This is a genomic window from Streptomyces sp. NPDC048269, assembly GCF_040652395.1.
GTDB lineage: Bacteria > Actinomycetota > Actinomycetes > Streptomycetales > Streptomycetaceae > Streptomyces.
In genome coordinates, this window is the sequence record NZ_JBEZLW010000009.1 from 1 (window position 1) to 226,398 (window position 226,398).

General features: G+C 72.0%; 205 protein-coding genes, 2 tRNA genes and 2 pseudogenes (1 of these 209 only partly in view). 116 read left to right on the forward strand and 93 right to left on the reverse strand.

The genetic code is table 11. From position 1 onward, the window contains the following. The 3 genes from AB0D48_RS12605 to AB0D48_RS12615 all read right to left on the reverse strand — a co-directional run. On the reverse strand, positions 1-958 hold a 958-nt coding region (locus tag AB0D48_RS12605; RefSeq protein WP_362394376.1), incomplete at its 3' end, for a Yip1 family protein. A gap of 618 nt (positions 959-1,576) precedes the next feature. After that, positions 1,577-4,171, reverse strand: a complete 2,595-nt coding sequence (locus AB0D48_RS12610; protein WP_362394379.1) for a (Fe-S)-binding protein — start codon at positions 4,169-4,171, stop codon at positions 1,577-1,579. A 110-nt stretch (positions 4,172-4,281) separates the two neighbouring features. After that, entirely contained in the window at positions 4,282-4,818 is a 537-nt protein-coding gene (locus tag AB0D48_RS12615) for a sugar transferase (RefSeq protein ID WP_362394382.1), read from the reverse strand. 311 nt (positions 4,819-5,129) lie between these two features. Between AB0D48_RS12615 and dnaK the strand changes: the two genes are divergently transcribed. The 4 genes from dnaK to AB0D48_RS12635 are packed head-to-tail and all read left to right on the forward strand — an operon-like array spanning position 5,130 to position 9,317. Then, positions 5,130-6,980, forward strand: coding sequence for a molecular chaperone DnaK (gene dnaK / locus AB0D48_RS12620; RefSeq protein ID WP_362394384.1), 1,851 nt, complete (start codon positions 5,130-5,132; stop codon positions 6,978-6,980). Next, complete coding sequence (gene grpE, locus AB0D48_RS12625; RefSeq protein ID WP_362394387.1) at positions 6,980-7,630, forward strand: nucleotide exchange factor GrpE; 651 nt, start codon at positions 6,980-6,982, stop codon at positions 7,628-7,630. Before dnaK ends, grpE begins: the two co-directional genes overlap by 1 nt. Before the next feature lie 39 nt (positions 7,631-7,669). Continuing rightward, a complete protein-coding gene (gene dnaJ / locus AB0D48_RS12630) occupies positions 7,670-8,854 on the forward strand; it encodes a molecular chaperone DnaJ (protein WP_362394390.1) in 1,185 nt (394 codons plus the stop codon). 1 nt (position 8,855) lies between these two features. Continuing rightward, positions 8,856-9,317 (forward strand): helix-turn-helix domain-containing protein, encoded by a 462-nt coding sequence (locus tag AB0D48_RS12635; protein ID WP_362394393.1) that lies wholly within the window; start codon positions 8,856-8,858, stop codon positions 9,315-9,317. Positions 9,318-9,395: 78 nt separating this feature from the next. Here AB0D48_RS12635 and AB0D48_RS12640 read toward each other — a convergent pair whose 3' ends face one another. Then, positions 9,396-10,388, reverse strand: coding sequence for a helix-turn-helix transcriptional regulator (locus AB0D48_RS12640; protein WP_362394395.1), 993 nt, complete (start codon positions 10,386-10,388; stop codon positions 9,396-9,398). A 368-nt stretch (positions 10,389-10,756) separates the two neighbouring features. On the opposite strand from AB0D48_RS12640, the gene AB0D48_RS12645 reads away from it, so the two are divergent. Beyond that, entirely contained in the window at positions 10,757-11,071 is a 315-nt protein-coding gene (locus AB0D48_RS12645) for a (2Fe-2S)-binding protein (protein ID WP_073917230.1), read from the forward strand. A gap of 146 nt (positions 11,072-11,217) precedes the next feature. Here the strand turns inward: AB0D48_RS12645 and AB0D48_RS12650 are convergent, their stop codons facing one another. Then, the gene (locus AB0D48_RS12650; protein WP_362394398.1) at positions 11,218-11,631 is read right to left on the reverse strand and encodes a TIGR03618 family F420-dependent PPOX class oxidoreductase; all 414 of its coding nucleotides are present in this window, start codon (positions 11,629-11,631) and stop codon (positions 11,218-11,220) included. A 103-nt stretch (positions 11,632-11,734) separates the two neighbouring features. Between AB0D48_RS12650 and clpB the strand changes: the two genes are divergently transcribed. Together clpB and AB0D48_RS12660 are read left to right on the forward strand one after the other, a co-directional pair. Then, positions 11,735-14,320: an ATP-dependent chaperone ClpB gene (clpB, locus tag AB0D48_RS12655; RefSeq protein WP_362394401.1), complete on the forward strand. Its 2,586-nt coding sequence runs from the start codon at positions 11,735-11,737 to the stop codon at positions 14,318-14,320. 133 nt (positions 14,321-14,453) lie between these two features. After that, positions 14,454-14,999 (forward strand): YbjN domain-containing protein, encoded by a 546-nt coding sequence (locus tag AB0D48_RS12660; protein WP_362394946.1) that lies wholly within the window; start codon positions 14,454-14,456, stop codon positions 14,997-14,999. A 24-nt stretch (positions 15,000-15,023) separates the two neighbouring features. On the opposite strand, the gene AB0D48_RS12665 is transcribed toward AB0D48_RS12660, so the two are convergent. Beyond that, on the reverse strand, positions 15,024-16,202 hold the full coding sequence (locus tag AB0D48_RS12665) for a hypothetical protein (protein ID WP_362394404.1): 1,179 nt from the start codon (positions 16,200-16,202) through the stop codon (positions 15,024-15,026). A 43-nt stretch (positions 16,203-16,245) separates the two neighbouring features. On the opposite strand from AB0D48_RS12665, the gene AB0D48_RS12670 reads away from it, so the two are divergent. The 3 genes from AB0D48_RS12670 to AB0D48_RS12680 all read left to right on the forward strand — a co-directional run bounded on the left by AB0D48_RS12670 (position 16,246) and on the right by AB0D48_RS12680 (position 17,645). Next, a complete protein-coding gene (locus tag AB0D48_RS12670; protein ID WP_362394948.1) occupies positions 16,246-16,665 on the forward strand; it encodes a DUF3224 domain-containing protein in 420 nt (139 codons plus the stop codon). A gap of 148 nt (positions 16,666-16,813) precedes the next feature. Further along, a complete protein-coding gene (locus AB0D48_RS12675) occupies positions 16,814-17,299 on the forward strand; it encodes a prevent-host-death family protein (RefSeq protein ID WP_362394407.1) in 486 nt (161 codons plus the stop codon). A gap of 43 nt (positions 17,300-17,342) precedes the next feature. Then, positions 17,343-17,645 (forward strand): hypothetical protein, encoded by a 303-nt coding sequence (locus AB0D48_RS12680; RefSeq protein ID WP_362394410.1) that lies wholly within the window; start codon positions 17,343-17,345, stop codon positions 17,643-17,645. Between the two features lie 74 nt (positions 17,646-17,719). Here AB0D48_RS12680 and AB0D48_RS12685 read toward each other — a convergent pair whose 3' ends face one another. Next, a complete protein-coding gene (locus AB0D48_RS12685; protein ID WP_362394412.1) occupies positions 17,720-18,907 on the reverse strand; it encodes a pyridoxal phosphate-dependent aminotransferase in 1,188 nt (395 codons plus the stop codon). A gap of 75 nt (positions 18,908-18,982) precedes the next feature. Then, positions 18,983-19,303, reverse strand: coding sequence for a hypothetical protein (locus AB0D48_RS12690; protein WP_362394415.1), 321 nt, complete (start codon positions 19,301-19,303; stop codon positions 18,983-18,985). A gap of 359 nt (positions 19,304-19,662) precedes the next feature. Between AB0D48_RS12690 and AB0D48_RS12695 the strand changes: the two genes are divergently transcribed. The 10 genes from AB0D48_RS12695 to AB0D48_RS12740 all read left to right on the forward strand — a co-directional run bounded on the left by AB0D48_RS12695 (position 19,663) and on the right by AB0D48_RS12740 (position 30,365). After that, the gene (locus AB0D48_RS12695) at positions 19,663-20,277 is read left to right on the forward strand and encodes a DUF2617 family protein (protein WP_362394418.1); all 615 of its coding nucleotides are present in this window, start codon (positions 19,663-19,665) and stop codon (positions 20,275-20,277) included. A 180-nt stretch (positions 20,278-20,457) separates the two neighbouring features. Further along, positions 20,458-22,101, forward strand: coding sequence for a polyamine aminopropyltransferase (locus tag AB0D48_RS12700; RefSeq protein WP_362394421.1), 1,644 nt, complete (start codon positions 20,458-20,460; stop codon positions 22,099-22,101). A gap of 32 nt (positions 22,102-22,133) precedes the next feature. Continuing rightward, complete coding sequence (locus AB0D48_RS12705; RefSeq protein ID WP_362394424.1) at positions 22,134-23,147, forward strand: SRPBCC domain-containing protein; 1,014 nt, start codon at positions 22,134-22,136, stop codon at positions 23,145-23,147. 42 nt (positions 23,148-23,189) lie between these two features. Then, complete coding sequence (locus AB0D48_RS12710) at positions 23,190-23,978, forward strand: aldose 1-epimerase (protein ID WP_362394426.1); 789 nt, start codon at positions 23,190-23,192, stop codon at positions 23,976-23,978. Positions 23,979-23,999: 21 nt separating this feature from the next. Next, the gene (gene pyrE, locus AB0D48_RS12715; protein WP_362394429.1) at positions 24,000-24,539 is read left to right on the forward strand and encodes an orotate phosphoribosyltransferase; all 540 of its coding nucleotides are present in this window, start codon (positions 24,000-24,002) and stop codon (positions 24,537-24,539) included. Between the two features lie 291 nt (positions 24,540-24,830). Then, positions 24,831-25,853: a class II fructose-bisphosphate aldolase gene (gene fbaA / locus AB0D48_RS12720; RefSeq protein WP_362394431.1), complete on the forward strand. Its 1,023-nt coding sequence runs from the start codon at positions 24,831-24,833 to the stop codon at positions 25,851-25,853. Positions 25,854-26,114: 261 nt separating this feature from the next. After that, positions 26,115-26,810 carry a ScbR family autoregulator-binding transcription factor gene (locus AB0D48_RS12725; RefSeq protein WP_362394434.1) on the forward strand — a complete coding sequence of 232 codons (696 nt, stop codon included), beginning with the start codon at positions 26,115-26,117 and terminating at the stop codon, positions 26,808-26,810. Between the two features lie 118 nt (positions 26,811-26,928). Further along, positions 26,929-27,654 carry a BTAD domain-containing putative transcriptional regulator gene (locus AB0D48_RS12730; protein ID WP_362394436.1) on the forward strand — a complete coding sequence of 242 codons (726 nt, stop codon included), beginning with the start codon at positions 26,929-26,931 and terminating at the stop codon, positions 27,652-27,654. A gap of 374 nt (positions 27,655-28,028) precedes the next feature. Next, positions 28,029-28,391, forward strand: coding sequence for a hypothetical protein (locus AB0D48_RS12735; RefSeq protein WP_362394439.1), 363 nt, complete (start codon positions 28,029-28,031; stop codon positions 28,389-28,391). Between the two features lie 36 nt (positions 28,392-28,427). Continuing rightward, complete coding sequence (locus AB0D48_RS12740) at positions 28,428-30,365, forward strand: GAF domain-containing protein (protein WP_362394442.1); 1,938 nt, start codon at positions 28,428-28,430, stop codon at positions 30,363-30,365. A gap of 10 nt (positions 30,366-30,375) precedes the next feature. Here the strand turns inward: AB0D48_RS12740 and AB0D48_RS12745 are convergent, their stop codons facing one another. Beyond that, positions 30,376-31,542 carry a transposase gene (locus tag AB0D48_RS12745; RefSeq protein ID WP_362394445.1) on the reverse strand — a complete coding sequence of 389 codons (1,167 nt, stop codon included), beginning with the start codon at positions 31,540-31,542 and terminating at the stop codon, positions 30,376-30,378. 129 nt (positions 31,543-31,671) lie between these two features. Between AB0D48_RS12745 and AB0D48_RS12750 the strand changes: the two genes are divergently transcribed. The 6 genes from AB0D48_RS12750 (at position 31,672) to AB0D48_RS12775 (ending at position 39,004) form a co-directional block, all read left to right on the forward strand. Then, positions 31,672-32,085, forward strand: coding sequence for a DUF3151 domain-containing protein (locus AB0D48_RS12750; RefSeq protein WP_362394448.1), 414 nt, complete (start codon positions 31,672-31,674; stop codon positions 32,083-32,085). Positions 32,086-32,244: 159 nt separating this feature from the next. Then, on the forward strand, positions 32,245-33,090 hold the full coding sequence (locus tag AB0D48_RS12755) for a tryptophan 2,3-dioxygenase family protein (protein WP_362394450.1): 846 nt from the start codon (positions 32,245-32,247) through the stop codon (positions 33,088-33,090). Next, on the forward strand, positions 33,083-34,300 hold the full coding sequence (gene kynU / locus AB0D48_RS12760; protein WP_362394454.1) for a kynureninase: 1,218 nt from the start codon (positions 33,083-33,085) through the stop codon (positions 34,298-34,300). Before AB0D48_RS12755 ends, kynU begins: the two co-directional genes overlap by 8 nt. Before the next feature lie 171 nt (positions 34,301-34,471). Beyond that, positions 34,472-35,350, forward strand: a complete 879-nt coding sequence (locus AB0D48_RS12765) for an alpha/beta hydrolase (protein WP_362394457.1) — start codon at positions 34,472-34,474, stop codon at positions 35,348-35,350. Between the two features lie 171 nt (positions 35,351-35,521). Continuing rightward, positions 35,522-37,180: a hypothetical protein gene (locus AB0D48_RS12770; protein ID WP_362394460.1), complete on the forward strand. Its 1,659-nt coding sequence runs from the start codon at positions 35,522-35,524 to the stop codon at positions 37,178-37,180. A 144-nt stretch (positions 37,181-37,324) separates the two neighbouring features. Next, positions 37,325-39,004, forward strand: coding sequence for a hypothetical protein (locus tag AB0D48_RS12775; protein WP_362394463.1), 1,680 nt, complete (start codon positions 37,325-37,327; stop codon positions 39,002-39,004). A 79-nt stretch (positions 39,005-39,083) separates the two neighbouring features. Here the strand turns inward: AB0D48_RS12775 and AB0D48_RS12780 are convergent, their stop codons facing one another. Next, positions 39,084-39,590, reverse strand: a complete 507-nt coding sequence (locus AB0D48_RS12780) for a carboxymuconolactone decarboxylase family protein (protein WP_362394466.1) — start codon at positions 39,588-39,590, stop codon at positions 39,084-39,086. Positions 39,591-39,741: 151 nt separating this feature from the next. After that, the gene (locus tag AB0D48_RS12785) at positions 39,742-41,025 is read right to left on the reverse strand and encodes an adenylosuccinate synthase (RefSeq protein ID WP_362394469.1); all 1,284 of its coding nucleotides are present in this window, start codon (positions 41,023-41,025) and stop codon (positions 39,742-39,744) included. Positions 41,026-41,209: 184 nt separating this feature from the next. On the opposite strand from AB0D48_RS12785, the gene AB0D48_RS12790 reads away from it, so the two are divergent. Both AB0D48_RS12790 and AB0D48_RS12795 read left to right on the forward strand, forming a co-directional pair. Next, positions 41,210-42,031, forward strand: a complete 822-nt coding sequence (locus AB0D48_RS12790; RefSeq protein ID WP_362394951.1) for a diacylglycerol kinase — start codon at positions 41,210-41,212, stop codon at positions 42,029-42,031. Positions 42,032-42,080: 49 nt separating this feature from the next. Next, on the forward strand, positions 42,081-42,662 hold the full coding sequence (locus AB0D48_RS12795; RefSeq protein WP_362394472.1) for a hypothetical protein: 582 nt from the start codon (positions 42,081-42,083) through the stop codon (positions 42,660-42,662). Here AB0D48_RS12795 and AB0D48_RS12800 read toward each other — a convergent pair. Further along, a complete protein-coding gene (locus tag AB0D48_RS12800; protein WP_362394954.1) occupies positions 42,659-43,171 on the reverse strand; it encodes a MarR family transcriptional regulator in 513 nt (170 codons plus the stop codon). The two genes, AB0D48_RS12795 and AB0D48_RS12800, sit on opposite strands and share 4 nt — an antisense overlap. Positions 43,172-43,246: 75 nt before the next feature. On the opposite strand from AB0D48_RS12800, the gene AB0D48_RS12805 reads away from it, so the two are divergent. Both AB0D48_RS12805 and AB0D48_RS12810 read left to right on the forward strand, forming a co-directional pair. Beyond that, positions 43,247-44,140 (forward strand): ABC transporter ATP-binding protein, encoded by an 894-nt coding sequence (locus AB0D48_RS12805; protein ID WP_362394475.1) that lies wholly within the window; start codon positions 43,247-43,249, stop codon positions 44,138-44,140. Continuing rightward, entirely contained in the window at positions 44,137-45,711 is a 1,575-nt protein-coding gene (locus AB0D48_RS12810) for an ABC transporter permease (protein ID WP_362394478.1), read from the forward strand. The genes AB0D48_RS12805 and AB0D48_RS12810 overlap by 4 nt, the downstream gene beginning before the upstream one ends. Before the next feature lie 99 nt (positions 45,712-45,810). On the opposite strand, the gene AB0D48_RS12815 is transcribed toward AB0D48_RS12810, so the two are convergent. The 7 genes from AB0D48_RS12815 to AB0D48_RS12845 all read right to left on the reverse strand — a co-directional run bounded on the left by AB0D48_RS12815 (position 45,811) and on the right by AB0D48_RS12845 (position 53,386). Beyond that, positions 45,811-47,019 carry a cytochrome P450 gene (locus AB0D48_RS12815; RefSeq protein WP_362394481.1) on the reverse strand — a complete coding sequence of 403 codons (1,209 nt, stop codon included), beginning with the start codon at positions 47,017-47,019 and terminating at the stop codon, positions 45,811-45,813. A 9-nt stretch (positions 47,020-47,028) separates the two neighbouring features. Continuing rightward, positions 47,029-47,688, reverse strand: a complete 660-nt coding sequence (locus AB0D48_RS12820; protein WP_362394484.1) for a response regulator transcription factor — start codon at positions 47,686-47,688, stop codon at positions 47,029-47,031. Beyond that, positions 47,685-49,043 carry a histidine kinase gene (locus AB0D48_RS12825; RefSeq protein WP_362394487.1) on the reverse strand — a complete coding sequence of 453 codons (1,359 nt, stop codon included), beginning with the start codon at positions 49,041-49,043 and terminating at the stop codon, positions 47,685-47,687. Before AB0D48_RS12825 ends, AB0D48_RS12820 begins: the two co-directional genes overlap by 4 nt. An 88-nt stretch (positions 49,044-49,131) precedes the next feature. After that, positions 49,132-49,803, reverse strand: a complete 672-nt coding sequence (locus AB0D48_RS12830; protein ID WP_362394490.1) for a response regulator transcription factor — start codon at positions 49,801-49,803, stop codon at positions 49,132-49,134. After that, on the reverse strand, positions 49,800-51,134 hold the full coding sequence (locus AB0D48_RS12835; RefSeq protein ID WP_362394493.1) for a sensor histidine kinase: 1,335 nt from the start codon (positions 51,132-51,134) through the stop codon (positions 49,800-49,802). The genes AB0D48_RS12830 and AB0D48_RS12835 overlap by 4 nt, the downstream gene beginning before the upstream one ends. Positions 51,135-51,144: 10 nt before the next feature. Beyond that, positions 51,145-52,347, reverse strand: a complete 1,203-nt coding sequence (locus AB0D48_RS12840) for an acyltransferase (RefSeq protein WP_362394496.1) — start codon at positions 52,345-52,347, stop codon at positions 51,145-51,147. Next, positions 52,340-53,386 (reverse strand): alpha/beta hydrolase, encoded by a 1,047-nt coding sequence (locus AB0D48_RS12845; protein WP_362394499.1) that lies wholly within the window; start codon positions 53,384-53,386, stop codon positions 52,340-52,342. Before AB0D48_RS12845 ends, AB0D48_RS12840 begins: the two co-directional genes overlap by 8 nt. Before the next feature lie 189 nt (positions 53,387-53,575). Between AB0D48_RS12845 and AB0D48_RS12850 the strand changes: the two genes are divergently transcribed. Next, the gene (locus AB0D48_RS12850; protein ID WP_362394502.1) at positions 53,576-54,061 is read left to right on the forward strand and encodes a diadenosine tetraphosphate hydrolase; all 486 of its coding nucleotides are present in this window, start codon (positions 53,576-53,578) and stop codon (positions 54,059-54,061) included. A gap of 19 nt (positions 54,062-54,080) precedes the next feature. Here the strand turns inward: AB0D48_RS12850 and AB0D48_RS12855 are convergent, their stop codons facing one another. The 4 genes from AB0D48_RS12855 to AB0D48_RS12870 all read right to left on the reverse strand — a co-directional run bounded on the left by AB0D48_RS12855 (position 54,081) and on the right by AB0D48_RS12870 (position 56,470). Then, complete coding sequence (locus tag AB0D48_RS12855; protein ID WP_362394505.1) at positions 54,081-54,728, reverse strand: LysE family translocator; 648 nt, start codon at positions 54,726-54,728, stop codon at positions 54,081-54,083. A gap of 5 nt (positions 54,729-54,733) precedes the next feature. Continuing rightward, positions 54,734-55,060 (reverse strand): nuclear transport factor 2 family protein, encoded by a 327-nt coding sequence (locus AB0D48_RS12860; RefSeq protein WP_362394508.1) that lies wholly within the window; start codon positions 55,058-55,060, stop codon positions 54,734-54,736. Positions 55,061-55,317: 257 nt separating this feature from the next. Continuing rightward, positions 55,318-55,848, reverse strand: a complete 531-nt coding sequence (locus AB0D48_RS12865) for a helix-turn-helix domain-containing protein (protein WP_362394511.1) — start codon at positions 55,846-55,848, stop codon at positions 55,318-55,320. Further along, a complete protein-coding gene (locus tag AB0D48_RS12870; protein ID WP_362394513.1) occupies positions 55,841-56,470 on the reverse strand; it encodes a DJ-1/PfpI family protein in 630 nt (209 codons plus the stop codon). Before AB0D48_RS12870 ends, AB0D48_RS12865 begins: the two co-directional genes overlap by 8 nt. Before the next feature lie 192 nt (positions 56,471-56,662). Between AB0D48_RS12870 and AB0D48_RS12875 the strand changes: the two genes are divergently transcribed. From AB0D48_RS12875 to AB0D48_RS12885, 3 genes are all read left to right on the forward strand, one after another. After that, on the forward strand, positions 56,663-58,030 hold the full coding sequence (locus AB0D48_RS12875) for an aspartate aminotransferase family protein (RefSeq protein WP_362394516.1): 1,368 nt from the start codon (positions 56,663-56,665) through the stop codon (positions 58,028-58,030). 147 nt (positions 58,031-58,177) lie between these two features. Beyond that, positions 58,178-58,846 carry a GntR family transcriptional regulator gene (locus AB0D48_RS12880; RefSeq protein ID WP_362394519.1) on the forward strand — a complete coding sequence of 223 codons (669 nt, stop codon included), beginning with the start codon at positions 58,178-58,180 and terminating at the stop codon, positions 58,844-58,846. 199 nt (positions 58,847-59,045) lie between these two features. Beyond that, positions 59,046-59,696 (forward strand): hypothetical protein, encoded by a 651-nt coding sequence (locus tag AB0D48_RS12885; RefSeq protein WP_362394522.1) that lies wholly within the window; start codon positions 59,046-59,048, stop codon positions 59,694-59,696. A gap of 344 nt (positions 59,697-60,040) precedes the next feature. On the opposite strand, the gene AB0D48_RS12890 is transcribed toward AB0D48_RS12885, so the two are convergent. Beyond that, positions 60,041-60,787 (reverse strand): SLATT domain-containing protein, encoded by a 747-nt coding sequence (locus tag AB0D48_RS12890; protein WP_362394525.1) that lies wholly within the window; start codon positions 60,785-60,787, stop codon positions 60,041-60,043. Positions 60,788-61,042: 255 nt separating this feature from the next. Here AB0D48_RS12890 and AB0D48_RS12895 point away from each other — a divergent pair, with 255 nt between their 5' ends. The 7 genes from AB0D48_RS12895 (at position 61,043) to AB0D48_RS12925 (ending at position 67,193) form a co-directional block, all read left to right on the forward strand. Then, positions 61,043-61,387 carry a YbaB/EbfC family nucleoid-associated protein gene (locus AB0D48_RS12895; RefSeq protein WP_362394527.1) on the forward strand — a complete coding sequence of 115 codons (345 nt, stop codon included), beginning with the start codon at positions 61,043-61,045 and terminating at the stop codon, positions 61,385-61,387. A 36-nt stretch (positions 61,388-61,423) separates the two neighbouring features. Next, positions 61,424-62,023 carry a recombination mediator RecR gene (recR, locus tag AB0D48_RS12900; RefSeq protein ID WP_030010802.1) on the forward strand — a complete coding sequence of 200 codons (600 nt, stop codon included), beginning with the start codon at positions 61,424-61,426 and terminating at the stop codon, positions 62,021-62,023. After that, a complete protein-coding gene (locus tag AB0D48_RS12905) occupies positions 62,016-62,663 on the forward strand; it encodes a DUF5063 domain-containing protein (RefSeq protein WP_362394530.1) in 648 nt (215 codons plus the stop codon). The genes recR and AB0D48_RS12905 overlap by 8 nt, the downstream gene beginning before the upstream one ends. Positions 62,664-62,793: 130 nt before the next feature. Continuing rightward, on the forward strand, positions 62,794-64,068 hold the full coding sequence (locus AB0D48_RS12910) for an aspartate kinase (RefSeq protein ID WP_362394533.1): 1,275 nt from the start codon (positions 62,794-62,796) through the stop codon (positions 64,066-64,068). Beyond that, positions 64,065-65,138: an aspartate-semialdehyde dehydrogenase gene (locus AB0D48_RS12915; protein ID WP_362394536.1), complete on the forward strand. Its 1,074-nt coding sequence runs from the start codon at positions 64,065-64,067 to the stop codon at positions 65,136-65,138. The genes AB0D48_RS12910 and AB0D48_RS12915 overlap by 4 nt, the downstream gene beginning before the upstream one ends. A gap of 169 nt (positions 65,139-65,307) precedes the next feature. Next, positions 65,308-66,123, forward strand: coding sequence for a SigE family RNA polymerase sigma factor (locus AB0D48_RS12920; protein ID WP_362394539.1), 816 nt, complete (start codon positions 65,308-65,310; stop codon positions 66,121-66,123). Continuing rightward, entirely contained in the window at positions 66,120-67,193 is a 1,074-nt protein-coding gene (locus tag AB0D48_RS12925) for a hypothetical protein (protein ID WP_362394542.1), read from the forward strand. The genes AB0D48_RS12920 and AB0D48_RS12925 overlap by 4 nt, the downstream gene beginning before the upstream one ends. A gap of 14 nt (positions 67,194-67,207) precedes the next feature. Here AB0D48_RS12925 and AB0D48_RS12930 read toward each other — a convergent pair whose 3' ends face one another. Both AB0D48_RS12930 and AB0D48_RS12935 read right to left on the reverse strand, forming a co-directional pair. Further along, positions 67,208-67,981: an SURF1 family protein gene (locus AB0D48_RS12930; protein WP_362394544.1), complete on the reverse strand. Its 774-nt coding sequence runs from the start codon at positions 67,979-67,981 to the stop codon at positions 67,208-67,210. A gap of 42 nt (positions 67,982-68,023) precedes the next feature. Further along, positions 68,024-69,829 carry a prolyl oligopeptidase family serine peptidase gene (locus AB0D48_RS12935; RefSeq protein ID WP_362394548.1) on the reverse strand — a complete coding sequence of 602 codons (1,806 nt, stop codon included), beginning with the start codon at positions 69,827-69,829 and terminating at the stop codon, positions 68,024-68,026. An 87-nt stretch (positions 69,830-69,916) separates the two neighbouring features. Here AB0D48_RS12935 and AB0D48_RS12940 point away from each other — a divergent pair, with 87 nt between their 5' ends. From AB0D48_RS12940 to AB0D48_RS12950, 3 genes are read left to right on the forward strand one after another with little or no spacing between them, the layout of a single operon-like run. Continuing rightward, the gene (locus AB0D48_RS12940) at positions 69,917-70,093 is read left to right on the forward strand and encodes a hypothetical protein (protein WP_362394551.1); all 177 of its coding nucleotides are present in this window, start codon (positions 69,917-69,919) and stop codon (positions 70,091-70,093) included. Positions 70,094-70,151: 58 nt separating this feature from the next. Beyond that, positions 70,152-71,453, forward strand: a complete 1,302-nt coding sequence (gene codA, locus AB0D48_RS12945; protein WP_362394554.1) for a cytosine deaminase — start codon at positions 70,152-70,154, stop codon at positions 71,451-71,453. 6 nt (positions 71,454-71,459) lie between these two features. Beyond that, complete coding sequence (locus tag AB0D48_RS12950; RefSeq protein WP_362394557.1) at positions 71,460-72,059, forward strand: HD domain-containing protein; 600 nt, start codon at positions 71,460-71,462, stop codon at positions 72,057-72,059. 10 nt (positions 72,060-72,069) lie between these two features. Here the strand turns inward: AB0D48_RS12950 and AB0D48_RS12955 are convergent, their stop codons facing one another. After that, positions 72,070-72,762 carry a TetR/AcrR family transcriptional regulator gene (locus AB0D48_RS12955; RefSeq protein WP_362394559.1) on the reverse strand — a complete coding sequence of 231 codons (693 nt, stop codon included), beginning with the start codon at positions 72,760-72,762 and terminating at the stop codon, positions 72,070-72,072. 138 nt (positions 72,763-72,900) lie between these two features. Here AB0D48_RS12955 and AB0D48_RS12960 point away from each other — a divergent pair, with 138 nt between their 5' ends. Then, complete coding sequence (locus AB0D48_RS12960) at positions 72,901-73,437, forward strand: DUF5956 family protein (RefSeq protein WP_362394562.1); 537 nt, start codon at positions 72,901-72,903, stop codon at positions 73,435-73,437. Here the strand turns inward: AB0D48_RS12960 and AB0D48_RS12965 are convergent. The 3 genes from AB0D48_RS12965 to AB0D48_RS12975 form a co-directional block, all read right to left on the reverse strand. Continuing rightward, positions 73,434-74,675, reverse strand: coding sequence for a cation:proton antiporter (locus AB0D48_RS12965; protein ID WP_362394564.1), 1,242 nt, complete (start codon positions 74,673-74,675; stop codon positions 73,434-73,436). The two genes, AB0D48_RS12960 and AB0D48_RS12965, sit on opposite strands and share 4 nt — an antisense overlap. 336 nt (positions 74,676-75,011) lie before the next feature. Beyond that, a tRNA-Pro gene (locus tag AB0D48_RS12970) sits at positions 75,012-75,085 on the reverse strand. Positions 75,086-75,200: 115 nt separating this feature from the next. Continuing rightward, a complete protein-coding gene (locus tag AB0D48_RS12975; RefSeq protein WP_362394567.1) occupies positions 75,201-76,139 on the reverse strand; it encodes a metallophosphoesterase in 939 nt (312 codons plus the stop codon). Positions 76,140-76,207: 68 nt separating this feature from the next. On the opposite strand from AB0D48_RS12975, the gene AB0D48_RS12980 reads away from it, so the two are divergent. Next, positions 76,208-76,669 carry a GatB/YqeY domain-containing protein gene (locus tag AB0D48_RS12980; RefSeq protein ID WP_362394570.1) on the forward strand — a complete coding sequence of 154 codons (462 nt, stop codon included), beginning with the start codon at positions 76,208-76,210 and terminating at the stop codon, positions 76,667-76,669. A 67-nt stretch (positions 76,670-76,736) separates the two neighbouring features. On the opposite strand, the gene AB0D48_RS12985 is transcribed toward AB0D48_RS12980, so the two are convergent. Further along, complete coding sequence (locus AB0D48_RS12985; protein WP_362394573.1) at positions 76,737-79,022, reverse strand: transglycosylase domain-containing protein; 2,286 nt, start codon at positions 79,020-79,022, stop codon at positions 76,737-76,739. A gap of 397 nt (positions 79,023-79,419) precedes the next feature. Here AB0D48_RS12985 and AB0D48_RS12990 point away from each other — a divergent pair, with 397 nt between their 5' ends. Next, positions 79,420-79,770: a WhiB family transcriptional regulator gene (locus tag AB0D48_RS12990; RefSeq protein ID WP_257559391.1), complete on the forward strand. Its 351-nt coding sequence runs from the start codon at positions 79,420-79,422 to the stop codon at positions 79,768-79,770. Positions 79,771-79,802: 32 nt separating this feature from the next. On the opposite strand, the gene AB0D48_RS12995 is transcribed toward AB0D48_RS12990, so the two are convergent. Both AB0D48_RS12995 and AB0D48_RS13000 read right to left on the reverse strand, forming a co-directional pair. After that, positions 79,803-81,038, reverse strand: a complete 1,236-nt coding sequence (locus AB0D48_RS12995) for an ArsA family ATPase (protein WP_362394576.1) — start codon at positions 81,036-81,038, stop codon at positions 79,803-79,805. Further along, positions 81,035-82,030, reverse strand: coding sequence for an ArsA-related P-loop ATPase (locus AB0D48_RS13000; RefSeq protein ID WP_362394579.1), 996 nt, complete (start codon positions 82,028-82,030; stop codon positions 81,035-81,037). The genes AB0D48_RS12995 and AB0D48_RS13000 overlap by 4 nt, the downstream gene beginning before the upstream one ends. 72 nt (positions 82,031-82,102) lie before the next feature. Between AB0D48_RS13000 and AB0D48_RS13005 the strand changes: the two genes are divergently transcribed. The 5 genes from AB0D48_RS13005 to AB0D48_RS13025 all read left to right on the forward strand — a co-directional run bounded on the left by AB0D48_RS13005 (position 82,103) and on the right by AB0D48_RS13025 (position 85,099). Then, positions 82,103-82,264 carry a DUF4177 domain-containing protein gene (locus tag AB0D48_RS13005; RefSeq protein ID WP_007264966.1) on the forward strand — a complete coding sequence of 54 codons (162 nt, stop codon included), beginning with the start codon at positions 82,103-82,105 and terminating at the stop codon, positions 82,262-82,264. After that, positions 82,261-82,734: a RidA family protein gene (locus AB0D48_RS13010; protein ID WP_362394581.1), complete on the forward strand. Its 474-nt coding sequence runs from the start codon at positions 82,261-82,263 to the stop codon at positions 82,732-82,734. The genes AB0D48_RS13005 and AB0D48_RS13010 overlap by 4 nt, the downstream gene beginning before the upstream one ends. Before the next feature lie 324 nt (positions 82,735-83,058). Further along, positions 83,059-83,961 (forward strand): NUDIX hydrolase, encoded by a 903-nt coding sequence (locus AB0D48_RS13015; protein ID WP_362394584.1) that lies wholly within the window; start codon positions 83,059-83,061, stop codon positions 83,959-83,961. After that, entirely contained in the window at positions 83,958-84,803 is an 846-nt protein-coding gene (locus tag AB0D48_RS13020; RefSeq protein WP_362394587.1) for an MBL fold metallo-hydrolase, read from the forward strand. Before AB0D48_RS13015 ends, AB0D48_RS13020 begins: the two co-directional genes overlap by 4 nt. After that, positions 84,800-85,099: a ribosomal protein L7/L12 gene (locus AB0D48_RS13025; protein ID WP_362394590.1), complete on the forward strand. Its 300-nt coding sequence runs from the start codon at positions 84,800-84,802 to the stop codon at positions 85,097-85,099. Before AB0D48_RS13020 ends, AB0D48_RS13025 begins: the two co-directional genes overlap by 4 nt. 7 nt (positions 85,100-85,106) lie before the next feature. Here the strand turns inward: AB0D48_RS13025 and AB0D48_RS13030 are convergent, their stop codons facing one another. Together AB0D48_RS13030 and AB0D48_RS13035 are read right to left on the reverse strand one after the other, a co-directional pair. Beyond that, positions 85,107-85,916, reverse strand: a complete 810-nt coding sequence (locus AB0D48_RS13030; RefSeq protein WP_362394593.1) for a nucleotidyltransferase domain-containing protein — start codon at positions 85,914-85,916, stop codon at positions 85,107-85,109. 170 nt (positions 85,917-86,086) lie between these two features. Beyond that, positions 86,087-86,761, reverse strand: coding sequence for a Crp/Fnr family transcriptional regulator (locus AB0D48_RS13035; protein ID WP_003981529.1), 675 nt, complete (start codon positions 86,759-86,761; stop codon positions 86,087-86,089). 293 nt (positions 86,762-87,054) lie between these two features. On the opposite strand from AB0D48_RS13035, the gene nth reads away from it, so the two are divergent. The 3 genes from nth (at position 87,055) to AB0D48_RS13050 (ending at position 89,927) form a co-directional block, all read left to right on the forward strand. Further along, a complete protein-coding gene (nth, locus tag AB0D48_RS13040) occupies positions 87,055-87,876 on the forward strand; it encodes an endonuclease III (protein ID WP_362394957.1) in 822 nt (273 codons plus the stop codon). A gap of 88 nt (positions 87,877-87,964) precedes the next feature. Beyond that, positions 87,965-88,711 carry a CoA pyrophosphatase gene (locus tag AB0D48_RS13045; protein WP_362394596.1) on the forward strand — a complete coding sequence of 249 codons (747 nt, stop codon included), beginning with the start codon at positions 87,965-87,967 and terminating at the stop codon, positions 88,709-88,711. Between the two features lie 13 nt (positions 88,712-88,724). Next, positions 88,725-89,927, forward strand: a complete 1,203-nt coding sequence (locus AB0D48_RS13050) for a MarP family serine protease (RefSeq protein WP_362394600.1) — start codon at positions 88,725-88,727, stop codon at positions 89,925-89,927. Between the two features lie 386 nt (positions 89,928-90,313). On the opposite strand, the gene AB0D48_RS13055 is transcribed toward AB0D48_RS13050, so the two are convergent. The 5 genes from AB0D48_RS13055 to AB0D48_RS13075 all read right to left on the reverse strand — a co-directional run bounded on the left by AB0D48_RS13055 (position 90,314) and on the right by AB0D48_RS13075 (position 97,949). Beyond that, complete coding sequence (locus tag AB0D48_RS13055; RefSeq protein WP_362394603.1) at positions 90,314-91,282, reverse strand: alpha/beta hydrolase; 969 nt, start codon at positions 91,280-91,282, stop codon at positions 90,314-90,316. Beyond that, positions 91,279-91,737 carry a phage holin family protein gene (locus tag AB0D48_RS13060; protein ID WP_362394606.1) on the reverse strand — a complete coding sequence of 153 codons (459 nt, stop codon included), beginning with the start codon at positions 91,735-91,737 and terminating at the stop codon, positions 91,279-91,281. Before AB0D48_RS13060 ends, AB0D48_RS13055 begins: the two co-directional genes overlap by 4 nt. A gap of 60 nt (positions 91,738-91,797) precedes the next feature. Then, positions 91,798-93,207 carry a Na+/H+ antiporter NhaA gene (nhaA, locus tag AB0D48_RS13065; RefSeq protein WP_362394609.1) on the reverse strand — a complete coding sequence of 470 codons (1,410 nt, stop codon included), beginning with the start codon at positions 93,205-93,207 and terminating at the stop codon, positions 91,798-91,800. 212 nt (positions 93,208-93,419) lie between these two features. Continuing rightward, entirely contained in the window at positions 93,420-95,417 is a 1,998-nt protein-coding gene (acs, locus tag AB0D48_RS13070; protein WP_362394612.1) for an acetate--CoA ligase, read from the reverse strand. Positions 95,418-95,579: 162 nt separating this feature from the next. Further along, the gene (locus AB0D48_RS13075) at positions 95,580-97,949 is read right to left on the reverse strand and encodes a SulP family inorganic anion transporter (protein ID WP_362394615.1); all 2,370 of its coding nucleotides are present in this window, start codon (positions 97,947-97,949) and stop codon (positions 95,580-95,582) included. A 235-nt stretch (positions 97,950-98,184) separates the two neighbouring features. Here AB0D48_RS13075 and AB0D48_RS13080 point away from each other — a divergent pair, with 235 nt between their 5' ends. Then, positions 98,185-99,495 carry a hypothetical protein gene (locus tag AB0D48_RS13080; protein WP_362394618.1) on the forward strand — a complete coding sequence of 437 codons (1,311 nt, stop codon included), beginning with the start codon at positions 98,185-98,187 and terminating at the stop codon, positions 99,493-99,495. On the opposite strand, the gene AB0D48_RS13085 is transcribed toward AB0D48_RS13080, so the two are convergent. Beyond that, positions 99,449-100,552, reverse strand: a complete 1,104-nt coding sequence (locus AB0D48_RS13085) for an ATP-binding protein (protein ID WP_362394620.1) — start codon at positions 100,550-100,552, stop codon at positions 99,449-99,451. The two genes, AB0D48_RS13080 and AB0D48_RS13085, sit on opposite strands and share 47 nt — an antisense overlap. Before the next feature lie 109 nt (positions 100,553-100,661). Here AB0D48_RS13085 and AB0D48_RS13090 point away from each other — a divergent pair, with 109 nt between their 5' ends. Continuing rightward, a complete protein-coding gene (locus tag AB0D48_RS13090) occupies positions 100,662-101,483 on the forward strand; it encodes an oxidoreductase (RefSeq protein WP_362394622.1) in 822 nt (273 codons plus the stop codon). A 521-nt stretch (positions 101,484-102,004) separates the two neighbouring features. Here the strand turns inward: AB0D48_RS13090 and AB0D48_RS13095 are convergent. Beyond that, positions 102,005-102,874 carry an HAD-IB family hydrolase gene (locus tag AB0D48_RS13095; protein ID WP_362394624.1) on the reverse strand — a complete coding sequence of 290 codons (870 nt, stop codon included), beginning with the start codon at positions 102,872-102,874 and terminating at the stop codon, positions 102,005-102,007. A gap of 496 nt (positions 102,875-103,370) precedes the next feature. Here AB0D48_RS13095 and ssd point away from each other — a divergent pair, with 496 nt between their 5' ends. Genes ssd through AB0D48_RS13130 form a run of 7 tightly spaced genes read left to right on the forward strand, consistent with a single transcriptional unit; the run spans position 103,371 to position 108,350 of the window. Beyond that, the gene (ssd, locus tag AB0D48_RS13100; protein WP_362394960.1) at positions 103,371-104,504 is read left to right on the forward strand and encodes a septum site-determining protein Ssd; all 1,134 of its coding nucleotides are present in this window, start codon (positions 103,371-103,373) and stop codon (positions 104,502-104,504) included. After that, positions 104,501-105,649 carry a TadA family conjugal transfer-associated ATPase gene (locus AB0D48_RS13105; protein WP_362394627.1) on the forward strand — a complete coding sequence of 383 codons (1,149 nt, stop codon included), beginning with the start codon at positions 104,501-104,503 and terminating at the stop codon, positions 105,647-105,649. Before ssd ends, AB0D48_RS13105 begins: the two co-directional genes overlap by 4 nt. Before the next feature lie 5 nt (positions 105,650-105,654). Further along, entirely contained in the window at positions 105,655-106,539 is an 885-nt protein-coding gene (locus AB0D48_RS13110) for a type II secretion system F family protein (RefSeq protein WP_362394963.1), read from the forward strand. After that, positions 106,539-107,315, forward strand: coding sequence for a type II secretion system F family protein (locus AB0D48_RS13115; RefSeq protein ID WP_362394630.1), 777 nt, complete (start codon positions 106,539-106,541; stop codon positions 107,313-107,315). The genes AB0D48_RS13110 and AB0D48_RS13115 overlap by 1 nt, the downstream gene beginning before the upstream one ends. Before the next feature lie 48 nt (positions 107,316-107,363). Beyond that, a complete protein-coding gene (locus AB0D48_RS13120) occupies positions 107,364-107,561 on the forward strand; it encodes a DUF4244 domain-containing protein (protein ID WP_362394632.1) in 198 nt (65 codons plus the stop codon). Continuing rightward, positions 107,548-107,934 (forward strand): TadE family type IV pilus minor pilin, encoded by a 387-nt coding sequence (locus AB0D48_RS13125; protein ID WP_362394635.1) that lies wholly within the window; start codon positions 107,548-107,550, stop codon positions 107,932-107,934. Before AB0D48_RS13120 ends, AB0D48_RS13125 begins: the two co-directional genes overlap by 14 nt. Further along, positions 107,931-108,350 (forward strand): Rv3654c family TadE-like protein, encoded by a 420-nt coding sequence (locus AB0D48_RS13130; protein ID WP_362394637.1) that lies wholly within the window; start codon positions 107,931-107,933, stop codon positions 108,348-108,350. Before AB0D48_RS13125 ends, AB0D48_RS13130 begins: the two co-directional genes overlap by 4 nt. Here the strand turns inward: AB0D48_RS13130 and AB0D48_RS13135 are convergent. Then, positions 108,295-110,772 carry a DEAD/DEAH box helicase gene (locus tag AB0D48_RS13135; RefSeq protein ID WP_362394640.1) on the reverse strand — a complete coding sequence of 826 codons (2,478 nt, stop codon included), beginning with the start codon at positions 110,770-110,772 and terminating at the stop codon, positions 108,295-108,297. The two genes, AB0D48_RS13130 and AB0D48_RS13135, sit on opposite strands and share 56 nt — an antisense overlap. A gap of 80 nt (positions 110,773-110,852) precedes the next feature. Between AB0D48_RS13135 and bldG the strand changes: the two genes are divergently transcribed. The 10 genes from bldG to AB0D48_RS13185 all read left to right on the forward strand — a co-directional run bounded on the left by bldG (position 110,853) and on the right by AB0D48_RS13185 (position 127,383). Next, entirely contained in the window at positions 110,853-111,194 is a 342-nt protein-coding gene (bldG, locus tag AB0D48_RS13140) for an anti-sigma factor antagonist BldG (protein WP_008743037.1), read from the forward strand. 101 nt (positions 111,195-111,295) lie between these two features. After that, positions 111,296-111,736 carry an ATP-binding protein gene (locus AB0D48_RS13145; protein ID WP_362394643.1) on the forward strand — a complete coding sequence of 147 codons (441 nt, stop codon included), beginning with the start codon at positions 111,296-111,298 and terminating at the stop codon, positions 111,734-111,736. A 257-nt stretch (positions 111,737-111,993) separates the two neighbouring features. Then, positions 111,994-114,396, forward strand: coding sequence for a sodium-translocating pyrophosphatase (locus AB0D48_RS13150; RefSeq protein ID WP_362394646.1), 2,403 nt, complete (start codon positions 111,994-111,996; stop codon positions 114,394-114,396). 162 nt (positions 114,397-114,558) lie between these two features. Next, the gene (locus AB0D48_RS13155) at positions 114,559-115,125 is read left to right on the forward strand and encodes a small secreted protein (protein WP_362394649.1); all 567 of its coding nucleotides are present in this window, start codon (positions 114,559-114,561) and stop codon (positions 115,123-115,125) included. 275 nt (positions 115,126-115,400) lie between these two features. Then, entirely contained in the window at positions 115,401-116,942 is a 1,542-nt protein-coding gene (locus AB0D48_RS13160) for a methyltransferase (RefSeq protein ID WP_362394652.1), read from the forward strand. A 113-nt stretch (positions 116,943-117,055) separates the two neighbouring features. Continuing rightward, the gene (locus AB0D48_RS13165) at positions 117,056-117,253 is read left to right on the forward strand and encodes a hypothetical protein (RefSeq protein ID WP_362394654.1); all 198 of its coding nucleotides are present in this window, start codon (positions 117,056-117,058) and stop codon (positions 117,251-117,253) included. A gap of 278 nt (positions 117,254-117,531) precedes the next feature. Then, positions 117,532-120,381 (forward strand): type I DNA topoisomerase, encoded by a 2,850-nt coding sequence (gene topA / locus AB0D48_RS13170; protein ID WP_362394657.1) that lies wholly within the window; start codon positions 117,532-117,534, stop codon positions 120,379-120,381. A 570-nt stretch (positions 120,382-120,951) separates the two neighbouring features. Next, positions 120,952-124,146, forward strand: a complete 3,195-nt coding sequence (gene tmk, locus AB0D48_RS13175) for a dTMP kinase (protein ID WP_362394660.1) — start codon at positions 120,952-120,954, stop codon at positions 124,144-124,146. Between the two features lie 119 nt (positions 124,147-124,265). Further along, entirely contained in the window at positions 124,266-125,477 is a 1,212-nt protein-coding gene (locus AB0D48_RS13180) for a DNA polymerase III subunit delta' (protein ID WP_362394662.1), read from the forward strand. Between the two features lie 337 nt (positions 125,478-125,814). Continuing rightward, positions 125,815-127,383, forward strand: coding sequence for an alpha/beta hydrolase (locus AB0D48_RS13185; RefSeq protein ID WP_362394665.1), 1,569 nt, complete (start codon positions 125,815-125,817; stop codon positions 127,381-127,383). Between the two features lie 121 nt (positions 127,384-127,504). Here AB0D48_RS13185 and AB0D48_RS13190 read toward each other — a convergent pair whose 3' ends face one another. Continuing rightward, positions 127,505-127,990 (reverse strand): hypothetical protein, encoded by a 486-nt coding sequence (locus AB0D48_RS13190; RefSeq protein ID WP_362394668.1) that lies wholly within the window; start codon positions 127,988-127,990, stop codon positions 127,505-127,507. 416 nt (positions 127,991-128,406) lie between these two features. Here AB0D48_RS13190 and AB0D48_RS13195 point away from each other — a divergent pair. Continuing rightward, positions 128,407-128,480 (forward strand) — tRNA-Thr (locus AB0D48_RS13195). A gap of 669 nt (positions 128,481-129,149) precedes the next feature. Here the strand turns inward: AB0D48_RS13195 and AB0D48_RS13200 are convergent. From AB0D48_RS13200 to AB0D48_RS13220, 5 genes are all read right to left on the reverse strand, one after another. After that, positions 129,150-130,568 (reverse strand): DUF6177 family protein, encoded by a 1,419-nt coding sequence (locus tag AB0D48_RS13200; RefSeq protein ID WP_362394671.1) that lies wholly within the window; start codon positions 130,566-130,568, stop codon positions 129,150-129,152. 16 nt (positions 130,569-130,584) lie between these two features. Continuing rightward, a complete protein-coding gene (gene eccCa, locus AB0D48_RS13205) occupies positions 130,585-134,559 on the reverse strand; it encodes a type VII secretion protein EccCa (protein ID WP_362394674.1) in 3,975 nt (1,324 codons plus the stop codon). Between the two features lie 55 nt (positions 134,560-134,614). Continuing rightward, the gene (locus tag AB0D48_RS13210; RefSeq protein WP_362394677.1) at positions 134,615-135,871 is read right to left on the reverse strand and encodes a MinD/ParA family protein; all 1,257 of its coding nucleotides are present in this window, start codon (positions 135,869-135,871) and stop codon (positions 134,615-134,617) included. A gap of 60 nt (positions 135,872-135,931) precedes the next feature. Continuing rightward, positions 135,932-137,287 carry a type VII secretion integral membrane protein EccD gene (gene eccD / locus AB0D48_RS13215; RefSeq protein ID WP_362394680.1) on the reverse strand — a complete coding sequence of 452 codons (1,356 nt, stop codon included), beginning with the start codon at positions 137,285-137,287 and terminating at the stop codon, positions 135,932-135,934. Positions 137,288-137,402: 115 nt separating this feature from the next. Continuing rightward, positions 137,403-137,783 carry a hypothetical protein gene (locus AB0D48_RS13220; protein WP_362394683.1) on the reverse strand — a complete coding sequence of 127 codons (381 nt, stop codon included), beginning with the start codon at positions 137,781-137,783 and terminating at the stop codon, positions 137,403-137,405. 232 nt (positions 137,784-138,015) lie between these two features. On the opposite strand from AB0D48_RS13220, the gene AB0D48_RS13225 reads away from it, so the two are divergent. The 4 genes from AB0D48_RS13225 to AB0D48_RS13240 all read left to right on the forward strand — a co-directional run bounded on the left by AB0D48_RS13225 (position 138,016) and on the right by AB0D48_RS13240 (position 141,674). Further along, entirely contained in the window at positions 138,016-139,227 is a 1,212-nt protein-coding gene (locus AB0D48_RS13225) for a serine hydrolase domain-containing protein (RefSeq protein WP_362394685.1), read from the forward strand. Between the two features lie 74 nt (positions 139,228-139,301). Then, positions 139,302-139,784 (forward strand): GNAT family N-acetyltransferase, encoded by a 483-nt coding sequence (locus tag AB0D48_RS13230; RefSeq protein ID WP_362394688.1) that lies wholly within the window; start codon positions 139,302-139,304, stop codon positions 139,782-139,784. 77 nt (positions 139,785-139,861) lie between these two features. Beyond that, complete coding sequence (locus AB0D48_RS13235) at positions 139,862-140,374, forward strand: SigE family RNA polymerase sigma factor (protein ID WP_362394691.1); 513 nt, start codon at positions 139,862-139,864, stop codon at positions 140,372-140,374. A 58-nt stretch (positions 140,375-140,432) separates the two neighbouring features. After that, on the forward strand, positions 140,433-141,674 hold the full coding sequence (locus AB0D48_RS13240) for a hypothetical protein (RefSeq protein WP_362394694.1): 1,242 nt from the start codon (positions 140,433-140,435) through the stop codon (positions 141,672-141,674). A 1-nt stretch (position 141,675) separates the two neighbouring features. On the opposite strand, the gene AB0D48_RS13245 is transcribed toward AB0D48_RS13240, so the two are convergent. Together AB0D48_RS13245 and AB0D48_RS13250 are read right to left on the reverse strand one after the other, a co-directional pair. Then, positions 141,676-143,373, reverse strand: coding sequence for a bifunctional 3'-5' exonuclease/DNA polymerase (locus AB0D48_RS13245; protein WP_362394697.1), 1,698 nt, complete (start codon positions 143,371-143,373; stop codon positions 141,676-141,678). Positions 143,374-143,645: 272 nt separating this feature from the next. Beyond that, complete coding sequence (locus tag AB0D48_RS13250; protein WP_362394700.1) at positions 143,646-144,458, reverse strand: NAD(P)H-binding protein; 813 nt, start codon at positions 144,456-144,458, stop codon at positions 143,646-143,648. A gap of 82 nt (positions 144,459-144,540) precedes the next feature. Between AB0D48_RS13250 and AB0D48_RS13255 the strand changes: the two genes are divergently transcribed. The 4 genes from AB0D48_RS13255 (at position 144,541) to AB0D48_RS13270 (ending at position 149,335) form a co-directional block, all read left to right on the forward strand. Continuing rightward, positions 144,541-144,954 (forward strand): helix-turn-helix domain-containing protein, encoded by a 414-nt coding sequence (locus tag AB0D48_RS13255; RefSeq protein WP_362394703.1) that lies wholly within the window; start codon positions 144,541-144,543, stop codon positions 144,952-144,954. 5 nt (positions 144,955-144,959) lie between these two features. Next, complete coding sequence (locus AB0D48_RS13260; RefSeq protein WP_362394706.1) at positions 144,960-146,138, forward strand: DUF2786 domain-containing protein; 1,179 nt, start codon at positions 144,960-144,962, stop codon at positions 146,136-146,138. 785 nt (positions 146,139-146,923) lie between these two features. Further along, the gene (locus AB0D48_RS13265) at positions 146,924-148,969 is read left to right on the forward strand and encodes an FUSC family protein (RefSeq protein ID WP_362394709.1); all 2,046 of its coding nucleotides are present in this window, start codon (positions 146,924-146,926) and stop codon (positions 148,967-148,969) included. Between the two features lie 120 nt (positions 148,970-149,089). After that, positions 149,090-149,335 carry a DUF397 domain-containing protein gene (locus AB0D48_RS13270; protein WP_362394712.1) on the forward strand — a complete coding sequence of 82 codons (246 nt, stop codon included), beginning with the start codon at positions 149,090-149,092 and terminating at the stop codon, positions 149,333-149,335. 111 nt (positions 149,336-149,446) lie between these two features. Here AB0D48_RS13270 and AB0D48_RS13275 read toward each other — a convergent pair whose 3' ends face one another. After that, a complete protein-coding gene (locus AB0D48_RS13275) occupies positions 149,447-149,956 on the reverse strand; it encodes an ATP-binding protein (protein WP_362394715.1) in 510 nt (169 codons plus the stop codon). A gap of 340 nt (positions 149,957-150,296) precedes the next feature. Here AB0D48_RS13275 and AB0D48_RS13280 point away from each other — a divergent pair, with 340 nt between their 5' ends. The 6 genes and pseudogenes from AB0D48_RS13280 to AB0D48_RS13305 form a co-directional block, all read left to right on the forward strand. Continuing rightward, entirely contained in the window at positions 150,297-151,175 is an 879-nt protein-coding gene (locus tag AB0D48_RS13280; protein WP_362394718.1) for a helix-turn-helix transcriptional regulator, read from the forward strand. Positions 151,176-151,264: 89 nt separating this feature from the next. Further along, positions 151,265-152,722, forward strand: a complete 1,458-nt coding sequence (locus AB0D48_RS13285) for an aldehyde dehydrogenase family protein (RefSeq protein WP_362394721.1) — start codon at positions 151,265-151,267, stop codon at positions 152,720-152,722. 57 nt (positions 152,723-152,779) lie between these two features. Then, positions 152,780-154,849 (forward strand): annotated as a pseudogene (gene mrdA, locus AB0D48_RS13290) (penicillin-binding protein 2); the annotation flags it as partial. Positions 154,850-154,955: 106 nt separating this feature from the next. Continuing rightward, positions 154,956-155,468, forward strand: coding sequence for a DinB family protein (locus AB0D48_RS13295; protein WP_362394724.1), 513 nt, complete (start codon positions 154,956-154,958; stop codon positions 155,466-155,468). 114 nt (positions 155,469-155,582) lie between these two features. Continuing rightward, on the forward strand, positions 155,583-156,341 hold the full coding sequence (locus AB0D48_RS13300) for a MerR family transcriptional regulator (protein WP_362394727.1): 759 nt from the start codon (positions 155,583-155,585) through the stop codon (positions 156,339-156,341). 176 nt (positions 156,342-156,517) lie between these two features. Next, positions 156,518-157,156 (forward strand): annotated as a pseudogene (locus AB0D48_RS13305) (VTT domain-containing protein); the annotation flags it as partial. 142 nt (positions 157,157-157,298) lie between these two features. On the opposite strand, the gene AB0D48_RS13310 reads toward AB0D48_RS13305, so the two are convergent. Further along, positions 157,299-158,939, reverse strand: coding sequence for a threonine/serine exporter family protein (locus AB0D48_RS13310; protein ID WP_362394729.1), 1,641 nt, complete (start codon positions 158,937-158,939; stop codon positions 157,299-157,301). Between the two features lie 303 nt (positions 158,940-159,242). Beyond that, complete coding sequence (locus tag AB0D48_RS13315; RefSeq protein WP_008742522.1) at positions 159,243-159,737, reverse strand: inorganic diphosphatase; 495 nt, start codon at positions 159,735-159,737, stop codon at positions 159,243-159,245. Between the two features lie 161 nt (positions 159,738-159,898). On the opposite strand from AB0D48_RS13315, the gene dacB reads away from it, so the two are divergent. The 6 genes from dacB to folE all read left to right on the forward strand — a co-directional run bounded on the left by dacB (position 159,899) and on the right by folE (position 167,359). After that, positions 159,899-161,353, forward strand: a complete 1,455-nt coding sequence (gene dacB, locus AB0D48_RS13320; protein WP_362394732.1) for a D-alanyl-D-alanine carboxypeptidase/D-alanyl-D-alanine-endopeptidase — start codon at positions 159,899-159,901, stop codon at positions 161,351-161,353. Positions 161,354-161,391: 38 nt separating this feature from the next. After that, positions 161,392-162,531, forward strand: coding sequence for a zinc-dependent metalloprotease (locus tag AB0D48_RS13325; protein WP_362394735.1), 1,140 nt, complete (start codon positions 161,392-161,394; stop codon positions 162,529-162,531). A 212-nt stretch (positions 162,532-162,743) separates the two neighbouring features. Beyond that, entirely contained in the window at positions 162,744-163,802 is a 1,059-nt protein-coding gene (gene tilS, locus AB0D48_RS13330; RefSeq protein WP_362394738.1) for a tRNA lysidine(34) synthetase TilS, read from the forward strand. 64 nt (positions 163,803-163,866) lie between these two features. After that, on the forward strand, positions 163,867-164,427 hold the full coding sequence (gene hpt, locus AB0D48_RS13335) for a hypoxanthine phosphoribosyltransferase (RefSeq protein WP_362394741.1): 561 nt from the start codon (positions 163,867-163,869) through the stop codon (positions 164,425-164,427). Between the two features lie 211 nt (positions 164,428-164,638). Then, a complete protein-coding gene (ftsH, locus tag AB0D48_RS13340; RefSeq protein WP_362394744.1) occupies positions 164,639-166,675 on the forward strand; it encodes an ATP-dependent zinc metalloprotease FtsH in 2,037 nt (678 codons plus the stop codon). A gap of 75 nt (positions 166,676-166,750) precedes the next feature. Then, positions 166,751-167,359 (forward strand): GTP cyclohydrolase I FolE, encoded by a 609-nt coding sequence (gene folE / locus AB0D48_RS13345; RefSeq protein WP_362394747.1) that lies wholly within the window; start codon positions 166,751-166,753, stop codon positions 167,357-167,359. Between the two features lie 199 nt (positions 167,360-167,558). Here folE and AB0D48_RS13350 read toward each other — a convergent pair whose 3' ends face one another. From AB0D48_RS13350 to AB0D48_RS13375, 6 genes are all read right to left on the reverse strand, one after another. After that, positions 167,559-168,047, reverse strand: a complete 489-nt coding sequence (locus AB0D48_RS13350; protein WP_362394750.1) for a DUF3180 domain-containing protein — start codon at positions 168,045-168,047, stop codon at positions 167,559-167,561. 54 nt (positions 168,048-168,101) lie between these two features. After that, positions 168,102-168,710 carry a 2-amino-4-hydroxy-6-hydroxymethyldihydropteridine diphosphokinase gene (folK, locus tag AB0D48_RS13355; protein WP_362394753.1) on the reverse strand — a complete coding sequence of 203 codons (609 nt, stop codon included), beginning with the start codon at positions 168,708-168,710 and terminating at the stop codon, positions 168,102-168,104. Beyond that, on the reverse strand, positions 168,707-169,066 hold the full coding sequence (folB, locus tag AB0D48_RS13360) for a dihydroneopterin aldolase (protein WP_030010912.1): 360 nt from the start codon (positions 169,064-169,066) through the stop codon (positions 168,707-168,709). Before folB ends, folK begins: the two co-directional genes overlap by 4 nt. A 130-nt stretch (positions 169,067-169,196) precedes the next feature. Continuing rightward, positions 169,197-169,640: a nuclear transport factor 2 family protein gene (locus AB0D48_RS13365; protein ID WP_362394756.1), complete on the reverse strand. Its 444-nt coding sequence runs from the start codon at positions 169,638-169,640 to the stop codon at positions 169,197-169,199. 22 nt (positions 169,641-169,662) lie between these two features. Beyond that, positions 169,663-170,535 (reverse strand): dihydropteroate synthase, encoded by an 873-nt coding sequence (gene folP, locus AB0D48_RS13370; RefSeq protein ID WP_362394759.1) that lies wholly within the window; start codon positions 170,533-170,535, stop codon positions 169,663-169,665. A 90-nt stretch (positions 170,536-170,625) separates the two neighbouring features. Continuing rightward, positions 170,626-172,476, reverse strand: coding sequence for a phosphatidylglycerol lysyltransferase domain-containing protein (locus tag AB0D48_RS13375; RefSeq protein WP_362394762.1), 1,851 nt, complete (start codon positions 172,474-172,476; stop codon positions 170,626-170,628). A 152-nt stretch (positions 172,477-172,628) separates the two neighbouring features. On the opposite strand from AB0D48_RS13375, the gene AB0D48_RS13380 reads away from it, so the two are divergent. Next, positions 172,629-173,738, forward strand: coding sequence for an alpha/beta hydrolase-fold protein (locus AB0D48_RS13380; RefSeq protein ID WP_362394764.1), 1,110 nt, complete (start codon positions 172,629-172,631; stop codon positions 173,736-173,738). Positions 173,739-173,885: 147 nt separating this feature from the next. Here the strand turns inward: AB0D48_RS13380 and AB0D48_RS13385 are convergent, their stop codons facing one another. Then, complete coding sequence (locus AB0D48_RS13385; protein ID WP_362394767.1) at positions 173,886-174,854, reverse strand: ATP-binding cassette domain-containing protein; 969 nt, start codon at positions 174,852-174,854, stop codon at positions 173,886-173,888. 168 nt (positions 174,855-175,022) lie between these two features. Here AB0D48_RS13385 and AB0D48_RS13390 point away from each other — a divergent pair, with 168 nt between their 5' ends. From AB0D48_RS13390 to AB0D48_RS13405, 4 genes are all read left to right on the forward strand, one after another. Continuing rightward, positions 175,023-175,715 carry an ABC transporter permease gene (locus AB0D48_RS13390; protein ID WP_362394770.1) on the forward strand — a complete coding sequence of 231 codons (693 nt, stop codon included), beginning with the start codon at positions 175,023-175,025 and terminating at the stop codon, positions 175,713-175,715. 4 nt (positions 175,716-175,719) lie between these two features. Next, positions 175,720-176,391, forward strand: coding sequence for an ABC transporter permease (locus AB0D48_RS13395; RefSeq protein ID WP_362394773.1), 672 nt, complete (start codon positions 175,720-175,722; stop codon positions 176,389-176,391). A gap of 30 nt (positions 176,392-176,421) precedes the next feature. Beyond that, complete coding sequence (locus tag AB0D48_RS13400) at positions 176,422-177,408, forward strand: ABC transporter substrate-binding protein (RefSeq protein ID WP_362394776.1); 987 nt, start codon at positions 176,422-176,424, stop codon at positions 177,406-177,408. A 98-nt stretch (positions 177,409-177,506) separates the two neighbouring features. Then, the gene (locus AB0D48_RS13405; RefSeq protein WP_362394779.1) at positions 177,507-178,541 is read left to right on the forward strand and encodes a hypothetical protein; all 1,035 of its coding nucleotides are present in this window, start codon (positions 177,507-177,509) and stop codon (positions 178,539-178,541) included. Positions 178,542-178,545: 4 nt separating this feature from the next. Here the strand turns inward: AB0D48_RS13405 and AB0D48_RS13410 are convergent, their stop codons facing one another. Further along, a complete protein-coding gene (locus AB0D48_RS13410) occupies positions 178,546-179,136 on the reverse strand; it encodes a TetR/AcrR family transcriptional regulator (RefSeq protein ID WP_362394782.1) in 591 nt (196 codons plus the stop codon). 114 nt (positions 179,137-179,250) lie between these two features. Here AB0D48_RS13410 and AB0D48_RS13415 point away from each other — a divergent pair, with 114 nt between their 5' ends. Beyond that, a complete protein-coding gene (locus AB0D48_RS13415) occupies positions 179,251-180,132 on the forward strand; it encodes an NAD(P)-binding domain-containing protein (RefSeq protein WP_362394785.1) in 882 nt (293 codons plus the stop codon). A gap of 183 nt (positions 180,133-180,315) precedes the next feature. Here AB0D48_RS13415 and AB0D48_RS13420 read toward each other — a convergent pair whose 3' ends face one another. The 4 genes from AB0D48_RS13420 to AB0D48_RS13435 all read right to left on the reverse strand — a co-directional run bounded on the left by AB0D48_RS13420 (position 180,316) and on the right by AB0D48_RS13435 (position 182,978). Beyond that, complete coding sequence (locus AB0D48_RS13420; protein WP_362394788.1) at positions 180,316-180,651, reverse strand: hypothetical protein; 336 nt, start codon at positions 180,649-180,651, stop codon at positions 180,316-180,318. A gap of 69 nt (positions 180,652-180,720) precedes the next feature. Then, complete coding sequence (locus AB0D48_RS13425; RefSeq protein WP_362394791.1) at positions 180,721-180,936, reverse strand: hypothetical protein; 216 nt, start codon at positions 180,934-180,936, stop codon at positions 180,721-180,723. Positions 180,937-180,964: 28 nt separating this feature from the next. Beyond that, positions 180,965-181,816 (reverse strand): arylamine N-acetyltransferase, encoded by an 852-nt coding sequence (locus tag AB0D48_RS13430; RefSeq protein WP_362394794.1) that lies wholly within the window; start codon positions 181,814-181,816, stop codon positions 180,965-180,967. Positions 181,817-181,835: 19 nt separating this feature from the next. Beyond that, positions 181,836-182,978 (reverse strand): NADH-quinone oxidoreductase subunit D, encoded by a 1,143-nt coding sequence (locus AB0D48_RS13435; protein ID WP_362394797.1) that lies wholly within the window; start codon positions 182,976-182,978, stop codon positions 181,836-181,838. Positions 182,979-183,114: 136 nt separating this feature from the next. On the opposite strand from AB0D48_RS13435, the gene AB0D48_RS13440 reads away from it, so the two are divergent. Continuing rightward, positions 183,115-183,606: a PH domain-containing protein gene (locus tag AB0D48_RS13440; RefSeq protein WP_362394800.1), complete on the forward strand. Its 492-nt coding sequence runs from the start codon at positions 183,115-183,117 to the stop codon at positions 183,604-183,606. Positions 183,607-183,770: 164 nt separating this feature from the next. Further along, positions 183,771-185,057 carry a PH domain-containing protein gene (locus AB0D48_RS13445; protein WP_362394966.1) on the forward strand — a complete coding sequence of 429 codons (1,287 nt, stop codon included), beginning with the start codon at positions 183,771-183,773 and terminating at the stop codon, positions 185,055-185,057. A 106-nt stretch (positions 185,058-185,163) separates the two neighbouring features. Here AB0D48_RS13445 and AB0D48_RS13450 read toward each other — a convergent pair whose 3' ends face one another. Together AB0D48_RS13450 and AB0D48_RS13455 are read right to left on the reverse strand one after the other, a co-directional pair. Next, entirely contained in the window at positions 185,164-185,841 is a 678-nt protein-coding gene (locus AB0D48_RS13450) for a response regulator transcription factor (protein ID WP_362394803.1), read from the reverse strand. Positions 185,842-185,858: 17 nt separating this feature from the next. After that, positions 185,859-187,061: a sensor histidine kinase gene (locus AB0D48_RS13455; protein ID WP_362394807.1), complete on the reverse strand. Its 1,203-nt coding sequence runs from the start codon at positions 187,059-187,061 to the stop codon at positions 185,859-185,861. Between the two features lie 107 nt (positions 187,062-187,168). On the opposite strand from AB0D48_RS13455, the gene AB0D48_RS13460 reads away from it, so the two are divergent. Beyond that, positions 187,169-188,173 (forward strand): SAM-dependent methyltransferase, encoded by a 1,005-nt coding sequence (locus AB0D48_RS13460; RefSeq protein ID WP_362394810.1) that lies wholly within the window; start codon positions 187,169-187,171, stop codon positions 188,171-188,173. Here the strand turns inward: AB0D48_RS13460 and AB0D48_RS13465 are convergent. The 5 genes from AB0D48_RS13465 to AB0D48_RS13485 form a co-directional block, all read right to left on the reverse strand. Then, a complete protein-coding gene (locus AB0D48_RS13465) occupies positions 188,170-189,243 on the reverse strand; it encodes an NlpC/P60 family protein (RefSeq protein ID WP_362394813.1) in 1,074 nt (357 codons plus the stop codon). The genes AB0D48_RS13460 and AB0D48_RS13465 overlap by 4 nt on opposite strands. A 47-nt stretch (positions 189,244-189,290) precedes the next feature. Then, positions 189,291-189,773: a poly-gamma-glutamate biosynthesis protein PgsC/CapC gene (locus tag AB0D48_RS13470; RefSeq protein WP_362394816.1), complete on the reverse strand. Its 483-nt coding sequence runs from the start codon at positions 189,771-189,773 to the stop codon at positions 189,291-189,293. Beyond that, positions 189,770-191,491 (reverse strand): poly-gamma-glutamate synthase PgsB, encoded by a 1,722-nt coding sequence (gene pgsB / locus AB0D48_RS13475; protein ID WP_362394819.1) that lies wholly within the window; start codon positions 191,489-191,491, stop codon positions 189,770-189,772. Before pgsB ends, AB0D48_RS13470 begins: the two co-directional genes overlap by 4 nt. A gap of 6 nt (positions 191,492-191,497) precedes the next feature. Further along, positions 191,498-193,732, reverse strand: a complete 2,235-nt coding sequence (locus AB0D48_RS13480) for a cache and HAMP domain-containing protein (RefSeq protein WP_362394969.1) — start codon at positions 193,730-193,732, stop codon at positions 191,498-191,500. A 124-nt stretch (positions 193,733-193,856) separates the two neighbouring features. Next, on the reverse strand, positions 193,857-195,110 hold the full coding sequence (locus AB0D48_RS13485) for a CapA family protein (RefSeq protein WP_362394822.1): 1,254 nt from the start codon (positions 195,108-195,110) through the stop codon (positions 193,857-193,859). A gap of 320 nt (positions 195,111-195,430) precedes the next feature. On the opposite strand from AB0D48_RS13485, the gene AB0D48_RS13490 reads away from it, so the two are divergent. Next, positions 195,431-196,153 (forward strand): hypothetical protein, encoded by a 723-nt coding sequence (locus tag AB0D48_RS13490; protein WP_362394825.1) that lies wholly within the window; start codon positions 195,431-195,433, stop codon positions 196,151-196,153. 100 nt (positions 196,154-196,253) lie between these two features. On the opposite strand, the gene AB0D48_RS13495 is transcribed toward AB0D48_RS13490, so the two are convergent. Together AB0D48_RS13495 and AB0D48_RS13500 are read right to left on the reverse strand one after the other, a co-directional pair. Further along, positions 196,254-197,804: a M28 family metallopeptidase gene (locus AB0D48_RS13495; RefSeq protein ID WP_362394828.1), complete on the reverse strand. Its 1,551-nt coding sequence runs from the start codon at positions 197,802-197,804 to the stop codon at positions 196,254-196,256. Between the two features lie 127 nt (positions 197,805-197,931). Further along, entirely contained in the window at positions 197,932-199,056 is a 1,125-nt protein-coding gene (locus AB0D48_RS13500; protein WP_362394831.1) for a DUF5937 family protein, read from the reverse strand. A gap of 51 nt (positions 199,057-199,107) precedes the next feature. Between AB0D48_RS13500 and AB0D48_RS13505 the strand changes: the two genes are divergently transcribed. Further along, positions 199,108-199,308, forward strand: a complete 201-nt coding sequence (locus AB0D48_RS13505; protein WP_362394833.1) for a hypothetical protein — start codon at positions 199,108-199,110, stop codon at positions 199,306-199,308. 102 nt (positions 199,309-199,410) lie between these two features. On the opposite strand, the gene AB0D48_RS13510 is transcribed toward AB0D48_RS13505, so the two are convergent. From AB0D48_RS13510 to AB0D48_RS13530, 5 genes are read right to left on the reverse strand one after another with little or no spacing between them, the layout of a single operon-like run. Then, the gene (locus AB0D48_RS13510) at positions 199,411-200,220 is read right to left on the reverse strand and encodes a type III pantothenate kinase (RefSeq protein ID WP_362394836.1); all 810 of its coding nucleotides are present in this window, start codon (positions 200,218-200,220) and stop codon (positions 199,411-199,413) included. Positions 200,221-200,223: 3 nt separating this feature from the next. Then, positions 200,224-201,192, reverse strand: coding sequence for a carboxylating nicotinate-nucleotide diphosphorylase (gene nadC, locus AB0D48_RS13515; RefSeq protein ID WP_362394838.1), 969 nt, complete (start codon positions 201,190-201,192; stop codon positions 200,224-200,226). Between the two features lie 2 nt (positions 201,193-201,194). Continuing rightward, positions 201,195-202,943 (reverse strand): L-aspartate oxidase, encoded by a 1,749-nt coding sequence (locus AB0D48_RS13520; protein ID WP_362394841.1) that lies wholly within the window; start codon positions 202,941-202,943, stop codon positions 201,195-201,197. Beyond that, on the reverse strand, positions 202,940-203,935 hold the full coding sequence (panC, locus tag AB0D48_RS13525) for a pantoate--beta-alanine ligase (RefSeq protein WP_362394844.1): 996 nt from the start codon (positions 203,933-203,935) through the stop codon (positions 202,940-202,942). The genes AB0D48_RS13520 and panC overlap by 4 nt, the downstream gene beginning before the upstream one ends. Continuing rightward, positions 203,932-204,837 (reverse strand): DUF2520 domain-containing protein, encoded by a 906-nt coding sequence (locus AB0D48_RS13530; RefSeq protein ID WP_362394847.1) that lies wholly within the window; start codon positions 204,835-204,837, stop codon positions 203,932-203,934. Before AB0D48_RS13530 ends, panC begins: the two co-directional genes overlap by 4 nt. Positions 204,838-204,935: 98 nt before the next feature. Here AB0D48_RS13530 and AB0D48_RS13535 point away from each other — a divergent pair, with 98 nt between their 5' ends. The 7 genes from AB0D48_RS13535 to AB0D48_RS13565 all read left to right on the forward strand — a co-directional run bounded on the left by AB0D48_RS13535 (position 204,936) and on the right by AB0D48_RS13565 (position 209,028). Then, positions 204,936-206,057, forward strand: coding sequence for a beta-eliminating lyase-related protein (locus tag AB0D48_RS13535; RefSeq protein ID WP_362394849.1), 1,122 nt, complete (start codon positions 204,936-204,938; stop codon positions 206,055-206,057). A gap of 300 nt (positions 206,058-206,357) precedes the next feature. After that, the gene (locus AB0D48_RS13540) at positions 206,358-206,543 is read left to right on the forward strand and encodes a DUF397 domain-containing protein (protein ID WP_362394852.1); all 186 of its coding nucleotides are present in this window, start codon (positions 206,358-206,360) and stop codon (positions 206,541-206,543) included. A gap of 97 nt (positions 206,544-206,640) precedes the next feature. Beyond that, positions 206,641-207,207, forward strand: coding sequence for a hypothetical protein (locus AB0D48_RS13545; protein WP_362394972.1), 567 nt, complete (start codon positions 206,641-206,643; stop codon positions 207,205-207,207). A 13-nt stretch (positions 207,208-207,220) separates the two neighbouring features. Further along, entirely contained in the window at positions 207,221-207,388 is a 168-nt protein-coding gene (locus AB0D48_RS13550; protein WP_362394855.1) for a hypothetical protein, read from the forward strand. Between the two features lie 108 nt (positions 207,389-207,496). Next, positions 207,497-207,982, forward strand: coding sequence for a BlaI/MecI/CopY family transcriptional regulator (locus AB0D48_RS13555; RefSeq protein WP_362394858.1), 486 nt, complete (start codon positions 207,497-207,499; stop codon positions 207,980-207,982). 11 nt (positions 207,983-207,993) lie between these two features. Beyond that, entirely contained in the window at positions 207,994-208,524 is a 531-nt protein-coding gene (locus AB0D48_RS13560; protein ID WP_362394861.1) for an amino-acid N-acetyltransferase, read from the forward strand. A 165-nt stretch (positions 208,525-208,689) separates the two neighbouring features. Next, positions 208,690-209,028 carry an Lsr2 family protein gene (locus AB0D48_RS13565; RefSeq protein ID WP_362394864.1) on the forward strand — a complete coding sequence of 113 codons (339 nt, stop codon included), beginning with the start codon at positions 208,690-208,692 and terminating at the stop codon, positions 209,026-209,028. On the opposite strand, the gene AB0D48_RS13570 is transcribed toward AB0D48_RS13565, so the two are convergent. Beyond that, positions 209,007-209,591 (reverse strand): SCO3374 family protein, encoded by a 585-nt coding sequence (locus AB0D48_RS13570; protein WP_362394867.1) that lies wholly within the window; start codon positions 209,589-209,591, stop codon positions 209,007-209,009. The genes AB0D48_RS13565 and AB0D48_RS13570 overlap by 22 nt on opposite strands. Before the next feature lie 475 nt (positions 209,592-210,066). On the opposite strand from AB0D48_RS13570, the gene AB0D48_RS13575 reads away from it, so the two are divergent. Then, a complete protein-coding gene (locus AB0D48_RS13575) occupies positions 210,067-212,592 on the forward strand; it encodes an ATP-dependent Clp protease ATP-binding subunit (protein ID WP_328926962.1) in 2,526 nt (841 codons plus the stop codon). 82 nt (positions 212,593-212,674) lie between these two features. On the opposite strand, the gene AB0D48_RS13580 is transcribed toward AB0D48_RS13575, so the two are convergent. The 3 genes from AB0D48_RS13580 to AB0D48_RS13590 all read right to left on the reverse strand — a co-directional run bounded on the left by AB0D48_RS13580 (position 212,675) and on the right by AB0D48_RS13590 (position 215,250). After that, positions 212,675-212,824 (reverse strand): hypothetical protein, encoded by a 150-nt coding sequence (locus AB0D48_RS13580; protein WP_362394871.1) that lies wholly within the window; start codon positions 212,822-212,824, stop codon positions 212,675-212,677. A 129-nt stretch (positions 212,825-212,953) separates the two neighbouring features. Continuing rightward, positions 212,954-214,573, reverse strand: coding sequence for an NACHT domain-containing protein (locus AB0D48_RS13585; RefSeq protein ID WP_362394874.1), 1,620 nt, complete (start codon positions 214,571-214,573; stop codon positions 212,954-212,956). A gap of 59 nt (positions 214,574-214,632) precedes the next feature. Further along, positions 214,633-215,250: a hypothetical protein gene (locus AB0D48_RS13590; protein ID WP_362394877.1), complete on the reverse strand. Its 618-nt coding sequence runs from the start codon at positions 215,248-215,250 to the stop codon at positions 214,633-214,635. 343 nt (positions 215,251-215,593) lie between these two features. Here AB0D48_RS13590 and AB0D48_RS13595 point away from each other — a divergent pair, with 343 nt between their 5' ends. Next, positions 215,594-216,241 carry a M23 family metallopeptidase gene (locus tag AB0D48_RS13595; protein WP_362394880.1) on the forward strand — a complete coding sequence of 216 codons (648 nt, stop codon included), beginning with the start codon at positions 215,594-215,596 and terminating at the stop codon, positions 216,239-216,241. Positions 216,242-216,263: 22 nt separating this feature from the next. Here the strand turns inward: AB0D48_RS13595 and AB0D48_RS13600 are convergent, their stop codons facing one another. From AB0D48_RS13600 to AB0D48_RS13630, 7 genes are all read right to left on the reverse strand, one after another. Beyond that, a complete protein-coding gene (locus tag AB0D48_RS13600) occupies positions 216,264-217,484 on the reverse strand; it encodes a LamG-like jellyroll fold domain-containing protein (RefSeq protein WP_362394883.1) in 1,221 nt (406 codons plus the stop codon). Between the two features lie 98 nt (positions 217,485-217,582). Then, positions 217,583-218,899, reverse strand: a complete 1,317-nt coding sequence (gene cseC / locus AB0D48_RS13605; protein WP_362394886.1) for a two-component system sensor histidine kinase CseC — start codon at positions 218,897-218,899, stop codon at positions 217,583-217,585. 10 nt (positions 218,900-218,909) lie between these two features. Continuing rightward, positions 218,910-219,626, reverse strand: a complete 717-nt coding sequence (gene cseB / locus AB0D48_RS13610) for a two-component system response regulator CseB (protein WP_362394889.1) — start codon at positions 219,624-219,626, stop codon at positions 218,910-218,912. Positions 219,627-219,655: 29 nt separating this feature from the next. Further along, entirely contained in the window at positions 219,656-220,294 is a 639-nt protein-coding gene (locus AB0D48_RS13615; RefSeq protein WP_362394975.1) for a hypothetical protein, read from the reverse strand. Positions 220,295-220,332: 38 nt separating this feature from the next. Next, positions 220,333-220,893: a SigE family RNA polymerase sigma factor gene (locus AB0D48_RS13620; RefSeq protein WP_362394892.1), complete on the reverse strand. Its 561-nt coding sequence runs from the start codon at positions 220,891-220,893 to the stop codon at positions 220,333-220,335. Positions 220,894-221,097: 204 nt separating this feature from the next. Next, entirely contained in the window at positions 221,098-222,093 is a 996-nt protein-coding gene (locus AB0D48_RS13625) for an A/G-specific adenine glycosylase (protein ID WP_362394895.1), read from the reverse strand. Continuing rightward, positions 222,090-222,728, reverse strand: a complete 639-nt coding sequence (locus AB0D48_RS13630; protein WP_362394898.1) for a phosphatase PAP2 family protein — start codon at positions 222,726-222,728, stop codon at positions 222,090-222,092. Before AB0D48_RS13630 ends, AB0D48_RS13625 begins: the two co-directional genes overlap by 4 nt. A gap of 223 nt (positions 222,729-222,951) precedes the next feature. Between AB0D48_RS13630 and AB0D48_RS13635 the strand changes: the two genes are divergently transcribed. Beyond that, positions 222,952-223,710, forward strand: a complete 759-nt coding sequence (locus AB0D48_RS13635; protein ID WP_362394901.1) for a hypothetical protein — start codon at positions 222,952-222,954, stop codon at positions 223,708-223,710. A gap of 188 nt (positions 223,711-223,898) precedes the next feature. Here AB0D48_RS13635 and disA read toward each other — a convergent pair whose 3' ends face one another. Beyond that, complete coding sequence (gene disA, locus AB0D48_RS13640; protein ID WP_362394904.1) at positions 223,899-225,023, reverse strand: DNA integrity scanning diadenylate cyclase DisA; 1,125 nt, start codon at positions 225,021-225,023, stop codon at positions 223,899-223,901. A gap of 160 nt (positions 225,024-225,183) precedes the next feature. Continuing rightward, a protein-coding gene (radA, locus tag AB0D48_RS13645; protein WP_362394907.1) for a DNA repair protein RadA crosses the window boundary here: on the reverse strand, positions 225,184-226,398 show its 3' portion. 189 nt of this gene lie beyond the right edge of the window; the window shows 1,215 of its 1,404 coding nt (coding positions 190-1,404); the start codon falls outside the window, past its right edge; its stop codon occupies positions 225,184-225,186.

A 226,398-nucleotide genomic window follows, 5' to 3' on the forward strand; every position in this document is an offset into this window, starting at 1 on the left:
CCAGAATCCCGCGTCGTGCCATGTGCCCAGCTCCTATTTCTCGACGTATCGCAGGGAGCGTAGCCCGCGCTCCAATGATGATCGACAGCAGGGCGATCAGCTGGATCGCGGACGCGCCCAGCGCCTTCGGCCACGGCAGGTCGTGCGACCTGGCCACCAGGGACGTGAACAGGAAGCCCGCCGCCACCCAGGTTGCCCAGCCCAGGACCTGGACCACGCCGTTGTCGCCGCCCAGGAACACGGCGAAGAGCAGCCGCGGGGCATCCGTCAGCGACATGACCAGCATCGACAGGCCCACGGTGGGCTGCCACGATCCGTCGCCGCCCATCTGGCGGGCCAGGGTGTGCGTGACCGCGCCCAGGAGCAGCCCGCAGATGACGAAGGCCACGCCGGTGGAGAGGACGATCGGGACGGCCTGGGCGAGGGTCGCGTTGATCACGTCCTCGCGGGCGTCGTCGAGGCCGAAGACCGCGAGGAGCCCGTAGAGGAAGGTCACGATCAGCGCCGGCCCCCAGACGGTGTAGTCGCGCATCTGCAGGAACGTCTGCCCCGGCCGCATCACGATGCCGCGGAGCAGTTCCTTCCACGGCAGCCGCGGGCCGGCCGGAGCGGCCGCTCCCGCCTGGTACGTCGCGCCCTGGCTGTACGGGTCCTCGCCGACGGCGAAGACCTGCGTGTGCCCGGGGTTGTCGTTGGTGTAGCCGCCGTGCCCGCCGTGGCCGTACGGGGGCTGCTGCGCCTCTGGAGGCTGCTGCTGTCCGTACGGGTCGAAGTACTCGGGCTCGCCGTGCCCCCCGGGTCCCGGCTGCGGCCACTGCTGCTGCGGTGGCGAGCCTGCGGGAGGGTAGGGCTGCTGGCCGTACGGCGGCGGTTGCTGCTGTCCGTACGGCTGCTGCCGCGGGGGTTGTTGCGGGGTGCGGTTGTTGTCCCGGCCGCGTCCGATCCTGAATCCAGCCACGTGATCGAAAGTACCCGGTCCTGCGGGCCGCCGTGGACGGGCGGCCGGAACAGGCGGCCTTTGCGGCTGACCTGTGACATCCCCTAGGGGAACCCCGGGGGGTTGTCCTCACCCCCGCGTGGTGTCCTGTCGGCCCGATCCGCCTGCGCGGGCTCCCCGGCCGCCCCGGAGCCGGAGGCGCTGCCCGGCTCGAGCGGCCTTCGGTGGACCCGTCGGTCGAGACGCCCGTCGAACCTTCGGTGGACCGGTCCGTTCCGCCCGTGAGCGCCCATGAGCCCGCCGGTCGCACCGCCGACGAAGCCGCAGGTCGAGCCGGGGGTATGGGCGTACGGCACCACCGTGAAGCTCGCGGATAGCTCCGTCGCCAAGGTCTGCGAGATCGGCGACGGCCACTTCGAGGCGAACGGCCCGAACCCCGGCGGTCGTCGCCGCGGGCGGCGGGATGGCCGAGGTGGGCGCGGCCGGGCTCGGCCGCGCTCGGCTTCGCGGTGCTCCGCGGGAACCGTACGGGGGACGGGGGCTGAGAGGAGGTGACACGACGGAACGGCCGGCCCCCCCGAGTGGGGGACCGGCCGTTCCGTCGTGACGGGTCGCCAGGGACTACTTGGTCACCAGGGACTACTTGGCGTTCTCGGGCTTCGCCTCGGGCTCGGCCTCGGCCGCCTTCGGCTCGGCCTCGGGCTTCGCCGCGCTCTCGGCCTCAGCCGCCCCGGCCTCCGGCTCGGCCGGGCTCTCCGCCCCGGCCTCCGGAGCCGCCTCCGCCTCGGCTTCGGCCTTCGCCTCGGCCTTGGCCTTCGCTTCGGCTTCCGCCTTGGCCTCGGCTTCCGCCTTGGCCTTCGCCTCGGCTTCGGCCTTCGCCTTGGCCTCCTCGGCCGCCTTGGCCTCCTCGGCCGCCTTGGCCTCGGCTTCCGCCTTCGCCTTGACCTCGGCCTCCGCCGCAGCGGCGGCCGCAGCGGCCTCTGCCTCGGCCTCCGCCTCGGCGGCGAGCTCCGCCTCCGTCGGGCCCGGGGTCTTGACCGACTCCAGCAGCAGCTGGGCCACGTCCACGACCTGCACGGACTCCTTGGCCTGGCCCTCGTTCTTCTTGCCGTTCACCGAGTCGGTCAGCATCACCAGGCAGAACGGGCACGCCGTCGACACGATGTCCGGGTTCAGGGACAGCGCCTCGTCGACACGCTCGTTGTTGATGCGCTTGCCGATCCGCTCCTCCATCCACATCCGCGCGCCACCGGCGCCACAGCAGAAGCCCCGCTCCTTGTGGCGGTGCATCTCCTGCTGACGCAGGCCCGGCACGGCCGACATGATCTCGCGCGGCGGCGTGTAGACCTTGTTGTGCCGGCCCAGGTAGCACGGGTCGTGGTACGTGATCAGCCCGTCGACCGGGGTCACCGGCGTCAGCCGGCCCTCGTCGATCAGGTGCTGGAGCAGCTGCGTGTGGTGGATGACCTCGTACTCGCCGCCCAGCTGCGGGTACTCGTTCGCGATGGTGTTGAAGCAGTGCGGGCAGGTCGAGACGATCCGCTTCGCCGACTTCGGCTTCTTCGTCGACGGGTCCTCGTCGTCCTCGCCGAAGGCCATGTTCAGCATGGCCACGTTCTCCTGTCCCAGCTGCTGGAACAGCGGCTCGTTGCCCAGGCGGCGCGGCGAGTCACCGGTGCACTTCTCGTCGCCACCCATGATCGCGAACTTGACGCCCGCGATGTTCAGCAGCTCCGCGAAGGCCTTCGTGGTCTTCTTGGCCCGGTCCTCCAGGGCGCCCGCGCAGCCGACCCAGTACAGGTAGTCGAACTCCGAGAGGTCCTCCGCGTCCTTCCCGATGATCGGGACCTCGAAGTCGACCTCCTTGGTCCACTCGACGCGCTGCTTCTTGGCCAGGCCCCAGGGGTTGCCCTTCTTCTCCAGGTTCTTGAGCATCGTGCCCGCCTCGGACGGGAACGCGCTCTCGATCATCACCTGGTAGCGGCGCATGTCGACGATGTGGTCGATGTGCTCGATGTCGACCGGGCACTGCTCGACGCACGCACCGCAGGTCGTGCAGGACCACAGCACGTCCGGGTCGATGACGCCGTTCTCCTCGGCGGTGCCGATCAGCGGGCGCTCGGCCTCGGCGATGGCCGATGCCGGGACGTCCTTCAGCTGTTCCGCCGTGGCCTTCTCGTTGCCCTCCATGTCCTTGCCGCCGCCTGCGAGCAGGTACGGGGCCTTGGCGTGCGCGTGGTCGCGCAGCGACATGATCAGGAGCTTCGGGGACAGCGGCTTGCCCGTGTTCCAGGCGGGGCACTGCGACTGGCAGCGACCGCACTCGGTGCAGGTGGAGAAGTCGAGGATGCCCTTCCAGGAGAACTGCTCGACCTGGGAGACGCCGAAGACGTCGTCCTCGCCCGGGTCCTCGAAGTCGATCTCCTTGCCACCGCTGGTCATCGGCTGGAGGGCGCCGAGCGCCGTCGAGCCGTCGGCGTTCCGCTTGAACCAGATGTTCGGGAAGCCGAGGAAGCGGTGCCAGGCGACACCCATGTTGGTGTTGAGCGAGACCGTGATCATCCAGGTGAAGGACGTGACGATCTTGAGCGCCGCGAAGAAGTAGGTGAGGTACTGCAGCGTGCTCAGGCTCAGCCCGTCGAAGGCGGCGATCAGTGGGTACGAGGCGAAGAAGCCGGGCTCCCAGCCGTCGACGCCGTGCAGGGCCCCCTCCAGTGCGCGCAGCGTCATGATGCAGACGCCGACGATCAGGATGACGGCCTCGACGAAGTACGCCTGGCCCGTCTTGGAGCCCGTGAAGCGGGACTTGCGTCCCGCCCTGCCCGGCCGGCTCAGCTGCCGGATCACGATCAGGGTCAGGATGCCGAGCACGGTCATGAGACCGAGGAACTCGGTGAAGATCTCGTACGGCAGCCAGTCACCGATGATCGGGATCAGCCAGTCGGCCTGGAAGAGCTGGCCGAAGGCGTTGACGATGGTCAGCAGCAGCGAGAAGAAGCCCACCGCCACGAACCAGTGCGCCACCCCGACGATGCCCCAACGGTTCATGCGGGTGTGGCCGAGGAACTCCTTGGCCAGCGTGATGGTGCGCTGCGTGGGGTCGCCGGTGCGCGTGCCTGCGGGCACTGGCTGGCCGAGGCGCACGAAGTGGTAGATCTGCGCGACGGCACGGCCGAACAGCGCGACGGCTACCACCGTGATGACCAGCGACACGATGATCGCGGCGAGTTGCATGGAAGGGCTCCTCGGGCGGCACTTACTAAGCGGTAACTTATGTAGTCAAGGCTTGAGGTTACCCAGTTCCGGCGCCGCAATGTAGCCGAGCGTGCGGTGATCTGTGTCGCTCAGGCTTGCCTATGACGGTAGGCCGCCCGCGGCGTCTGCGCCAGGATCGCCAGGTCCATCCCCAGCCAGTGGTTCTCCACATAATGCCGGTCGAGCAGGGCCATCTCCTCCCAGGGGAGGTCGGAGCGCGCGCTCACCTGCCACAAGCCGGTCATTCCGGGCCGTACGAGGAGCCGGTCGGCCCGGTCCGTGCGGGGTCCCGGCCGCGGACCGACCAGGGACATCTCGCCGCGCAGCACATTGAGCAGCTGGGGCGTCGAGTCGAGGGCGCAGCGCTCCAGGGCGGCGCCGAGGCGGCCGGCGCCCTCCGTGCGGAGGCGCCAGGCCCGGAAGGGGCGTCCGGCCAGGCCTGCCGCCGGTTCCCGGACGAAGGCACGGCCGCCCTGGGTCGCGTAGAGCAGCCCTGCCGCCAGCAGCAGCGGTGGGCCGAGCAGGAGGAGCAGGGTCACCGCCCCGGCGAGGTCGACCACCCGCTTGGCCGAGGGCCCGGCCGGCCGGAGCCCTGACCGGGCAGGGAGGGGCAGCAGCAGAGGCATGCCAGCACCGTGCCGCATGCCTCCGGCGGTGCCCGGGTGCCGCGCGGCGGCGGTGACCCGTTCGGGTGCTGCGCCGCCGCCGGGGCTCCGTTCCACGCCGCGCCCCGGACCCCGCGCCTCGAATCGTCGACGGGGCTGAAAGTCCGGGATCGCAGGGCCCCCGTGCCCGCGTCTCGCTGCCGTGAAGCGGGCTGGGTTGCGCGTAAGTGCGACCTAAAGGTTGAGTCCATGTGACTCAGCTCTGTTGACGCCGGCGCGGCGGTACGGCATGGTTGAGTCTGTTCCACTCAAGTCAGCTGGAGGAAATCAAAATGGCACGTGCGGTCGGCATCGACCTGGGCACCACTAACTCCGTCGTCAGCGTTCTGGAAGGCGGCGAGCCCACCGTCATCACCAACGCCGAGGGCGCCAGGACCACGCCGTCCGTCGTCGCCTTCGCCAAGAACGGCGAGGTCCTCGTCGGCGAGGTGGCCAAGCGCCAGGCGGTCACGAACGTGGACCGGACCATCCGCTCCGTCAAGCGCCACATGGGCACTGACTGGAAGATCAACCTGGATGGCAAGGACTTCAACCCGCAGCAGATGAGCGCCTTCATCCTGCAGAAGCTGAAGCGCGACGCCGAGGCGTACCTGGGTGAGAAGGTCACGGACGCGGTCATCACCGTCCCGGCCTACTTCAACGACTCCGAGCGTCAGGCGACGAAGGAGGCCGGTGAGATCGCGGGCCTCAACGTCCTGCGCATCGTCAACGAGCCGACCGCCGCCGCCCTGGCCTACGGTCTCGACAAGGACGACCAGACCATCCTCGTCTTCGACCTCGGTGGCGGCACCTTCGACGTGTCGCTCCTGGAGATCGGTGACGGTGTCGTCGAGGTCAAGGCCACCAACGGTGACAACCACCTCGGTGGCGACGACTGGGACCAGCGCGTCGTCGACTACCTCGTGAAGCAGTTCCAGAACGGCCACGGCGTCGACCTGTCCAAGGACAAGATGGCGCTCCAGCGTCTGCGCGAGGCCGCCGAGAAGGCGAAGATCGAGCTGTCCTCCTCCACGGAGACCTCGATCAACCTGCCCTACATCACGGCCTCCGCCGAGGGCCCGCTGCACCTGGACGAGAAGCTCACGCGCTCGCAGTTCCAGCAGCTGACCGCGGACCTGCTCGACCGCTGCAAGACCCCGTTCCACAACGTCATCAAGGACGCGGGCATCAACCTGTCCGAGATCGACCACGTGGTCCTGGTCGGCGGCTCCACCCGTATGCCGGCCGTCGCCGAGCTCGTCAAGGAGCTCACCGGCGGTCAGGACGCCAACAAGGGCGTCAACCCGGACGAGGTCGTCGCCATCGGCGCCACCCTCCAGGCCGGTGTGCTCAAGGGTGAGGTCAAGGACGTCCTGCTCCTCGACGTGACCCCGCTGTCCCTGGGCATCGAGACCAAGGGCGGCATCATGACCAAGCTCATCGAGCGCAACACCACGATCCCGACCAAGCGGTCGGAGATCTTCACGACGGCCGAGGACAACCAGCCGTCCGTGCAGATCCAGGTCTACCAGGGTGAGCGCGAGATCGCGGCGTACAACAAGAAGCTCGGCATGTTCGAGCTGACCGGCCTGCCGCCGGCCCCGCGTGGCGTCCCGCAGATCGAGGTCTCCTTCGACATCGACGCGAACGGCATCATGCACGTCACGGCCAAGGACCTCGGCACGGGCAAGGAGCAGAAGATGACCGTCACCGGCGGCTCCTCGCTCGGCAAGGACGAGGTCGACCGCATGCGCCAGGAGGCGGAGCAGTACGCGGACGAGGACCTGCGCCGCAAGGAGGCGGCCGAGTCCCGCAACCAGGGCGAGCAGCTCGTCTACCAGACGGAGAAGTTCGTCAAGGACAACGAGGACAAGGTCCCGGCCGAGGTCAAGACCGAGGTCGAGGCCGCCGTCACCGAGCTGAAGGAAAAGCTCAAGGGCGAGGACACCGCCGAGATCCGTACCGCGACCGAGAAGCTCGCCGCGGTCAGCCAGAAGCTCGGCCAGGCCATCTACGCCGACGCCCAGGCCGCGCAGGGCGCCGCCGGCGCCCCTGCCGGTGACGCGGACCAGGCGAAGGCCGACGACGACGTCGTCGACGCCGAGATCGTCGACGACGAGAAGCCGAAGGGCGGCGCTGCCTGATGTCGGAGGAGACCCCGGGCTTCGAGGAGAAGCCCGACGTCCCCGTCGACGGCACGCCCGACGAGCCGAAGGCCGCCGACTCCGCCCAGGAGGAGGCGGCGGCCCCGGCCGGGGACTCCACACCGGATGTGGCCCTGCTGGCGCAGCTGGACCAGGCCCGTACGGCGCTCGGTGAGCGCACCACGGACCTCCAGCGGCTCCAGGCCGAGTACCAGAACTACCGCCGCCGGGTGGAGCGGGACCGGATCACCGTCAAGGAGATCGCGGTCGCGTCCCTCCTGAGCGAGCTGCTCCCGACCCTGGACGACATCGGCCGGGCGCGGGAGCATGGCGAGCTGGTCGGCGGCTTCAAGTCGGTGGCCGAATCGCTGGAGACGGTCGCCGCCAAGATGGGTCTGCAGCAGTTCGGCAAGGAGGGCGAGCCCTTCGACCCGACGATCCACGAGGCCCTGATGCACTCGTACGCGCCGGACGTCACCGAGACGACCTGCGTGGCGATCCTGCAGCCGGGGTACCGGATCGGCGAGCGCACGATCCGCCCCGCGCGGGTCGCGGTGGCCGAGCCCCAGCCGGGCGCGGCCCCCAAGTCCGAGTCGGCCGAGGCCGACACGCCGTCGGACAAGGACACGGATGCCCCCGACAAGGGCTGATGTTGAACCAGTAGAGGTACGAGAGGAGGGACACCGGGGATGAGCACGAAGGACTTCGTCGAGAAGGACTACTACAAGGTCCTCGGTGTCCCGAAGGACGCCACCGAGGCCGAGATCAAGAAGGCGTACCGGAAGCTCGCACGCGAGTTCCACCCGGACGCCAACAAGGGCGACGCCTCCGCCGAGGAGCGCTTCAAGGAGGTCTCCGAGGCGAACGACATCCTCGGCGACGCGAAGAAGCGCAAGGAGTACGACGAGGCGCGCGCCCTGTTCGGCAACGGTGGCTTCCGCCCCGGGCCGGGCGGGGCCGGCGGCTCGTTCAACTTCGACCTCGGCGACCTGTTCGGCGGCGCCCAGCCGGGTGCCGGTGGCGCGGGTGGCTTCGGCGGCGGCCTGGGTGACGTGTTCGGCGGCCTGTTCAACCGCGGCGCCGGGCCGGGTGCGGGAACCCGTACCCAGCCCCGCCGCGGCCAGGACATCGAGTCGGAGGTCACGCTCTCCTTCACGGAGGCGGTGGACGGGGCCACGGTCCCGCTCCGGATGTCCTCCCAGGCCCCCTGCAAGGCCTGTTCTGGCACCGGCGACAAGAACGGCACCCCCCGGGTGTGCCCGACCTGTGTCGGCACCGGCCAGGTCTCGCGGGGCAGTGGCGGCGGGTTCTCGCTGACCGATCCCTGCGCGGACTGCAAGGGCCGCGGCCTGATCGCCGAGACCCCCTGCGACGTGTGCAAGGGCAGCGGGCGTGCCCGCAGCTCGCGCACCATGCAGGTCCGCATCCCGGCGGGCGTCTCCGACGGCCAGCGGATCCGGCTGCGCGGCAAGGGCGCGCCGGGCGAGCGCGGCGGTCCCGGCGGTGACCTGTACGTGGTCGTGCACGTCGACTCCCACCCGGTGTTCGGCCGCAAGGACGACAACCTGACGGTGACCGTCCCGGTGACGTTCGCGGAGGCGGCGCTGGGCGCCGACATCAAGGTCCCGACCCTGAACGGCCCCTCGGTGACGCTGAAGCTGCCGCCGGGCACCCCGAACGGCCGCACGATGCGGGCCCGCGGCAAGGGAGCGGTCCGCAAGGACGGCACCCGCGGCGATCTGCTGGTGACGGTGGAGGTCGCGGTCCCGACCGAGCTGTCGGACAAGGCCCGCGAGGCGCTGGAGATGTACCGCGAGGCGATGGGGTCGCAGGACCCGCGTTCCGCGCTGTTCGAGTCCGCGAAGGGAGCATGACATGGACGGCCGCCGACGACAGTCCCGATTGGGTGGCGCTTACCAGCTCACCGACGAGACGCCGGTCTACGTGATCTCGGTGGCCGCCCAGCTCTCGGGCCTGCATCCGCAGACCCTCCGCCAGTACGACCGTCTCGGCCTGGTCTCCCCGGACCGTACGGCCGGCCGCGGCCGGCGCTACTCGGCCCGTGACATCGAGCTGCTCCGCACGGTGCAGGCGCTGTCCCAGGACGAGGGCATCAACCTGGCGGGAATCAAGCGGATCATCGAGCTGGAGAACCAGGTCGCCGCGCTCCAGCAGCGCGTGGCCGAGCTCTCCGCAGCGGTGGACGGCGCAGCGGCCACGCTCCAGGCCCGCGAGGCCCAGGTGCACGCCTCCTACCGGCGCGACCTGGTCAAGTACCAGCCGCCGGTGCCGGGCAACGCACTGGTCGTGTGGCGTCCCAAGCGCCCGATGGACTGACAGCGTCGACGCGAAGGCCCCGTCCGGCTTGCCGGGCGGGGCCTTCACGTGTGTGGTCGTACGCGGTCCCCCGCCGGGTCAGAGCTGCGGCTCGCGCGAGGGCCCCGATACCTGGCCCAGGATCCCCGACTGGGCGATGAGGAAGCCGAGTTGGGCCCGGCTGCCGCTGCCCAGGGCGGAGGCCAGCTTGGCGATGTGCGCGCGGCAGGTCCGTACGTTCATGCCCAGGCGGCGCGCGATGGCCTCGTCCACGTGCCCCTCGACGAGGAGTTGGGCGATGGAGCGCTGCACGCCCGAGATCCCCGAGGGCGTCGGATCGTACGGAATCTGCTCGTTGAGCGGTGTGGCCCGGCGCCACAACTGCTCGAAGACGCGGGCCAGGTAGCGGACGAGCGCCGGGTGCCGCAGTTCCAGGGCGATCTGCTGGTCGTCGCTGGCGGGGATGAAGGCGACCGATTCGTCGCAGATGATGAGTCGCTCGACCAGCTCCTCCAGCGTCCGGATCTCGACCTTGCCGCTGGCCATCCGGTCGACGTAGGCCATCGTGCCGCGGCTGTGCCGCACCGTGTGCTGGTAGAGGGTGCGCATGCTGACGCCGCGCCGGATGAGCGGCTGGTCCCGCTCTATCGCCTGATTCAGAATGTTCTCGGAACGCCCGCCGCCCGGCTGGATGGTGAGCATTTCCGCCTGGCATTCGGCGGTGGCCACATTGAGGGCCGCGTTGATCCTGTTGAATCCCTCCAGCACGGTGATCGCATGCGTGGGGGCGGGAGTCAGCGCGCTGATGGCCATGAATGGCTCAAACGCTTCGGTGAGCTCGATGGAAGAGCGCCGGCGCTGCAGGATCTCCCGTTCCAGTGGGTGCAGCCGCTGTGCGAGAGCCACCGAAGGTGGAACCGGACGAAGCCAGTTGTCGTCGTCTGGGTCAGGGTGCAGCAGGGCGAATTCCAGCAGGCAGGGCGTCTGCTCGACCTCTTCGCGGGCTATGCGGCCGGAGCTGAGCGCGCTCGCGTACAACTCGGCGCCGAGGTCGCACAGGTCCGTCACCGCGTGGGGATGTGTCTGGTTCATCCGCATAATCGGCAAATCTCCCACCCCCAGGGTCCTGCATGTACAGGAACATGATGCATCGCCACGGTGGCAATGGCGTGGCTCGATAAGTCATCGTCTGAGATGCGGGGGAGAGGAATCCATCAAGTGAGGACAACGTCGACCATGTACAAGAAATTGCTTCGCTCGGTGGCTGCCATTGCTCTCTCTACGGCCGCTGCTGTCGGTGGAATCTCGCTCGCGCAGACCAGCTGGGGCGGCGCGTCCGTCGACAGCGGTTGGGGGGCCGGTGTCACCGGCACGAGCGACAGTGGTTGGGGTACGGTCCTGGCCGACAGCGGCTGGGGCCCCGCACCCGAGCCGGCTGTGGGTGGGAAGTCTTCGGACGCATGACCCCCGACGACCGCGGCTTCCGCCGCGAAATGGCCTCCGCTTACCGGTCGGGATGGCAGTTCATCGACCTGGCCACGGCGATCCCGTACCCCGGGGACTCGCTGATGGTCACCCTGTTCGGCCAACCGATCGTCGTCGTGCGCGAGGAGGACGAGGACGTACGTGCCTACCGGTGCCTGCGCCGCCCGCGGGGCGCGCCGCAGCCCGTCCGCTGCGAGGTGCGCTACGGAATGGTCTTCGTCAATCTTGATCAGCGCGATCACCAGCTCTTCGAACCCGATATCACCACTGCCACCCCCCGCAGTGCCTGAAGCGATTCCCCCGTCGTTGCAGATCGCTCAGGCGCTACCCCCACACAACGGCGCCATCGTGGACCTGACCACGATGGCGCCGTTGTGATGTCCGCGTCCAGTCGCTGACCGGACAAGATGCGGGACCGGATGAGAATTCAACGATTTCAGGCGCGTCCCATGGCCCGGTCCAGTGTGATCTCCATGACCACCCGGTCGGGATTGGGTGAGGGCATCCGCCCGTAGCGCTCCGCGTAGCGCGCCACGGCGTCGGCGACCGCCGCCTCGTCCGTACGGATCACCGCGCGCCCCTCCAGGGTGGCCCAGCGGCGTCCTTCCATCTGGCACACCGCGACCCGCGCCCCGCCCGGCTGCCCGGCCTGGGCCGCCAGGATGTTGCGGACCTTCTTGCTGTGCTTGTTGCTGATCACCCGGGCCAGGCCGGCCTCCGGGTCGTACGTCACGCCCACGGGCACCACGTGGGGCGTGCCGTCGGGGCGGGGCGTGGTCAGCGTGCAGACGTGCCGTTCCCGCCAGAAGGCGAGGTACTCGGGCGTCGGGTTGAGTACGTCATGGGACATGGCCCGAAGGGTACGACTCCTGCCTTGAGTGGAATAGACTCAACTTTGCGTAGGTTGTTTCTGTCATAGTTCTGCCATCCCTCCGGAGAGGAGAAACCGCACCGTGGACGCCGAGCTGACCAACAAGAGCCGGGACGCGCTGAACGCGGCCACCAGCAGGGCCGTCAAGGACGGCCATGCCGATCTGACCCCCGCGCACCTGTTGCTGGCGCTCCTCGCCGGCGAGGACAACGAGAACATCACCGACCTCCTCGCGGCCTCGGACGTCGACCAGGCCGCCGTGCGCGCCGGCGCGGAGCGGCTGCTGGCCGCCCTGCCCAGCGTCACCGGCTCGACGGTCGCGCCCCCGCAGCCCACCCGCGACCTGCTCGCCGTGCTCGCCGAGGCCGACGCCCAGGCGGGCAAGCTCGGCGACGACTACCTCTCCACCGAACACCTGCTCATCGCCATCGCCGCCAAGGGCGGCGCGGCCGGTGAGGTCCTGTCCACCCAGGGGGCGAGCGCGAAGAAGCTGCTGGACGCCTTCGAGAACGCGCGAGGAGGGCGGCGGGTGACCACCCCCGACCCCGAGGGTCAGTACAAGGCGCTGGAGAAGTTCGGCACCGACTTCACGGCGGCCGCCCGCGAGGGCAAGCTCGACCCGGTCATCGGCCGCGACCACGAGATCCGCCGCGTCGTCCAGGTGCTCTCGCGCCGTACGAAGAACAACCCGGTGCTCATCGGCGAGCCCGGCGTCGGCAAGACGGCCGTCGTCGAGGGCCTGGCCCAGCGCATCGTCAAGGGCGACGTCCCCGAGTCCCTGAAGAACAAGCGGCTCGTCGCCCTGGACCTCGGAGCCATGGTCGCGGGTGCCAAGTACCGCGGCGAGTTCGAGGAGCGGCTGAAGACCGTCCTCGCCGAGATCAAGTCGAGCGACGGCCAGATCATCACCTTCATCGACGAGCTGCACACGGTCGTCGGCGCGGGCGCCGGCGGCGACTCCGCCATGGACGCGGGCAACATGCTCAAGCCCATGCTGGCCCGCGGCGAGCTGCGCATGGTCGGCGCGACCACCCTCGACGAGTACCGCGAGCGCATCGAGAAGGACCCGGCGCTGGAGCGGCGCTTCCAGCAGGTGCTGGTCGCCGAGCCGTCCGTCGAGGACACCATCGCCATCCTGCGCGGGCTCAAGGGCCGCTACGAGGCCCACCACAAGGTCGTCATCAACGACAGCGCGCTCGTCGCGGCCGCGACCCTCTCCGACCGGTACATCACCTCCCGCTTCCTCCCCGACAAGGCCATCGACCTCGTCGACGAGGCGGCGTCCCGGCTGCGCATGGAGATCGACTCCTCACCGCTGGAGATCGACGAACTCCAGCGCTCGGTGGACCGGCTGCGGATGGAGGAGCTGGCGCTGAAGAACGAGTCGGACCCGGCCTCGCGCGAGCGCCTCGACAAGATCCGCAAGGACCTCGCGGACAAGGAGGAGGAGCTGCGCGGCCTGACCGCCCGCTGGGAGAAGGAGAAGCAGTCCCTCAACCGCGTCGGCGAGCTCAAGGAGCGGCTGGACGACCTGCGCGGCCAGGCCGAGCGGGCCCAGCGCGACGGGGACTTCGACACCGCCTCCAAGCTGCTCTACGGGGAGATCCCGACCCTGGAGCGCGAGCTGGCGGAGGCCACCGAGGCCGAGGCCGAGGTCGCCCGCGACACGATGGTCAAGGACGAGGTCGGCCCGGACGACATCGCGGACGTGGTCGGTGCCTGGACCGGCATCCCGGCGGGCCGGCTGCTGGAGGGCGAGACCCAGAAGCTGCTCCGCATGGAGGACGAGCTGGGCCGCCGCCTGATCGGCCAGCAGGAGGCCGTCCGGGCCGTCTCCGACGCCGTACGCCGCACCCGCGCCGGGATCGCCGACCCGGACCGCCCGACCGGCTCCTTCCTCTTCCTGGGCCCGACGGGCGTCGGCAAGACCGAGCTGGCCAAGGCGCTCGCGGACTTCCTGTTCGACGACGAGCGGGCCATGGTCCGCATCGACATGTCCGAGTACGGCGAGAAGCACAGCGTGGCCCGCCTCGTCGGTGCCCCGCCCGGCTACGTCGGCTACGAGGAGGGCGGCCAGCTCACCGAGGCCGTGCGCCGCCGCCCGTACAGCGTGGTGCTCCTGGACGAGGTCGAGAAGGCCCATCCCGAGGTCTTCGACATCCTGCTCCAGGTCCTGGACGACGGCCGCCTCACGGACGGCCAGGGCCGCACGGTGGACTTCCGCAACACCATCCTGGTCCTCACGTCGAACCTGGGCAGCCAGTTCCTGATGAATCCGTCCACACCTGTGGAAGAGAAGAAGCAGCAGGTGCTGGACGTGGTCAGGGCGAGCTTCAAGCCGGAGTTCCTGAACCGGCTGGACGACACGGTGGTCTTCTCCGCGCTGTCCGAGGACGAGCTGGCGCACATCGCGCGGCTCCAGATCGACCGCCTGGCGGCCCGGCTGGCCGACCGGCGGCTGACCCTGGAGGTCACGCCCGAGGCCCTGGCCTGGCTGGCGGACAAGGGCAACGACCCGGCGTACGGTGCCCGGCCGCTGCGCCGCCTGATCCAGACGGCGATCGGCGACCGTCTCGCGAAGGAGATCCTCTCCGGCGAGGTCAGGGACGGCGACACCGTACGGGTCGACGTGGCGGGCGAGGACCTGCTGGTGGGCAAGGCCCTCTAGCGGGCGCCGGGCCCACATGCCCCTTTCGGCGGACGACCTCCTGTCCGCCCGGAGCGGATCGTGGCCGCCGGGCTGGACATGGGGTGGGCGGGATGGGGGAGGATGCATGTATCCGCACGAAGGGAAGTACACGGTGAGCATCGACCCGGCCTCGATTCCGAACTTCGGAGGGCAGCAGCCCGATCCGCAGGCCACAGGACCGGCGGGCCCCGTCGTCCCCGACCAGGATCTGGTCAAGCAGCTGCTGGAGCAGATGGAGCTCAAGTACGTCGTCGACGACGAGGGTGACCTCGCGGCGCCGTGGGAGGAGTTCCGCACGTACTTCATGTTCCGCGGCGAGGACGAGCAGCAGGTTTTCTCGGTGCGGACCTTCTACGACCGTCCGCACAAGATCGAGGAGAAGCCGCAGCTTCTCGAATCGATCGACGACTGGAACCGCCGCACCCTGTGGCCGAAGGTCTACAGCCACACCCACGACGACGGCTCGGTCCGGCTGATCGGTGAGGCGCAGATGCTGATCGGCACCGGCGTCAACCTGGAGCACTTCGTGTCCTCCACGGTCAGCTGGGTCCGCGCCTCCATCGAGTTCGACAAGTGGCTCGTCGAGCAGTTCGGCCTGGAGAAGGAGATCGACTCCGCCGACGGCGACGACGACAAGAACGGCGACGACAGCCAGTAGTCGACCGTCCCCATCCCAGTCCGCTTACAGCGGTACGCGCGCCACGAGCAGCAGGTACAGCCCGTAGCCGTAACCGAGCCCGGCCAGCACCGCGGTCACCACGACCGCGGTGCGGGGCCGGGCTCCCGCCATGACGGCCGCCACCGGCAGCAACAGCGGGAAGGCCGGGAGCAGGAAACGCGGCTTCGACTCGAAGAAGCCGGCCCCGCCGTAGGCGATCACCAGCAGCACCGCGGTGTACGCGAGCAGCGGCAGCGGGGTCCGGTCCAGCACCAGCAGGACCGCCAGCAGCCCGGCCGCGGCCAGCAGCACCACGGTCACGGTGGTGGCGAGCGGCACGTGCCCGCCGGTCAGCACCCGCTCGGCGGAGCGCAGCGCGCCTTCGCCGAAGTCGAAGCGGGAGCCCCAGCGTCGCTGCACGGTGAAGTAACCGCCGAGGGGATCGCCCGTCCGCACCCCGACGGCCAGGACGTACGCGGCCCAGCCCGCCGGGGCCACCAGCCCGGCCACCCACACCCCGGGCGCGCGGGACCCGCGTACGAGGACGGCGTACAGGGCCGTGGCCGAGACGGCGGCGGCGACGGCCAGCCCCGTGGGCCGGGTCAGCCCGGCGAGCACGGCCAGGCCGGCCGCCCACGTCCAGCGCTCCCGCAGCAGGGCGAGGAGCGCCCAGGCGGCGAGGGCGGCCAGCAGCGCCTCCGTGTAGGCCAGGGTCAGCACCACGGCGTGCGGCAGCGCCGCCCACAGCCCCACGAGGATCAGGCCGGCGCGCGGGCCGATCACCCGCTCCCCGATCCGGTAGACCCCGACGGCGGCAGCGGCGGCGCAGAGCCAGGCGACGAGGATCCCGGCGGGCACGAGGCCGCCGGGCAGGACGGCGGCGACGAGCCGTATCAGCGCCGGGTAGAGCGGGAAGAAGGCGTAGTCGCTCTGGATGGAGCCGGTCTCGGGCCACATCAGGGTCCGGCCGTAGCCGTGGGAGGCGATCCCCAGGTACCAGGCGGAGTCCCAGGAGGCGCCGAGCACCCGGAGCGGATCCCGCCCGGCCCACCAGGAGCCGAGGGTGAGGACCAGTACCCCGGCGCCGCGTACGGCGGTGAACACTCCGAGCGCGAGGACCGTCGGCGGGGCGGCCGAGCGGACCGCCCTGACCGCGCGGATCTCCAGGGGGGACCCGGACACGGAGGCTCTGCCCGTTGCCATGTATCCCGACTTTCCCGCTCTTCGTGAGTACGCTCATCCGATGATGAGAGCTTCGGGCACCTTCAAGGTCGTCAGCTTCACACCGGCCTCGCTCACCCCGCAACCACCCGTGGAAACCGGTGTCCCGGTGGGTGTCGCCACGATGGAGAAACGCTACGAGGGCGACACCCTGACGGGCCACTCGGCCACGCTCTTCACGGCCGCGTTCGATCAGGAGGCGGGTGTCGGCAGCTACGTCGCGATGGAGTCCTTCGAGGGTGTCCTCGACGGCCGCGAGGGCGCCTTCAACTTCGTCCACTCGGCCGCCACCGACGGTGGACCGTCCCGCGCGGCGGAACACTTCGCGATCGTCCCGGGCAGCGGCACGGCCGCCCTGACCGGCATCACCGGCGCGGGCGGCCTGCGCGTGGACGAGGACGGCACGCACCGCATCTGGTTCGACTACGAGCTGCCGCCCGCGTAGGGGCGGCGCAGGTCAGCCAGGTCAGAGGCGGCGCAGCCGGGCCACGGCCTCCTGGAGGACCTCGGTCTTCTTGCAGAAGGGCAAGACATGAGCACGGAGAGCCCATGGACCCCTGGCACTCAGAACACAATCTGAGTACAGTCTGAGTATGAGCCTTGCTTACCTGGGAGCCGAGCCCGAGTCGGTTTCGTTCACGGATCTGTCGAGAAACCCGAAGGCCGTAGCTGCCCGGGCCGCTGCCCTCGGTGCTTTGCGCGTCACGCATCGGGACGCACCGGACATGGTGCTGACGACCGCCCGGCATGCGGAGCGCACCGAGGAGAACCTCACGACGGCGTCCCGGCTCTTCCTCGCGCTGATGAAGCGCGATGACGGAGCCCGGTCGCTCCTGCTGGCGCTGCCGGAGGTCTTCCCCTGGGTGCGGCATCTGGATGACGAAGAGATGCGCGCGTTCACCGTGGAGCTCCTGGAAGCGCTGTCCGACGCGGCAGAACTGGGTGCCAGGGAAGCCGTGCACCGCGCGCTCGTTTCCTGGCGGGCTACGGCTCGCATCAACTCTGATCCGGATCAGCTCCAGGAAGCGCTGCGTCCGCTCGACGGGGATGACCTGGGTCCCGTCGAGGTGGGCGGGTGAGCCCGAAGAAGGGCGATCGTGTCAGCGTCCCACCCCTGAACGGGTGGAATGTGGTCTTCGGGACACGGAGGCGGTGACGGGGTGGGAGGAGCTGTGCCGCGCGGCGCTGTCCAGTGCCCACCGCTGCCTTGAGGCGCTGCGCACCGACCCGCTGTCGCGTGACAACTGGAACCGTCAGCACCAGCTACGCGGGAGGCTCGCCACCAAGGAGTGGAAGGGATCCGCGCTGGAGCAGTGGGAGTTCGAGGTCACGAGCGGCGGCCGCGTGCGCTACCTGGTCAGCCCCGAAACGTCGACCGCAATCCTGGTCTACGCGTCCACGAGGCACCCCAAGGACACCGAGTAACTCGAAGTTCCCGTGCGGCACGGGCTCCGGCTGAAAGGCCGGGCCCTGTGCCCGCACGTCCATCTGGCTTGCTCTCAGCGAGCCAGCCGACCGAGGCGGTCCACCGCCTCTTCCAAAACATCCGTTCGCTTGCAGAAGGCCCAGCGGACCTGAGTGGCTCCGGCGGACGTGTCGTCGTAGAAGACCTGGTTCGGGATGGCGACCACGCCGCAGCGGTCGGGCAGGGCCCGGCAGAAGGCGAGGCCGTCCTTCTCACCGAGCGGCGTGATGTCGGTGGTGATGAAGTACGTGCCCTGCGGGCGGAAGACCTCGAAGCCGGCGGCCGTGAGGCCGTCGGCGAGGATGTCGCGCTTGGCGGCCAGGTCCGCGCGGAAAGCCTCGTAGTACGTGTCGGGGAGGGCGAGGGCCTCGGCGATCGCGTACTGGAACGGGCCCGAGGAGACGTACGTGAGGAACTGCTTCGCCGAGCGGACCGCCGTGACCAGTTCCCGGGGCGCGGTGACCCAGCCGACCTTCCAGCCCGTGAACGAAAAGGTCTTCCCCGCGGAGGAGATGGTGACCGTGCGCTCGCGCATGCCCGGGAAGCCCGCCAGGGGCGTGTGGGCCCCCTCGAAGACCAGGTGTTCGTACACCTCGTCCGTGACGACGAGCAGGTCGCGCTCCACGGCGAGGGCGGCGACGGCGGACAGCTCCTCGCGGGTCAGGACCGTGCCCGTCGGGTTGTGCGGGGTGTTCAGCAGGATCAGCCGGGTGCGCGGGGTGACCGCGGCGCGCAGTTCGTCCAGGTCGAGGGCGAAGGCTCCGGCGTGCGGGCGCAGGGTGACCGGGACGCGTACCGCGCCGGCCATCGCGATGCAGGCCGCGTACGAGTCGTAGTACGGCTCCAGGGCGATGACCTCGTCGCCCGGTTCGAGGAGGGCGAGCAGGGCGGCGGCGATGGCCTCCGTGGCGCCCGCCGTGACCAGGACCTCGGTGTCGGGGTCGTAGGAGAGGCTGTAGAAGCGCTGCTGGTGCGCGGCGATCGCGGCGCGCAGTTCCGGGATGCCGGGGCCCGGCGGGTACTGGTTGCCGCGGCCCGTGAGCACCGCGCGGGAGGCCGCCTCGGCGATCTCGGCGGGGCCGTCGGTGTCGGGGAAGCCCTGGCCCAGGTTGATCGACCCGGTGCGGGCGGCCAGCGCCGACATCTCCGCGAAGATCGTGGTGCCGAAGGCCGCCAGACGGCGGTTCAGAAAGGGGCGGTCGCTGCTCACGGGTGCGCTCATGGCCGCCATCCTGAGGGGAACCTCTGGACTTGCTCAAGTGTGCTTTGGGCCGCGTGGCCCGCGGGCATCCCCCCTTCACGCGGGACGCGGGGATCCCGCCCCCCGGGAAGACCGGGGTGTGAGAGAGGGGGCGGGCATCGTGTTCGTCTTCATCGTGATCGGGCTCCTGGTCGTCGCATTCGTCGTGACCGTGGCGGTGCGTTCGTTCAAGAGCGGCTTTTCGACCGACAACAGCTCCAGCGCCAGGGGCAGCTGGTGGGCGAGTGGGGGCAGTTCGTCGTCGAGTGCGTGTTCGAGCGGATCGTCGTCCTGCGGATCCTCCTCGTCCTGCGGCGGATCGTCGTCGTCCTGCGGAGGCGGGGGGTGCGGTTCCAGCTGACACGGGGCAGCCGGCACCGCGCGGACGGGGGCGCCCGGCGGTCCGAGGTCCGCCGACCGCCTTCTTCTGCGCGTCACCCGCGCGATTCGTACGCGTCTCTTTCGGGTCTCCTTCGCGTCTCCCGCGCCCCTGCATGACGACGCGCGGGACGCAACGTGTTGAACACGTGAACTGCGGAGCCCCCGGGGGGATGTAAACCCCGTCAACTTGGGTAAAACGGCTGTGAGTGCCGTGCCTTTCATGATTCCCTCGGTTGAGTAGACCAGTCCCCGGACCTCCCGGGACTTCCTGTGGACCCGTGCCGGTGTCCCCCCACCCGTTGACTACCGCTGGCGGGCCCCGGCCCATCTCCCTCGCGCGTTTGCGGAGCCGACTCATGCTCACGACCCTCCAGACCACCTACACCGACACGCGTGCCGCCGATCTCGCCTGGGCCCTGGGTCGGGACCGGCTGCCCGCCTTGGCCGTACTGAACCTCGAACTGTCGGGCGCGAAGGTCGAGTTGCGCCTGCTCGGGGCGTCCCATCAGGTGCTCCTGGAGGAGGGTGAGGTGCTCTGCTCGGAGACGGTCGCCTGCATGCCCGGCAGCAGTACGCCGCTTCCGCTCGGCGTGGCCAAGCGGGTGGGCGACTGGGAGTACGAGTTCGCCGCGCGGGTCGAGACGCTGTCCCGCGGCTCCTTCGCGGGACGGGCCCAGGAACTGCTCGCGCTGGTCGCCGACCACCCGAACGGACTAGCGGGCACCTTCCCGGGCAGTCCGCACGCCTTCACCGCCCTGCTCGCGCAGCGCTACGAGGGGCAGGTGCGCTGGCGGACCTGGCACGCGTACCCGCAGGAAGGCCAGCTGGTGGCCACCAGGACCCGGGTCGCCGTACGGATCGGGGCCCCGGCGGCGGGCGCGGCCACGGCCGCGTCTGCCGCCACAGCCACGGCCACAGCCAGGGCTGCGGCCCCGTCCACGGCCGCCGCGGAGACGGCCGCGCTGACCTAGGTCCCGTCGGTGTCGGGCATCGGGTCCCGGGTGTCGTCGGGTGCTGGAGCGCACCGGCGCCCGGCGGCGTTCCCGGGCGTCGGCGTTGCCGCGTGGTTACGCCAACTGGCCGGACCAGTACGCCACTTGCACCCATGTGGGTGACCGGGTGCGAGTGGGCGGTGACGTACGGTTCGGTTCATGATCGACCGTTCCGTCCCGCGTCGGGTCCTCCCGGCTCCGGAGCCGCGGGTTGCGGCGACCGTCCCGGCCGCCCTGCCCGTACGGCCCCGGACCGGCCGACTCCTCGTCCTTGCCACCGTGTTCGTCTGCGCCGCCTGCGGGCTCGTATACGAGCTGGAGCTGCTCGCGCTCGGCTCCTACCTCATCGGCGATTCCGTCACCCAGGCGTCGGTCGTGCTGTCCGTCATGGTCTTCGCCATGGGTGTCGGATCCCTGCTCGCCAAACGGCTGCGGCACCGGCCCGCCTTCGGCTTCGCCGCCATCGAGGCCGGGCTCGCCCTGCTCGGCGGGCTCTCGGCCATGGCGCTGTACGCGACCTTCGCCTGGCTGGGGGAGTCCCGGCCCGCCCTCGTCGCGTTCTCCTTCGCCATCGGCGTCCTCATCGGCGCCGAGATCCCGCTGCTGATGGTGCTGATCCAGCGCATCCGCAGACAGGACGCGGGAGGGGCCGTCGCGGACCTGTTCGCCGCCGACTACGTGGGCGCCCTGGTCGGCGGCCTCGCCTTCCCGTTCCTGCTGCTGCCGGTGCTCGGCCAGCTCACCGGCGCCATGCTCACCGGCACTGTCAACGCGCTCGTCGGCGGCGGTCTGGTCCTGTGGCTGTTCCGTCGCGACCTGAGCCGGCGCGCCCGGTGGACGCTGATCGCCGCGAACGTGACCGTGCTGTCCGTGCTCGCCTGCGCGACCGTCCTCGCCGCCGACTTCGAGCGGGTCGCCCGCCGCGCCGTCTACGGCGCGGAAGTGCGGGTCGCCGTCCAGACCGGCGTGCAGGAGCTGGTGCTCACCGGACCGCGCACCGGCTCCCCGCGCTCCCTCGACCTGTACCTCGACGGGCGGCTGCGGGTCAGCGGCTACGACGAGTACCGCTACCACGAGGCCCTCGTCCACCCCGCCATGACCGGCCCGCACGCCCGGGTCCTGGTCCTCGGCGGCGGCGACGGGCTCGCCGCCCGCGAGGTGCTGCGCTACCCGGACGTCGCCTCCGTCACCGTCGTCGAGCTCGACCCCGGAGTGGTCCGGCTCGCCCGCACCGACCCGATGCTCTCCGCGCTCAACGCCGGGGTGTACGAGGATCCGCGCCTCGGGGTCGTCACGCAGGACGCGTTCCGCTGGCTGCGCGGGCCGGCCGCCCGGGACCAGTACGACGTCATCGTCTCCGACCTCCCCGACCCGGGCATCACCCCCAGCACGAAGCTGTACTCGCAGGAGTTCTACGGGCTGGCCGCGCGGGCCCTGCGGCCCGGCGGCCGGATCGCCGTACACGCCGGGCCCCTGGCCACGCGCCCGCGTACGTACTGGACCGTCGAGTCCACCCTGCGCGCGGCGGGCCTGCGGACCTCCCCCTACAGCGCGGGCGGCCGCCTCTCGGGCTTCGCCGCCGGGCCCGACCGCACTCCCCTCGGCGTCAGCGACGCGCCACCGCAGGACTGGGGCTTCGTACTGGCCTCCCGCGAGCAGGTGCCCCCGCTGCGCGTGGACCGCGACACGCCGGGGCTGCGCTCGCTGTCGACCGGCTCGCTGCAGGATGCCGCGCGGGACGCGGAGCGGACCCGGGTGGACGGGCTCCCGCCGTCCACCCTGCCGCACCCCCGGTATTCGTGACCGGTGCGGCTCTCGTCGGTAGGCTCGACCGCATGGAGCATCAGGTGTTCGTTCCGGTACCGGCAGACAGTCTCCGCGCCGTGCTGCGCGACCCCGTCCGGGTGGCCGGCTGCGTGCCCGGACTCCAGCAGGACGCCGACGCCGAGTCCGGACCGCTGTCGGGCCGGCTGAAGGTCCGGGTCGGCGGGCACACCGTGACCTACCGGGGGGCCCTGTCCGTCACCGAGCGGGACCCCGGCCACTTCGCCGTCGACGGCGAGGGCACGGAGGTCCGGGGCAGCGGGACCGTGAAGCTCACCCTCGCGCTGCGGCTGATCCCGCAGGGGGACGGGACCCGGTTGGACTTCACGGCGGAAGGCACGGCCGACGGGCGCGCCGCCGGCTTCACCGCCGGAGCCACGGCCACCGCCGTGCAGCGGCTGCTGGAGCGGACCGCCGAGCAGCTGGCGGTCGCGGCGGCGCCGGGGCCGGCGGGTACGGAGGCCGGGCGCGCCGGGCCGGCAGCCGGGGGCGGCGAGGCCGGGCACCTGCCGGGGGCCGGGCCCCTGCCGGGGACGGGGCCGGTGGCCGACGGCGGGCAGGCCGCAGACGCCGCGTACGACGGGGCCGGTGTCAGTGATCCCGTGGCCGACGCCGAAGAAGCCGAAGAGGCCAGGGGTTCCGAGGATGCGGCGGATCCAGGCGATGCGGGCGATGCAGGAGGCACAGGGGATTCAGGGGATTCCGGGGACGATGTCACCGAGGTGACCGCCTCCGTGTTCGAGACGGAGGTGCCGCCGCCGTCCCTGGATCCCTTCCTGGCCGGAGGATTCGACGACCAGGCCGACCTGCCGCGCCCTCCGGCCGAGGCGGCCCACGCCCGACGCACCATGATCGGCCGCAGCGCGGAGGAGGTGGACCACGCGCCACCGCGCGGCCGGTACGCCCCGGTGCCCGCCCCCGCCGCCACCACGGCCGGCGACAGCCTGCGCTGGCTCGCCCCCGCCGCCGTCCTCGCCCTGGCCTCGGCGGTCGTCCTCGGCCGGGCCCTGCGCCGCCGCCGCTGAACGAACGCGCCGCACCCCCGCCGCCCTATTAGGGTCGACCGTATGAGTACGCAACTGAGCGCCGGCGGCGCCGAGGTGACGGTCGACCAGGAGAACGGCTGCCGGATCAGCAGTCTGCGCATCGACGGGACGGAGCTGCTGCGCCAGGGCCCGCACTACGGGTCCTTCCCGATGGTGCCGTGGTGCGGCCGGACCGGGAACGGCCAGTTCCGGGACGGCGCGGCCGTCCACCAGCTCCCGCTCAACCACCCGCCGCACGCCCTCCACGGCTTCGGCCGTGACGCGGCCTGGCGCCCGGCCGGCGCCACCGGCACCGAGGCGGTCTTCACGTACGACCTCGTCGACCCGTGGCCCTACCCCGGCCGGGTCACCCAGGTCTTCGAGCTGTCGCCGGACGCCCTGACCCTCACCATGGGCGTGGAGACGTACGGGGACTCCTTCCCGGCCCAGGCCGGCTGGCACCCGTGGTTCCGGCGAGACCTCGGGCTCGGCGGCGGGGACGTGAGCATCGGCTTCGACCCCGCGTGGCAGGAGGAGCGCGGCGACGACCACCTCCCCACCGGCCACCGCATCGACCCGAAGCCCGGCCCCTGGGACGACTGCTTCGGCATGCCCGACGGGGTCGACGTCACCCTGACCTGGCCCGGCGCGCTGGAGCTGAGGCTCACCAGCCGGTCCGAATGGGTGGTCGTCTTCGACGAGGTGCCCGAGGCCGTCTGCGTCGAACCGCAGTCAGGCCCGCCGAACGGGCTGAACACCCTGCCGCGCCTGGTCACGCCGGTGGACCCGCTGGAGATCTCCACGACCTGGACGTGGCGGCGGCTCGCTTAGCACCCAATTAAGCTCGGGGGCATGAGTGACGTACGCGATGCGCTTCTGCAGCAGATCAAGGACAAGGCCGTCGTGCACGGCAAGGTGATCCTCTCCTCCGGCCGGGAGGCCGACTACTACATCGACCTCCGCCGGGTCACCCTCGACGGTGAGGCGGCCCCGATGGTCGGGCAGGTCATGCTCGACCTCACCGCGGAGCTCGACTTCGACTGCGTCGGCGGTCTGACCCTGGGCGCCGACCCGGTCGCGACCTCGATGCTGCACGCCTCCGCGGCGCGCGGCCGGCGCCTGGACGCTTTCGTCGTCCGCAAGGCGCAGAAGGCCCACGGCATGCAGCGGCGCATCGAGGGCACCGACGTCAAGGGCAAGCGCTGCCTGGTGGTCGAGGACACCTCGACCACCGGCGGGTCCCCGCTGACCGCCGTCGAGGCGGTCCGTGAGGCCGGCGGCGAGGTCGTCGCCGTCGCCACGATCGTGGACCGCGGCGCGGCCGACGCCATCGCCGAGGCGGGGCTCCCGTACCTCACGGGCTACCGCCTCGGGGACCTCGGCCTCTCCTAGGTCCCAGGGGTGGGCCCCAGGGGGTGGGTTCTCAGGTTCCGGACGCCCTGATTCCGGCCTGGGCGGGAGCGGCGACGAAGGTCCCGCGGAGTGTCTGAGTAGGCTCTGACCTGCTCTTTTGTGGCGGGCCGGGATGTTTCACGTGAAACATCCCGGCCCGTTCGGCCATCACCTTGCGACGGGCGGGGTGGAGTGTCGCGCGGAGTCTGGAAAGATAGGCGCGACGATGACGTCGCCCCCAGGTCAGGGCCCGCAATAAGCACACTCCCCGCACATCCAAGGAGCGGACAGATGCCCATCGCAACCCCCGAGGTCTACAACGAGATGCTCGACCGGGCGAAGGCAGGCAAGTTCGCCTACCCGGCCATCAACGTGACCTCTTCCCAGACCCTGCACGCTGCGCTGCGCGGCTTCGCGGAGGCCGAGAGCGACGGCATCATCCAGATCTCCACCGGTGGTGCGGAGTTCCTGGGTGGCCAGTACAACAAGGACATGGTCACCGGCGCGGTCGCCCTGGCCGAGTTCGCGCACATCGTCGCGGCGAAGTACGACATCACCGTCGCGCTGCACACGGACCACTGCCCCAAGGACAAGCTGGACGGCTACGTACGTCCGCTCCTGGAGATCTCCGCCGAGCGCGTGGGCCGCGGTCTGAACCCGCTCTTCCAGTCGCACATGTGGGACGGCTCCGCCGAGACCCTGGCCGACAACCTGGCCATCGGCCAGGAGCTGCTCGCCAAGGCCGCCGCCGCGAAGATCATCCTTGAGGTCGAGATCACCCCGACCGGCGGCGAGGAGGACGGCGTCAGCCACGAGATCAACGACGAGCTGTACACCACCGTCGACGACGCGATCCGCACCGCCGAGGCCCTGGGTCTGGGCGAGAAGGGCCGCTACCTGCTGGCCGCCTCCTTCGGCAACGTGCACGGCGTCTACAAGCCGGGCAACGTGGTCCTGCGTCCCGAGCTCCTCAAGGACCTCCAGGCGGGCGTCGCCGAGAAGTACGGCAAGGCCTCGCCGTTCGACTTCGTCTTCCACGGCGGCTCGGGCTCCACCGCCGAGGAGATCGCCACCGCGCTGGAGAACGGCGTCGTGAAGATGAACCTCGACACCGACACCCAGTACGCCTTCACCCGCCCGGTCGTGGACCACATGTTCACCAACTACGCCGGTGTCCTGAAGGTCGACGGCGAGGTCGGCACGAAGTCCAAGTACGACCCCCGCACCTGGGGCAAGGCCGCCGAGGCCGGCATGGCCGCGCGTGTCACCGAGGCGTGCGCGAACCTGCGCTCCACGGGCACGAAGCTGAAGTAGTCCCGCGGCACGACGTACCGAAGGGCCCGGCCCCCGTCCCACACGACGGAGGCCGGGCCCTTCGGCGTTCCCGGCTCCCGGTCTCCCGGTTCCCGCCTCCCGGCCCCGGCCCCCTCTCCGGCCGCTCGTGTTTCTCGTCCGGCCTCCCCTCTTCCGCCGGTGGACGGCGGCTTCGCGCGGGTGTGAAACTTCTGCCCACGAGTACGTACCCGGGGGCATGTATTGCCGGGGGACCGGGGCCATGGAGTGGGACGGATGCGCATGAGGGCCGAACGACCGCAGGTGAAGCAGGACCGCGCGGTGCGCACCCGCCAGGCCATTCTGGAAGCCGCCGGCGCGGTGTTCGAGGACCGCGGGTACGACGCGGCCAAGCTCTCGGACATCGTCGCGATCGCCAACGTCACCAAGGGCGCGCTCTACTTCCACTTCGACTCGAAGGAAGACCTGGCGCAGGCCGTGATCGACGCCCAGGTGGGCAGGGAACCGGCTTTCACCCCACAGGAGTTCAGGGCGCAGCAGTTCGTCGACATCGGCATGATCTTCTCGCACCGACTCCGGCACGACGTGCTGATGCGCGCCAGCGCCCGGCTCACCCTGGAGCAGAACGGCCGGGCGCTGGACCGGGCCGCGCCCTACCAGGGGTGGATCGACATGCACACCGCCCTGATGGTGGAGGCGAAGGAGCGGGGCGAGCTGCTCGCGCACGTGGATCCGGCAGGACCGTCGCGGCTGGTGGTCGGCGCCTTCGCGGGGCTCAACGTCATGTCGCAGACGCTCGGGCTCGACCTGGACCAGGAGGTTTCGGCGCTCTACACGAGTGTGATGCCGAGCCTGGTGGTCTCGGCCGTGGCGATCCGGCTCGACACCGCGCCCGGGCGGGGAGGCAGGGCGCTGCACGGCTCCGGTGGGGCGCACTTGTGCGACTGTTCGGACTCCCTGCTGACCACTGACCACTGACCGGCTGACCGCTGATCCGTGGGGGTCAGTGGCGCGAAACAAAATCCCAAGTATGCTTTTTCTCGGTGGAGTTCGCGCCGACCGGGCTCCGCGACGCGTCGCCCGGGGGGGGAAGACTGTGGACATCGACGTACTCGGTGGACTGAACGTCCTGGAGAACGGTGTGCCCATCGCGCCCGCCGCGCCGCCCGCGCGGCAGGTCCTGGCACTGCTCGCCGCCCACGCCGACCAGGTGGTCCCCGTCGCCGTACTCGCCACGGAGCTCGCGGCACACGTACCGCCGGAGCACACGAGGTCGGAGCTGCACGACTGTGTCCGCCGGCTGCGCGAGCGGCTGGCCGACGCCGTCGCCCCGGGAGGGCGCCGCACGGCCGAGACCATCCTCGTCCAAACTCCCGGAGGCTATCTCCTCGACACCGGCGGCGGCCGCTGTGACCTGCACGAATTCGCCCGCGAGGCGGGCGCGGGATACCGCGCGATGGCCCGCACGGACTACGAGACGGCAGCCCGGCGACTGCGCGGAGCACTCCGGCTCTGGACGGGTCCGGCGTTCGGCGGGGTGACCCCCGGCCCGCGGCTCACCGAGCGGATCGCCGGCCTGGAGGCCACCCGGGAAGCGGTCGTCGAGCAGTGGGTGGAGGCCGAACTGGCGCTCGGCCGACACCGCGAGCTGCCCTCCGGGCTGGCCGAACTGTCACTCGGTCGCGGGCCCCGCGGGGTGCCGCGGACCCTGGCCCGGGTCAAAACATACCGAGGATACGGAGAAGCGGCCGATATGGGCCGCGGTGCGGTCGGACAGGCCGTCCCGGCCCGCGAGTTGACACGCTGTTCGTCCCTTTCGTGACCGTCCCGCCGGGGCGCGGCACACTCCCGGGACATGAGCGCGACCGACGTCCTGGTCTCCGAGGGAGTGAGCCCTGGCTCGAAGTCCCCGCCGCATCCCTCCCCGCCGCACCCGTCCCGGCCGCGACCGTCCCGGGCGTACGGGGCCTGCTGCCGGCCACCTGCGACCCGGTCGGGCGGCCCGCGCCTGCGACGAACTGCGTCCGCTCGGAGGCCTGGTGGCCATGCCGCCGCCCGATCCCGGCTACGGAACCGCCGCCGGGCTGCTCGCCCGGCTGCGCCGCGGCAACCTGCTGGTAGTCCTCCCCGCCACCCCGCCCGGACTGGAATCCGCCGCGCGGCTGCTGGGGGAGGGGACCGGGGTGCACCGGCCCGGTGCGCGGACCGTCCGCGTACGAGGCGGTCCTGGAGGCCTGGCTGAGCGGGCTCGAACGCGCCCAGGACCGCGGCCTGGACCTGGCGGCGATTCCCTCCTACGCGGGAGTCCCGATCCGTGAGCTCGGCGACACTGCGATCGGCACGGCCCGCCTGCTCTACGCCCGCCAGGACCGCATCCTGGCCACCGGGCGCTGGCGCGCCCTGGCCGCCGCGGGAGCCAGGCCCCAGCGCCTCATGTGGACCTCCCTCGGGCCCCGTTCGGCGGCCCTCCCCTCCCTCATCGGCTGGGGCACGGCCGTGGCCCTGCCCGCGCTCGCCCCGCTCCCGCGTCTGTACGGCGACACCCTCAGCCACACTTGACCCCTGGCCGACCGAGAACCAAGGGGGACAAGGGAGATGACCTGGGACGACGCGAGCGGCCCACTCGCCGTGCTGGAACTCCTCGCCCAGGAGGCCCCGGCCGCCCGCATCGACGGCCTGCTGCACGAGGCCCGCCTGGCCGGCGCCGACGAGGCCCGGCTCGCCGAACTCGCCAAGGCCGTCGGACTCGCCCGCACCGTCCAGGCCGTCGCGGACCGCGGCCGCGCACGGGAGGCCGCCCTCGCCGCGCTCGTGGACACCGCCCACGACCTGACCTCGCCGTACGACCTCGACACCGTACTGCGGGTGATCGCCCGCCGGGCCCGCCGGCTGCTGACCTTCGACATGGCGTACGTGAGCCTGCGGCGCCAGGACGGCACCTCGTACGTCCGTACCGCCGAGGGCGAGACCACCGCCCTCGCCGCCGGTCTCGAACTCGGCACCGGCCAGGGCCTGGGCCGCCTCGCCCAGGAGCGCCGCGCACCCATGTGGAGCGCCGACTACCTCGAAGACGACTCCTTCCCGCACGGCCCCGGCATCGACGCCGTGGTGCGCGCCGAGGGCCTGCGCGCGATCATCGCGGTCCCGTTGCGGCACGGGGACTCCACCCTGGGCGCCCTGTACGGCGCGGACCGCCAGGTGCGGCACTTCAGCCCGGACGAGATCGGGGTGCTGCTCTCCCTCGCGGACCTCGCGGCGCTGGCCATCCAGCAGGCCGGCCTGCTGGAGCGCACCCGCGACGAGGTCACCGAGCTGGAGCGGTTCGGCTCCGCGACCAATACCGCGCTGACCCGCGTCCGGTACCTGTGGGACTGTCACGCCCGGCTGGTCCGGCTGGTGCTGGACGGGGCCCGGCTGTCCACCGTCGCTCGGGCCGCCGCCGACGCGCTGGACGGCGTACTCCAGGTACGGGACCCGGGCGGGCGGCCGCTGACCGATGCCGACGGGATGCCCGACCTGGACGAGGAGGCCGAGGAGGCCGTCGCCCGGGCCGCCCTGCTGGCGCACACCGGGCGGGTGCCGGTCCCGCTGCCGGGCGACACGTGGGTGGCGCCGGTGATCGCCGGGGCCGAGGACCTCGGGGTGCTGGTGCTGCGCGCCTCCGCGCCGCTCACGGACGAGGACGTACGGCTGCTGGAACTGGCGGCCCAGTCGGTGGCCGCGCTCCTGCTGATCCAGCGGGGCACGGCGGCCGCCGAGGGACCGGTCCACGAGGAGCTGCTCCAGGACCTGCTGGACCGGCCGCACCGCTCCGACCTGCACCTGCGCGAGCGGACCCGGCGGCTCGGCATCGACCTCGACGTGCCGCACGTGGTGGTCGTGGCCCGGCCCGAGGGCGGGGAGCTGGGCAAGGCGGTGGCCTGGGCGGGTTCGTACGCGTACCGGTGCGGCGGCCTCAAGGGCGTACGGCGCGGATGCGTCGTGCTGTTGCTGCCGGGGACGGACGCCTCGGCCGTGGCCCGGGAGGTCTCGGCGAAGCTCTCGCCTCTGCTCGGCCATCCGGTGTCCACCGGCGCGGCGGGCCCCGCCGAGGGCGCCTCGGCCGTGGCGGGCGTCTACGGGGAGGCCGCGCGCTGCCTGGACGCGCTGACGGCGCTGGGCGGGGTGGGCGGGACGGCGTCGCTGCACGAACTGGGATTCCTGGGGCTGCTGTTGTCCGCGAACCATGACGTGGACGCGTTCGTCGCCTCGACGATCGGGCCGGTCGTGGAGTACGACGCGACGCGGCTCACGGACCTCACGCGCACCCTGGAGGCGTACTTCGACTCCGGCGCCAGCCCCACCCACGCCGCCGAGGCGTTGCACGTGCACCCCAACACCGTGTCGCGGCGCCTGGAGCGGACAACGGAGCTGCTGGGCGAGGGCTGGCAGAAGCCCGCCCGCGCGCTGGAGATCCAGATGGCCCTCCGCCTCCGCAAGGCCCGCGGGGTCCTCCGCGGCAGCCCGGCGGACGAGGCCGAGGCCGAGGTCTAGGGTCGTGTCGTCACAGTCCGGCTGGCCGGCGGGGCCCATGGTTTCGGGAAGGGGCGGGGTCGGGCAACTCGCCCGCACGGCTCACGCGTGTGCCCAGGCAGCGGGCCGCATGGGCCACCGAGGCCATCGTGACGTGCCGGTGCCAGCCGGACAGCGAGCGCCCGCCGAAGTCCCGCAGCCCGACCTCCCGCACGCTCGCCGCCGAGGCCACCGCCGACACGCGCCGCGCCTGCTTCGTCAGCCGCAGGACCGCGGCCGGAGCCAGCCGGGTCAGGTCCGTCATCCACAGCCGCGCCGGCGGCCGGCGGGGATCGGTCCACTCCCCGAACAGCAGCAGCTCCCGCCGGCGCACCGGCGACGGGTCCGGCATCATCACGCGGACCGCGGCCACCAGCGAGGTGCGCCGGGCGCCGGGGTGCGAGGGGTCCGGCCACTCCACCGGGACCCGCAGCCCCCTGACGCTCTGCAGGATGTCCCGAGCGCCCGCCGCCCCCGCGCCGTACCCCGGCAGGGCCGGGTCCGTGACCAGCAGCCGGGCGCTCGCGCCGATCCGGGCCAGTACCGGCAGCCCGGCCTCGTGGAAACGGTTCATCGTGGAGCGGGTGCCGATGCCGCGGACGTCGAGGACGACCGGCCGCGAGGGCATCCGGCACTGGCGCACGGTGTCCAGGACACCGGTGACCGCGCACTCCTCGTACGACTCTTCCGCATCCTCCGACGGCAGGAACAGCCGCCAGCCCACCGGGGTGTTGACGCCCGCCGACGTGAACCAGATCCCGAAGGCCTGCTGGCCGCGGAACATCTGACCCCGGTGCGGGTCGAAGCGGTGTCCGGCACCCACCGAATGCTCGCCGCCCTTGGGGAACGCCATGGGCTGGGCGACCCACGCCGTGAGCGGGGTGGACTCCTCCAGGTAGCGCGACAGCGCGGTACGGACGGGCTGCCAGTCCCAGGTGGAACCGGCGATGAAGTGGTGGAGGTTCTGCTCGGCCGCGGGACCGCCGAGCTGCTGGGCGATGTTGCGGATCGACTTGCGGCCCTCGGTGGCGAGCAGCCCGCGCACGTACTGGCGCCCCCTCGCCCGCTGATCGCTGCGCCGCAGCGAGCCGAGCACCGCCTCGCACAGCTCCTCGGCCGCCTCGTCGACCGGATCGCGTCGCCGGGTGCTGGTGTTCACGACTTGCCCCCTTCGTCGTCTGCACCCCCACCCTCGGCCCCGGGACCCCGCCGCGGGGAGGTGCGCCGGGCACACGCCTGAGCCGCCGGGTGGTGGGGCGCCCACCACCGGGCCCGGCAGACTGGGGGCATGTCCATTCACCAGAACCTCCTCGGGGGCCCCGCCCCCACCCATCTCCCCGACGAGCCCGGCCGCGAGGCCCTGGCCGCAGGCACCCCCGCCGTCGAGGTGGCCGCCGCGCACCCCACCTCGTCCCTAGCCTGGGCGACCCTCGCCGACGAGGCCTTCGCGGCCGGCCGCACGGTCGAGTCGTACGCGTACGCCCGTACGGGCTACCACCGCGGCCTCGACGCCCTGCGCCGCGCCGGCTGGAAGGGCCACGGTCCGGTCCCGTGGGAGCACGAGCCGAACCGCGGCTTCCTCCGCGCCCTGCACGCCCTGGCCCGCGCCGCCGAGGCGATCGGCGAGAAGGAGGAGCACGAGCGCTGCTCGACCTTCCTGCGCGACTCCTCCCCGACGGCGGCGGACGCGCTGAACGCCTGAGGCGCGACGCGGCACGCCATGGCGGGGACGTGACCTGCGTCACTCCCCGCTGGAGCCCCGCCCCGAGCGGGTCCTATGATGCGGGCAGGGGACCGGGGCTCCACTCACCTCACGGAAGGAGCGGACCGCTACCCGGAAGCACGTGTCGAGGAGACAGCGATGTCGAACACCCTTGATGCCTCCGGAGCCGGTTCGGACACCCCGAACCTCGACTTCGACGGCACGACCCCTTACGAGGACTACGTCCAGGCGGACGTCCTCACCCACCTCCAGCACCTCCGCTCGGACGACCCGGGCGAGATGGTCTTCCTGGTCACGACCCAGGTCATGGAGCTGTGGTTCACCGTCATCGTCCACGAGTGGGAAACCGCCGCGAAGGCGCTGCGCGAGGACCGCATCCCGGTCGCGATGGACGCGCTGAAACGATCCCTCCGTGAGCTGGAGGCCCTCAATGCCTCCTGGCGCCCGCTCGCCCAGCTCACTCCGGGGCAGTTCAACGCCTACCGCGCCGCACTCGGCGAAGGTTCCGGTTTCCAGTCGGCGATGTACCGCCGGATGGAGTTCCTGCTCGGTGAGAAGTCCTCCTCCATGCTGGTCCCGCACCGCGGCGCCCCGCGCGTCCACGCGGAGCTGGAGAAGGCCCTCCACGAGCCCAGCCTCTACGACGAGGTCCTGCGCCTCCTGGCCCGCCGCGGCTTCCCGGTCCCGGACGCGGTCCTGGACCGCGACCTCTCGCAGCGCTACGAAGCTTCGGCCGAGGTCGAGGCCGTCTGGACGGGCCTGTACGCCGCCCCGGACGAGCACCTGGACCTCCACCGCCTGGGCGAGGTGCTCACGGACGTCGCCGAGCTCGTCTGGCGCTGGCGCAACGACCACCTGGTGGCCACCCGCCGCGCGATGGGCGCGAAGACCGGCACGGGTGGATCGGCCGGCGTGACCTGGCTGGAGAAGCGCGCCACGAAGAACGTCTTCCCGGAGCTCTGGACGGCCCGCAGCCATGTCTGAGCCGACCCCGACCCCGGTGCAGATACCGGACCTCGAGGCCCGCGCCGCGGCCCTCGACGCCGCCGACGAGCTCGGCAAGCTCCGCGACCGCTTCACCCTCCCCGGGGGAGTCGTCTACCTGGACGGCAACTCCCTCGGCGCGCTCCCGGCGACCGTCGCGCAGACCACAGCCGACGTCGTCACGCGGCAGTGGGGCGAGCTCCTCATCCGGTCCTGGGACGAGAGCGACTGGTGGACCGCCCCCGAGCGGATCGGCGACAAGATCGCCCCCCTCCTCGGCGCGGCCCCGGGCCAGGTGGTCGTCGGCGACTCCACCAGCGTCAACCTCTTCAAGGCCCTGGTCGGCGCCGCCCGGCTGGCGGCCCCCGGCCGGACGAAGATGCTGGTCGACGCCGCCACCTTCCCCACCGACGGTTACATCGCCGCCTCGGCGGCCCGGATGACCGGTCTGACCGTCACCCCGGTGGATCCCGCGCACGCGGCGGAGGCGGTGGACGCGGACACCGCCGTCATCCTCCTCAACCACGTCGACTACCGCTCGGGCCGGCTCCACGACCTCCCCGCCCTCACCGCGGCCGCGCACGCCGCCGGGGCGATCATGGTCTGGGACCTGTGCCACTCCGCCGGCGCCCTCCCCGTCGGCCTCGACGCGCACGCCGTCGACCTCGCGGTCGGCTGCACGTACAAGTACCTCAACGGCGGCCCCGGCTCCCCCGCGTACCTCTACATCGCCGATCGCCACCAGGCCGCCTTCGACTCCCCCCTGCCCGGCTGGAACGGCCACGCCGACCCCTTCGCCATGACCTCGGAGTTCACCCCGGTCGACGGCGTGCGGCGCGGCCGCGTCGGGACCCCGGACATCCTGTCCATGCTGGCCCTGGAGGCGTCGCTCGACGCCTGGGACGGCGTGTCCGTCGAAGCCGTACGGGCCAAGTCCCTCGCCCTGACCGACTTCTTCCTCGAATGCGTGGCGGCGTACGTCCCCGGGGGCCGGGTCGAGCCGGTCACCCCGGCCGAGCACGACCGCCGCGGCAGCCAGGTCTCGCTGCGCACCGAAAACGCCCGCGAGGTCATGCGGGAACTCATCGAGAGGGGCGTCATCGGCGACTTCCGCGCCCCTGACGTCCTGCGCTTCGGCTTCACCCCGCTCTACGTCGGTTTCGCCGACGCCGAACGCGCGGCGCGCACGCTGGGTCACATTTTCGGGTGACCCCGTAGCGAAACGTCACATCACCGGGCGGGCGGGGCTACGGCTCCGCCCGCTCCGGCGTATCCCGGGCCCCGCACGGAATGCCTCGTTCCAGACTGATACGGTCCCGCTCTGCCGGACCACCGGAACATCTGCCCCCGCTGTCCCACGCGTTACCGAGAGGTTGAGCCGATGACGGACCCCGCCGCAGTGGAACGGGACGCCGCCGAGGCCGCCTCGGCCTTCTCCCATCCGGCCGTCACGCCGGACACGAGCGCCGCGTACGGGGAGCACCCCGACCAGGTCGTCGACTTCTACGCCCCGCGCGGCGAGGCCCAGGGCCCGGTCCCCCTCGTCGTCGTCCTGCACGGCGGCGCGTGGCGGGCCCCGTACGACCGCCGGCACGTCACCCCCTTCGCCGGCTTCCTGGCCAGGCAGGGTTTCGCGGTCGCCAACGTCGAGTACCGGCGCGGCCGTTCCCTTCCGCACCAGAAGGCCGGGAGCCCGGTCGCCGGGCGCTGGCCGGAGACCTTCGACGACGTCGCCGCGGCGCTGGACGCGCTCCCGGGGCTCGCCGCCGCCGCGCTGCCGCGGGCCGACCTCCGCCGCGTGGTCGTCACCGGTCACTCGGCCGGCGGTCACCTCGCGCTGTGGGCCGCGGCCCGGCACGTGCTGCCGTACGGGTCCCCCTGGCGGCTGTCCGCCCCGCCGCCGCTGCGCGGGGTGGTCGCACTGGCCCCGATCGCGGACTTCGCGGTGGCGGAGGAGCTGGGTGTCTGCGGGGGCGCGAGCGCGCAGCTGCTCGGCGGCCCGGAGCACTTCGAGGCCCGCCTCCCCTTCGCCGATCCGGCGGCCCTGCTCCCGACGGGCATCGCCACCGCGGTGGTGCAGGGCCGCGACGACATCGTGGTCCCGCAGCAGGTGGCGGAGGCGTACGTGGCCGCCGCCGCGCGGGCGGGGGAGATGGTCGGGCTGACGCTGCTGGACGGGGTCGGCCACTTCCCGCTCATCGACCCGGCGGCGGACGCGTGCGCGGTGGTCTCGGAGGAGATCTCGCAGCTCGCCTGGTAGAGCCCGGCTGCCCGGAAAGGGTCAGTCCAGGGCAGATACGGGCCAACCGCCCCCAGCTCAGGCGATACCCGCATGAGAACCGCCGAAAGGCTATGTACTCTGATCGGGATTCACCCTGAGCGCGTTCAAAAACAAAAAATGGGGGGGCCGGTGCGTAGTCGCCGTCTCGTAATGTCCGCTGCCGCCATCGTCGCGGCCAGCGTTGGTTTCATCCCGAGTGCGGCCCACGCGGCCGACCCGGTCAAGCCGGGCACGCACGGCGTGTCCGCACCCGCCGGCGACCTGAAGAAGGCCGCGGCGTCCAACTTCAAGAGCTTCACCAGCCCTGCCGACCGTACGGTCCGGCAGAGCATCCCGGCGGCCGGCAACAAGGCCGCCGCCGCCCCGCAGGCGCAGGCCGCCGCGGACAACCCGACCCTCGCGGTCGGTCTCCAGGGCAAGGGCACGAGCGCCCACGGGGTCGAGGTGACGTCCACGATCACGAGCGCGCCCGCCGCGCTCGACATCACCATCGCCTGGGGCGACGGGACCGAGACCAAGGCCACCGCCCAGGGCTCCGGCCAGGTCGCCCGGCAGCACTCGTACGCCGAGGTCGGCCAGTACACCGTCACGGTCACCGTGGTGGACGCCGCGAACAACACGCAGGCCGTCAACCAGCTGGGCGTCGTGACGCCGGGCTCGGACTTCACCCCGTACGGGCCGACCCGCCTCCTGGACACCCGTAGCGGAATCGGTGTCCCGAAGGGCAAGGTCGCCGGGTACGGCACGACCCGCCTGAAGGTCGGCGGCAACGGCGGCATCCCCGCCGGGGTCACCGCGGTCGTCCTCAACGTCACCGTCACCAACGCCAACAGCGCCGGGCACGTCACCGCGTACCCGTCGGGCGGCGCGCGGCCGATCAGCTCGAACGTCAACTTCGTCGCCGGCCAGACCGTGCCGAACCTGGTGATCGTGCCGGTCGGCGAGGACGGCTACGTGGAGCTGTACAACGGCGGCTGGGATTGGATCGACGTGATCGCCGACGTCACCGGCTACTTCAGCCACAAGGCGTCCAGCGGCTACAACCCGCTGGCTCCGGTCCGCGCCGTCGACACCCGTGACGGCACCGGCACGGCCCAGGGCCAGCTCGCCGGGCAGGGCACGTTCAGCGTGCAGATGGCCGGCCGCAACGGTGTCTGGAAGGGCATCAGCGCGGTGGCGCTGAACGTGACGGTCACCAACCCGAAGGAGGCCGGTCACCTGACCGTGTTCCCGAGCGGTCAGGCGGCGCCGTCCACGTCCAGCGTGAACTTCACGGCCGGTCAGACGATCGCCAACTCGGTGATCGTGCCGGTCGGCGCCGACGGCAAGATCAACGTCCGCAACGGTGCGTGGGCCGGGACCGACGTCATCGTCGACGTCGTCGGCTTCTACACCAACGAGAGCTCGGGCGCCTTCATGCCCACGGCGCCGGGCCGGATGCTCGACACCCGCGACGACGCGAACTGGGGCTACGGCCCGCTAGAGGGCCGTGGCTACGTCTACATGCGGCCGTTCACCAACCCGGTCGGTGTCACCGGATTCGTGTTCAACACCACGGTCACCAACACGCGCGGCGACGGCTTCCTGTCGGTCACCCCGGACCCGAACTCGTGGGACCAGTACGACAACGGCACCGCGGTCTGGCCGGAGGAGCCCACTGCCTCCGCCCTGAACTGGACGGTCGGCAAGACCGTCCCGAACCTGGTCCAGGCGAGCGCCGGCACCCACGGCATCGTCGACTTCTGGAACATGGGCTGGGACGACGCCGACCTGATAGTCGACATCTTCGGCTACTACGACACCCTGTAGTCGGCTTCCAGCGCCCCGGGCCCGGCCGCCAAGGCCGGCCCCGGGGCGCTGTTCCATTTGCACAGTCAGGAACAAGGAACAGAAAATGGGGGGCCGGTGCGCAATCGCCGACTCGTAGTTTCCGCTGCCCTCGTGGCGGCGGGTGTGGGGCTCATACCCGGCGTCGCCCGGGCGGTGGGTCCGGGTCCCGTGGCTCCCGCCGCTCAGGGGGTGGCCGCGACCGGGGCCACCGCGGATGCGGCAGGGGCGTTCAAGGGCAAGACCTTCAGCAGCCCTGCGGACCGTACGGTGGTCACGCCGAAGTCCGGCGACCGTAGCGGCGGGACCGCGCGGGCGCAGGGCGCGCAAAGCACGCAGGGCGCGCAGGACAGCTCGCGTGTGTCGATCAGCCTGGACGCCACGAGCAGCGGCGCGCATGCGATCGATCTGCGGACCATCATCATCCCCTGGGACGACGCCGCACTCGACGTCACCATCGCCTGGGGCGACGGGACCACGGACAAGTTCGCCGCCACCGTTGGCGGCTTCGGCTCCGACCTCCGGTACACCAAGCACAAGTACGCCGTGCTCGGCTCGTACGACGTCAAGGTCACGGTGAAGGACACCACGAACGGCGTCGAGGCGGTGAACGAGCTCAGGTTCACGACCCTGGGTGCCGAGTTCACCCCGCACGCGCCCACCCGGCTGCTGGACACCCGCGAGGGCATCGGCGCCGCGAAGGCCAAGGTCGGCCCGCGCAGCTCGGTGGCCCTCAAGGTCGCGGGCGCCGCCGACGTCCCCGCCGGCGCCTCCGCGGTCGCCCTCAACGTCACCGTCACCAACGCCACGGGACCGGGCCACATCTCGGTCCAGTCCGAGAAGGACCTGGCCGAAGGCGCCGAGACGTCGAACCTGAACTTCGTCGCGGGCCAGACCGTCCCGAACCTGGTGATCGACGCGGTCGGCGAGGACGGGTACGTGCACCTCTTCAACGGCGGCTGGGAGTCGGTCGACCTGGTCGCGGACGTCACCGGTTACTTCACGCCGGCGCCCGCCAACGGCTACAACTCGCTGACCCCGACCCGCGCCGTGGACACCCGCGAGGGCCTGGGCGCGGCGAAGGGCCAGGTCGCCGGGCAGACGAGCTTCGGCATCGAGATCGCCGGGCGCGGGGGCGTACCGAAGGGCGCCACCGCGGTGGCGCTCAACCTGACCGCCACCAACCCGCGGTCGGCCGGCCACCTGACCGCCTACCCCAGCGGGAAGGCGGCTCCGGTCACGTCGAACGTGAACTTCACCGCCGGTCAGACGGTCGCCAACGCGGCGGTCGTGCCGATCGGACCCGACGGAAAGATCAACGTACGCAACGGCAGCTGGGACCCGGCCGACGTGGTGGTCGACGTCGTCGGCTACTACAGCGCCGACAGCCGGTCGGCCCTCGTGGCCCACGGGATTCCGTTCCGGGTCCTGGACTCCCGCAAAGACAGCTGGGGCCGCAAGGCCGGCCCGCTGCCGGCCCGTTCGGTCCTTCCCCTGCGGTTCGAGGGCGATACGACGACCCCCCATGTCGACGGCTGGGTGCTGAACACCACGGTGACCAACACGCGCGGCGCGGGCTTCCTGTCGGTCGCCCCCGACCCGAACTTCTGGTCCGACTACCAGAACGGGACCGCGGTCACGCCGCAGCGGCCCGTCTCCTCGGCCCTGAACTGGACGGCGGGCGCGACCGTTGCGAACGTGGCGCAGACGCCCGGGGGAAAGGGCGGCATGATCGACTTCTGGAACCAGGGCTGGGAGGACACCGACCTGCTCGTCGACCTGCTCGCCTACTACCAGACCGACTGATCCACCGGCGGGTGCGCGGGTACTCCGCGGAAGGGGCGGTGTGCCGGACGGCGCACCGCCCCTTCCGCGTTCCGCGGCCTCAGTCCCACTGCTCGCCGGCCAGCGAGCTCACCGGCTGCGGCTTGCCGATGACGGCGAGGGCGATGAAGAAGTTGATCTGACCGATCGCGATGGTGAGTGTGGCCAGCGCCTTCTCGTCGTAGTGCTGCGCCACCTCGGCGTACAGCTCGTCGGAGACGCGCTCCTTGCCGTACGGGGCGGGCTGGAGGGTGGCCTCCACCAGGGCGAGGGCTGCGCGCTCGGCCTCGGTGAAGTAGGGGGCGTCCTGCCAGGACGAGACGGCGGTGATGCGCTCCTCGGTCTCCCCGAGCTTGCGGAGGAACGCGGTGTTCAGGATGGTCAGGTAGGTGTTCCTGACGATCTGGCCGGCGCGCAGGTGCACGAGGCTGATCGTCTTGCGCGGCACCGAGCGGTTGCCCGTCGCCCGGAAGAGGGCGGCGCTGATGTCGCTCATTTCGGGGACGAATTCGGCCGGGTTGGGCATCCGCGAGATGGGCGCCCCCGCCGGGGCGGAGGTGTTCGTCATGGCTGCTCTCCTTCAGTCCGGTGTCTTCACAGCACTGACGGACGGGCGCGCCCGGATGTGACCGGCAGCGGAAAGTTTCTTTTCGCGGTGTCCCGGAACGCCGAAGGGGCGGCGGGCGCGGGTGCGCCTGCCGCCCCTTCGGGCGAGCTGCCTAGAGGAACGAGTTGATCTCGATGGTCTCGGTACGGCCGGGGCCGACGCCGATGGCGGAGATCGGGGCGCCCGACATCTCCTCCAGGGCCTTGACGTACGCCTGGGCGTTCGCCGGGAGATCCTCGAAGGTCTTCGCCTTGGTGATGTCCTCGGACCAGCCGGGGAGGTATTCGTAGATCGGCTTCGCGTGGTGGAAGTCCGTCTGCGAGTACGGGAGCTCCTCGACGCGCTTGCCGTCGATCTCGTACGCGACGCAGACCGGGATCTGCTCCCAGCCGGTCAGCACGTCCAGCTTGGTGAGGAAGAAGTCCGTCAGGCCGTTCACGCGGGTGGCGTAGCGCGCGATCGGCGCGTCGAACCAGCCGCAGCGGCGGTCACGGCCGGTGGTCACGCCGCGCTCGCCGCCGATACGGCGCAGGTCCTCGCCGTCCTGGTCGAACAGCTCGGTCGGGAACGGACCCGCACCCACACGCGTGGTGTAGGCCTTCAGGATGCCGATCACACGGCTGATCTTCGTCGGGCCCACGCCGGTGCCGGTGCAGGCGCCGCCCGCGGTCGGGTTCGACGAGGTGACGAAGGGGTACGTGCCGTGGTCGACGTCGAGCAGGGTGCCCTGGCCGCCCTCGAAGAGCACGACCTTGTTCTCGTCGAGCGCGTTGTTGAGGATCAGGGTGGTGTCGGCGACGAACGGCTTGATCTGCTCCGCGTACTGGAGCATCTCCTCCACGATCGCGGCGGCATCGATCGCGCGGCGGTTGTACAGCTTCGCGAGGAGCTGGTTCTTGCCTTCGAGGGCCGCTTCGACCTTCTGGGTGAGGATCGACTCGTCGTAGAGGTCCTGGACCCGGATGCCGATGCGGTTGATCTTGTCCGCGTAGGTGGGACCGATGCCGCGACCGGTCGTACCGATCTTGCGCTTGCCGAGGAAGCGCTCGCCGACCTTGTCGAGGGTGACGTTGTACGGCGTGATCAGGTGCGCGTTGCCGCTGATGAGCAGCTTGGAGGTGTCGATGCCGCGCTCGTTCAGGCCGCGCAGCTCGGAGAGCAGGACAGCCGGGTCGACGACGACGCCGTTACCGATGACCGGGGTGCATCCGGGCGAGAGGATGCCGGACGGGAGAAGGTGCAGCGCGTACTTCTGGTCGCCGACGACGACCGTGTGGCCGGCGTTGTTGCCACCCTGGTAGCGCACTACATAGTCAACGGATCCACCGAGCAGGTCGGTGGCCTTTCCCTTGCCCTCGTCACCCCACTGAGCTCCGAGCAGCACAAGAGCGGGCACAGGCGTACACCTCTTCCGGATGGGGCATGTCCAAGGTCAGGGGGCGTACGACGATGTACACCGCAGGCTGAGCCGTCGGACCGGTACCCCGGAATAGACGAAGGCCCTGGCGCAATAGCGCAAGGGCCTCTTGCACAAAGATGCTACCCGAGGAAGGACCGAGGTGTCGGCTCCAGAGCCCACCATGAGCCACGCGGGCGCGCCGGTAGGCGGCCTGCTCGTGCTCGTTGACCCGGTCGCCCGCCGTCTTGACGGCGAGTCCGTGCGGATCGCGAAAGATGTGTTGTCAGCGGGAGCGGCGGCGAAAATCTGCCTCCCCGATTCGCAGGAGGAATTCGCGCGGGCTCTCGCCCGCCGGGGTCAACGGCGGCTGGTGATCGTGGGCGACGACCGGGCCCTGGCGCGCGCCGTGGGGCTGCTGCACCGGGAGCGGGGGCTGGCCGAGGGCGCCCTTTCACTGGTGCCGGTGGGGCCTCCGGGGTCCTTGGTACTGGCCAGGTCGCTCGGTGTGCCGCTGTCCACGGTGTCCGGGGCGCGAACGGTTCTGGAGGGGGCGCCGCGGTGGTGCGACATGCTGGTGGACGACAGCGACGGGGTGGTCCTGGGCGGACTGCGGATCCCGCCGCTGCGGGGGGTCAGACCGCCGGCCGGGCCGTCCGTGTGGACCGCGTACCGCTCGCTGGTACGGACGCTGGTCCGTCCGGCGGGGCCGGGCGGCGGCGCGGGCCGGCTTCGGCTGCGGGTGGAGGCGGACGGGGCGGTCCTGGCGGATGTGGACCGGCCCGTCGAGGAGGTCTCGGTGGCCCTGGGGAGTGACGGCGGCCTGGCGGAGGTCGTCGTCCGTACCGGTGCCGGCGCGGGCACGGAGGTGACGGCCCGGGCGAAGACGGTCACAGTGTCGGGCGCGGACTTCCGCTACCGGGCGGACGCGGCGGTGACCGGGCCCGTGCGCCGCCGTACGTGGACCCTGCACCCGGCGGCATGGACGCTCACGCTGCCCCGGTGACGCGCGAGGCGCTGAGCGGTGTGGCGGTGCTGGGTGAGGCGTTGAGGGTGTGGCGTTGAGGGGTGTGGCGGTGCCGGGCGAGGCGGTGACGCGGGAGGCGTTGAGGGGTGTGGCGGTGCCGAGTGAGGCGGTGACGCGGGAGGCGGTGCCGGGTGAGGCGGCGATGGGCGACGCGCTCGCCGACTGGGGGCGGGACGGGCTGCTGCTCTGCCTGCTGCCGGTCTTCTGCTGGCCGGCGGTGGTCGCGGCCGTACTCACCCGGCCGGCGGCGCTGGTGGTGCTCCTGAGCCCCGTGGTGCTCGGGGTACGGGAGCTCCTCGCCGTCCGTCGGGCGGGCAGGGTCCTGCGGGACCCGGCCTCGCGCTGGACCTCGTACCGGGCAGTCGTCGTCAGGGCCCGGTGGCGGCCCCCGGTCGTGCTCCCGGACACGGGCCCGGCGCTGAGCCCGGGCCTGCTGGGCCGACGGGTCCTGCCGCCGCGCCCGTGGCCGCGTACCGCCCCGGCGCCGGACACCGTCGAGGTGTGGCTGGGCGGGGGAGCCGACAGCCGGGGCGTGCTCTGGGCACCGGCGGCCCGCCGCCTCGGGCGCGTCCGGCCCCTTCGCCGGCGGCGTGGCGCCCAGGCCGTCTAGCCCGCGTCCAGCCGCCTGCCCGGGCCGAGGTCCAGGGTGGCCTTGTGGACCCGCCAGCGCTCCATCAGTCCCAGCAGCTCGCCCTGCATGAACTCGAAGAACGCGGCCGTCTCGGCGATGCGCGTCCCGGCCGGCGAGTCGGAGCCGAGGCTCGTCGCGCCCTCGCGAAGGGTCTTCTCCCACAGGGTCAGCACCTGGTCCCGCCGGGTGAAGGTCTCGTACCAGAGCTCGTTGTGCAGCACGTACCGGTCCCGCCGCGAGCCCGGTTCCCGCTCGCGGCTGACCATGTTGACCTGGGTCAGGTAGGACACGGCCCCCGACACCGCCGCCGGGCTGATCTGCAGCGCCTCGCTCAGTTCCGCCGAGGTCATCGCGCCCTCGTCGCTCGCCAGCAGCTGCGCGAAGACCCGGGCGGCCATCCGCTGCATCCCCGCCTCGGTCAGCTGCGCGGCGAACCGCTCCACGAAGCGCGAGACCGCTTCCTCGTTCCGTACTGCCGGTACCGCCATGTCGTCCGCCACCCTCCCGACTTTACGTGATTTCCGAGCTTCACAAATTTGTGAAAGTAGCGTACGTTCAGAAGCATGACGAAGGCCATCAGCGTCGCCGGACTCCACAAGACGTTCGGCCGCACCCACGCACTGGACGGACTCGACCTCTCGGTCGCCACCGGCGAGGTCCACGGCTTCCTCGGCCCCAACGGCGCCGGCAAGTCCACGACCATCCGGGTCCTGCTGGGTCTTCTGCGCGCCGACTCCGGCACCGCCGAACTCCTCGGCGGCGATCCCTGGGCCGACGCCGTGGCCCTGCACCGCCGCGTCGCCTACGTACCCGGCGACGTCACCCTGTGGCGCAACCTCTCCGGCGGCGAGGTCATAGACCTCTACGGACGGCTGCGCGGAGGCCTCGACCGGGCCCGCCGCGCCGAGCTGATCGAGCGGTTCGAGCTGGACCCGACCAAGAAGGGGCGTACGTACTCCAAGGGCAACCGGCAGAAGGTCGCCCTCGTCGCCGCCTTCGCCTCCGACGCCGGACTGCTCATCCTCGACGAGCCCACCTCCGGCCTCGACCCGCTGATGGAGGAGGTCTTCCAGGGCTGCGTCGCCGACGCACGTGCGGCAGGGCGCACCATCCTGCTGAGCTCGCACATCCTCAGCGAGGTCGAGACGCTTTGCGACCGGGTCAGCATCATCCGCAAGGGCCGCACCGTGGAGACCGGCACGCTCGCCGGCATGCGCCACCTCACCCGGACGTCGATCAGCGCCGAGCTGGCCGGCCCGCCGAACGGCATCGCGCACCTGCCCGGCGTGTACGACGTGCAGGTGCAGGGGCTGAAGGTCCGGCTCCAGGCCGACACCGACAAACTGGACGCCGTCCTGCGCTCCCTGACCGCATCGGGCGTGCGGTCGCTGACCTCGACCCCGCCCACCCTCGAAGAGCTGTTCCTGCGCCACTACACCGAAGAGGCGTCGCGATGAAGAACCAACTGGCGGGCACCGGGGTGCTGCTCCGGCTCGCCTTGCGCCGCGACCGGGTGATGATGCCGGTGTGGGTCCTGGTCACAGGCCTGCTGGTGGTGAGCATGCCCGGCTCTCTCGGGAGCGTGTACGGGAGCGCCGCCGAACGCGCCGAGGTCGCCGCCTCGATGAACGCCAACAGTTCGATGCGCGCCATGTACGGGCCGGTCTTCGGCGACTCGCTCGGCGCCCTGACCGCCTGGCGGATGGGTGTCTACGGCGCCGTCCTCGCGGCCGTGATGAGCCTGATCATCGTCATCCGGCACACCAGGGAAGAGGAGGAGACGGGCCGTCAGGAACTGCTCTCCGCCGCGATGGTGGGGCATCGGGCCCCGATGACCGCGGCCCTGCTGGCCGCCCTCGTGGCCAATGCGTGCGTCGCGCTGCTCGTCGCGGGCGGGCTCGCGGGGCAGGGCGCGCCGGGTGCGCTCGCCCTCGGACTGGCTGTCGCGGGCGCCGGGATGCTCTTCGCCGGCATGGCGGCCATCGCCGCCCAGCTGACCGAGAGCGCCCGGGCCGCCAAGGGGATCGCGGCCGCCGTGCTGGGCGCCGCCTTCGTCCTGAGGGCGGCGGGCGACGCCGGGACCGCCGGCGGGGAGTCGGCCCTGACCTGGCTCTCGCCGCTCGGCTGGGTGGAGAACGTACGGGCCTTCGCATCGGTGCGCTGGTGGGTGCTCGCGCTGCTCGCCGTCGCCGTCGTGGCGCAGGGGGGCGCCGCGTACGTCCTGGCCGGGCGCCGCGACCTGGGCATGAGCTTCCTGCCGACCCGGCCGGGGCCGGCCGATGGACGCCTGGGCACGGCGGGTGCCTTGGCCTGGCGGCTGCAGCGCGGCAGCGTGTTCGGCTGGAGTGCGGGTTTCCTCATCGCCGGCGCCGTCTTCGGCGGGATGGCGGAGGGCGCGGCCGACGTGGTCGGCGGCAATGAGAAGACCCGTCAGATCATCGAGCGGATGGGCGGCCAGAGCGGGCTCACCGACGCCTTCCTCGCCGCGATGGCCGGGCTGCTGGGGCTGGTCGCCGCGCTGTACATCGTCTCCTCGGTGCTGCGGCTGCACGGTGAGGAGACCTCGGCGCGCGCCGAACCGCTCCTCGCGAACGCCGTCGGCCGGCTGCGCTGGGCCGGCGGCCACCTCGCCATCGCGTTCGGCGGCTCGGCGCTGATCCTGCTGCTGGGCGGCCTCGGGCTGGGCCTCGGGCACGGCGAGGACGTGGGCGCGGCAGTGGGCGCCACCCTCGCGCAGCTCCCGGCGGTGTGGGTGATCGGGGCGCTGGCCGCCCTCCTGTACGGCGTGGCTCCCAGGTACGCGGTGGCCGCCTGGGCGGTGGCCGGGACCGCGCTGGCCCTGGGCTGGATCGGCCCGGCGCTGAACCTCCCGCAGGCGGTCCTCGGCCTCTCGCCCTTCGCCCACCTGCCCAAGCTTCCGGGCGCGCAGGCACTGACCTGGACCCCGCTGCTGCTCCTGACCGCCCTGGCGGTGGCCTTCACGGGCGCCGGGCTGGCTGCCCTGCGCCGCCGGGACCTGGTCGCCTGAGGCCGCAGGCCTGACCGGCGCTGTGCTGGCCGCCCTGCGCCGCCGGGACCTGGTTGCCTGAGGCTGCAGGCCTGACCGGTACGGCTTCGACGAGAGGGCCTAGAACTGCACGAGCAGTTCGCGTAGCCCCCGGATCACGTACCCGTCCCGCCACTGCGGCTCCTCGACGAGCCGCAGGGGCGGGACTCCGTCTGCCAGCAGCGCCCCGAAGGAGGCCTCCAGCTCCCTGCGCGCCAGCGGCGCGCCCAGGCAGTAGTGGATCCCGGCCCCGAAGCTCAGGTGCGGATTGTCGGCCCGTACGAGGTCCAGCGAGTCGGGTTCGCCGAACCGCGCGGGATCGCGGTTCGCGGACCCGAAGAGCAGCGCGACCTCGGCTCCGCGGGGGATGTCGGTGTCCCCGATCCGGATGTCGTCGAGGACCCAGCGCTCGAACATCTGCAGGGGGGTGTCGTAGCGCATGAGTTCATCCACAGCTGTGGACAACTTTTCGGGATCGTGTCGTGCGCGGAGCGCGGCGAGCTCGCCGGGGTTGCGGAACAGTGCCCACCACCCGTTGGCGGTGGTGTTGACGGTCGCCTCGTGCCCGGCGTTCAGCAGGAGCACGCAGGTGGAGATCATCTCTTGCTCGCTGAGCCGGCCCTCCTCATCGTGGGCAGCGATCAACCCGGAGATCAAATCCTCACCGGGGCGTGCGCGCCGCTCGGCGATCAGCTCCCGCAGGTACGCGCTGAACTCGACGCTCGCCCGCACCGCGCGCCCCGCCGTCTGCTCGTCCGGCCGTAGCTCGAACATCCCGCAGATGTCCGCCGACCACGGCCGCAGCAGCCCCCGGTCCGCCTCCGGGACGCCCAGCAGCTCGGCGATCACCGCCACCGGCAGCGGCTCGGCGACGGCCGTGAGCAGATCCCCGCCACCGTCCGCCAGCAGCCGCCCCACCAGCTCCCCGGCCAGCCGCTGCACTGCGGGCACGAGCCGTTCCACCGTCCGCGGGGTGAAGGCCTTCGCCACCAGCCTGCGCACCCGCGCGTGCGCGGGATCCTCCAGGTCCAGCAGCCCGTTGCCGTTGAGCACGTGGAAGGCCTCGTGCTCGGCCGGCGGCGGGGTCCGCCCGAACTCCTCGTGCGAAAACCGGTGCAGGTAGGTCCTCCCCAGCCGGCGGTCCCGCAGCAGCGCACTCACATCGGCGTAGTGCGGCACCAGCCACTGCCCGGTGGCCTCGCACCACACCGCCCGCCCCTGCTCCCGCAACTCCCGGTACGCCGGATACGGATCGGCGACGAACGCGGCATCCCACGGATCAAAGCCCATCCCCGCACCCTATGCCGGGGTCACCAGCCGGGTCTCGTAGGCGAACACCGCCGCCTGGGTGCGGTCCCGCAGGCCGAGCTTCACCAGGATCCGGCTCACATGGGTCTTGATCGTGGACTCCGCGACGATCAGCCGGCTCGCTATCTCCCCGTTGGACAGCCCTTGCGCGATCAGCACCAGCACCTCCTTCTCCCGCTCCGTCAACTCGCCGACGCCCGCCGGGTCCGCGAGCTTCGGCGTCTCGGCGAGCTTCGAGAACTCCACGATCAGCCGCTTGGTCACCGACGGCGCCAGCAGCGCCTCACCGGCCGCCACCACGCGTACCCCGTCGGCCAGCTGACGGGCCGACGCGTCCTTGAGCAGGAACCCGGAGGCCCCGGCCCGCAGCGCCTGGTACACGTACTCGTCGAGGTCGAAGGTCGTCAGGACCAGCACCTTCGCGTCCGTGTCGGCCGCCACGATCTCCCGCGTCGCCTCCAGCCCGTTCATCAGCGGCATCCGGATGTCCATCAGCACCACGTCCGGGCGCAGCGCCGCCACCTGCGCGATGGCCTCGCGGCCGTCGACCGCCTCGCCCACCACCTCGATGCCGTCCATGGCGTTCAGCAGGACGGAGAACCCCTCGCGCACCATCATCTGGTCGTCGACGATCAGCACTCTGATCGTCATGACGCCCCCGCCCCCGAGCCCGTTCCCTCTTCCGCCACCGGCTCGGGACGGTTGCGCACCGGTATGAACACCGCCACCTCGTACCCGCCCGTTCCGGTTTCGCCCGCCGTCATCTCCCCCTCCAGCATGGCCACGCGCTCCCGCATCCCGGTGATCCCGTGCCCGGCACCAGGCGAGGGCCGCACGTCCCCGGTCGGGGCCCCGTTGACGATGCGTATCCCCAGGCCGCCCAGCACATAGGACACCTCCACCGAGGCCGCCGCGCCCGGCGCGTGCCGCAGCGTGTTGCTCAGGGCCTCCTGGATGATCCGGTACGCCGACAGCTCCACCCCCTGCGGCAGCTCCCGCACCGCACCCGTGACCATCTTCTCCACGCTCAGACCGGCCTCCCGCACATTGGCCAGCAGCCCGTCCAGCGAGGCCAGCGTCGGCTGCGGGGCGTCCGGGGCTTCGTAGTCGGCGGAGCGCACCACGCCCAGCACCCGCCGCAGCTCCGTCAGCGCCGCCACCGCGTTCTCCCGGATGGTGACGAACGCCGCCTCCAGCTCCGGCGGCGGGTTCTTCACCCGGTACGGCGCGGCCTCCGCCTGGATCGCCACGACCGACATGTGGTGGGCCACCACGTCGTGCAGCTCGCGCGCGATCGTGGTCCGCTCCTCCAGCAGCGTCCGCTTGTCCCGCTCGACGGCCGTGACCTCCTGCTGCGCGCTCACCTCCGCCTTGGCGTTGTGGCGTATCCGGATGCTGCTCGCGATCGTCAGCGCGATGGCCGAGGTCACGGCCATCTCCGGCAGGTTCGTGCCGTACCGGTTGTTGAGCACCGCCGACATCACGAAGCCGAGGACCAGGGTGAGGGCCCACATCCACCCGGCCACCCGAGGTCCCGTCCGCAGGGTCACGAGGACCATGACCGCGATGTAGGAGACGAAGGCGCCCGGGCTCCAGGGCCAGAACTCTTGCCCGCCCAGCCCGGGTATGGAGCCGAGCACCATTGTCATGGCGACCGCGGCCCACCAGGCGGCGACCGGCCGGACCAGTGTCATCAGGACCGGCGCCGCGGCCACCAGCCCTGTGAACAGGAGGCCGGCTGCGCCGAGATACCCCGAGTCCGAAGTCCCGGTGAACAGGACGAGGATGAAAGCCAGCGCCCCCACCGCCGTGTACTGGCTCCATGGCGCGTACCGGCGTATCGGAGCGGGCAGCCTTCTCACGAAGCGCCCCGGGGTCTCCATCAGCGGCAGCGGCCGGTAGGCCATGGCATCGGTGAGGAGATCCCGGCGCAGGGTCGCGATCACCTCCGATGCCACTCGGAATTCAGGCGTCCGGGTTGTCCCCCCGGTGGTCGTCTCGGTCATAACAGAACCGTAGGTCCGCACCGCCCTCGTCCGCGTCGCCGCTGATGGGGATTTCCCGGGCTCCCTCTCAAGTACTACGTGGGGCAGATCAGTAGCCCGTCGGGCGGACCAGGCCCGTCTCGTACGCGAACACCGCCGCCTGCGTACGGTCCCGCAGGCCCAGCTTCACCAGGATCCGGCCCACATGGGTCTTCACCGTCTGCTCCGCCACGGTCAGGTGCGCCGCGATCTCCGCATTCGACAAGCCCTGGGCCACGAGCGACAGGACCTCGGTCTCCCGCTCGGTCAGCTCGTCGATGCGCGCCCGCGACGGCGCGCGCGGCGCCCCCAGCCGGGAGAACTCCGTGATCAGCCGCTTCGTGATGTTCGGCGAGAGCAGCGCCTCGCCGGCCGCCACCACCCGCACCGCCTCCGCGAGCTGGTCGGCCGACGCGTCCTTGAGCAGGAACCCGGAGGCTCCGGACCGCAGCGCCTCGTACACGTACTCGTCGAGGTCGAACGTGGTGAGCACCAGCACCTTCACGGTGGCTCCGGCGGCGCCCGTGATGACGGACGTTGCCTCGATGCCACCCATCCCCGGCATGCGGATGTCCATCAGGACCACGTCCGGCCCCAGTTCTCCGACCTTGGCCACGGCGTCGGCCCCGTCCACGGCCTGGCCGACGACCTCGATGTCCGGCTGGGCGTTGAGAAGCACGGTGAAGCCCTGCCGGACCATCATCTGGTCGTCGGCGATCATCACCTTGATCGGGGCGCTCATGAATCCTTCTTCGTCTCGGGTGCCGGGCCGCCCGGCAGGTTCTGCGGATCCATCGGGAGTACGGCGGTCACTTCGTACCCGCCGTCGGGGCGCGGGCCGGCGGCCAGCTCGCCCCCCAGCATGCCTGCCCGCTCCCGCATCCCCAGCAGCCCGTGCCCCGCGCCCGGCGAGGGCGCGGCCGGCCGGGTCGGAGCGGTGTTGGCCACGCACAGGTGCAGGTCGTGCGGCCCGTAGGCGATGCCGACCTCCACGCGTGAACCCGGCGCGTGCCGCAGGCAGTTACTCAGCGCCTCCTGCACGATCCGGTAAGCGGTGAGCTCGACGCCGGGAGTCAGCGGCCGCCGTATCCCGGCGATCTCGGTGGTGACATCGAGCCCGGCCCCCCGCACGTTGTCCACGAGACCGTCCAACTCTGCGAGGGTCGGCTGCGGATGGTGGGGGTTCGCGGGATCGTCCGGCTGCTCGGAGCGCAGAACGCCCAGCACCCGCCGCAGCTCCGTCAGGGCCTCCAGCGCGTTCTCCCGGATGCCCGCGAGGTTCTCCTTGAGCTCCTCGGACGGATTCTCCACCAGGTGCGGGGCTACCTGCGCCTGGATGGAGATCACCGACATGTGGTGGGCGACGACGTCGTGCAGCTCGCGCGCGATCCGGCTGCGCTCCTCCAGCAGCGTGCGCCGGGCACGCTCCTCCGCGGTGAGGGACTCCTGCTCGACGAGCTTGCCGCGGGCCAGGCGCGTGGCGCGGAGCGCGTAGCCGAGGACGCCGACGAAGGCGAAGAGGAGCGACAGTCCTGCGACTACCGTCTGGCTGTTCGGTGGCCTGAAGAAGGCCTCGGCCAGCCCGGAGTAGAGGATCGAGACGCCGACGACCCCTATCGTCACCCGGGGCGGTACCCGCAGGGCCACCAGGAGGATCAGCGGTGCGAAAGTGAAGGTCCCGGCGGGTGTCCACGGCCAGGTCTGGCCCTGACCGACCTTGTCGTGGATCGTCCACGCGATCAGGGCCGCGGTGACGAGGCCGAGCCACCAGCCGGCGAGGGGCCGGAACATCCCGAGCACGATGGAGGCGCCGGTCAGGAGGGCCATCGCGACGACCGGGCCACCCGTGACGCCGTAGTGGTCCTCGAGGTGCGCGGCCGTGAGGGCGCAGGAAACAACGGCCGCGTAGACCAGGGCGACATGCGGCAGCCAGGCCAGCCAGCGGGGCCGCGACATGCGGGGAAGCGGGTCCCACTCCAGGGTGAGCAGCTCCATGGCCAGCCCGCGAAGTTCGGGACGGCCGCTACGGCTCGTGCGGGCGTCGGGTACCTGGGACTTGGTCGGCTTGCTCACGGGCTCCAGCCTAGGCATGGGTGACTTCCTTGACGGAGGCCGTCGCCTGGTGGTGGGAGCCGGCGACGATGCGCGTGGTGCCCTCCGGCATCGGGCGGCCGCCCCGCTCGTACGCGCGGAACGCAGCCCAACAGACCGTCAGCGCGGCGGCGAACACCGGCAGCCACAGCAGCCGCGCCGCTATCCACTCCATCGAGCCGGGCACGGTGTGCAGCCCGGGCAGGTCGGCCGAGACCAGCAGTCCGAGGGCGGTGACGGCCATCATCGCGGTCTGGTGCCATAGGAAGACCGTCATGGCGGAGAGGTTCACCAGGGCCACCGCCGCCCAGGCCGCCGGCCGCCGCATGGCCCGGGCCAGCGGCTCGCGCACCAGCAGGGCCAGTCCGCACTGGGCCAGTCCGAACGTGGCCGCCGCGAGCGTCGGCGGGTTCAGGTTCGATATGGCGGCCCCGGGGACACCCACCATGGACGCCGGGTAGCCGCCCCACAGGATCAGCGTGGCGGTGGCGACGGTCCCTGCTGCGAGCAGGAGCAGTGCGGGACCGCGCCGGGCGAACGCCCCTCGGGACCATGCGGCACCCAGGGTGTAGGGGACGAGCCAGCCTGCGGCCACGTTGATCCAGCCGGCCCATTCGGGCCCGCCGAGTCCGAAGCGCCACAGGTCGACGGCCGCCACCACGGCCAGGGGCCACAGCGGGTTGAGCCTGGCCACCAGCGGGGTCGCGGCGGTCAGCGCGGCAAAGACGACGAGGAACCAGAGGGGGGAGAGAACCAGCTTCACCAGTGTCTGGACGGTGTTCAGCTCCACCCCGCCGACGAGCATCCCGCCCGCCACGACGGTCCACAGGGTGAGCACGGCGGCGACCGGACGGAACAGCCGGCCCAGCCGCTGCCCGACCCAGGTGAGGTAGGAGTCCCCCCGCTCCCGCGCCGAGGCGTAGCCGCGGGCGGCGACATGGCCGCCGACGAGGAAGAAGACGGCAAGGGTCTGGAACACCCAGGACACCGGGGCGAGCCAGGTCATGTGCGCGAGCGGGCTGGTGTTGCTCAGGCCGCCGTCCGCGGTGGTCAGGGCGGTGACCAGCCAGTGGCCGAGCACCACGCCGAGGATCGCCAAGGTCCGCAGCGCGTCCACGGCGCGGTCCCGGTCGGCCGGGGTGGCCGCGTCGATGTCCTCGGCCAGAACGGACAAGCGGGCGCGGAGCTTACGCATGGGGGCCCTCCTGGGCTGCGGTGGCGGCGGGAATTGCGGTGCCGAGGACGATGGCCGCCAGGTTGTCGAGGGACTCGGTGCCGGGCTTGAGGTAGTCGCTGTGCCCGGCCGGCCCGGCGGCGAAGGCCCGCGCTCCGAAGGCGGGGTCGACGGGGTCCGTGCCGAACCCGATCCCGCCGAGCCGGACGTGCGGGACGCTGCCTATCCAGTCGCCGCCGCCCCGTCCGGCCCAGACCCGGGCGCTCGTCGGCAGGTCCCGGGCGGTGTGGGCCCCCGTACCGGGGCTGCCGAAGAGGACCATGTCGGTGACCTCGGACCCGGTCGCGGTCCGGGCGCAGACCACGGAGCCGTAGGAGTGGCACAGGAGGGAGAGGTGGGAGCCGGGCCCTGCCATGGCTCGCAACCGGTTGAGGAAGGGGCCCAGTTCGGCGGCGGCCTCGTCGGCGCGGTCGGCGGTCAGGACGGTCGTGCTGACCGTGCCGGGGGTGTCGTACCCGAGCCAGGCGACCACGGCCGAGCGCGAATACTCGGCCTGGAGGCGCTGCTGGAGGGAGACGGCCCCGGCACGGAACCTCTGGTAGGTGTCGAGCGTCGTGTCGGACCCGGGCACCAGGACCGTGACCCGGTCGGCGGTTTCCAGGTCGCCGAACACCTCGACGGCGCGGCCCCGTCCGCGGCCGTCGAAGGCGAGGAACCGCGCCGCACCGCCCGCGTCCATGGCGCGCAGCTTGGCGGCCCGGCCGGTGCGGCCCGCGTCCTCGGCCATGTGGGCCGCCTCGGCGAGGTTGGCACGGTTGGCGGCGTACCGGTCGTGCGGGGCGGTGCCTTCGGCGAGCGCCACTGGCGCAGGTGCGGGGACGCCGGGGGAGGCGGCGGCGGACACGGGGGCCACGACCGCGGCCGCGACCAGCGCGGCCAGCAGCGTGCGCCGTAGCCGCCCGGTCGGCACGGCCCTCCGCCCCGGCCTCGCCTCCGCCCCCGCTCCCGACCCCGCGCCGCTGCCCGCCGTCGTGCCCACCGTCGTCGTCCCCGCCGCCATCGTCTCTTCCTTCGGTCGGGAAGAGCCGTCACCGCCCTTCTCTGCCACCGAAGTTAGAAATCAGGACCCCTCGTCGGCGTCACGCTCCAGAGCCGTGTTCGCACGTAGCTCTCAGGTATGACGGGGGTTACCTGAGAGGCACGCCTATGCCCAAGTCGCCCCACCCGTAGCCTGGTTAGGGTTCGTGAAATGACCAAGAGCGACTGGCGCCACGACCGCATCGGCAGCGCGCACCGCGGCGAGAACCCCACCGTCCTGCGCCGCCTGGACTCCGGTTTCGCCGTGATCGGAGACCGGCAGTTCCTGCCCGGATACTCCGTACTGCTGGCCGACGACCCCGCGGTGACCCGCCTCTCCGACCTCCCCCGGGCGCGCAGGACCGGGTACCTCGCCGACCTGGAGCGGCTCGCCGAGGCCGTCGAGCGCGCGTGCCGCCGGCTCGACCCGGCCTTCCGCCGCGTGAACATCGAGATCCTGGGCAACACCGACCCGTACCTCCACGCGCACATCTGGCCCCGCTACGGCTGGGAACCCGCCGGACGCGTCCGGCTGCCCGTGTGGCTGTACGAGGAGGAGTACTGGCGGGGCGAGCAGCACGCGCTGAGCCACCGGCACGACGGTCTGCGGGTCGCCATCGGGGAGGAACTCGATGCCCTGGACGCGCAGTCCGACTAGCCCTGGCAGCGCAGTCCGACTAGGAGGTCGTCGCCACGCGCACGCCGAAGCCGATCAGGACCACACCCGTCACCCGGTCCAGAGCGCGCCGGACGCGCGGCCGCGCGAAGAACCGCCGGGCGCGCGAGAGGACGTACACGTACGTGCTCAGCCAGGCCACGGTCAGCAGCACGTGCACCAGCACCAGCAGCGCCATGCCCGCCGTCGGGCGCAGGCCGGGCGGGGCGAGGGTGGGAAGCAGCCCGGTGTAGAAGACGGCGATCTTGGGGTTGAGGGCGTTGGCGACGAGGCCGGTGCGCCAGGCTCCGCCCCCGCCCGTCCTGCCGGAGCCGAGCGCCCCGCCCGCCTCCCGGAGGTCACCGGCCGGCTCCGCGCCCGGCCCGCGCAGCGACTGGACGCCGAGCCAGCACAGGTACGCGGCGCCCGCGAGCTTGACCGCGAGGTACACCTGGGCCGATGCGGCGAGCAGCGCCGCCAGGCCCGCCACGGTGAGGGCGCCCCAGAGCAGCAGTCCGACCGCGATCCCCGCGACGGTGCGCAGCCCGTCGGCGCGGCCCCGGGTCACCGCCCGCCTCGTCACGACCGCCATGTCGGGGCCGGGAACGAGGGTCAGGAGCGCCAGGACGCCGGTCGCGCCGAGCAGCGGGGTGAGGTGGGGGCCGAGCATGCGGCTCAGTCTGCCACCAGGGGTTCGACGTAGCCCGCGGGCATGGCGCGGGGCCGGGTCCTGGCCGGGGCTGGTCCAGTACTCCCGCGCTCCCACGATCTCCCCTTCGCGCACCGTCCACAGGGAGACGGCCCGGTGGACCACGTGGTCCTGGGGACCTCCGCCTCGGTGACGACGAGGTCGCCGTCCGCCAGGATGCGCAGCAGGTCGACGGATCTCTCGTCCTCGTAACCGTCGTCGCTGTTGACCGCTATGAAGTCGGCCCGCCCTACGATGCGTTCGCCGCTGACGGGCCACTCGATGACCGCGTCCTCGGCGATGAGATCGGCCACGCACGCCAGTCGCGGGCCCCGATCCGCGCCCGGAGTTGTGCCATTGCATTCAACGGCTCCATGGTCGGCAGTGTCCGACGGCCCCTCGACGTACAACAAGCGTTGCCTGCAGGCTTATTGACTCCGACGCAATCGCCGCTGCCGCTGCCGCTGCCGCTGCCGCGGCTTAGGGCTGTGGCCGGTTGCCTGCCGCCGGGGTGGGCTGCTGGGGCTCGCCCCAGACCCCGCCCCGGACTCCGGCCCTCAAGCTCCCCCGGCTACCGCTGGGAGGCGGCGCCCCCAGGCGGGGCTGGATCGTCGGGGGCCGGGCTGGACGGCCCGTCCGGGGGCGGGAGGGTGGAGAGGGTGTCCAGGGCGGTCGAGAGGCGTTCCAGGACCTGGACCGTTTCGGTGAAGGCGGCGTCGCCCAGTGCTTCCGCGAGGCGGATCGCCAGAGATGCGTGGCCCGGGCCGATGCGGGCCACCGCCTCGCGGCCGGCCTCCGTCGGGCGCAGCAGCTTGGCCCGGCGGTGCGCCGGGTTCGGGACGTACTCCGCGAGGCCCTTCGCGGCGAGCAGGTCCGCGATGCGCTGGACGCTCTGGCGGGTGATCCCCATGGCCCGGGCGATGCCCGCGACCGGCAGCGGTTCGTGCAGCACCGCGCCCAGTACCTGCCACCACGCGGCCGTGAGTCCGGCCGGCCGGGCCAGTTCCTCGGAGACCGAGAGGAACTGGCCGTTCAGCCGGAACACCCCGAGCGCGGTCCGGCTCAGCAGGTCCTGCCGTTCGCGGAGCGGCGGCTCATGCATCGCCCGCCTCCGCCGCCGCTGCCAGTACCGGGTACGCGCTCGCGTCCGAGTCGTGGAACAGCCGGTACCACGCGTCCAGGACGTCCGGCTTGTACACGTCCAGGCGGGCGAAGACCTCGCGGGCGAAGGCCACCGGTTCCGTCGGCCCCGCCGTGATCAGGTCGCCGTCCGTCACCGCGTCGGCCTCGGCGTACCGCCCGGCGCCGCCGTAGCCCGGCTGCTCCGCCAGGTAGAAGGAGGCCGCACTGGTGTGCGCGCGGTCGTCCAGCAGACCCTCCCGGGCGAGGCCGGCCGTGGCCCCGCAGATCGCCGCGACGGGTACCCCGGCGGCCAGGAACTCCCGTGCCTTCGCCGCGAACGGCGCCAGGTCCTCGCTCGTGTCCCACAGCGAGGCGCCGGTGAGGATCAGCAGGGAGGAGTCCTGCGGGCGCAGTCCGGACAGGGCCAGGTCGGGCTGGATGCGGACGCCGCCCATCGTGGTGACCGGCCGCTCGACGGTCAGGCCGACGGTGCGGATCCGGTGACCGCGCTGGGTCAGGTGCGCAGTGGTGTGGCCGGTTTCCCAGTCCGCGTACGTGTCGTAGACGGCGAGGTGGACGGGCTTGCGCGGGGTCTCGCTCATGGTGATCGCCTCCGGAGTGAGTGGGATCCGACTTCCAGACCACGTTTCTATGACAAGAGACTGTCATGACGACAGTATGCTGTCAATACCCCGGCACTCCGCCCGCGCGCCGACAGACTGCCGAGAGCCGCCCCCCACCCCCATACAGTCCGCCGATATCCCTTCCCACCTGCGCACTTCTAGCGTGACGCCATGACCCCTCATGTCGCCTCGCACACCCTCGCCGCAGTGAAGGACGCCGACCGCAAGCACGTCTTCCACTCCTGGTCCGCCCAAGCCCTGATCGACCCCCTCGCCGTCGCCGGGGCCGAGGGGTCGTACTTCTGGGACTACGACGGCAAGCGCTACCTCGACTTCTCCTCCCAGCTGGTCAACACCAACATCGGCCACCAGCACCCCAAGGTCGTCGCCGCGATCCAGGAGCAGGCCGCCCGGCTCTGCACCCTCGCGCCCGGCTTCGCCGTCGACGTCCGCTCCGAGGCCGCACGCCTCATTGCCGAGCGCACCCCCGGCGACCTGGACAAGGTCTTCTTCACCAACGGCGGCGCCGAGGCCGTCGAGAACGCCGTCCGCATGGCCCGGCTGCACACCGGCCGGCAGAAGGTGCTGTCCACCTACCGCTCGTACCACGGCGCCACCGCCGCCGCGATCAACCTCACCGGCGACCCGCGCCGCTGGCCCTCCGACACGGCCGCTGCCGGTGTCGTGCACTTCTGGGGCCCGTACCTCTACCGCTCCGCCTTCCACGCCACCACCGAGGCCGAGGAGTGCGAACGCGCGCTCGCCCACCTCGCCGACACCATCGCCTTCGAGGGACCGCAGACCATCGCGGCGATCATCCTGGAGAGCGTGCCCGGCACCGCCGGCATCATGACCCCGCCGCCCGGCTACCTCGCGGGCGTGCGCGAGCTCTGCGACCGCCACGGCATCGTCTTCATTCTGGACGAGGTCATGTCGGGCTTCGGCCGCACCGGCACCTGGTTCGCCGCCGACCACTGGGGCGTCACCCCCGACCTGATCACCTTCGCCAAGGGCGTGAACAGCGGGTATGTGCCGCTCGGCGGCGTCGCCATCTCCGCCGCGATCGCCGAGACCTTCGCCACACGTCCCTACCCGGGCGGACTCACGTACTCGGGCCACCCCCTCGCCTGTGCCGCCGCCGTCGCGACGATCAACGTGATGGAGGAGGAGGGCATTGTCGGGCATGCTGCTCACCTCGGCGCGAACGTGATCGGCCCGGCGCTCGCCGAGATTGCCGAGCGCCACCCCTCCGTGGGCGAGGTCCGCGGTCTGGGCACCTTCTGGGCGCTGGAACTCGTACGGGACAAGCAGACGCGCGAGCCCCTCGTCCCCTACAACGCGGCGGGCGCCGCCAACACGCCGATGGCGGAGTTCGCGGCGGCGTGCAAGGCGTCCGGCCTGTGGCCCTTCGTCAACATGAACCGCACCCACGTCGTCCCGCCGTGCACCATCACGGAGGCGGAGGCGAAGGAGGGCCTGGCGCTCCTGGACGAGGCGCTGACGGTCGCCGACCGCCACACCACGGCCGCGGCCGGGTAGCCCCACGCGCGCCCGCACGTCCGCGCAGGTGGCTGGTTTGCGTCCGTATAACGGGCACTAAATCCGCATACCGATCTTCAACCGCTCTATTTCGGCCGCGCTGCCTGGCCTATGGTGTCCGGAGTTCTACAGAGGAGACGGACCCCTATGCCAGGCAGCGGAGCTGTCACCCGCAACACACTTCGCCAGCAGATCGCGGACGCGCTGCGTGACGAGGTGCTCGCGGGACGCCTGCCGCCGGGGACCGAGTTCACCGTCAAGCAGATCGCCGAGCAGTACGAGGTCTCCGCGACCCCGGTCCGCGAGGCGCTCGTGGACCTCTCGGCCCAGGGGCTGCTCGAACTCGTCCAGCACCGCGGCTTCCGCGTGCGGATCTTCTCCGTGGACGACTACCGGGGAATGATCGAGGCCCGCTCGCTGGTGGTGGACGGGATCTTCCGCAGGCTCGCCGAGCGGGGCACCGCCGTCGGCTCCGGCGAGACGCTCGTGTCGGTGCGCCGCAGGGCCGAGGAGGCGCGGCGGGCCGCGCAGAGCGGTTCGCTCGAAGTGCTGATCGGCTACGACCTGCGCTTCTGGCGGGAGCTGAGCGCGCTGGTCGGCAACACCTACATCTCCGAGTTCCTGCACCGCATCCGGGTGCAGTGCTGGGTCTTCGCCGTACCCCACCTCCAGCGTGATCCGCAGCAGCTGCGGGCGGGGCTGTGGGACGGGCACAGCGACCTCGTGGACGCGGTGACCCTCGCGGACGAGGACGCGGTACGGAGCATCGTGCAGGGCTACAACCAGCACGCCCTGGCCTGGGCCGCCGGACTGTAGCGGTGCGCGGAGCCGGGCTGTAGCGGTCCGCGCGGCCAGGTTGTAGCGGTCCGCACGGCCAGGGTGTCGTGGTCCGCGTGGCCGGGCTGTCGTGCCCATGGCGTCACCCACCGTGGACCAGGTTTTGCGCACCCCTTCGCGGAGGGTGTTCGGCCCACTACTCTGGCCGGATCGGCGGCATCGACTGATCGGAGCCCGCGTGGCCTGTGACCTGTGGCTGGTACCCCTTGTCGACGTGCTGTGCCACAGCCCCGACAATCCCTTCGCGGAAGAGATCGCCTCGTACGACAAGGCGCTGGGGGAGGCCGGACTGCCGTCCGTGCCCGTGTTCGCCTACATGCCGGGCCTGAGCGGGGACGTCGCCCCCGTCGCCGGCTTCGACTACGACGCCCTGCACTTCCTGCGGCGTGCGTACCTGCTCCAGATCTGCGGGCTGCCGGTGACGCCGGTGGACGAGCTGGGCGGGGACTACGAGCAGCTGCTGGAGATGTTCGAGCCGACGGCGCAGCAGTCGCATCTGGTGTGGCACTACGACCACGCGGGCGCGTACGTTCCGGTGGACTTCGCGGCTCCGCTGGCCAACGAGGAGCTGCTGGCCGGCGGTGGTCCGCTGGGGTCCGCGCAGGGGTTGTTGCGGGAGCTGGAGTTCGTGGCGTCGGCCATCGGGATAGATCCGGGGAATCCGCCTGCCGCGCCGGCTCCGCCGGGGCGGCCGACGTCGTTGGAGGAGCCGGCGGGGCCGATTCCGTACGACGACAGTCCCTTCGCTCGGGAGCGGCATGTGTGGTTGGGGTTGCATGCGGCTGCGACGCGGAGTCTTGGGCAGGGCTCGATGATCATCTTTAGCTGATCGGGGTCGGGGCGGGCCGGAGCCGTTACGGGTGGCGGGTTGCCGCTGCGCGGAGCTGGTCCCCGCCCCGCCCTTTCTCCGTTTCCCGGGGCTCCGCCCCCGGACCCCGCGATCGCCGGCGGCGTCAAAGACCTGGGGTTCCGCCCCAGACCCCGCGCCTCGAACGCCGGCGGGGCTGGGTTTGGCTTCGTCCCCGGGCCCCCGGCCCCGCCAGCACCGCGGGGCCGGAGCGTGCCAAGGGGGCTGGAGGGTGCACGGCGGGGCTTGGAGGGTGGACGGCGGGGGGATGGGTGGGGGGTGCCTCGCGCTGCCCCGGTTGCCGCCCCGTGGGGCTGAAGGGCAGGTCAGCGCGGCTGTTCCGGGGGGCGTTGGCGGGGCATGTTGGGGCGGGTGCCCGGGGGGAGGGGGAAGCGGGCCGGGGGGATGTACGCGTCCGAGCGGGCGCTCGCGGCGCCCAGGGACTGCATCACCAGCGGAGCGGGCCCCGAGCTGAACTCCACCATCCACTCCGCGGTCTCGGAGCGGACCAGCTCCGTCACGTCCTCCGAGAAGCGCCGCAGCACCGTGAGGCAGCGCTCGGCGGCCTCGCTCGCCGTGCCCTCCGTCGGGCCGAGCACCTCCCGTACGTTCTCCGAGGCCCAGTCGAACTGGAGCGTCTGCAGACGGCGCTGGACCGCCTGCGCGGTGGCGACGTCCCGCATCCAGCCGGACGTCAGGCCGAAGAACCGGTCGCCGGCCAGGCAGGCCGCGCCCAGCAGCAGCGCGAGGAACCCGTACGCCGACGCGCCCCGCGCCGAGCCCGTCAGCTCCAGCAGCGGCATCGCGGCGCCCGTGACGGCGCCGAGGGCCGCCCCGGCGCGCAGTACGCGCGCGCCCCGGCGCTTCCACGCGCGGTCGGACAGGTACCACTCGGCGGTGCGCAGCGCGTCGTCCTCGACCCGGCGGTAGAGCTCGTCGAGGCGCTCCGCGGGCTCGCCCCAGTCCCCGAGGGGGAACGGCCGGCCGGTCAGATCGCCCGCCGCCATAGGCCCGCCGCCCTCCTCCCGGGGATCCCGGGGTGGCCCCTCGGGCTGCATCTCCGGCTGGCTCACCCGGCACTCCCTCTGCCTGCGCTGACGTGTGGTGGTGCGCGTGTGCGCAATGGTGCGCATGCTCTTCCTACCTTCGAATGACGCGCGATGGACAACGTATCCCGGGATTTCCGCCCGCAAGGAGGGCGCCAGCAGGTACGCGCACGCCCCGACTCTCACTCGAAAGAGTTGGTCCTCACGGCGTAGGGCGCAGCGCCCGGGGAGCACGTAGGCTCGGATTGACCAAGCGTCCCGACTGTACGGAGTGAGTTACCTGTGATTCCCGGTGGTGGCCAGCCCAACATGCAGCAGCTGCTCCAGCAGGCCCAGAAGATGCAGCAGGACCTCGCCGCGGCCCAGGAGGAGCTCGCCCAGGCCGAGGTCGAGGGCCAGGCCGGGGGCGGTCTGGTCAAGGCGACCGTCACTGGTTCCGGTGAGCTGCGCGCCCTGGTGATCGACCCGAAGGCCGTGGACCCGGACGACACCGAGACGCTCGCCGACCTGGTGGTCGCGGCTGTCCAGGCGGCCAACGAGAATGCCCAGGCGCTCCAGCAGCAGAAGCTGGGCCCCCTCGCCCAGGGCCTGGGCGGCGGCAGCGGCATTCCCGGTCTCCCGTTCTAGTACCCGCACCGACACACAGAGAAAGAAGGCAGTCCGTTGTACGAAGGCGTGGTCCAGGACCTGATCGACGAACTGGGCAGGCTGCCCGGCGTCGGGCCCAAGAGCGCGCAGCGGATCGCCTTCCACATCCTGCAGGCCGAGCCCACCGACGTCCGCCGCCTCGCGCACGCGTTGCTCGAGGTGAAGGACAAGGTCCGGTTCTGCGCGGTGTGCGGCAATGTGGCGCAGGAGGAGCGGTGCGGCATCTGCCGTGACCCGCGCCGCGACACCACGGTCATCTGTGTCGTGGAGGAGCCGAAGGACGTCGTCGCGATCGAGCGGACCCGCGAGTTCCGGGGCAAGTACCACGTCCTCGGCGGAGCGATCAGCCCGATCGAGGGCGTCGGCCCCGACGACCTGCGCATCCGTGAGCTGCTGGCGCGCCTGGCGGACGGCGAGGTGACCGAGCTGATCCTCGCCACCGACCCGAACCTGGAGGGCGAGGCGACCGCCACCTACCTCGCCCGCATGATCAAGCCGATGGGCCTGAAGGTCACCCGCCTGGCCAGCGGGCTCCCCGTCGGGGGAGATCTGGAGTACGCGGACGAGGTCACGCTCGGGCGGGCCTTTGAAGGAAGGCGACTTCTCGATGTCTGATGCAATGCTGCACGCCATGGGCCAGGACCCGGACGATTTCGCCGCTTCGATCGCGGACCAGATCGAGTCCTTCATCGTCGCGGTCACCGAGGTGGCCAAGGGCGAGGACCCGGACAGCGCGGTGCCCTTCCTCCTGCTGGAGGTGTCCCAGCTGCTGCTGGCGGGCGGCCGGCTGGGCGCGTACCAGGACGTGCTGCCCGACGAGCGCTACGAGCCCGACCTCGGTCCGGAGCCGGACGTGGACGACCTGCGCGAGCGGTTCGCGCTGATGCTGGAGCCGGTCGACGTCTACTCCGAGGTTTTCGACCCGTACGAGCCGCGCAAGGTTCCGGTCGCCCACCGGATCTCCGACGACCTGGCCGACGTGGTCGCCGACCTGCGGCACGGGCTCATCCACCACCAGGCGGGCCGGATCACAGAGGCGCTGTGGTGGTGGCAGTTCTCGTACTTCACCAACTGGGGCCCGACGGCCTCGGCCACCCTGCGTGCCCTCCAGTCGCTGATCGCGCACGTACGCCTGGATCAGCCGCTGGCGGCCCTGGACGGCCTGGACACGGACGAGGACCTGGCCGAGGAGGACCTCGCGGAGCAGGCCGGTCAGGTCATGGCCGAGGAACTCGGCGGGCTCGGCCGCAAGTAGCCGCACGTAGAAGCCCCGGTGGGGAACGTAAGCTGTGATCTTTTCGTCTCATGATGTGGTACGAAGCGGTCGGATCGCGGCCGCTCGTTAGACTGCACCAGCAATGAGACGGACTGAGCGAGGAGCGCACGTGGGCCTTGTCGTGCAGAAGTACGGAGGCTCCTCCGTAGCCGATGCCGAGGGCATCAAGCGCGTCGCCAAGCGGATCGTGGATGCCAAGAAGAACGGCCACCAGGTGGTCGTCGTGGTATCCGCGATGGGCGACACGACGGACGAGCTGATCGATCTCGCCGAGCAGGTGTCTCCGATGCCTGCCGGACGCGAATTCGACATGCTGCTGACCGCCGGAGAGCGGATCTCCATGGCCCTGCTGGCCATGGCGATCAAAAACCTGGGCCATGAGGCCCAGTCGTTCACCGGTAGCCAGGCTGGCGTGATCACCGACTCGGTCCACAACAAGGCGCGCATCATCGATGTCACGCCGGGCCGTATCCGCACCGCGCTGGACGAGGGCAACATCGCCATCGTCGCCGGCTTCCAGGGCGTGTCCGCGGACTCCAAGGACATCACCACCCTCGGCCGGGGCGGCTCGGACACCACCGCCGTCGCGCTCGCCGCGGCGCTGGACGCCGAGGTCTGCGAGATCTACACCGACGTCGACGGCGTCTTCACCGCGGACCCCCGCGTCGTGAAGAAGGCCCGGAAGATCGACTGGATCTCCTCCGAGGACATGCTGGAGCTCGCCGCCTCCGGTTCCAAGGTGCTGCTGCACCGCTGCGTCGAGTACGCACGCCGATACAACATCCCGATCCACGTCCGCTCGTCCTTCTCTGGACTGCGCGGAACCTGGGTCAGCAACGAACAGCCGCAAGGGGACGAGCAGGTGGAGCACGCCATCATCTCCGGAGTCGCTCACGACGTCTCCGAAGCCAAGATCACGGTCGTCGGCGTCCCGGACAAGCCGGGCGAGGCCGCGGCGATCTTCCGTGCCATCGCGGACGCCGAGATCAACATCGACATGATCGTGCAGAACGTGTCGGCGGCCTCGACCGGCCTCACCGACATCTCCTTCACCCTCCCCAAGGCCGAGGGCCACAAGGCCATCGACGCCCTGGAGAAGGCGAAGGGGCAGATCGGCTTCGACTCCCTGCGCTACGACGACCAGATCGGCAAGATCTCCCTGGTCGGCGCGGGCATGAAGACGAACCCGGGCGTCACCGCCTCGTTCTTCCAGGCGCTGTCCGACGCGGGCGTCAACATCGAGCTGATCTCGACCTCCGAGATCCGCATCTCGGTCGTGACCCGCCAGGACGACGTCAACGAGGCCGTCCGCGCCGTGCACACGGCCTTCGGCCTCGACTCCGACAGCGACGAGGCCGTCGTCTACGGAGGCACCGGACGATGACCCGAGCCCGGTCCTCCGGCCCGGCGCTCGCCGTGGTCGGGGCGACCGGAGCCGTCGGCTCCGTCCTGCTCCAGATCCTGTCCCAGCGGGCGGACGTCTGGGGCGACATACGCCTGATCGCCTCCGCGCGTTCGGCCGGCCGGGTGCTGGCCGTCCGCGCGGAGGAGAGCGAGGTGCTCGCCCTCACCGAGGACGCCTTCGACGGCCTCGGGCCGGGGGACGTCGCGATCTTCCTCACGCCGGCCGAGGTCTCGGCCCGCTGGGCCCCCGTCGTCACCGCGCGCGGGGCCGTCGTCGTGGACCAGTCCGCCGCCTTCCGGGAGGATCCCGAGGTGCCGCTGGTGGTGCCCGAGGTCAACGGGCACGCCGTACGGATCCGGCCGCGCGGCGTCGTCGCGGGCCCCGACTGCGTGACCGCCGCGATGATCGCGGCCCTGGGCGCGCTGCACGCCGAGTACACCCTGGCCGAGCTGGCCGTCTCCTCGTACCAGGCTGCGGGCGCCGCCGGCCGGGCCGGCTCCGAGGTGCTGCGCCGCCAGCTGTCGCTGGTCGCCGGGACCTCCCTCGGGGAGCAGCCCGGGGACGTCCGCCGCGCCGTGGGCGAGGACACCGGGCCCTTCGCGGCTCCGCTGGCCCTCAACGTCGTGCCGTGGTCCGGTGAGCTGCGCGAGGACGGCTGGTCCTCGCACGAGCTGGCCGTACGGGCCGAGACCCGCAGGATCCTGGACCTGGCGGAGCTGCCGATCGCCGTGACCTGCGTACAGGTCCCGGTGCTGACCGGGCATTCGCTGACCGTGCGGGCCCGGTTCGAGAACGAGGTGGACGCCCCGCACACCCGGGAGGTCCTGGAGGCCGCGCCCGGTGTGGTCCTCGTGGACGACCCTGCGGCGGGGGAGTTCCCGACGCCGGCGGACGCCGCCGGCACGGATCCGGCCTGGGTGGGGCGGGTGCGGGCCTCGCTCGACGACCCGCGCTCGCTGGAGTTCTTCGTGTGCGCCGACAATCTGCGCAAGGGCGCGGCCCTGAATGCCACGCAGATCGCGGAACTGATCGCGGGTGAATTTGCGTAATTCGCTTTGTAGGATCGGTGCTGATCCCTTGATCAAGGTGATGGCCCGACTGCCGTCTCGAAAGACGGGGCAATCGGGAAGAGCGGGTACGCATGAGCGCAATGGGGATATTGCTGGTGAGGCTGCCTCGCGCGTACAACCCTGACGGGGGGACGCGTGTCCAACAGGCGTGGCAGAGGCACTGCTCGAACTGGCCGTCGTACCGGCACGCATCGGGATCATCCCGCCGCGCCGGAGTTCCCGCGCGCCCGGCGGCGGTCTCCCCGTGATCGTTCCCGTCCCGCCGGCGGAGCCGTCCGAGGCGCCCGTACGGGCCGCCTCGCCGACCCGGGGCGGCCGCGTGCCCGCGCCGCGCGACAGCGCTGACGCGGCCGGGGGCAGGGGCGAGACGGCCGGGACGGTGACCGGGGCCGCGTCCGACGTGGCGGCCGGGGCGATGACCGGGCCGGGGGCCGAGCCGGCGGCCGAGGCCGTGGCCGAGGTCGTGGCCGGCACCACCGTCGACCACCTCACGGAGACCTACCAGGCGCACTACCGCTCGCTCCTGGGCCTCGCCGCGCTCCTCCTCGACGACACCGCCTCCTGCGAGGACGTGGTCCAGGAGGCGTTCATCCGCGTGCACTCGGCCCGTAACCGCGTGCGCGACCGCGACAAGACGCTGGCGTACCTGCGCCAGACCGTCGTGAACCTGTCCCGGTCCGCCCTGCGCCGGCGCATCCTCGGCCTCAAGCTGCTGTCGAAGCCGATGCCGGACATGGCGAGCGCCGAGGAAGGCGCGTACGACCAGCTGGAACGGGACGATCTGATCAAGGCGATGCGCGGACTCCAGCGCCGCCAGCGAGAGGTGCTCGTGCTGCGGTACTTCGCGGACATGACGGAAGCCCAGGTCGCGGAGACGCTCGGGGTGTCACTCGGCTCGGTGAAGGCGTACGGATCGCGGGGCATTGCCGCGCTGCGGGTGGCGATGGAGGCTGCGCAGTCATGAGGGACGACCACACTCCGCAGGGCGGGGCGGGCCAGGAAGAGGCGCTGCGGGGCCTGCTGCGCGGGGCCGTCGAGGGCCTGGAGCCCTCCGAGGGCGCGCTGGAGCGGCTGAGGTACGCCATCCCCGCGCGCCGGACCCTCAAGCGGCAGGTCTACGTCGGCGCCGCGGCCGTGGCCCTGCTCGCCGGGACGGCGATCCCGGCCGCGCTGCACATGACGGCCGCGGAGGGCACCGCCACCGACCACTCGGCCATGGCCGGGCACGGGGAACCCGGCGGGAAGCCGGCCGCCGTGCCGTCCGACCCGCACCAGAACGGCGCCGGGGCCCAGCCCAGGTCCCCCCGCTCCACGGGAGGCGCCCCCGAAGCGGGCGGCGCCACCGGGCAGCCGGACCCGACGGCGGCCGGCGCCCCGGCCGGGGGCGTGACGGCCGGTCCGACCGGCACCGGCACGGCTCCGGTGGCGGGCACGGGCCCGCAGCCGCCGGCGGCCGCCGCGGGGGCGCCCGGGTGCGGCGCCGAGCAGCTGGGGGTGGTGGGCTCGGCCCAGGCCCGGCGGGCCGACGGCAAGGTGTACGGAAGCTTCAAGGTCACGAACGTCTCGGCGCGCGGTTGTACCGTCACCGGCCCGGACACCGTGACGGCGGCCCCCGCTGCCGGTACGGGGACCGGGCCGGGCGCCGGGGTCACCGTGGTCGGCCACACGGCCGGGGATCCGGCGAGCGGGCTGCTGCCCGATCCGTCGGCTGAGGCGCCGGCGCTGGTGCTCCAGCCGAACACGGCGTACGAGGTCCAGTTCGCGTTCGTGCCGTCGGGGGAGGCGTGCGCCGCGCCGAGCACGGAGACGGGCTCGAAGCCGCCGGCCCGGTCCGGCGACGCGGCGGGGGCCTCCGGGACCGCGGCGGACGCGCCCGAGCCGAGGACGGACGTCACGACTCCGGCGCCGGCCGGTGTGGCGGTGTCACACACCCCGCAGGCGGGGTCCCCGACCACGCAGACGACGATCCCCGAGGCGTGCACGGGCACGGTGTACCGCACGGGGGCGATCCCGGTGGACGCGCCCAAGCCGTAGGCGGCGAGAGGGCCTCAGGCCGTCGTCGCCGTCTCGGCCGGGAGGAGGCCCGCCTCCGTGTCGCGGAGGGTTTCGAGTTCGCGGCGGTAGAGGCGCAGCCACATGAAGAGCACGAAGGCGACGAAGACGAACCACTCGCCGGTGTAGCCGAGGTTCTGGAAGGCCTTCAGGTCGAGCCCGGTGTCGTTGGGGGCCTGCGCGGGGACCGGGGTCAGCCCGTCGGAGGGGTTCTGCACGGTCAGCCAGGCGTCGTACAGGTCGTACGGGACGAGGTTGACCAGCGAGGCGGCTCCGACGACCCCGAGCTGCCCGGCCGGGAGGCCGCCCTGGGCCTGGACGCCCTTCGTGCCGGAGTTCTCCGAGGCCTGGAGGGCGCCGGTGACCTCGACCCGGCCGGCCGGCGCGGCCGGCGCCTTCGCCGGGTCGGCCGCTCCCGGAAGCCAGCCCCGGACGACCGGGACGGCCTTGCCGGAGTCGGTCTTCAGCAGGGTCAGGACGTAGAAGCCGGTCGCGCCGTCGAGGCGCCGCTCGGGGACCAGCAGCTGTTCGCCGTACTCGCCGGAAGTGGAGGCGAGCCTTCCGGAGGTCTTCTTGTCCACCGGGAGGAGCGATTCCAGCGGCTCGGGCGCCTGGTCGGCGGGCCGCTCGGCGGTCGCCTCCCGATGGCTGTCGACGCGGTCCTCGAACCGGCCGAGCTGCCAGGACCCCATGAAAAGGCAGAAGGGAACGGCGAGCGCGACGAAGACGTTGATCCCCCACCAGCGCGGGGTCAGGAGAAACCGGTGCACCCCACCACCGTACGGGGGTGCACCGGCCATCCCGCCGGGGGGTCAGCGCGGCAGGTGCTTGAGCGCGAACTCCAGCTCCATCCGGACCTGCTTGATCCGCTCCTCCACGACCAGCGAGCCGTGCCCGGCGTCGTACCGGTACACCTCGTGCACCGCGCCGCGCGCCGCCAGCCGGTCCACGTAGTTGTCGATCTGCCGGATCGGGCAGCGCGGGTCGTTGACGCCCGCCGCGATGTGGACGGGAGCCGTGACCCGGTCCACGTACGTCAGCGGGGAGGACGCCTCGAAGCGGTCCGGGACCTCCTCCGGCGTACCGCCGAAGAGGGTGCGGTCCAGGGACTTCAGCGCCTCCATCTCGTCGTGGAATGCCGTCACGTAGTCCGCGACCGGTACGGCGGCCAGGCCCACCGCCCAGGCGTCCGGCTGCGTGCCCAGCCCCAGCAGCGTGAGGTAGCCGCCCCAGGAGCCGCCCGACAGCACCAGGCGCGCCGGGTCGGCGAGGCCGGAGGCCACCGCCCACTCCCGGACGGCCGCGATGTCCTCCAGCTCGATCAGGCCGACCCGGTGCTTGAGGGCGTCGGTCCACTCGCGGCCGTAGCCGGTCGAGCCCCGGTAGTTGACCCGCACGACCGCGAAGCCGTGGTCCAGCCAGGCCGCCGGGGCCGCCGCGAAGGCGTCGCTGTCGTGCCAGGTGGGCCCGCCGTGGATCTCGAAGACCGTCGGGAAGGGGCCGTCGCCGTGGCCCGCCGGCCGCTGCGCGAGGGCGTGGATCCGTCCGCCGGGGCCCTCCACCCACACGTCCTCCACCGGCACCGAGCCGGGAGGCCGGAAGCCGGGCGGGTCCAGGACGATCCTGCCCGCCGTGGACCGTACGGCCGAGGGCTCGGCCGCCGAGGACCACTGGTACTCGACCGTCCCGTCGGGGCGCGCCGTCGCACCGGAGACCGTGCCCGGCGGCGTGTCCACGCGTACGAGCTCCCTTGCGGCCAGGTCGTAGCGCCAGAGCTCGCTGCGCGCCTCGAAGCTGTGCGCGACCAGCAGGGCGGAGCCGTCCGGGTACCATTCGGCGCTGACGTCGCCGGGCAGGTCGATCGCGAGTTCTTCCTCGGATCCGGTGGCCACGTCCCAGACCATCGGCTCCCAGCGGCCGCGCCGCTGGTGGCCGACCAGCAGCCGGGTGTCGCCCGCGACCGGGGCGAAGCCCAGTACTTCCAGGCCCAGCTCCTCGGTACCGCCCCGGGAGTCGTCGAGGTCGGCGACGGTGGTCCCGTCGAGGGTGAGCACGCGCAGGGCGGAGTGCATCGCATCGCCGTGCTCGGTGTGCTCGACGGCGATCAGCGTTCCGTCGCGGGACAGGTCGCCGACCCCGGCGGACTCCCGGTGCCGGTAGATCACGGTGGGCGCCGGGCCGTCGGGGCGTACGACGTGGATCGTCGAGCCGTCCTCGTCCGTGGAGCGTCCGACGACGGCCGTCCCGTCCCGCCCGATGGCGAGCCCGGCGGGGTAGGAGGGCTCCAGGCCCGGGGTGGCCGGTTCGTCGGGGCCGCCGGCGAAGGGCTGGCGCACCCAGGTGCCGAACTCGTCGCCGTCGGTGTCGGAGAACCACCAGATCCACTCGCCGTCGGGGGAGAGGGTGCCGTCGGTGGTCCCGTTGGGGCGGTCGGTGGCCTGCCGCTGGGTGCCGGTGGCGCGGTCCCAGGCGTAGAGCTCGAAGGTCCCGGTCGCGTTGGAGACGAAGAGCGACCGGTCCGGGGCGTCCTCCGCCCAGTCGGGCAGCCCGACGCGCGGTGCCCGGAACCGCTTCTCCCAGTCGGGCATCTCGGGGGTGATCTCGCTGTCGCTGGTCATGCGCCCATTGTGGCCGCCGCGGTCGCCGGGATGCCGACTGCTCCGTACGGGCGCACAGTGGAACCCGTAGTCCAAGGAGGAACGATCATGGCGAAGAAGGCTCGCACCGGTCACCACGGCCACCATGCCCACCAGGACTCCGAGCGCGCGATGGCGAAGAACACGGCGGCCGAGGCGCGCGCCAAGGCCGCGGTCAGGGACGTGCAGTCGCTCTCCGCGAAGACGCGGGGCATGCAGCAGAAGGCCCAGGCCAAGCGGGGCTGAGTCCGGGAGGCGAGCGGAGGTCCTCGGAGATCGCCCGGGCAGGGCCTACGGTGGCCGCATGCGGATGATCGTCCGGGGCGCCCGGCTGCTCCACACCGATGGCCTGTCCGACGTGGAGGTCGCCGAGGACGGCCGGATCGCGCGGGTGGTCCCGTACGACGACCAGAAGGAGCCGCCGGCCACGGGCACCCTGATCGAGGCCCACGGCTGCCTCCTCACCGCGCCCTTCGTCGAGCCGCACATCCACCTCGACACGGCCCTGACGGCCGGGGAACCGCGCCCCAACGTCTCCGGCACCCTCTGGGAGGGCATCGCCCGCTGGAGCGAGCGCAAGCAGACCCTGACCCGTGAGGACGTGCTCGCGCGGGCAACCGAGGTGCTGCGATGGCAGGCAGCGCAGGGGGTGCTGCACGTGCGAACCCATTGCGACATCACGGACCCGGCCCTCACCGCGCTCGACGCGCTGCTCGAAGTGCGCGACCGTGTCCGGGACGTCATGAGCCTGCAGATCGTGGCCTTCCCGCAGGAGGGCATCGTCTCGTTCCCCGGCGGCGAGGCGCTGCTGCGCGAGGCGGTCACGCGCGGCGCGGACGTCGTCGGCGCCATCCCGCACTTCGAGGACACCCGCGAGGACGGCGTGGCCTCGCTGCGGACGGCCTTCGCACTGGCCGAGGAACACGGCCTGCGGGTGGACGTCCACTGCGACGAGATCGACGACGAGCAGTCGCGTTTCGTGGAGGTACTGGCCACCCTCGCGCTGCGTTCGGGCCTGCGCGAGCGCGCCACGGCCTCCCACACGACGGCGATGGGCTCCTACAACGGCGCGTACAGCTTCAAACTCCAGCACCTGCTCGCCCGTTCCGGCATCAACCTGGTCTCCAACCCCTTCGCCAACCTGGGCCTCCAGGGGCGCTTCGACGCCTATCCCAAGCGGCGCGGCCTCACCCAGGTCAAGGAGATGCTGGCGGCGGGGGTCAACGTGGCCTTCGGCCACGACGACGTGATGGACCCGTGGAACGCGCTCGGCACCGGAAACCCGCTCCAGACCGCCCTGGTCGGGCTGTACGCCGCCCAGCTCACCGGAGCGGACGAGATCCCGCTGGCCTTCTCGATGGTGACGGAGCGCGCGGCGCGGGTGCTGGGCCTGCCGGACACGGAGTACGGCATCACGGAGGGCGCCCCCGCCTCCTTCGTCCTACTGCCGGCCCCGACGCCGGAGGAGGCGCTGCGCCGCCAGGTCCGCCCCCGGTACGTCGTCTCGCGCGGCACCGTCCTCGCCGAGACCCCGCCCGCCCCGGCCCTCCTGTACTGGCCGGGCGAGCCCCGGTCGGAGGTCGACTTCGGCAGGAGCCTACGCTGACGCCCCATGACATGGTCGCTTGACACCCCTTCAGCCCGGGCCGCCCTGGAGATCGCTTCGGAGTACGCGGACGCGGACCTCCTCAACCACTCGGTCCGCTCGTACGCCTTCGGCGCGCAGTACGCGGAGGCGCACGGCCTGGCGTACGACGCGGAACTCCTCTACGTGTCGGCCCTGGTCCACGACCTGGGCCTGACCGCGCCGTTCGACAGCCACACCCTTCCCTTCGAGGAGGCCGGCGGCCATGTCGCGCGCGTCCTGACGGCGGGCCTGGGCTGGCCTGCGGCCCGCCGGGCCCGCGCCGCGGAGGTGATCGTCCTGCACATGCGGGACGACGTGAGCGCGGCCGAGGACGTGGAGAGCCACCTCCTCCAAGTCGGTACGAGCGCCGACGTATCGGGCCTGCGCGTATCCGAGTTCGCCCCGTCGTTCACGGCCGGCCTCCTCGCCGCGTATCCGCGGGGCGACTTCGGCGCCTCCTTCCTCGCGCTGGTCGAGGACCAGGCCGAGCGCAAGCCCGACTGTGCGGCGGCCGCCTACGTCGCGGGGGGCGCGGCCACCCGAATCGCGGCGAACCCGCTGGAGCGGTTCGGCCGGCAGGGCTGAGCGGCGGCTGTCACAGGCCGCGCTCGATCATGCCGATCAGGTCCTGGCCGGCGTCGTGGGCCTGGGCTGCGGTGATGCCGCGGAGGGGGCCGTCGATCATCAGCACCGCCAGTCCGTGCACCGCCGACCAGGCGAGGAACTCGGCGCCCGGGCGGCGTGCGGCGGGCAGCAGGCCCGTCTCCACGAGGTCGTCCAGGGCGGCACCCAGCAGTTCGAAGGGGGTCAGCCCGCCCGCGCCGGCGGCGGTGGTGTCCGTGGCGTAGGTCATGTCGGCCGGGACGTGGAACGCGGTGCGGAAGAGCCCAGGCTCGGTCACGGCGAAGCGGATGTACCCCGTCCCGACGGCGCGGAAGCGCGCGCGGGCGACGGCCGCGTCGTCGGCGGTGCCCGCGTCGGCCGTCGCCGCGTCGGCCGGGCCCGCGGCGGCGGTCGCCCGCGCGATCTCGTCCTCCATCGTGAGCGCCACCCGGGCCATGGCCGCCTGCGAGACCCCGTGCACCAGGGCCGCCCGGTCGGCGAAGTGCCGGTACGCGGCGTTGGGCGAGACCCCGGCGCGCCGGGTGACCTCGCGCAGCGAGACGGCGTCGGGGCCGCCCTCGCGGGCCAGCTCCAGCGCCGCGTCGAGGAGGGCGTTGCGGAGGTTGCCGTGCCGGTACGTGGCGCGCTTCGCCGGTGGATCGGAGTCCGGTGTCGTGGAGGGCATTCGCTTCTTCTCTCACATGTGGACAGCGTCTACTTGCAGGTCGCAGCCTAAGGGCGGGAAGTGGACATCGTCCACATACGGAGGGGGCGCCACCCCGCTGGTCACCCCATCCGCCACCGCGTCGGATAGCGTGCCCGCATGTCGTGGGACGAGATGTCGTGGGACGAGGACGGAACACCGCACCCGCTCGCACTGCGCCGCACCGGCCGCAGCGAACTGGAGCCGGACCGGCTGCCCGAGATCCGGGAGCTGGAGGCACTCGGCTGGGAGCCCGCGCCCGAGGAGCTGCGCTGGGCGTTCCTCCCGTACGTCTGGCCCCCGGCGGCCCGCACCTGGATCCCGGACCGCTCCACCCACTGGGCGGTGGAGACCTCACTGGACGGCCACGGCCACATCACCGGTGTGGAATGCGCCCCGCTCCCCGAGACCGACCTCCGCGAGCTCGACGGAGAGACCGACAGGGCCCTCGCCGCCCTGGGCCTCCCGCCCCGGCCCACCGGGCGCCTCTGGCTGCTCCGCCCGGTCGGCCCCTTCGCCACGGTCGGCGAGGTCCTCGACCACCTCGACGCGAGGGCCGCCTACCGCGGCACGGAACCGGGCCTCAGCCCCGAATTCCTCGACCTGACCCGCGCCGAACTCGCCGCACTCCAGGAGCCCCCGGCCGGCAGTGTCTAGACCGACGCCGTGGGCGTGGCCACCCGGTCCCCGGGCGCCGGCGCGTCGGGGTGGAATCGGGACACGAGCGGGCCGGTCATCATGGTGGTGACCACGGCCATGACGACCATCATCGAGTACAGGGATCCGTCCAGCAGGCCCAGCTCGAGACCGACTCCGAGGATCACCAGCTCGGTGAGCCCCCGGGTGTTCATCAGGGACGCCAGGGTCGCGGCGGAGGCGCGCGGGAGCTTCTGGGAGCGGGCGGCGAGGTAGGTGCCGCCGAACTTGCCCCCGACGGCCACCAGCATGATCAGGGCGAGTTCCGCGAGCCCGGGCAGGCCGAGACCGCCCAGGTCCACCTGGAATCCGGCGACCACGAAGTAGACGGGCAGCAGCAGTCCCGTGAGATGGCCCGTGCGTTCGCGGAGGTCCTCGCGCAGCGCCCGCGTCCCCTCCCGGGGCAGGACCAAGCCGAAGACGAACGCGCCGAAGATGTGGTGCATGCCCATGGCCTCGGTGGCGGCGGCCGACAGCAGCGCCCCCGTCAGGACGACGGCGAAGCGGAGCGGGGTGAAGGGCTTCGCTTCGCCGCCGGGCGCCAGGCAGCGTCGCAGCAGGGGTCGCACCGCGAACAGCATGACCAGCAGGTAGGGGAGTACGAGAAGGACCAGCCAATGGCCGTCCCCGGCGCCGACGGATGCGCTGACCCCGGCGAGTGCCGCCCAGGCGACCACGTCGACGACGGCCGCCGTGGCCAGGGCGATCCCTCCCACCGCGGTCCGGCTCAGCCCCCGGTCGGTGAGGATGCGGGCCAGTACGGGGAACGCGGTGACCGAGACGGACAGTCCGACGAAGACGACGAACGCCGCGCGGTCAGTGCTCTCGTGACTGCGCATGAGGACGAAGGCCAGTCCGGTGCCGAGGAGGAACGGCACGGCCGACGAGCCGATGGCCGCGGCGGCGGTCACCCGGCCGTTGCCCCGGAGGGCGGCGCCGTCGATCTCCAGACCGACCGCGAACATGAACAGCGCGACGCCGAGGCCGGCCATCCCGGCGAGCACCGGACGCACCTCGGCCGGCAGCAGCGTCTCGCTCAGCGGGCCCCCGAGCAGCGTCGGGCCCAGCAGTACGCCGGCGATGATCTCCCCTATGACCGCGGGCTGCCCGACCCGCGTCGCCAGGTGTCCGAGCCCCCGCGCCATGGCGAGGACGAGTGCGATGTCGATGAAGAGGAACTGCAACTGATGACTGGTCATGTCCCCGGACCTCGTCGATCGGTGCGTGTGGTGGCCGACACGACGATGCCCATGACTCCGCTGCTGTAGCGGAAGACGGTGATGAAGATCTTGACCTCGGGAAGAGTCCCGATTCCGAGGCATCACGTTTCGATCATCGTGCGGGACCGGGAACCAGGGATCGGGGAACCAACTGGTGAACGACGAGCTCGGATGACGACGCCGGCCGAGCGCGAGAAGCCGATCACGCGCCTCTCCCGGATTCCTCCCGTCCGGATTTCTCCCGACCGATCACCCGGAACGCAGGAAGGGCCTGACCCGCGATGCGGATCAAGCCCTTGACCTGGTCTTACTCTGTCGGGGTGGCGGGATTTGAACCCACGACCTCTTCGTCCCGAACGAAGCGCGCTGCCAAGCTGCGCTACACCCCGATCGTCGCCCTTGCGGCGCTTGCTGCCCTGGCGACATCGATTACTTTAGCGGACCCTCGGCCGGAGACGAAATCCGGTTTTCGCGCAGAGGGTGCGGGGCCGGTGCGGGCAGCCCCTACGCCTTCGGTGTCAGCGTCAGGAGGGTCGCCTCCGGCGGACACGCGAAGCGGACCGGGGTGAAGCGGTTGGTGCCGCAGCCGGCCGAGACGTGGAGGTACGCGCGGTGGCCGGCCGCCTCGTGCGTCGAGAGGCCCTTCACCCGGTCCGTGTCCAGGTCGCAGTTGGTGACGAGCGCCCCGTAGAAGGGGATGCACAGCTGACCGCCGTGCGTGTGCCCCGCCAGGATCAGCGGGTAGCCGTCCGCCGTGAAGGCCTCCAGCGTGCGCAGGTACGGGGCGTGTACGACCGCCATCGAGAAGTCGGCGTCCGCCTCCGGGCCGCCCGCCACCCGCTCGTAGCGGTCGCGCTTGATGTGCGGGTCGTCCAGCCCGGTGAAGGCGAGATCCAGGCCGTCCAGCTTCAGCCGGGCCCGGGTGTTGGTGAGGTTCAGCCAGCCCGCCGCGTCGAAGGCGTCCCGCAGGTCCTCCCACGGGTTGTGCACGGCGCCGACGACCGGCTTGTTGCCGTTCAGTCCGTGCCGCCCCTGGACCTTCTCGATCAGGTAGCGCCCGGGGTTGCGCAGGCGCGGCCCGTAGTAGTCGTTCGAGCCGAAGACGTAGACGCCCGGGAAGTCCATCAGGGGGCCCAGGGCGTCGAGCACCTCCGGGACCCCCTCGGTGTCGGAGAGGTTGTCCCCGGTGTTCACGACGAAGTCCGGGCGCAGGCCGGCCAGCGACTGCAGCCAGGCGCGTTTCTTGTGCTGCCCGCAGACCATGTGGATGTCCGAGACCTGGAGCACGCGCAGCGGGCGCATCCCCCGGGGCAGGACGGGCACGGTGACGCGGCGCAGGCGGAAGGACCGCGCCTCGAAACCGGCGGCGTAGGCCACACCCGCGGCCCCCACCGCGGCGATTCCGGCAGCTGCCTTCAGGGGGACTCCGTAACGCGCACGCATGGCCCCATCGTCGCAGACCCGGAAAACCAACGGGCACTACCGCCCCCGCACCTGGCAGACTCAGGTGCATGACCACGCTCAAGGCCAAGCTCCAGGAAGACCTCACGACCGCCATCAAGGCGCGCGACGAGCTGCACTCGTCCACGCTGCGACTGACCCTCTCCGCCATCACCAAGGAGGAGGTCGCGGGCAAGGAGGCACGTGTGCTCTCCGACGAGGAAGTCCTCAAGGTGATCGCCAAGGAGGCGAAGAAGCGCCGCGAGGCCGCCGAGGCCTTCGCCCAGGGCGGCCGTGCCGAGCAGGCCGCGCGGGAGACCGCGGAGGGCGAGTTCCTCGACACGTACCTGCCCAAGCAGCTCACCGACGAGGAGCTCACCGAGATCGTGGCGCAGGCCGTCGAGGAGGCCAGGGCGGCGGGCGCCGAGGGGCCGCGTGCCATGGGCGCCGTGATGAAGATCGTGAACCCGAAGGTGGCCGGGCTGGCCGAGGGCGGCCGCGTCGCCGCCGTCGTCAAGCAGCAGCTTTCCTGAGGCCTGCGCCGTAGGTGCGGAGAGGGGCCCCAGCCGGATCCGGCTGGGGCCCCTCTCGTGTCAGTGCCTACTGGGTGTCGCGTCCGCCGATCACGCCCGGAGGGATCGTGATCCCGGGGAACGGGTTCTCCGGATCGTTCCCGCCCGTGGCCCCGCCGGCCGTCTGCCCGCCGGGGCGGCCGCCGGGCTTGTTGTCGCCACCCGGCTTGCCGGGTTTGTTCGGGTTCGTCGGGGTCGTGGGCGGCTTGTTGCCGCGGGGGCCGCCGGACGGAAGCATCGGTTCCGGGATGCTGACCGTGGTGAAGGCAGGAGCATCACGCCCGGACAGCGCGCCCGTGATCGCGTCCTTCCAGATCGGGCCCGGCAGCCCGCCGCCGAAGACCTTCTCGTAGGGCTTGCCGCCGATCACGATGTCCTCCATCGTGATCTTCTTCGCGCCGCCGGAGCCGACCCACACCGCGCCGGAGATGTTCGGGGTGTAGCCGACGAACCAGGCGTTGTACCGGGAGTCCGTCGTACCGGTCTTGCCCGCGCTGTCGCGGTCGGTCAGACCCGCCCGCTCACCCGTACCGGAGTCGACCACTCCGCGCAGCAGGGTGTTGATGGTGTCGGCGGTATCCGTCGACATCGTCCGGTCGCACTTGCTCTTCGGCACGGCGAGCGCCTTGCCGTGCGCGTCGGTGATCGACTCGATGGCGACCGGGGTGCAGTAGACGCCGCGGTTGGCGAAGGTGGCGTACGCGTTGGCCATCGTCAGCGGGGAGAGTTCGGCCGAACCGAGCGCGATGGACGGGGCCTCGGGAAGCTTCGAGCCGTCGGCCGGGACCACGCCGAGCTTCTGCGTCATCTCCGTCACCGGGCAGAGGCCGATCTCGCCGATCATCTCGACGAAGTACGTGTTGATGGACTTCTCCATCGCCGTCTTCAGCGCGTACGGGCCGATCTCGTCCTCGGTCTCGTTCTTGGCCGTCTGGATCTTGCCGTCGACCGGCAGGTTCAGCCACTGCGTGCCGTCGCACTTCGAGATCGGGGTGGGGTAGTCGATCTTGTTCGGTGCCTGGTACACCTTCGTCGGCGGCATCCCCCGCTCCAGGGCGGCCGCCGCGATGAACGGCTTGAAGGTCGAGCCCACCTGGAAGCCGAAGTTCGAGCCGCCCATCCGCTTGTCCACGGAGAAGTTGATCTGCGTCTCGTTCTTCCCGAAGCCGTACGGCTTGGACTGCCCCATCGCGAGCACCCGGCCGGTGCCCGGCTGGACCATGGTCACAGCCGTCGCGATCGAGTCCTCCTGGTACACGTGGTCCTTGATCGACTCGTTGGCCGCGTCCTGCGACTGCGGATCCAGGGTCGTCCGTACCGTCAGGCCGCCCTGGTTCCAGACCTTCGCCCGCTCCTCGCGCGTCTTGCCGAAGACCGCGTCGGTCAGGAAGGTGTTGCGCACGTAGTCGCAGAAGAAGCCCGCGCCCTTGACCGCGGTGATGCAGCCGTTCTTCGGGCGGGTCACCTTCAGCGTGACCGGCTTCGCCTTCGCCGCGTCCGCCTCCGCCTGCGAGACGTCCTTGATGTCGGCCATCCGCTGGAGGACGACGTTGCGGCGCTTCATCGCCTCCTGCGCGTCGTTCACGGGGTCGTACCGGCTCGGCGACTGGACGACGCCCGCGAGCAGCGCGGACTCCTCCAGGGTCAGGTCCTTGGCCGGCTTGCTGAAGTAGCGCTGGGCCGCGGATTCGATTCCGTAGGCCTGCTGGCCGAAGTACGTGATGTTGAGGTAGTTCTCGAGGATCTTCTTCTTCCCGAGTTCCTCCTCGACCTGGATCGCGTACTTCAGCTCGCGGATCTTGCGGCCGAGGCTCTTCTCCTGGGCCTCGCGCACCTTGGTCTCGTCGTCGCCGGCTTCTTCGACGAACACGTTCTTCACGTACTGCTGGGTGAGGGTGGAGGCGCCCTGGGCGGCGCCGCCTTCCTGTGCGTTGCGGTTGACCGCGCGCAGGATGCCCTTCAGGTCGACCGCGCCGTGCTCGTAGAAACGCGAGTCCTCGATGGCGACGATTGCCTTCTGCATGTACGGGGAGATCGCCGTGAGCGGGACTACCTGCCGGTCGCGCGAATAGACAGTGGCGATCAAGCCACCCTCGGCGTCCAGAATCGTGGTCCGCTGACTCAGGGGCGGCGTCTTGAGATTGGCCGGGATCTCGTCGAATCCCTCGACCGTGCCCTTGGCCGCGAGCCCCAGGGCGCCTGCCGCCGGAATCGCCATGCCGGCCAGCACGATTCCGGAGAGAACGGACACCCCGAGGAACTTGGCGGCCTGCTGGCTCCCCGTGAGCCCGCCGCCCGAGCGCTTCTTTCCCATGGAGGGCAGCCTACGTTCTCATTCCCCGGACGCGCGCGAATGCCTTGGCCTAAGCTGTCCCCAACTGTCACAGCAGTGCGGTGCGACATCAACCCCTCGGCTTGATTTTCACCCTTCCCGAATGGGGTGGACTCATGTCCGAATCCCGCCTTCCGTGTGAGGTGCACTCAACTGGCGACTCGGTGATTTCACCCGAATCGCCGGAATGGCCGGGCATGTCGTCCGATCACTCCGTCGGGTGATCTGCCGCTTACCCATAGTCCGTTCGGACCATTCAAGATTGGGCCCGTCGGGGGTGTTGCGCTGTGCCTACCTTCCGTAACGTCCTCAACTGGCAGCGGTGAATATGCCGCTGCCGCCGTGGGGGAGCCTCGATTCGGGAGAGGACGGCGCCGGGATGGGCTGGGTTACCGACTGGAGTGCGCAGGCAGCCTGCCGCACTACCGATCCGGATGAACTGTTCGTTCAAGGAGCGGCACAGAACAGGGCCAAGGCGGTGTGCACCGGATGTCCGGTGCGGACCGAGTGCCTGGCCGACGCGCTCGACAATCGCGTCGAGTTCGGCGTGTGGGGCGGAATGACCGAGCGGGAACGACGTGCGCTGCTGCGCCGGCGTCCCACCGTCACCTCGTGGCGACGGCTGCTCGAAACCGCCCGCACGGAGTACGAGCGCAGCACAGGCATCCTGACCATGGATGCCGACGAGGAGATCGACGTTCCGTACGAGACGTACGCGGCGGCCGGGTAGATCACCCGGACCCGCACGTACGGACAGAACGCCTACGCTCCGGCCGGAACCCCGGCCGCGAGTCGCTCTCCGATGGCCCGCAGCCCGGCGAGGTCGTGCACATCGCCGGGCAGGGCGGCCACTTCGGCCACCGCCACCTCGGGGTGCAGTGAGGTGAAGCGATCGCGTGTGCGCTGCTCACGCGCGATCACCTGCATCCGTTCGGCATGCAGGCGCAGCAGTCCTGCCGTGATCTCGTCCACGTCGGGGGAGCCGTCGTCGGCGGCGTCACGAAGTCCAGCTTTCCCGGACTCCTGATCGACAATGCCGCCTTCCTCAAGATTCTCTGCGGCGGCCAACGCCCGTGCGGCGGACAGCTGGTCGGCGCCGCTGCCGTGCACCCGGTTCAGCACCAGACCGGCCAGCGGCATGCTCTCCGCGGCCAGCCGCTCCACGAAGTACGCCGCCTCGCGCAGGGCGTCCGGCTCGGGCGCCGCGACCACGAGGAAGGCCGTACCGGGAGCCTGGAGGAGCCGGAAAGTGGCGTCCGCGCGCGTGCGGAAGCCGCCGAACATGGTGTCCATCGCGGCCACGAAGGTCTGCACGTCCTTCAGCAGCGAGGCGCCCATCAGCTTGCTGAGCGTGCCGGTCATCATCGACATGCCGACGTTGAGGAACTTCATGCCCGCCCGGCCGCCCACCTTCGCCGGAGCCATCAGCACCCGGATGAACTTCCCGTCCAGGAAGGACCCGAGCCGCTTCGGCGCGTCCAGGAAGTCCAGCGCGGACCGGCTCGGCGGGGTGTCCACGATGATCAGGTCCCAGTCGTCCCGGGCCCGCAGCTGCCCCAGCTTCTCCATCGCCATGTACTCCTGCGTGCCCGCGAAGCCGGCCGACAGCGACTGGTAGAAGGGGTTGGCGAGGATGGCCCGGGCCCGCTCGCCGTCCGCGTGCGCCTCGACGATCTCGTCGAAGGTCCGCTTCATGTCCAGCATCATGGCGTGCAGTTCGCCGTTGCCCGCCCCCACGGTCGCCACCCTCCGCGGGGTGTTGTCCAGCGAGTCGATCCCCATCGACTGCGCGAGCCGCCGCGCCGGGTCGATGGTGAGCACGACCGCCTTGCGCCCCCGCTCGGCCGCCCGTACCCCCAGCGCTGCGGCCGTGGTGGTCTTGCCGACCCCGCCCGCCCCGCAGCACACGACGATCCGGGTCTCCGGGTCGTCCAGCAGCCGGTCGACCGCCAGCCGCGGCGGAGTGTCCAGTCCCACGGTGTCCACCCCCTCGCTCATTCGGCCACCGACTGCTTCCGCAGGTCCTTGGCCAGCTCGTACAACCCGGCCAGATCCATCCCCGCGCCGAGCAGGGGGAGTTCGTACGTCGGCACGCGCAGCTCCGCGAGTACGGTGCGCTGCGCGCGCTCCAGCTCCACCCGGCCCGCGTGCTCGGCGGCCTGTGCGAGCAGCGGGTCCACCAGCCGCTCGGCCGCCGCGCCGCGGCGCGCGCCGCCCAGGCCCGCCCGGGACAGCGCCTTGGCCACCTCGGCCCGGTGCTCGCCGGCCGCGGCACGCAGGGTGTCCTCGTCCAGATGGTGCGGGCGCACCATGTTCACCACGACCCGGCCGACCGGAAGCCCGGCCTCCTGCAGCTCGGCGATGCCGTCCGCGGTCTCCTGGACGGGCATCTCCTCCAGGAGGGTGACCAGGTGCACGGCCGTCTCGGGGGACTTGAGCACCTTCATGACGGCCTGCGCCTGGTTGTGGATCGGCCCGAACCGGGCCAGGCCCGCCACCTCGTCGTTGACGTTCAGGAACCGGGTGATCCGCCCGGTCGGCGGCGCGTCCATGATCACGTGGTCGTAGACGAACCGGCCGGTCTTGTCCTTGCGCCGCACCGCCTCGCACGCCTTGCCGGTCAGCAGCACGTCGCGCAGCCCGGGGGCGATGGTCGTGGCGAAGTCGATGGCGCCGAGCTTCTTGAGCGCGCGGCCCGCCGAGCCGAGCTTGTAGAACATCTGGAGGTAGTCCAGCAGCGCCCGTTCGGCGTCGATGGCGAGCGCGAAGACCTCGCCCCCGGCCTCGCCGCCCCCGCCGGGCGCGACGGCGATCTTGCGTTCCTCGTACGGGAGCGCCTCGGCGCCGAAGAGCTGGGCGAGCCCCTGCCTGCCCTCGACCTCCACCAGAAGAGTCCGCTTGCCCTCGCGTGCGAGGGCAAGCGCGAGTGCCGCGGCGACCGTGGTCTTGCCGGTGCCGCCCTTGCCGCTGACCACCTGGAGCCTGCTCACAGCGTCCGAGCCTAACGACTCGGATCCCGGGGCGCGCATGAGCCCCGTAGGACAGGCACTACCCTCGCTCCCATGACCAAGAAGTTCGAATACGCGACGGTCCCGCTGCTGGTCCACGCCACCAAGCAGATCCTGGACACCTGGGGCGAGGACGGCTGGGAGCTCGTCCAGGTCGTGCCCGGGCCGAACAACCCTGAGCAGCTCGTGGCCTACCTCAAGCGGGAGAAGGCATGAGCGGCGTTGTCGACGCGAAGCTGGCCGAGCTCGGCCTGACCCTGCCCGAGGTCGTCCCGCCGCTGGCCACGTACCAGCCGGCCGTGCGGTCGGGCGTGTACGTGTACACCGCCGGCCAGCTCCCGATGGTCAAGGGCAACCTGCCGGTCACCGGCAAGGTCGGCGCCGAGGTCTCGCCGGAGCAGGCCAAGGAACTGGCCGCCACGTGCGCGCTGAACGCCCTGGCCGCGGTCAAGTCGCTCGTCGGTGACCTCGACAAGATCGCGCGTGTCGTGAAGGTCGTCGGCTTCGTCGCCTCGGCCCCCGACTTCACGGCCCAGCCGGGCGTGCTGAACGGTGCGAGCGAGCTCCTTGGCGCCGTCCTCGGAGACAAGGGCGTCCACGCCCGCAGCGCGGTCGGTGTGGCGGTCCTCCCGCTGGACGCCCCGGTCGAGGTCGAAATCCAGGTCGAACTGGTCGCCGGAGCCTGACCTTTCCTGACGCGCCGCTCGCGCGGCCTGCGTCCGGGGGGACCTCCAGCGCCTCAAACGCCGGCGGGCTGAAATTGTCCTGCGGGCAATCCAAGCCCGCCAGCGCGAAGAGGCGCGGAGCGCCCCGTTCCACGCCTGCCAGGCGGACGGCATCAGCCGAATCCAGCCCCGCCGGCATTTGAAGGCGCGGGGTCCGGGGCGGAGCCCCAGGAGGCCGTGCGCAGCCCCGCCCAAGGCCCCGCTCCGCCGCGGCTCCGGCGGCCGGAGGCCTAGTCGCTCCCGGGTGCCCTCGAACATCGGCCCGGATGGCCGTAGCATCCGGCCATGCCGAATGGTCAGCAGCAGCCCCAGCCCCAGCCCCCTGCCGGAGGCCAGTGGTACCCGCCGGAGTGGCCCGCCCGCATCCGTGCGCTCGCCGAAGGCTCGCTCACTCCGGTGGACCCCCGCCGCGCCGCCACCGTGATGCTGCTGCGCGACACCCCCGCGGGACCCGCCGTGCACATGCTGCGCCGCCGCGCCTCGATGGCCTTCGCCGGAGGCGCGTACGCCTACCCCGGCGGCGGGGTCGACCCCCGGGACGAGGAGCACCAGGTGGGCTGGGCCGGACCCAGCCGGGACGACTGGGCCCACCGCCTCGGCACGGACACCCGTACCGCCCAGGCCATCGTCTGCGGCGCCGTCCGGGAGACCTTCGAGGAGGCGGGCGTACTGCTCGCCGGGCAGACGCCGGACACCGTCGTCGGCGACACCACCGGCGACGACTGGGAGGCCGACCGGCTGGCCCTCGTGGCGCGGGAGCTGTCCTTCGCGGAGTTCCTGGACCGCCGCGGCCTGCGGCTGCGCTCCGACCTGCTGGGGGCGTGGGCGCGCTGGATCACCCCGGAGTTCGAGCCGCGCCGCTACGACACCTGGTTCTTCGTCGCCGCGCTCCCCGAGGGGCAGCGCACCCGCAACGCCTCCACCGAGGCCGACCGGACCGTCTGGATCCGCCCCGCCGACGCCGCCGCCGGGTACGACAAGGGGGAGCTGCTGATGATGCCGCCCACCATCTCCACCTTGCGCTCGCTGGAGCCGTACGGGAGCGCCGCCGACGCACTCGCCGCGGCCGGTGCGCAGGACCTGACCCCCGTACTGGCCCGGGCCACGCTGGAGGACGGCGAGCTGGTGCTCAGCTGGCCGGGCCACGACGAGTTCACGAAGCGAGTGCGCCCCGGAGGCACCGCATGACCGACGCCGCCGCACTGCCCGGCCAGCCCCGCGGGGTCGTCACCTCCGGGCCCGCCACCGCCCGCGCGGTCAACATCCTGGCCCCCAACGCGTCCGCGATGACCCTGGACGGCACCAACACCTGGCTGCTGTCCGAGCCCGGGTCCGCCCTGGCCGTCGTCATCGACCCAGGCCCGCTGGACGAGGGGCACCTGCGCGCCGTCATCGACACCGCCGAGCGGGCCGGCAAGCGGATCGCCCTGACCCTGCTCACCCACGGCCACCCCGACCACGCCGAGGGCGCCGGCCGGTTCGCCGAGCTCACCGGCAGCAAGGTCCGCGCCCTGGACCCCGCCCTGCGCCTGGGCGACGAGGGACTGGCCGCCGGGGACGTGATCCGGACGGGCGGGCTGGAGCTGCGCGTGGTCCCGACCCCGGGCCACACCAGTGACTCGCTCTGCTTCCACCTGCCGGCCGACCAGGCCGTCCTGACCGGCGACACCATCCTCGGCCGCGGCACCACCGTCGTCGCGCACCCCGACGGCCGCCTGGGCGACTACCTGGACTCGCTGCGCCGGCTGCGCTCGCTCGCGGTCGACGACGGCGTGCACACCGTCCTGCCCGGGCACGGGCCGGTCCTGGAGGACGCCCAGGGCGTTGTCGAGTACTACCTGGCCCACCGCGCGCACCGCCTCGCCCAGGTCGAGACCGCCGTCGAGGACGGCTTCACCACCCCCGCGGCCGTCGTCGCCCACGTCTACGCGGACGTGGACCGCTCCCTGTGGCCCGCCGCGGAGTGGTCCGTCCGGGCGCAGCTGGAGTACCTTCAAGATCACGGACTGATCCCTGGAGGCCCTGAATGAACACCGTGTTCCTGCTGGTCATGCTGGTTGCCACAGCCGGCTGGATCACCTCGACGGTGACGCTCCGCGTGCAGAGCCTGCAGCTCAAGGCGGACCGGACCGAGCGCCGCCTGGCCCTCGTGCTGGACCACTTCGGCATAGAGGAGCCGGAGCCGGCCGGGATGGACGAGGTGCGCGACCTGCTCGCGGCCGACCGCAAGATTTCGGCGATCAAGGCCTACCGCCAGATCACCGGCGCGGGCCTGGCGGAGGCCAAGCTCGCCGTCGAAGCCCTCGAGGTCGCCCGGAAGTCCTGAGCGACGGCTAGCGCCGCGTACGCCGCGTCTTCGTGCCGTGGCGGGCCGTGTACTCGTCCGCGAGCCACGGCCCCAGGTCCTCGATGTAGCCGCGCAGCACGGCCGGGTCCGCGACCGGGTCGAGCGCCGCGGCGGCCGCGGCCCGCATCTGTGCGGCGCGCTCCGGGTAGTACGTGCCGAAGACCTCCGCGGACTCGGCGAGATCGCTGGTCCAGCCGCCCCACCGCGGCATGACCAGGGTGAATCCGGTGCGGACCAGGCGCCGCGCGAAGTCCCGGCTGAGCTTCCGGTACTCGTCCGGGGCCGACGCCGCCTGCGCCTTGGCCCGCCAGGTGGGCAGTACGTCGGCCAGGTCACCGTTGGTCTCCCGGGCGAGGAGGCTGTCCGGGCGGTAGCGGGGCAGGTGCTCGGCCAGGTCGGCGCCGAGCAGCGGGGTGCACAGACAGGCGAGGAACCAGCCCAGGTCGAATCGTTCCTGCTCGCTCAGCAGGGTGTCCTTGCCGTACAGCAGGAGGCCGACGCCGTCGATCTCCTCGAAGTCCTCGTCGAGCCCGCGCGCCAGCACCTCGGCGATGTCCCGGTCCTCATCGGCGGGCTCGTGGTGCAGGGCGATCAGCAGGTCGAGGTCGGACCGCCCGGGCCGGGCCGTCCCGCGCGGCACGGACCCGTACAGGTACGCGCTGTGCAGCCGCCGCCCATACGCCTCGGCGATCCGTTCCCGCGCCGCGGCCACGACCCCCCTGAACCCGTCCTGCACCTGGCCGAGCGACCCCTCCCGATCGAAGTACCCGTACGCGTCGAGACCTCTGTGTTCCATAGCTCCACTGTGCATCGGCCGCCCCCGCCCGTGGGTCTCCCCGGACGGGGCGGTCCGGGGGAGTGCGGGGCGCGGGGGCCGGGGCGGAACCCCGGCGACGGAGCCGCACCCGGAGACGCGAAAGGGGCCCCGCCCACCCGGGCAGGACCCCTCAACGGCTGATACCGGCGTCAGCGCGACCGCTTCGCGAGGCGCTCCACATCCAGCAGGATCACCGCACGCGCCTCCAGACGGAGCCACCCGCGCCCGGCGAAGTCGGCCAGCGCCTTGTTCACGGTCTCGCGAGAGGCGCCGACGAGCTGCGCGAGCTCCTCCTGCGTGAGGTCGTGCACCACGTGGATGCCCTCCTCCGACTGCACGCCGAACCGGCGCGACAGGTCGAGGAGCGCCCGCGCCACACGGCCGGGAACGTCGGAGAAGACCAGGTCGGACATCTGGTCGTTGGTCTTGCGCAGGCGCCGCGCGACGGCGCGCAGCAGCGCGGTCGCGACCTCGGGCCGGGCGTTCAGCCAGGGCTGCAGGTCGCCGTGGCCCAGGCCGAGCAGCTTGACCTCGGTCAGCGCGGTGGCGGTGGCGGTGCGCGGGCCCGGGTCGAACAGCGACAGCTCGCCGATCAGCTCGCCGGGGCCGAGGACGGCCAGCATGTTCTCGCGGCCGTCGGGGGAGGTGCGGTGGAGCTTCACCTTGCCCTCGGTCACGACATACAGCCGGTCGCCGGGATCGCCCTCGTGGAACAGGGCGTCACCGCGTGCGAGGGTCACCTCGCCCATGGAGGCGCGGAGCTCCGCGGCCTGCTCGTCATCGAGCGCCGCGAAGAGCGGGGCGCGCCGCAGAACGTCGTCCACGAGTCTCTCTCCTATGTCGACCAGCTCAGGGGACCGGTCTCCCATTTTGCCGGACGGCTCAAACAGTGCGATCAATCACTACCAAGGATGCCGGACGTACGGGTGTGCTGTGCGGTGGGAGGCCAATCGGGGTGGTGTTACCTGAGGTCCGGGCGGGTGTCAGCGGTCGGCCTTAGGCTGGCCGGGTGTCCAAGAAGCCGGTGAGAGCACAGGCCAAGGGGTCTGCGGGAGTGACCGCCGCCCAAAATTCAGCCGTGGGCGAACAAGTCTCTGAGGAGGCATCTTCGCAGGCCCTGCCCGCCCCTCAGGGCAAAGGTTCGGCCAAGAAACCGTCCGCGGCCAAGCCCGAATCCCGTCTGGCCATGGTGCGCCGGGCCCGCCGCATCAATCGCGAACTGGCCGAGGTCTATCCGTACGCCCATCCGGAGCTCGACTTCCGCAATCCCTTCGAGCTGCTCGTCGCGACGGTGCTGTCCGCACAGACCACCGACCTGCGCGTGAACCAGACGACCCCGGCCCTCTTCGCCGCCTACCCCACCCCCGAGGACATGGCGGCGGCCGCTCCCGAGCACCTGGAGGAGCTGATCAGGCCGACCGGGTTCTTCCGCGCGAAGTCCAGGTCCCTGCTCGGCATCTCACAGGCCCTGCGGGACAAGTTCGACGGGGAGGTGCCGGGGCGGATAGAGGACCTGGTGACCCTGCCCGGAGTGGGCCGCAAGACCGCGAACGTGGTTCTCGGCAACGCGTTCGGGGTCCCGGGGATCACCGTGGACACCCACTTCGGCCGGCTGGTGCGCCGCTGGAAGTGGACCGAGCAGGAGGATCCGGAGAAGGTCGAGGCGGAGGTCTGCGCGATCTTCCCGAAGAGCGAGTGGACGATGCTCTCGCACCGCGTCGTCTTCCACGGCCGCCGGATCTGCCACGCCCGCCGGCCCGCCTGCGGCGCCTGCCCGATCGCCCCGCTCTGCCCCGCGTACGGGGAGGGCGAGACCGACCCGGAGAAGGCGCGCAAGCTGCTCAAGTACGAGAAGGGCGGCCAGCCGGGCCAGCGGCTGAGCCCGCCCCCGGACTACCCGGGCCTACCGGCCCCGCCACTGGGCACCCCGGCGCCCTGACGGGCCGTGACAGGAACGAATCAGTACCCGGGCCGCGTTTGGCGGTGTGGGAGACGGTGTTGACTGAAGAACGCGGACAGGGGTGCCTATGACGCGCGGTACACGGGACGAGACGACGGCGGGAGCCCGCGAGGCCCGTGAGGCCCGGGAGGCCCGCGAAAGCGTCGGGGCGGTCGAGGTCAGCACGCACGGCCTGCCCGGCTGGCTCGACCCCGTCGTCGAGGCCGTGCGCACGGTGCGCCCGACCCAGCTGAGCCGGTTCCTGCCGCCCGAGGACGGCCGGGGCCGGCAGTCCGCCGTGCTCGTCCTGTTCGGCGAAGGCCCCCGCGGGCCCGAGCTGCTGCTCATGGAGCGCGCAGGCACCCTCCGCTCGCACGCGGGCCAGCCGTCCTTCCCAGGGGGCGCCCTGGACCCGGAGGACGGCGATCCGCACACCACCGGCCCGCTGCGCGCCGCGCTGCGCGAGGCCGAGGAGGAGACCGGACTCGATCCGTCCGGTGTCCAGCTCTTCGGGGTGCTGCCCCGCCTCTACATCCCGGTCAGCGAGTTCGTCGTGACCCCGGTCCTCGGCTGGTGGCGCGCCCCCAGCCCGGTCGGCGCCGTGGACCCGGCCGAGACGGCCCGCGTCTTCACGGTCCCGGTGGCCGATCTCACGAACCCCGAACACCGGGTCATGACCGTCCATCCCAGCGGCCACCTGGGCCCGGGTTTCACCGTCGAATCGGCTCTGGTCTGGGGTTTCACGGCCGGAGTGATCGACCGGATCCTGCACTTCGCGGGCTGGGAGCGACCGTGGGACCGCTCACGTCAGGTCCCGCTCGACTGGCGCGCGTGAGACGGTGGCCCATGTGAACGTGCTGGACATCCTGTTGCTGCTCGCCGCCGTATGGTTCGCGATCGTCGGCTACCGCCAGGGGTTCGTCGTCGGCATCCTGTCGGTGATCGGCTTCCTCGGCGGTGGTCTCGTCGCCGTGTCCCTGCTCCCGCTGGTCTGGGACCGGGTGACGGACAACGGCACCCGGGTGTCCACCACGGTCGTCGTCATCGCCGTCGTCGTGATCATCGTCTGCGCGTCGATCGGCCAGGCCCTGACCACTCACCTCGGGAGCCGGCTCCGGCGCCAGATCACCTGGTCACCGGCGCGCGCGCTGGACGCGACCGGCGGGGCCCTGGTCAACGTCGTCGCGATGCTGCTGGTGGCCTGGCTGATCGGGTCCGCGCTCGCCGGTACGTCACTTCCCACGCTGGGCAAGGAAGTCCGTAATTCCAAGGTGCTCCTGGGCGTGTCGCGGGTGCTGCCCGCCCAGGCGAACACCTGGTTCTCGGACTTCAGCGCCACCCTGGCGCAAAACGGCTTCCCGCAGGTGTTCAGCCCCTTCTCCAACGAGCCGATCACCGAGGTGAAGGCGCCCGATCCGGCGCTCGCCAGCAGCCCGGTCAGCGAGCAGGCCAAGCGTTCGATCGTGAAGGTCGTCGGCACCGCCCCCAGTTGCAGCAAGGTGCTGGAGGGCACGGGCTTCGTCTTCGCGCCCGGCAAGGTGATGACCAACGCGCATGTCGTCGGCGGAGTCGGCGAGCCGACCGTGCAGATCGGCGGCGAGGGCAAGCTGTACGACGGCAAGGTCGTGCTCTACGACTGGGAGCGCGACATCGCCGTCCTGGACGTGCCCAAGCTGAAGGCCCCGGCGCTGGAGTTCACCGACCGGGACGCGGCGAGCGGCAGCGACGCGATCGTCGCCGGCTTCCCGGAGAACGGCGCGTACGACGTCCGCTCCGCCCGCGTCCGCGGCCGGATCAACGCCAACGGCCCGGACATCTACCACCGGGGCACCGTCCGACGGGACGTCTACTCGCTCTACGCGACCGTCCGCCAGGGCAACTCCGGCGGCCCGCTGCTGACGGCCGACGGCAAGGTGTACGGGGTCGTGTTCGCGAAGTCCCTCGACGACCCGAACACCGGCTACGCCCTCACGGCGGACGAGATCCGCGACGACATCCGGATCGGCCGGATCGCCGAGCAGCGGGTCGACAGCCAGGGCTGCGCCCTCTGACAAGCTGATCCCCGGGTACGGGGCCCCGAACGCCGAGGGCACGGGGCCCGTCGGTCTCTGCGCCCGTCGGTCTCTGCGTTTGAGGGCCCTACGTCCGCCGGCCTGTGCGCCCGCCGGTCCTACGTACGCTGATGGCGCAGGCGCGCCGAGACCCAGAGGGCGCGGCGGCGCAGGATGCGCGGAATCCCGAGTCGGAGGTCATGGCCGTGACGGCCGGCCCTCTCGTAGGTGCCCGGCGTCGCAGCCGAGCGGCGTTCGTGTGCGGTGTCACCGTAGTCGTGCGTCCAGCCCATACTCCGAGCTGTGCCCGTGCCCCAAGGTCGGTAACCCCGTCCGAGGCGGCCAATTGGCCTATGCGCCAGGCAATTGAATGCTTGTCATACCGATCAGCGGTCCGGCTCGGGGTCCTTGAGCCAGTTCACGAGTTCGGTCGAGAAGGCCACCGGGTCCTCCTCGTGCGGGAAGTGCCCGAGACCGTCGAACAGCCGCCACCGGTACGGGGCTTCGACGTACTGGCCGGAGCCGGCCGCGCTCCGCGTGCGCATCACCGGGTCGAGCGAGCCGTGCAGGTGCAGGGTCGGCACCCGTACCGGCCGCTTCATCCGCCGGTTGAACTGGAGCCCGTCGGGCCGTGCCATGGACCGCATCATCCACCGGTACGGCTCGATCGAGCAGTGGGCGGTGGACGGGATGCACATCGCGCGCCGGTACACGGCGATGTCCTCGTCGGTCATGTCCTCCTGGAGCCGCGGCCCGGACCAGTCCCTGATCAGTTGCCCGACGAGGGCCCCGTCGTCGGCGACGAGCTGCCGCTCGGGGACGAACGGCCGCTGGAAGCCCCAGATGTGCGAACTCGCCCGGGTCTGACCGAAGTCCGACAGCATCGCCGAGCGCCACCGGCGCGGGTGCGGCATGGACGAGACGACGAGCCGGCGCACCAGCTTGGGCCGCATCACGGCCGCCGTCCAGGCGAGGTAGCCGCCCAGGTCGTGCCCCACGAGCGCGGCGTCGGGCTCGCCGAGGGACCGTACGACTCCGGTGATGTCGAGCGCCAGATTGGCGGGGTCGTAGCCGCGCGGGGTGCGGTCGCTGCCGCCCACGCCGCGCAGGTCCATCGCGACCGCCCGGTAGCCCGCGTCGGCGAGTGCCACCATCTGGTTCCGCCAGGTCCACCAGAACTGCGGGAAGCCGTGCAGGAGCAGCACAAGTGGACCGTCACCGAGCTCGGCGACGTGGAATCGGGCGCCGTTGGCGGCGACGTCCCGGTGTGTCACCGCTCGTCCGCCGGGGAGGTCGAGCCGCACCGCCGTGGCAGCAGTGGGGGGATTGCCGGGGTCCGGCGAGGGCGCTGTCATGAGGACGAGCGTGCCACACCCACGGCCTTGTCACTCAACGGCCGCGGGTGGGGCTTGACGGTCCCGACGAGCGCGGCGGTCTGCTTGACCGAATCGATGGTCTTCACCGGCGGCTTGACCTTCTTGAACTTCACGACGGCGAGCAGCCCGACCAGGCCCGCGAGCAGCCAGAACGCGCCGCCGACGATGAGGAAGGACCAGGCGAGCCCGAGCCCGAGGTTATGGATCCCGTAGGCCGCGGCGAAACTCAGTACGGGGAGGGAGAAGAGCACGAGCACACCCGCGACGATCGCGGCGCCGCTGCCGATGCCCGCGCGCTTGACGTCCTGCTTGATCTCCACCTTGGCGAGGGCGATCTCGTCGTGCACCAGGGCGGACATCTCGGCGGTGGCCGAGGCGACCAGCTGGCCGAGCGTGCGCTCGGCTCCTTGCACCCCTTGGTCCACTACGCTCATCGCTCTCTCCTTCTGTCGTCTGCTGCCGGCGGCTGTCCTCCGCCGGCAGTCCCAGTCAGATCATGCCGGACGGTCGCCCTCGATGCTGGACCCGGCCGCTGCTTCGGCCTTGCGCCGGTGTTCCGCGGCCTTCTCGTCGTAGATCTTCGCCATCCGCAGGTGGTACGCCGGGTTGTGCTCCTCGTAGATGTCCGGGATGCCGTCGAGGTCCTCGTCGCGCTCCTCGGCCTCGGTCAGGGCCCTGTACTTGCGGTCGCGGAGCTTGAGCAGGACGCAGGCGACGATCGCGGCGATGAGGGAGCCGATCAGGACGGCGGCCTTGATCTCGTCCATGAGGATCGGGTCGTCGGTGAAGGCGAGTTCGCCGATCAGCAGCGAGACGGTGAATCCGATGCCGGCCAGCGAGGCGACGGCGAAGACGTCCGGCCAGGCGAGGTCCTCGTTGAGCTCGGCCTTGGTGAAGCGCGCGGCCAGCCAGGTGCCGCCGAAGATGCCGACCGTCTTGCCGACGACCAGGCCGAGGACGACACCGAGGGTCTCCGGCCGGGTGAAGACCTGGCCGATGGCTTCGTCGGAGAGCGAGACCCCGGCCGAGAAGAGGGCGAAGAGCGGCACGGCGAGACCGGCCGAGAGGGGCCGTACGAGGTGCTCGATGCGCTCGCCGGGGGAGTGCTCCTCGCCGTCCTCGCGGTGGCAGCGGAGCATCAGGCCCATGGCGACACCGGCGATGGTGGAGTGGACCCCGCTGTTGTACATCAGGCCCCAGACGGCCAGGGCGAGTGGGACGTAGACGTACCAGCCGCGGACGCCCCGGCGCAGCAGGAACCAGAAGAGGACCAGGCCGGCGGCCGCGCCGCCGAGGGCCAGGAAGTCGATGTCGCTGGTGAAGAACACCGCGATGATGATGATCGCGAAGAGGTCGTCGACGACGGCGAGGGTCAGCAGGAAGGCGCGCAGGGCGGACGGCAGCGAGGTGCCGATGACCGCGAGGACGGCGAGCGCGAAGGCGATGTCGGTGGCGGTCGGGACCGCCCATCCGGCCTGCGATCCGTCACCGAGCACGTTGACGAGGGCGTAGACCCCGGCCGGTACGGCCATGCCGCAGACGGCGGCGATGACCGGGAGGGCGGCGGCCTTGGGGTCGCGCAGATCGCCCGCGACCAGCTCGCGCTTGAGCTCGATGCCGGCGACGAAGAAGAAGATGGCGAGCAGACCGTCGGCCGCCCAGTGCTGCATCGACAGGTTCAGGCCGAGGGCTTCGGGGCCGATGTGGAAGTCGCGGACGGTGTCGTAGCTGTCCGTCAGAGCGGGTGTGTTCGCCCAGATCAGGGCGGCGACAGCGGCCACGAGCAGCAGCACACCGCCGACGGTCTCGGTGCGCAGGGCATCGCCCACGAAGCGGCGCTCGGGCAGAGAGAGCCGGCCGAGGAACTTGCGCCGATGGGGGTCGGTCGGGCGGGGCGTGGCCACGGAAGGGAACCTCCGGTTGGTCGACGGCATGACGAATGCAGTTGCCGACCAGACTTCCCGGCTCACCCCTGTGGACTTGCTTGACGCTGTCAATATTTTACAGGGTGTAGTCGGGGACGTATCCGGCGACCATCACTTTATGCGCGAAAAGGGCGTCCGGCGCGCTGCGCACCGGACGCCCTTCCGAGCCCGACCGGGCTCCTCAGCCGCCGTCAGTCCTCGCTGGAGGCGGACGGCAGCTTGGACTGGATCAGGTCCATGACCGAGGAGTCGGCGAGCGTGGTGACGTCACCGACCGCACGGTTTTCCGCCACGTCGCGCAGCAGGCGGCGCATGATCTTGCCCGAGCGGGTCTTCGGCAGCTCCTGGACCGGCAGGATCCGCTTCGGCTTGGCGATCGGGCCGAGCGTGGCGCCCACGTGGTTGCGCAGGTCCGCGACCAGGCTCTCGGTCTCGGAGGCGCTGCCGCGCAGGATGACGAAGGCCACGATGGCCTGGCCGGTCGTCTCGTCGTTGGCGCCGACCACGGCCGCCTCGGCGACCGAGGGGTGCGAGACGAGCGCCGACTCGACCTCGGTGGTCGAGATGTTGTGGCCGGAGACCAGCATCACGTCGTCCACGCGGCCGAGCAGCCAGATGTCGCCGTCCTCGTCCTTCTTGGCGCCGTCGCCCGCGAAGTACTTGCCCTCGAAGCGCGACCAGTAGGTGTCGATGAACCGCTGGTCGTCACCCCAGATGGTGCGCAGCATCGCCGGCCACGGCTCGGTGAGGACGAGGTAGCCGCCTCCGCCGTTCGGGACCTCGTTCGCCTCGTCGTCCACGACGGTGGCGGAGATTCCGGGCAGTGCGCGCTGAGCCGAGCCCGGCTTGGTCTCCGTGACGCCCGGCAGCGGGGAGATCATCATCGCGCCGGTCTCGGTCTGCCACCAGGTGTCCACGATCGGGCAGCGGTCGCCGCCGATGTGCTTGCGGTACCAGATCCAGGCCTCGGGGTTGATCGGCTCGCCGACCGAGCCCAGCACGCGCAGGCTCGACAGGTCGAACTTCGCGGGGATGTCGTCGCCCCACTTCATGAACGTACGGATGGCCGTGGGTGCCGTGTAGAGGATGGTGACGCCGTACTTCTGCACGACCTCCCAGAACCGGCCCTGGTGCGGGGTGTCCGGGGTGCCCTCGTACATCACCTGGGTGGCGCCGTTCGCGAGCGGCCCGTACACGATGTAGGAGTGCCCGGTCACCCAGCCGATGTCGGCGGTGCACCAGTAGACGTCGGTCTCCGGCTTCAGGTCGAAGACCGCGTGGTGGGTGTACGCGGACTGGGTGAGGTAGCCGCCCGAGGTGTGCAGGATGCCCTTGGGCTTACCCGTGGTCCCCGAGGTGTACAGGATGAAGAGCGGGTGCTCGGCGTCGAAGGCCTGCGGCGTGTGCTCGGCGGACTGGCGGCCGACCACCTCGTGCCACCAGACGTCGCGGCCCTCGGTGAAGGCGGTGTCCTGGCCGGTGCGGCGTACGACGACCACGTGCTCGACCTGCGGGCACTTGGTGACGGCCTCGTCGATGGCGGGCTTCAGGGCGGTCGGCTTGCCGCGGCGGTAGCCGCCGTCGGCGGTGATGACCAGCTTGGCGTCGGCGTCCTGGATCCGGGAGGCGACGGCGTCGGCGGAGAAGCCGCCGAAGACCACGGAGTGCGCGGCGCCGATGCGGGCGCACGCGAGCATCGCGACGACCGCCTCGGGGATCATCGGCAGGTAGACGGCGACGCGGTCGCCGGCCTCGACGCCCAGCTCGGTCAGGGCGTTCGCGGCCTGGGAGACCTCGGCCTTGAGCTCGGCGTAGGTGATCGCGCGGCTGTCGCCGGGCTCGCCCTCGAAGTGGATGGCGACGCGGTCGCCGTTGCCGGCCTCGACGTGCCGGTCCACGCAGTTGTACGCGACGTTCAGCTTGCCGTCCGCGAACCACTTCGCGAAGGGCGGGTTCGTCCAGTCGAGCGTCTCGGTCGGCTCCGTGGCCCAGGTCAGCCGCCGGGCCTGCTCGGCCCAGAAGCCCAGCCGGTCCGCGTCGGCCTGTGTGTACGCAGCCTCTGTCACATTGGCGGCGGCGGCCAGATCGGCGGGCGGTGCGAACCGCCGCTCCTCCTTGAGCAGATTGGCCAGGCTTTCGTTGCTCACGACATCTCCCTTTCCCAGGGTGTCCGTTGTGTCCCCGGGCATAGCTCATCAGTCAGCGGCCCAGGTGACAAGGGGTAGCCGGAAATTGGTTTAGACCTATAGCACGTCCGGAGCCATGCGACGGCCCCTTCCCGCCGCAGGGTGCGAGAAGGGGCCACGCGATTGCACGGATACGGGAGGCTATCGGTTCATTGCCGCTGTGGTTCAGGCGTTCTGTCCGACGGTGTCGAAGACCCGGCAGTCGAAGAAGTCCTCGCCTTCGGACAGCAGGTAGGCCGTCGCCTCGCCCACGTGGAAGTACATCCCGTGCAGCTCCAGCGTGCCCTCGGCGAGCCGCCTCGCGACCGATTCGTGGGCCCGCAGGTGCTCCAGCTGCTGCACCACGTTGGTCAGGCACAGCTGCTCCACGGCGTCTGCCGGGAGCCGGCCCGAGATCCGGGCCCAGGCGTGGTGCCGGCTGGCCATTCGCTCCAGGCTGGGCAGCCCGTGCCGCAGCCAGCGGCGCAGCGGGGTCATCGGGGCGCCGGGGGAGGCGCTGAGGAGCGCCTGCATGGCCCCGCAGCCCGAGTGGCCGCAGACCGTGATGCTGTCCACCTTGAGCACGTCCACCGCGTACTCGATGGCGGCCGCGACCGAGTCGTCGGTGGACTCGGCACCCGGCAGCGGGACCAGGTTGCCGACGTTGCGGACCGTGAACAGGTCGCCCGGCCCGCTGGCCGTGATCATGCTCGTCACCAGGCGGGAGTCCGCGCAGGTGAGGAAGAGCTGGGAGGGCCGCTGCCCCTCGCGGGCCAGCCGGGCCAGCTCGTCCCGTACGTGGGGGGCGGTGTCGCGCTGGAAGGCGCTGATCCCGTTGGCCAGTTGACCGGCGCCGCGCCGGCGGGCAGCAGGCGTGGGCGCGGCCGCGGGCCCCGATGCCGCTGACGCGGGAGCCCCCGCCGCGTCGGAGCCGTCCGTGGCGGTGGCCGTGGTCCCCGCGGTGTCCATACGGGTGTCCGCGGCGCGGTGGTCGCAGTGGTTCTGCCACGGCGTCCAGGGGCGGCAGCACTGGTGGCCCCCGCGCTGCGGGGCGCGCCCGTCCGGGTCGGAGTCTGGTGCCGCGTCGGCGCGGCGGCCGGTCACCTCCACCGTTCCGCCGTGGGCGCGGTGGGCGTCCTGCCAGTCGTGCAGCGTCTCGTATGCCGCGTGGTCCATGAACGAGCCGTCCAGCTCGATCAGGGCATGCCCGTCGGGCGGAATCTGGTTCAGCACCCGGCTCAGCCGCGGCACCGCGAGGAAGGTCAACTGGCCGCGCGCCCACACCCGGTGGACCCCGGTCTCCAGCTGCTCCAGTGTGATCCGGGTCCGCGCCAGCCGGTGCAGGGCGAGCGCGACCGCCACCGCGATGCCGATGGCCACGCCCTCCAGGACCCCGCCGAGGACCACTCCCACGATGGTCGTGCCGTAGACCACGATCTCGCGGTGCCGGGTGACGGTCCGCAGGTGCGTGGCGCTCACCATCTGCACGCCCACCGCCATCACCAGCGCGGCCAGCGCGGCCAGGGGGATCAGGTCGAGGGCGGGGACGAGCAGCCCCGCCGCGAGCAGCACCCAGAGGCCGTGCAGCATGACCGACCGCCGGCTGACCGCACCGGACTTGACGTTCGCCACGCTGCGCATGGCCCCGCCCGCGACGGGCAACCCGCCCAGCGCGCCGGAGATGATGTTCGCGGCGCCCTGGCCCCGCAGTTCCCGGTTGAGGTCGGCGCGCGGCGGGCGGTTGCCCGTACCCCGCTCGGAGGCGATCAGCTTGTCGGTCGCGACCGTGGAGAGCAGGGATTCGACGCTGCCGACCAGGGTGACGGTCAGGACGGCGGCGATGATGCCGAGGACCGGGCCCTCGGGGAGCTCGGGCAGGGCGTGGCTGCGCCACGACGGCAGGTCCACCCGGGGCAGGCTGAGGCCGGCCAGGGCGGCGAAGGCGGTGGCCGTCGCCACGGCGGCGAGCGCCGCCGGCACCTTGCGCAGGGCGCGGCCGGTTCTGCCGGGCAGCCTCGGCCAGCTGAACAGGACGAGCAGTGTCAGTGCGCTGACACCGAGTGCGACGGGGTGCAGATCGGCCAACTGATTCGGCAGGCCGAGGACGTTGGCGACGGCGGAGCTCTGCGGGGTGCCGCCGAGCACGATGTGCAGCTGGGCCAACGCGATGGTCACGCCGATGCCGGCGAGCATGCCGTGCACGATGGCCGGGCTGACCACGAGCGCCGACCGGGCGGTGCGCAGCAGGGCGAGGCCGAGCTGGCAGAAGCCGGCGAGCACGGTGACGGCGCAGGTGGTACGCCACCCGTAGTGCCGGATCAACTCGGCGCTGACGACCGTGAGTCCGGCGGCGGGGCCGCTCACCAGGAGTGGGGCCCCGCCGAGCCGTCCGGCGACGATGCCACCGACGGCCGCGGCGACCAGCCCGGCCTGGAGCGGGGCGCCGGTGGCCAGGGCGATGCCGAGGGAGAACGGCAGGGCGATCAGGAAGACGGCGATGGAGGCGGACAGGTCCGCGGGGAGGTTGTTCGTCGGAGTGGGGGAGGTGGCAGTCATAAGGTCCCGTCTCCTCGGGGGGAGGGATGAAGCGGCGGGAGTCTCAACACTCGGTAAATGGAGGGTAATGGAGAGTAAAGAGAGGCGGTAGGCAATACGGGCAAATGGCCTATGAATTAACCCTCTAGGGTGATTAAGCATTTTGTCCGGCTTGTCACACCTTCCTCATGTCGGATCGCGTGGGACGTTGCGGCGCGGAAGTCATGCGATGAACTGTGAGGGAGAGGTGGGGCGGATGATCGCCGCCACGAAGAAGATCGCCGGTGGCCTGGCCGCCACGGCGCTGGTCCTGGGAGTCGCCGGGTGCAGCGCCTCGGAACCCGCCAAGGCCCCGGCCCCCGGAAGCCAGAACGCCCGGAAGGGTGCCGCCGCCCCCGAGGCTCCCGGCAGCGTCAACCGGCTCATCGGCGACGGTTCGACCGCGTACACCGGCCCGCAGCCGAACGTGCGGAAGGCACAGAAGCTGAAGCCCGGTGAAAAGCCGCCGCAGTTCGTGGTGTTCTCGTGGGACGGCGCCGGCGAGGACAGCCAGAAGCTCTTCTCGCACTTCCGCGAGGTCGGCAAGAAGTACAACGCCCGGATGACGTACTTCCTCAGCGGGGTGTACATGCTCCCCGAGGAGAAGCGTTCCCTCTACACCGCCCCGCAGCACGAGTCCGGCCGCTCCGACATCGGCTTCGGCGACCTCCAGGGCATCAAGGACACCGCCACCCAGGTCCGCGCGGCCTGGCTGGAGGGCAACGAGATCGGTACCCACTTCAACGGCCACTTCTGCGGCCCCGACGGCGGCGTCGGCACCTGGTCCGTGGAGGAGTGGAAGAGCGAGATCAACCAGGCCAAGTCGTTCGTCAAGAACTGGAAGACGAACGCGGGCCTGAAGAGCATGGAGGCGCTCCCCTTCGACTACGACAAGGAACTCGTCGGGGCCCGCACGCCCTGCCTCGAAGGCCAGAAGAACTTCATGCTGGCGGCGAAGGACATGGGCTTCCGCTACGACTCCAGCGGCATCAGCAAGCAGCTCTGGCCCAAGAAGACGGACGGGCTCTGGGACATCCCGCTGCAGCTGGTGCCCGTGCCGGGCCGCGCCTTCGAGACCCTGAGCATGGACTACAACTTCATGACGAACCAGTCCGGGACGACCTCCCAGGGCGACCCCTCGCAGCACGCGTACTGGGGCGACCAGATGCGCGACGGCCTGCGCGAGGCCTTCGACCGGGTCTACCAGGGCAACCGTGCCCCGCTGATCATCGGCAACCACTTCGAGTCCTGGAACGGCGGCACCTACATGCGCGCCGTCGAGGAGTCCATCAAGGGCATGTGCACCCAGAAGGAGGTCCGCTGCGTGCCGTTCCGCGAGCTTGCGGACTGGCTGGACGCCCAGGATCCCAAGACGCTGGAGTGGATGCGCACCCTCGACGTCGGCGAGGCGCCCAAGGAGGGCTGGACGAAGTTCCTGAGCGCGGGGCCGCCGCCCGCACCGCCGACGGCCCCCGCCGGGGTCAAGCCGGCTGCGGAGCCGGCTGATGCCGGGTCGGACGAGGGCTGACGAGCGCGTCCGGGTCGGCCGTCTCCGGTTCGCGCTCGGCATCGCCGAGGCCCTCCCAACCCGGACTGCCCGCACGATCCTCGCGACCCGCACGACCCTCGCGCAGGACGAACCCGGGGTCGACCTGGTCCGCCAGGTCGACCCCGGTCTTGGCGTTGCCCCAGCTCTCAGCGTTCTTGAGGTGGAACCGCACCATCTGCTCGGTGTACCGCTCCCAGTCGCGGTGCGCGTACGAGTCGTCGGCCGCGTCCTGGAGGGCCTGGAGTGCCAGCCGGTTGGTCGCCTCCAGCAGCTCGAAGGCGGCCGGCCGGCCCTTCTCCATCGCCCGCACCCAGTCGGAGTGCCCTACGGTGACCAGCAGGTCCTCGCCCACCTCGTCCTGGAGGAACTCGATGTCCTCCGGGCCCTGGACCTTGTTGCCGATGACCTTGAGCGAGACCCCGAAGTCCCGCGCGTACTCCTTGTACTGGCGGTAGACGGAGACGCCCTTGCGGGTCGGCTCGGCAACCAGGAACGTCACGTCGAAGCGGGTGAACATGCCCGAGGCGAAGGAGTCCGATCCGGCGGTCATGTCGACGACGACGTACTCGTCGGGGCCGTCGACGAGGTGGTTGAGGCAGAGCTCGACCGCCCCGACCTTGGAGTGGTAGCAGGCCACGCCGAGATCGGCCTCGGTGAACGGCCCGGTGGCCATGAGCCGTACGGGCTCGCCGTCGAGCAGGAGCGTGCGCGCGCAGGCCTCGTACACCGGGTTGTCCTCGGTGACCCGCAGCAGGCGTGATCCCCGGCCGGGCGGGGTCGTCTTGATCATCGTGTCCGCGGACGCGATGCGCGGGTTGGAGCCCCTCAGGTACTCCTTGATCAGGGGCAGGTGCGCGCCCAGGGCGGGCAGTGCGGCGGCCTCGCCCTCGTCGAGTCCGAGCGCGGCGCCCAGGTGCTGGTTGATGTCGGCGTCCACCGCGACGACGGGGGCCTCATTGGCGGCGAGGTGGCGGATGAAGAGGGAGGACAGCGTCGTCTTGCCGCTGCCGCCCTTTCCCACGAAAGCGATCTTCATGTTCACCAAGCGTAGTGGGTTGAACGCGTTGAGTTGTCGAGGTGAGTGAAGAAGACCACTCCAAGGAGGGGTCGGTGCTACGGGTGCGCAGTGCGTAGGCTCCCTACTTATGAGTAGCGCTTCTGACCCGTTGGCCGCCCTGTCCGGGCTGCCGGGTGTCGCCGATTCCGTGGATTCCGTACGCAAGGCCGTGGACCGGGTCTACGGGCACCGGGTGATGCGCCGCCGCAGTGCCGAGATCACCTCGGAGGCCGCGCTGCGCGGCGCCCGCGGGAGCGCGGCGCTGTCCGGTGCGGACTGGGCGCTTGAGGAGGTGCGGCGGCGGACCGACTTCGGGTCGGAGCCCGAAGCACTGACGGTGGGCGCCGCGTTGCGGCTCACCGCCGAGGCCGGTCAGTTGCTGAGCATCTGGCGCCAGTCGCCGCTACGGGTTCTGGCGCGGCTCCACCTCGTGGCGTCGGGGTCGACGGCGGAGGGTGACGTGGTGGGCCGCCCCCGCCTGGCGGGCGAGCCGGTGGACGAACCGCTGGTCGAGCTCCCGCTGCCGAGCGCCGAAGAGGTCGCGGGCCGGCTGGACGGGCTCTCCCGCCTGATCATCGCGGGCGGCTCGGCCCCGGCGCTGATCACGGCAGCCGTGGTGCACGGGGAACTGCTGGCCCTGCGCCCCTTCGCCACCTACAACGGCTTGGTCGCGCGGGCGGCCGAGCGCATCGTCCTGATCAACAGCGGGCTGGACCCGAAGGCGATCTGCCCGGCAGAGGTCGGCCACGCGGAACAGGGCCGGGAGGCCTACCTCGCCGCGTTCGACGGTTATGTCTCCGGTACCCCTGACGGGATGGCCGCCTGGATCGCCCACTGCGGGCGCGCGATCGAGCTCGGCGTCCGCGAGTCGACGGCGGTCTGTGAGGCGCTGCAGCGCGGCGCGGCCTGAGCCACTCGGCCGGGCCTCTGCTGGTTGGCCTGCCTGCCTGCCCGCTTGCGCGCCTGGCGTGGCCGGCAGCCGGCTGGGGCGGGCACTGCTGAAAAATGGCCGGACATGGGTTGCGGCGACACCGTCTTGCTTTGGTGTCGCCGCTGGCACTTACGCCCAGTTACCAAGCGTCCTCGATGGTTGCCCATCAGGTCGGGAACTTTGCCCGTCACCTGGTGCGGCTGGCCCGTAATCGACGGGTCGACGTCGCGTGGGTGCTAGACGTTCATGCTTCGGTCCGTGGGCCTTACTGCGTTTTAAAGATGATCCTCTCGGATGTTCTTTGGTCTCGCGGGCCGTTGCTTTATTTGTACTCCGCTTCGGAGCCATGCGAAACCCCTAACTCCACTTTTTACTTACCGGGACGACTTCGGGCGAACCGGACGGGCTGTATCGCCCCAGGTGAGGACATTCGCCCCGGTGGGCAGCGGGCGGGCCGCAGTGGGCTTCGGGCGGGTTCGGGCGGGCATTTCAGGCGTTCGTCAGGCGGACGCGGCCAGTGCGCGGCTCCGGCGGCGGCTCGCGCACCAGACCAGCCCGGCGGTGGCGGCGGCCGCACCCACGGCGGCGGCCGCGATCAGTGCCGGCCGGGCAGGCATCGACAGCCCGGGCAGTCGCTGCTTCAGCCGCACCGGGCGGTTGAACACGAGCACCGGCCACTCCCGCGCCAAGGCCTCCTTGCGCAGTGCCCGGTCGGGATTGACGGCATGCGGGTGTCCGACCGCCTCCAGCATCGGGATGTCGGTGGCCGAGTCGCTGTAGGCGTAGCACCGGGCGAGGTCGTACCCCTCGGACTCCGCGAGCTCGCGGACGGCTTCCGCCTTCGTCGGTCCGTAGGCGTAGTACTCGATCTCGCCGGTGAAGCAGCCGTCGTCGCCCACGACCATGCGCGTGGCGACGACGCGGTCGGCGCCGAGCATCTCGCCGATCGGCTCGACCACCTCCGCGCCGGAGGTCGACACGATCACCACGTCGCGGCCCGCCGTGTGATGGGCCTCGATGAGGGACGCGGCCTCGTCGTAGATGATCGGGTCGATGAGGTCGTGCAGGGCTTCCGCGACGATCTCCCGCACCTGCTGCACGTTCCACCCCTTGCACAGGGCGGAGAGGTACTCGCGCATCCGCTCCATCTGATCGTGGTCGGCGCCGCCGGCCAGGAAGATGAACTGCGTGTACGCGGTGCGCAGCACGGCTCGCCGGTTGATCAGGCCGCCCCGGTAGAAGGACTTGCTGAACGTCAGGGTGCTCGACTTCGCAATGACCGTCTTGTCCAGGTCGAAGAAGGCTGCGGTGCGAGGTGAGGAGTGCGGCAAGGGCTGATTTTCCACGCCCCGAGCATATGCGCCCACCATTCGGCGTAAGGTGTGGCGCGTGGGTTTGCCTGAGAAGGCTCTCGGGTACACCATGGAAGTCACGGATCGTTCGCGACCGTGCTAACCCGGTCTGGCTCCTCCCCCCCCGAGTCGGACCGTGGGGACGACCCCCGCTCTCCCCCCCGGCGGGGGTCGTCGCATGTCCGGACGCGGTTCGCGTCCCTCCTTCGGCCCCAAGTGACCATTCCTGCGGCCCTCCTGTCGTACGAGGCCTCCCCGGGCGTAGGCCCTCACTCCTCCAGACTCGTGACGTTGCGTAGTGGTTCCGCCGCGCTCTGGAACTCACCTGTGAGGGTGACCGGGTTATTCACAATCGGTTCGGCGTCCACAGTTTCCGAGCAAGATCCACTTCTTTTTCCTGATCGCTGCACGGTGATTCCAGCCGCGAAGTCCGCGGTGCTGGATTTGCAGTGAGAAGGGGGCGGAGATCGTGGCTCGATCGAAGTCGTGTGAAACGCCGGAGTCCGTGTCCGTGGTGGGCGGGGTCGGGGGCGCCTCCGCGGGCCCGGCCGTCGGCGGGCGTCCGCTGATCATCACCGAGGATCCCCTGCTGCTGGACGACCTGCTGCGGCTGTGTGCCGCTGCGGGCGCCGAGCCGCACGTGCACCACGAGGCGACGGAGCAGGACGGCGCTGGCGGGCCCGGTGGGCCTGGCGGGAGTGCCGGATGGGAATCCGCGCCCTTGGTGCTGGTCGGGGACGACGCGGCCCGGCGGGTGCGCGGGGCGCCGCGCAGGGACGGCGTGTTCCTGGTGGGCCGGGATCTGGACGACCCCCTGGTGTGGCAGCGGGCGGTGGAGATCGGCGCCGAGGAGGTGCTGAGGCTCCCGGACGCCGAAAGCCGTCTCGTCGACCGCATCGCCGACGTGGTGGAAGGAGCCGGCCGGCCCGCGCTCGCCGTCGGGGTGATCGGCGGCAGTGGCGGGGCCGGGGCCTCCACCCTCGCCTGCGCACTCGCCGTCCGCGCCGCGCACACCGGGGAGCGGACCATCCTCATCGACGGAGACCCGCTGGGCGGCGGCATGGACGTCCTGCTCGGCGGCGAGGGCGCGGAAGGGCTTCGCTGGCCCGACTTCGCCGCCTCTCGCGGACGGGTGGGTGCCGGAGCCCTGGAGGAGTCCCTGCCCGAACTGCACGCCCTGCGCGTGCTCAGCTGGGACCGCGGAGACCGGGTGGTGGTGCCGCCCGCCGCGATGCGGTCGGTGGTGTCGGCCGCGCGCCGCCGTGGCGGGGTCGTGGTGGTCGACCTCCCGCGAAGGGTGGACGAAGCCGTGGCGGAGGTATTGGCCCAGCTCGACCTGGTGCTCATGGTGGTGCCGGGCGAGCTGCGGGCCGTGGCCGCCGCGGGCCGGCTGGCGGCCGGGGTGCGGATGGTGGCCCGGGACGTGCGCGTCGTCGTTCGGGGCCGCTGCCCGGGTGGTCTCGATCCGGAGGCGGTGGCCGCTTTGCTGGGGGCGCCGCTGGCCGGGGAGGTGCCGGTCGAAGTGGGACTTCCCGGGAGGGTGGCTGAGGGGGAACCGCCGGGAGCACATGGGCGCGGCGCGCTGGCCCGCTTCTGCGACGGCTTCTGGCAGCGGGCGCTCGGCTCCGCCCAGGGGGTGCCGGCATGAGTACGCTGCTGCTGGACGCGGTGCGCCGCCAGCTCGCCGAGAGCGGGGCGGAGCCGACCCCGGCGCGGGTGGCGGCGGCCCTGCGGTCCCAGGGCCGGCTGCTGGGCGACGCGGAAGTGCTCGGCGTCGCCGCCGAGTTACGGTCCGAGCTGGTCGGCGCGGGCCCCTTGGAGCCGCTGCTCGCCGACCCGGAGGTCACCGATGTGCTGGTGGCGGCCCCCGACCGGGTGTGGGTGGACCGCGGTGGCGGGCTGGAGCTGACGGGAGTGACCTTCACCGACCCGGAGGCCGTGCGCAGACTCGCCCAGCGGCTGGCCGCCGTCGCTGGGCGCCGGCTGGATGACGCCCGGCCCTGGGTGGACGCCCGGATGCCCGACGGCACCCGGCTGCACGCGGTGCTGCCACCGGTGGCGGTCGGGTCGGCCTGCCTCTCCATGCGGGTGGTGCGGCCGCGGGCGTTCACGCTGGAGGAACTGGTCGCGGCGGGGACACTGCCGCCCGGCGGGCACCGGCTGCTGCGGGAGATGATCGAAGCCCGGCTGTCCTTCCTCGTCTCCGGCGGGACCGGAACCGGTAAGACCACCCTGCTCAGCGCCCTGCTGGGGCTGGTCGGCCCCGGTGAGCGGATCGTGCTGGCCGAGGATTCGGCCGAGCTGCGCCCCGACCATCCGCATGTGGTGCGGCTCGAGGCCCGGCCCGCCAACCAGGAGGGCGCGGGTTTGGTCACCTTGGCCGACCTCGTCCGCCAGGCACTGCGGATGCGGCCCGACCGGCTGGTGGTCGGCGAGGTCCGCGGAGCCGAAGTCGCAGACCTGCTCGCGGCGCTGAACACGGGTCACGAAGGCGGCTGCGGCACGGTCCACGCCAATGCCGCAGCCCACGTCCCGGCCCGGCTGGAGGCCCTGGGGACGGCGGCCGGGCTCGACCGGGCCGCCCTGCACAGCCAGTTGGCGGCCGCGCTGACCCTGGTGGTCCACCTGGTGCGGGACCGGGAAGGGCGGCGCCGGGTGGCCGAGGTGCACGTGCTGGAGCGGGATGCCGCCGGTCTGGTGGTCACCGTGCCGGCGCTGCGCTGGGCCGCGCGGGGTTTCGTGCGGGAGCGGGGCTGGGAGCGGCTGCGCCCGCTGCTGCGAGGTGCCCGGTGAGCGCCGTGGCGGCCCTGCCCGTGCCGGTGTTCGCGGGGGTGCTGTGTGCCGGGGCGGCCGCCTGGGGTCTGACCGGCGGCGACCGGGTGTTCCGGCGGGCCCGCGCGGTGGTCACGGCCGGGGGCTGCCCGGTGGCGCCGCGCGGACCGGTGCGCCTGGACCGGCTGCTGGCCGCCGTACGGATGCGGGCGGTGCGGTGGCGGGAGTGGTCCTGCCTGGGGGCCGGACTGGTGGTCGCGGTGCTCGGCGGGTCGGTGATCCCGCTGCTGGCCGGGGCGGCCGCGGTGCCGCTCGTACGGCGGTGGCTGCGGACACGGGCGCGGGAGCGGACCCGGACGGCGCGGGCCGCAGAGGTGGTGGCGCTGTGCGGTGCGGCGGTGGGGGAACTGCGGGCGGGAGCCCAGCCCGGGCAGGCCCTGACGGCGGCGATACGGCGGACGGCGGCCGGCCCCGGCGGTCCGGGGGCCATGGAGGCGGGAGTGCTGGCCGCCGCGGCGTTCGGCGGGGACGTACCGGGGGCACTGCGCCAGGCGGCGCGGGAGCCTGGCGCGGAGGGGCTGGCCGGGATGGCCGCCTGCTGGCGGGTGTCGGTGGACGGAGGTGCGGGCCTGGCCGCCGGGCTGGACCGGCTGGAGGGGGCCCTGCGGGCCGAGCGGGACCGGCGGGAGTCGCTGAGGGCCCAGTTGGCGGGGGCGCGGTCCACGACGGTGGTGCTCGCCCTGCTGCCCCTGGTGGGCCTGTTGATCGGCACGGGACTGGGTGCGGATCCGCTGCGGGTACTGCTGCACACCCCGATGGGGTGGGGCTGCCTGCTTGCCGGCGGGGTGCTGGAGGCGCTGGGGCTGCTGTGGTGCCGGCGGATCGTGCGGATGGGGGAAGGGGAAGGGTGATGGGTGGCTTCGCGATCCACAGGCTGGGGATCGTGCTGTGTCTGGCGGTGGCCGCGCTGTGCACGGTGTCGGCGGTGGCGGCCGGGCTCCGGGCGCGGCGGGCCCGGCGCAGGATCGGAGTTCTGCTGGGGGTCGGGCCAGGGCCGCGGGTGCCGGCGCCGGGTGCGCGGCTGCGCGGGGTGGTGGCGGCCTGGGCCGCGCCGGCCGGTGCGTTGCTGGCCGGCTGGGTGCTCGTCGGCGGGCTGGCCGGCGTGGCCCTCGGCGCCGTGGCGGCGCTCGGGACGCGGAGGTGGCAGTCCAGGGCGCGGCCTGCGGCCGGGGTGGACCTGCGGGAGGCGGAGCGTCAGCTGCCGTTCGCAGCCGATCTGCTGGCCGCTTGCCTGGCGGCCGGGGCCGGGCCGGTGGAGGCCGCGGAGGTGGTGGGGGAGTCGCTGGGCGGCCCGGTGGGCGAGCGGATGGCCCGGGCCGGGGCGGAGTTGCGGCTCGGCGGCGAACCGGGCGCCGCGTGGGGAAGGCTGGCGGAGATACCGGGCGCCCGGGCCCTCGCGGAATGCCTGGAACGGGCCGCCCGGACGGGCGCTCCTGCGGCGGAACCGGTCTCCCGGCTCGCGTCGGCGCTCCGGGAGGACCGGAACCGGCAGGCGGGCGCCAGGGCGCAGCGGGCGGCGGTGTTCGTCACGGCGCCGGTGGGGCTGTGTTTTCTCCCCGCTTTTCTCGCGATCGGAGTTGCTCCGGTGGTGATCGGAATGGCCACCGGTCTCCTCACGAACACCTGACGCCACATTAACCACGCACATCAGTAAGAAAATCAACAGGAGGTTGCCATGAGGATCATCTGGTTTCGTGTGCGGACGGCGCTGCGAGGTCGTGGGAGAGACGCGGGGATGTCCACCTCGGAATACGCCATGGGCACGATCGCGGCCTGTGCGTTCGCGGCTGTTCTGTACAAGGTCGTGACGAGCGAAGTGGTCGCCACGGCCCTTCAGTCGACCATCGGCAAGGCACTCGATGTGCCGTTCTGAGAGAAATCCCGGATCAATCCGGGGACTGGGCGACCGGGGGTATGTGACGGCGGAGGCCGCCCTGGTGATCCCGGCGCTGGTGCTGTTCGCGGCGCTGCTGGTGTGGGCGCTGATGGCGGCGGCGGCGCAGATCCGGTGCGTGGACGCTGCCCGGGCCGGCGCCCGGGCGGCGGCCCGGTCGGAGCCCGCCGAGGTGGCGGTGGCGGCGGCCCGGTCGGCCGCGCCCTCGGGAGCACGGGTGGAACTGGAGCGGGAGGGGGACCTGTGGCGGGTGCGGGTCGCCGCCCCCGCGCCGGGCCCGGACGGAGTGTCGGTGCGGCTCGGGGCGCAGGCGGTGGCCCTGGCGGAGGACAGCGTGGGGCCGCCGCCGTGAGCCGGGACCGGGGTTCGGCGACGGTGTGGGCGGCGCTGGTGGCCACGGTGCTGGGGGCGGTCTTCGGCGGCGTGCTTCTGCTCGGACAGGCGGTCGTGGCCCGGCACCGGGCGGCGGCGGCCGCGGACCTGGCGTCGCTCGCAGCTGCGGCGACCTGGGCCCACGGACCGGAGGCTGCCTGCGCCGCGGCGCACCGGGTCGCCCGCGCCCAGCGCGCGGCCGTGGGTACGTGCACGCTCCAGGGCGAGGTGGCCGTGGTGACGGCCCGCCCCGCAACGGGCCCTTTCGCCCCGACGATCACCGCCCGGGCGGGTCCTCCCGGCGAGGTCCCCGGGCCCAGCGGTCCCGGGGCGGGACCGGCTACCGCGGGGGAGTCGTCTGGGGGGCTTGGGGGGCCTCGGAGAGGAGGCGGGTGAGGAGGCGGATGGCGCCGCGCTTGTGGAGGGGGTCGTTGCCGTTGCCGCACTTGGGGGACTGGATGCAGGACGGGCAGCCGGCCTCGCACTCGCAGGCCGCGATCGCGTCCCGGGTCGCCGTCAGCCAGGCGCGGGCCGTGTGGAAGGCCCGCTCCGCGAATCCGGCACCGCCCGGGTGGCCGTCGTAGACGAAGACCGTCGGAAGGAGGGTGTCGGGATGCAGCGGCACGGAGACGCCGCCGATGTCCCAGCGGTCGCAGGTGGCGAACAGCGGGAGCAGGCCGATGGAGGCGTGCTCGGCGGCGTGCAGGGCGCCGCCGAGGATCTCCGGGTTGATCCGGGCCTCGTCGAGCTGGTCCTCGGTGACCGTCCACCACACGGCCCGGGTGCGCAGGGTGCGGGGCGGCAGGTCCAGCTTGGCCTCGCCCAGCACCTCGCCGGTGATCAATTTGCGCCGCAGATAGGAGACGACCTGGTTGGTGACCTCGACCGAGCCGTAACAGAGCCGGGCCGCGCCCCACGGGATCTCGGAATCGGTCTCCAGGACGGAGATGGAGGTGGTGTCACGGGCGGTGGTGGAGAAGGGCGGGTCCGCCTCCTCGACGAGGGCCACCGCGTCCTCCAGGTCCAGGTGCTTCACGAGATACGTGCGGCCCTGGTGGAGGTGGACGGCCCCGTCGTGGACGGCGGTGTGGGCGGCCGACTCGTCGACCGTGCCCAGCAGCCGGCCGGTCGAGGCCTCGACGATCTGCACCGGACGGCCGCCGCCGCCCCGGATGTCGGTCAGGTCCGAGGCCCTCTCCCGGCGGGTCCAGTGCCAGGCCGTGGCCCGCCGCCGGAGCAGCTTCGCCGCCTCCAGCTGGGGGACGAGCTCGCGGGTGGCCGGGCCGAAGAGTTCCAGGTCGGCGTCGGTCAGCGGCAGCTCCGCGGCCGCGGCGCACAGGTGGGGGGCCAGGACGTACGGGTTGTCCGGATCAAGGACGGTGGCCTCCACCGGCTGCCGGAACAGCGCCTCGGGGTGGTGGACGAGGTAGGTGTCGAGCGGGTCGTCGCGGGCGATCAGCACGGCCAGGGCGCCCTGGCCCGAGCGCCCGGCCCGGCCCGCCTGCTGCCACAGGGAGGCCCGGGTGCCCGGGTAGCCGGTGATCAGGACGGCGTCCAGGCCCGAGACGTCCACGCCCAGCTCCAGGGCGGTCGTGGCGGCCAGACCCAGCAGCTCGCCGGAGTGCAGGGCCCGCTCCAGGGCCCGGCGCTCCTCGGGGAGGTATCCGCCGCGGTAGGCGGCCACCCGCCGCACCAGTGAGCGGTCCACTTCCGCGAGCCGCTCCTGGGTGATCACGGAGATCAGCTCGGCGCCGCGCCGGGAGCGGACGAAGGCCACCGTACGGACTCCCTGCAGGACGAGGTCCGTCAGCAGGTCGGCGGTCTCGGCCGTGGCCGTACGGCGGACGGGTGCGCCCTTCTCGCCCCGCAGCTCGGTGAGGAGCGGTGGCTCCCAGAGGGCGAAGACCACCTCGCCGCGCGGGGAGGCGTCGTCGGTGATCTCGACCACGCGGACCCCGGTCAGCCGGGACGCCGCCGTCGCCGGGTCGCTGGCGGTGGCGGAGGCCAGCAGGAAGACCGGGTCGGAGCCGTAGCGGGCGCACAGCCGCCGCAGCCGGCGCAGTACCTGGGCCACGTGGGAGCCGAAGACCCCGCGGTACGTGTGGCACTCGTCGATCACGACGTAGCGCAGGGTCCGCAGGAAGGAGGACCAGCGAGGGTGGGCCGGGAGGATGCCGCGGTGCAGCATGTCGGGGTTGGTGAGGACGTAGTTGGCGTACTGACGCACCCATTCGCGTTCTTCTACGGGCGTGTCGCCGTCGTACACGGCGGGCCGGACCGCGTTGCCCAGCGGGGCGGCCAGTTCCCGTACGGCGCGGCGCTGGTCGGCCGCCAGGGCCTTGGTGGGGGCCAGGTACAGCGCGGTCGCGCCCCTGCCGTTCGGGGCCTCGGCGCCGTCCGCCAGGGCGGAGAGCACGGGCGCCAGGTAGGCCAGCGACTTGCCCGAGGCGGTGCCGGTGGCGACGACGACCGACACGCCGTCCATGGCGTGCTCGGCGGCCGCGGCCTGGTGTTCCCACGGATGGCCGATCCCGGCTGCCTGGATCGCGGCTACGACATCCGTTCGGATGCGGTCGGGCCAGACTGCATGACGGCCCTCCCGAGGGGGCAAGTGCTCCGTATGGGTGATGCGCGCAGCCCGGGAAGGCCCCCGAGACAGCCGGTCCAGGACCGTGCCGGGGGTGGGTCGAGAGTCCGCGGGTGGCGTGGGCCGACCAGGGCGGTGAGTATTGGCCATTGGAACCGAGTGTGTCACTGGCGTGCGGGACAATGGTCCCAAGGCGTCGTGCGCGCCTGCCGGTAAGTGATTGAATGCCATCGCGGCAGCCAATCCCTCACTACCTTCGGGTGGGGAGGCCCCTGGGGGGCGCCGCTCGATAGCAAGGTGCTGGAGGATCCGTGGACCTGTCCCTGTCGACTCGCACTGTCGGCGACCGTACGGTCGTAGAGGTCGGTGGCGAGATTGATGTGTATACCGCGCCCAAGCTGCGCGAGCAGTTGGTCGAGTTGGTGAACGACGGCAGCTACCACCTGGTTGTCGACATGGAGCGAGTGGACTTCCTCGACTCCACCGGGCTTGGTGTGCTCGTGGGAGGCCTCAAGCGCGTCCGCGCGCACGAGGGTTCGCTGCGTCTGGTCTGCAACCAGGAGCGCATCCTGAAGATCTTCCGCATTACCGGTCTCACCAAGGTGTTCCCGATCCACACCACGGTGGAAGACGCCGTCAACGCCACCGACTGACGGCTCCGTAAGGCGAGGAGCCGAAGACGAGAGCGGGGGTACCGGGCCACGGTTGGCCCGGCCCCCCGTCAAGGCACGCCCGTAGTCCGAGGGGGACGCGCATGGCCACCGTTGAACTGCGCTTCAGCGCCCAGCCCGAACACGTCCGGACGGCCCGCCTGGTCGCGGCCGCCGTGGCGCGCCGGGCCGGTGTGGAGGAAGCCGTCCTCGACGAGGTCCGCCTCGCCGTGGGTGAGGCCTGCTCGCGTGCCGTCGGACTGCATCGCAGCAACGGACTGACCGCGCCCGTCCGGGTCGTCCTGATCGAGGAGGAGAAGGTCTTCTCCATCGAGGTCGGCGACGAGGTTCCCGGACCGGGCGGCGGCCCGGCCGATGCCGTGTCCGGCATCGACGCCGTCCTGGACCCCGACATCGAGGGGGAGGACGAGATGGGCCTCGCCGTGATCAGCGGGCTCGTCGACGACGTCGAGGTGAGCAGTGGGGAATCGGGCGGGACCATCCGGATGAGCTGGCCCGTCGCGGGAGCCGCCGAGGTGCCGTAGATCCACAGCGCCGCGCATTCCTTCGTATCTTCGGATCTTAATCAGGGCCCTGCTGAGCAGGGCCTTTTTCATTTACCTAGATCAGTGACCGATCGTCAATGCTTTTGCCCCATTACCGCTTTCGAGGGTAATGGAGTGACGCGATCTATTGCTGAGGAGCAGGAGCACGCCAATTCCGTTTCCGGCGCACTGTTTTGATCAGGGCGCGCTCCCTACAATCCGTCCACATCTTGAGCTCATCACGTCAAGGAGGACGAATGACGGGGCTCTTCACCCCTATCGCGCCGGATCGCACCTCTGATCTGGCAGCCGCAGTACTCACCGATGACAACCGGCTCATCGTGATCGTCATCGCGGCCGTGGCACTGGCCGCACTCGTCGTCGCGCAGATCCTGGTCCGCCAGGTCCTCGCCGCCGACGAGGGAACCGACAGCATGAAGAAGATCGCCGCAGCCGTCCAGGAAGGCGCCAACGCCTACCTGGGCCGCCAACTGCGCACCCTCGGCGTCTTCGCCGTCGTGGTCTTCTTCCTGCTCTTCCTGCTGCCCGCCGACACCTGGTCCCAGCGGGCGGGACGTTCCGCCTTCTTCCTCGTGGGCGCCCTCTTCTCGGCGGCCACCGGCTACATCGGCATGCGCCTCGCGGTCCGCGCCAACGTCCGCGTCGCCGCCGCCGCGAGAGAGGCCACCCCCGCCGAGGGCGAGCCCGCCAAGGATCTGACCGAGGTCTCCCACAAGGCGATGAAGATCGCTTTCCGTACGGGCGGCGTGGTCGGCATGTTCACCGTCGGCCTCGGCCTCCTCGGCGCCTCCTGCGTCGTCCTGGTCTACGCGGCCGACGCGCCGAAGGTCCTGGAGGGCTTCGGCCTCGGTGCCGCGCTGATCGCGATGTTCATGCGTGTCGGCGGCGGCATCTTCACCAAGGCCGCCGACGTCGGCGCCGACCTGGTCGGCAAGGTCGAGCAGGGCATTCCGGAGGACGACCCGCGCAATGCCGCGACCATCGCCGACAACGTGGGCGACAACGTCGGAGACTGCGCCGGGATGGCTGCCGACCTCTTCGAGTCCTACGCCGTCACCCTGGTGGCCGCGCTCATCCTCGGCAAGGCCGCCTTCGGCGACCTCGGCCTGGCCTTCCCGCTGATCGTGCCCGCCATCGGCGTCATCACCGCCATGATCGGCATCTTCGCGGTCTCCCCGCGCCGCAGCGACCGCAGCGGCATGACGGCGATCAACCGCGGCTTCTTCATCTCCGCCGTGATCTCCCTCGTGCTGGTCGGGATCGCCGTCTACGCCTACCTGCCGGCCACCTACAAGGAGCTCGTCGGCGTCGAGAACGCCGCGATCACCAGCCACTCCGGAGACCCGCGCATCCTGGCGGTCGTCGCCGTCGCGATCGGCATCGTGCTCGCGGCTCTGATCCAGCAGCTGACCGGCTACTTCACCGAGACCAACCGCCGTCCCGTCCGGGACATCGGCAAGTCCTCCCTCACGGGCGCGGCCACCGTCGTCCTCGCCGGCATCTCCGTCGGCCTGGAGTCCGCCGTCTACACGGCGCTGCTCATCGCCCTCGGCGTCTACGGGGCGTTCCTGCTCGGCGGCACGTCGATCATGCTCGCGCTCTTCGCGGTGGCCCTGGCCGGCACCGGCCTGCTCACCACCGTCGGTGTCATCGTCGCCATGGACACCTTCGGGCCCGTCTCCGACAACGCCCAGGGCATCGCCGAGATGTCGGGCGACGTCGAGGGCGCCGGGGCGCAGGTCCTGACCGACCTGGACGCGGTGGGCAACACCACCAAGGCCATCACCAAGGGCATCGCCATCGCCACGGCCGTGCTCGCCGCGGCCGCGCTCTTCGGCTCGTACAACGACGCGATCGCCACGGCGGTCAAGGATGTCGGGGCCAAGGCCGGTGAGATGAACCTCAGCCTGGACATCGCGCAGCCCAACAACCTGGTCGGGCTGATCCTCGGCGCGGCCGTGGTGTTCCTGTTCTCCGGCCTCGCCATCAACGCGGTCTCCCGCTCCGCGGGCGCCGTGGTCTACGAGGTGCGCCGTCAGTTCCGCGAGCACCCCGGGATCATGGACTACTCCGAGAAGCCCGAGTACGGGCGCGTCGTGGACATCTGCACCAAGGACGCGCTGCGCGAGCTCGCCACGCCCGGTCTGCTCGCCGTCCTCACCCCGATCGCCGTGGGCTTCTCCCTCGGTGTCGGCGCGCTGGGTTCGTTCCTCGCGGGCGCCATCGGCACGGGCACGCTGATGGCGGTCTTCCTCGCCAACTCCGGCGGTGCGTGGGACAACGCGAAGAAGCTCGTCGAGGACGGCCACCACGGCGGCAAGGGCAGTGAGGCCCACGCCGCGGTCGTCATCGGGGACACGGTCGGCGACCCGTTCAAGGACACGGCCGGTCCTGCGATCAACCCGCTGCTGAAGGTGATGAACCTGGTGGCGCTGCTGATCGCCCCGGCCGTCGTGCAGTTCAGCTTCGGCGCGGACACCAGCCCGGCGGTACGTGCGGTCGTCGCGGTCCTCGCGATCGGCGTCATCATCGGCGCGGTGTACGTCTCCAAGCGCCGCGGCATCGCCGTCGGCGACGAGAGCGACGGCGGAGCCGCTGAGCGGGTGGCCCAGTCGGCCGACCCGGCGACGGTCTCCTGACCGCAGCTCACAGAGCGGTACGGGCAGAGCCGGGCAGGGTCGGCCGTACGCCCGAACGGCGGACAGGCGGCGTGGACTGACGCGCCGTCTGTCCGCCTTTGTGCGTCCCCGGATGGCAGCCGTGTATCTTCCGGGCCGAGAGCCTTCGAAGGGACCAATCCGGTGAACAAGAAGCTTGCGGCCGCATTGTCGGGCGGTGCGGTGCTGATGCTCGTCCTGTCCGGCTGCGGCGGGGACGACAGCGACGAGAAGGCCAACGCCTGGGCCAAGAAGGTCTGCGACCAGTGGCAGCCCGAACTCACGAAGATCGAGGCGGCCAACGCCGACATCAAGCGCGTGGCGACGGAGAGCAGCAAGCCGGAGGAGGTCCAGAAGACCGACTCGGCGGCATTCGGAACCATGTCCGAGTCGTACAAGACCATGGGGGCCGCCCTCCAGGGGGCGGGAGTTCCGCCGGTCAAGGACGGCCAGGCGACCCTCGACGCGGCGGTCAAGGGCTTCAACGAGACCTCCAGCGGCTACGCCGCCCTGAAGACCAAGATGGACGCCCTGGACCCCAAGGACCAGACGAAGTTCGCCGACGGCCTGAAGGAAGTGGCCGGCGGACTCCAGGAGGCGACGAAGGGCGGCAAGGACGCACTCGCCCAGCTCAACGCGGGCGGTCTGGACAAGGCCATCAACAGCCAGAAGGGCTGCCAGGTGGCGTCTCCGTCGCCGTCGATCAAGTAGCGCGGGCGGACGACGCGCTGAGCCGACACCCGCCGACCAGGGCGGCCGGGTCCCGTGAGGGGCTGTGGCCGCCCTGTCGCACGTCCAGGCCTGGCGCAGCAGCCTGTCGCACGTCCAGGCCTGGCGCAGCAGCCTGTCGCACGTGCGGCCCTGGCGCACCAGCCCTGTCGCGCGTCCGGCCCTGGCGCACGTCCCGCCCGCCGGTCCCGGCAGGCGGCCCACGCCGCCGTCCGCGCGCCGCACGGATTGTCGGCCCCAACCGCCACAATGGTGGGGTGAGTACCACCAGCCTTCCCTCGTCCGACCACGCCGCCGAGATCCGTGCCGCCCTGCTCGCCGCCGGTTTCACCGCCGACGGCCTGCTCGACCTGCTCGGTGCCCCCGCCTACGCCGCGCTGGCCCGCAGCGAGACGGTGCCCGCCCTGCGCGCCACCCGCGGGGGTGGTGACGGCCCGCTCGCGGCCCTGGTGCGGCTGTTCCTGCTTCAGCAGCCCGTTGCGTACGAGCACGCCGCGGCCGCCCTGCCCGCCGAGGCGGCCCTGGCCGACGGCTGGCTGCGGCGGGAGGATGCCGCCGACGGCGAGGACACCGTGCGCGCCACCGTCGACGTGCGCCCGTACGGAGGCCCGGACGGCGAGGACTGGTTCATCGTGTCCGACCTCGGCTGCGCCGTCGGCGGGGCCGGCGGTATCGGCGGCCAGGGACGTCAGGCAGATACCGCCGTGGTCCTCGGGGTCGGCGGTGCTTCCACCACCCTGGCCGGGATCACCGTCCGGACCCCGGTGGGCTCCGCCCTCGACCTCGGGGCCGGATCGGGCCTCCAGGCGCTGCACGCGGCCCAGCACGCCACGCGGGTCACGGCCACCGACGTCAACCCCCGGGCCCTGGAGTTCACCCGGTTGACGCTGGCGCTGTCCGGCGCGCCGGAGGCCGAGCTGCTCGCCGGGTCGCTCTTCGAGCCGGTCGGGGACGCCACGTACGACCTGATCGTGTCGAACCCGCCGTTCGTCATCTCCCCCGGCGCCCGCCTCACGTACCGCGACGGCGGCATGGGCGGCGACGACCTGTGCCGGACGCTGGTCCAGGAGGCCGGCGCGCACCTCAACCCCGGCGGGTACGCGCAGTTCCTCGGCAACTGGCAGCACGTGGAGGGCGAGGACTGGCACGACCGGGTCCGCTCCTGGGTGCCGCGCGGCTGCGACGCGTGGATCGTGCAGCGTGACGTGCAGGACGTGACGCAGTACGCGGAGCTGTGGCTGCGCGACGCGGGCGACCACCGCACCGACCCCGCCGAGTACGCGCGGCGGTACGAGGACTGGCTGGACGAGTTCGAGGCCCGCAAGACGAAGTCCGTCGGCTTCGGGTGGATCACCTTGCGCCGGTCGGACGCGGCCGAGCCCTCGATCGTGGTCGAGGAGTGGCCGCACTCGGTGGAGCAGCCGCTCGGCGAGACCGTCCTGGCCCACTTCGCCCGCCAGGACTACCTGCGCCGGCACGATGACGCCTCCCTGCTGGAGGGCTATTTCGTCCTGGCCGGCGAGGTGGTGCAGGAGCAGGTCGGCGCCCCCGGGGCGGAAGACCCCGAGCACGTGGTGCTCCGGCAGAACCGCGGGATGCGGCGCGCCACCAAGGTCGACACGGTCGGTGCCGGCTTCGCCGGAGTGTGTGACGGCTCACTGACCGCGGGCCGGATCCTGGACGCCATCGCGCAACTGGTGCAGGAGGATCCGGTTGTCCTGCGGGACCGGACCCCGGAGGCCATCAGGATGCTGGTCGAGCAAGGTTTCCTGGAGCCCGTGACGGGCCCCGCGCGGTAGTCGGCACCGGGATGTAACCCGGGGTTCGCCCGCCGTACCCGAATGGCTGGAAGGCTCCTGTCCAGCGGGATCCGGGGGGATCCCGGGAGCGGCCCAGGGGTAAGGGGAGCGGCATGGGAAAGGGTCCGGCGATCTTCGCGGCGACCGTGTTCCTGCTGTTCGGGGCCGCTCTGCTGGCCTGGACTGGGGCGCGCGCCCTGCACCGCGCGCCGGTGGCTGAGGGCGTGCGCCCCGTCGTGGCCGTCCCGCTGGCGCTGCTCGCCGGCGGGACGTCCCTGGCCCTCGGGGTGTGGTGCCTCGCACACCTCTGACGCGGGGCTCCGGCCGGCCCGGATCCGGCCATGAGAGCCGACGTGGGACAGGGCGTGGAAGCGGGTGCGGGAGCGGGGCCAGACGGCCCTCCGGCCACCCCGCCCGGTGATCGGGAAGGGCTCGGCGCGGCATCCGGGCGGCAGAAACGGCACTTGTCGGGTTACCGTTCGAGTGGCCGTTGCGGGCTTGTGCCGTTTGACACGGGGGCGGGTTGTACCGTCACACTCCGCAGCGTCGCCGTACTGCGACCGAGTGCCGACCGGAGAGAAGAGCCAAGTTGTCCCCGACTAGCGAGACCGCAAAGGGCGGCCGCCGACTCGTCATCGTCGAGTCCCCTGCCAAGGCGAAGACGATCAAGGGCTACCTCGGCCCGGGGTACGTCGTCGAGGCGAGCGTCGGGCACATTCGCGACCTCCCGAACGGTGCCGCGGAGGTCCCCGACAAGTACACGGGCGAGGTCCGCCGCCTCGGCGTGGACGTCGAGCATGACTTCCAGCCGATCTACGTCGTCAACGCCGATAAGAAGTCGCAGGTCAGGAAGCTCAAGGAGCTGCTGGCCGAGTCCGACGAACTCTTCCTCGCCACCGATGAGGACCGCGAGGGCGAAGCCATCGCGTGGCACCTGCAGGAAGTCCTCAAGCCCAAGGTCCCCGTCCACCGGATGGTCTTCCACGAGATCACCAAGGACGCGATCCGCGACGCCGTCGCCAACCCGCGCGAGCTCAACCAGCGCATGGTCGACGCCCAGGAGACCCGCCGCATCCTCGACCGCCTCTACGGCTACGAGGTCTCGCCGGTCCTGTGGAAGAAGGTCATGCCGCGGCTGTCGGCCGGGCGCGTCCAGTCGGTGGCCACCCGCCTCGTCGTCGAGCGGGAGCGCGAGCGCATCGCTTTCCGGTCCGCCGAGTACTGGGACCTGACCGGGACCTTCTCCACCGGCCGCGCCGGTGACGCCTCCGACCCGTCCACGCTGGTCGCCCGCCTGAACACGGTGGACGGCAGGCGCGTGGCGCAGGGCCGCGACTTCGGCTCGAACGGGCAGCTCAAGAGCGAGGTCCTGCACCTCGACGAGGCGAACGCCCGGGCGCTGGCCGCCGCGCTGGAGGGTGCCTCGTTCGCCGTCCGCTCGGTCGAGTCCAAGCCGTACCGCCGCTCCCCGTACGCCCCGTTCCGTACGACGACGCTCCAGCAGGAGGCCTCGCGCAAGCTGGGCTTCGGCGCGAAGGCGACCATGCAGGTGGCGCAGAAGCTGTACGAGAACGGCTTCATCACCTACATGCGTACGGACTCCACCACGCTCTCCGACACCGCGGTGTCGGCGGCGCGGGCGCAGGTCACGCAGCTCTACGGGGCCGACTACCTGCCGGAGAAGCCGCGCGTCTACGCCGGCAAGGTCAAGAACGCGCAGGAGGCGCACGAGGCGATCCGTCCCTCGGGTGATCGTTTCCGCACTCCGGCCGAGACCGGCCTGTCCGGCGACCAGTTCCGCCTCTACGAGCTGATCTGGAAGCGGACCGTCGCCTCCCAGATGAAGGACGCGGTCGGCAACTCGGTGACCGTGAAGATCGGCGGCCGGGCTTCGGACGGGCGCGACGCCGAGTTCACCGCCTCCGGCAAGACCATCACCTTCCACGGGTTCATGAAGGCGTACGTCGAGGGCGCGGACGACCCGAACGCCGAGCTCGACGACCGCGAGAAGCGCCTTCCGCAGGTCGCGGAGGGCGACGCGCTCGCCGCCGAGGAGATCACGGCGGACGGCCACTCGACCAAGCCGCCGGCCCGCTACACCGAGGCCTCCCTGGTCAAGGAGCTCGAAGAGCGCGAGATCGGCCGCCCGTCGACGTACGCGTCGATCATCGGCACGATCCTCGACCGTGGCTACGTCTTCAAGAAGGGCACGGCGCTCGTGCCGTCCTTCCTGTCGTTCGCCGTGGTCAACCTGCTGGAGACGCACTTCGGCCGGCTCGTCGACTACGACTTCACCGCGAAGATGGAGGACGACCTCGACCGCATCGCGCGGGGCGAGGCCCAGTCCGTGCCGTGGCTGAAGCGGTTCTACTTCGGCGCGGAGGACGCCTCCGAGGTCGTACCGGCCGACGGTGACGTCCTCGGCGGCCTGAAGGAGCTGGTCACGGACCTGGGTGCGATCGACGCCCGGGAGATCTCCTCCTTCCCGGTCGGCGAAGGCATCGTGCTGCGGGTCGGCCGTTACGGGCCGTACGTGGAGCGGGGCGAGAAGGACGCGGAGGGCCACCAGCGGGCCGACGTACCGGACGACATGGCTCCGGACGAGCTGACGGTCGAGTACGCCGAGGAGCTGTTCGCCAAGCCGAGCGGTGAGTTCGCGCTCGGCAAGGACCCGGTCAGCGGGAACGAGATCGTCGCGAAGGACGGCCGCTACGGGCCGTACGTGACGGAGATCCTGCCCGAGGGCACGCCCAAGACGGGCAAGAACGCGGTCAAGCCGCGGACGGCCTCGCTCTTCAAGTCGATGAGCCTGGACACGGTCACGCTGGACGACGCGCTGAAGCTGATGTCGCTGCCGCGCGTGGTCGGCGTGGACGCGGAGGGCGTGGAGATCACGGCCCAGAACGGCCGCTACGGCCCGTACCTGAAGAAGGGCACGGACTCGCGGTCGCTGGAGACCGAGGACCAGCTGTTCTCGATCACGCTGGACGAGGCGCTGGCCATCTACGCGCAGCCGAAGCAGCGGGGCCGGGCGGCGGCCAAGCCGCCGCTGAAGGAGCTGGGCACCGACCCGGTCAGCGAGAAGCCGGTGGTGGTCAAGGACGGCCGCTTCGGGCCGTACGTGACGGACGGCGAGACGAACGCGACGCTGCGGCGGGACGACGACGTCGAGACGATCACGCCGGAGCGGGGCTACGAACTGCTCGCCGAGAAGCGGGCGAAGGGCCCGGCCAAGAAGGTGGCGAAGAAGGCCCCTGCCAAGAAGGCCCCGGCGAAGAAGGCGACGGCGACGAAGACCGCCGCCGCCGCGAAGAAGACGACTGCGGCAAAGAAGACGACGGCGGCCAAGAAGACCACCGCGTCGGCCTCGGCGGCGAAAAAGACGACGGCGAAGAAGACGGTGACGAAGAAGATCGCCACCGCCCCGACGGACGAGTAACCGCTGCGGCTGCGGGTCTCCCGCTCTGCCTGCCACGGGCCCCTGTGCGACAGCACGGGGGCCCGTGGCGTTCCCGGCGGGCGGCGGTCCGGGTGCGGTGCTGCACGGGTGGGGGCGCGCCGCCGCTCCCGGGGGCCCGCCCCGGACCCCCGCGCCTCGCACGCCGGCGGGGCTTGTGGGCTCGGGCCCCCGGGGCGCCGAACCCCGGGCCACGACTCCGGACCCCCGGGCCTCCGAGCCTCCGGACTCCGGGCCCCGGGCCCCCGGGCGCCGGCCTCCGGGCGGGAACCCGGGCCACGGCTCCGGACCCCCTGACGCCGGGCCTCCGGGCTCCGGGTCACCGGGCTCGGGCCTCTGGCCTCCGGCCCCGGGCCACGGCGTCGGGCTTCGGGCCACCGGGCTCGGGCCCCGGGCGCCGGTCTCCGGGCGGGGTCGGGCGGGCGGAGGCAGGTGGTCAGGGGAGGGTGCTCGGGGGGTCGGAGGCGGAGCCTGCGGGAGTGGGGGCGGGGTCACAGCGGAGCTTGTCCACAGGCCTCCGCAACCGCTTGGCGCAGCGGATAGGCTGGGCGGATGACGCGAGCCGAGCAGCCAACGGTCGTGACCGCCCCCGCGAACCCCACCTACGACGAAGCCCTAGCCGCGGATTCCCGCGAGCGTGCGGTGCGCGCACTGCTGCGCACCCCAAGGCTGCGCCGGCTGTGGAGCGCCCAGCTGGTGAGCGGCATCGGTGATGCCCTCGCCCTGCTGGTGCTGGTGCTGCTGGCCTTGCAGGCGGCCGTCGCCGAAGGAGCCTTCGGCGGCGGCTACCGCGGTGCGGCCCTCGCCGTCGCCGCCGTCTTCGGGGTACGGATCCTCGCCACCCTGCTCTTCGGCGCGGTCCTGCTGGGTCCGCTGGCCGGGCTCGTCGCCCCCGGCGGCAAGCTCGACCGCCGCTGGACGATGATCGGCGCCGACGGGGTCCGCCTCGGGCTGTTCGTCGTCGCCCCGCTGTGGCTCGACTGGATCCCGGCCCACGCGCTCACCGCGCTGCTGGCCACCGTCTTCGTCGCCGGCGCCGCCGAGCGGCTGTGGACCCTGGCCAAGGAGAGCGCCGCTCCCGCTCTGCTGCCCGCGCCGCCGCCGGAGGGGGCGACCGTACGGCCGCTCCCGGACCACCTGGACGCCCTGCGGCGGCTGACCCTGCGTACGGCCTTCGCGGCGCTCCCGGTCGCCGCGGCCGCGCTGCTCGCCGCCACCCTGGTCGGCAAGGCCCTCGGCCTCGGCGTGGACTGGTTCGCCGAGAACCAGGCCGCCCTCGGCTCGTACGTGGCCTCCGGCCTGTTCGCGGCGTCCGTATCGCTGCTGCTGCCGTTGGTGCTGCCCGGGGCGACGACCCCGCGCCCCCGCTCGCCGCTGGAGGGCCTGCGCGCCCCCAAGGCGGGCGACCGGCCCGACAAGGGCCGTACCGGCGCCGTCCCGCTCCTCGTCCTGGCATGCGCCGCGGTCGCCGGAGCGGTGTCCAGCGCCGCCGCCGTGGCCGTACTGCACGCCTTGGACCTGGGCGGCGGCCCGGCCGGCTTCGCACTGTTCGTCCTCGCGCTGGTCGGAGGCACCGCCGCCGGCATCCGCGCCACCCAGGCGGGCAAGGTGCTGCCCGCCCTGTCGCGGCGCCGCCTGCTGGCCCTCGCCATAGCGGTGGCCGGGCTCGCACTGCTGCTGGCCGGACTCGTCCCGGACACGGCGACCGTGCTGTTCCTGCAGCTGCTCGCCGGTACCGCCGCGGGTGTCGCGGCCAACACCGGCCACACCCTGCTGGACCAGGAGACCGAGGAGTTCCGCCGGGCGCGGGTCACCGAGCACCTCCAGGCGGTCGTACGGGTGGCCGTGGCCCTCGGGGCGGTCCTCGCCCCGGTCCTGGCCGCGGTGATCGGCCCGCACCGGCTGACCGGCGCCGAGGTCGTCTTCGCGCACGGCGGCGCCGCCTTCACCCTGATGCTGGTCGGCGCCCTGCTGCTGCCGGTCGCCGCCGTGGTCCTCGCCAAGCTCGACGACCGCAGCGGCGTACCGCTGCGGCGCGACCTGCGCGAGGCGCTGCGCGGCGGGGAGCCGGTCCAGGCCGCGTCCGCCACCGGATTCTTCATCGCCCTGGAGGGCGGCGACGGAGCCGGCAAGTCCACCCAGGTGGAGGCGCTGGCCGACTGGATACGGGGCAAGGGACACGAGGTCGTCGTGACGCGTGAGCCGGGGGCCACCCCGGTCGGCAAGCGGCTCCGCTCGATCCTGCTCGACATCTCCTCCGCGGGGCTGTCGAACCGTGCCGAGGCACTGCTGTACGCCGCCGACCGCGCGGAGCACGTGGACACGGTGGTGCGCCCGGCCCTGGAGCGCGGCGCGGTCGTCGTCTCGGACCGCTACATCGACTCCTCGGTCGCCTACCAGGGCGCCGGCCGCGACCTCTCCCCGACGGAGATCGCCCGGATCTCGCGCTGGGCCACTGACGGACTCGTCCCCCACCTGACCGTGCTCCTCGACGTGTCGCCGGAGGCGGCGCGGGAGCGGTTCACGGAGGCCCCGGACCGGCTGGAGTCGGAGCCGGCGGAGTTCCACCAGCGGGTGCGGTCCGGGTTCCTGACGCTGGCCGCGTCCGACCCGGGGCGCTACCTGGTGGTCGACGCGGGCCAGGACCCGGACTCGGTGACCACCGTCGTACGGCACCGCCTGGACCGGATGCTGCCGCTCTCCGAGGCCGAGGTGGCGGCCCAGGCGGAGGCCCGGCGCCTCGCCGAGGAGGAGGCCCGGCGCCTCGCCGAGGAGGAGGCCCGGCGCAGGGCGGAGGAAGAGGCGGCGCGCAAGGCGGAGGAAGCCCGCCTGAAGGCCGAGGAAGAGGCCCGGCTGGCCCGGGAGGCCGAGGCGGCCAGGATCAAGGCCGAGGCGGAAGCCGCCCGCAAGGCGGAAGAGGCCCGGCTGCGGGCCGAGGAGGACGCCCGGGCGCGGGCCGAGGCGGAGCGGCTGCGGGCCGAGGCCGAGGCGAAGGCGCGCGCGGCGGAGGAGGAGCGGCTGCGCAGGCAGGCCGAGGAGGAGGCCCGGCTGCGGGCCGAGGCCGAGGAGCGGCGGCTGGAGAAGCAGCGGCGGGCCGAGGAGGCCCTGCTGAAGGCCGAGGAGGCGCGCCGGGTGGCGGCGGCCGAGGCGGCCGAGGCAGCGGCGAAGGTGGCGGCCGCCGCGGCGGCCGCGGAAGCCGCGTCGGCGCTGGGAGCGCCTTCGGCTCCGGCCCCTTCCGCCCCTTCGGAGCGGGATTCGGACGGTCCGCATCCGGACGACGCCGTGACGGTCGAGACGCCGGCGCTCAGCCGGGTCGTCCAGCCGGACGACATCACTCAGACCGTTCCGGTGCCCAAGGCCGATCTGTCGAAGCCGCCGGTTCGTCCCAGTGACGAGACGGCCGTACTGCCGCCCGTACGCCCCGATGCAGGCCCGGCGGCCCCGCAGGCGGGCACCGGCTCGGCCGGCCAGGCCCGGTCCGCTTCGCGGCCCACGGCCCGGCGCCCCGAGGAGAACCCGGCTGACCGGGTTCCGCCGGGCATCTTCCGGGACGGCGGCAATGACCGGACGCGTGAGCTCCCGGCCCTCGGTGACGAGGGCCGCCCGCGCCGCCCGCGTCCGGACTGGGCCGAGGAGACCCCGCTGGACGACCTGCCGACGCTGGCGGACGAACTGCTGGGCCGCCGCCGGGACGACGAGTACGGCGACGGCGACGACGACGAGCGGGGACCGCGCCGCCGCGGCTGACCGCTGCGCGACCGGGCCGGGTCGGGTCGGGCCCGGCGGACCGGCTGGACCGGGCTGGACCGGACTGTCAGTGGCGCACGCCACAATGGGTGCACGGAGAGTGAAAGGTGGTGGGCGGGATGCCCGTATGGGACGACCTGGTGGGACAGGAGCGGGTCCAGACGCAGCTGGCCGCCGCCGCCCGTGATGCCGACGCCCTGGTTACCGCGGTCTCGGACGGTACGCCGCCGCCCGCCGCCAACAAGATGACCCACGCCTGGCTGTTCACCGGGCCGCCCGGTTCCGGGCGGTCCACCGCGGCCCGTGCCTTCGCGGCCGCCCTGCAGTGCACCAGCCCCGACCGGGCCCTTGGTGGCCAGCCGGGCTGCGGGTTCTGCGAGGGCTGCCACACCACCGTGATCGGCACGCACGCCGATGTGGAGATCGTCCGCACCGATCTGCTGTCCATCGGCGTGAAGGAAACCCGCGACCTGGTCCGCCGGGCGCAGCTCTCCCCGGCCGTCGGCCGCTGGCAGATCATCGTCCTGGAGGACGCCGACCGGCTCACCGAGGGCGCGGGCAATGTGCTCCTCAAGGCCGTGGAGGAGCCCGCTCCGCGGACGGTGTGGCTGCTGTGTGCGCCCTCGCTGGAGGACGTTCTGCCCACGATCCGCTCCCGGTGCCGGCACCTGACGCTGCGCACCCCGCCGGTCGACGCCGTCGCCGACGTGCTGGTCCGGCGCGACGGCATCGAGCCCGCCGCCGCGGCGGCCGCCGCCCGCGCGACCCAGGGGCACATCGGCCGGGCCCGCAGGCTCGCCACGGACGAGGCCGCCCGTTCCCGCCGGGCCGCCGTGCTCAGGCTCCCGCTCCGGGTCGACGACGTGGGCGGCTGCCTCAAGGCCGCGCAGGAACTGGTCGACGCCGCCGCCGAGGACGCCAAGCAGGTCGCGGAGGAGGTCGACACGAAGGAGACCGAGGAGCTGCGGGCCGCGCTCGGCGCCGGAGCGGGCGCGGGCAGCCGGATGCCGCGTGGCACGGCGGGCGTGATGAAGGAGCTGGAGGACCGGCAGAAGCGCCGTCGTACCCGCACCCAGCGCGACAGCCTCGACCTGGCCCTGACCGACCTCACCGGCTTCTACCGGGACGTGCTGGCCCTGCAGCTCGGCTCGTCCGTGGCCATCGCCAACGAGGAGATACGGCCGGACCTCGACCGCATCGCCCGCGCCTCCGGTCCCGAGCGGACCCTGCGCCGGATCGAGGCGATCATCGCCTGCCGGGACGCCCTGGACCGCAACGTGGCCCCGCTCCTCGCGGTCGAGGCGATGACGATGTCGCTGCGCGCGGGCTGACCGCCGGTCTGCCGGGTCCGCCCGGGCCCCTGCTCCGGCTTCCTGCTCGGGCACCGGCTCGGGCACCTGCTCGGGCACCTGCTCGGGCAAGGGCTCGGGCACCTGCTCCGGCTTCCTGCTCCAACCGCCTGCCTGACCCCTCCTGGGTCGGGGCTGGGCACCGGACCGGCGCGCCCGGTCCACGTCCGGTTGACCGGCTCACCCGTACGGGCGGACCGGCCGTCGGGGGCGGTACGCGTCCGGCCCGTGCCCTGCCCGGCGCGGGCCCCGGAAGACGCGCGGTCGTCCGGTGCACGAGCCCGTCCTGGCTCCGGCCTGCAGGACGTAGGCTCCGAGGATGGACACCAGTCGCCTGCTGCGTACCACCGGGACCGTGATCGCAGCCGCCGGGCTGCTGCTCTCCGGATGCACGTCGGGCGGGTCGGGGGGACCCCGGGCCGTCGCGTCCTCCGAGGAGGGATCCGCTGCGCCGTCCGCCCAGCCGACTTCCGATCCGGCGGCCATGCGCCCGTACTACGAGCAGAAGCTCACTTGGCGCGACTGCGGAGTGCCCGGGTTCCAGTGCTCCACCATGAAGGCTCCGCTCGACTACGCGAACGCCGGCTCCGGCCAGGACGTCGACATCGCGGTGGCCCGCCGGCCCGCCACCGGCCCGGGCAAGCGGCTGGGCTCCCTGGTGGTCAACCCGGGCGGCCCGGGCGGCTCCGGCATCGGGTACCTGCAGTCGTACGCGGGCGTCGGCTATCCCGCGCCCGTCCGCGCCCGGTACGACATGGTCTCCTTCGACCCGCGCGGGGTGGACCGCAGCAGCCCCGTCGAGTGCCTGACCGGACCGGCGATGGACAAGTACACACAGGTGGACCAGACGCCGGACGACGCGGCCGAGCGTGCCCGGCTGGTGGCGGCCTTCAAGGAGTTCGCCGCCGGCTGCCAGGCGCGCTCGCAGAAGATCCTGCCGCACGTCTCGACCGTCGACGCGGCCCGCGACATGGACCTGCTGCGCGCGGTGCTCGGCGACGAGAAGCTGGCGTACGTCGGGGCCTCGTACGGCACCTTCCTCGGGGCGACGTACGCGGAACTCTTCCCGTCCCGGGTCGGCCGGCTGGTCCTGGACGGCGCGATGGATCCCAGCCGCCCGGCGGTGGACCTGAACCGGGACCAGACCGCGGGCTTCGAGACGGCGTTCACCGCCTTCGCCAAGGACTGCGCGAAGCAGCCCGGCTGTCCGCTCGGCAAGGGCAGCCCGGACGCGGTGGCGGGGCGCCTCAAGGACTTCCTCCGCAAGGTCGACGCCCAGCCCGTTCCGACCGGGGAGGCGGGCCGCCCTCTGGGCGAGGCCCTCGCGACGATGGGGGTGATCGAGGCGATGTACGACGAGGGCGCCTGGCCGCAGCTGCGCGAGGCGCTCGGCGCCGCCATGGACGGCGACGGGGAGTCCTTGCTGGCACTCGCCGACAGCTACTACCAGCGCGAGTCGGACGGCAAGTACGCCAATCTGATGTTCGCGAACGCCGCCGTCAACTGTCTGGACCAGCCCCCGGCCTTCACCGGCCCGGATGCGGTCGCTTCCGCCCTGCCGTCCTTCGAGAAGGCGTCCCCGGTCTTCGGAGAGGGCTTTGCCTGGGCGTCGCTGAACTGCACGTACTGGCCGGTGAAGGCCACGGGCACGGCGAAGCCGCTGACCGCGAAGGGCGCCGCGCCGATCCTGGTGGTCGGCACCACGCGCGACCCGGCGACCCCGTACAAGTGGGCCCAGGCCCTCGCGGCCCAGCTCGACTCGGGCACGCTCCTCACGTACGACGGCGACGGGCACACGGCGTACGGGCGCGGCAGCGACTGCGTCGACACGGCGATCAACCAGTATCTGCTGGAGGGCAAGGTCCCGGCGGACGGCAAGAAGTGCTGAGCCGGCGGGGTGGGCTCCGGTCGGTTTGCTGAGTCAGAAGAACGCCTGGCCGGAGGGCGCGGCTCCGTCGGGAGCCGCGCCCTTCGCGTGTGCCTCGTCTCCTCCTGGGCTGCCGCCCGGGTCAGACCGCGAGCTTGGCCGTGGAGCTGCCCGTGGGGCTCTGCACGAGGGGCTTCTGCCTCTCGGCGCACTGCTCGGGAGTGTCGATTCCGAGGCAGAGGACCGATCCCTGCGGAACCTTGACGCTGTTGTCGCCCTTCGGCAGCGGCTTGCCGTCGACGCACAGCCCCGGGAGCGCCTTCGGGTCGTTGCAGTAGCTCTCCGGAACCACACCGGTGTCGGAGTCCTGCGGCTCGGTACGGTCCTCGACCTCGCCGGAGCCCTCCTCGCGGGAGCTGTCCTCGTCCTTGTTCCGGTCCTCCTCGTGCCTCTCCTTGCCCTTGCGGTCCTTGTGGTGGTCGCTGCCCCGGTCGGCCGGGAGGGCGGTGGCCGTGTGCGGGGTGGCCGGGGCGGCGAATGCTCCAGTGGGCAGCAGGACCCCTCCTACTGCCAGCGAGGTCGAGGCGGTGAGCAGCGCGAGACGCAGGGTGCGGGAGGTGCGAGGCATGGACAGATCTCTTTCCTGTGGGGGTGAGAAGAGGTTCGCGGGTTCTGCCTGAACCCATGACTCAAGTAAGCCCGAGAGGTCGAATCGGGTCATGCCGCGATATCTCGGGACTTGACGGATGTCGGGGGCCTTGGTACTTGCGGGGTGGCGACCTGCCGTGTCGTCGCCGACGACCGCGATGCCGAGGGAGACGTACGCGGTGGGGGTCAGGGGTGCTGTCGAAGGCATACCGCGCCCGAGCGGCGGGTCGTGCAGTCGCAGAGCCGGCGCCGGGCGATCCGGGCGAGCAGCCCGACCCGGCGGCGAGGATCTCCCACCCCGCACAACCGGTTCGGGGCACCCGCCGACACCCTGTAGACTAGGCGCCGCTGCTGATGAGCACACCTCTTCGGGGGAATACTTGTCTGACCAGCGGTGCCGCCTTAGCTCAGTTGGCCAGAGCAACGCACTCGTAATGCGTAGGTCTCGGGTTCGAATCCCGAAGGCGGCTCTGTAGAACCCCCAGGACTCACTCGCCGTGACCTGGGGGTTTTGCTATTTTCCGGATCTTGCGGCGGCGCCGGGCGCGGCCGCTCGGTGCTCTCGGTCTCCGTTCCGGTCTCAGAGCCCCGCCGGGGCCATTCGGTGGATCTTCGCTGCGGCGGCCCGCCCCACCCGCCGACGGCGCACGTCGGGTCACCATCGGCCCACTTGCCGGTCACCGTCGGAGGAGCAACAGCGTGCTGCGCACGGGAAGACGGCGGGCCGATTCGGATGTGCAGCGGGCCTCGTTCTCATCGGGATGCTGCTGGCAGCGCTGCCGGCAGCGGCGATCAACGGGCTGATCTGGACGACGCTTCCTTCACTGCCGACTGCCCACGCCTATCTGGCGGCGGCGCCCGCCCCGTGCCCGCGCGGGCAGTCGGGCACCTGTGTCTACGCCGTGGGCGGCATTGCGAACGGCGCCACCACGGAGGCAGCGGTGTCCTACAACCGGATCACCAACGCCTGGTCTCGAAGGCCTCGTTGCGGTCGAGGCCCTCGACCGACCGAATGCCTCCCACCGGGCGGCCCGGCTCCGTCCCCGAGGGGCAGCCCCTGCCCGCAGGGTGACAGGGCGTCAGGGATGGATGGCGGACGTTGCTTGCCGGGGCCGTGACCGACCCCGGTCCAGCTTGCTTCAGGAGCCCTTCAGGTGCCTCATCAGCCGCTCGAAGACGCTCCACCCCGAGAGGTCCGACGGGTCCCCCGGCAGCGGGTAGTAATAGGCCGGGCGGGCCTTCGGCCCCAGCCGCAACGGCTGTTCGGCCAGCGGCGTGCGCCGGGCCCGGTCGTCCGGCATGCGCCGGACCTCCTCCGCGCCCAGCACGAAGGCCAGCGGCACCCCCGGCCCCTCGAAGCGCGGCGGCACCAGCAGATCGCGGCGGGCTTTGCGGAGCTGTACGAGCATCGACTGGAGGTGGTGGCGGGTGGCGAGCGCCTCCGCGGTCCGGTGCAGGGCGTCCAGCGGCGGTTCCTCGTCGGCGCCGTAGCCGAACGCCAGCGTCACGTCCTCCTCGACGCCCGCCTTCGTACGGCTGATCCGCACCGTGGCGAGGCCCGGCCGCTCGGGGCTGCCCACCACCACGAACCACGTCGGCTCGGGGGCCCGCGCGAACGCCACGTCGGTCAGCCGGCCCGGTGACCAGGGCAGGTTGGCCGGTTCGGCCGTCCCCCACCCCGCGGGGGGCGCACCGGTCAGCTCGCGCCACACCGTCTCCAGGGCCCCGCCGAGGACCAGCTGGTCGTCCGCGGGGTGGATGGTGCGGAAGGTGAGGGCCAGCTGCCGCTCGGCCGTGTTCGCCACCTCCTTGTACGAGGCGGCGACCGGGGTCCGCGGGTCGTCCTCGGTGGCGTCCGGCGGCACCACCGTGGCGAACATGCCCTCCTGCCAGCGCAGCACCGCGCCCGAGAGGCCGTCGTAGTAGCCCTCCCGCGCGTCCTGCACGACCCACCGTGACGGCCAGTCCGGCATGTTCGCCAGCACCGCCGGGGACAGCGTCGTCCCGGGTGGCGTGACGACCTGCAGGCCCCGTTCGGAGGCCGCGGCGGCCCGGAAGGCGTCGGAGAGCCAGGCCGTCATGGCGACGACGGGGCGGTCCATGATGACGACGGCGACGTTGCCGGTCAGCACGTCGACGGCGGGCTGCGCCGCCGCGGGCGTCGGCGCCACGCTGATCCCGTCGGTCTCGACCACCGCCAGCGACCGCGCGCCCTCCGGCGGCCAGGCGGTTCCCCCGGACAGGGAAGCGAGCCGGGCCGCGAAGGTGCCCGCGAGGCGCTCGGCCTCGGGGACACCGGTGGTGGCGCGGGCCTCGGTCCACCAGAAGGGGACCCGGGGCGGGGTGGCCCCGAGCAGCCGCTCGGCCTCTCCCTCGACCTGGACCAGCAGGGGCGCCTCGACGGAGACGAGCGGTCGGCCCTGCTCGTCGCAGAGCTGTACGACCGCGCCCTCGCCCCCCGTGTCCACCAGCTTGTCGGGGCCGCCGGAGAGCAGACCCGCGACCACGCTCCAGGGGTCGGGCATCCGCGGCGTGAGGGCTATGACGTCCTTGGTCATGGGAGCGGGAGGTCCTTCACTCGGGGGTGTACACGGTCTGGATCAGGCGGTTCGACTGGCCCCTGCGGATCAGCACACCGCGGCCGGCGGGCTGTTGGGAGGCGTACACGCCCGGGAACAGCTGACCCTCGCTGCGGTCGCCGGCCATGAGGACCGCCGAGGCCCCCGATTCGCGCAGGCCCTGCACCAGCGGCTCGTACATCCCGCGCGAGGCGCCCGCGACGCGCCGCGTCAGGACGAAGTGCAGTCCGATGTCCACCGCCGACGGGATGTACGGAACGAACGGGGCGAGCGGCGACTGTCCCGCGGTGGTGAGCACGTCGTAGTCGTCGACGAGGACCACGATCCGCGGCCCGCCGCCCCAGCTGCCGGGCTCCAGGTCCTCCAGCGGGGCGCTGTCGTCGGGCAGCCGCCGCTCCAGCTCGGTGGCGATGCCCGCGGCCAGCCCGGCGCACATCTTGGTGTTGTACGCGTAGCCGCCGTTGAACTCCTCCGGGACCACACCGCGCAGGCTCCGCCGCGGGTCCATGATGGCGAAGACCAGCTCGTCCTCGCCGTACCGCTCGATGAGACCGCCGGCGATCGTCTTCAGCAGGTTGGTCTTGCCGCACTCGCTGTCGCCCATGACCAGCAGGTGCTGGTCGTGCTGGAACAGGTCGAGGAGTACGGGCGCCAGCGCGCTCTGGTCGAGGCCGATCGGCACCCGCTCGGGCTCTGCGACCGGTCCCGGCATCAGGTGCGGCTCCAGCAGGTGCGGCAGCACCCGTACCGGCTGCGCGGCGTCCCCGCTCCAGGTGGCCCGGACCGTACGGGCCGTGCGCTCCAGGACCGCGCCCAGCTCGGAGGTGTCCTGCAGCCCGTCGGTACGGGGCAGCGCCACGTGTGCGAAGAGCTTGCCGTCGGTGAGGACGCGGCCGGGCTCGTCGGGCGACAGGGTCTCGGCGAGCTTGCGGTCGATGCTGGACTCGCTGGGGTCGTTGAGGCGCAGCTCGACGCGGGTGCCGAAGTTCGACTGGGTGGCTATGCGGACGTCGTTCCAGCGGAGCATGCCCGCGACGACGTGGATGCCGTAGCCGCCGCCGCGCTTGAGGATGTCGACGACCGCGTCGTCGAGTTCCTCGAAGTCGTCGCGCAGCGCGCCGAAGCCGTCGATGACGAGGACGATCTCGGCGGAGGCCAGCTGCGGCAGCCGGCCGGCCGCGTGCAGGGTGCGCAGCTGCTCGACGGAGTCGATGCCGTGGTCCCGGAAGAGGTCCTCGCGGGTCGCGAGCATGTTGCGTACCTCTTCGACGGTACGGGCCGCGCGCTCGCGGTCGGCGCGGCCCGCGATCCCTCCCACGTGGGGCAGCCCCGACAGGGCCTGGAGGCCGCCGCCGACGAGGTCGAGGCCGTAGACGCCGACCTCCTGGGGGGTGTGGGTCAGCGCGAGCGAGAGGACGAGGGTGCGCAGCAGCGTGGTCTTGCCGGACTGCGGGCCGCCGATGACGGCGGCGTGGCCGCCCGCCACGGTGAGGTCGAGGTACCACTCGCCCTGCCACTGCTTCGTCGGGTCGTCGAGCAGGCCGAGCGGCACCACGAGCCGCCCGCGCCGCTTGGCGAGCTGCATTCCCCGCGCGCCCACGTCGAGGGGGCCGGCGACCGAGTCCAGGCTGAGCGCGTCGGGCAGCGGGGGCAGCCAGATGCGGCGCACCTGACCGGCGGCGTTCTCCAGCTGCTCGACGATGACGCCCATCTCGGTCGGGCCGGTTTCGCGGCGCCGGGCCGTGGGCTCCTGCGCACCCGTGCTGTCGGGCTTGGACAGGGTGTTGAAGGCCTCGTACTCGAGGGCGAGGGGTCCGCTGTCCTCGTCTTCCTCGCGCTGTACGGGGCCGCGGTAGGCGCCGGAGACGTAGCTCGCCTTGAACCGCTCGTAGTGGCTGGTGTCGACCTTGAGGTAGCCGAAGCCGGGCAGCGGCGGGAGGTGGAAGGCGTCCGTGGTGTCGAGGACCGTGCGGGACTCGTCGGCGGAGAAGGTGCGCAGGCCCAGGCGGTACGAGAGGTAGGTGTCGAGGCCCTTGAGCTTGCCGCTCTCGATGCGCTGGCTGGACAGCAGCAGGTGCACGCCGATGGAGCGGCCGATCCGGCCGATGGACAGGAACAGGTCGATGAAGTCGGGCTTGGCGGTGAGGAGTTCGCCGAACTCGTCGATGACGACGAAGAGGTGCGGGAGCGGGTCCAGGTCGGGCCGGCGGTCGGCGCGCAGCGCGGCGTAGTCACCGATGTCGGCGATGTTGCCGGCGTCCTTGAGGACCTGCTGGCGGCGCTTGACCTCGCCGGCGAGCGAGGCGTGGACGCGCTCGACGAGACCGGCTTGGTTCTCCAGGTTGGTGATGACTCCGGCGACGTGCGGCAGGTCCGCGAACGGCGCGAAGGTCGCGCCGCCCTTGTAGTCGACGAGGACCAGGGCGAGGTCCTCCGGCGGGTGCGTGGCCACCAGGGCGAGGACGAGGGTGCGCAGCAGCTCGGACTTCCCGGAACCGGTGGCGCCGACGCACAGGCCGTGCGGGCCCATGCCCAGCTCGGAGGATTCCTTCAGGTCCAGCAGCACGGGCTCGCGGGCGTCGCTGATGCCGATGGGCACGCGGAGGAAGGCGCGTTCGCCGCGCGGCGTCCACAGGCTCGCCAGATCGAGGCGGGCCACGTCGTCGATGCCGAGCAGGTCGGCGAAGTCCACGGGCCCGGACAGCGGGGCGTCGATGAGGGACTCGGCGGACAGGCGCAGCGGGGCGAGCATCCGGGCCAGGCCCTCGGCGAAGGGGATGCCGACCTCGTCCACGATGCCGTGGGCGCTGATGGACTGCTCCTCGCGCAGGTCCTCGATGAGTACCTGATCGCCGTCGACGGTGATCCTCACGCCGACGTGTCCCGGCTCCTGGATCCGCTGTTCGAGCAGATGGAGGACGGTGACGCCCATCTCGCGCAGGCCGACCGCATCGTCTGGGCGCGGCAGTTCGACGGCGTCCTCACCGTGTCCGTCGGTCACGACGAGCAGCCGGGACGTCATGGAGAGGGCGTCCTTGCCGGACAGTCCGCGGCGCACCTCGGCGGCGTAGGAGGCGCGCCGGCGCAGTTCCGGGCCGATCTGCCGGGCGAGCTGGGCGGCGGAGGGCGCGATCCGGCGGGCGGCGACGGGGCCGTCGAGCTGTTCGGTGTCGAGCAGGTGCGGCATCCACTTGGCCCACTCCCAGTCGGGGAGCCGGTCGCCGGGCACGGCCAGCGCGATCGCCACGTCGTCGGGGGCGTGCAGGGCGGCGGCCTGCACCAGCAGGGCGCGTGCGACGCGCAGGCAGTCCTCGCGGGGGCCGATGAGGCTGATGTTCCCGACGCGGTCGAGGGGGACGGTGAGCGGGAGTTCGGTGCCGTTGCGGAAGCGGGAGGTGAGCGCCGAGGCCTCGTTGAGCATGAAGAGGTCGGGCGGGGTGAGGACGGAGGAGCCCTGCTGGCCGATCTGCAGGTCGCGTACGGGCATCACGCCGGTGCCGACGCGCACGCGCAGGAAGTCGCCGTCGACGCGGCGCCGCTCCCACAGCCGGGCGGGGTCGCGGACGATGTCGTACAGGGCGTGCGGTGGCGGGTTGAGCACGTCGGCGTGCTCGCCGCGTTGGCGTTCCTCGGCGGCGAGCTCCTCGCGCAGGTCCTCCAGGTAGGCGAGGTAGGCCTCGCGCTGGGTCCGGCGGGTGCGCTGGGCCTTGCCGCGCTGCGAGAAGACGAGCGCGAGGGAGCCGATGACGGTGACGACGAGGATCAGCGCGCCGAGCGCGGCGAACTGGCTGTTGCGGACGACCGTCATCATCACGACGGACGACATGACTCCGGCCACGGGCAGCAGCGACATCGCGATGTTGCCCGCCTTCCCCTCGGGGAGGTTGGGCGGGGCCTCGATGGTGCGTGCGGCGGGAGCGGCGGGGGGTTTGACGGTCCTGGCCGGGCGGTGGATCAGTCGGGTGCTCATCGTCGTCGTTCGCCAATCACGATCGGTCGCGTCACGGTCGGGCTCGGCACCTCGGTCAGTGGCGCTTCTGGGAGAGCTGGAAGACTTCCGCGGCGAGCCGGGTGGCGGTCTTCCTGGTCGAGTGGGCGAGCAGTTCGGTGCGGATGGGGCCGCCGGCCGCCAGGTGGCGGTCGTACGGCAGGACCTGCACGCCCGCCCCGGTGGCCTGGAGCGTGCGTACCGCGTCGGCGAGGTCGATTCCCGGGTGCGGCGTCTGCTCGGTGAGCACGACCACCGTGCCGGCGATCACGTGCGGGGGCAGGCCCTGCATCCACTGGAGGACCGCGTACGTACTGGTGACGCCGTCCAGGGTCGCGGGGGCGGTCAGGACGCGGGCCTGGGACGCGGAGAGCGCGACACGCGCGACCTCGGCGGGCAGCGTCTCGCAGTCGACGACGGTCACGCCGAAGTAGCGGCGGAGCGCGACCATGGCCCGTTCGTAGGACCGGAGATCGAGCATCGCGCCGATCTGGCCCTGACTGCCGGGCAGCAACCAGGCGTTGTCGCGGAGCTGGACGAGGTAGCCGGTGATGTCGAGCAGCGACATCTGGGGTTCGACGATGTCCGCGACGTCGCCGGTCGTCCAGCGCAGGGTCTCGGCGCCGAGCCGGATCGGCAGTGAGCCGAGGGCGGGGTCGGCCTCGACGAAGAGGACGGGGTCCTGGCGGTAGTGGGCGTACGTGGTGCCGAGCAGCGCCGCGACCGTGGACTTGCCGGCGCCGCCGCGGATGGAGGTGACGGCGATCTGGCGGCCGGTGGTCACGGGCTGCTGGAGCATCTCGGCCGCGCGGGTGGCCTCGGCGACCTCGCGGGCGGCGGATGAGGAAACGGTTCGCCGTACTGCGCGTACGGCGCGGGCGGCGAACGGCTCACCTCGCCGGGGCTTGCGGACGGCCCCGGCGAGGTTCTGGTCGACGGCGGGCCGGGAGTCGGGGGTACGGGCCGCCGGGGCGGCGGCCGGCTGCTGCCGGGGGACGTGGCCCTGGGGGGCCGCCTGCGGGTACCCGTAGCCGGGAGCGGGCTGCTCGGGCGGGTACCCGTAGCCAGGGACGGGCTGCGGGGCGCCGTGGGCCGGGCCTTCGGGCGCGACCCCGCCGGGGGCCTGTCCCGGAGCCGGGGACGGAGCCTGCCCCGGGGCGTGGGACGGGGCGCCGGAGCCCGGCGCCGGCTGCGGGGCGGCCGGGCCCTGCCCCGGTGGCGGGGCGCCCTGCGCCGAGGCGCCGGCCCTCAGGTCGCGCAGGACGTCGCCCTGCCAGTTGTCTCCGTTCGGCATGTCTGCCCCTGCCCCTCTTCTTCCGACCTGCTGCCCCGCCCGGAGCGCCTGCGCGTTGACTCAGAACTTGTTGAGCAGCTGCCCGTACACGCCGAACACCCCGACGGCGAGCGGGAACAGCCCCACCATGCCGACCGATTCGACGAGGTCGGCGGTACGCCGCAGCCGGACCTGCACGTGCTCCGGCGGCTGCACCGCGAGCACGAGCAACGGCAGCAGCGCCGCCACACCCAGTACGGTGAGCGCCGCGGTGCCCCCGTCGTGCTCGGTCCACAGCACCACGAGTCGTACGGCGAGCAGGGCCGCGGCGGCGGACAGCGCCACGACCTCGGCGACCAGCGGGAAGGCCCGCGCCCTCGACAGCAGCACCACGGCGACGAGCGCCGGCAGTGCCACCGTCCATACGGTGGGCTTCTCGGCGAGGGTCAGCAGCCAGCCCGCGGCCGCAGCCGAAACCGCGGTGACGATCGTTGCGAGGGCGAGCCCGCGGTGCGTGGCGGCGAGCGCGTTGCCCACCTCGTGGCGGCTGACGGAGACGCCGCCCGAGCGGCGGTCGTCGAGCGCGGTGAGCCCCGAGGCCATCAGGGCGAGTCGCGGCAGCAGACCGAGCAGCACCACCGAGACGAGGGCGACGACCCCGCCGAGCCGGGCCGGATCGTCCTGGACGGCGGCGACGGCCTCCCACAGGGCCGTGATCAGGGCGGTGGCCACGGCGCCGATGAGCCCGCCGCGGCCGAGCGGCGAGAAGTAGCCGAGCAGTACCAGCGTCAGGACGACCGAGCCGGCGACGGCGGCGAGCCGCACGATCCCCGACCAGTGGTGGGCGTCCGCGGCGGTCCACGCGGTGAGGACGCCCAGCCCGCCGGAGGCGAGCAGGAGGGCGGTCGCCAGGCCTCGGTTGGCCTGCCCGATCCGGGCGACGACCGCGCCGGCCGCCATCAGGACGAGCGTGACGGCCGTGAGCGCGCCGGCCAGGGCGTCGAGTGCGAACTCGCGGCGGGCGAGCAGCGCGGCGGTCACCATGAAGGCCACGGTCGCCACGCCCGCGCTGCCCCGCCGGGCGGCGGGACGCCAGCGCCAGGCCTGCAGATCGAGGTCGTCGGCCACCAGGTCGGTGACGTCGTGGACCACGGGGGCGGGCGGCGCGGAGTGTGTTCTGACGAGCCGGAGGACGGCGCCGTCGGCTATCCCGGCCGACGCGAGCGTGCTGTCGTGCGGCAACGCGGAACCGTCCGACGTGATCAGCTGACGGGTCAACGGGCGTGATGCGGCCCGGTCGTCGAGCAGATGCAAGATGTCGGGGAGCAGCTGCCCGATCGGAGTGTCGGAGGGAAGGACGATGTCGGCCCGGCGCCGCTCGCCGACCAGGGTCACCCGGCTCAATTGCGCCCGGGAAGTCGTTGCTGTGCTCACCACTTACGGGAACCTATCATCGCGGGACTGCGACCTTTCGGGGCCAAGGGGACGTGGCTCTGCTTCCGGACCGTCAACTCTCCCGGATCTGCACGTCTTCTGCTTCCGTCTACGACTTCTACGATGCCGACGGCTTGGGTGTCTTGGGCGACTTGGGCGTGTGCGAAGGCTGCGGCGAATTCGACGACTTGAGCGGGGCCGACGGCTTCGGCGACTTCGCGGGCGGCGACGGCTGCCCGAACTGCTGCACCGGACCTTGCTGCTGTTGCTGCTTCTGTTGCTGCTCGGCCTTCTGCTTCGCGAGCGTGTGCTGGACGAAGGACCATCCGACGCAACCCGCACACAGGACAGCCGCGATGGCGATGCCCGCGAACAGCTTCCCGAGCCGCTCGTCGGCCGTGCGCCGCGCCCGCTGCGCGCCGAACAGCAGCGCGTCCCTCATCCTGCGGCGGCGTACCGCCACCGACTCCAGAAGCTGGCTGTCGTAGTCCCGTGCCATCCGTCGTCCGTCGCCTCAGTCTCGCCTCGTCGAGCGCCGACAGCCGCTCAGGGGCGCGGCTGACGCGTGCGGCATGCGAAGTCCCCCGTGTTTTGCCTCTGCAACATAGAGCATGGACCCGCACCGAGCACACCCGGGCAGTGCGGTCGCCCGGGCGGAGAACCGGGTCTACGTTGGAAGGACGTGGGGCTCGGGGCTCGGGGCACGGCGTCACGCGGGCAGGAGGCCGGTCATGACGGCACGGTTGCGCAGGACAGCGGTCGGCGTGGCCACGGCGGCTCTGATCGCCGTACCACTGGGCTCCGGGGCGGTACACGCCTCGGACGCACCGCCCCCCGATCCGTCGCCTTCGGTCTCCGCTCCGGCCTCCGACGGGTTCCCGCTGCTCACCCCCGCCGTGGCGGCCCAGCTGGACGAGGCCGTCAAGAAGGTCATGGCCGAGGCCGGGGTGCCCGGGGTGATGGTGGCCCTGTCGGCGCCCGGGAAGGGCGATTACGTACGGACCTTCGGCGTCGCGGACAAGGCGACCGGCGCGCCGATGGCGACGGACATGAACATGCGCATCGGCAGCGTGACCAAGACCTTCACCGTGACCGCCCTGCTCCAGCTGGTGGACGAGGGCAAGGTGGGACTCGACGACCCCATCGGGAAGTACGTGGACGGGGTCCCCAACGGCGACCGGATCACCCTGCGACAACTGGCGGAGATGCGCAGCGGACTGTTCAACTACTCTGCGGACGAGGACTTCTACAAGGCCCTGACGAGCGACCCCGAGCGGACCTTCACCCCGCAGGAGCTGCTGGCGTACGCCTTCGAGCACCCGGTGCTGTTCGAGCCGGGCACCAAGTTCCTGTACTGCAACACCAACCTGATCCTGCTCGGGCTGGTCGTGGAGAAGGCGAGCGGTGACGAGCTCGCCGACTACATCAACCGCGAGGTCGTCGCCGAAGCCGGACTGAAGCACACGCTGTTCCCCGCCGGCGCGGAGTTCCCCAGTCCGCACGCCCACGGCTACACGGACCAGACGGCCTCCGGGAAGACCGAGGACGCCACGAACTGGAACCCCTCCTGGGGCTGGGCGGCCGGAGCGATGATCTCCGACCTCGCCGACATGCGGAGCTGGGCGAAGACCCTGGCGACCGGGACCCTGCTGACCCCCGCCACCCAGGCCCAGCGGCTGAAAGTGGTCCCGGCGCTGCCGGGCGCGGGGTACGGCTTGGGCATCTTCAACGTCCAGGGCTGGATCGGCCACAACGGATCGCTGCCGGGCTACGAGACGCTGACCGTCTACCTGCCGCAGTCGCGGGCCACGCTGGTGGTGATGCTCAACACGGACACCGACTTCCAGGGATCCGAGCCCAGCACGCTGTTCGGCGAGGCGATCACGAAGATCGTCACCCCCGACCACGTGTTCAGCCTGCCCGCCCAGCCCGTCGGTCACTGAGGCCACCCGGGCCATGTCCCGCACCGCCGCGCACAATGGTTCCCGACGGCGCTGGAGTGACCAGGGAGACGCACATGAACGGCCAGGCTCGGACGACACACGACGGGGCGGTCACGGTCCGCGCGGCCGGGGAGGAAGACGTCGAGGCGGCCGCCGCGCTGTTCCGCGGCTATCTGGACTTCTACGAGGTGGAGGTGGAGGACCCGGACCGCCCGCGCGCCTTCCTGGCGGAACGCATCGCCAAGAGCGAGTCGCTCGTCCTGCTCGCCGAGGCTCCGGGGGCCGGGGCGGTGGGCTTGGCGCAGGTCTACCGCACGTTCTCGTCCCTCACCATGCGGCCCGCCTGGGTGCTCAACGACCTCTACGTGGCCCCCTCCGGCCGCCGCACCGGCGCGGGCCGCGCGCTGCTGCGCGAGGTGCTGCGCCTGGCCCGCGAGGCCGGGGTGGCCGGCGTACAGCTGGAGACCGCGTACGACAACACGATCGCGCAGGGGCTGTACGAGGCGGAGGGCTTCGTCCGCGAGGAGTTCCACGTCTACTTCCACGGCCTGGGATGACCGCCGTTCAAGAAGGGGTGAAACATTTCCGCACCGCCGTCGCGTCAATGGGGTGAGACGGGCGCGAGGGGGAGTGCATGCGGCAGGGTCGCAGAGACGGGTTCCGTGAGTTCGCGGCAGGCCGGTCGGGGCATTTGTACCGGTCGGCGTGCCTGCTGGCGAGCGGGGACACCCACCTCGCGGAGGATCTGGTGCAGGAGACCCTGGGGCGGATGTACCTGCTCTGGGGGCGGATCTCGCGCATCGACAATCCGGCGGCGTACGCGCAGACGGTGCTGGTACGGGCCTTCCTGACGCACCAGCGCCGCCGGTCGGCGGGGGAGCGCCCGGTCGGGGAGCTCCCCGATCCGGGCGCGGCGGCCGGCGCCGGTGATCCGGCACTGCGGCTGACGCTGCTGGAGGCGCTGGGGCGGCTGGCGCCGAAGGACCGGGCGGTCCTGGTGCTGCGCTACTGGGAGGACCGCAGCGTCGAGGAGACCGCCGACGCGATGAACGTCAGCTCGGCGGCCGTGCGCACCCGGACCTCGCGGGCGCTGGGCCGGCTGCGGGAGCAACTGGGCGGCGATCTGGCCGCGTTGGCGGAGCTCTGAGAACGCCGGTCCGTGCCCCCTTTCCTCACCCACCTTGAAATGGAAGGCTTGGTTCCGCATGCCCTTTGAAGATGAGCTCGGTGAAGCGCTCCGGCGCGCGGGGGACGGTTTCACGGCCGACCGGCTCGCCCTCGTGGACGCCGGTGAGCGGCGCGGCCGGCGGCTGGTGGCCCGCCGCCGGGCCGCGGTGGTCGGCGGCTCGGTGCTGGCCCTGGCCCTGGTCGGGTCGGTCGGCGCCTACTCCGGTGGCCTGCTGGGCGGTTCCGGCCCGGTCAACGTGGCGGCGCCGCGTCCCCTGGAGACCACCAAGCCCCCGCAGCCCGGGAAGATGACGGGAGGCGGCACCGGCGCCGTCACGGCGGAAGGGCTGCTCGCGGTGTTCCGGGGACTGCTGCCCGCCGGGCAGCTGACCGATACCGTGGCGCGCGGCACCGACGAGCCCCCGATGGCATCCGGGGTGTTCGACGACGGGAACGGCAAGGCGGCCATCAGCGTCGGCCTCTCCCGGGTGGACCCGGGCGGCAGCAACGCGCGCGAGATGACCCGGTGCGGGGACAAGGAAGTCCAGGGATATGACGACTGCCTGGCCGAGCAGCTGGGAGACGGTTCCCGGCTTCTGCTCTACAAGGGCTACGAGTACCCGGACCGCCGGGTGGACACCAAGGTCTGGCGGGCCGTGCTCGTGACCCCGCAGGGCTTCCAGGTCGACGCGTCCGAATGGAACGCCCCCGCCGAGAAGGGCGCCGCGATCTCCCGGCCCAACCCACCCCTGACCACTGCCCAGTTGAAGGCGCTGGTCACTGCGGACCAGTGGCACCCGGCGCTGAACGACCTGCCGGCGGCGCCGGTCGAGCGCGCCGAGAGTCCGGTGTCGGGCGCCGGCCCGCAGGCCGGGCCGGTCCTGCAGTCGCTCCTGCCGAAGGACGGGGTCACGGTCGTTTCCGAGGGCGGCGAGGGCGACTACGCGTACGCCGTGCTCGACGACGGCAAGGGCAAATCGATGGTCCAGGTCAACGTGCAGCCGAACATGCGGGACTTGCTGGCCGGCTACATGGCGGGCGACGGAGTGACCACGCTGCCGGACGGCACCAAGGTGAAGGCGGAGCAGAAGCCGGGGGAGAAGGGCGGCGCCGGGGTGGTCTGGTGGAGCGTGGACACCCTGCGGCCGGACGGTGTGCGGGTGGTGGTCTCCGCCTTCAACAGCGGCAGCCAGAACAAGCCCGCCACCCGCAAGGCCCCACTGCTGACCATGGACCAGCTGAAGGAGATCGCGCTGAGCCCGAAGTGGACCACCCCGTAGCTCATTTCGCGTCGGCGTAGCACTCCACGACCGCCGTGGTGAACGGGAACCGCACCGGCGTGTCGCCGAAGGCGATCCGGCCGGCCCGGTCACCGGCGGCGCGGATCGCCTCGGCGACGGCCCCGGCCTCCTCGGCCGGGCAGTGCACGATCACCTCGTCGTGCTGGAAGAACACCAGCTCGGCCCGCATCCCGGCGAGGGTCTGCCGCAGGGCCGCCAGCAGCAGCAGGGTCCAGTCGGCGGCGCTGCCCTGTACGACGAAGTTACGGGTGAACCGGCCGCGGGCGCGGGTGTTGGTGGAGGCGTAGCTCGGAGTCCAGGCGTCCTCCCGGTCCTGCGGGATCCCGGCCTCGCCCTCGTCCGGGGTCTCGGCGGGCGGCGGGCAGGTGCGGCCCAGCCAGGTCCGTACGAGCCGCCCTTCCTCCCCGGCCTTGGCCGCGTCGTCCACGTACGCCACGGCCCGGGGGAAGCGGCGGCGCAGCGCGGCCAGGTTCTTGAGGCCGTCCCCGGAGGTCTGCCCGTAGACGGCGCCCAGGACGGCGAGCTTGGCCTTGTCCCGGTCGCCGGAGAAGCCCTGGCGGGAGACGGCGGTATAGAGGTCCTCGGGCCGCCCGGCCACCTCCATGAAGGCGGGGTCGCGGGAGATCGCGGCGAGCACGCGCGGCTCCATCTGGTCGGCGTCGGCGACGACCAGCCGCCAGCCCGGATCGGCGACGACGGCCCGGCGGATCACCTTGGGGATCTGCAGGGCCCCGCCGCCATTGGTGACCCAGCGGCCGGTGAGGGTGCCGCCGGGGATGAACTCGGGGCGGAAACGGCCCTCGTGGACCCAGTCCGCGAGCCAGCTCCAGCCGTGGGCGGTGTAGATCCGGTACAGCTTCTTGTACTCGATCAGCGGCGCCACGGCCGGGTGGTCCAGCTCCTGGATCTCCCAGCGGCGGGTCGACTTGAGCTTGATCCCGGCCTCGGCGAAGGCCTTGATGACGTCTGCGGGGAGCTCGGGGCGCACGCGCCGGCCGAAGGCGTCGGAGATCCGGTCGGCCAGCTCGGCGAGACGGCGGGGCTCGCCGCCGCCGGCGTACCGCTCGCCGAGCAGCTCGGTGAGGAGGGCGCGGTGTACGTCGGCCCGCCAGGGCAGGCCCGCGCGGTTCATCTCGGCGGCCACGAGGAAGGCGGCGGACTCGGCGGCCGTGAGCAGCCGCATCCGGTCGGGGTGGGCGGTGGCGTCGAGCCGTTTCGCCTGGTCGGCGTGGACCGCGAGCAGGGCGTCGAGGGGGAGGGGAGCGGGCTGCGGGTCGAAGAGGGAATCCTGCGTGCCGGGCTCGGCAGCGCGCTGCGGGGGATCGGGCGGTACGGGGGCGTCGTTGAGCCGGGCCCAGGCGGCGGCCGCCGAGCGGGGCTCCCCGAACCGGCCCTCGTGACCGAGCAGCAGCAGCTCGGCGTCCTCGACGTCGTAGCACCGTTCGACCCGCACTCCGGCGGCGAGCAGCCGGGGGTAGACGGCGGTGGTGGACCGCCAGACCCACCGCGTCCCGGCCGGCGCGGCCCGCACCGCCGCGGTGGGCTCGCGCACGCTGACCCGCGCCCCGGCGGCCGGGTCCACGGGCGCGGCGTGCCACCACCCGTCGCCGTCCTCGACGAGGGCCCACCGCCCGGCGTGTTCGCTCACGGATGCGAGTGTCCCACCGCGGTCTGACATCCGGCGGCGGCGCCGCCGGGGGCCGGGTGGGCGCGGCACAATCGGCGGCGCGGCTCAATCGCCGGCGCAGCGAAGGGCCGGCGCTCCGCCCCGTACCCCGCGCTCCCCGGCTACTGCTGGGAGGTGTCCCCCGGCGGGGCTGGGTACGGCTCCGCCCCCAGGCAGGGCTGGGTACGGCTCGCCCCTGACCCGGCGCGTTCGGCGCGGGTGGGCTGTCGAACGCCGGGCGGGCTCGATTCCCTGCGGGACCCCAGGAGTGGCGCCGCAGTGGGCTACTGGCGGGACGCCGACTCCGTGTACACCGCCAGGGCGGACCGGGGGGCGCGGCCCAAGAGCTTCGGGAGGACCCCGGCGTCAGGGGTGGCCAGGAAGCCCGCGGCGATGGCCGAGTACGTCGCCACCAGCATCGGGACCTCGAACGGCTGCGCCGCAGTGGCCGCCAGCGCGGCCCGGGCATCCGACAGGGAGCCCGGCGCGTAGCGGGCGCCGGCCGCCCCCGCCAGTTCCGCCCCGCCCAGCGCGCGGTCGCCGACCAGCTCGTACACCTGCCCGGCGTGCGCCTCCGGCGCAAGGGCGACCCGTACGGCGACCTCCGCCAGGTCCTCCCGGGCGACCGCCGCGAGCCGCCCGTCCCCCATCGGCGCGGTGATCAGCCCGTCCGGGCCGGGCGCGGCCAGGGCCGCCAGCAGCTCCGCGTACAGGCCGTTGCGCAGGACGGTCCAGTTCAGCGAGGACTCGCGCAGGCGGCGCTCGGTCCAGCGGTGCGGGAGCGCGTACGGCAGGTGGTCCCCGGTCCCGGTGAGGCTGGTGTAGACGAGGTGGCGCACCCCGGCCCGCTCGGCCGCCGCGACCGCCGCGCCGTGCCGTGCGATGACCCGGTCGTCCTCCCCGTACCCGGCGGAGATGAGCAGCAGGGTGGCCACCCCGGCGAAGGCGGCGTCGAGCGACTCCGGGTCGTCGAAGTCCACCCGCACCTGCCCGGGCCCGTCCGGCGCACGCGTGCCGAGCCGTACGTCCGGCCGGTCCGCCAGGCGTCGCGCCACCTGGGAGCCGAGTCCGCCCGAGGCGCCGGTGATCAAGAGCATGGGAAGTCCTCTGTCCGCGTTCGTGGTTGGGTACACGGACATCGTGTGCGGACCGGCGCACGGAGCGTAAGGAGGCACTTCCATGTCACCAGGGCACACCGCGATAACCACCCCCGCCGTCCCGGGCGACCCCGTGGTCAGCTGCGACGACGACTGCGGCATCCGCGACGTCCTCGACCGGCTCGGCGACAAGTGGTCCGTCCTCGTCGTCGTCCAGCTCGCCGCCGGGGTCCACCGGTTCAAGGAGCTCCAGCGCGCGGTCGACGGCGTCTCGCAGCGGATGCTCACCCTCACCGTCCGCCGCCTGGAGCGCGACGGCCTGGTCAGCCGGACCGTGTATCCCACCGTGCCCCCGCAGGTCGAGTACGAGCTGACCGAACTCGGCCACAGCCTGACCCTCCTGGTCAAGGGCCTCGCCGACTGGTCGCTCGCCCACCGCCCGCGGATCGAGGCCGCCCGCCGGGAATGGGACGCGAAGGCGGACATGCCAAGCTGAAGGGTGTGAGAGACCTTGCCGAGACCGTCGACCGAGCCTTCGCCGCCGCCCTCTACGCCCAGGACGACACCGGGCTGGACACCGGGGCGTCGCTGCTCGCCGCCGAGCCCGCGCGGTGGGGCGCGGTCGGGCGGGAGCTGCTGGCGCGCGGAGAGGCGTACGTACGGCAGGGCTGGGAGCGGGGCTGGCAGCCGGCCGACGTGCTCCGGCTGGTCCGCCGGGACCTCGACGAACGGCACCTGCGGATCACCGGGGACCTGATCGCCGCCGAGGCGCGCCGGTACGCCCGGCTTCCGGAGCGGTGGACCGGGGCGCAGGTGTGGTGGACGAGCGACGAGGAGTACGCCGACCAGCTCGCCCGCCGTGAGAAGGCGGACCGGTTCACGCTGGCCACCGCCTGGCTGGAGGTGTTCCGGCTGCTGGTCCGGCTGCCCTCGATCGAGCCCGTGGGGCCGCTGCCCGGTGACCCGGCCGACGCCCTCGCAGAACACGCCCACATCGAGCCGCGGATGCTCGGCCGCATCCGGGCACTGCTGGCGAAGGCCGAGGCCACCACCTTCCCGGAGGAGGCGGAGGCGCTCAGTGCCAAGGCCCAGGAGCTGATGGCCCGGCACACCGTGGACGAGGCGCTGCTGGTGGCGCGCGGCGGGGCTCCGGCGCAGGTCCCGGGGGCCTGCCGGATCGGGGTGGAGCCGCCGTACGAGGAGGCCAAGGCGGTGCTGCTCGACGCGGTGGCCACCGCCAACCGGTGCCGGGCGGTGTGGAACAGCGGCTTCGAGTTCTCCACGGTGGTCGGCTTCGAGAGCGACCTGGAGGCGGTGGAGCTGCTGTACACCTCGCTGCTCGTGCAGGGCACGGCGGCGATGACGCGGGCGGAGGCCGCGCAGCGGGCCGGGGGCCGCAAGCGGACCAAGACATTCCGGCAGTCCTTCCTGCTCGCGTACGCCAGCAGGCTCGGGCGGCGGCTGGCCGAGACCGCCGAGCAAACGGTGAGCGAGGCCGCGGACCCCCTGCCGGCACTGGTGGCCCGCGATGTCGCCGTCAGCTCGCGGGCGGAGGAGATGTTCCCGCAGACCACGACGACGCGGCTGCGCGGGGCGACCGATCTCGCGGGCTGGGAGGACGGTACGGCGGCCGCGGATGCCGCGCATGTGTCGGGCCGCTCCAAACCGCTGCCGCGCTGACCGGAGCTCCGCCTTGGTAACCGCTGCCGCGCCGACCGGAACTCGCCCTGGACCCCGCACTCACACCCCCCGGCTACCGCTGAAGGTGCCCCCAGGCGAGGCTGGACGTGCCCGGCGGGGCCAGGATCGCCCTGCACGCGACCGCCAACCCACGCCGGGTACCACCCCGGCCCGCCCGCCCCAACCCACGCCAAGCACAGCCCGGTCAGCCCGGACCCAACCCCGGCCCAGCCCGCGCCAGGCACAGGCCCGGCCCGCGCGCCAGGCACAGGCCCGGCCCGGCCCACGCCGGGCCGGGCCAATCCCTGCCGGGCGCGCCCCGGCCCGCCCGCCCCCACGCACGCCGGGCGCGACCCCGGCCCGCCCGGACCCAACCCCGGCCCAGCCCCTGCCGGGCGCGACCTCGGCCAGCCCGCCACGCCAGGCACAGCCCGGTCAGCCCGGCCCAGCCCGCGCCGGGCCCGAGCCAGCCCCTGCTGGGCAAGGTCCCGGTTGAGTCCGCCCTGACTCAGCCCCTGCCGGGCGCGACTCCGGCCCGCCCGGCCCCAACCCACGCCAGGCAGCCCCGGTCAGCCCGGACCCAACCCCGGCACGCCCGGGCCCGAGGCACCCCCCCGGCGTTTGAGGCGCGGGGGCCGGGGGTTCCGGGTGCGGAGCCCCCGGCCGGCGGCGCCGCACCCGGCATCCGCACCCCAGCCCGCCGGCGTTTGAGGCGCGGGGGCCCGGGCCGAGCCCCGGCGGCGAGGCCAGATGGCCGTACCGGACAAAACGGATACCCTCGCCCCATGAGCTGGCTCCGGGCGCTGAAGGACACCGCCCGGGCGGGCATGACGGTCGAGCGGGCCCCGCTGGAGCCCCTCATCGCGCTGCGGGCCGCCGCGGGGCTCGCCCTCGTCATCGGGGCCGGGCTCGCCCTGTTCGGGCCCGGCTCGGCGGCCAGCTCCGCCTTCGGGGCCTTCATGGCCGCCCTCGCGACCCTCCAGAAGAGCTGGCGTCCGCGCCCCGTCCTCGCCCTCGCCTCAGGCCTGACCCTGGCCGTCTCCACCTTCGTCGGCTACCTCGTCGGTTCCTCCCACGCCGGCCTCTTCCTGGCCCTGCTCGCCGCCTGGGCCTTCGCGGCCGGGATGGTGTGGGCGGCCGGGCCCACGGCCGGGATCATCGCCTCCGGGAACGTCGCGATCATGCTGGTGACCGTCACCCTGCCGACCTCCGTGCCGCAGGCCGCCGGGCACGCCGCCCTGATCGCCGCCGGCGGGGTGGTGCAGGCGCTGCTCATCGTGCTCTTCCCCGTCCGCCGCTGGGGCGCCCAGCGCGACGCCCTCGCCGACGCGCTCGCCGCCGAGGCCGACTACGCCCGCCGGCTGCGGCAGGACCCCGTCGCGCCCTTCGACCCGCAGCCGCTGATGACCGCCCGGGACGCCGCCACCGTGACCGTGCGCCAGGCCCGGCGCCGCCCCGCCGAGCTGCACGGGGCGCGCGGGCTCGCGGAGAGGGTCCGGCCGGTGCTCGCCTCGCTCGCCGATCCGGCCGTGGGGGCGCCCGCCGAGGGTCCGGCCCGGGACCGGGTGCGCGAACTGCTCGCCGCCGCCGGGGAGGTCCTGGACGCCGCCGCGCACGCGATCCGGCACGGGGATCCCGTACGCCTCCCCGCGCCGGACCTGGCCGTCCTGAAGTCCCCCGACACGGCGGATGTCCTCACCGGCGCGCCGCTCCGGGCCGCGCGCCGGCTCGCCGCCCTGCTGGACGACGTACTGGAGACGGTCGAGCCGCGATCCGGGCGCACCGCCGATCCCGGGGAGTCGATGCTGCGGCCCACCCTGCCGGGGCTGGTCCCGCTGGCGTGGAACGCCGTACGCGCCGAACTGCGCCCCGGTTCTGCGGTCCTGCGGCACGCCCTGCGCGTCACGGCCGTGGTCTGCGCGGGCTCCCTCATCGGCCACGTGCTGCCGTTCGGGCACGCCTACTGGGCCCCGATGGCCTCCGTAATGATCATGCGGCCGGACTTCAGCCAGACCTACTCCCGCGCCGTCGCCCGCTTCGGCGGCACCCTCGTCGGGGTCGCCGTCGCCACCGGCATCGTGCAGCTGGCGCAGCCGGGGATGTACCTGTCGGGCTTCCTCGCCGTGGTCAGCGCGGGCCTGATGTACGTCCTGATGCGCACCGGGTACGCCGTCGCGCAGGTCTTCGTCTCGGCCTACGTCGTCTTCCTGCTCGGCATGGGCGGGGTCCGCTGGGACCAGACCGTGCCCGACCGGGTCGCCCTCACCCTGCTCGGCGGCCTGCTCGCGATGCTCGGCTACGCCCTCTATCCGGCCTGGGAGACCCCTCGGCTGCGGACCCGTCTCGCCGACTGGCTCGCCGCCGCCGGGCGGTACGCGGCCGCCGTGCTCGGCCAGTACGCCGATCCGGCCCGGGCCCGGCGCGCCGACGTCCGCGAGGCCCTGCTGGCCGTCCGTGACGCCCGGGTCGCCTGGCAGGACGCGCTCGGCCGGGCCGCGGGGGAGCCGGTGCGTCACCGGGGGCTGTCGCGGGCGGCCGCCGACGACGCGGGCGACGCCCTGGCCGCGCTGGGCCGGGGCGTCATGCTCCTGGAGGCCCATTTCCCGGACCGCGCGCACCCGCCGGTGCCGGGCGCGGCCGAGCTGGCGCGCGCGCTGCGCTCGGCCACCGAGGCGGGCGCGACGGCGGTGCGCGAGCGCCGGATCCCGCGGTGGGACGAGGTCAGGGCGGTGCTGGCGGACGGGGACCTGCCCGAGGAGGGGGTGCTGCGGGCGGCCGCCGAACAGCTCCTGGACTCACTGGACGAGGTGTCGAACGCCCTTTGCCCGTAAGGGTGATCCATATCTGTGATCAGGGAAGCACCCCGCGTGCACGTGCATCTGCCCATGCATGCGCTTATGAACACAGCTATGATCCGGTGCAGTTGACATCTGCACTATCGGGGGCTTCCTGTGGACCACGCGTACAACGGGATGGCAGCTGCAGAACTCGCTTCCTTGTTTGAGCTGACCTGGCAGAAGAGCAGACACAGCAACTCTCAGGGTTCTTGTGTGGAGTTCGCGAAACTGCCCGGCGGCGACGTCGCCATGCGCAACTCGCGCTTTCCGAACGGCCCGGCGCTCGTGTACACGCCGGCCGAGATAGAGGCTCTGCTCCTGGGCGTCAAGGACGGCGAGTTCGACCACCTGATCGGCTGACGGAACAGCGCACCAGATCAAGCCGTGCACGTGCACTGGCCGGGAATGATCATTGCGATCAGTCCCGGCCAGTTGTCGTGAATCGGCGTGTATCCCCGGTGGAGCGGCCGTTCACTCCTGGAGCAGGAACAGCGCCCAGACCACCTTGCCGGTCAGCCGTCCCGCGAGCGGGTGCCATCCCCAGCTGTCGCTGTACGAGTCCACCAGGAACAGCCCGCGCCCGGACTCCAGGTCGAAGTTCTCCGCCGTCCGCTCGGGGGAGAAGGAACCCCCGGGCCGGTCCTCACTGGGATCGCGCACCGCGCACACCAGCCGGGTGCTCCACCGCATCAGGTGCAGCCGTACCGGCGGCTCCGCCTCACCGCCCGCGACCCGCGAATCCTCGGGCAGGGCATGGCGCAGCGCGTTGGTGACGAGCTCGGAGACGACCAGCGACACGTCGTCGAAGCGTTCTTCGAGACCCCACTGGGACAGTGTCGACCGACAGAAAGAGCGGGCGCCCCGCACCGCTTCCAACCGGGCGGGCAGAGCGCAGGAGGCGGACCCGGAGACGGCCGTGGGGTCGACCGGGGGAAGCCCCTGCCGTAACGGCTCGAGCATGGTCGATCCATTCGTCCCCATGCGAGGCACTCCCGGGATTCGCGGGCGGAGCGGTCATCTCCGTCCAGAAAGAACTGCGGGGTGGGTCCGCGGCGCCGGCGCGAAGTGCACGCAGGTGCGCGGGGACCATCGTTCCGAATGCCGGTGCCGGATGCAAGGGCAGATGCACGTGCACGCGCCGGACCTGTCCCCTCCCGTGATGGTTCTTGCTCATTTCTTCCTACGCATCCTTACGGACTTCTTTTCCGGGAGCCAGGATTCCGTTACAGAACGAGTACGGACCGATGCGTTTTGGTGGCAGACTGCGGCCCTGGGGTACGGGGGCCCCTCGACGCGCACACACCACGCGCACGCCATTGCGATGGGGAGGGCAGTACTAGTGACCGCAGAAGCGAGCGGTTCTGTGGTGCGCCGCATCCTCCTGGGCTCCCAGCTCAGGCGACTCCGAGAATCCCGCGGCATCACCCGTGAGGCGGCCGGCTACTCGATCCGCGCATCCGAATCGAAGATCAGCCGCTTGGAGTTGGGAAGGGTGAGCTTCAAGGCCAGAGACGTGGAGGACCTCCTCACGCTCTACGGAGTCACGGACACGGCCGAGCGCGAGTCCCTGCTGGGACTGGTCCGCGAGGCCAACGCGACGGGCTGGTGGCACAGTTACGGCGACGTGCTGCCCGGGTGGTTCCAGACGTACATCGGTCTCGAGGGTGCCGCCTCGCTCATCCGGATCTACGAAGTCCAGTTCGTCCACGGCCTGTTGCAGACCGAGGCCTACGCCCACGCCGTCGTCAGGCGCGGCATGCCCGGCGCCACCGCCGCCGAGATCGACCGCCGCGTCGCGCTGCGCCTGGAGCGCCAGAAGGTCCTCGTCTCCGAGAACGCGCCGGTCTTCCACGCCGTCCTCGACGAGGCCGCGCTGCGCCGCCCGTACGGCGACCGCGACGTCATGCGCGGCCAGCTGGAGCACCTCATCGAGGTCTCCCAGCGGCCCAACGTCCAGCTCCAGGTGATGCCCTTCTCCTTCGGTGGCCACGCGGGGGAAAGCGGAGCCTTCACCCTGCTGCGCTTCCCCGAGTCGGACCTCCAGGACATCGTCTATCTGGAACAGCTCACCAGTGCCCTCTACCTGGACAAGGACGAGGAAGTGGGGCAGTACGGCCGCGCGATGGAGCGGCTCCAGGCCGACTGCCCGGACGCCGACCGGACCCGGGATCTTCTCCGCGGCCTGCTCCAACTGTCTTGATGCGCACGTAGTATGACGTCTGATCAGTGCATGACGACCGATCGGTCTCCGGTGCAGCGCACGGGTGCGCGCTCGCAGTAAGGGATGGCATGTCCATATTCAGCGACCTCGCTCACCAGTACATCGACGGCGAATGGCTGGCCGGAACCGGTTCCTGGGACATCATCGACGTCAACCCGTACAACGGGGAGAAGCTCGCCGCCATCACCGTGGCCACCGTCGAGCAGGTGGACCAGGCCTACCGCGGCGCCGAGCGCGCGCAGCGGGAGTGGGCCGCCACCAGCCCGTACAGCAGACGCGCGGTCCTGGAGCGTGCCCTGCGGATCACCGAGGAGCGCGAGAAGGAGATCATCGAGGCGATGATCGACGAGCTCGGCGGGACGCGTCCCAAGGCCGAGTACGAGGTCTACCTCGCCAAGGAGTTCATCCGCGAGGCGATCCAGCTCGCCGTCCGCCCCGAGGGCCGCATCCTGACCTCGCCGGTCGAGGGCAAGGAGAACCGGGTCCAGCGCCTCCCGGTCGGCGTGATCACCGTGATCAGCCCCTTCAACTTCCCCTTCCTGGTCACCCTGAAGTCGGTCGCCCCGGCGCTGGCGCTGGGCAACGCGGTGGTGATCAAGCCCAACCAGAACGCACCCGTGGTCGGCGGCGGCGTCATCGCCAAAATCTTCGAGGACGCCGGGCTGCCGGCCGGTCTGCTGAACGTCCTGGTCACGGACATAGCGGAGATAGGCGACGCGCTCCTCACCCACCCCGTCCCCAAGGTCATCTCCTTCGCGGGCTCGGACCGGGTCGGCCGGCACGTCGGCGCGGTCGCCGCCAAGCACTTCAAGCGGACGGTCCTGGAGCTCAGCGGCAACAGCGCGCTCGTCGTCCTCGACGACGCCGACCTCGACTACGCGGTGGACGCGGCCGTCTTCAGCCGCTTCGTCTACCAGGGCCAGGTCTGCATGGCCGCCAACCGGATCCTGGTCGACGCCTCCGTGGCCGAGGAGTTCACCGAGAAGTTCATCGCCCGCGTGCGGGCGCTGAAGACGGGTGACCCGCACGAGGCCGACACCCACATCGGCCCGCTGATCAACTCCTTCCAGGCCGACGCCCTGACCGCACTCGTGGACCAGGCCGTGGAATCCGGCGCGCAGGCACTCGTCCGGGGGTCTACGCGCGGCAACCTCGTCGAGCCGACCGTCCTCACCGGCCTCCCCGAGGACTCCCCGCTGCTGGGCCAGGAGATCTTCGGCCCGGTGGCCCTGCTGGTCGTCTTCGACGGCGAGGACGAGGCCGTACGGCTGACCAACGCGACCCCGTACGGACTGAGCGGCGCGGTGCACACCCGGGACGTGGAGCGGGGCGTCCGCTTCGCGCAGCGGATCGAGACGGGGATGATCCACGTCAACGACTCCACCATCGGGGACGAGCCGCTGGCCGCCTTCGGCGGGGAGAAGGCCTCGGGCCTGGGCCGCCTCAACGGCGAGGCCACCGTGGAGGCCTTCACCACGCAGAAGTGGATCTCCGTACAGCACGGCCGGACGCGCTTCCCGTTCTAGGCGTTCATCGTTCTAGACTCGGGCGGGCGTACGCGGCGCCGCCCGGGGGAGTGCAAGTTGAGCAACATACCCGAGACCGGCCGGACCCCTCGGGTCCAGATCCGGCTCGTCGTCATCCAGATCGTGGTCTTCTCGCTCCTGCTCACCCTGGGCGGACGCCTCTGGTACCTCCAGATACGCAATGGCCAGGAGTACACGGACGAGGCCAAGAACAACCACGTCCAGCGCGTGGTCCAGCCTGCCGTGCGCGGCTCGATCCTCGACTCGCGCGGGGTCCCGCTCGCCGACAGCCAGACCCACCTCGTGGTCTCCGCCAGCCGCACCGAGCTGCTCGCGATGAAGGACAAGGGCAAGGCCGTCCTCACCCGCCTCGCCGGCGTCCTCGGCATGGACCCGCAGGAAGTCCTCGACAAGGTCCGGCTCTGCGACGCCAAGACCAAGCAGCCCTGCTGGAACGGCTCTCCCTACCAGCCGATCCCGGTCAGCGACGAGGCCACCACCGAGCAGGCGCTCCAGATCCACGAGCACGCCGAGGACTTCCCCGGCATCACCGCAGAACCCACCGCCATGCGCCGCTACGCCGGGCCGGACGGGGCCAACACCTCCCAGGTGCTCGGCTACCTCTCGCCGGTCACCGACGAGGAGATCGCCAAGGCGAAGAACTCCGACTCCCCCTACCTGCGCTCGGACCAGGTCGGCCGCTCCGGCCTGGAGCGCACGTACGACAAGGAACTGCGCGGCAAGGCGGGCATCACCCGCTACGAGGTGGACAACCTCGGCCGGGTCACGGGCCAGGGCCAGACCGACAAGGCGCAGCCCGGCTCGAACGTCGTGACCTCGATCGACTCCCGCGTCCAGGCGGTCGCCGAGCGGGAGCTGAACAACGCGATGATCGATGCCCGCAAGACGTACGACAAGAACACCCGCCGGAACTACGAGGCGGACGCGGGCGCCGTCGTCGTCATGGAGGCCAAGACCGGCCGCGTCGTGGCGATGGCCTCGAACCCGACCTACGACCCGAACGCCTGGGTCGGCGGCATCTCCGCCAAGGACTACGCCGGGCTCACCGACAAGGAGTCGAACTACCCGCTCCTGAACCGGGCGATCCAGGGCCAGGCGGCGCCGGGCTCCATCTTCAAGGTGGTCTCCTCGACCGCCGCGGTCAACGCCGGCTACCCGTTCAACAACCGCTACCCGTGCCCCAGCTCGTACTCGGTCGGCAGCCAGACCTTCACGAACTTCGAGTCGCAGGGCCACGGCGACATCACCATCGGCCGGGCCCTGGAAGTCTCCTGCGACACCGTCTACTACTCCATCGCGGACCAGGAGTGGAAGAAGGACGGTGGCATCAACCCGAAGAAGACCCCGAACGACTGGTTCTTCAAGACCGCCCACGACTTCGGGCTCGGCAAGCCCACGGGCATCGACCTGCCGAACGAGGTGAGCGGCCGGATTCCCGACCGCAAGTGGAAGCAGGACTTCTTCGAGGCGAACAAGGCCGCCTGGTGCCGGGACGGCAAGAAGAACGGTACCTTCGCCGAGAAGATCGCCTACGAGAACTGCCGCCAGGGCAACCAGATGCGCGAGGGCGACGCCATCAACTACTCGATCGGTCAGGGCGACACCCTCGTCACACCGATCCAGATGGCCTCCGTGTACGCGGCCATCGCCAACGGTGGCACGCTCCACCAGCCCAGCATCGGCAAGGCGGTCGTGAGCGCCGACGGCAGCTCGGTCCGGGAGCTCGCGCCGAAGGTGCAGGGCAAGCTGCCGATGGACGAGAAGACCCGCGACGACATCGACGAGGCCCTCGCCGGTGTGGCCACCAACGGCAGCGCCGCCTGGCGCTTCGGCGGCTGGCCGCAGAAGCAGATCCCCATGCACGCCAAGACCGGCACCGCCGAGGTCCAGGGCAAGCAGACCACCTCGTGGTTCGCCTCGTACACCGAGGACTACGCGATCGTCATGACGATCTCCCAGGGCGGCACCGGCTCCGGTGCCTCGGGCCCGGCCGTCCGCAAGATATACGAGGCGATGTACGGGCTCGATCCGACCGGCAAGCAGGACCTCTCCAAGGCCCTGCTGCCCCAGCCCGCGACCGCGCTGCCCGCTCTTCGTCCGGACGGGGAGGACACTCCCAACTGAGGGTCCAATTAGGACAGGTATTGACCGCAAGGCTCCGTAGCGTGGTTCTCGTCAGCAGGAGAAGCACCAACACCGAAGGCGGCAGGTCATGGCTCAGATTTCCACCGAGGTCCCCGGCGACGAGCGCGGCACGCTCCTCGCCTTCGTCGAGGCCCAGCGCGTGGCGCTGCGCGAGTCGGTCCGAGGGCTCACCGAGGAGCAGGCCGCGAGCCGCCCCAGTGCCAGCGAGCTGTCCCTCTCGGGGCTGCTGAAGCACGTTGCCGAGGTGGAGCTCGTCTGGCTGCGGCTGGCCCAGCAGCGGCCGAACGAGCGGCAACGCAGCATGGAGAGGTGGAGCGAGGGCTTCCGCCTGGCCGAGGGCGAGAGCATCGAGGACGTCCTGGCCTTCTGGGACGGGGTCGTGAGGGAGGCGGAGGCTTTCGTCGCCGCCGTCCCCAGCCTCGACGACACCTTCCCGCTCCCTCCGGCGCCCTGGTTCCCCAAGGACGGCAAGGTGTCCGTGCGCTGGATGCTCCTGCACCTGGTGGAGGAGTTCGCCCGGCACGCGGGCCACGCGGACGTCGTGCGCGAATCCATCGACGGCACCAAGGCGATGGGCTAGCCCTCCGGCGGCTCCCGGCGCACCCCGGCCGGCGGATCGGCGGCCGGGGCTTGCACCTCACGTGGCGTGAGGACCCACAGTGAAGGGCGTACCCAACCAGAGGAGCGGAAGGCGATGAGCTACTCCGTGGGCCAGGTCGCCGGTTTCGCCGGAGTCACGGTGCGCACCCTGCACCATTACGACGAGATCGGCCTGCTCTCCCCGAGCGGCCGCAGCCACGCAGGACACCGGCGGTACGACGACGCCGACCTGGACCGGCTGCAGCGGATCCTGTTCTACCGGGAGCTCGGCTTCCCGCTCGACGAGGTCGCGGTCCTGCTGGACGACCCGGAGACGGATCCGCGGGAGCACCTGCGCCGGCAGCATGCCCTGCTGTCCGACCGGATCGCCCGGCTCCAGCAGATGGCCAAGGCCGTTGAGCACGCCATGGAGGCGAAGAAGATGGGCATCAACCTCACGCCCGAGCAGAAGTTCGAGGTCTTCGGGGACTTCGACCCCGACCAGTACGCCGAGGAGACGGAGCAGCGCTGGGGCGATACGGACGCGTACAAGGAGTCGGCCCGCCGGACGGCCTCGTACACCAAGGAGGACTGGCAGCGGATCCAGGACCAGGCCGCGGACCTCAACGGGCGGCTCGCCGCCCTGCTGGACTCCGGCACGCCCGCGGACTCCGAGGAGGCCATGGACCTCGCCGAGGAGCACCGCGGCTGGATCAACGGCGCCTACTACTCCTGCACGTACGAGATCCACACCTGTCTCGGCGAGATGTACGTCGCGGACGAGCGGTTCACTGCCTACTACGACGCCATCCGGCCGGGCCTGGCGGTGTTCGTGCGGGACGCGATCCTGGCGAACGCGGTGCGCAAGGCGTAACGGCCGCGCAGGGCTCGAGGGCCTGCGCATAGTGGAGCGGCCTGCGCGAGGCGTAGGCGAATCGTCACGCATACGACCCCCTCCGGCCTCTGGAACCGGGTGGGGGTCGTGTGCGTTGATAATTGAGACCGCCCGCCCCCGCAGCATGCCCCCCGATCCAGGAGAGTCCGGAAACCGTGTACACGCTTGCGCTCGGCCCAGAGTGGCTGTCCCCGGACTATCTGATTTCGCATTTCGGACTGATCGGCATCCTGGTCATCGTCTTCGCGGAGTCGGGACTCTTCGCGTTCCTGCCGGGTGACTCCCTGCTGTTCACGGCCGGCCTGCTGGTCGCGAACGGCGAGTACATCAAGCAGCCGCTGTGGCTGGTCTGCACCCTGATCGTGGCCGCCGCGATCATCGGTGACCAGGTCGGCTACATGATCGGCAAGTTCTTCGGGCCCAAGCTCTTCAACCGGCCCAAGTCCAAGATTTTCAAGCGGGAGAACCTGGACAAGGCGCACGAGTTCATGGACAAGCACGGCCCGAAGGCCATCGTGCTCGCCCGGTTCGTGCCGATCATCCGTACCTTCGCGCCGATGGTCGCGGGCGCCGGCTCGATGAAGTACCGCACCTTCCTCACGTACAACGTCATCGGCGGCATCGGCTGGGGCGCGGGCATCACGATCGCGGGCTACTGGCTCGGCCAGATCGAGCTCATCAAGAACAACGTCGAGGCGATCCTGGTCCTGATCGTCCTCATCTCGCTCATCCCGGTGATCTTCGAGGTCCTCAAGGCCCGCAAGGAGAACAGGGCGAAGGCCGCCGAGGAGCCCTTCGAGGCCGACGGCTCCCAGGCCCCGGGCCAGCGCCGCCGCCACGCGAAGCGCTAGGGCCGCTCGTACGGCCGTACGGCCCGCACGGCACACGGACCGCCCCGGAGGGCCCGACAGGGCCGCCGGGGCGTTCTCGTACCCCTCAGAAGCCCCGGGTCCGCTTCGCCGCGCGGCGCTTCGCGGCGCTGGCCGCCCCCGGGATGCGCATGAAGAGCCGTGAGGTCTCCGACCCCAGGTTGACCCCGATCGCGATGGCGAGGGCGATGGCCGCGGCGTTCACCAGTGAGCCGAGGCCCTCGTTCAGCCGGTTCTCGGCGATCAGCAGCAGCCCGTAGTACGTCGCCGAACCCGGCAGCAGCGGCCCGATGGCCGCGGTCGTGTACGGCAGGGCGGAGGCGAAACGGTAGCGGGAGAAGAGCTGCCCGAACAGGCCCACCAGCCCGGCGGCGATGGCCGTGGACGGCACGGGCGGGATGCCGCCCGCGTAGTGCAGGGCTCCGAAGGTCACCCAGGCGACCCCGCCGTTCAGGGTCACGATCCACACGGTGGACCGTTCCTGCTGGAGCAGGATCGCGAAGGTGAAGACCAGCACCATCGAGGCGGCGATCTGGAGCGGCGGCCGCTGCTGGATCTGCAGGACCTCCTCCGGCCTCGGGGAGGCGTCGAACTGCAGGCCCACGTACAGGACGACGAGCACGCCCATGATGATGCCGATGAAGAGGTACATGACCTCCAGCAGCCGGGCGGACGCGGTGATGTAGAAGCCGGTCAGGCCGTCCTGCACGGCCGCGACCAGGGCCCGCCCGGGCAGCAGCGCGAAGAGCCCGCCGGTGATCACGGCGGAGGCCTTCACGTCGATCCCCGTCATGCTCAGTGCCACCCCGATCGCGGCGGGCGGCATCGCCGCGACCACGAACTGGTAGAACTCCGGCAGTCCCCGCCCGGCGCACAGCCATGCCAGCCGGTCGCCGAGGACCGCCCCGAGCGCCGCCGCGAAGAAGACCAGCACCCCGCCGCCGACCAGCGTGGAGGCGGCCCCGGCGAGCAGCCCGGCGGCGGCCGTGAGCATCCAGCCGGGGTACGGGTGGCGGTTGCGGCGGATCTCGGCGAGGCGCCGGTAGGCCTCCTCCAGCGAGACGTCGATCTCGTGGGCGCTGATGTCGTCCACCAGCCGGAAGACGGCCGCGAGCCGGTTGAAGTCGGTGCCGCGGCGGCGCACGGTCCGGTTCGCCGAGACCGGGTGGTCCACCAGCGAGGGCTGGTGGGTGATCGACAACAGGGTGAAGGTGACGGTGGGCTCGCAGCGGTCCAGCCCGTAGGAGCGGGTCACCGCGAACATGGCGGCCTCCACGTCCTCGGCGCCCTCGCCGCCCGCGAGCAGCAGCTCGCCGATGCGCAGGGTCAGGTCGAGTACGCGGCCCACGGCGGGCCCGGTCTCGGTCTGCCGCTGCACGAGGTCCGGTACGGGCCGTACGTCGACCGGCATGCGCAGCATCGTGCGCATGCGGTCCTGCCAGGGGGAGTCCTTCAGGCGGGCGACGGGGAAGCCCTGGCCCGGCGTGTAGGCGGGCGGGGAGTGCGCGGCGCTGTAGGTGGCCGGGGTGGCGAAGGCCGACCCCTCCGGCTCGGGGTGGACCGTCTCGGCGCCCGCCGGAAGGGCGAATTCCGAGGTGGGCTGATCCTCCTCGGGAACGTCCGGCTCCATTCCGGGCGGTGGTGTGAAGGCGCTCCGCGCCTCGTCGGACTGGGGCTTCCGGTCCTCCACCCCATCGGCTTCCGCCACGCGCCCTCCAGTCCGTGATCACCCGCCCCACCAGTATGCGGAACCGTTTCCTCCCCCGCGCCCCTGCACCCCCGGCTCCTGCCCGGCCGCGGCTCCTTCAGCCGGAGCCTCCCCAGCCCCGTGCCGCTCAGCCGGGCCCCAGGCCGCCGGCACGTTCCGCCCGGCCGGCGTTCCGGGCGCGGGGCCGGGGCGCGGCACCGGCTCCGCAACGCGACAGCGGGCGGCACCCCCGCCAGGGGTACCGCCCGCCATGTCACATGGGGCCCGGGGAAATCCCCCGGCCCGTTACCGCCGAGCGCGAGCTCAGTGGTGGCCGCCCTGAGCCTCGAGGCGCTTGTACGAGGCCTCGATCTCGGCCTCGGCCTCGGTGCGGCCGACCCAGTTCGCGCCCTCGACCGACTTGCCCGGCTCCAGGTCCTTGTAGACCTCGAAGAAGTGCTGGATCTCCAGGCGGTCGAACTCGGAGACGTGGTGGATGTCGCGCAGGTGCTCGACACGCGGGTCCGAAGCCGGCACGCAGAGCAGCTTGTCGTCGCCGCCCGCCTCGTCCGTCATGCGGAACATGCCGATGGCGCGGCACTTGATCAGGCAGCCCGGGAAGGTCGGCTCGTCAAGGATGACCAGCGCGTCCAGCGGGTCGCCGTCCTCGCCGAGGGTGTTCTCGACGAAGCCGTAGTCGGCCGGGTAGCTGGTCGAGGTGAAGAGGCGACGGTCCAGACGGATCCGGCCGGTCTCGTGGTCCACCTCGTACTTGTTCCGCGAACCCTTGGGGATCTCGATGGTGACGTCGAACTCCACGTCCTGCTCCTCCATGATCAGCTTCATTGCTTCGAGACTGCGTTGATTCACCTGCGTGCGCGTCCGGCCCAGCCTCCCCCAGCTACCGCTGGGAGGTACCCCCAGCCGGGTGGGGTGCCATGCTCGCGGCAAGACGCAGTGGTTAAGTGTCCCTCACGCATATGTGTGATCGCGAAAGGGGCTGGTCCGAGGTGCCATTGGTCAAGACGTGGCAGCTCATCGCGGGCTCGGCCGTCGCCGGCCTCGCCCTGTCGGTGGCAGTGGTGACCGCCTCCGGTCCCTGGGACTCCGGCCAGCGTAAGGCCGAGCGGGACAAGGCCGCCTCCTGGGGCCCTACGGGTGGCGCAGATCACGGTGCCGGACCCCTGCCGCAGGCCGCTCCCAGCGCCCCCGGAGTGCTCGGCGCGATCGGTCCCGGCGCCCCGCGCAACGAGGCGGCGGCCGCCTCCGACGGCCTCGCCTCCGTGCTGCGGCCGCTGCTCGCCGACCCCGCCCTCGGTACCGTCCGTACGGCCTCCGTCGTCGACACCGCCACCGGGCAGGTGCTGTACGAGTCCGGAGCCCGGGACGCGATGACCCCCGCCTCCACCATCAAGATCGCCACGGCTGCGGCGGCGCTGGCCGCCCTCGGGCCCGAGCACCGGATCAAGACCACGGTCGTGCCCGGCGCGGCTCCCGGGCAGATCCTCCTGGTCGGCGGCGGCGACCCCTCCCTCACCGCCAAGAAGAAGAGACCCGCCGGATCGGGCGGCAGCCTCGTGGCCCTCGCCGCCGACACCGCGCAGGCCCTCAAGGCCGCCGGCACCGACACCGTGAGCGTGGGCTACGACGACAGCCTCTACACCGGCCCCGCCCGCCACCCGATCGGCGAGAACCCCAACATCGCGGCCGTGACCGCCCTGGCGGCCGACGAGGGCCGGCCCGACGACTCCACCTCCGGGCCCGTGGACCGGAGCGACGATCCGGCCCAGGACGCCGCCCGCGCCTTCGCCGCCCTGCTGACCGAGCGCGGCATCAAGGTCACCGGCCAGCCCGCGCGGGCAAAGGCCGCCGGCGGCGCCCAGCCGCTCGCCGTCACCCTCTCCACCCCGCTCGGCGGCCTCGTCGAGCGGATGCTGACCAACAGTGACAACGACATCGCCGAGGCCCTCGCCCGGCAGACCGCCCTCGCCTCCGGCCAGCCGGCCAGCTTCGAAGGCGGAGAGAAGGCCGTCACCTCCCGCCTCGCCTCCCTCGGCGTCGACGTGTCCGGCTCCCGCTTCGCCGACGGCAGCGGCCTGGGCCGCACCGACAAGGTCAGCAGCGGCCTGCTGACGGGGCTGCTCGCCAAGGCCGCCGACCCACAGCGCCCGGAGCTGCGGCCGGTCCTCACCGGACTGCCCGTCGCCGGGTTCACCGGGACCCTGCGCACCCGCAACGCCGGCGGCTCCCCGGCCGCCGGCCTGGTCCGCGCCAAGACCGGCACCCTGACCGGCGTGAACTCCCTCGCCGGCACCGTCGTCGACCGCTCCGGCCGGCTCCTCGCCTTCGCCTTCCTGACCGCGAACAGCCCGGACGGACCGGCTGCCGAGAAGGGCCTCGACAGGCTGGCCGCGGCGGTGGCGAGCACTCCGTAGGGGGTCCGCTGAAGAGCCGGTCCACGTACGGTTGACGCATGACGAGCATCAGTGGTGCCGAGATGGTCGACTGGAACCTCGCGGTGGCGACCGCGACCCGGCTCGTGCGGCCCGGCCCGGAGGTCAGCCGGGACGAGGCCAGGGCCGTCGTCGCGGAGCTGCGGGGGCACGCCAGGACCTCCGAGCGGCACGTACGCGAGTTCACCCGGATGATCCAGGACGGGACGCCCGTCCACGACACCCCCGTCCTGGTCGTCGACCGGGCCGGCTGGGTCAAGGCCAACGTGGCCGGGTTCCGCGAGCTGCTCCAGCCGCTCCTCGGCAAGATGCAGGAGCGCCGCGACAGCACGCCCGGCGCGGCCGTGCTCGGCACGGTCGGCGGCAAGGTCACCGGTGTCGAGCTGGGCATGCTGCTGAGCTTCCTGGCCTCCCGCGTCCTCGGCCAGTACGAGACCTTCGCGCCGGTCTCCCGTGACCTGCCCGGCTCCACCACGAGCGGCGGCCGGCTGCTGCTCGTCGCGCCCAACATCGTGCACGTCGAGCGCGAGCTGGAGGTGAACCCGCACGACTTCCGGCTGTGGGTCTGCCTGCACGAGGAGACGCACCGTACCCAGTTCACGGCCGTCCCGTGGCTCCGCGACCACCTCGAAGGCGAAATCCAGACGTTCCTCGGCGCCACCGACCTGGACCCGATGACCGTCCTGGAGCGCGTCCGCGAGGCCGCGCAGTCCTTCGCGGGCGCCCGCCCCGACGCCGAGCGGGGCGAGGAGGGCCGCTCCCTCGTCGAACTCGTGCAGACCCCCGAGCAGCGGGAGGTGCTGGGCCGGCTCACCGCCGTCATGTCCCTGCTGGAGGGCCACGCCGACTTCGTCATGGACGGCGTCGGCCCGCAGGTCGTGCCCTCGGTGGCCGAGATCCGGGAGAAGTTCCAGCAGCGCCGGGCCAGCGGGGCGGGCCGCCTCGACGCCGCCCTGCGCAAGCTGCTCGGCCTGGACGCCAAGCTGCGCCAGTACCGCGACGGCGAGCGCTTCGTGCGCGCCGTCGTCGGCCAGGTCGGCATGGACGGCTTCAACCGGGTCTGGACCTCTCCGAACACACTGCCGACCAAGGCGGAGATCGCCAGGCCCGCGGACTGGGTGGCCCGAGTCCACCGCAAGGGGAGCGAAGAGAGCGAATAGGCGTGACGCAGGGGGCGTAAACATGTCTCACTGGGGGAAGCAGCATCACCCGTCCGAGGGACCGTGGGCCGTGGAAGGGCGTGCGATGCTCGGGGAACGGCTCGGTTCTGTCACCATCAACGCACTCTGAGTGACATCCCCCGTCTTGTGGGGCAACCGGGCAGCACCCCCAAGCCTCCGAGGCATCCGAACACCATCGAAGGGCACCGGACATGGGTCCCCATCCTGCGGTCGCGGCGATACGCCTGGCGGTCCGCCGCGCACTCCACGACGTCCTCACCGACCTCACCGACCTCCCCAAGACCCGGTCCGGGGGTGCCCCCGGCGCGCTCCCCCGCGGGGGAGCGCCCCTGCCGCTGGTCCTCGTGGCCTGTTCCGGCGGCGCCGACTCCATGGCGCTGGCCTCGGCTCTCGCCTTCGAGGCACCCAAGCTCGGCATCCGGGCCGGTGGCATCACCGTCGACCACGGGCTCCAGGCCGGCTCCGACCTGCGCGCCGCCGAGGTCGTCACCCGCATGACCGCCCTCGGCCTCGACCCGGTGGAGTCCGTCGCCGTGCGCGTCGGCCGTGAGGGCGGACCCGAGGCCGCGGCCCGCGACGCCCGCTACGGCGCCCTGGACGAGGCCGCCGACCGGCTGGGCGCCGCCGCCGTGCTGCTCGGCCACACCCGGGACGATCAAGCCGAAACCGTCCTGCTGGGCCTCGCCCGCGGCTCCGGCATCCGCTCGCTCTCCGGCATGGCGGAAGTGTCCGGGGGGCCCGGCCGCAGCCACCGCTACCGCCGCCCCTTCCTCCAGATCGACCGGCAGACCGCCCGCAAGGCCTGCATGGTCCAGTCCCTCCCCGTCTGGGACGACCCGCACAACATCGACCCCGCCTACACCCGCTCCCGCCTGCGCCACGAGGGACTGCCCGCCCTGGAGAAGGCGCTGGGCAAGGGGGTCGTCGAGGCGCTCGCCCGCACCGCCCAGCTCTCCCGCGACGACGCGGACGCCCTGGACGCCTGGGCCGCCGAGGCGGAGACCGGCGTACGGGACGAGGACGGCCGCCTGGAGTGCGCCAAGCTGTACGCCCTGCCCCCGGCCGTGCGCCGCCGGGTGCTGCGCAGGGCCGTGGTCGCCGCGGGTTCCCCGTCGGGCTCGCTCTTCGCCCGCCACATCGAGGAAGTGGACCGCCTCATCACCGGATGGCGCGGTCAGGGCGCCATCAACCTGCCCGGCCGGGTCGAGGCCCAGCGGCAGGGTGGCAGACTGGTCATCCGGCAGGGCTGATGGTGCTGAAACACGGCTGAGTCCTCCGGGGGCACCCCCGGAGCCCCGGTCGACAACGAAAGTGATGCGGGTGGACGAGAAGGACATGGGCGGCGACCTCCAGTCGGTGCTCATCACCAAGGAAGAGATCGACGCGAAGCTGGCCGAGCTGGCCGCGAAGATCGACGCGGAGTACGCGGGCAAGGACCTGCTCATCGTCGGCGTCCTCAAGGGCGCGGTGATGGTGATGGCGGACCTGGCGCGTGCCTTGTCCACCCCGCTCACCATGGACTGGATGGCGGTGTCCTCGTACGGCGCCGGGACCCAGTCCTCCGGCGTGGTGCGGATCCTCAAGGACCTGGACACCGACATCAAGGACAAGCACGTCCTGATCGTCGAGGACATCATCGACTCCGGTCTGACGCTGTCCTGGCTGCTGTCGAACCTCGGCTCGCGCCAGCCGGCCTCCCTGGAGGTCGTCACGCTGCTGCGCAAGCCCGACGCCGCGAAGGTCGCGATCGACGTGAAGTGGGTCGGCTTCGACATCCCGAACGAGTTCGTCGTGGGCTACGGCCTCGACTACGCGGAGAAGTACCGCAACCTGCCGTTCGTCGGCACGCTCGCCCCGCACGTCTACGGCGGCTGATCCCGCCCCGGCTCACCGGCCCCGGGGCGCCTCGGCGGGCTCTGGGGAACCTGGGGGCGATTCCCGCCGTTGGAGCAGGGGAAAGCGGGTCTGTCAGCCGTCCCACGAGGCCGCGGGTGACAATACAGGGGTACATTCCGAAGAACAGTCTTTACTCACAGCAGCATTTACCTACGGGCAGGAGGGACGGGGTGCCTGGCGCCCCGTATGGATGGACGTGAAGCGATACTTCCGTGGGCCGGTCATGTGGATCGTGCTGGCCGTCCTCGCCGTGGTCGTGTTGATGAATGTCGTCGGCTCCGGCGGCGGCTACAAGTCGGTGGACACCAGCGAGGTCATCAAGGCGATCAACAGTGGTCAGGTGGAGACAGCCAAGCTGACCACCGGCGACAGCCAGATGATCAAGATCGAGCTTCAGAAGGACCAGAAGCTCGGCAAGCACGAAGGCACCAAGTTCCAGGCCAACTACATCGGGGATCAGGGCGTCCAGCTCGCCCAGAACCTCCAGACCAAGTACGAAGCCGGTCAGATCCCGGACGGCTACTCCGTCACTCCGGACAAGACCAGCCCGTTCCTGAGCGTGCTGCTCTCGCTCCTGCCCTTCGTCCTCATCGTCGTGGTCTTCCTGTTCCTGATGAACCAGATGCAGGGCGGCGGCTCCCGGGTCATGAACTTCGGGAAGTCCAAGGCCAAGCTCATCACCAAGGACACCCCGAAGACGACGTTCGCCGATGTCGCGGGCGCGGACGAGGCCGTCGAGGAACTCCACGAGATCAAGGAGTTCCTCCAGGAGCCGGCGAAGTTCCAGGCCGTCGGCGCCAAGATCCCCAAGGGCGTGCTGCTGTACGGCCCGCCCGGCACCGGTAAGACCCTGCTCGCGCGCGCCGTCGCGGGCGAGGCCGGTGTCCCCTTCTACTCGATCTCCGGTTCCGACTTCGTCGAGATGTTCGTCGGTGTCGGTGCCTCGCGTGTCCGCGACCTGTTCGAACAGGCCAAGGCCAACGCCCCGGCGATCGTCTTCGTCGACGAGATCGACGCAGTGGGCCGGCACCGCGGTGCGGGTCTCGGCGGCGGTCACGACGAGCGCGAGCAGACCCTCAACCAGCTGCTGGTCGAGATGGACGGCTTCGACGTGAAGGGCGGGGTCATCCTGATCGCCGCCACGAACCGTCCGGACATCCTCGACCCTGCGCTCCTGCGCCCGGGCCGCTTCGACCGGCAGATCGCGGTCGACCGTCCCGACATGCAGGGCCGGCTGGAGATCCTCAAGGTCCACCAGAAGGGCAAGCCGGTCGCTCCGGACGTCGACCTGGGCGCGGTTGCCCGTCGTACGCCCGGTTTCACCGGTGCCGATCTCTCCAACGTCCTGAACGAGGCGGCCCTGCTGACCGCCCGTACGGACAAGAAGCTGATCGACAACCACTCGCTGGACGAGGCGATCGACCGCGTCGTGGCGGGCCCGCAGAAGCGGACCCGGATCATGTCGGACCGGGAAAAGAAGATCACTGCGTACCACGAGGGCGGACACGCCCTGGTCGCTGCGGCCTCCCCGAACTCCGACCCGGTCCACAAGATCACGATCCTGTCCCGCGGCCGGGCCCTGGGCTACACGATGGTCCTGCCCGACGAGGACAAGTACTCGACCACGCGCAACGAGATGCTCGACCAGCTGGCGTACATGCTGGGCGGGCGCGCGGCCGAGGAGCTGGTCTTCCACGACCCGACCACGGGCGCGGCGAACGACATCGAGAAGGCCACCGCCACGGCGCGGGCCATGGTCACGCAGTACGGCATGACCGAGCGTCTCGGTGCGATCAAGTTCGGCGGCGACAACACCGAGCCGTTCCTGGGCCGCGAGATGTCGCACCCCCGGGACTACTCGGAAGAGGTCGCGGCGCTGGTCGACGAAGAGGTCAAGAAGCTCATCGAGACCGCGCACAACGAGGCCTGGGAGATCCTCGTCGAGAACCGTGACGTCCTCGACAACCTGGTCCTCGCGCTGCTGGAGAAGGAAACGCTGAACAAGGAGCAGATCGCCGAGATCTTCTCCACGATCGTGAAGCGCCCGGCCCGCCCCGCGTGGACCGGCTCCTCCCGCCGCACCCCCTCCACCCGTCCGCCGGTGCTCTCTCCCAAGGAGCTCCAGCTGACGAACTCGGCGAACGGCACCTCGGCGGCGACCGCCGTCACGCCGGTCTCCACGGAGAAGGGCATCGAGGTGGCCCCTGAGGACCGCCCGGAGGCCTGATCCACCCGGAATGGAAGCCGCGCCCCCCAGGTTCTAGCCTGGGGGGCGCGGCACTTTTACAGGAACGAGGAAGCTATGACGGACCCAGTGACCCTGACCGGCGACGAGGGCACGATCGGCGTGTTCGACGAGAAGCGCGCCGAGGCAGCGGTCCGTGAGCTCCTCATCGCGGTGGGCGAGGACCCTGAGCGCGAGGGTCTGCTGGAGACCCCGGCGCGCGTGGCGCGGGCGTACAAGGAGATATTCGCCGGCCTGTACCAGAAGCCGGAAGAGGTCCTGACGACGACCTTCGACCTCGGCCACGACGAGATGGTCCTGGTCAAGGACATCGAGGTCATGAGTTCCTGTGAACACCACCTGGTCCCGTTCCACGGCGTGGCCCATGTCGGGTACATACCGTCGATGGACGGCAAGATCACCGGTCTTTCCAAGCTGGCCCGGCTGGTGGACGTCTACGCCCGCCGTCCCCAGGTCCAGGAGCGGCTGACCACGCAGATAGCGGACTCCCTGATGGAGATCCTGGACCCGCGCGGGTGCATCGTGGTCATCGAGTGCGAGCACATGTGCATGACCATGCGCGGCGTGCGCAAGCCCGGCGCGAAGACCATCACCTCGGCGGTCCGCGGCCAGCTCCGCGACCCCGCGACGCGCAACGAGGCCATGAGCCTGATCATGGCCCGCTAGGCGCGGCCGCGGCTCGCTGTGAAGGTGGGCCAGGGTGGGATGGTGACGTTGCGCTTCTACAACAACGCGGGATCGGTCGACCTGATCGCCGATGTGGCCGGTTACTACACGACGTAAGACCGAGGAGATACACCCTGCGCCGGGCCTTCCGTCCGGCGCAGGGCCCCGCCCCGCTGCCGCAGCCCGGCGGAGACACCCCTTAGGCGCGGGCCGGGGCCTCCGGGGTCTGGTCGTCGTCCTCCGGGAGCTTCAGGACGTGCTCCAGGAAGAGGGCGGCGGCGACGACCGCCGCGCCCGCCAGGACCGAGAAGCCGGCGTACCAGGCCTGGTCGCGACGGGCGGGGACGTCGAGGGCATCGGTCAGCAGGAAGACGCCGACACCGCCGTACGCGCCCGCCACCAGGGCCGCCACCAGCGCGCTGGCCTGGCCGAAGACGACCGCGCGGGCCGCCATCAGCGGCTCCACGCCCTTGGCCCCCGGCCGCCGCTCGCGCTGCGCCTTGAGGCGGGAGCGCAGCGACAGGGCCGTTGCCAGCAGCACCGCCGCGATGACGCCCAGGACGATCGGCGCGGCCAGCGGAACGCCCGGCAGCGTGCCGTACGCGTTCCACAGGCGGGCGCCCGCCCAGGACAGGACCCCGGCGACGATGAAGATCCCCGCCAGGACCGCCGGCCTCAGTTGCTTCACGTGCCCGTTCCCCGCTTTCCGCGCTGATCCGTCAGGCAGTCCACAGGGTAACGACTACTCCGGGAGGCGGAGTTCCAGGTCGGGGCGCGGCGTGACCCCGGTCAGGCCGATTCCGGCCAGGAGCGCGCCGACGGGACCGTGGCCCGGGATCCGCGCCTCCGCGTCGATGTCGTTCCAGGGGGCCAGCACGAAGGCGCGCTGGTGGGCGCGCGGGTGCGGCAGGGTGAGGACGGGGTCCTCGGAGACCACTTCGGCGTACGAGATGATGTCGACGTCGATCGTGCGCGGGCCCCAGCGCTCCTCGCGGACGCGGTCGAAGGCCTCCTCGATGGCCTGACCGCGCTCCAGGAGCGAGGACGGCGGCAGCGTGGTCCGCACCTTGACGACCGCGTTGAAATAGGCGGGCTGCGAGCCGGGCTCGACGCCCCACGGCTCGGTCTCGTAGACGGGGGAGACGGCCTTGACCCGCAGGCCCGGGGTGTCGCCGAGGGCGTCGATGGCGCCCTGGAGGGTCTCCAGCCGGTTGCCGAGGTTCGCGCCGAGCGCGATGACGGCCCATTTCGGGTTGGACAGGGTGGTGTCCGCCGCGTCGACCGTCTCCACGACGGAGGCGGGTACCGGCTGCACGGTGGGGTCGCTCTGTGTGTTCAGTCCGTTGTTCATGCGCGGCTCCGGGTGATCGTGATGGTCACGTCGTCGAAGGGGACGGTGATGGGCGCGTCCGGCTTGTGGACGACGACCTCCACCTGCGCCACCGCTTCGTGCTTGAGGCACTGCTGGGCGATCCGCTCGGCGAGGGTCTCGATCAGGTCGACGGGCTCTCCCTGGACCACGTCGACGACCTCCTCGGCGACGACCCCATAGTGCACGGTCTTCGCCAGGTCGTCTCCGGCCGCCGCGGGGCGGGTGTCGAGGTGCAGCACGAGGTCGACGATGAAGGTCTGGCCTTCCTCGCGTTCCCGGGGGAAGACGCCGTGGTGCCCGCGAGCCTTGAGGCCGCGCAGCGCGACACGATCCACGCGAATCACTCCTGTTTCGTAGGTGCTTCCGGTCCCGGGACTCCCCGGGGCCATGGGCCTACGCCGAGTGCGGTCGGCGTCGTCCGCCTTCGAATTTACCTGCGGTGGGCCCTCGACCCCGCCCTTGGGGTCAGTCGGTGCCCTCTTCTTCCTCCTCATCGGAGTCCGCGAGGACCGGAGAGCCGTGGTGGGACCAGAGCCGCCAGCCCTCGGATGTGCGTCGGAACACATTCGTGGCGACGACCAGCTGGCCGACCAGTGGGCCGAGTTCCCCGCCGTCCTCGGCGGGGCCGCCGCTGAGGATGTTCTCCGTACAGGTCACCAGTGCGGTGTCCCCGATGACGGAGACCTTCGTGTCGGTGAGGAAGAACTGGATGTAGTCCGTGTGGGACATGATCAGCGCGTACGAGCGCAGCACCTCCCCGCGGCCGGAGAGCACCGGCCAGCCCGGGTGCACGCAGGAGATCTCGTCATCGAGCCAGAGCGCCGACAGCGCGTCGAAGTCCCCCCGCTCCATGGCCTCGTAGAAGGCCGTGTTGACCTCTTCGACCGCTTCGATGTCGGTTCTGCTCACAGGGCTCCTTCTCGGTCGGTGGTCACAGCGCTCCTTCCACGGCCCGGGCCACCCGAACCGCGTCGGCGGTCGCCCGTACCTCGTGGACCCGTACGGCCCAGGCGCCCTGGTGGGCGGCGATGGCGGAGACGGCGGCCGTGGCGGCGTCGCGCTCGCGGGCGGGCGGCGGCGAGGCGTCGGCGCCGCCTGCCAGGACCCTGCCGAGGAAACGCTTCCGCGAGGCGGCGACCAGCAGCGGGAAGCCGAGGGCGCGCAGCTCCGGCAGGTGGGCGACGAGGGCCAGGTCGTGTTCGGCGTTCTTGGCGAAGCCGAGGCCCGGGTCGACGAGGAGCCGTTCGGGGGCGATGCCGCCGGCCACGACCGCGTCGATCCGGCCCCTGAGTTCGGCGGTGACCTCGCCGAGCACGTCCTCGTAGACGGCGAGGCTGTTCATGCCGTCGCTGAAGCCGCGCCAGTGCATCACCACGAACGGCACCTCGGCAGCCGCGACGGCCGGGATCATCCCGGGGTCGGCGAGCCCGCCGCTGACGTCGTTGACCAGGACCGCGCCGGCGGTGACGGCCCGCGCGGCGACGGTCGCGCGCATGGTGTCGACGGAGACGGTGATCCCCTCGGAGGCGAGGCCGCGCACCACGGGGACGACCCGGCGCAGCTCTTCCTCCTCGTCGACGCGGGAGGCGCCGGGCCGGGTGGACTCGCCGCCGACGTCGACGAGGTCGGCGCCCTGGGCGACGAGGTCGAGGCCGCGCTTGACGGCGGCGGTGGTGTCGAACCAGCGGCCGCCGTCGGAGAAGGAGTCGGGGGTGACGTTCACGACGCCCATGACCGCGCAGCGGTCCCACTCGGGCAGACCTGCGACCCGGCCCCTGCCGGTGGCTCCGCGCTTCGTGTTCATAGGTCCAAGGGTAGGGCTGACCTGGATACGCCAGGGCCCCGGCGCCTGTCGGCTGCCGGGGCCCTGGGGACCGTACGGACGCACGGGCTGCTACGCGGCCTGGACCTCTCGTTCCGCCTGGGCCGGGACCTTGGCGGGGGTGTGGTTGTGGGCGCAGGTGCGGACCGGCTTGGGGCGGCGGCGGCTGGCGAACAGGCGCGGCAGCGCCAGCGTGACGAAGCCCTCGGCCTGCATCGCGGCGAAGCCGATGCGGGGCAGGTCGCGGGTGGTGCGGAAGACCACGAAGCGGGGCTCCCAGCGGGGGCGGAACTTCGCGTTGAACTTGTAGAGCGACTCGATCTGGAACCAGCGGGAGAGGAAGACCAGCAGGTTCCGCCACATCCGCAGGACCGGGCCGGCGCCGATCTTCTCGCCGCGGGCGAGGGCCGAGCGGAACATCGCGAAGTTCAGCGACACCTTCTCGATCTTCAGCGAGGGGGCGGCCTCCAGGGATGCGACGATCAGCAGCTCGTTCATGCCGGGGTCGGCGGCGCGGTCGCGGCGCATCAGCTCCAGCGACATGCCGTCGGTGCCCCACGGGACGAAGTGCAGGACGGCCTTCAGGTCGCCGAAGGGGCTGGTGTCGCCCTCCTCCACCCGGTGGGCGGTGGCGATGAAGCAGTCACCGTCGCCCGGGTCGCCGACCCGGCCCAGCGCCATGGAGAATCCGCGCTCGGTGTCGGTGCCGCGCCAGGCCTCGGCGGCGCCGCGCACCTGGTCCAGCTCGGCCTCGGTGAGCTCGCTGACCCGGCGGACCTTGGTGGTGTAGCCGTTGCGCTCGATGCGCTTCACCATCTGGCGGACATTGCGCATGGCGCGGCCCGACAGGGAGAAGTCTTTGACATCGACAATCGCCTCGTCACCCAGTTCCAGCGCGTCCAGGCCGGTTTCGCGGGTCCAGACCTCGCCGCCCGTCTCGCTGCAGCCCATGACGGCCGGGGTCCAGGAGTGGGCCTTGGCCTCCTCCATGAACCGCTCGATGGCACCGGGCCAGGCCTCGACGTCGCCGATGGGGTCGCCGGAGGCGAGCATCACGCCGGACACGACGCGGTAGGTGACGGCGGCCTTGCCGCTGGGGGAGAAGACGACGGCCTTGTCGCGGCGGAGCGCGAAGTGGCCGAGGGAGTCGCGGCCGCCGTGCTTGGCGAGGAGCTCGCGCAGCTTGTCCTCGTCGTCGGCGGTGAGCCGCGCGGCCGGGTGCTCGGGGCGGAAGGCCAGGTACATGGTGGTGAGTGCGGTCAGCATGCCGAGCGCGCCCAGGGAGTACCCGACGGTCCAGGACACCTGGCCGGCGTAGTCGACGGGGCCCTCGAAGCCGAAGAGCCCGTACACGACGTGCGTGATCTGCTCGTACAGGCCCGGGTTGCCGACGACCCTGCCCGGGTGCACGTTGACGATGACCAGGCCGAGCCCGATGGAACCGGCGCTCATCAGCACGAAGTTCGCGAGCGCCTTCCAGCGGCTGCGCGGGTCGGGCAGCGCCTTGAATTCACCCTGGTGGCGCAGCAGCAGCGCGAAGAGCACCGCCGCGATGACCACGCCGACGACCGAGTGCCGGTACGCGAACTGCGCCACGGCGCCGGCCGGCAGCAGTACGACCGCCGCCCGCCAGGCCCGGCGCTTGCGGCGCTTGAGGCCGTGCGCCAGCAGCAGGAGCAGTACGCCCGCGCTGATGGCCAGGGCCGCCGCGAAGGGACCGAACACCGGCAGCACTTCGGCCACTGCGTGGATCCGGCTGTGCCGGAACCGCGGGAAGACTCCCGCCGCGACGTCCAGAAGGCCGACGATCATGACGGCCGTACCTACCAGGCCGGGCACCGACTCCGGCCGTGGTCCACGGAGGATTCGGCGGACTCCGCTCGGAACCTGTCCCGACTTATCGCCATCTATCCTGCTAGACATCGCTTCCCGTTGCTCCGCGAGAGATCATGTGGCCGAAGGCCGCGACAGCCTCCGGTGTGTGGTGCGTCCATTAGGACGACATCGACGGGGAGCGGGTTCACTCTTCCGCCGGAAATTTCCAGTCCTGCCATCAGAAAGTCGACTGACTGCTCATGGGTCTCACCAGTAATACGGTCCTGGCGCTGGCCATCATCGCCGGTGTGCTGCTCTTCGCGGCCACCGTCTGGTTCTGGCCGAAGCTCTCGGGCCGCAGCTGGCGCGCGTTCGCCGGCCGGATCGGCCTCCTGCTGGCGACCCAGCTGGCGCTGTTCTCGGCTGTGGGGCTCGCGGCCAACAAGTCGTTCCTCTTCTACGGTTCCTGGGCAGACCTGTTCGGCCAGGAGACGTCGATGGGCAAGGTCGTCGACCACTCGATGAGCAGCAAGGACATCAAGGTCGTCGACAAGCAGAAGCTGGACGTCCCCGGTGGTGCCAAGCCCCAGGTGGGCGGTCAGATCCTGAAGGTTGCCATAACCGGGCAGAAGTCGAAGATAACGAGCCCCGGCTACGTGTGGCTCCCGCCGGAGTACTTCCAGCCGCAGCACAAGGACCAGAACTTCCCGGCGTCCATCGTGCTGACCGGTTACCCGGGCACCGCAGAGAACCTGATCAAAGGGCTCGACTACCCCATGAAGGCCTTCAGCCTGTCCAAGGCGGGCAAGATGAAGCCGATGATCCTGGTCATGCTGCGTCCCACGGTGGCACCCCCGCGTGACACCGAGTGCGTTGACATACCCGGTGGCCCGCAGACCGAGACCTTCTTCGGGCAGGACCTCCCGCAGGCCATCACGGACACCTTCCGGGTGGGCAAGGGCCCCAAGAGCATGGGTTTCATCGGGAATTCCACGGGTGGTTACTGCGCCCTGAAGATCGCCGCGCACTACCCGCAGACCTTCGGCGCCGCCGCGGGTCTGTCCGCGTACTACGAGGCTCCCGACGACCCGACGACCGGCGACCTGTTCCACGGGGACGACGCGCTGAAGAAGCGGGCCGACGTGCTGCACAGCATCGAGCACAAGAAGCCGACCGGTACGTCCTTCCTCGTCACCAGCAGCGAGACGGGCGAGCCGAACCTCGGTGACACCAAGAAGTTCATCAAGCTGGTCAAGGGACCGGACCGGGTCTCCTCGATCATCCTCGACAGCGGCGGCCACAACTTCAACACGTGGCGGCGCGAGATCCCGCCGATGCTGATGTGGATGAGCGGCCGCATCCAGGCCTGAGTGCCGCGCACTGCTGGGGGAGGGCCCGACTCCGGTCGGGCCCTTTCGTATGCCCCTTCGTCACGCGGCCTGCCTCACGTGTATGCCCCTGCGTCACGTGTGCGTCCCATGAGGCCTGCCTCACGCCTGCGGGCTCACGGTCCGGCCTCACGCCTCCAGCAGTTGGGCCCGGCGCAGGGCCCGGTGGACGCCCTCCGGGGTCAGGAGGCCGACCAGTTCGCCGGAGGCCGGGTCCGTGACGCCGATCCGGCCCGAGTCCTCCTGGAGCAGCGCGGAGAGGGCCTCGCGCAGCGTCGCCCCCAGCTCGACCGCCGCGGCCGGGGCCGGGGCTTCGGCGTCCGCCGCCGTCAGGTCGGCCGCCTCGACCGGGGTGACCGCGAGCCGCTTGAGCCCGCGGTCGGCGCCGACGAAGGAGGCCACGTACGCGGTGGCCGGGGCCCCGAGCACCGCCGCCGGGCGCGCGAACTGCTCGATGGTGCCCGCCCCGTAGACCGCCATGCGGTCGCCGAGCCGGATCGCCTCCTCCAGGTCGTGCGTGACCAGCAGGATCGTTTTGCGGACGGTCCTCTGGAGCGCCAGGAACTCGTTCTGGAGCCGCTCGCGCACCACCGGGTCCACCGCGCCGAACGGCTCGTCCATCAGCAGCACCGGCGGATCGGCGGCGAGCGCGCGGGCCACGCCGACGCGCTGGCGCTGCCCGCCGGACAGCTGTTCCGGGTACCGGCCCCCGTACACGGCCGGGTCCAATCCCACCAGTTCGAGCAACTCGGCCGCCCGCGCGCGGGCCTTGGCCTTCGGGGTGCCGATCAGCTGCGGCACGGTCGCCGTGTTCTCCAGCACCGTCTTGTGCGGGAACAGCCCGACCTGCTGGATGACGTACCCGATCCGGCGGCGCAGCTCCACCGGGTCGGCGGCGGCGATGTCCTCTCCGCCGAGCAGGATCCGGCCGGAGGTCGGCTCGATCAGCCGGTTCACCATCTTCATCGTGGTCGTCTTGCCACAGCCGGACGGTCCCACGAGGGTGACCAGCTCGCCTTCCGCCACCTCGAAGGACAGGTCTTCGACGGCTGTCGTCCCGTCGGGGTAGCGCTTGGTCACATGCTCGAATCGGATCACATCGCCATCCTTCCTTACCCGCGTGCCCCGTTCGTAAAGGGAGTGTTGCCCCCCTGCGAAGGAATCCGGCCGTTGTCGGTGCCGGGGGTTATGGTCACTTGTGGTCGCGCCGTGGGAAGACTGCGCTATCGAAGAACGTGCGTTCGGTGACGGGGGGAGGTGCGGGGCATGGCCGGGCAGAGCTGCCTGGTGGCGAACGACTGGATCTGCTGGGAGTACGTGTCCTCCCGCTCCCAGGAACTCACCGACGCCACCCTCGAACACATCTGGATCACGGGTGTGTCGGTCTTCATCGGCATCGCCGTGTCCGTCCCGCTCGCCCTGCTGGCCCGCCGCGGCCGGCGTTGGGCGGCGCCGGTGCTCGCCTTCACCACCCTGCTCTACACGATCCCCTCGCTCGCCATGTTCTCCCTCCTGCTGCCCGTGTTCGGACTCTCGGCGGCGCTGGTGGTGACCGGCCTGGTGCTGTATTCGCTGACGATCCTCGTGCGCAACGTTCTGGCCGGCCTGGAAGCCGTCCCCGCGGACGTACGGGAGGCGGCGCGCGGCATGGGATACGGGCCCGGGCGGTTGCTGTGGCAGGTCGAACTGCCGCTGGCGCTGCCCGCGCTGCTCGCCGGGGTGCGGATCGCCACCGTGTCCACCGTCGCGCTGACCACGGTCGGTTCCATCGTCGGCAAGGGCGGCCTCGGCAATCTCATCGCCCCGGCCGTGAACAGCTCCTTCAAGGCCCAGGTGCTCACCGCCTCGGTGCTGTGCGTGCTGCTCGCGCTCGTGGCCGACCTCCTGCTGCTCGGCGTACAGCGGCTGCTCACCCCGTGGACCAGGGCCGGCCGCCGGCCCACCCCCAAGGAGGCCTGAGGTGATGGGTATGGCGGGGGACGCCTGGGACTGGCTGGCGGACGGCGCCAACTGGTCGGGCGAGAGCGGAGTCTGGCACCGGCTCGGCGAGCACGTCTACGTCAGCGGGATCGCCCTCGCGATCGCCTGCGCGGTGGCCCTGCCCGTCGGCCTGCTCCTCGGCCACCTCGGCAAGGGCGGCGCCCTCGCCGTCAACGTCTCCAACATCGGCCGGGCCGTGCCCGTCTTCGCCGTGCTGGCCCTGTTCATGGTCTCCCCGCTGCGCAACGCGGGCTACCTGCCCACGATCGCCGCGCTCGTGCTGTTCGCGATACCGCCGATCCTGACGAACGCGTACGTCGGCATGCGCGAGGTGGACCGCTCGGTGGTGGAGGCGGCCCGGGGCATGGGCATGTCCGGGAGCCAGCTGTTCCTCCGGGTCGAACTGCCCCTCGCGCGTCCGCTGGTGATGACCGGGCTGCGCTCGGGCGCCGTACAGGTCATCGCCACGGCCACGATCGCGGCGATGGTCGGCCAGGGTGGTCTCGGCCGGATCATCACCGCCGGATTCAATACGTACAACACCGCGCAGGTCGTCGCTGGCGCCCTGCTGGTGGCAGCGCTGGCCCTGCTGGTGGAGGGCGTGCTGGTGGCGGCCGACCGGCTGCTGCTCCGGCCGGCGACGGCGTCCCGCTGATCCCTTTCCCCGCCTCGAACGGAGACCCCCATGAGCAAGACCACCCGCGTCCTCGGCGCGTCCCTGGGCACCCTCGCCCTGACGGTGTCGCTGGCCGCGTGCGGCGGCGACAGCCTGGAGAAGAGCAAGGACGGCGGCTCGGCCTCCTCCGGGTCCTCCTCGGGCGGGGGCAAGGGCGCTCTGGTCATCGGGGCGGCCGGGTTCACCGAGTCCAACGTGCTGGCCGAGCTGTACGCACAGGTCCTCAAGGACGCGGGCTACAGCACCTCCATCAAGACGGTCAACAACCGCGAGCTGTACGAGCCGTCGCTGGAGAAGGGCGAGATCGACATCGCCCCGGAGTACGCGGCCACCCTCGCGGAGTTCCTCAACGCCAAGGTGAACGGCCCCAAGGCGCCGGAGGAGAAGCCGGTCGCGTCGAGCGACGTCGCGGCGACGGTGGCGGGTCTGGAGAAGCTCGCGGCCCCGCTCGGCCTGAAGGTGCTGCCCGCGGGCGCGGCGGTGGACCAGAACGCATTCGCGGTGAGCAAGGAATTCGCCCAGAAGAACAACCTGAAGACTCTTTCCGATCTTGGGAAGTCCGGACTCAAGGTGAAGATCGCGGCGGGCGACGAATGCGCCGTCCGCCCCTTCTGCGCGCCCGGGTTGACGACAACATACGGAATTGAAGTTTCCGGTATCGATCCCAAGGGTGTCGGCACCCCGCAGGCCAAGCAGGCGGTGAAGGACGGCGCGGACCAGCTGGTGCTGACCACGACCACGGACGCCACGCTCGACAGCTTCGGCCTGGTCCTGCTGGAGGACGACAAGAAGCTCCAGAACGCGGACAACGTGCTGCCCGTGGTCAACGCCGAGGACGCGGGTGCCCCCGAGGTCGCGGCCGCGCTCGACAAGCTGACCAAGGCGCTGACGACGGCCGACCTGGTCGACCTGAACCGCAAGGTGGACGCCGAGCGCGCCAAGCCGGCGGACGTGGCGAAGGCCTATCTGGAGTCGAAGGGCCTTCTCCAGAAGTAGTGGTGACGCGGTTGACGGAGAAATGTGGGGCAACTGCCCGGAAAGAGATTGCCGGGCGGGTACCCCACATGGCCTCCACGCCCTGTAAATTTCAGGCCATGCCCCGTGGACGCCACCGCAATCCCGAACCTCTGCACCGGCTGCTCACGCCGACGGCCGTCGCCGGTGTGTCCCTCATCAGCGCCGGCACGGCCTGGCTGCTCGCGGGCCCCGACGACGGCATCGCGTTGAGGCTGCTCGTGGCCGTCACGGCCGCCGCCGGGGTCGCCGGCGGCGTCGTGATGCGCGCCTGGGACCGCGCGGCGGGCCGCCGCGTCGCGGAGCTCGCGCGCGAGCGGGTCAAGGACGAGTGGAAGACGGACGAGCGGATAGCCGAACTCGAATCCGATCTCGAAGAGGCCCGGGCGCTGCGCGCCAGGCTGGACGCCAAGCTGCGCGCCAAGCGGGTCGAACTGGCGGGGCTGCGCGGCGAACACGCGGCGCTGCTGCGCCGGTACGCGACCGCCGAGACCGAGCGCGCGAGCGCCCTGGAGGGCCGTCGGCTGCTGGCCATCGAGGCCTCCGCGGCTCCCGCCGCCGCGCCGAAGGAACTCCCGGTGGTCTCCGAAGAGCGCAACTCTGCGGGCGCGCCCACCTCGGTCGGCTACGCCCGGGCCCACGCGGCGCTGGGCGCGCTGGTCCGCAAGGCGCAGACCCGGGAGCTGCCCGCGGCGCCGTCGGCCCCCGCGGCCGCGGTCCCGGCGCGCCGGCCCGCCGCGGCGGTGGCCCCGTACGCGGCGCAGCGGCGGACGGGGTCCCGTGTCGAGGGCGGCTTCGACTTCTTCGGCGCCAAGAACGCGGCGCAGGCCCGCGCGGCGATCGAGGCGGTCCAGAACGAGGACCTGGCCGACGTGGTCGGCGCCGAGGCCCTCGCGGTACACGAGGCGGAGACGGCGCAGACCCCCGTACAGACCTCTGCGCAGACCCCGGCCGAGCCGACCGCTCCCGAGGCCTCCCAGGGCTCCGAGGGCTCCGAGGCCTCCGAGGCGGCCGAGGCGACCGAGACGCCGGCGCCGGGCCAGGTCATCGACCTGACCGCCCATGACGAGACCGAGCCGATCGACGTGGTCCGGCTCCGCACCGCGATCTCCTAGCCCGTCAGTCCCTGTACGAGGCCACCAGACGGGCCAGGTGCCTGCCCGCCACCAGGAGCGGGGTGCGGCTGCGGGTGACCTGGGAGGTCATCTCGGCGCCCTCCAGGGTGTTGACCACGGTGATCGCCAGATCGCGGGCCTCCGGCTCCGGGTGGCCCGCGGCCAGGAGCTTCGCGGCCACCAGGTGCTGCCAGTGGGCGAAGGCCTGTGCACAGGCGGCCTGGAGTTCGGGCAGGCGGCCGACCGTCTCCAGGGCCGTGGCCGTGACCGGGCAGCCGTCCCGCCAGTCGGAGGCCTCCAGTTCCCGCGCGAGCAGCGCGGCGACGGCTTCGACCGCCTCCGCCGGATCCGCGTGGGAGGAGAGCCCGGCGCGGAGCAGCCCGGCGAACTCCTCGTCACCGAAGTGGATGGCGGCCACCGCCAGTTCCTGCTTGCCCCCCGGGAAGAAGTGGTACAGCGAGCCCAGGGTGGCTTCGGCCTCGCGGACGAGCTGTTTGACCGGGGTGTTCTCGTAACCGCCGTGCTGCATGAGGCGGGAGGCGGTGCGGACCAGCCGGTCACGCGTCCCCAGTGCTGTCTTCGTCGCTGCTGCCATGGGCGAGATCCTACCGCCGATTCTAGATAGAGCGTTCGTTCCAGACCGTGCTACGTTCATCCCCAGCGCTGGATAGAGCGTTCGTTCTAGTCGATTCGTAGGGGGAACTCCGCCATGAACAAGGTTCCGACCACCCAGGACACCACGGTCACCGTCGTCGGCCTCGGCCCCATGGGCCGGGCCATGACCGCGGCCTATCTCGACGCGGGCTACGCGGTCACCGTGTGGAACCGCAGTGCCGGCAAGGACGCCGACCTCGTGGCGCGCGGGGCGCACCGGGCGGGCAGCATCGCCGAGGCCGTCGCCGCGAGCCGGCTGACCGTGCTCAGCCTCATCGACGTGGACGCCATGTACACGGCCCTCGGCGATACCGACCTCGGCGGCCGGGTACTGGCCAACCTGTCCTCGGACGTCCCGGAGAAGGCCCGCAGGGCCGCGCGGTGGGCCGAGGCGCGCGGGGCCTCGTACCTCACCGGCGGCGTCAACGTGCCGCCGACCGGCATCGGCCAGGAGGGCTCGTCCGCCTTCGTCAGCGGTCCCGAGGACGTCTACGAGGAGCACCGCGCCGCGCTCGACGTGCTCGCCGCCACCGACTACCGGGGCGCCGACCCCGGCTACGCGCAGCTCTACTACCAGCTCAACATGATCCTCTTCTGGACGGCGTACACCGGCTGGTACCAGGCGCTCGCCGTCGCGAGGGCCAACGGCCTGACGGCCGCGGACGTCCTGCCCTACGCGGGGTACACGGCCGACACGATGCGCGGCTTCTACGAGCACGGCACCCCGCGCATCGACGCGGACGAACACGACGGCGCGTACGAGCGCCTCGCCATGTGCGCGGCGAGCGTCGAGCACGTCCTGCACACCGCCGCCGACTCCGGCGTGGACACGGGGATCCTCACCGCGCACGCCGAGCTCTACCGGCGCGGGGTGGAGGCGGGTTTCGGCGCCGACAGCAGCTCGCGCCTGATCCAGCTGCTGGGCGCGAGGGCCTGAGGCACTGCAGGTCCTACACCTGCGGCGATGTCCGGTCGAGGTCGTCGAGGACCAGGTAGAGGGGACGGTGGAGGGCGAGGGCGACGGCGACGGCCGGGAGTCCGAGCCGGCGTAGGCGGTCAGGCTGTTCCGGGCGGCGGTCGGAACCGCACTGGTTGAGGGGGGCAGCCCCCGGGCGAAGGATCAGGGAAAGGCCAGGACGACGACCACGCCCGCGGCCTCCAGCAGCAGTTGCGCACGGAGCGCGCCCCGCGCCACGCGCACCGGCGCGGCCATCGCCACGACGAGGGCCAGAACCACGCCGACGAGCAGGGCCCCGAACGCCGTGGCCGGGAAGGGCGCGCACTCGATGTCGTCAACGAAGCACCGGCCGCCCGCGTCGGTGGCCAGCAGCAGGAACTTCGCGACGAAGAGGGCCGGCAGGAGCAGCAGGGCCGCGATCGCCGAGCGCGTCCGGATGCGGACCCGGTCCTCGGACGGGGGCGCGGATACGGCGGCGGGCTGTGGCTTCCAGGACATGGCCCCATGCTGTCCCGCGGCGGCGGGACGGGGATCCGCGCGGGTACTCACCCGCCCGGATCCCCGTACTCAGAACAGCGGCAGCTGCCCCGGATGCGGCCCGAGGGTGAAACCGTCGAGCGTGGGCGCCGAGGCGCCCAGCATTACCCGGGCCCGGGAGCCGGGGCAGGACACGAGGTCGCCGCGGCCCCGCCCTGCCGGGGGATCGTGGCGGGCGATCCTCCCGGCGGTCACGGCGCAGTCGCGGCCGCAGAGGGGGCAGGCGCGACGGGGGGAGTGGGACATGCCCCAAGTGTGCCCTGCCGCACGGACATCAGGCCTGCCGGGAGGCGAGCCACGCCTCGTGCGCCCGGCTCACCCGGGCCCACAGCGCGGCCCGGTCCACGGGGGTGAGGTCGCCCAGGTCCCTCCGGAACACCGTCCCGATGATCTCGAAGAACTCCTCCGAGTCGGTCAGTTCGCGCTCGCTCGTCCCCTTCGCACCGTCGATGCGGGTCAGGATCCGGCCGCGCAGCGCGTCCGCGCCCTCCGCGTCCCGCCGCAGCACCGCGAAGGTCCGTACGAAAGGGGACTCGTCGGACGTCGAAAGCCACGCGTGCATGTCCTCGAAGTCGGCCGTCACGGCCGGGGCGTCACGGAAGTTCACGCGGGGCATGGGACCGGCGAACTTGCGGACCGTCCAGCCCGGGACCTCGCCCTCCAGCGGTTCCAGCCGCTCCAGCGCGTAGCGGAACCCGCCCTGCTCGTACGCGCCCTCGCGCAGCGGCAGCGGCTCGTACGGGCCGTCGCCCACCCCGGCGTCCACCCAGTACGTCGTCCCGTCGACGCGGACGGTCAGCGTGAGGTGCCCGCCGCTGACCCCGCGGTCCGCGGGATCGGCGTTGACGCCGCCGGCGTGGCGCGTCACCTCGTAGCCCAGGGATTCGAGGAGCAGCGCGAAGCCGCCGTTGAGGTGGAAGCAGTAACCCCCGCGTCCGGCGGCGAAGCGGCGGGCGGACAGCTCGGGGTCGATGCCGGGCGGCCGGCCGAGCTGGATGTCGATGTTGTCGTACGCGATGCGCTCCAGGTGCGCCCGCTGAAGGGCGAACAGCCCTGTGGCGGAAGGGGCACCGGGGTGGGTGATGCCGAGCCGGCGCAGATAGCCGGCGTATATGCCCGAGGTCATCCGGCCACCCTAGATCGGGTTACTTGTCGATGTCCCCCACGACGAAGAACAGCGAGCCCAGGATCGCCACCATGTCCGCGACCAGCTGTCCCGGCAGGAGCACGGCGAGGGCCTGGATGTTGTTGTACGAGGCGCTGCGCAGCTTCAGGCGGTACGGGGTCTTCTCGCCCTTCGAGACGAGGTAGTAGCCGTTGATGCCGAGGGGGTTCTCGGTCCAGGCGTACGTGTGGCCCTCGGGAGCCTTCAGGACCTTGGGCAGGCGCTGGTTGACCGGCCCGGGGGGGAGTTCGGCCATCCGGTCCAGGCAGGCCACGGCGAGGTCGAGCGCGTTGTGGGTCTGGTCCAGGAGGACCTCGAAGCGGGCCAGGCAGTCGCCCTCGGGGCGGGTGACCACCTTGAGGACGTCCTGGAGTTCGCCGTACGCGAGGTACGGCTCGTCGCGGCGGAGGTCGAAGTCGACGCCGGAGGCGCGGGCGATGGGGCCGGAGACCCCGTAGGCGTGCACCGCCTCGGCGGACAGGACGCCGACGCCGCGGGTCCGTCCGCGGAAGATCTCGTTGCCGTGGACGAGCTTGTCGTAGACGTCCATGCGGGTACGGACGTCGGCGATGGCCTCGCGGGCCCGGCCGAGCCAGCCGGCCGGCAGGTCCTCCTTGAGGCCGCCCACGCGGTTGAACATGTAGTGCATGCGGCCGCCGGAGATCTCCTCCATGACGGCCTGGAGCTCCTCGCGCTCGCGGAACGCGTGGAAGATCGGGGTGATTCCACCCAGTTCGAGGGGGTACGAGCCGAGGAACATCAGGTGGTTCAGCACCCGGTTCAGCTCGGCCAGCAGGGTCCGCATCCACACGGCCCGCTCGGGGACCTCCATGCCGAGCATCCGCTCGACGGCCATGACCACGCCGAGCTCGTTGGAGAACGCGGACAGCCAGTCGTGGCGGTTCGCGAGCATCACGATCTGCCGGTAGTCACGGGCCTCGAAGAGCTTCTCGGCGCCCCGGTGCATATAGCCGACCACCGGCTCGGCGCTGACGATCCGCTCGCCGTCCAGGACGAGGCGCAGGCGCAGGACGCCGTGCGTGGAAGGGTGCTGGGGGCCGATGTTGAGCACCATGTCGGTGCTCTCCGCCGCGCCGCCGATGCCGACCGTGGTCTCCGTCATGCGGGCATTGTCTCAGTCGAAGGGGGTGGCTCGCCGATCGGGCCGGATGGCGGAGCGGTGTCTGGTGCGCGCGAGCGTGCGTGCCAGACACCGCGAGCCCGGCCTGATCGGCCCCCCACCCTCCTAGGGTGGGGGGATGGATACGGGGACGACGGGCGAGACGGACCGGCCCGAGTGGGTGGGGCTGCCGGGTGGGCTGCTCGCGCTGCGGCGGATGCTGCTGGTGATCTGGGCGACCGTTGTCGCGGTGGCGACCGGCGTCGTACTGGGCCTGCTCGCGGGGCCCGTGTGGGCGGCCCTGGCGGGGTGCTGGCTGGTGGCCCTGGCCTGGGGGTGGGTGCTGCTCGGCCGGAACTGGCGGTCCTGGCGGTACTCCGAGCGTGCGGACGACCTGCTGATCAGCCGGGGCGTGCTGTGGCGGGAGGAGACCGTGGTCCCGTACGGGCGGATGCAGCTGGTCGAGGTGACCTCGGGCCCGTTGGAGCGGCGCTTCGGGCTGGCCTCCGTCCAGCTGCACACGGCGGCCGCGGCGACCGACGCCAAGATCCCGGGCCTGGTGCCGGCCGAGGCGCAGCGCCTGCGCGACCGCCTCACCGAGCTCGGCGAAGCAAGGTCGGCGGGTCTGTGAGCGGCGGGTCCGTGAGCGGCGAGGCCACGGCCGGCGGGGCAACGCCTGGCCTGGCCGCGCCCGGCGAGTCCGCGCCCGGCGAGTCCGCGCCCGGCGAGTCCGCGCCCGGCGAGTCCGCGCCCGGCGAGTCCGCGCCCGGCCGGGCCACGGCCGGCGAGCGGCGGCTGCACCCCTTCACCCCACTGCGCCGCGCCTGGGTGCCCATCGCCGCGACCGTCGGCGTGATCGCCCAGCAGGGCGACCGGGCGGAGCACTGGATAGCGGACCTGTCCACCCTCCTGCGGGTGTCGGCGCTCGGGGGCCTGCTCCTGGTGTTCGGCGCGTACGGTTTCCTGAGCTGGTGGTTCACGCACTACGCCGTCACCGACACCGAGCTGCGCATCCGCAGCGGGCTGGTCTTCCGGCGCGCCGCGCACATCCGCCTCGACCGGATCCAGGCGATCGACGTCACCCGGCCGTTGCTGGCCCGGCTGACCGGGGTCGCCAGCCTGCGGCTCGACGTCATCGGCACCGAGGAGAAGGACGAGCTGGCCTTCCTGGGCGAGAAGGAGGCCGTGGCCCTGCGCGCCGAGCTCCTCGCCCGGGCGGCCGGCTTCGCCCCCGAGGAGGCGGCGAGCGTGGGCGAGGCCCCCGAACGGGAGCTGCTGCGCGTACGCCCGCGCGACGTCGCCGTGTCGCTGCTGCTGAGCCTCGGCGTCTGGGCGGCGCTGGCCGGCGGGATCACCGCGCCCGTGGTGGTCTGGTGGATCAGCTCCAGCCCGTGGGCGGCCGTCGTCACTCTGCTCCCGCTGCTCGGCGGCGTCTGGTCCGGCACCGCGGGCCGCTTCCTCGCCGAGTACGACTGGACGGTCGCCGAGTCCCCGGACGGGCTGCGCCTGGACCACGGACTGCTGGACCGGGCCCACGAGACCGTGCCGCCGGGGCGGGTGCAGACCGTACGCATCGTGGAGCCGCTGCTGTGGCGGCGGCGCGGCTGGGTCCGGGTGGAGCTGGCGGTGGCCGGCTCGAAGAACGGGGTTCTGGTCCCGGTGGCCTCGCGGGCCGCCGCGTACGCCGTGATCGCCCGGGTCCTGCCGGGGGTTGACCTGGCGGCCCTGTCCTTCACCGGCTCCCCGGGGGCCGGTTCGCGCTGGGTGGTCCCGGTGTGGTGGAAGGGCTACGCCCTGGCCGTCTCCCCGGAGGTGTTCGCCGCCCGGCACGGCCGCCTGTGCCGCCGTACGGAGATCGTCCCGCACGCCAAGGCGCAGAGCGTCCGCCTCACCCAGGGCCCGTGGGAGCGCGCCAGGGGCGTGGCCGACGTCCATGTGGACACCGGCGCGAACGGCACCGTGACGGCCCGGCTGCGGTCGAGCGCCGAGGCCGCCGAGCTGCTGCGGGCCCAGGCCGCCCGCTCCCACACCTCCCGCGCGGCAGCCCGTCCGGACCGCTGGATGACGCAGTCGGGGCCGTAGGGGCCGGAGGGGGGTCGGGTGCGCCACAGGAGGTAACCCCCGCCCCCGACGCACCACGGCGTTCCCCCCGAGCCGGGGCCGGCCCGGGGGGAACGCCGTGCGGGGGCTAAGCGGCGGGCCCCCCGCCCGCCCGGACCAGTCCCGTCTCGTACGCCAGGACCACGACCTGGACCCGGTCGCGCAGGCTCAGCTTCGTCAGGATGCGGCCCACGTGGGTCTTCACCGTCGCCTCCGACAGGACCAGCCGGGCAGCGATCTCACCGTTCGACAGGCCCTGCGCCACCAGCAGCATGACCTCGCGCTCGCGCTCCGTCAGCCGCTCGACCTCCTTGTTCCGCGGCTCCTCGGTGGTCGTCGGCAGCATCGGCGCGAAGCGGTCCAGCAGCCGCCGCGTCGTCGACGGGGCGACCACCGCGTCGCCGCTGTGCACCGAGCGGATCGCCGCCAGCAGCTCGGCCGGCGGCACGTCCTTCAGCATGAAGCCGCTCGCGCCCGCCTTCAGCCCGGAGAAGGCGTACTCGTCCAGGTCGAAGGTGGTCAGGATGATCACCTTCGGGTGTTCGGCAGGCTCACAGATCCGCCGCGTCGCCTCGACCCCGTCGAGCCTCGGCATGCGGACGTCCATCAGCACCACGTCCACCTTCGTGGACCGCAGTACCTCCAGGGCCTCCAGGCCGTCGCCCGCCTCGGCGACGACCTCCATGTCCGGCTGGGCGGCGAGCACCATCCGGAAGCCGGTGCGCAGCAGCACCTGGTCGTCGACCAGCATCACTCGGATGGACATCCGTTACCTCGTCCTCTTCAACTCTTCTTCAAGGGAAGCAATGCGCTGATCCGGAAGCCGCCGCCCGGCCGCGGCCCGGTGTCCAGGGTTCCGCCGACCATACCGATCCGCTCGCGCATGCCGATCAGGCCGTGCCCGGCGCCGTCGGCGCCGCCGTCCTCGTACAACTCGTGGGCCGCGCCCCGCCCGTCGTCCTCGACCAGCAGGCCGAGCCCGTCGTCGAAGTAGACCAGCCGGACGCTCGCCTTCGCGTCGGGGCCCCCGTGCTTGCGCGTATTGGTCAGCGCCTCCTGCACGATCCGGTACGCGGTCAGCTCGACGCCGCTGGGCAGCCGCCGCGGCGCGCCCTCGACCTCGAAGTCCACCGCGAGCCCTGCCGCCCGTACCTGCTCGACCAGGACCTCGATCTGCTCGACGTCCGGCTGCGGCACGTAGTCCTCCGACTCCTGCGGCTCGCCGGTGCGCAGTACGCCCAGCAGCCGGCGCATCTCGGCGAGGGCCTGGCGGCCGGTGCCCGAGATGGTCTGGAGGGCTTCCTTGGCCTGCTCGGGGGCCACGTCCATGACGTACGCCGCCCCGTCCGCCTGGACCACCATCACCGAGACGTTGTGCGCGACGACGTCGTGCAGCTCGCGGGCGATCCGGGCGCGCTCGGCTGCCACGGCCACCTTGGCCTGGGCCTCGCGCTCCTTCTCCAGCCGCTGGTTGCGCTCGATGATCTGGGCGTAGTAGGCCCGGCGGGTGCGCAGCGAATCGCCCATCACCCAGGCGAGGACGAACGGGACGATCATGAAGAGGGTGAAGAGGACGTTGTCGACGTCGTTGGAGCCCTTGTCCACGCCGTACCGCAGGAAGTAGAGCGGCGCGGCGGCCAGCCCCCAGCCGAGGGCGGTGCGCGAGACCCAGCGCGGGACCTCGCTCGCGGCGACCGTGAACAGGATGACGAGCATCGCGAAGTCGTAGAACCCGGCGACGACGCCCAGGGCCAGCTGGTAGAGCCCCGCGCCGAGGGTGAGCCAGAACATCGCCTGGGTCCACTTGCGGCGCAGCGCCACGGCGACGCTCAGGGCGATCACCGCGGGGACGGCCGCGAGCCGCAGGGTGGTGCTGAGGCTGGTCTCGGCCACCACGTTCACCATCGAGACCCCGAAGAAGAGGACAGCCCAGAAGCTGTCGACGCCCGTCGGGTGTCTGCGGAGGAAATCGTAGAGGCGCTGCACGTAACCCAGAGTAGGGAACGCTGACAGGTGCTGGAGTCAACCAGAGGTGCGAACCTGGCCCCGGGGGTGTACTCCCCAAGGTGGAGGGTGAGCCTAACCTCTGAGGGATGAGCACTCAGGGTGGGTACGCGGCTCCGGTCCGGTGGCGCAGTGCGATGGAAGCGGCGCTGTACGGGCCCGGGGGTTTCTACGTCCGGCCGGGCGGGCCGGGTCCCGCCGGGCACTTCCGCACCTCGGTGCACGCGTCCGGGCTGTACGCGGGGGCCGTGGCGCGGCTGCTGCGGTGGGTGGACGCGGAGCTCGGGCACCCGGCGGGGCTGGACCTGGTCGACGTGGGCGCCGGGCGCGGGGAGCTGCTGGCCGGGGTGCTCGCCGCCCTGCCGGCGGAGGTGGCGGCGCGGGTGCGCCCGTACGCCGTGGAGCGTGCGGAGCGGCCCCCCGGGCTCGACCCGCGGATCCACTGGGTCGCGGCGCCGCCCGAGGGGTCGACGGGGCTGCTCTTCGCCAACGAATGGCTGGACAACGTGCCGCTGGAGGTCGCGGAGGACGGGCGGTACGTGCTGGTGGCACCGGACGGTACGGAGAGTCCCGGTGGTCCGGTGGACGGCGCGGACCTGGCCTGGCTGGAGCGCTGGTGGCCGGGCGGCGGCCGCGCGGAGATCGGCCGGGCGCGCGACGAGGCCTGGGCGGCGGCGGTGGCGAGCCTGGAGCGGGGGCTGGCGGTGGCGGTGGACTACGCCCACACCCGGGAGGCGCGGCCGCCCTACGGCACGCTCACGGGTTTCCGGGCGGGCCGGGAGGTCCCGCCGGTCCCGGACGGCAGCTGCGACGTCACGGCCCACGTGGCACTGGACGCGTGCGCGGGCCCGGAGTCGGTGCTGCTGACCCAGCGCGGGGCCCTGACCGCCCTCGGTGTCTCGGGCGGCCGCCCGCCGCTCGCCCTGGCCTCGACCGACCCGGCGGCGTACGTCCGCGCCCTGGCCTCGGCGGGCGAAGCGGCGGAACTGACGGCCCGTGGCGGGCTGGGCGATTTCGGCTGGCTGGTCCAGCCGGTGGGGATCCGGCCGTGGCCGCGGGGCGGGGACGGCGGGATGCCGACTGACGTCTCCTAGAGCCGCTTCGCGCTGCGCAGGGTCGTCGCGTAGTAGCCGTTGCCGTCGAGGCGTGACGTACCGCCCTTGTCGCCGATCGTCGGGCCGTTGGCCTCCTCCCGGCTGGAGATGAATATCTTGTGGCCGTCGGTGTCCGTGCCCAGGTAGATGCCCGTGTGGTCGAGGCGGTCCTTGGTGCGCGCGTCGAGCTTGAAGAACAGCAGGTCGCCCGGCTGGATCACGTCGATCGAGACGGGCCGGTCGTGCGGGCCGACCCCCTTGAGGGGCAGGACGTCCGCGCCCAGGGCGGCGCGGGCCATGCCGTTCGCGGTCCGCGGCAGGCCGGAGCCGTGCTTGTCGTCGGACAGGAGCGGGTAGCGGGCCCGGTAGCCGAAGACGGTGCGGACGAAACCGGAGCAGTCCATGGACCGGTACCGGGCGGTCTGGGGCTGCTTCCTGGTGCCGTCGCGGAAGGTGTACGGGGTGCCCAGGTAGTCGTAGAAGTCCGACTGCTCCAGGCGCAGGTCGTTGCCGGCCGAGCCGGCCGGGTTGAGCGGGCCGAAGGAGGCGTCACCCGCGTACGAGGTGCCCTGCGCGTCCTTCTTCACCGGGGCCTGGTCGCCGTACTGGAAGGCCATCGCGAAGATGTCGTCCTCCTGGCTCCCGAAGTACTTCTTGAACCATTCCTTGAACCACTGCTCGTTCTCCGCGCCCGGCTTCCACGGCTCCGGCATGAGGCGGACCCAGTTCTCGGTCACGACCCGGGTCGTGGTGTTGGCCGGCTCGGTGAAGGTGCGGCTGGGCCCGGTGAGGGTGGCCGTGCGGGCGCCGTCGGTGAAGGTGGCCAGCACCTGCCCGGTGCCGTCGCGCAGCACCGACCGGTCGGGGCTCTGGAGGCGCTCCCACTTCTGGGCTCCCGCCTCGCCCGCGCCGACCGCGATGTTCTGGTCGGCGACGACCTGGACGGCGGGCGCCTTGGCCTGCTCCTGGACCCGCAGCGCGTACGTGAGGTACGCGCTGCCGGCCAGCAGCGCGAGCACGGTGACCGCGTGCAGCGCGGAACGTGTGCGGCTCTTCGACTTGGCGGTCATGCGGGGGGCTCCGGAGCGGTTGAGGGCGGGCGCGGGGTTCTTCGGGTCTACGCGGCCGGCATGACGCCGAGCAGGATGCCGGCGGTCAGTACGACGTACGTCATGAGCGTGGTGCTGCCGGTGGCGAGCAGGGTGGCCCCCTTCGGCTGGCGGACCAGCTGGTAGCCGATCAGGCCCGGCACGATGAAGCCGAGGGTCTGGTTCGTGTAGAGGAGCGGGAACTCCATCTGGAGCACGATGACCACGGTGGCCTGGAGCAGGACGCCGAGCAGCACGACGGCCGCGAACAGCCGCTTGCCGTAGAGGATCACGAAGCGCTGCACGACCAGCGTCAGCACGTACGTCGTGACGGTCACGCCGACCACGAGGGCGGCTCGCTGGAGGTCCTCCAGGAGGGTCAGCGCCAGCCAGCCGGGGGTGATCATTCCGCCGGGGGAGAGGTTGGTCGTGAGGTAGCAGACGAGCGAGAACAGCAGACCCAGGGCAATGCCGATCGCGGCGATCTCGGGGGTGAGGACGGCGGGGATCAACGGGTTTCTCCTGGCTTCTGCCACGGCCCCTGCGGGGGGTTCGGGTGGATCTGCGGCTGTGGCTGCGGCGGTTGCTGCTGATGTGGCCAGGCCGGCACGGGCGTGGCGGCACGGATGCCGTAAGGGTCGGGGGCTGCGGGCACGTACGGCACGGCCGCCCGCGGCGCCTGCGCGTAGGCACCCGGCCCCCGCTGGGCCGGAGCGCGGGGGACGCGGCCGTACGGGTCCCGGCCGTCGGAACCCCCGTTGTCGGGGCTCTCGGCGTACGGGGCCTGGCCGCCGGGGACCTGGCCGTACGGGGCGTGCGCGTGCGGGGCGTGCGCGACCGGGGCGTGCGCGTGCGGTTCCCGGCTGTGCGGGGCCTGCGCGTAGGGGTGCTCGCCGTACGGGGCCTGGGCGTAGGGGTGTCCGCTGTACGGGACCTGCGCGTACGGATCCCCGCCGTACGGGGCGTCGGCGTACGGGTCGAAGACGCGGGCGAACTGCCCCGCCGGCTCCTCCTGCCGTACGTGGTCTCCGTCCCCGGAGTCGTCCGCCTCGTCCGTCGGGAGCTCCGAGAGGTGCTCCAGCAGCACCTCGCCCTGGCCGTGGATGTTGCCGATGGCGACGAGCGAGGAGCTGGGGCCGAGGTGCCCCAGCAGCTCCCGCACGAACTCCTCGCCGTCGCGGTGGTCGCCGCCCAGGTCGACGGCGCGGCCCTGCCACTCGGCCGGGATCGCGTCGATGGCGCTCTTGGCCGGGTGGCCGATGACGAAGACCTTGTCCGGCCGCAGATCAGGGATGATCGCGCCCATCTGGGCGTTGCGCTCAACCCGGTCGGGCCGGCAGTTGATCACCACGTTCAGCGGGCGTTCCACCGCACCCAGGTCCAGCAGCTGGTTGATGTTCATCAGCGTCGACTCGGGGTCGTTCGCCGCGAAGACGTTGGCGAACCGCAGCCGCTTCCCGCCGGGGGCCAGGTACCGCTCGACCGAGAGCACACCCGGGTCCGGCGGGGCCTCGTACATCCCCCGCAGGGCGGTGTCCCGGTCGACGCCGAGGAGCTCGGCGACGGTGAGCGCGATGGCGACGTTCTCCTTGAAGGTGAACCAGCTGAAACCGCGCAGCTCCTCGTCGCTGACCGTGTCGGGGTCGGCGTACAGCAGCCGGCAGCCGCGGGCGTCGGCCTCCTCCTGGAGGACGTCGAAGCGCTCCTTCTCGGCGGTGACGCAGATCCCGCCGTGCGGCATCGAGCGGGACAGGGAGCGCGCGATGTCGTCGAGGGTCGGGCCCATCTCGGCGACGTGGTCCTCGCGGACGTTGCACAGGACGCCGATGGTCGACTGGATCAGCTTGGACTGGTTGATCTCCTGGAGCGCAGGCATGACCGCCATGCACTCCATGACGAGCGCGTCCGGACGATAGGCGGAGGCGCGCCGCACGATGCCGATCTGCTCCACGACGTTGGCGATGCCGAACTTGCGGTGGACGGGTTCCTCGGTGGCGTCCGGGTGGATGAACCGGGCCGCCGTGCCGGTGGTCTTGGCGACCGTGGTCAGACCGCCGCCGCGCAGTGCGCCCGCGCACAGCCGGGTGATGGAGCTCTTGCCGCGGATGCCGTTGACCAGCACCCGGTTCGGTATCCGGTGCAGGCTGGCGAAGTGCCGCCGCTGCTCCACGATGCCCGCGACGAGCATGATCGCGCAGCAGGCGAGCAGCACGCAGTAGAGGAAGAGCACGGGGGATCAGTTCCTTCCGGCCGGGGCGGACTGCCGTCCGCCGGCCTGCTTGCGCTGCTGCTGGAGCTGCTGGCGGATGATCTCCAGGCTCCGGGTCACGGCACCCACCTCGTCGTGGTGGCGCGGGTACAGCACCGTCCGCCGGTCGCCGTCGGCGAGGGCCTCGGCGCGCCGGGCGAGGTCGCGCAGCGGGGCGACCACGATGATCTGGAGCCAGCCGAGGCAGGCCGCGCCGACCGCGAAGCCGAGCAGGCCGGCGAGGACGGTGCGGTTCTGCAGGCTGTACTCGTGGATGGCGAGGCCCTTGGCGGACTGCCAGCTGACCACGGTCCAGTCCATGGGCTTGGCGGCGCCGCCGCCCACGAACGGGGCTGCGGCCGCGATGACGTGGTCGCCGCCGCTGCGGTAGAGGATGCTGCCGGGCCGCGGGGACATGCCGACCTTGAGGGCGGAGCCCTCGACGAGGGCGTCGAGCCGCTCGTCGTCGAGCTTCTCGAAGGCGCGGTAGCCGCCGTTGGAGGCGATGATCCGGTGCTGGGAGTCGACCACCCGGATCTCCCCCAGACCCGGCCGCCTGAGCAGCGAGTTGAGGAAGTCGATGCGGAGCTCGCCGACGACCGCCGTGCCGCCTTGGCCCGGGATCTGGGCGGTCGCGACGACGACCGGCTCCTTGCCGCCGTCGTGGAGGGCGATCGGCTCCTTGCGGGGCCCGTTGCCGCCGGTGGTCTGCGGTGTGCCGCCCGCCTGGGCGAGTATCTTGCCGGTGCCGTCGAGCACGTACAGGGAGGCGTAGCGCAAGTGCTCGTGCGCGGTGCGCTCCAGGACGGTGGTCATGTGCTGCGGGGTCGTGTCGTCGCCCATCAGCGAGGCGACGGACAGCAGGTCGGCATGGCCTTCGTTGAGGGCGCGCCGGATCCGGTCGTTGAGGGTGTCGGTGCGCTCCCGCTGGTCGTTGACCAGCTGCTGCGGTACGACGACTTCCTCGCCGGCCCGGTTGACCAAAAGTCCGAGCGGTACGCACCAGGCCAGGAGCAGGACCCCGCACAGGGCGAGCAGTACACGGGCGCCCGTGCGGCGCTTTCGCCTGCCGAGGGTGGCGGGCGCGGGGACCGCGTCGTCCAGCAGCTGGCCGCGCAGCCGCTCCAGGGCGTTGCCGATCCGGGCCGCCTCGGCCCCGCGGGGGACGGACACCGGGCGGGTGAGGTCACTGCGGGTCATCCGCCGGCTCTCCAGGAACAGAGTGATCAGCGGGCGCTGCACGGTGCCGACGAGCAGGGCGACGACCAGGGCGCCGACCAGCAGCAGGGCGCCGGCCAGGACCAGTCCGGCGAAGGCGTCGGACGTGCGCGCGGGGTTCTGCGCGACGTTGACCATGGCGACGACGGTCAGCTCCAGGCTGGTGGCGTTGGTGCCGACCCCTGCTTCGGGTCCGGCGAGGCGCGCGTAGCCCGCGGCGGCGCGTTCACCGCCCCATTCGCCTCCCATCAGGCTGCCGCTGACCCCGAGGAAGCCGCCGGAGCCGGGCTCCTTCGCGGTCAGCGGGTTGGCCCCGGCCCGTTGGGCCGCGGTCTTGGCGAAGGAGGCGAGCTGCGCGGTGTCGCGCTTGACGTCGGCGCGCTGGAGGTCGGTGAGGACCATCTCGGGCTCGGGGATGCCGTCGTTGCTGAGCACCGTTCCGTCGGAGCCGACGACGGCGATGGCGCGGAAGTTGCCGAGGCTGATGCCGGGGAAGCGCAGGCTGCTGGAGGCGACCAGCAACTGTTGGGGCCGGTCCTTCCAGGACAGCAGGGAGAGGGTCAGCAGCCGGGTCTCGCCGTTGGCCAGTTTGACCATGCGGGGGGCCAGGCCGCCCTCGCCGGAAAGCCGGGTGCGGTCGATCGCGGTCAGGGGGAGATTCTCGCCGCGGGCGGCCAGCAGCCGGCCCGTGCCGATCTCGACGACCGCCGTGCCGCGCCACTTCTGGTAGACGCTGCCGATCTTGTCGAGCACGGCGTCCGCGGCGACGGGCTTCCCTGTGGAGAACAGGGCCGCGGCCCGGTCGAGGTCGGTGACGCTCTCGTCCAGCGAGGCGCGCAGGGCGATCGCGCCGTCCTCGGCGAAGTGCTGCTGGGAGGTGAGCACGGCCGCGGGCAGGCGGTCCTCGCGGACGCTGCCCAGGCTCAGCGCGGTGAACCCGGCCAGGGCGAGCAGCAGTACCGACAGCACGGTGATCGGCGGCCTGATGCCGCCGAGCAGTGACATGTCGGCCCTGCGGCCGGCCTTGCGTCGCCGCGTGTTGCGGGATGCGGCCACGGGGTGGGGTCCTTCCTGGGCTGAACGGGAGAGCGTGAGGTCGTGCGTACGCGGGCGGGTGCGCCCGGTGGGGTCACCCGGGCAGTCCCCGCAAGGGGCGCAGTCCGTCCTTGCCGGCGCCGCGGTTGAGCATGGTGCCCTGGGTGCGCTCGAAGGCCAGGCGGTAGCGGGCGCGCTGCTCCGGCAGCAAGTTCTTGTCGTTCTGCAGGGCTTCCACGACGTCGACCAGGCGGTGGTCGCGTACCGGCTGGGTGCTGGTGCCGGGAAGGTCCGACCCCGGGGTGCTCTCGGGGTCCGGCGGGATGTCGGTGAAGGTGGGCACGAAGCGGGCCTGGACGTCCCATGCGCCGTTCTTCTCGCTGAACTCGAACCAGCCGATGGCGCCCTCCTCGGTCAGCCCGCTGGGCACGTCGTGGCGGGCGAGCTGGTTGCCGAGGCCGTAGGCGACCCACGTGCCGTCGACCTTCTCCATCGGCTGCACGACGTGGGCGTGGTGGCCGATGACCAGGTTGATCCCGGTCTCCTCGGCGATCCGGCGGGCCAGTTCCAGCTGCGGGTTGCTCGGGTTCGGCTGGTGCTCGCGGCCCCAGTGGATGGACAGGATCACGACTTCGGCGCCGGCCGCGCGGGCCTTCTTCTCGGCCGCGGCGATGGCCTTGAAGCTGATGAGGTTGGCCAGCCAGGGCTTGTCCTTGGGGACCTCGCGCCCGTTGAACCCGAAGGCGAAGGAGATCTGGGCGACCTTGACGCCCTTGACGTCCAGGATCAGGGGCTTGTCGTCCTCTTCCTTGCTCCGGGCGGAGCCGGTGTGCTTGAGGCCCTCCCGGTCCAGGGTGTCCAGGGTGCGGAAGACGCCCTCCGGGCCGTGGTCGAGGGTGTGGTTCGAGGCCGTCGAGCAGGTGTCGTACCCGATGTTCTTGATCGTTTTGGCGATCTGCGGCGGGACGAGGAAGTCGGGGTAGGTCTGGAAGGGGCCGTTCGGCTGGCCCAGGACCGGCTCCATGTGGCAGATGCCGAGGTCGGCCTTGCTGATGACCGGCTCGACCCCCGCCATGATCCGGTCGAAGTCGTACCCCGTGTGCCCGGCCGCCTTGGCGTCCCGGGCGGCCTGGTCGGTCAGCTGCGGGTGGATGAGGATGTCGCCCGCGGCGGCGACGGTGAAGGACCGGCCCGCCCTCTTGGCGCTTCCGTCCGCCGTGCCGCCCGTAGCCGGCTCCGGCTTCTCCTGCGGGCCGCCGATCAGGCCGCACCCCGCGAGCGAGAGGCTCAGCGGGAGGAGCACGGCGCGGGTCAGGGCGGAGACCGGACGGGCGGGGGCGATTTTCACTCAGCTATTTTCAGCCAGTGAAAACTGTGAAGTTCACAAACAACGTAACGATTGGCGTGATCATTTGCGGCGTGATCATGGCACTGGCGGCTTATGCCGCTTTTCATCCAATCAATTCGGTCAAAAAGGGAGCTGCTCCCTCTCCGTCTCCTGTGGCGGAGGACATAGATCTACTCGGCCGGGTTACCCGCTTCGCCGCGGAATTCGGCACGACGGGCGGCTATCGTGTGCCCGCGCAGACCGAGAAAACGATCATTGTTCAGGGTGTTTCCGCCCTTTTCGAGGGAAAGGTCGACGAGGCGCGCACTCGGCTGGCCGAGGTGGATTACAGGCTCGACGTGTTCACCGACACGGTCGGCGGACGCCGCTTCGCGGAGGTCTCCGACGCGGCGGGCCGGTCCGGCTCCGCCACCCGGGGCTGGGGCCGCGTCTACGTCGCCCTCGACGGGCCCCCGCGCTGGTCGGTCCAGGTTCCGCACCCCGTCGCCGACCAGGGCACCGAGCGGCTCGGGGCCAGGGTGCTGCGCGGCGCCCCCGGCGGGGTCATGGTCATGGCGGGAGCCCACCGTACGGCGGGCACGGGCACGGGCCCCCGCGCGGGCGGAGCCGGTGACGAGGCGGACGAGGGGGGCGAGGGAGCCCCGGCCGACATGGCGCACCGCACGGACTCGGTCTTCCACGCCGTGATCGCGGAACTCGCCCGGCGCGGCCTGCCGGGCATCCAACTGCACGGCTTCGCCGACGACTCCGCCCCCGGCACCGACTCCGTCGTCTCCACCGGCGCGGGGAGCCGGGCGGCCGAGGACGCCGAGCGGCTCGCCGGAAAGCTGGACGGGCAAGGCTTCGAGGTGTGCCGGGCGTGGTCCGCCACCTGCAAGCTGTCGGGCCGGACCAACGAGCAGGGCCGGCTCGCCGCCGAGCAGGGCACCCGCTTCCTGCACGTGGAACTGAGCAGGACCACCCGCTCCGGCTCCCGCCGGCTGGACGAGACCGCCCGGGCGATCGCGTACGTCACCACGAGGTGGTCGCGGGGCACCCCGTAGCCCCGCGGGAGACGGCGAAGGGGCCGGCACCCCGCGGGAGACGGCGAAGGGCCGGCACCCCGTGAGCGGGATCCCGGCCCCTTCGGCTGCCTGTGAGCGACTACTGCCGGACCTCGTCGTGGCCCTCGTGCAGGCCGCCGCCGCTGCCGCCGCCCGGCGTCGGCACGGAGACGACCGGCTTCGAGAGCGGGGCCAGGTCGAAGGCGTAGTGGCCCACCGCGTCCGCGATGACGTCGACGTTGATGTCGAGCGCCTTCTGGTCGATGTTCGTGATGTCGTCACCCTCGGCGTGGTAGTTCACGTCGTAGGCGACGCCCGCCCGGCCGCCGAACTTCGCGGCCTCCTCCGGCGTCTTGATGCCCTCGGCGCCCGTGAACGTACCGCCCGACGGGATGCCGGCCTCGATGAACGGGCCGTAGTCCGAGCGGCCCGAGAAGTCCGTGCCCGCGTGCGGGATCTTCTTGGAGTCGAGGAAGTCGGTGATCCCCTTCTCCAGCTGGGCGGAGCCCTCCGGGCCGGGGCCCGCGCCCACCCCGTCCGAGTTGTCGCCGTCGTACACGAAGTACGCGGAGTTCGGCGAGGCGATCATGTCGAAGTTCAGGTAGAGCTTGATCTGCTTCTTCTGGGCGTCCGTCAGCCCCGCGACGTACGCCTCGGATCCGAGGAGGCCGTACTCCTCCGCCGACCACCAGGCGAACCGGACCTTGTTCTTGATCTTCGTCTGACTGCTCGCGAGGCGCTGCGCGACCTGGAGGATGCCGGCCGAGCCGGAGCCGTTGTCGTTGATGCCGGGGCCCGCCGCGACCGAGTCGAGGTGCGCGCCGAGGAAGACGGTGTTGCTCTCGTCCCCGCCGCGGGTCTCCGCGACGACGTTGTACGTCGTGCGGTTCTCGCGGAACTCGCGGATGTCGAGCGTGACCTCGACCGGGCCGGCCGCGGCGTCGGCCGCGAGCTTCTCGCCGTCCGCCTGGCTGATGCCGCCGGTCGGGACCTTGCCCGCGTTCGCGTCGCCGAGGGTGCCGCTCAGGGCGCCCGTGGTGTTGTTGTAGATGACCGCGCCGACCGCGCCGGCCGCCGCCGCGTTGGCCTGCTTGACGGCGAAGGTGCAGCCGCCGCGCTTGACCAGGGCGATCTTGCCCGTGAAGGCGCCGGCCGCGAAGTCGCCGGGCTCGCAGCCGTTCGTACCGTCCGCGTCGACCGGCGCGACGGCGACCTGGGCCGTCACGCCGCCCTCCGGAGAGCTCGCCGTGTACGTCATCAGGTGGATCGGGACGTCGTGCGCGTTCGAGCCGTTCACCGTCAGCTTCTCGGCGATGGTCTCGACGTAGACGAAGTCGAACTCGTTCTTCGTGACCTTGTATCCGGCCGCCCGCATCACGGCCTCGACGTACTTGGCGGACTGCTCGTGGCCCTTGGAACCCGCCACGCGCGTGCCGTTGTTGTAGTCGGCGATCGACTGGAAGACCTTCAGATGGTTGAAGGCGCCCTTGCCGGTCGCGTCCTTGACCAGCTTCCTGGCCAGTGCGTCACCTCGTGCGGCGTCGCTCTGCGGGCTTCCGGTCGCACCGGCGGGCCCCGCGAGGAGCAGCGGGGAGACGAGCGCCGCGGCGGCGAGGGCGGCGGTTGCTGCTGCTATACGGCGAGAGGGCATGGAGGTCCTTCCACGGCAAAGTGCGAGCAGGCGGAACGGTGGACGCACGTTAAGCAGCGGGGAGCCACTCTGGCCAGAGTTTTAACTGATTCCGGTTCATGAAATCCGTATATCGGCGACCTTGCGCCTAACGGAGGATGCCCTCGATGAAGTCCGAGCCGATGCGGGCGACCGCGGGCAGATCCAACTGGTGCTGGGCATAACGTCCTTGGCGCCGCGTATGGATCAGACCGGCCTTTTTCAATACGGCCAGATGCCGGGACACCTCCGGAGCGGTGATCCCGTGCACGGTCGCCAGCTCGCTCGTCGTGTACGGGGCCCTGGCCAGACTCCGGCACAGCATCATCCGCAGGGGATGGGCGAGGGCCTCCATCCGCCGCTGGAGCAGCTCCACCGAGCCGGGCGCGGCGGCCAGTTCGGGGGTGCCGAGCGGATAGTGGACCACCGGCCGCCAGCCCGGTGCGTGCAGCACCAGCAGATGCGGCCAGCCGAAGTTGGTCGGTATGAAGACCAGGCCGGGGCCGAGGCGGGGGTCGGTGGCGGTGGTCGAGCCGTTGACCATCTTGTCGGCGGTGATGGTGGTGCGGCCCTCGTCGACGCTGAGCGCGCCCGAGACCTCCTTCAGCGCGGCCGGCAGCCCCTTGCGGCGCAGCAGCTCGGTCTTGTGCCGGGCGTCGGCGCTCTGCCCCGGCTCGACGCGCTTCCAGGTCTCGGCGAAGAAGGCCTCGTCGCAGTCCTCCAGGAGCCGCCGCATCCACACCCGGACGGCGGCGGTGTCGTCCAGCAGGCGCAGCGAGAAGTTCAGCTGGCGGGGGCCGCGGGCGGCGGCCGTTTCCAGCGCCCTGGCCCGCGCCGCCGGATCGGTGAGCGGGGAGGGCCAGCCGCCCTCGTCGTACAGGGCCAGCCAGCAGTGCTCCAGGGCGGCCATCACGAACCGCTCGTCGTCCAGCCGGTCGAGTACGTCGAGCTCCTCGGCCAGGGTCGCGGCGGGCAGCCCGGCCCCGCCGGAGACTCCGGCGAAGGGCATGAAGATGTCGGCGAAGGAACTCCGCCACATGAAGTCGCCCTCCAGCAGCCGGTCCGCGAGGCACGGGTCGAGGGCGGCGGAGGTGGCGGTGGTCCAGGAGCTGAGCGCCGGGTGGTGGGCGGGCTGCGAGAGCGCGTGCAGCGCCATGCAGAGCTCGGCGAGCGGCGAGGGCGTGAAGGAGATCCGCTCGGCGGGCAGGCCGGCGATGTCGATGGTGACGCTCATCAGGCCATTCTGGAGGGTGCGGCCCGGCGGTCACGGGGTGAGGGTGGACACATGAGTGCGATCGAGCAGTACCTCATCGACACCTACCGGGCGTCCCAGCACGGCGACCCGATGCCCCCGCCGCCGGGGCGGGACGATCTCGCCGTGCTGCACGCGGCCCGGGAGTACGAGCAGTTCCGGGCAGTGCTGGACGGCCGCCCGGGCGGTCACCCGTGGCGCGCCGCGCTGCGGAGGCTCACCGCCCGGAGGTGATCCCGTACGGGACCTCCGCGCGCCGGCCGGCACGCACCCGCGCGGGCCCCCGGCCCACCCACCCGCGCGCGAGGGGAGCCGGGGGCCCGCGGCGGCCGCCCGCTACTCGAAGTTGGGCGCGTTGCGCTCGTAGACCAGCCGCAGGCCGATCAGCGTCAGCCACGGCTCGTGGTCGTCGATCACCGAGGACTCGCCGAGGACCATCGGGGCCAGGCCGCCGGTGGCGATCACGCGGACGTCGTCCGGGTCGCCGTTCGGGCCGGCCAGCTCCTTGGCCATGCGGGTGACGACCCCGTCGACCTGCCCCGCGAAGCCGTACAGCACGCCCGACTGCATCGCCTCGACCGTCGACTTGCCGATCACGTTGCGCGGGCGGGCCAGCTCGATCTTCCGCAGCTGTGCGCCCCGTACGCCGAGGGCCTCCATCGAGATCTCGATGCCGGGGGCGATCACCCCGCCCACGTACTCACCCTTCGCGGACACCGCGTCGAAGGTGGTCGCCGTACCGAAGTCGACCACGATCGCCGGGCCCCCGTACAGCTCGACCGCCGCGACCGCGTTGATGATGCGGTCCGCGCCGACCTCCTTGGGGTTGTCCATGAGGATCGGCACGCCCGTCTTGATGCCGGGCTCCACCAGCACCGCCGGGACGTCCCCGTAGTAGCGCCGGGTGACCTCCCGCAGCTCGTGCAGCACCGACGGCACCGTCGAGCAGATGCCGATGCCGTGGATGCCGTCGCCCAGCTCGCTGCCGAGCATCGGGTGCATCCCCATCAGGCCCTGCATGAGCACGGCCAGCTCGTCCGCCGTGCGCCGGGGGTCGGTCGAGATGCGCCAGTGCTCGACGATCTCGTCACCGTCGAACAGGCCCAGGACCGTCTGGGTGTTGCCTACGTCGATGGTGAGGAGCACGGGTTACACCGCCTCGCGCAGATCGAGGCCGATGTCCAGGATCGGCGAGGAGTGGGTCAGCCCGCCGACGGCCAGGTAGTCCACCCCGGTCTCCGCGTACGCCCGGGCGGTGTCCAGGGTCAGGCGGCCCGAGGACTCCAGCACCGCGCGCCCGGCCACCAGGGCCACGGCCTCGGCGGTCTGCTCGACCGTGAAGTTGTCCAGCAGGATCAGGTCGGCGCCCGCCTCCAGGACCTCGCCGATCTGCTCCAGGGTGTCGACCTCGACCTCGATCGGGACGTCCGGGAAGGACTCCCGTACGGCCTTGAAGGCCTGCGCGACGCCGCCCGCCGCCACCACGTGGTTGTCCTTGACCAGGGCGGCGTCCGACAGTGACATCCGGTGGTTGACGCCGCCGCCGCAGCGCACCGCGTACTTCTCCAGCGCGCGCAGGCCCGGGGTGGTCTTGCGGGTGTCGCGGACCTTGGCCTTCGTGCCCTCCAGCACGTCCGCCCAGCGGCGGGTGGCGGTCGCGATGCCGGACAGCCGGCACATGATGTTCAGCGCGCTGCGCTCCGCCGTGAGCAGGTCGCGGGTGCGCGAGCGCACGGACAGCAGCAGCTGCCCGGCCGTGACGGTGTCGCCGTCCTCCGCGTGCCGCTCCACCTCGAAGGCCTCCGTGCAGACCACGGAGAACACGGCCTCGGCGATGCGCAGACCGGCCACGACGCCGTCCTCGCGCGCGACGAAGTCGGCGATCGCCTCGGCCTCCTCGGGCACGGTCGCGACGGTGGTGACGTCGACACCGCCGTCCAGGTCCTCGGAGAGCGCCATGTGGGCGATGTCCTCGACCTCGACGGGGTCCAGGCCCGCGTCCGCGAGCAGCTGGGCCAGCGCCGGGTCGAGGCCGCTCTCCTCGCCGTCACCGCAGGCGCAGTCGTCGCCGCAGCCGCCGTCGTTCTGGTCGATCAGGGGAAGTTCGGGGGTGCTCACGGTCACTGCTCCAGGCTCTGGGTACTCGGGGGGACGTGCACGGACGGGAAGTCCGCGGAGTCGGTGGGGACGACGACCAGGGCGCGCTTCTCGGTCGCCGAGAGCCGGACGACGAGATGGCGGCGCCAGGCGGCGTCGTCCCGGTCCGGATGGTCTTCGCGCCAGTGGCAGCCGCGGGTCTCCACGCGCCGCTGCGCGGCGGCGACCAGCACCCGGGCCACGCACAACAGGTTCGTGGCCTCCCAGGTGTCCACCCCCGGTTCGGCGGTCTTGCCGTGCGCTTCGAGGTTGTTCAGGGCGGTGGCGTACAGGCCTTCGAGCGCCTCGGCGGCCGTACGCAGCGACTCGGCCGAGCGCAGCACGCCCGCGCCGTCCGTCATGATCCGCTGGATCTCGTACCGCGCCTCGGCGGGCTGCAGCGGGCCGGTCGAGGGGACCGGTATGCCAGGGCCGTTGCCGGTGCGCGCCTGCGCGGTGATGTCGTCGGCGATCCTCTCGGCGAAGACCAGGCCCTCCAGCAGGGAGTTGGAGGCCAGCCGGTTCGCGCCGTGCACACCGGTGCAGGCGACCTCGCCGCACGCGTACAGGCCGGGGACGGTGGTGCGCCCGTGCAGGTCGGTCCGTACGCCGCCGGACGCGTAGTGCGCGGCAGGTGCGACCGGGATCGGCTCGGTCACCGGGTCGATGCCGTGCGCGCGGCAGGAGGCGAGGATGGTCGGGAAGCGCTGCTCCCACATCTCGGCGCCGAAGTGCCGGGCGTCCAGGTACATGTGCCGCGCGCCCTGCTCCTGCATGCGGCGCATGATGCCCTTGGCGACGATGTCGCGCGGGGCCAGCTCCGCGAGCTCGTGCCGGCCCAGCATGAAGCGGACGCCGTCCGCGTCGACGAGGTACGCGCCCTCGCCGCGCACCGCCTCCGACACCAGGGGCTGCTGTCCCTCGGCGTCCGGGCCGAGGAAGAGCACCGTGGGGTGGAACTGGACGAACTCCAGGTCCGAGACCTCGGCCCCGGCGCGCAGTGCGAGCGCCACCCCGTCGCCCGTCGACACCGACGGGTTGGTGGTGGCGGAGAAGACCTGGCCCATGCCGCCGGTCGCGAGGATCACGGCGGGCGCGTGGACGGCGCCGACCCCGTCGTGCTGGCCCTCGCCCATGACGTGCAGCGTGACACCGGCGGTACGGCCCTGCACGTCCTGGAGCAGGTCCAGTACGAGCGCGTTCTCGACCGTACGGATCCCCGCGGCCTGCACGGCTTCGACCAGCGCCCGGGAGATCTCCGCTCCGGTGGCGTCGCCGCCCGCGTGCGCGATCCGGCGGCGGTGGTGGCCGCCCTCTCGGGTCAGCTCTATCTCGCCGGTCTCGGTGGAGGTGTCGAAGACGGCGCCGGTGGCGATCAGCCGGCGGACGGCGTCCGGGCCCTCGGTGACGAGGAGCCGGACGGCGGCCTCGTCGCACAGGCCCGCGCCCGCGACCAGGGTGTCGTCCAGGTGCTGCTCGGGGGTGTCGCCCTCGCCGAGGGCCGCGGCGATCCCGCCCTGGGCCCAGCGGGTGGAGCCGTCGTCGAGCCGTGCCTTGGTGACCACGACCGTACGGCGGCCGGCGGCGGCGCAGCGCAGCGCGGCGGTCAGCCCGGCGACGCCCGAGCCGACGACCACGACGTCGGCGTCGACGGACCAGCCGGGGGCGGGTGCGTGCAGCCGTATGCCGGTGCCTGCGCCGCCCGACCGGGGGTCTCTGCCTGGGGTGCTCACGAATGTGCTCCGAATTCCAGTGGGATGTTGTCGATCAGCCGGGTCGTGCCGACCTTCGCGGCGACGGCCAGGACGGCCTGCCCGGTGAACCCGGAACCGGCCTCGGTGAAGTCCTGCGGGTCCACCAGCGCCACATAGTCCAGCTGGAGCGGCGGCTCGTGCCGGCCCGCCTCCTCCAGGATGTGCTGCGCCGCGGCCCGTACGGCGTCCGGCAGCCCGCAGCCCGCCGCCGACACGGCGTGCGCGTCCGCCGAGGCGCGGATCTCGCCGAGCTTCGCCAGCGCGCTGGCCCGCTCGTCGCTGGCCGGGGCGGCCTCGGCGCGGGCCCGCAGCGCCGCCTGCGCGGCGAGCCGGTCGCGTCCGGCGAACAGGGCGCGGGACAGGGCCAGGGCGGTGCGCCGCTCGGCGGGGGAGAGGTAGCGGTTGCGGGACGACAGCGCCAGCCCGTCCTCCTCGCGGACGGTCGGTACGCCGACCACCTCGACGGGGAAGTTCAGGTCGGTCACCATGCGCCGGATCAGGGCCAGTTGCTGCGCGTCCTTCTGGCCGAAGAGGGCCAGGTCGGGGCGGGTGAGGTGGAGCAGCTTGGCGACGACGGTCAGCATGCCGTCGAAGTGGCCGGGGCGGGTGGCCCCTTCGAGGCGCTCGCCCATGGGGCCGGCGCTGATCCGCACCTGCGGGTCGCCGCCAGGGTAGACCTCGTCGACGGCGGGGGCGAACACCGCGTCGGCTCCCGCTTCTTGGGCGATCCGCCGGTCGGCGTCGAGGGTGCGCGGGTAGCGGTCGAGGTCCTCGTTCGCCCCGAACTGCAGGGGATTGACGAAGACGGTGACGACGACCTGCCCGCCGGGGCCGGCCTGTTCGCGGGCGGTGCGGATGAGGGTGGCGTGGCCCTCGTGCAGGGCGCCCATGGTCATCACCACGGCCCGGCGGCCGGTGCGCGGGAGCCCGTGGAGCTCCTCGGCGGTGTGCAGCAGCAGGGGTTCGCTCATCGGGCGTCGCCGTCCTCGTCCGCGAGGACGCCGAGCAGGTCCTCGGCGAGCTCGGGCTTGAGCAGACCGTGCGCGAGGGCCCGGTCGGCGGTGGTGCGGGCCATGGCCAGGTATCCGGCGACCGTGCCGGGCGCGTGCTTGCGCAGCTCCGAGACGTGCGCGGCGACCGTGCCGGCGTCGCCGCGGGCCACCGGCCCGGTCAGGGCGGCGTCACCGGAGCGCAGCGCGTTGTCGAGGGCGGCGCCGAGCAGCGGGCCGAGCATCCGGTCGGGGTGCTCGACCCCGGCCATGCGCAGCAGCTCCATCGACTGGGCGACCAGGGTGACCAGGTGGTTCGCGCCGAGGGCGAGGGCCGCGTGGTAGAGCGGGCGGTCGTCCTCCGCGATCCACTCGGGCTCCCCGCCCATCTCGATGACCAGGGCCTCGGCGGCGAGCCGCAGCTCCGGGGGGGCGGTCACGCCGAAGGAGCAGCCGGCCAGGCGCTGCACGTCGACCTCGGTACCGGTGAAGGTCATCGCGGGGTGCAGGGCCAGGGGCAGCGCGCCCGCGCGCCGGGCCGGGTCGAGCACGGAGGTCCCGTACCGCCCGGAGGTGTGGACGAGGAGCTGTCCCGGCCGGATCGCACCGGTCTCGGCGAGCCCCTCGACGAGGGACGGCAGCGCGTCGTCCGGCACCGTGAGGAGGACCAGGTCGGCGAGCTCGAACACCTGTGCCGGTGGGACGAGGGGCACGTCGGGCAGCATCCGCGCGGCGCGGCGCACCGAGGCGTCGGAGACGCCGGAGACGGCGACGGGCCGGTGTCCGGCCTGCTGGAGCGCGCGGGCCAGCGCGGGGCCGACCCGGCCGGCTCCGACGACGCCGACCGCCAGCCGGGCAGGGCGTGGCTGCTGTGTTGGGTTCACGCGGGGAGGGCCTTCCGTTCCAGTCCGCGGGGGGTACCGGACGATACGCCGCCATGCTAGCCCCTGGGCCCTTTGGCCGGTCGGCGATGATTCGGGCCATGGATGAGGACACCGAGCGGGACAAGCGGCAGGTGGCGGCCTGGCGGGCGGCGGAGCGCAAGCTCTCCGGCTCCCTGCGTGAGCCCACGATGGCGGAGCTGCTTGCCCCGCTCGCCGGGGCCCCGTACGACATGGACCAGCCCGCCGACGTGTACGGCGACGGGATCGTCGACGTACTGGAGCGGCGTGTCGCGGAGCTGCTGGGCACCGAGGACGCGGCGTTCTTCCCGACCGGGACGATGGCGCAGCAGGTCGCGCTGCGGTGCTGGGCCGGGCGGACCGGGAACCCGGTGGTGGCGCTGCACCCGATGAGCCATCCGGAGCGCTGGGAGGGGGGCGCGCTCTCGACGGTCTCCGGGCTCCGGGTGGCGCACCCGACGACGGAGGCCCGCCAGCCGTCGGCGGCGGAGGTCTCCGGTCTCGCGGAGCCGTTCGGCACGCTGATGCTCGAGCTGCCCCTGCGGGACGCGGGCTTCCTCCTGCCGACGTGGGAGGAACTGGAGGAGCTGGTCGGCGCGGCCCGGGACCGGGAGGCGGTGGTGCACTTCGACGGGGCCCGGCTGTGGGAGTCCACGGTCCATTTCGGCCGCCCGCTGACGGAGATCGCGGGGCTGGCCGACTCGGTCTACGTCTCGTTCTACAAGTCGCTCGGCGGGCTGAGCGGGGCGGCCCTGGCCGGGGCCCGGGGCTTCGTGGAGGAGACCAGGGTCTGGCGACACCGGTACGGGGGCCAGGTCTTCCGCCAGTTCCCGCAGGCCCTCGCGGCGCTGGCCGGGCTGGAGGGGGAACTTCCGCGGCTGCCGTCGTACGTCGCGCAGGCGCGGCTGGTGGCGGCCGCGCTGGGCCCGGCGCTCACCGCGTCGGGGATCCCCTGGTTCCGGATCAACCCGGAAGAGCCGCACACGCACCAGTTCCAGGTGTGGCTGCCGTACGAGGCGGACCGGCTGACCGAGGCGGGCGTCCGCACGGCGGAGGAGACGGGCCGGGTCCTGTTCCGCCGCTGGTCCCCGACGTCCACACCAGGTGTGTCGATGACCGAGATCGAAGTCACGACCCCGGGCCTGTCCTGGACCCCGTCGGACGTGACCTCGGCGGTATCGGAATTCACGGCCCGCCTGTGAGCCGCGTGTGAGCCCGACCGGCGTTCGAGGCCAAACCCAGCCCCGTCGGCGTTCGAGGCGCGGGGTCTGGGGCGGAGCCCCGGGTCTTTGAGCGCCGCGCGCGATCGCGGGGTCCGGGGGCGGAGCCCCGGGAAAACGGAGAAGGGGCGGGGCGGGGACCAGCTCCGCGCAGCGGCCCCCGCGCGCACCCGTAAGGCCAGTGGTGCGAAACTCCGAATTACCGGGAAGTCACGGGTCCGGGCCGGTCACGGAGATAACGTCTCCACGGAATGACCGGCGACCGTGCCCGGAGGAGACACCATGACCGCTCAGCCCACGTGGCAGAAGTCCTCGTTCTGCGGAGAGGAAGACGCCTGCGTCTACGTCTCCGCCGCACCCGGCACCCTGGTGCGCGTCGCCGACCACGCCGACCCCGCGCACCTGGTCCTCGCCACGACCCAGGCCGCCTGGACCGAATTCCTCCGCGCGGTCAAAGAGACCGGCTGAGGGACCCGCCGCGCCGAGACCGCTCACCCTCAGGGGATTTTGTCCGATTAGCGCGTATCTTCGGCCCATGCCCACGCCCTACGGATCCCGCGGCGGCATGGCGTTCAGTGCCGCTGAGCTGCACGTGCTCAGGCGCTCGCTCGCCCACGCCCTTCAGTCCTCCTCGGTTCCCCTCGCGGCCGAGGAGGTCCAGGACTGCCTGCGCCTCGCGCAGTCGGTGGACGACGTGGTCCAGGAGGCGGCCCGGCTCAGAGCCTTCCTCGTCGAGGATCTGGCCCGCTACCGGGGCGCTCTGCCGGGCAGCCTCTCCGGCTACCTGGAACTCCTGCAGGACGCCCTCGCCGCCGGTTACGAGCCCGTACCCGACGACCTCGCCGCACTCCGCGCCCTGCGCGCCAACCCGGTCGCGGCCGCGCTGCTGGACCGCGCCCAGGCCGTCGCGGAGCGCTCCGTACGCCGGCGGCTTTCGACCGCCCCCGCGCCCCGGACCCGGCTGCTGGCCCTGGCCGGCGGACGGGACGGGCAGCCGGACCGCCCGGCGCCCCAGCCCAAGGAGCCGCCGCGCCCCCCACAGCCCGGGCGGCCCGTCCCGACGCCCGGCGAGGTGTTCCCGCCGCGCCGCAAGCCCACCCCGCCCCCGGCGGCCGAGCGCGCCGCCATGTAGCTACGCTGAGGACATGGACTACGTCTCCGCGCTCGTGCCCCCCGTCGTGATGGCCGCGTTCTTCATCGCTCTCGTCGTGACGATCGTGAAGAGCCAGGGCGGCGCCAACAAGGCCAAGGAGGACGCGGCGGTCGACGCCGTGATCGCCCGGGCCGAGGCCACCCGCCAGCCTCAGAAGTAGAACCCTTCGGGTATCGGGCGCAGGGCCTCGGGCTCCGCGCCCGGTTTTTTTGCGCGCGGGCGAGCGAATAGTCGGGCAATTACCCACAAGCCGCACTATCGTGCTGTTGTGCCTCGCCCCCTGGGAGAACTCGAAGACGCCGTGATGACGCGGGTGTGGCAGTGGAACCGCCCGGTCACCGTTCGAGAAGTGCTGGAAGACCTTCAGCAGGAACGGTCCATCGCGTACACCACGGTCATGACCGTTATGGACAATCTTCATCAGAAGGGCTGGGTCCGCCGGGAAGCGGAAGGCCGCGCCTATCGATATACGGCGGTCTCGACCCGTGCCGCCTACTCGGCCGCACTGATGAACGAAGCCTGGTCGACGAGCGACAACCCCGCGGCCGCTCTCGTCGCCTTCTTCGGCATGATGTCCGCGGAACAGCGGGAAGCCCTCCGGGACGCCGTCCGAATCGTCCAGCACGATGACGAGGCCGCCGAGGCGTCCGAGTCCGCCGAGTCCGCCGCCGGGGCGGCGGCCGCGCCCGAAGCCCCCGCGCCGGCCGAAGCCGAGGGGGACTCCACCGAGCGTCCGGACGCGCCGGGGCGATAACGTCCGGGGCCATGGGAGAGTTTTCCGCTGCGCATGCAGAAACAGTGACGATCCGCCGTGCCCGCACCGGTGATGTTCCCGCGCTGCGGCGCCTGCTCGACCAGTACGTGCAGCAGCGGATCCTGCTCGACAAAGCCCCGGTCGTCCTTTACGAGGACATCCAGGAGTTCTGGGTCGCGGAACGCGACTCCGACGGCCAGGTCGTCGGCTGCGGAGCTCTCCACGTGATGTGGGAAGACCTCGCCGAAGTACGCACTCTCGCGGTCGACCGCGACTTGAAGGGCGCCGGCGTCGGCCATCAGGTGCTGGAGCAGTTGTTGCGGACGGCCCGCACGCTCGGGGTGAGCCGGGTTTTCTGCCTCACCTTCGAAGTGGACTTCTTCGCGAAGCACGGCTTCGTCGAGATCGGTGAGACCCCGGTCGAGACCGATGTCTACATGGAGCTCCTGCGTTCCTATGACGAGGGTGTCGCCGAGTTCCTCGGTCTCGAACGAGTGAAGCCGAACACCTTGGGCAACAGCCGGATGCTTCTGCACCTCTGAACGATCACCGCGGCTTTTCCGGCGCTCCGCCCGCCTGTGGCCTATGTCCGAATCGCGCACGTTTCCCGCCCTGTTGCGGTCTCGAACCTCTCGCCGGGGGTTTGTGTTTTCCAGGCAAAAGCGGTTTCCTTTCCGCGTACTGCTTTTCGATGAAAGGAAATCCCGGTGGCACAGAAGGTTCAGGTCCTTCTTGTCGACGACCTCGACGGTGGCGAGGCGGACGAGACGGTGACGTTCGCTCTGGACGGCAAGACCTACGAGATCGACCTCACCACCGCCAACGCTGAAAAGCTCCGCGGTCTGCTCGACCCGTACACCAAGGGCGGCCGCCGCACCGGTGGGCGCGCCACCGCGGCCCGCGCCAAGGGCCGCGCCTCCGCGACGGCCGGTAACCCGGACACCGCCGAGATCCGCGCGTGGGCGAAGGAGAACGGTTACAACGTGAACGACCGCGGCCGCGTCCCGGCCGAGATCCGCGAGGCCTACGAGAAGGCCAAGGGCTGACCGGACCGGATCGTGCGGCGCCGAAGGCGGGCGCGGTGGCATTCCGTCGCCGCGGCGGCCACCAGGCGTACGAGATCGGGTCGACGGGTGGGCCCGGTGCCCTCCCCGAGGCCCGGCAGGGCGGGCAGCAGTGCCTCACACCCCTGCTCGGGGGGTCGCAGCCACACGGCGGCTCCCCGAGGGTCCGGGGCCTGTCCGGGGGGAGCGGGGGCGGTGATCCGGCCACCCGCACCCAGGGCGGCGAGATCCAGGGCGACCCCGCCCCAGTCCAGCCAGTCGAGCAGCCCCTCCAGCTCCTCTGCGCTCCCCGCGGCCACCAGGAACCGCATCCGGCGCCCCATGAGGGCCACCGGCCCGGTGACGACGGGCCTGTCCAGCAGCGCCGCCCCCGCGTCGGACGGCAGCTCCAGTACGTCGAACCGGGTCCCCGTGACGAGCTGGACCGGCGGGCCGCCCGTGACGGTCCAGCCGAGCACCCGCTGGTACCAGGAGGCGTACGCGGCCTCCTCGGCCGGGACGCGGGGCAGCGGGACGGTGGGGGCGCCAACGGTGCTGAGGACCATGTCCGGAGCAACTCCCCGCACGGCTCCGGGTTACGGCCGGGGTTACGGTCGATGTGACACACGGCATCCGTTTCAATGCGGAACGTAAACATCCGCAGGGGTGGAGTCCCACATTCGGGACGGAAGTGTGTTCGCCCTTAGCGGAGGGAACCGGTGCCACCGGCATGGAGTGTCAGTCCTTACGGGTAAGACATTCCTAGTGGATCGGGGCGACACGCTGATTTGACGGGCTTCCGTTCGCCATCGGCGTACACGCATGACGGGTATCTGCCTGGCCTGCGGGAACATCGTCTCGCACCATCGGGTTGGAGCAGTAGTCGGCTCTTCAAGCCGGTTTTCCTCGCAGATGTGGGGGTGAGCCGTGGACGGATGTCGGCAGTTGGAATGAGCTGTCCCGCCCCGCGGGACTAGCATGCGGAAGGACAGGGCGGGGACCGACCCCGAACTGCCCGACCGCTCTGAGGAGCGATAAACGATGTTCGAGAGGTTCACCGACCGCGCGCGGCGGGTTGTCGTCCTGGCTCAGGAAGAAGCCCGGATGCTCAACCACAACTACATCGGCACCGAGCACATCCTCCTGGGCTTGATCCACGAGGGTGAGGGTGTCGCCGCTAAGGCCCTGGAGAGCCTCGGGATTTCGCTCGAGGCTGTTCGCCAGCAGGTTGAGGAGATCATCGGTCAGGGGCAGCAGGCCCCGTCCGGCCACATCCCCTTCACCCCGCGGGCGAAGAAGGTCCTGGAGCTTTCGCTCCGAGAGGCCCTCCAGCTCGGCCACAACTACATCGGCACCGAGCACATCCTGCTCGGCCTGATCCGCGAGGGCGAGGGCGTCGCCGCCCAGGTCCTCGTGAAGCTGGGCGCCGATCTCAACCGAGTCCGGCAGCAGGTCATCCAGCTGCTCTCCGGCTACACCGGCGGAGGCAAGGAGTCGGCCACGGCCGGCGGCCCGGCCGAGGGCACTCCCTCGACCTCGCTCGTCCTGGACCAGTTCGGCCGCAACCTCACCCAGGCGGCCCGCGAATCCAAGCTCGACCCGGTCATCGGGCGCGAGAAGGAGATCGAGCGGGTCATGCAGGTGCTGTCCCGCCGTACCAAGAACAACCCGGTCCTCATCGGCGAGCCCGGCGTCGGCAAGACCGCCGTCGTCGAGGGCCTGGCCCAGGCGATCGTCAAGGGCGAGGTCCCCGAGACCCTCAAGGACAAGCACCTCTACACGCTTGACCTGGGTGCCCTGGTCGCCGGTTCCCGCTACCGCGGTGACTTCGAGGAGCGCCTGAAGAAGGTGCTCAAGGAGATCCGCACCCGCGGCGACATCATCCTGTTCATCGACGAGCTCCACACCCTTGTGGGTGCGGGTGCCGCCGAGGGCGCGATCGACGCCGCCAGCATCCTCAAGCCCATGCTGGCCCGTGGTGAGCTCCAGACCATCGGTGCCACGACGCTGGACGAGTACCGCAAGCACCTCGAGAAGGACGCGGCCCTCGAGCGCCGCTTCCAGCCGATCCAGGTGGCGGAGCCTTCCCTCCCCCACACGATCGAGATCCTCAAGGGCCTGCGCGACCGCTACGAGGCCCACCACCGCGTCTCCATCACGGACGAGGCCCTCGTCCAGGCGGCGACGCTGGCGGACAGGTACATCTCGGACCGCTTCCTCCCGGACAAGGCGATCGACCTGATCGACGAGGCCGGCTCCCGGATGCGCATCCGCCGGATGACCGCGCCGCCGGACCTCCGCGAGTTCGACGAGAAGATCGCGGCCGTGCGCCGCGACAAGGAGTCGGCCATCGACTCCCAGGACTTCGAGAAGGCGGCGTCTCTCCGCGACAAGGAGAAGCAGCTGCTGGCGGCGAAGGCCAAGCGCGAGAAGGAATGGAAGGCCGGCGACATGGACGTCGTCGCCGAGGTCGACGGCGAGCTCATCGCCGAGGTCCTCGCGACCGCGACCGGCATTCCCGTCTTCAAGCTCACCGAGGAGGAGTCCTCGCGACTGCTCCGCATGGAGGACGAGCTCCACCGTCGGGTCATCGGCCAGAAGGACGCCATCAAGGCGCTCTCGCAGGCGATCCGCCGTACCCGTGCGGGTCTGAAGGACCCGAAGCGCCCGGGTGGCTCGTTCATCTTCGCCGGTCCGTCCGGTGTCGGTAAGACCGAGCTCTCCAAGACGCTCGCCGAATTCCTCTTCGGCGACGAGGACGCGCTGATCTCCCTCGACATGTCGGAGTTCAGCGAGAAGCACACGGTTTCCCGTCTCTTCGGTTCGCCCCCCGGCTACGTGGGCTACGAAGAGGGCGGCCAGCTCACCGAGAAGGTGCGCCGGAAGCCGTTCTCCGTCGTCCTCTTCGACGAGGTCGAGAAGGCCCACCCGGATATCTTCAATTCCCTTCTCCAGATCCTGGAGGACGGTCGCCTGACCGACTCCCAGGGCCGGGTCGTGGACTTCAAGAACACGGTCATCATCATGACGACCAACCTGGGTACCCGGGACATCTCGAAGGGCTTCAACCTGGGCTTCGCGGCTCAGGGCGACACCAAGACCGGCTACGAGCGGATGAAGGCGAAGGTCAACGAAGAGCTCAAGCAGCACTTCCGGCCCGAGTTCCTCAACCGCGTCGACGACACGGTCGTCTTCCACCAGCTCACCGAGGAAGACATCATCCAGATCGTCGACCTGATGATCGCGAAGGTCGACGAGCGCCTGAAGGACCGCGACATGGGCATCGAGCTGAGCGGTGACGCGAAGCTCCTGCTCGCCAAGCGCGGCTACGACCCGATCATGGGTGCCCGGCCGCTGCGCCGGACCATCCAGCGCGAGATCGAGGACCTGCTGTCGGAGAAGATCCTCTTCGGCGAGCTGCGTCCCGGTCAGATCGTGGTCGTCGGCAAGGAGGGTGAGGGCGACGACGCCAAGTTCACCTTCCGCGGCGAGGAGAAGTCGGCTCTGCCGGACCTCCCCCCGATCGAGGCCACGGGCTCCGGCCCGGACCTGTCGAAGGGCGCGTGACCACCGCAGTCGGTAGCAGTACGAAGCGGTAGCAGTACGAAGGGGCGGCCCCGGGACCGAGAAGTCCCGGGGCCGCCCCTTTTCACGTGCGGGACAGGCTGATGTGCGAGGGCAGCACGGCGCGGAGGGCCCGCTCGTCGTACTTCCCGGCCAGGCTCAGTGAGCGCAGGCCGGGGAAGATCGCGGGCAGCCGGCGTGCGAGGTCCAGGGCACGGGCCAAGTTCCTGGGCACGTGCTGCGCCTCCACCGAGGGCATGCACAGGCCGTCGGGGGCGAGGCCGAGGGCCGAGTCCGGTACGGCCAGCTCGGCCAGCTCCGTGAGCAGGGCGAGCTCTTCCCACTCGCCCGGGTGGCGTGGGGCTTAGCACTCCCCGAGGGCGACGGACCGCAGCCCGCGGTGACGGGACAGGCCGACGGGGCCCGCGTGCTCGGGCGTCACCGATTGACCTCGGCGGCGTACCTGCGGGTCTCGAAGCTCGGCCAGAGCCTGGTCAGCTCCGCGCGGACCTCGTAGGAGGGGTGGCCGCCGTAACCGGCCAGGAACGGGATCGCGCGCTCCGAGAGCACCCCGCCCGCGGCCTGGACCGTGTACAGGGCCGCCGCGCCCTCGGGGGATTCCTCGGGCGGTGGGAGCAGTTCCAGGACGAGGCGGCCCGATCCGCCCCAGCTCGTGCGCCGTGCCCACGCTGGTGGGCGGGACGAGCCGGCCCGCCTGGCGCTCCACCTCGGCGCGCAGTACGGGGTCCAGCTCGGCCGCGTACTCCAGGGAGGCCAGGGCGAGCAGGACCGACCGGTGCGAGCCGCGGGCCAGCAGCTTCCGGATGATCTCGGCGCGGTCCCGGGGGCGGCCCTGGGCCACCGCCATCCGGATCACGTCCTCCCAGTGGTCGTCGTCCGCGTGGGCGGCCAGCTCGCCGAGGCCGCCCTCGTCCAGGGCGGCCCGGGCACCCAGGAAGTCCTGGAAGGTGCGGTGGACGAACTCGACGGTGTCCGCAGTGGGCGCCCGCAGGAGGCCGGTGCGCTCCAGGAAGTGCCGGAACACCGCCGGGGCCTCGCCCAGGGCGCGGACGGCGGGTACGGCGGGCAGCGCGTCCGCGATCAGGGTCTCGGCGCGTGCCCGGTCCAGCTCGGTACGGCCGTTGCGGATCAGCCAGTACGCGAGCCGCTGGAGCAGCTGGAGCTGCGGCTCCTCGGCCGGCTCCGGCAGGCGCAGGCCCCGCTGCGGTCCCGGCGGTGCAGCAGCATCGACAGGGCGGCCGTGTAGAGCTCCTTGCGGCCCGAGGGCAGGAACCCGCGCCGTTCGCGGTGCAGGGCGCAGATGAGTCCGCACAGCAGCGGATTGGTGGCCAGCCGGGCCCAGGTCCGGCTTGGTGCGCAGGGAGTCCAGCAGCCGGGTCTCCAGGGCCGGGTCGACCGGTCCGGCGGCCGCGTGCCAGCGGGTGACGAAGGCGCGGACGTGGTCCCGGGTCATGGGGGTGAGGAGCACCTCCTCGAAGCCTTCCGCGGCCAGCCAGTCCTGCCGGACCGCCGAGGGCCGGGAGGTGACCAGCCAGTGGTTGTCCGGGTGGGCGGTGATCATGTCGGCGAGCCAGTCGCGGGCCCGGTCCCGCTCGGCCGCCGGGATCTCGTCGATGCCGTCGACGAGCAGCAGGGCCCGTCCGTCGCGCAGGACGCGGGCCTCCCAGCCCTCGGGGACCTCCCCGGCCAGCGGGGAGCCGGCCAGGAACTCGCGCGGGGAGGGCAGCCGCTCGCCGTGGCGCGTCAGGGCGCGCAGGGGCAGGACGAACGGGACGAGGCCCTCCCCGGGGCCCCGCGCGGTGGAGACGGCCAGCCACTGGATGAGGGTGGTCTTGCCGGATCCGGCTTCGCCGCGCAGCATGATCCGCTGGCACTCGGTGAGGAGCGCGTCGGCGGGCAGCGTCCGGCGGGCGACGCTCGCTGCCGGCTCGTCCGGCGCGACCCGGTCGGCCTCCAGCGACACGTACGCCGCGTCCAGCGGTCAGCGGGAGGAACCGGGGGCCAGATCCAGGCCGAAGATGGTCAGCGCGCTGTGGCGCCGGGCACGTAGTCCAGGTAGCGGTCCTCGAAGGCCGCGTCCCGCCCGTCCTGGCGGGGGATCCGGGTGAGGAGCTCGTCCACCTTGGCGATGGTCTCGGCGTGCAGCCGGCTCTGCTCCACGAGGGTCGCGGCCACGAAGGTGGAGCGCTGGGTGAAGAAGTTCAGGATGTGCAGGCAGGCCAGGTCCAACAGGCGCGCGTGGAACAGTTCGGCGTCCCGGGAGAGCCCGGGGGGCGGACCGGCGGCCAGGAGCTCGCGGGCGAAGGCGCGCGGTCCGAGGCGGACCGCCTCCACGTCCGAGAGGGTGAGGTCGCCCAGCGCGTGCAGGGTGGCGGCGAGGGCGGCTGCCACGCCCGCCTCCTCGCCGGGTGGGAGCGGGCGCTCGCCCGGGGCCCGTAAGGCCTCGCGCACCAGGCGGTCGGCGAGGAGCCGCAGGTCGGCGGCGCCGAGGCCGCGTTTCTCGCGCCAGGCCAGGTAGGAGGAGAGCCGCACCGGCCGGTCCACCAGGCCTGCGCCCGCGCCCTCCCCCTGGAAGAGCTTCTTGAGGAGGGGGGTCAGGACCCCCGAGGCTAGCCGGATCCCCGCAACCGATGCGTCCACGACGCTGGAGCGTAGTTGCGGGCTGCCGTCGGTCGCAGGTCTTCGGTCCGAAGGGAAGATCCAATAGCCCCGGGCCGGTGACAAGCCGCACAGGGCAAATCGGACCTACTAGGAACTTTCGTAGATCCAAACGTCCGATTTGCCCTACCACCGGCCCAGTAATGACGCGGTCAACAGGACGGACAGCCCCGGCCGTACCTACGGCCTCCGGTAGTAATCGGGAGGTTTGGGGATGTCAGGGGGCGCGGGTTACCAAGGGTGGGCAAGCCCGGCACACCGCTCAGCGTGCCGGGTCGCTTGATGCCCGATCCCGTCCTTGTCCCCGGCCCCGGAGGTCTCATTCATGTCCGCGAAGCGCGTCAACACCCCTCGTACCCGTATCGCCGTCGGTGTAACCGCTCTCGGTGCGGTGCTGGCTCTCGGGGCCGGGACGACCGCCGCGTTCGCCGACACGACGCAGACCGCCCTCGCCGGGACCGCCGAGCTGGTGGCCGAGCAGGCCACCGCCCAGGCCGCGAGCGCCAAGGCCGCGAGCACGAAGGCCGCGGGTGACAAGGCCGCCGCGAAGACCAGCCTCTGGGGCAAGCCGGTCGCCAAGTACACGCTGTCCGCGACCTTCGGCAAGGGCGGCAGCATGTGGTCGCACAAGCACTCCGGCCAGGACTTCGCCGTCCCGGTCGGCACCCCGGTCAAGGCCGCGGCCGCCGGCACCGTCGTCAAGGCGGGCCCCAACGGCGGCGGCGACGGCCCCGCGTACGGCAACGCCGTCGTGATCAAGCACGCGAACAACACGTACTCGCAGTACGCGCACCTCTCGAAGATCAAGGTCCGGATCGGCCAGAAGGTCGCCGTGAACCAGAACATCGCCCTGTCCGGCAACACCGGTAACTCCAGCGGCCCGCACCTGCACTTCGAGATCCGGACCACCCCGAACTACGGCACGGCCGTCAACCCGGTGGCCTTCCTGCGCAACGCCGGCGTCACCGTCTGACCCGGCCGGACCGGCTGACGCCTCAGGTGAGCAGCCAGGAGTGCGACGGCTTGGTCGTCGCGCCGAGCTTGCCCGCCTCGTAGGCGGTGACCTGCTCCTGCGAGAACGCCGAGTCGTAGGTCCGGATGTTGTGCATGGCCCCCTGCCACGCGTTGATCCAGATGTTGTGGTGCTTGGACCGCCCCAGCTGGAGCGGTCCGGGGGCCTGCCAGATGCCCGGCACCGGCATCTCGCCGGCCTTCTTGCCCTCCACGTAGAGGGCGATGATCTTCTTCTCGGCGTCGTACGTCGCCATCAGCGTCGTGGCGGTCTTGAGCATGGGCAGCCCCTCGGCGGCGACGGTCCGCGTGGTCGCAGCGGCCCCCTTGTCGCCCGTCTGCACGCGGAAGATCCAGGCCTGCTTGCCGTTCACCTCGTCGAGACCCAGCTCGAACGAGAACGACTCCCCGTCGCCCTGGCTCACCGCGATCCGCCCGCCCTTGGTGGCGGAGTTGTAGACGCGAGCCGTGACGGTGAAGCTCTTCGACACGTCCACCGCCTGCTCGGCGGCCTGTGCGTACGCGTTCGCCGTCCCCTTCGAGATGATCTGGAACCGCTTGCCCACCGGCCCGATCTGCGTGTCGGGGCCCAGCCGGATGCCGATCTTCCCGTTGCTGTCGCGCAGCAGGGTCGCGTCGCCCTCGACGGTCGGGGAGTACGGCGCAGGCGACTTCGACCCGGACGTCTCGCCCGGTGAGGCGGACGCCGACGCGGACGGGTTGTCGTCCGCCCCGTCCTGCTTCCCGTTGTCGCCGTTGAGCAGGAAGAACGTTCCGCCACCGGCCAGCAGCGCCAGTACGGTCACCCCGCCGCCCAGCATCCACATCCGCTTCTTGCGCCGCTCGGCCGCGGAGCGGTCGGCCAGGGCCTCCCAGTCCGGCTGATCGCCGCCCGGTATGCCGGGCACCGGCGACTGGGCCGGGGACCACGGGGCCTGCTGCGCCGCCGGGTCCTGCGCGTACGGGTCCGGCTGGTGCGGGCCCTGCTGGTACGGGTTCGGCTGCCCGGGCTGCTGCGGATAGCCGTAGCCACCGCCGCCCTGGGCGGGCGCCCCGGGCGGGAAGCCGTAGCCGCTCTGCGCCGTCGGGCCGGGCGGGAAGCCGTAGCCGCCCTGGGCGGGCGGTCCCGGCGGGAACCCGTAGCCACCACTCCCCGGGGCGGGCTCGGGCTGCGGGTTGCTCTGAGGATTCGTGCCGTCGGTCATGCCACGGATGCTAAGTCACGACCCCCCGGCCCGTACCGCCCGGGACTGACTCGGACGGCGGCCGGCCCGGTTTCCCGCCGGGTATCAGGGGACAGCCCTCAGCCCTGGGGCAGTTTGATCACCGGGAAGCTTCCCGTGGTCGTCGGCGCGTGCTCGGGCAGCCACAGCACCGCCACCGCGCCGGCCGCCGCGCCCTCGCGCTCCGAGCCGCCCGGGGCGGCCACGTTGCGGAAGGTCAGCCGGGCGCCCAGCACCCGCGCCTGCCCCTCCGCGATGGTCAGCCCCAGCCCGTGCCCCACGCCCGCGCGGTCCGTCGACCCGGTCCGGAACCGGCTCGGCCCCTCGCGCAGCAGCGCCTCCGGGAAGCCCGGCCCGTGGTCCCGGATCCGTACGACCCGGCCCTCGACGTCGACCTGGACCGGCGGGCGCCCGTACCGCGCGGCATTGGCCAGCAGGTTGCCCAGGATCCGCTCCAGGCGGCGCGGGTCGGTGCTGACGATCTCGTCCGCGACGATCCGTACGGAGGCCTCCGGCATCAGCGCCCTCACGCGCCGGCTCACAAACTCGCCCAGTGCCACTTCCTGGAGCTCCGCACGCTCGGACGCGCTGTCCAGCCGGGCCACTTCCAACACGTCCTCGACCAGCGCGCGCATCGCCTGCGCCCGGTCCCGCACCAGCTCGGTCGGCCGCCCCGGAGGCAGCAGTTCCGCGGCCGTCAGCAGGCCCGTCACCGGCGTCCGCAGCTCGTGTGCGATGTCCGCCGTGACCCGGCGCTCGGCCTCCAGCCGCTGCTGGAGGGCATCGGCCATGGCGTCCACGGCACGGGCGAGGTCGTCCGTCTCGTCCCGTACGACGCCCCCGACCGCGTCTCGTACCCGCACCTCGGGATCCCCGTGCGCCACCCGCTGAGCGGCCGCGGCGGCCTTGCGCAGCCGGCGGGAGATCTGCCCGCCGATGAGCACGCCCAGCGCCGAGCCGCCGATCACCACGGCGAGGGAGCCGACGACCAGCGCCCGGTCCAGGTCGCGCACCATGTTGGCGCTCTCGCGGAACTGCGTGTGCAGCGACAGCACCTGCCCGTTGCCGAGCGGCACCGCGGCCCACACCTCGGGCGCCCCCTTCGCGGACTCCTGGATGTACGTCCCGCGCCGCCCGGAGCGCGCCTTCTCCCGCAGCTGCGCGGGCAGTTCCGGGTCGTTGAGCTTGGCGCCCATGGGAGGCTTGCGCCCGGCCTCGGCGTTGCGGGAGATGAACTGCACGCGGTCCAGCTGCACCTCGCGGGCACTCTCCAGCATCGACACGCGGGCAGCGCTGTGCACCACCAGGCTCAGTGCGACGGCGGTGAGCGCGCCCACGGCGGCGATGGCGAGTGTGATCTTCCAGCGGATCCCCGTGCGCAGGGTGAAGCGCCTCATGCCCGGTGCCTCAGGCCTTCAGCTTGTATCCGAAGCCTCGGACCGTCTCGATCCGGTCCTGCCCGATCTTGGTGCGCAGCCGCTGGACGTGGACGTCGACGACGCGGGTGTCGCCGCCCCAGTCGTAGTCCCAGACCCGCTCCAGCAGGCGGTCGCGCGACAGCACGGTGCCGGGCGCGGAGGAGAACTCCAGGAGCAGCCGCATCTCGGTCGGGGTCAGCGCCACGGCCGCGCCCGCCTTGCGCACCTCCATGCCTTCCGTGTCGACCTCCAGGTCGCCGAAGGAGAGCACCCCGCGCTCCGCGTCCTCGTCCTCGCCGTTGCCACCGCCCGGGCCGCCGTTCCGGCCGCCGCCTGCGTGGCCGAACCGGCGCAGCACCGCGCGGATCCGGGCGACGAGGACCGAGCCGTCGAAGGGCTTGGTGACGTAGTCGTCGGCGCCCGCCTCCAGGCCCAGAACCACGTCGATGGAGTCGGCGCGCGCCGACAGCATGATCACGGGGACGGTGGACTCGTCGCGGATGCGACGGCACAGGCTCACGCCGTCCATGCCGGGGACCATCACGTCGAGCAGGGCGATGTCGGGCCGGTCCGCCCGGAAGGACTCCAGGCCGGACAGGCCGTCGGGCATGGCGGTGACCACGAACCCGTCGCGTTCCAGCGCCAGGGTCGTGGCCTCACGGATGACGTCGTCGTCCTCCACGAACAGGACATGGGTCTCGGCCATGCGGAAGCCTCGCCTCGGTTCTTCGGTACTCAGTTCTTCTGGGTCGTGGCCGGGGCGGGCTGGCTCCCGCCGTCGACCACGTTGCTGTACTCGGAGTGCACGCGGTCCTGCTCGGTGAACTTCTCCCCGTTCCAGCGGTACGTGATCACGTCCTCGCCCGACGGATAGGCGAGCGCGTCGCTCTTTCCGTACACCTGCTTCGTGACCACCAGGTCGCCCCGGTCGATCTCCGCGTAGACGGGCGGCTGCTCGTCCGAGAAGACATTCTCGTACGTCGCGCCGTCCGCGCGGTACACGTACGAGCCCCGCCCCAGGGCGTCGGCGCAGGACAGGACGTTGACCACGATGTCGACGACGGTGCTGCCGGTGACCTTCCCGTAGCTCACGTCCACCGGGTAGTCCTTGCCCGTGCAGGGCTTGAGGTCCCGTTTGATCTCGGCGCTGACCTTCGGGTCCGCCTTCAGGAGCGCCACCGGGTCGACCTTCTTGACGGGCCCGCCGGAGGCGGCCGCCGAGGCCGAGGAGGCGTCGGGGGAGGGGGCGTTGGGCGTGGTCTTCGCCACGGAATCGGTCCGTGCGGGGCCGCCGTCGCGCAGGCCCGTGCCGCCCGTGGCGCACCCGACCGCGAACACGGCAGTGCCGACGAGGACGACCGTCCCCGCCGACATCAGGACCAGCGAACCCCTGCCGGTCAGAACTTGGCCATTCAGGCCGCGCACCGCTCACGCCCCTCGTACCGGATGGTGTGGTCACCGCGTTCCAGCGCGCGCATGTCCAGGTCCCGGCTCTCCAGTTCCTGCCGGAGGCGGGCCAGCGCGCGATGCAGAGTGCTCTTCACGGTACCCGCGGACATCCCGAGTGCCGCGGCCGTCTCCTCGGTGCTCATCTGCTCCCAGTGTCGCAGCACGACCACGCTGCGCTGCTTGGGCGCGAGCACCTTCAGGACGTCCATCAGCAGGGCGCGGTCGGCGCGCTGGTCGGAGCCGTCCTCGACGGAGGCGTCCGGGAGCTGCTCGGTGGGGACCTCTTCGAGCTTGCGGGCGCGCCACCACTCGGTACGCGTGTTGATCATGACCCGGCGGAGGTAGGCGTCGGCCAGGGACTTGTCGGCGATGCCGTCCCAGCGGCCGTAGGTGCGGACGAGGGCGGTCTGCAGGAGGTCCTGCGCGTCGGTGGGGTCCGGGACCAGGCGCCGGGCGCTGCGCAGCAGTGCGTCCTGCCGAGTGCGTACGTACTCCTCGAATTCGAGTACCTCGCCGTGCGCCATCTCAGACCGCCTCCGTTCCGACCAACCGACCAACCGCTCAACCGCCCTCTTACGGATCCGAAGGTACGGAGGGGTTGTCACGGGCCTGTGCGGGCCAGCCTTCGATGGGCGCACGGACACCCATAGGTTGTGTAACAGTGCCCGTGAGCTGCGGTTTCCCGGCTGGAAACGGAATCTTCGACTCAGTTTCCAGCCGGGTGTGGATCAGGTCCGGGGAAGGCGGTAGCGCCCGCCCTCGAGCGGTTCCACCAGACCGTCGGAGACCAGGCCGTCGAGCGCCCGGGCGCGTTGCACCGGCTCCTCCCAGACCGTGTCGAGCACGGCCTGCGGGACAGGGCCCACCGCCTCCCGGAGCACGGCGAGCAGCCTGCCGCGCACCTGCCGGTCGGTCCCGGCGTACGTCTGGGCCCGCCGCGGCGGGCCCTCGTGCGCCGGCTTCCCGGCGAGGCGCCACGCGCACAGCCCGGCCACCGGGCAGCGGGCGCAGTCGGGGTTCTTGGCGGTGCACACCAGAGCGCCGAGCTCCATCGAGGCCGCCGCCCAGCGCGCCGCGGTGTCCTCGTCCCCGGGCAGCAGGGCCCGGGCCAGACGCCGTTCGGCGGCGGTGGTGGCGTTCGGCGGGTACTCGACCCCGGTGGCGGTGCGCGCGAAGACCCGCCGGACGTTGGTGTCGAGCACGGCGTGCCGCTGCCCGTACGCGAAGGAGGCCACGGCGGCCGCGGTGTACTCGCCGATCCCGGGCAGCGAGAGCAACTGCGCGTGATCCCGCGGTACGTCGCCCCCGTGCCGCTCCGTTATCGCCACGGCCGCGCCGTGCAGCCGCAGGGCCCGGCGGGGGTAACCGAGCCGCCCCCACGCCCGTACGGCTTCGCCGGGGGCCTCGGCGGCCAGGTCGGCGGGCCGGGGCCACCGGGCGAGCCACTGCTCGTACACCGGCAGCACCCGGCTGACGGGAGTCTGCTGGAGCATGAACTCGCTGACCATGACCCCCCAGGGGCCGGCCTCGGGGCGGCGCCAGGGCAGGTCGCGGGCGTGCTCGTCGAACCACGCGATGACGGGGGAGTGCAGCGGGTGGGGGACGGCGGGGGACTCGGGGGAGCCGGCGGTGCCGGCAGACCCGGGGGACTCGGCAGACCCGGGGGACCCAGGGGACTCGGGGGACTCGGGGGTTTCGGGGGAGGAAGTGGGGGATGCAGTCATGGCACTCGGCATCCTGGCACGTTTCGGGTCTGCCGCGCCGGGCCCGGGCCGGTGAACCAGACAGCGGCGCGGACCCCGCTCGCCCGCATGGCGGCGATGATCGTACAGACGGGACCGGCGAGCGCCAGGACGGCGAGGGCGGCCAGTGAGCCGCCCAGCAGCAGGCCCATCGCCACGTCGTGCGGGTAGTGCACGCCGACGAAGACGCGGGAGAAAGCCATCAGCAGCGCGAGCGGCACGGTCAGCAGCGCGAGGCGGCGTACGGCCAGGGCCAGTGCGATGGCGGCGGCTCCCGCGAGGGCGGAGTGGTTGCTGGGGAAGGACCAGTCGCCGGTCGGCGGGCACGGGAGCAGCGAGGCCGCGGCCCCGGCGACGGCGCGGCAGGGCCGCTCCTCGTCCACGGTGGACTTCAGGGCCTCCGAGGCGGCGTACGCGGCGGCGGTGGCCGGCGGGGCCAGGACGGCCAGTGCGACCGACCGGGGGTCCTGCCCGCGGGAGCGCCACCAGACGGCCAGGAAGAACACTCCGAAGAGCAGCAGCCCGTACTCCGTCCAGCCCTCGAACACCGACCGCACCCAGGTGGGGGTCCGGTGGGCGAAGCCGGTGATGTCGAGGTAGAGGTCAGAACTGTTCATGGTCACCGACCGTACGCAAGCGCGACCGGCCCCCGCGTCAGACTCTTGGCCGATTCCCGGCGGTCCCGGTTGCGCCCGCAGGATGATCATCGCCAAAACAAGTCCGCTGTGCGGCATGTGGGGCACTGATCGGGTCCCGGACTCTCGTAAAGTTCCGTCCGTGGGATCTCTGCGCAATCCGGTCGGGCCGCTCCCCTCCTCCATCTACTGGCGACGGAGGGCTGTGCTGGCTTCCGTTGTCGCGCTCCTGGCACTCCTCGCCGTATGGACCGTCAGTTCCGGCGGCGGGAAGACGAGTACGAACGGAAAGGGCCGGGGCGGCGGCAAGGATCCCGTCACCACGATCACGCCCGGGCCGGCGGGTACGGGTCCGGCGATCAGTCAGGCCCCGGGCGGACGCGCGGAGTCGGGCGGCGGCAGCGCGGGTGCGGGTGCGGCTGCGGGCGGGGCTGGCGGTTCCCAGGGCGGGGGCTCCACGGACTCGGGCAAGAACAGCGATCCCGGCAGCGGTACGGGCGCCTCCGGCGCGGGCTCCGGCTCGGGCGGCGCGGCCCCGGTCCCGGCGGACTCGGCCCTGCCCACCTGCGCGCCGGCCGCGCTGCAGTGGGAGGTCAAGAGCGTGAAGAACGAGTACGAGGCGAACGAGAAGCCCCGCCTCGAACTCGTCGCCCGCAACATCGCCGGCACCACCTGCAAGGTCGACCTCGGCCCGAAGCAGGCGGTCCTGACCATCCTTCAGGCGACCAGCGGCAAGCCGGTGTGGTCCTCGGCGGACTGCCCGACGGGCGCGGGCAACGCGTTCTACCGCGTCCCCGCGCAGGGCGAGACGAAGCAGTCGCTGGAGTGGGACCGCCGGTTCAGCGCGGCCGACCAGTGCCAGTCGCCTCCGGCGGGGTCCGCAGCGCCGGACACGTACGTGGTGGAGGTCAAGTCCCCGGGCATGCCGGTGGCCCGAACCTCATTCGTCCTCAAGCAGAACTAGCCCCTCCGGGCAATCCGGCCCCGCCGGCGTGTGGGGCGGGGGGTCTGGGGCGGAGCCCCAGCAACGGCGGGGAAGCCGAAGTAAGTCCCCCGGGCCGCGGCGCAGCCCAGGGGCAACGGCGGGGACCGAAGTCCCCCGGGCCGCGGCGCAGCCCAGGGGCGGGGAAGCCGGAGTCTCCCCCGGCCGGATTAGACGTACCGCTCCAGGATCGACGACTCCGCGAGCCGGGACAGGCCCTCGCGCACGCTACGGGCACGGGCCTCGCCGACTCCGTCCACCGCCTGCAGGTCGTCCACACTGGCGGCGAGCAGCTTCTGCAGGCCGCCGAAGTGCTCCACCAGCCGCTCGATGATCGCCCCCGGCAGCCGGGGAACCTTCGCCAGCAGCCGGTAGCCCCGCGGCGACACCGCCGAGTCCAGGGTCTCCGGCGACCCCGTGTACCCCAGCGCCTTCGCCACGATGCCCAGCTCCAGCAGCTCCGGATGCGTCAGCGCGTCCAGCGCCGGCAGCGCCTCCTCCACCGTGCGGGAACGCTTCGCCGTCGGCTCCGGCACGTAGTCCCGGATGACCAGCTCCCGCTCCTGCTCGATCCCGACCGTCAGCTCGTCCAGCTGCAGCGACAGCAGCCGCCCGTCGGTGCCCAGCTCGACCACGTACTCGGCGATCTCGGTCGCGATCCGGCGGACCATTTCCAGCCGCTGCGCGACCGCCGTCACGTCGCGGACCGTGACCAGGTCCTCGATCTCCAGCGCCGACAGCGTGCCCGCGACCTCGTCGAGCCGCAGCTTGTACCGCTCCAGCGTGGCCAGCGCCTGGTTCGCCCGCGACAGGATCGCGCCTGACTCCTCCAGGACCCGCCGCTCCCCGTCCACGTACAGCGCGATCAGCCGCATCGACTGCGACACCGAGACGACCGGGAACCCGCACTGCTTCGAGACGCGGTCCGCAGTGCGGTGACGCGTACCGGTCTCCTCGGTCGGGATCGACGCGTCCGGCACCAGCTGCACACCGGCCCGCAGGATCTTGGTGATGTCCTTGTCGAGGATGAGCGCGCCGTCGAGCTTGCACAGCTCGCGCAGCCGGGTCGCGGTGAACTCCACGTCCAGGACGAAACCGCCGGTGCACATGGCATCGACCGCCTTGTCCATGCCGAGGACGATGAGCCCGCCGGTGTTGCCGCGGACGATCCGCTCCAAGCCGTCACGCAGTGGCTGACCAGGTGCGACCGCGCTCAGCGAGGCGCGCATCATGGCCTCCTGCTTGGAGCCGGCGCCCGACTTGCCGGAGGCTGCTGCCCCGTCCTTGGCTGCCACTGCACTCCTCCGGTCGCGGGTTGCGCCGCCCTGCGCCGCGGGCACGAAGGCGTGCGTACGGCCGGGCGGACCAGCCCAAAGTCTACCGGCGCGCGCCACGGCCCCGTCGTGGCTTGGCCAGGTACGGCCCGCGAGGACCCCGTAAGGACTGTCTGACCAGCTACTCCTTGGCCGCCGGAGTACGGGAACGGCCGCGCGGCAGCACCCGGAGCGCGTCGCCCATGTCGGCGACCTCGATGACCTTCATCCCCGTCGGCACCTTGCCCGGATCCGACGGCACGAGGGCGTGCGTGAAGCCGAGCCGGTGGGCCTCCGCGAGCCGCCGCTGCACGCCGGTCACCCGCCGCACCTCGCCCGCCAGGCCGACCTCCCCGATCGCGACGAGGTTCTTCGGCAGCGGGACGTCACTGGCTGCGGAGGCCAGCGCGAGCGCGATCGCCAGATCGGCGGCCGGCTCGGTCAGCTTCACCCCGCCCACGGTGGCGCTGTAGATGTCGCGCTTGCCCAGCGCGGTGATCCGGCCGCGCTGCTCCAGCACCGCCAGCATCATCGAGACGCGCGAGGTCTCCAGACCCGACGTGGTGCGCCGGGGGGAGGGGATCTGCGAGTCCACGGTCAGCGCCTGCACCTCGGCGACCAGCGGGCGCTTGCCCTCCAGGGTCACGGTCAGGCAGGTCCCGGGCACGGCCTCGGCGCGCCGGGTCAGGAACAGCCCGCTCGGGTCCGCGAGCCCGGTGATCCCCTCGTCGTGCAGCTCGAAGCAGCCCACCTCGTCGGTTGCCCCGTACCGGTTCTTGACGCCGCGCACGAGCCGCAGCCGGGCGTGCCGGTCGCCCTCGAAGCTCAGCACCACGTCGACCAGGTGCTCCAGCAGGCGGGGGCCGGCGATCGCCCCGTCCTTGGTCACGTGGCCGACGAGGAGGGTGGACATCCCGCGCTCCTTGGAAGCGCGGATCAGCGCTCCGGCGACCTCGCGCACCTGGGCCATGCCGCCGGGCGCGCCGTCGATCTCGGGGGAGGCGACTGTCTGTACGGAGTCCAGGATCAGGAGGGAGGGCTTCACGGCGTCGAGATGCCCGAGCACCGCGGAGAGATCGGTCTCGGCGGCCAGGTAGAGGTGGTCGTTCAGCGCGTTGATCCGGTCGGCGCGCAGCCGCACCTGGCTCGCGCTCTCCTCACCGGTGACGTACAGGGTGCGGTGCGCGTCGCTGGCGGCCTTCGCGGCGACGTCCAGCAGCAGCGTCGACTTCCCGACGCCGGGCTCCCCGGCGAGCAGCACCACGGCGCCGGGCACGAGCCCGCCGCCGAGTACGCGGTCCAGCTCGTCCACCCCGGTGCTGCGCGCGGTCGCCGTCCTGCCGTCGACCTGCGCGAT

Excerpts from the sequence above, each read along its gene's own strand:
- AB0D48_RS12610 (WP_362394379.1), bottom strand. The coding sequence starts at position 4,171 with ATGCAACTCGCCGCGATCATCGTGTCGCTGGTCATCACGGTGGTAGCC.
- AB0D48_RS12615 (WP_362394382.1), bottom strand. The coding sequence starts at position 4,818 with ATGCCTCTGCTGCTGCCCCTCCCTGCCCGGTCAGGGCTCCGGCCGGCC.
- dnaK (WP_362394384.1), top strand. The coding sequence starts at position 5,130 with ATGGCACGTGCGGTCGGCATCGACCTGGGCACCACTAACTCCGTCGTC.
- grpE (WP_362394387.1), top strand. The coding sequence starts at position 6,980 with ATGTCGGAGGAGACCCCGGGCTTCGAGGAGAAGCCCGACGTCCCCGTC.
- dnaJ (WP_362394390.1), top strand. The coding sequence starts at position 7,670 with ATGAGCACGAAGGACTTCGTCGAGAAGGACTACTACAAGGTCCTCGGT.
- AB0D48_RS12635 (WP_362394393.1), top strand. The coding sequence starts at position 8,856 with ATGGACGGCCGCCGACGACAGTCCCGATTGGGTGGCGCTTACCAGCTC.
- AB0D48_RS12640 (WP_362394395.1), bottom strand. The coding sequence starts at position 10,388 with ATGAACCAGACACATCCCCACGCGGTGACGGACCTGTGCGACCTCGGC.
- AB0D48_RS12645 (WP_073917230.1), top strand. The coding sequence starts at position 10,757 with ATGACCCCCGACGACCGCGGCTTCCGCCGCGAAATGGCCTCCGCTTAC.
- AB0D48_RS12650 (WP_362394398.1), bottom strand. The coding sequence starts at position 11,631 with ATGTCCCATGACGTACTCAACCCGACGCCCGAGTACCTCGCCTTCTGG.
- AB0D48_RS12665 (WP_362394404.1), bottom strand. The coding sequence starts at position 16,202 with ATGGCAACGGGCAGAGCCTCCGTGTCCGGGTCCCCCCTGGAGATCCGC.
- AB0D48_RS12670 (WP_362394948.1), top strand. The coding sequence starts at position 16,246 with ATGAGAGCTTCGGGCACCTTCAAGGTCGTCAGCTTCACACCGGCCTCG.
- AB0D48_RS12675 (WP_362394407.1), top strand. The coding sequence starts at position 16,814 with ATGAGCCTTGCTTACCTGGGAGCCGAGCCCGAGTCGGTTTCGTTCACG.
- AB0D48_RS12685 (WP_362394412.1), bottom strand. The coding sequence starts at position 18,907 with ATGAGCGCACCCGTGAGCAGCGACCGCCCCTTTCTGAACCGCCGTCTG.
- AB0D48_RS12695 (WP_362394418.1), top strand. The coding sequence starts at position 19,663 with ATGCTCACGACCCTCCAGACCACCTACACCGACACGCGTGCCGCCGAT.
- AB0D48_RS12700 (WP_362394421.1), top strand. The coding sequence starts at position 20,458 with ATGATCGACCGTTCCGTCCCGCGTCGGGTCCTCCCGGCTCCGGAGCCG.
- AB0D48_RS12705 (WP_362394424.1), top strand. The coding sequence starts at position 22,134 with ATGGAGCATCAGGTGTTCGTTCCGGTACCGGCAGACAGTCTCCGCGCC.
- AB0D48_RS12710 (WP_362394426.1), top strand. The coding sequence starts at position 23,190 with ATGAGTACGCAACTGAGCGCCGGCGGCGCCGAGGTGACGGTCGACCAG.
- pyrE (WP_362394429.1), top strand. The coding sequence starts at position 24,000 with ATGAGTGACGTACGCGATGCGCTTCTGCAGCAGATCAAGGACAAGGCC.
- fbaA (WP_362394431.1), top strand. The coding sequence starts at position 24,831 with ATGCCCATCGCAACCCCCGAGGTCTACAACGAGATGCTCGACCGGGCG.
- AB0D48_RS12725 (WP_362394434.1), top strand. The coding sequence starts at position 26,115 with ATGAGGGCCGAACGACCGCAGGTGAAGCAGGACCGCGCGGTGCGCACC.
- AB0D48_RS12740 (WP_362394442.1), top strand. The coding sequence starts at position 28,428 with ATGACCTGGGACGACGCGAGCGGCCCACTCGCCGTGCTGGAACTCCTC.
- AB0D48_RS12750 (WP_362394448.1), top strand. The coding sequence starts at position 31,672 with ATGTCCATTCACCAGAACCTCCTCGGGGGCCCCGCCCCCACCCATCTC.
- AB0D48_RS12755 (WP_362394450.1), top strand. The coding sequence starts at position 32,245 with ATGTCGAACACCCTTGATGCCTCCGGAGCCGGTTCGGACACCCCGAAC.
- kynU (WP_362394454.1), top strand. The coding sequence starts at position 33,083 with ATGTCTGAGCCGACCCCGACCCCGGTGCAGATACCGGACCTCGAGGCC.
- AB0D48_RS12765 (WP_362394457.1), top strand. The coding sequence starts at position 34,472 with ATGACGGACCCCGCCGCAGTGGAACGGGACGCCGCCGAGGCCGCCTCG.
- AB0D48_RS12770 (WP_362394460.1), top strand. The coding sequence starts at position 35,522 with ATGTCCGCTGCCGCCATCGTCGCGGCCAGCGTTGGTTTCATCCCGAGT.
- AB0D48_RS12780 (WP_362394466.1), bottom strand. The coding sequence starts at position 39,590 with ATGACGAACACCTCCGCCCCGGCGGGGGCGCCCATCTCGCGGATGCCC.
- AB0D48_RS12790 (WP_362394951.1), top strand. The coding sequence starts at position 41,210 with ATGAGCCACGCGGGCGCGCCGGTAGGCGGCCTGCTCGTGCTCGTTGAC.
- AB0D48_RS12800 (WP_362394954.1), bottom strand. The coding sequence starts at position 43,171 with ATGGCGGTACCGGCAGTACGGAACGAGGAAGCGGTCTCGCGCTTCGTG.
- AB0D48_RS12805 (WP_362394475.1), top strand. The coding sequence starts at position 43,247 with ATGACGAAGGCCATCAGCGTCGCCGGACTCCACAAGACGTTCGGCCGC.
- AB0D48_RS12810 (WP_362394478.1), top strand. The coding sequence starts at position 44,137 with ATGAAGAACCAACTGGCGGGCACCGGGGTGCTGCTCCGGCTCGCCTTG.
- AB0D48_RS12815 (WP_362394481.1), bottom strand. The coding sequence starts at position 47,019 with ATGGGCTTTGATCCGTGGGATGCCGCGTTCGTCGCCGATCCGTATCCG.
- AB0D48_RS12820 (WP_362394484.1), bottom strand. The coding sequence starts at position 47,688 with ATGACGATCAGAGTGCTGATCGTCGACGACCAGATGATGGTGCGCGAG.
- AB0D48_RS12825 (WP_362394487.1), bottom strand. The coding sequence starts at position 49,043 with ATGACCGAGACGACCACCGGGGGGACAACCCGGACGCCTGAATTCCGA.
- AB0D48_RS12830 (WP_362394490.1), bottom strand. The coding sequence starts at position 49,803 with ATGAGCGCCCCGATCAAGGTGATGATCGCCGACGACCAGATGATGGTC.
- AB0D48_RS12840 (WP_362394496.1), bottom strand. The coding sequence starts at position 52,347 with ATGCGTAAGCTCCGCGCCCGCTTGTCCGTTCTGGCCGAGGACATCGAC.
- AB0D48_RS12845 (WP_362394499.1), bottom strand. The coding sequence starts at position 53,386 with ATGGCGGCGGGGACGACGACGGTGGGCACGACGGCGGGCAGCGGCGCG.
- AB0D48_RS12850 (WP_362394502.1), top strand. The coding sequence starts at position 53,576 with ATGACCAAGAGCGACTGGCGCCACGACCGCATCGGCAGCGCGCACCGC.
- AB0D48_RS12855 (WP_362394505.1), bottom strand. The coding sequence starts at position 54,728 with ATGCTCGGCCCCCACCTCACCCCGCTGCTCGGCGCGACCGGCGTCCTG.
- AB0D48_RS12865 (WP_362394511.1), bottom strand. The coding sequence starts at position 55,848 with ATGCATGAGCCGCCGCTCCGCGAACGGCAGGACCTGCTGAGCCGGACC.
- AB0D48_RS12870 (WP_362394513.1), bottom strand. The coding sequence starts at position 56,470 with ATGAGCGAGACCCCGCGCAAGCCCGTCCACCTCGCCGTCTACGACACG.
- AB0D48_RS12875 (WP_362394516.1), top strand. The coding sequence starts at position 56,663 with ATGACCCCTCATGTCGCCTCGCACACCCTCGCCGCAGTGAAGGACGCC.
- AB0D48_RS12880 (WP_362394519.1), top strand. The coding sequence starts at position 58,178 with ATGCCAGGCAGCGGAGCTGTCACCCGCAACACACTTCGCCAGCAGATC.
- AB0D48_RS12905 (WP_362394530.1), top strand. The coding sequence starts at position 62,016 with ATGTCTGATGCAATGCTGCACGCCATGGGCCAGGACCCGGACGATTTC.
- AB0D48_RS12915 (WP_362394536.1), top strand. The coding sequence starts at position 64,065 with ATGACCCGAGCCCGGTCCTCCGGCCCGGCGCTCGCCGTGGTCGGGGCG.
- AB0D48_RS12925 (WP_362394542.1), top strand. The coding sequence starts at position 66,120 with ATGAGGGACGACCACACTCCGCAGGGCGGGGCGGGCCAGGAAGAGGCG.
- AB0D48_RS12935 (WP_362394548.1), bottom strand. The coding sequence starts at position 69,829 with ATGACCAGCGACAGCGAGATCACCCCCGAGATGCCCGACTGGGAGAAG.
- AB0D48_RS12940 (WP_362394551.1), top strand. The coding sequence starts at position 69,917 with ATGGCGAAGAAGGCTCGCACCGGTCACCACGGCCACCATGCCCACCAG.
- codA (WP_362394554.1), top strand. The coding sequence starts at position 70,152 with ATGCGGATGATCGTCCGGGGCGCCCGGCTGCTCCACACCGATGGCCTG.
- AB0D48_RS12950 (WP_362394557.1), top strand. The coding sequence starts at position 71,460 with ATGACATGGTCGCTTGACACCCCTTCAGCCCGGGCCGCCCTGGAGATC.
- AB0D48_RS12955 (WP_362394559.1), bottom strand. The coding sequence starts at position 72,762 with ATGCCCTCCACGACACCGGACTCCGATCCACCGGCGAAGCGCGCCACG.
- AB0D48_RS12960 (WP_362394562.1), top strand. The coding sequence starts at position 72,901 with ATGTCGTGGGACGAGATGTCGTGGGACGAGGACGGAACACCGCACCCG.
- AB0D48_RS12965 (WP_362394564.1), bottom strand. The coding sequence starts at position 74,675 with ATGACCAGTCATCAGTTGCAGTTCCTCTTCATCGACATCGCACTCGTC.
- AB0D48_RS12975 (WP_362394567.1), bottom strand. The coding sequence starts at position 76,139 with ATGCGTGCGCGTTACGGAGTCCCCCTGAAGGCAGCTGCCGGAATCGCC.
- AB0D48_RS12980 (WP_362394570.1), top strand. The coding sequence starts at position 76,208 with ATGACCACGCTCAAGGCCAAGCTCCAGGAAGACCTCACGACCGCCATC.
- AB0D48_RS12985 (WP_362394573.1), bottom strand. The coding sequence starts at position 79,022 with ATGGGAAAGAAGCGCTCGGGCGGCGGGCTCACGGGGAGCCAGCAGGCC.
- AB0D48_RS12990 (WP_257559391.1), top strand. The coding sequence starts at position 79,420 with ATGGGCTGGGTTACCGACTGGAGTGCGCAGGCAGCCTGCCGCACTACC.
- AB0D48_RS12995 (WP_362394576.1), bottom strand. The coding sequence starts at position 81,038 with ATGAGCGAGGGGGTGGACACCGTGGGACTGGACACTCCGCCGCGGCTG.
- AB0D48_RS13005 (WP_007264966.1), top strand. The coding sequence starts at position 82,103 with ATGACCAAGAAGTTCGAATACGCGACGGTCCCGCTGCTGGTCCACGCC.
- AB0D48_RS13010 (WP_362394581.1), top strand. The coding sequence starts at position 82,261 with ATGAGCGGCGTTGTCGACGCGAAGCTGGCCGAGCTCGGCCTGACCCTG.
- AB0D48_RS13015 (WP_362394584.1), top strand. The coding sequence starts at position 83,059 with ATGCCGAATGGTCAGCAGCAGCCCCAGCCCCAGCCCCCTGCCGGAGGC.
- AB0D48_RS13020 (WP_362394587.1), top strand. The coding sequence starts at position 83,958 with ATGACCGACGCCGCCGCACTGCCCGGCCAGCCCCGCGGGGTCGTCACC.
- AB0D48_RS13025 (WP_362394590.1), top strand. The coding sequence starts at position 84,800 with ATGAACACCGTGTTCCTGCTGGTCATGCTGGTTGCCACAGCCGGCTGG.
- AB0D48_RS13030 (WP_362394593.1), bottom strand. The coding sequence starts at position 85,916 with ATGGAACACAGAGGTCTCGACGCGTACGGGTACTTCGATCGGGAGGGG.
- AB0D48_RS13045 (WP_362394596.1), top strand. The coding sequence starts at position 87,965 with ATGACGCGCGGTACACGGGACGAGACGACGGCGGGAGCCCGCGAGGCC.
- AB0D48_RS13055 (WP_362394603.1), bottom strand. The coding sequence starts at position 91,282 with ATGACAGCGCCCTCGCCGGACCCCGGCAATCCCCCCACTGCTGCCACG.
- AB0D48_RS13060 (WP_362394606.1), bottom strand. The coding sequence starts at position 91,737 with ATGAGCGTAGTGGACCAAGGGGTGCAAGGAGCCGAGCGCACGCTCGGC.
- acs (WP_362394612.1), bottom strand. The coding sequence starts at position 95,417 with ATGCCCGGGGACACAACGGACACCCTGGGAAAGGGAGATGTCGTGAGC.
- AB0D48_RS13075 (WP_362394615.1), bottom strand. The coding sequence starts at position 97,949 with ATGACTGCCACCTCCCCCACTCCGACGAACAACCTCCCCGCGGACCTG.
- AB0D48_RS13080 (WP_362394618.1), top strand. The coding sequence starts at position 98,185 with ATGATCGCCGCCACGAAGAAGATCGCCGGTGGCCTGGCCGCCACGGCG.
- AB0D48_RS13085 (WP_362394620.1), bottom strand. The coding sequence starts at position 100,552 with ATGAAGATCGCTTTCGTGGGAAAGGGCGGCAGCGGCAAGACGACGCTG.
- AB0D48_RS13090 (WP_362394622.1), top strand. The coding sequence starts at position 100,662 with ATGAGTAGCGCTTCTGACCCGTTGGCCGCCCTGTCCGGGCTGCCGGGT.
- AB0D48_RS13095 (WP_362394624.1), bottom strand. The coding sequence starts at position 102,874 with ATGGTGGGCGCATATGCTCGGGGCGTGGAAAATCAGCCCTTGCCGCAC.
- AB0D48_RS13105 (WP_362394627.1), top strand. The coding sequence starts at position 104,501 with ATGAGTACGCTGCTGCTGGACGCGGTGCGCCGCCAGCTCGCCGAGAGC.
- AB0D48_RS13115 (WP_362394630.1), top strand. The coding sequence starts at position 106,539 with ATGGGTGGCTTCGCGATCCACAGGCTGGGGATCGTGCTGTGTCTGGCG.
- AB0D48_RS13120 (WP_362394632.1), top strand. The coding sequence starts at position 107,364 with ATGAGGATCATCTGGTTTCGTGTGCGGACGGCGCTGCGAGGTCGTGGG.
- AB0D48_RS13125 (WP_362394635.1), top strand. The coding sequence starts at position 107,548 with ATGTGCCGTTCTGAGAGAAATCCCGGATCAATCCGGGGACTGGGCGAC.
- AB0D48_RS13135 (WP_362394640.1), bottom strand. The coding sequence starts at position 110,772 with ATGGCATTCAATCACTTACCGGCAGGCGCGCACGACGCCTTGGGACCA.
- AB0D48_RS13145 (WP_362394643.1), top strand. The coding sequence starts at position 111,296 with ATGGCCACCGTTGAACTGCGCTTCAGCGCCCAGCCCGAACACGTCCGG.
- AB0D48_RS13150 (WP_362394646.1), top strand. The coding sequence starts at position 111,994 with ATGACGGGGCTCTTCACCCCTATCGCGCCGGATCGCACCTCTGATCTG.
- AB0D48_RS13165 (WP_362394654.1), top strand. The coding sequence starts at position 117,056 with ATGGGAAAGGGTCCGGCGATCTTCGCGGCGACCGTGTTCCTGCTGTTC.
- tmk (WP_362394660.1), top strand. The coding sequence starts at position 120,952 with ATGACGCGAGCCGAGCAGCCAACGGTCGTGACCGCCCCCGCGAACCCC.
- AB0D48_RS13180 (WP_362394662.1), top strand. The coding sequence starts at position 124,266 with ATGCCCGTATGGGACGACCTGGTGGGACAGGAGCGGGTCCAGACGCAG.
- AB0D48_RS13185 (WP_362394665.1), top strand. The coding sequence starts at position 125,815 with ATGGACACCAGTCGCCTGCTGCGTACCACCGGGACCGTGATCGCAGCC.
- AB0D48_RS13190 (WP_362394668.1), bottom strand. The coding sequence starts at position 127,990 with ATGCCTCGCACCTCCCGCACCCTGCGTCTCGCGCTGCTCACCGCCTCG.
- AB0D48_RS13200 (WP_362394671.1), bottom strand. The coding sequence starts at position 130,568 with ATGACCAAGGACGTCATAGCCCTCACGCCGCGGATGCCCGACCCCTGG.
- eccCa (WP_362394674.1), bottom strand. The coding sequence starts at position 134,559 with ATGAGCACCCGACTGATCCACCGCCCGGCCAGGACCGTCAAACCCCCC.
- AB0D48_RS13210 (WP_362394677.1), bottom strand. The coding sequence starts at position 135,871 with ATGCCGAACGGAGACAACTGGCAGGGCGACGTCCTGCGCGACCTGAGG.
- AB0D48_RS13220 (WP_362394683.1), bottom strand. The coding sequence starts at position 137,783 with ATGGCACGGGACTACGACAGCCAGCTTCTGGAGTCGGTGGCGGTACGC.
- AB0D48_RS13225 (WP_362394685.1), top strand. The coding sequence starts at position 138,016 with ATGACGGCACGGTTGCGCAGGACAGCGGTCGGCGTGGCCACGGCGGCT.
- AB0D48_RS13230 (WP_362394688.1), top strand. The coding sequence starts at position 139,302 with ATGAACGGCCAGGCTCGGACGACACACGACGGGGCGGTCACGGTCCGC.
- AB0D48_RS13235 (WP_362394691.1), top strand. The coding sequence starts at position 139,862 with ATGCGGCAGGGTCGCAGAGACGGGTTCCGTGAGTTCGCGGCAGGCCGG.
- AB0D48_RS13240 (WP_362394694.1), top strand. The coding sequence starts at position 140,433 with ATGCCCTTTGAAGATGAGCTCGGTGAAGCGCTCCGGCGCGCGGGGGAC.
- AB0D48_RS13245 (WP_362394697.1), bottom strand. The coding sequence starts at position 143,373 with ATGTCAGACCGCGGTGGGACACTCGCATCCGTGAGCGAACACGCCGGG.
- AB0D48_RS13250 (WP_362394700.1), bottom strand. The coding sequence starts at position 144,458 with ATGCTCTTGATCACCGGCGCCTCGGGCGGACTCGGCTCCCAGGTGGCG.
- AB0D48_RS13255 (WP_362394703.1), top strand. The coding sequence starts at position 144,541 with ATGTCACCAGGGCACACCGCGATAACCACCCCCGCCGTCCCGGGCGAC.
- AB0D48_RS13265 (WP_362394709.1), top strand. The coding sequence starts at position 146,924 with ATGAGCTGGCTCCGGGCGCTGAAGGACACCGCCCGGGCGGGCATGACG.
- AB0D48_RS13275 (WP_362394715.1), bottom strand. The coding sequence starts at position 149,956 with ATGGGGACGAATGGATCGACCATGCTCGAGCCGTTACGGCAGGGGCTT.
- AB0D48_RS13280 (WP_362394718.1), top strand. The coding sequence starts at position 150,297 with ATGGGGAGGGCAGTACTAGTGACCGCAGAAGCGAGCGGTTCTGTGGTG.
- AB0D48_RS13285 (WP_362394721.1), top strand. The coding sequence starts at position 151,265 with ATGTCCATATTCAGCGACCTCGCTCACCAGTACATCGACGGCGAATGG.
- AB0D48_RS13295 (WP_362394724.1), top strand. The coding sequence starts at position 154,956 with ATGGCTCAGATTTCCACCGAGGTCCCCGGCGACGAGCGCGGCACGCTC.
- AB0D48_RS13300 (WP_362394727.1), top strand. The coding sequence starts at position 155,583 with ATGAGCTACTCCGTGGGCCAGGTCGCCGGTTTCGCCGGAGTCACGGTG.
- dacB (WP_362394732.1), top strand. The coding sequence starts at position 159,899 with ATGTGTGATCGCGAAAGGGGCTGGTCCGAGGTGCCATTGGTCAAGACG.
- AB0D48_RS13325 (WP_362394735.1), top strand. The coding sequence starts at position 161,392 with ATGACGAGCATCAGTGGTGCCGAGATGGTCGACTGGAACCTCGCGGTG.
- tilS (WP_362394738.1), top strand. The coding sequence starts at position 162,744 with ATGGGTCCCCATCCTGCGGTCGCGGCGATACGCCTGGCGGTCCGCCGC.
- hpt (WP_362394741.1), top strand. The coding sequence starts at position 163,867 with ATGCGGGTGGACGAGAAGGACATGGGCGGCGACCTCCAGTCGGTGCTC.
- ftsH (WP_362394744.1), top strand. The coding sequence starts at position 164,639 with ATGGACGTGAAGCGATACTTCCGTGGGCCGGTCATGTGGATCGTGCTG.
- folE (WP_362394747.1), top strand. The coding sequence starts at position 166,751 with ATGACGGACCCAGTGACCCTGACCGGCGACGAGGGCACGATCGGCGTG.
- folK (WP_362394753.1), bottom strand. The coding sequence starts at position 168,710 with ATGAACAACGGACTGAACACACAGAGCGACCCCACCGTGCAGCCGGTA.
- folP (WP_362394759.1), bottom strand. The coding sequence starts at position 170,535 with ATGAACACGAAGCGCGGAGCCACCGGCAGGGGCCGGGTCGCAGGTCTG.
- AB0D48_RS13375 (WP_362394762.1), bottom strand. The coding sequence starts at position 172,476 with ATGTCTAGCAGGATAGATGGCGATAAGTCGGGACAGGTTCCGAGCGGA.
- AB0D48_RS13380 (WP_362394764.1), top strand. The coding sequence starts at position 172,629 with ATGGGTCTCACCAGTAATACGGTCCTGGCGCTGGCCATCATCGCCGGT.
- AB0D48_RS13390 (WP_362394770.1), top strand. The coding sequence starts at position 175,023 with ATGGCCGGGCAGAGCTGCCTGGTGGCGAACGACTGGATCTGCTGGGAG.
- AB0D48_RS13395 (WP_362394773.1), top strand. The coding sequence starts at position 175,720 with ATGGGTATGGCGGGGGACGCCTGGGACTGGCTGGCGGACGGCGCCAAC.
- AB0D48_RS13400 (WP_362394776.1), top strand. The coding sequence starts at position 176,422 with ATGAGCAAGACCACCCGCGTCCTCGGCGCGTCCCTGGGCACCCTCGCC.
- AB0D48_RS13405 (WP_362394779.1), top strand. The coding sequence starts at position 177,507 with ATGCCCCGTGGACGCCACCGCAATCCCGAACCTCTGCACCGGCTGCTC.
- AB0D48_RS13410 (WP_362394782.1), bottom strand. The coding sequence starts at position 179,136 with ATGGCAGCAGCGACGAAGACAGCACTGGGGACGCGTGACCGGCTGGTC.
- AB0D48_RS13415 (WP_362394785.1), top strand. The coding sequence starts at position 179,251 with ATGAACAAGGTTCCGACCACCCAGGACACCACGGTCACCGTCGTCGGC.
- AB0D48_RS13420 (WP_362394788.1), bottom strand. The coding sequence starts at position 180,651 with ATGTCCTGGAAGCCACAGCCCGCCGCCGTATCCGCGCCCCCGTCCGAG.
- AB0D48_RS13425 (WP_362394791.1), bottom strand. The coding sequence starts at position 180,936 with ATGTCCCACTCCCCCCGTCGCGCCTGCCCCCTCTGCGGCCGCGACTGC.
- AB0D48_RS13430 (WP_362394794.1), bottom strand. The coding sequence starts at position 181,816 with ATGACCTCGGGCATATACGCCGGCTATCTGCGCCGGCTCGGCATCACC.
- AB0D48_RS13435 (WP_362394797.1), bottom strand. The coding sequence starts at position 182,978 with ATGACGGAGACCACGGTCGGCATCGGCGGCGCGGCGGAGAGCACCGAC.
- AB0D48_RS13440 (WP_362394800.1), top strand. The coding sequence starts at position 183,115 with ATGGATACGGGGACGACGGGCGAGACGGACCGGCCCGAGTGGGTGGGG.
- AB0D48_RS13450 (WP_362394803.1), bottom strand. The coding sequence starts at position 185,841 with ATGTCCATCCGAGTGATGCTGGTCGACGACCAGGTGCTGCTGCGCACC.
- AB0D48_RS13460 (WP_362394810.1), top strand. The coding sequence starts at position 187,169 with ATGAGCACTCAGGGTGGGTACGCGGCTCCGGTCCGGTGGCGCAGTGCG.
- AB0D48_RS13465 (WP_362394813.1), bottom strand. The coding sequence starts at position 189,243 with ATGACCGCCAAGTCGAAGAGCCGCACACGTTCCGCGCTGCACGCGGTC.
- AB0D48_RS13480 (WP_362394969.1), bottom strand. The coding sequence starts at position 193,732 with ATGTCACTGCTCGGCGGCATCAGGCCGCCGATCACCGTGCTGTCGGTA.
- AB0D48_RS13495 (WP_362394828.1), bottom strand. The coding sequence starts at position 197,804 with ATGCCCTCTCGCCGTATAGCAGCAGCAACCGCCGCCCTCGCCGCCGCG.
- AB0D48_RS13500 (WP_362394831.1), bottom strand. The coding sequence starts at position 199,056 with ATGAGCGTCACCATCGACATCGCCGGCCTGCCCGCCGAGCGGATCTCC.
- AB0D48_RS13505 (WP_362394833.1), top strand. The coding sequence starts at position 199,108 with ATGAGTGCGATCGAGCAGTACCTCATCGACACCTACCGGGCGTCCCAG.
- panC (WP_362394844.1), bottom strand. The coding sequence starts at position 203,935 with ATGAGCGAACCCCTGCTGCTGCACACCGCCGAGGAGCTCCACGGGCTC.
- AB0D48_RS13535 (WP_362394849.1), top strand. The coding sequence starts at position 204,936 with ATGGATGAGGACACCGAGCGGGACAAGCGGCAGGTGGCGGCCTGGCGG.
- AB0D48_RS13540 (WP_362394852.1), top strand. The coding sequence starts at position 206,358 with ATGACCGCTCAGCCCACGTGGCAGAAGTCCTCGTTCTGCGGAGAGGAA.
- AB0D48_RS13545 (WP_362394972.1), top strand. The coding sequence starts at position 206,641 with ATGGCGTTCAGTGCCGCTGAGCTGCACGTGCTCAGGCGCTCGCTCGCC.
- AB0D48_RS13550 (WP_362394855.1), top strand. The coding sequence starts at position 207,221 with ATGGACTACGTCTCCGCGCTCGTGCCCCCCGTCGTGATGGCCGCGTTC.
- AB0D48_RS13560 (WP_362394861.1), top strand. The coding sequence starts at position 207,994 with ATGGGAGAGTTTTCCGCTGCGCATGCAGAAACAGTGACGATCCGCCGT.
- AB0D48_RS13570 (WP_362394867.1), bottom strand. The coding sequence starts at position 209,591 with ATGGTCCTCAGCACCGTTGGCGCCCCCACCGTCCCGCTGCCCCGCGTC.
- AB0D48_RS13575 (WP_328926962.1), top strand. The coding sequence starts at position 210,067 with ATGTTCGAGAGGTTCACCGACCGCGCGCGGCGGGTTGTCGTCCTGGCT.
- AB0D48_RS13595 (WP_362394880.1), top strand. The coding sequence starts at position 215,594 with ATGTCCGCGAAGCGCGTCAACACCCCTCGTACCCGTATCGCCGTCGGT.
- AB0D48_RS13600 (WP_362394883.1), bottom strand. The coding sequence starts at position 217,484 with ATGACCGACGGCACGAATCCTCAGAGCAACCCGCAGCCCGAGCCCGCC.
- cseC (WP_362394886.1), bottom strand. The coding sequence starts at position 218,899 with ATGAGGCGCTTCACCCTGCGCACGGGGATCCGCTGGAAGATCACACTC.
- cseB (WP_362394889.1), bottom strand. The coding sequence starts at position 219,626 with ATGGCCGAGACCCATGTCCTGTTCGTGGAGGACGACGACGTCATCCGT.
- AB0D48_RS13615 (WP_362394975.1), bottom strand. The coding sequence starts at position 220,294 with ATGTCGGCGGGGACGGTCGTCCTCGTCGGCACTGCCGTGTTCGCGGTC.
- AB0D48_RS13620 (WP_362394892.1), bottom strand. The coding sequence starts at position 220,893 with ATGGCGCACGGCGAGGTACTCGAATTCGAGGAGTACGTACGCACTCGG.
- AB0D48_RS13625 (WP_362394895.1), bottom strand. The coding sequence starts at position 222,093 with ATGACTGCATCCCCCACTTCCTCCCCCGAAACCCCCGAGTCCCCCGAG.
- AB0D48_RS13630 (WP_362394898.1), bottom strand. The coding sequence starts at position 222,728 with ATGAACAGTTCTGACCTCTACCTCGACATCACCGGCTTCGCCCACCGG.